Annotated in this window: 220 protein-coding genes and 1 riboswitch (2 of these 221 only partly in view); of the genes, 98 read left to right on the forward strand and 122 right to left on the reverse strand. The window is 65.7% G+C overall.

Annotated features, from left to right (window positions below; genetic code table 11):
- The 15 genes from glpK to proS all read right to left on the reverse strand — a co-directional run.
- A protein-coding gene (glpK, locus tag G568_RS0101090; RefSeq protein ID WP_037373446.1) for a glycerol kinase GlpK crosses the window boundary here: on the reverse strand, positions 1–909 show its 5' portion. 582 nt of this gene lie to the left of the window's left edge; only the first 909 of its 1491 coding nucleotides appear in the window; the start codon lies at positions 907–909; its stop codon lies off the left edge, out of view.
- Between the two features lie 119 nt (positions 910–1028).
- On the reverse strand, positions 1029–2741 hold the full coding sequence (locus G568_RS0101095; protein ID WP_026756309.1) for an ABC transporter substrate-binding protein: 1713 nt from the start codon (positions 2739–2741) through the stop codon (positions 1029–1031).
- Positions 2742–2817: 76 nt separating this feature from the next.
- A complete protein-coding gene (locus tag G568_RS0101100; protein WP_026756310.1) occupies positions 2818–3090 on the reverse strand; it encodes a DUF2160 domain-containing protein in 273 nt (90 codons plus the stop codon).
- Between the two features lie 223 nt (positions 3091–3313).
- A complete protein-coding gene (locus G568_RS0101105) occupies positions 3314–4171 on the reverse strand; it encodes a carbohydrate ABC transporter permease (protein ID WP_026756311.1) in 858 nt (285 codons plus the stop codon).
- Entirely contained in the window at positions 4171–5046 is an 876-nt protein-coding gene (locus G568_RS0101110) for a carbohydrate ABC transporter permease (protein ID WP_026756312.1), read from the reverse strand. Before G568_RS0101110 ends, G568_RS0101105 begins: the two co-directional genes overlap by 1 nt.
- Positions 5046–6149, reverse strand: coding sequence for an ABC transporter ATP-binding protein (locus G568_RS0101115; RefSeq protein WP_026756313.1), 1104 nt, complete (start codon positions 6147–6149; stop codon positions 5046–5048). The genes G568_RS0101110 and G568_RS0101115 overlap by 1 nt, the downstream gene beginning before the upstream one ends.
- A 14-nt stretch (positions 6150–6163) precedes the next feature.
- Complete coding sequence (locus G568_RS0101120; protein WP_026756314.1) at positions 6164–7252, reverse strand: ABC transporter ATP-binding protein; 1089 nt, start codon at positions 7250–7252, stop codon at positions 6164–6166.
- Positions 7253–7265: 13 nt separating this feature from the next.
- A complete protein-coding gene (gene glpD, locus G568_RS0101125; protein ID WP_037373502.1) occupies positions 7266–8861 on the reverse strand; it encodes a glycerol-3-phosphate dehydrogenase in 1596 nt (531 codons plus the stop codon).
- 283 nt (positions 8862–9144) lie between these two features.
- A complete protein-coding gene (locus G568_RS0101130) occupies positions 9145–10125 on the reverse strand; it encodes a GGDEF domain-containing protein (protein WP_026756316.1) in 981 nt (326 codons plus the stop codon).
- Positions 10122–10715 carry a heme NO-binding domain-containing protein gene (locus G568_RS0101135; RefSeq protein WP_026756317.1) on the reverse strand — a complete coding sequence of 198 codons (594 nt, stop codon included), beginning with the start codon at positions 10713–10715 and terminating at the stop codon, positions 10122–10124. The genes G568_RS0101130 and G568_RS0101135 overlap by 4 nt, the downstream gene beginning before the upstream one ends.
- Before the next feature lie 71 nt (positions 10716–10786).
- Complete coding sequence (locus tag G568_RS0101140) at positions 10787–12568, reverse strand: DUF4153 domain-containing protein (protein ID WP_026756318.1); 1782 nt, start codon at positions 12566–12568, stop codon at positions 10787–10789.
- A 364-nt stretch (positions 12569–12932) separates the two neighbouring features.
- Positions 12933–14492 (reverse strand): trimethylamine methyltransferase family protein, encoded by a 1560-nt coding sequence (locus tag G568_RS0101145; protein WP_026756319.1) that lies wholly within the window; start codon positions 14490–14492, stop codon positions 12933–12935.
- A gap of 202 nt (positions 14493–14694) precedes the next feature.
- On the reverse strand, positions 14695–15378 hold the full coding sequence (locus G568_RS0101150) for an ABC transporter ATP-binding protein (protein WP_026756320.1): 684 nt from the start codon (positions 15376–15378) through the stop codon (positions 14695–14697).
- Positions 15371–16660 (reverse strand): lipoprotein-releasing ABC transporter permease subunit, encoded by a 1290-nt coding sequence (locus G568_RS0101155; protein ID WP_026756321.1) that lies wholly within the window; start codon positions 16658–16660, stop codon positions 15371–15373. Before G568_RS0101155 ends, G568_RS0101150 begins: the two co-directional genes overlap by 8 nt.
- 600 nt (positions 16661–17260) lie before the next feature.
- Positions 17261–18655: a proline--tRNA ligase gene (gene proS / locus G568_RS0101160; RefSeq protein WP_026756322.1), complete on the reverse strand. Its 1395-nt coding sequence runs from the start codon at positions 18653–18655 to the stop codon at positions 17261–17263.
- 251 nt (positions 18656–18906) lie between these two features.
- On the opposite strand from proS, the gene G568_RS0101165 reads away from it, so the two are divergent.
- The 4 genes from G568_RS0101165 (at position 18907) to G568_RS17950 (ending at position 24882) form a co-directional block, all read left to right on the forward strand.
- Complete coding sequence (locus G568_RS0101165) at positions 18907–19974, forward strand: AI-2E family transporter (protein WP_026756323.1); 1068 nt, start codon at positions 18907–18909, stop codon at positions 19972–19974.
- Position 19975: 1 nt separating this feature from the next.
- Positions 19976–20647, forward strand: coding sequence for a P-loop NTPase family protein (locus G568_RS0101170; RefSeq protein ID WP_026756324.1), 672 nt, complete (start codon positions 19976–19978; stop codon positions 20645–20647).
- A gap of 376 nt (positions 20648–21023) precedes the next feature.
- On the forward strand, positions 21024–23198 hold the full coding sequence (locus tag G568_RS0101175; protein WP_026756325.1) for an RNA degradosome polyphosphate kinase: 2175 nt from the start codon (positions 21024–21026) through the stop codon (positions 23196–23198).
- Between the two features lie 115 nt (positions 23199–23313).
- A complete protein-coding gene (locus tag G568_RS17950; RefSeq protein WP_037373447.1) occupies positions 23314–24882 on the forward strand; it encodes a Ppx/GppA family phosphatase in 1569 nt (522 codons plus the stop codon).
- A 255-nt stretch (positions 24883–25137) separates the two neighbouring features.
- Here G568_RS17950 and G568_RS0101185 read toward each other — a convergent pair whose 3' ends face one another.
- The 6 genes from G568_RS0101185 to scpA form a co-directional block, all read right to left on the reverse strand.
- A complete protein-coding gene (locus G568_RS0101185; protein WP_026756326.1) occupies positions 25138–25530 on the reverse strand; it encodes a hypothetical protein in 393 nt (130 codons plus the stop codon).
- Between the two features lie 88 nt (positions 25531–25618).
- A complete protein-coding gene (locus G568_RS0101190) occupies positions 25619–26671 on the reverse strand; it encodes an endonuclease/exonuclease/phosphatase family protein (RefSeq protein WP_026756327.1) in 1053 nt (350 codons plus the stop codon).
- Positions 26671–27357 (reverse strand): molecular chaperone DjiA, encoded by a 687-nt coding sequence (locus tag G568_RS0101195; protein ID WP_026756328.1) that lies wholly within the window; start codon positions 27355–27357, stop codon positions 26671–26673. Before G568_RS0101195 ends, G568_RS0101190 begins: the two co-directional genes overlap by 1 nt.
- A gap of 42 nt (positions 27358–27399) precedes the next feature.
- The gene (locus G568_RS0101200) at positions 27400–27891 is read right to left on the reverse strand and encodes a GNAT family N-acetyltransferase (protein ID WP_026756329.1); all 492 of its coding nucleotides are present in this window, start codon (positions 27889–27891) and stop codon (positions 27400–27402) included.
- 10 nt (positions 27892–27901) lie between these two features.
- On the reverse strand, positions 27902–28519 hold the full coding sequence (locus G568_RS0101205) for a VOC family protein (protein ID WP_026756330.1): 618 nt from the start codon (positions 28517–28519) through the stop codon (positions 27902–27904).
- Positions 28520–28744: 225 nt separating this feature from the next.
- A complete protein-coding gene (scpA, locus tag G568_RS0101210; RefSeq protein WP_026756331.1) occupies positions 28745–30874 on the reverse strand; it encodes a methylmalonyl-CoA mutase in 2130 nt (709 codons plus the stop codon).
- A 123-nt stretch (positions 30875–30997) separates the two neighbouring features.
- Between scpA and G568_RS0101215 the strand changes: the two genes are divergently transcribed.
- Complete coding sequence (locus G568_RS0101215; protein ID WP_026756332.1) at positions 30998–31456, forward strand: DUF4174 domain-containing protein; 459 nt, start codon at positions 30998–31000, stop codon at positions 31454–31456.
- Positions 31457–31516: 60 nt separating this feature from the next.
- Here the strand turns inward: G568_RS0101215 and G568_RS0101220 are convergent, their stop codons facing one another.
- The 6 genes from G568_RS0101220 to G568_RS0101250 all read right to left on the reverse strand — a co-directional run bounded on the left by G568_RS0101220 (position 31517) and on the right by G568_RS0101250 (position 37195).
- Complete coding sequence (locus tag G568_RS0101220) at positions 31517–33517, reverse strand: acetyl-CoA carboxylase biotin carboxylase subunit (RefSeq protein WP_026756333.1); 2001 nt, start codon at positions 33515–33517, stop codon at positions 31517–31519.
- 224 nt (positions 33518–33741) lie between these two features.
- Positions 33742–33948 (reverse strand): hypothetical protein, encoded by a 207-nt coding sequence (locus tag G568_RS0101230; RefSeq protein WP_037373450.1) that lies wholly within the window; start codon positions 33946–33948, stop codon positions 33742–33744.
- A 367-nt stretch (positions 33949–34315) separates the two neighbouring features.
- A complete protein-coding gene (locus tag G568_RS0101235; protein WP_026756335.1) occupies positions 34316–34663 on the reverse strand; it encodes a hypothetical protein in 348 nt (115 codons plus the stop codon).
- A 78-nt stretch (positions 34664–34741) separates the two neighbouring features.
- Positions 34742–35074, reverse strand: a complete 333-nt coding sequence (locus G568_RS0101240; protein WP_157084217.1) for a hypothetical protein — start codon at positions 35072–35074, stop codon at positions 34742–34744.
- 192 nt (positions 35075–35266) lie between these two features.
- Positions 35267–35410: a hypothetical protein gene (locus G568_RS20450; protein ID WP_169576927.1), complete on the reverse strand. Its 144-nt coding sequence runs from the start codon at positions 35408–35410 to the stop codon at positions 35267–35269.
- 252 nt (positions 35411–35662) lie between these two features.
- Positions 35663–37195: an acyl-CoA carboxylase subunit beta gene (locus G568_RS0101250; protein WP_026756337.1), complete on the reverse strand. Its 1533-nt coding sequence runs from the start codon at positions 37193–37195 to the stop codon at positions 35663–35665.
- Between the two features lie 169 nt (positions 37196–37364).
- Between G568_RS0101250 and G568_RS0101255 the strand changes: the two genes are divergently transcribed.
- Positions 37365–38579 (forward strand): multidrug effflux MFS transporter, encoded by a 1215-nt coding sequence (locus tag G568_RS0101255; protein WP_026756338.1) that lies wholly within the window; start codon positions 37365–37367, stop codon positions 38577–38579.
- Positions 38580–38843: 264 nt separating this feature from the next.
- Complete coding sequence (locus tag G568_RS0101260) at positions 38844–40244, forward strand: helix-turn-helix domain-containing protein (protein ID WP_026756339.1); 1401 nt, start codon at positions 38844–38846, stop codon at positions 40242–40244.
- A gap of 244 nt (positions 40245–40488) precedes the next feature.
- Here G568_RS0101260 and G568_RS0101265 read toward each other — a convergent pair whose 3' ends face one another.
- From G568_RS0101265 to betI, 5 genes are all read right to left on the reverse strand, one after another.
- Positions 40489–40725 carry an HP1242/YdcH family protein gene (locus tag G568_RS0101265; protein ID WP_026756340.1) on the reverse strand — a complete coding sequence of 79 codons (237 nt, stop codon included), beginning with the start codon at positions 40723–40725 and terminating at the stop codon, positions 40489–40491.
- 85 nt (positions 40726–40810) lie between these two features.
- Positions 40811–41374, reverse strand: coding sequence for a hemerythrin domain-containing protein (locus tag G568_RS0101270; RefSeq protein ID WP_026756341.1), 564 nt, complete (start codon positions 41372–41374; stop codon positions 40811–40813).
- Between the two features lie 338 nt (positions 41375–41712).
- Positions 41713–43371, reverse strand: coding sequence for a choline dehydrogenase (gene betA, locus G568_RS0101280; protein WP_026756342.1), 1659 nt, complete (start codon positions 43369–43371; stop codon positions 41713–41715).
- A gap of 76 nt (positions 43372–43447) precedes the next feature.
- The gene (betB, locus tag G568_RS0101285) at positions 43448–44914 is read right to left on the reverse strand and encodes a betaine-aldehyde dehydrogenase (RefSeq protein ID WP_026756343.1); all 1467 of its coding nucleotides are present in this window, start codon (positions 44912–44914) and stop codon (positions 43448–43450) included.
- A 56-nt stretch (positions 44915–44970) separates the two neighbouring features.
- Entirely contained in the window at positions 44971–45555 is a 585-nt protein-coding gene (gene betI / locus G568_RS0101290) for a choline-binding transcriptional repressor BetI (protein ID WP_157084220.1), read from the reverse strand.
- A gap of 95 nt (positions 45556–45650) precedes the next feature.
- Here betI and choX point away from each other — a divergent pair, with 95 nt between their 5' ends.
- The 3 genes from choX (at position 45651) to choV (ending at position 48595) form a co-directional block, all read left to right on the forward strand.
- Positions 45651–46574, forward strand: a complete 924-nt coding sequence (choX, locus tag G568_RS0101295) for a choline ABC transporter substrate-binding protein (protein ID WP_026756345.1) — start codon at positions 45651–45653, stop codon at positions 46572–46574.
- Positions 46575–46727: 153 nt separating this feature from the next.
- Positions 46728–47564, forward strand: coding sequence for a choline ABC transporter permease subunit (gene choW / locus G568_RS0101300; RefSeq protein ID WP_026756346.1), 837 nt, complete (start codon positions 46728–46730; stop codon positions 47562–47564).
- The gene (gene choV, locus G568_RS0101305; protein ID WP_026756347.1) at positions 47561–48595 is read left to right on the forward strand and encodes a choline ABC transporter ATP-binding protein; all 1035 of its coding nucleotides are present in this window, start codon (positions 47561–47563) and stop codon (positions 48593–48595) included. The genes choW and choV overlap by 4 nt, the downstream gene beginning before the upstream one ends.
- A gap of 92 nt (positions 48596–48687) precedes the next feature.
- Here the strand turns inward: choV and G568_RS0101310 are convergent, their stop codons facing one another.
- From G568_RS0101310 to hutI, 6 genes are all read right to left on the reverse strand, one after another.
- A complete protein-coding gene (locus G568_RS0101310) occupies positions 48688–49593 on the reverse strand; it encodes a DMT family transporter (protein WP_245582851.1) in 906 nt (301 codons plus the stop codon).
- Positions 49594–49637: 44 nt separating this feature from the next.
- Positions 49638–50240 carry a LysE/ArgO family amino acid transporter gene (locus tag G568_RS0101315; RefSeq protein WP_026756349.1) on the reverse strand — a complete coding sequence of 201 codons (603 nt, stop codon included), beginning with the start codon at positions 50238–50240 and terminating at the stop codon, positions 49638–49640.
- A gap of 252 nt (positions 50241–50492) precedes the next feature.
- Entirely contained in the window at positions 50493–52157 is a 1665-nt protein-coding gene (hutU, locus tag G568_RS0101320) for a urocanate hydratase (protein ID WP_026756350.1), read from the reverse strand.
- Positions 52158–52485: 328 nt separating this feature from the next.
- On the reverse strand, positions 52486–53280 hold the full coding sequence (hutG, locus tag G568_RS0101325; protein WP_026756351.1) for an N-formylglutamate deformylase: 795 nt from the start codon (positions 53278–53280) through the stop codon (positions 52486–52488).
- Between the two features lie 94 nt (positions 53281–53374).
- Positions 53375–54910, reverse strand: a complete 1536-nt coding sequence (gene hutH / locus G568_RS0101330) for a histidine ammonia-lyase (RefSeq protein ID WP_211222227.1) — start codon at positions 54908–54910, stop codon at positions 53375–53377.
- The gene (gene hutI, locus G568_RS0101335; RefSeq protein WP_245582860.1) at positions 54901–56058 is read right to left on the reverse strand and encodes an imidazolonepropionase; all 1158 of its coding nucleotides are present in this window, start codon (positions 56056–56058) and stop codon (positions 54901–54903) included. Before hutI ends, hutH begins: the two co-directional genes overlap by 10 nt.
- 107 nt (positions 56059–56165) lie before the next feature.
- On the opposite strand from hutI, the gene G568_RS0101340 reads away from it, so the two are divergent.
- The gene (locus G568_RS0101340) at positions 56166–57533 is read left to right on the forward strand and encodes a formimidoylglutamate deiminase (protein ID WP_026756354.1); all 1368 of its coding nucleotides are present in this window, start codon (positions 56166–56168) and stop codon (positions 57531–57533) included.
- Entirely contained in the window at positions 57530–58237 is a 708-nt protein-coding gene (locus tag G568_RS0101345) for a histidine utilization transcriptional repressor HutC (RefSeq protein WP_026756355.1), read from the forward strand. The genes G568_RS0101340 and G568_RS0101345 overlap by 4 nt, the downstream gene beginning before the upstream one ends.
- Before the next feature lie 275 nt (positions 58238–58512).
- On the opposite strand, the gene G568_RS0101350 is transcribed toward G568_RS0101345, so the two are convergent.
- Positions 58513–59253, reverse strand: a complete 741-nt coding sequence (locus tag G568_RS0101350; protein ID WP_026756356.1) for a YebC/PmpR family DNA-binding transcriptional regulator — start codon at positions 59251–59253, stop codon at positions 58513–58515.
- Between the two features lie 120 nt (positions 59254–59373).
- Between G568_RS0101350 and G568_RS0101355 the strand changes: the two genes are divergently transcribed.
- Positions 59374–61146, forward strand: coding sequence for an SLC13 family permease (locus tag G568_RS0101355; protein ID WP_026756357.1), 1773 nt, complete (start codon positions 59374–59376; stop codon positions 61144–61146).
- 102 nt (positions 61147–61248) lie between these two features.
- On the opposite strand, the gene G568_RS0101360 is transcribed toward G568_RS0101355, so the two are convergent.
- Genes G568_RS0101360 through mgtE form a run of 3 tightly spaced genes read right to left on the reverse strand, consistent with a single transcriptional unit; the run spans position 61249 to position 64073 of the window.
- Positions 61249–62061 carry a TIGR00282 family metallophosphoesterase gene (locus tag G568_RS0101360; RefSeq protein WP_026756358.1) on the reverse strand — a complete coding sequence of 271 codons (813 nt, stop codon included), beginning with the start codon at positions 62059–62061 and terminating at the stop codon, positions 61249–61251.
- A gap of 48 nt (positions 62062–62109) precedes the next feature.
- A complete protein-coding gene (locus tag G568_RS0101365) occupies positions 62110–62670 on the reverse strand; it encodes a 5-formyltetrahydrofolate cyclo-ligase (RefSeq protein WP_026756359.1) in 561 nt (186 codons plus the stop codon).
- Positions 62667–64073 (reverse strand): magnesium transporter, encoded by a 1407-nt coding sequence (gene mgtE / locus G568_RS0101370; protein WP_084627299.1) that lies wholly within the window; start codon positions 64071–64073, stop codon positions 62667–62669. Before mgtE ends, G568_RS0101365 begins: the two co-directional genes overlap by 4 nt.
- Positions 64074–64195: 122 nt before the next feature.
- Here mgtE and guaD point away from each other — a divergent pair, with 122 nt between their 5' ends.
- Positions 64196–65491: a guanine deaminase gene (guaD, locus tag G568_RS0101375; protein ID WP_026756361.1), complete on the forward strand. Its 1296-nt coding sequence runs from the start codon at positions 64196–64198 to the stop codon at positions 65489–65491.
- Positions 65492–65494: 3 nt separating this feature from the next.
- Here guaD and G568_RS0101380 read toward each other — a convergent pair whose 3' ends face one another.
- Together G568_RS0101380 and G568_RS0101385 are read right to left on the reverse strand one after the other, a co-directional pair.
- Positions 65495–66274, reverse strand: a complete 780-nt coding sequence (locus tag G568_RS0101380) for an EcsC family protein (RefSeq protein ID WP_026756362.1) — start codon at positions 66272–66274, stop codon at positions 65495–65497.
- A gap of 65 nt (positions 66275–66339) precedes the next feature.
- The gene (locus G568_RS0101385) at positions 66340–66828 is read right to left on the reverse strand and encodes a GNAT family N-acetyltransferase (RefSeq protein WP_037373506.1); all 489 of its coding nucleotides are present in this window, start codon (positions 66826–66828) and stop codon (positions 66340–66342) included.
- 181 nt (positions 66829–67009) lie between these two features.
- Here G568_RS0101385 and G568_RS0101390 point away from each other — a divergent pair, with 181 nt between their 5' ends.
- The 4 genes from G568_RS0101390 to G568_RS0101405 all read left to right on the forward strand — a co-directional run bounded on the left by G568_RS0101390 (position 67010) and on the right by G568_RS0101405 (position 69665).
- A complete protein-coding gene (locus G568_RS0101390) occupies positions 67010–67615 on the forward strand; it encodes a flavin reductase family protein (RefSeq protein ID WP_026756364.1) in 606 nt (201 codons plus the stop codon).
- 86 nt (positions 67616–67701) lie between these two features.
- Positions 67702–68571, forward strand: a complete 870-nt coding sequence (locus G568_RS0101395; RefSeq protein ID WP_026756365.1) for an S-methyl-5'-thioadenosine phosphorylase — start codon at positions 67702–67704, stop codon at positions 68569–68571.
- 101 nt (positions 68572–68672) lie between these two features.
- Positions 68673–69062 carry a hypothetical protein gene (locus G568_RS0101400; protein ID WP_157084225.1) on the forward strand — a complete coding sequence of 130 codons (390 nt, stop codon included), beginning with the start codon at positions 68673–68675 and terminating at the stop codon, positions 69060–69062.
- A 66-nt stretch (positions 69063–69128) separates the two neighbouring features.
- Positions 69129–69665 carry an adenine phosphoribosyltransferase gene (locus G568_RS0101405; protein ID WP_026756367.1) on the forward strand — a complete coding sequence of 179 codons (537 nt, stop codon included), beginning with the start codon at positions 69129–69131 and terminating at the stop codon, positions 69663–69665.
- Here the strand turns inward: G568_RS0101405 and G568_RS0101410 are convergent.
- From G568_RS0101410 to coxB, 11 genes are all read right to left on the reverse strand, one after another.
- Positions 69662–71095, reverse strand: coding sequence for an FAD-binding oxidoreductase (locus G568_RS0101410; protein ID WP_026756368.1), 1434 nt, complete (start codon positions 71093–71095; stop codon positions 69662–69664). The genes G568_RS0101405 and G568_RS0101410 overlap by 4 nt on opposite strands.
- Before the next feature lie 54 nt (positions 71096–71149).
- Positions 71150–71962, reverse strand: coding sequence for an MBL fold metallo-hydrolase (locus tag G568_RS0101415; protein WP_026756369.1), 813 nt, complete (start codon positions 71960–71962; stop codon positions 71150–71152).
- A gap of 64 nt (positions 71963–72026) precedes the next feature.
- Complete coding sequence (locus G568_RS0101420) at positions 72027–72611, reverse strand: GNAT family N-acetyltransferase (protein WP_026756370.1); 585 nt, start codon at positions 72609–72611, stop codon at positions 72027–72029.
- Complete coding sequence (locus tag G568_RS0101425; protein ID WP_026756371.1) at positions 72611–73873, reverse strand: M16 family metallopeptidase; 1263 nt, start codon at positions 73871–73873, stop codon at positions 72611–72613. Before G568_RS0101425 ends, G568_RS0101420 begins: the two co-directional genes overlap by 1 nt.
- A complete protein-coding gene (gene thrC / locus G568_RS0101430) occupies positions 73870–75258 on the reverse strand; it encodes a threonine synthase (RefSeq protein WP_026756372.1) in 1389 nt (462 codons plus the stop codon). The genes G568_RS0101425 and thrC overlap by 4 nt, the downstream gene beginning before the upstream one ends.
- Positions 75255–75938: an SURF1 family protein gene (locus G568_RS0101435; RefSeq protein ID WP_026756373.1), complete on the reverse strand. Its 684-nt coding sequence runs from the start codon at positions 75936–75938 to the stop codon at positions 75255–75257. The genes thrC and G568_RS0101435 overlap by 4 nt, the downstream gene beginning before the upstream one ends.
- A gap of 122 nt (positions 75939–76060) precedes the next feature.
- Positions 76061–76861, reverse strand: a complete 801-nt coding sequence (locus tag G568_RS0101440; RefSeq protein WP_026756374.1) for a cytochrome c oxidase subunit 3 — start codon at positions 76859–76861, stop codon at positions 76061–76063.
- A 27-nt stretch (positions 76862–76888) separates the two neighbouring features.
- Complete coding sequence (locus G568_RS0101445) at positions 76889–77467, reverse strand: cytochrome c oxidase assembly protein (protein WP_026756375.1); 579 nt, start codon at positions 77465–77467, stop codon at positions 76889–76891.
- The gene (locus G568_RS0101450) at positions 77454–77636 is read right to left on the reverse strand and encodes a hypothetical protein (RefSeq protein WP_026756376.1); all 183 of its coding nucleotides are present in this window, start codon (positions 77634–77636) and stop codon (positions 77454–77456) included. The genes G568_RS0101445 and G568_RS0101450 overlap by 14 nt, the downstream gene beginning before the upstream one ends.
- On the reverse strand, positions 77636–78574 hold the full coding sequence (gene cyoE, locus G568_RS0101455) for a heme o synthase (RefSeq protein ID WP_026756377.1): 939 nt from the start codon (positions 78572–78574) through the stop codon (positions 77636–77638). Before cyoE ends, G568_RS0101450 begins: the two co-directional genes overlap by 1 nt.
- 76 nt (positions 78575–78650) lie before the next feature.
- Positions 78651–79493: a cytochrome c oxidase subunit II gene (coxB, locus tag G568_RS0101460; protein ID WP_051202565.1), complete on the reverse strand. Its 843-nt coding sequence runs from the start codon at positions 79491–79493 to the stop codon at positions 78651–78653.
- A 192-nt stretch (positions 79494–79685) separates the two neighbouring features.
- On the opposite strand from coxB, the gene tldD reads away from it, so the two are divergent.
- Positions 79686–81110, forward strand: a complete 1425-nt coding sequence (tldD, locus tag G568_RS0101465) for a metalloprotease TldD (RefSeq protein WP_026756379.1) — start codon at positions 79686–79688, stop codon at positions 81108–81110.
- On the opposite strand, the gene G568_RS17955 is transcribed toward tldD, so the two are convergent.
- Positions 81067–82059 (reverse strand): DMT family transporter, encoded by a 993-nt coding sequence (locus G568_RS17955; protein WP_245582852.1) that lies wholly within the window; start codon positions 82057–82059, stop codon positions 81067–81069. The two genes, tldD and G568_RS17955, sit on opposite strands and share 44 nt — an antisense overlap.
- A gap of 335 nt (positions 82060–82394) precedes the next feature.
- On the opposite strand from G568_RS17955, the gene dprA reads away from it, so the two are divergent.
- From dprA to G568_RS0101505, 7 genes are all read left to right on the forward strand, one after another.
- The gene (dprA, locus tag G568_RS0101475) at positions 82395–83546 is read left to right on the forward strand and encodes a DNA-processing protein DprA (RefSeq protein WP_037373453.1); all 1152 of its coding nucleotides are present in this window, start codon (positions 82395–82397) and stop codon (positions 83544–83546) included.
- A gap of 97 nt (positions 83547–83643) precedes the next feature.
- Entirely contained in the window at positions 83644–86235 is a 2592-nt protein-coding gene (gene topA / locus G568_RS0101480; RefSeq protein ID WP_026756381.1) for a type I DNA topoisomerase, read from the forward strand.
- A 142-nt stretch (positions 86236–86377) separates the two neighbouring features.
- Positions 86378–87073: a CoA transferase subunit A gene (locus G568_RS0101485; RefSeq protein ID WP_026756382.1), complete on the forward strand. Its 696-nt coding sequence runs from the start codon at positions 86378–86380 to the stop codon at positions 87071–87073.
- A gap of 2 nt (positions 87074–87075) precedes the next feature.
- The gene (locus G568_RS0101490; protein ID WP_026756383.1) at positions 87076–87705 is read left to right on the forward strand and encodes a 3-oxoacid CoA-transferase subunit B; all 630 of its coding nucleotides are present in this window, start codon (positions 87076–87078) and stop codon (positions 87703–87705) included.
- A gap of 148 nt (positions 87706–87853) precedes the next feature.
- A complete protein-coding gene (locus G568_RS0101495; protein ID WP_026756384.1) occupies positions 87854–88852 on the forward strand; it encodes a lysylphosphatidylglycerol synthase transmembrane domain-containing protein in 999 nt (332 codons plus the stop codon).
- Positions 88849–90150: an FAD-binding oxidoreductase gene (locus G568_RS0101500; protein WP_026756385.1), complete on the forward strand. Its 1302-nt coding sequence runs from the start codon at positions 88849–88851 to the stop codon at positions 90148–90150. The genes G568_RS0101495 and G568_RS0101500 overlap by 4 nt, the downstream gene beginning before the upstream one ends.
- Positions 90150–90887 (forward strand): SDR family NAD(P)-dependent oxidoreductase, encoded by a 738-nt coding sequence (locus tag G568_RS0101505; protein WP_026756386.1) that lies wholly within the window; start codon positions 90150–90152, stop codon positions 90885–90887. The genes G568_RS0101500 and G568_RS0101505 overlap by 1 nt, the downstream gene beginning before the upstream one ends.
- An 8-nt stretch (positions 90888–90895) precedes the next feature.
- Here the strand turns inward: G568_RS0101505 and G568_RS0101510 are convergent, their stop codons facing one another.
- Positions 90896–91663, reverse strand: coding sequence for a lytic transglycosylase domain-containing protein (locus G568_RS0101510; protein WP_245582853.1), 768 nt, complete (start codon positions 91661–91663; stop codon positions 90896–90898).
- A gap of 425 nt (positions 91664–92088) precedes the next feature.
- On the opposite strand from G568_RS0101510, the gene G568_RS0101515 reads away from it, so the two are divergent.
- The 12 genes from G568_RS0101515 (at position 92089) to G568_RS0101570 (ending at position 102912) form a co-directional block, all read left to right on the forward strand.
- Positions 92089–92280, forward strand: a complete 192-nt coding sequence (locus G568_RS0101515) for a Flp family type IVb pilin (RefSeq protein ID WP_026756388.1) — start codon at positions 92089–92091, stop codon at positions 92278–92280.
- A gap of 125 nt (positions 92281–92405) precedes the next feature.
- Complete coding sequence (locus G568_RS0101520; RefSeq protein ID WP_026756389.1) at positions 92406–92588, forward strand: hypothetical protein; 183 nt, start codon at positions 92406–92408, stop codon at positions 92586–92588.
- 163 nt (positions 92589–92751) lie between these two features.
- The gene (gene cpaB, locus G568_RS0101525; protein WP_026756390.1) at positions 92752–93612 is read left to right on the forward strand and encodes a Flp pilus assembly protein CpaB; all 861 of its coding nucleotides are present in this window, start codon (positions 92752–92754) and stop codon (positions 93610–93612) included.
- 210 nt (positions 93613–93822) lie between these two features.
- Positions 93823–95250: a type II and III secretion system protein family protein gene (locus G568_RS0101530; RefSeq protein ID WP_026756391.1), complete on the forward strand. Its 1428-nt coding sequence runs from the start codon at positions 93823–93825 to the stop codon at positions 95248–95250.
- A 16-nt stretch (positions 95251–95266) separates the two neighbouring features.
- On the forward strand, positions 95267–95932 hold the full coding sequence (locus G568_RS0101535; protein ID WP_026756392.1) for an OmpA family protein: 666 nt from the start codon (positions 95267–95269) through the stop codon (positions 95930–95932).
- A 242-nt stretch (positions 95933–96174) separates the two neighbouring features.
- The gene (locus G568_RS0101540; RefSeq protein ID WP_026756393.1) at positions 96175–97440 is read left to right on the forward strand and encodes a CpaE/TadZ family protein; all 1266 of its coding nucleotides are present in this window, start codon (positions 96175–96177) and stop codon (positions 97438–97440) included.
- Positions 97441–97463: 23 nt separating this feature from the next.
- On the forward strand, positions 97464–98930 hold the full coding sequence (locus G568_RS0101545; RefSeq protein ID WP_026756394.1) for a TadA family conjugal transfer-associated ATPase: 1467 nt from the start codon (positions 97464–97466) through the stop codon (positions 98928–98930).
- A 4-nt stretch (positions 98931–98934) separates the two neighbouring features.
- Positions 98935–99903, forward strand: a complete 969-nt coding sequence (locus G568_RS0101550) for a type II secretion system F family protein (protein ID WP_026756395.1) — start codon at positions 98935–98937, stop codon at positions 99901–99903.
- Between the two features lie 14 nt (positions 99904–99917).
- Positions 99918–100892 (forward strand): type II secretion system F family protein, encoded by a 975-nt coding sequence (locus tag G568_RS0101555; RefSeq protein WP_026756396.1) that lies wholly within the window; start codon positions 99918–99920, stop codon positions 100890–100892.
- 3 nt (positions 100893–100895) lie between these two features.
- Entirely contained in the window at positions 100896–101459 is a 564-nt protein-coding gene (locus G568_RS0101560; protein ID WP_026756397.1) for a tetratricopeptide repeat protein, read from the forward strand.
- Positions 101460–101489: 30 nt separating this feature from the next.
- Positions 101490–102347, forward strand: coding sequence for a tetratricopeptide repeat protein (locus G568_RS0101565; protein ID WP_026756398.1), 858 nt, complete (start codon positions 101490–101492; stop codon positions 102345–102347).
- Between the two features lie 58 nt (positions 102348–102405).
- Positions 102406–102912 carry a prepilin peptidase gene (locus G568_RS0101570; RefSeq protein WP_026756399.1) on the forward strand — a complete coding sequence of 169 codons (507 nt, stop codon included), beginning with the start codon at positions 102406–102408 and terminating at the stop codon, positions 102910–102912.
- A gap of 9 nt (positions 102913–102921) precedes the next feature.
- Here the strand turns inward: G568_RS0101570 and G568_RS0101575 are convergent, their stop codons facing one another.
- Positions 102922–104589 (reverse strand): hypothetical protein, encoded by a 1668-nt coding sequence (locus tag G568_RS0101575; protein ID WP_026756400.1) that lies wholly within the window; start codon positions 104587–104589, stop codon positions 102922–102924.
- A 132-nt stretch (positions 104590–104721) separates the two neighbouring features.
- Here G568_RS0101575 and G568_RS0101580 point away from each other — a divergent pair, with 132 nt between their 5' ends.
- Positions 104722–106035, forward strand: coding sequence for a P-loop NTPase family protein (locus G568_RS0101580; protein ID WP_026756401.1), 1314 nt, complete (start codon positions 104722–104724; stop codon positions 106033–106035).
- A gap of 82 nt (positions 106036–106117) precedes the next feature.
- Positions 106118–106786 (forward strand): ligase-associated DNA damage response endonuclease PdeM, encoded by a 669-nt coding sequence (pdeM, locus tag G568_RS0101585; protein ID WP_026756402.1) that lies wholly within the window; start codon positions 106118–106120, stop codon positions 106784–106786.
- An 11-nt stretch (positions 106787–106797) separates the two neighbouring features.
- Here the strand turns inward: pdeM and G568_RS0101590 are convergent, their stop codons facing one another.
- Positions 106798–107592, reverse strand: a complete 795-nt coding sequence (locus tag G568_RS0101590; RefSeq protein ID WP_026756403.1) for a LytTR family DNA-binding domain-containing protein — start codon at positions 107590–107592, stop codon at positions 106798–106800.
- A gap of 148 nt (positions 107593–107740) precedes the next feature.
- Between G568_RS0101590 and G568_RS0101595 the strand changes: the two genes are divergently transcribed.
- Positions 107741–108169: a PaaI family thioesterase gene (locus G568_RS0101595; RefSeq protein ID WP_026756404.1), complete on the forward strand. Its 429-nt coding sequence runs from the start codon at positions 107741–107743 to the stop codon at positions 108167–108169.
- A gap of 100 nt (positions 108170–108269) precedes the next feature.
- Here the strand turns inward: G568_RS0101595 and folD are convergent, their stop codons facing one another.
- From folD to G568_RS0101690, 19 genes are all read right to left on the reverse strand, one after another.
- Positions 108270–109187, reverse strand: a complete 918-nt coding sequence (gene folD, locus G568_RS0101600) for a bifunctional methylenetetrahydrofolate dehydrogenase/methenyltetrahydrofolate cyclohydrolase FolD (protein WP_026756405.1) — start codon at positions 109185–109187, stop codon at positions 108270–108272.
- A 15-nt stretch (positions 109188–109202) separates the two neighbouring features.
- Positions 109203–110099, reverse strand: a complete 897-nt coding sequence (locus G568_RS0101605; protein WP_026756406.1) for a bifunctional 5,10-methylenetetrahydrofolate dehydrogenase/5,10-methenyltetrahydrofolate cyclohydrolase — start codon at positions 110097–110099, stop codon at positions 109203–109205.
- A 15-nt stretch (positions 110100–110114) separates the two neighbouring features.
- Entirely contained in the window at positions 110115–110411 is a 297-nt protein-coding gene (locus tag G568_RS0101610) for a chorismate mutase (RefSeq protein WP_026756407.1), read from the reverse strand.
- Positions 110412–110482: 71 nt separating this feature from the next.
- Positions 110483–112159 carry a formate--tetrahydrofolate ligase gene (locus G568_RS0101615; protein WP_026756408.1) on the reverse strand — a complete coding sequence of 559 codons (1677 nt, stop codon included), beginning with the start codon at positions 112157–112159 and terminating at the stop codon, positions 110483–110485.
- A 150-nt stretch (positions 112160–112309) separates the two neighbouring features.
- Positions 112310–112891, reverse strand: coding sequence for an MOSC domain-containing protein (locus G568_RS0101620; protein ID WP_026756409.1), 582 nt, complete (start codon positions 112889–112891; stop codon positions 112310–112312).
- Between the two features lie 232 nt (positions 112892–113123).
- The gene (gene ftsH / locus G568_RS0101625; RefSeq protein WP_026756410.1) at positions 113124–115046 is read right to left on the reverse strand and encodes an ATP-dependent zinc metalloprotease FtsH; all 1923 of its coding nucleotides are present in this window, start codon (positions 115044–115046) and stop codon (positions 113124–113126) included.
- An 89-nt stretch (positions 115047–115135) separates the two neighbouring features.
- Entirely contained in the window at positions 115136–116422 is a 1287-nt protein-coding gene (tilS, locus tag G568_RS0101630) for a tRNA lysidine(34) synthetase TilS (protein WP_026756411.1), read from the reverse strand.
- Entirely contained in the window at positions 116419–117270 is an 852-nt protein-coding gene (ybgF, locus tag G568_RS0101635) for a tol-pal system protein YbgF (protein WP_026756412.1), read from the reverse strand. Before ybgF ends, tilS begins: the two co-directional genes overlap by 4 nt.
- 40 nt (positions 117271–117310) lie before the next feature.
- Positions 117311–117811 carry a peptidoglycan-associated lipoprotein Pal gene (gene pal, locus G568_RS0101640; RefSeq protein ID WP_026756413.1) on the reverse strand — a complete coding sequence of 167 codons (501 nt, stop codon included), beginning with the start codon at positions 117809–117811 and terminating at the stop codon, positions 117311–117313.
- 115 nt (positions 117812–117926) lie between these two features.
- On the reverse strand, positions 117927–119267 hold the full coding sequence (tolB, locus tag G568_RS0101645; protein ID WP_026756414.1) for a Tol-Pal system beta propeller repeat protein TolB: 1341 nt from the start codon (positions 119265–119267) through the stop codon (positions 117927–117929).
- The gene (locus tag G568_RS0101650; protein ID WP_026756415.1) at positions 119267–120382 is read right to left on the reverse strand and encodes an energy transducer TonB; all 1116 of its coding nucleotides are present in this window, start codon (positions 120380–120382) and stop codon (positions 119267–119269) included. The genes tolB and G568_RS0101650 overlap by 1 nt, the downstream gene beginning before the upstream one ends.
- 6 nt (positions 120383–120388) lie before the next feature.
- A complete protein-coding gene (gene tolR, locus G568_RS0101655; RefSeq protein ID WP_026756416.1) occupies positions 120389–120859 on the reverse strand; it encodes a protein TolR in 471 nt (156 codons plus the stop codon).
- A 3-nt stretch (positions 120860–120862) separates the two neighbouring features.
- Positions 120863–121558, reverse strand: coding sequence for a protein TolQ (gene tolQ / locus G568_RS0101660; protein ID WP_026756417.1), 696 nt, complete (start codon positions 121556–121558; stop codon positions 120863–120865).
- Positions 121559–121754: 196 nt separating this feature from the next.
- Entirely contained in the window at positions 121755–122141 is a 387-nt protein-coding gene (ybgC, locus tag G568_RS0101665) for a tol-pal system-associated acyl-CoA thioesterase (protein WP_026756418.1), read from the reverse strand.
- A 151-nt stretch (positions 122142–122292) separates the two neighbouring features.
- Positions 122293–123648: a TRAP transporter large permease gene (locus G568_RS0101670; protein WP_026756419.1), complete on the reverse strand. Its 1356-nt coding sequence runs from the start codon at positions 123646–123648 to the stop codon at positions 122293–122295.
- 3 nt (positions 123649–123651) lie between these two features.
- Positions 123652–124908 carry a TRAP transporter small permease subunit gene (locus tag G568_RS20165; RefSeq protein WP_026756420.1) on the reverse strand — a complete coding sequence of 419 codons (1257 nt, stop codon included), beginning with the start codon at positions 124906–124908 and terminating at the stop codon, positions 123652–123654.
- A gap of 90 nt (positions 124909–124998) precedes the next feature.
- Positions 124999–126099, reverse strand: coding sequence for a TRAP transporter substrate-binding protein DctP (dctP, locus tag G568_RS0101680; protein ID WP_026756421.1), 1101 nt, complete (start codon positions 126097–126099; stop codon positions 124999–125001).
- A gap of 244 nt (positions 126100–126343) precedes the next feature.
- The gene (locus G568_RS0101685; protein WP_026756422.1) at positions 126344–127060 is read right to left on the reverse strand and encodes an LrgB family protein; all 717 of its coding nucleotides are present in this window, start codon (positions 127058–127060) and stop codon (positions 126344–126346) included.
- Positions 127053–127409 (reverse strand): CidA/LrgA family protein, encoded by a 357-nt coding sequence (locus G568_RS0101690; protein ID WP_026756423.1) that lies wholly within the window; start codon positions 127407–127409, stop codon positions 127053–127055. Before G568_RS0101690 ends, G568_RS0101685 begins: the two co-directional genes overlap by 8 nt.
- Positions 127410–127423: 14 nt before the next feature.
- On the opposite strand from G568_RS0101690, the gene G568_RS20565 reads away from it, so the two are divergent.
- From G568_RS20565 to G568_RS17960, 9 genes are all read left to right on the forward strand, one after another.
- Positions 127424–127627, forward strand: a complete 204-nt coding sequence (locus G568_RS20565; protein WP_211222228.1) for a hypothetical protein — start codon at positions 127424–127426, stop codon at positions 127625–127627.
- Positions 127624–128331, forward strand: coding sequence for a Crp/Fnr family transcriptional regulator (locus tag G568_RS0101695; RefSeq protein WP_026756424.1), 708 nt, complete (start codon positions 127624–127626; stop codon positions 128329–128331). Before G568_RS20565 ends, G568_RS0101695 begins: the two co-directional genes overlap by 4 nt.
- Positions 128328–128888, forward strand: a complete 561-nt coding sequence (locus G568_RS0101700; RefSeq protein WP_026756425.1) for a DUF4202 domain-containing protein — start codon at positions 128328–128330, stop codon at positions 128886–128888. Before G568_RS0101695 ends, G568_RS0101700 begins: the two co-directional genes overlap by 4 nt.
- A 223-nt stretch (positions 128889–129111) precedes the next feature.
- On the forward strand, positions 129112–130263 hold the full coding sequence (locus G568_RS0101705) for a substrate-binding domain-containing protein (protein WP_026756426.1): 1152 nt from the start codon (positions 129112–129114) through the stop codon (positions 130261–130263).
- 71 nt (positions 130264–130334) lie between these two features.
- Positions 130335–131099: an ABC transporter ATP-binding protein gene (locus G568_RS0101710; protein ID WP_026756427.1), complete on the forward strand. Its 765-nt coding sequence runs from the start codon at positions 130335–130337 to the stop codon at positions 131097–131099.
- Positions 131092–131814 (forward strand): ABC transporter ATP-binding protein, encoded by a 723-nt coding sequence (locus G568_RS0101715; RefSeq protein ID WP_026756428.1) that lies wholly within the window; start codon positions 131092–131094, stop codon positions 131812–131814. Before G568_RS0101710 ends, G568_RS0101715 begins: the two co-directional genes overlap by 8 nt.
- Positions 131814–132845: a branched-chain amino acid ABC transporter permease gene (locus G568_RS0101720; RefSeq protein ID WP_026756429.1), complete on the forward strand. Its 1032-nt coding sequence runs from the start codon at positions 131814–131816 to the stop codon at positions 132843–132845. Before G568_RS0101715 ends, G568_RS0101720 begins: the two co-directional genes overlap by 1 nt.
- A 1-nt stretch (position 132846) precedes the next feature.
- Positions 132847–133899 (forward strand): branched-chain amino acid ABC transporter permease, encoded by a 1053-nt coding sequence (locus tag G568_RS0101725; RefSeq protein WP_026756430.1) that lies wholly within the window; start codon positions 132847–132849, stop codon positions 133897–133899.
- Complete coding sequence (locus tag G568_RS17960) at positions 133896–134678, forward strand: alpha/beta fold hydrolase (RefSeq protein ID WP_051202571.1); 783 nt, start codon at positions 133896–133898, stop codon at positions 134676–134678. Before G568_RS0101725 ends, G568_RS17960 begins: the two co-directional genes overlap by 4 nt.
- An 18-nt stretch (positions 134679–134696) precedes the next feature.
- Here G568_RS17960 and G568_RS0101735 read toward each other — a convergent pair whose 3' ends face one another.
- The 6 genes from G568_RS0101735 to G568_RS0101760 are packed head-to-tail and all read right to left on the reverse strand — an operon-like array spanning position 134697 to position 139218.
- On the reverse strand, positions 134697–135056 hold the full coding sequence (locus G568_RS0101735) for a hotdog family protein (protein ID WP_026756431.1): 360 nt from the start codon (positions 135054–135056) through the stop codon (positions 134697–134699).
- Positions 135050–135409: a MaoC family dehydratase gene (locus G568_RS0101740; RefSeq protein ID WP_026756432.1), complete on the reverse strand. Its 360-nt coding sequence runs from the start codon at positions 135407–135409 to the stop codon at positions 135050–135052. Before G568_RS0101740 ends, G568_RS0101735 begins: the two co-directional genes overlap by 7 nt.
- Positions 135406–136890: a class I adenylate-forming enzyme family protein gene (locus G568_RS0101745; RefSeq protein ID WP_026756433.1), complete on the reverse strand. Its 1485-nt coding sequence runs from the start codon at positions 136888–136890 to the stop codon at positions 135406–135408. The genes G568_RS0101740 and G568_RS0101745 overlap by 4 nt, the downstream gene beginning before the upstream one ends.
- A gap of 4 nt (positions 136891–136894) precedes the next feature.
- On the reverse strand, positions 136895–137656 hold the full coding sequence (locus G568_RS17965; protein ID WP_037373457.1) for an enoyl-CoA hydratase/isomerase family protein: 762 nt from the start codon (positions 137654–137656) through the stop codon (positions 136895–136897).
- On the reverse strand, positions 137653–138243 hold the full coding sequence (locus G568_RS0101755) for a TetR/AcrR family transcriptional regulator (RefSeq protein WP_026756434.1): 591 nt from the start codon (positions 138241–138243) through the stop codon (positions 137653–137655). The genes G568_RS17965 and G568_RS0101755 overlap by 4 nt, the downstream gene beginning before the upstream one ends.
- Before the next feature lie 39 nt (positions 138244–138282).
- Positions 138283–139218: a cation diffusion facilitator family transporter gene (locus G568_RS0101760; protein ID WP_026756435.1), complete on the reverse strand. Its 936-nt coding sequence runs from the start codon at positions 139216–139218 to the stop codon at positions 138283–138285.
- A 187-nt stretch (positions 139219–139405) separates the two neighbouring features.
- On the opposite strand from G568_RS0101760, the gene G568_RS0101765 reads away from it, so the two are divergent.
- The 9 genes from G568_RS0101765 (at position 139406) to G568_RS0101805 (ending at position 154492) form a co-directional block, all read left to right on the forward strand.
- Positions 139406–140824 (forward strand): YcjX family GTP-binding protein, encoded by a 1419-nt coding sequence (locus G568_RS0101765; RefSeq protein WP_026756436.1) that lies wholly within the window; start codon positions 139406–139408, stop codon positions 140822–140824.
- On the forward strand, positions 140821–141813 hold the full coding sequence (locus G568_RS0101770; RefSeq protein WP_026756437.1) for a YcjF family protein: 993 nt from the start codon (positions 140821–140823) through the stop codon (positions 141811–141813). The genes G568_RS0101765 and G568_RS0101770 overlap by 4 nt, the downstream gene beginning before the upstream one ends.
- Before the next feature lie 451 nt (positions 141814–142264).
- Entirely contained in the window at positions 142265–144718 is a 2454-nt protein-coding gene (gene hrpB, locus G568_RS0101775) for an ATP-dependent helicase HrpB (RefSeq protein WP_026756438.1), read from the forward strand.
- A gap of 103 nt (positions 144719–144821) precedes the next feature.
- Positions 144822–145280, forward strand: a complete 459-nt coding sequence (locus tag G568_RS0101780; protein ID WP_026756439.1) for an NUDIX hydrolase — start codon at positions 144822–144824, stop codon at positions 145278–145280.
- A gap of 87 nt (positions 145281–145367) precedes the next feature.
- The gene (locus G568_RS0101785) at positions 145368–146849 is read left to right on the forward strand and encodes an inorganic phosphate transporter (protein WP_026756440.1); all 1482 of its coding nucleotides are present in this window, start codon (positions 145368–145370) and stop codon (positions 146847–146849) included.
- 414 nt (positions 146850–147263) lie between these two features.
- Positions 147264–149087, forward strand: a complete 1824-nt coding sequence (locus G568_RS0101790; protein WP_051202573.1) for an autotransporter assembly complex protein TamA — start codon at positions 147264–147266, stop codon at positions 149085–149087.
- A complete protein-coding gene (locus G568_RS0101795) occupies positions 149087–152392 on the forward strand; it encodes a translocation/assembly module TamB domain-containing protein (RefSeq protein WP_051202574.1) in 3306 nt (1101 codons plus the stop codon). Before G568_RS0101790 ends, G568_RS0101795 begins: the two co-directional genes overlap by 1 nt.
- Before the next feature lie 175 nt (positions 152393–152567).
- Positions 152568–153464, forward strand: coding sequence for a lysophospholipid acyltransferase family protein (locus G568_RS17970; protein ID WP_037373513.1), 897 nt, complete (start codon positions 152568–152570; stop codon positions 153462–153464).
- A complete protein-coding gene (locus G568_RS0101805) occupies positions 153461–154492 on the forward strand; it encodes an N-acetylneuraminate synthase family protein (protein ID WP_026756443.1) in 1032 nt (343 codons plus the stop codon). Before G568_RS17970 ends, G568_RS0101805 begins: the two co-directional genes overlap by 4 nt.
- A gap of 51 nt (positions 154493–154543) precedes the next feature.
- Here G568_RS0101805 and G568_RS0101810 read toward each other — a convergent pair whose 3' ends face one another.
- Positions 154544–154708 (reverse strand): hypothetical protein, encoded by a 165-nt coding sequence (locus G568_RS0101810; RefSeq protein WP_169576928.1) that lies wholly within the window; start codon positions 154706–154708, stop codon positions 154544–154546.
- A gap of 163 nt (positions 154709–154871) precedes the next feature.
- Between G568_RS0101810 and G568_RS17975 the strand changes: the two genes are divergently transcribed.
- The 3 genes from G568_RS17975 (at position 154872) to G568_RS0101825 (ending at position 157821) form a co-directional block, all read left to right on the forward strand.
- The gene (locus G568_RS17975; RefSeq protein ID WP_037373514.1) at positions 154872–156164 is read left to right on the forward strand and encodes a 3-deoxy-D-manno-octulosonic acid transferase; all 1293 of its coding nucleotides are present in this window, start codon (positions 154872–154874) and stop codon (positions 156162–156164) included.
- A complete protein-coding gene (locus G568_RS0101820; RefSeq protein ID WP_037373459.1) occupies positions 156161–157504 on the forward strand; it encodes a 3-deoxy-D-manno-octulosonic acid transferase in 1344 nt (447 codons plus the stop codon). The genes G568_RS17975 and G568_RS0101820 overlap by 4 nt, the downstream gene beginning before the upstream one ends.
- Before the next feature lie 68 nt (positions 157505–157572).
- Positions 157573–157821 (forward strand): sulfurtransferase TusA family protein, encoded by a 249-nt coding sequence (locus G568_RS0101825; protein WP_026756446.1) that lies wholly within the window; start codon positions 157573–157575, stop codon positions 157819–157821.
- A gap of 18 nt (positions 157822–157839) precedes the next feature.
- Here G568_RS0101825 and G568_RS0101830 read toward each other — a convergent pair whose 3' ends face one another.
- A complete protein-coding gene (locus G568_RS0101830; RefSeq protein ID WP_026756447.1) occupies positions 157840–158535 on the reverse strand; it encodes an anti-sigma factor in 696 nt (231 codons plus the stop codon).
- Positions 158532–159074 carry a sigma-70 family RNA polymerase sigma factor gene (locus tag G568_RS0101835; protein WP_026756448.1) on the reverse strand — a complete coding sequence of 181 codons (543 nt, stop codon included), beginning with the start codon at positions 159072–159074 and terminating at the stop codon, positions 158532–158534. Before G568_RS0101835 ends, G568_RS0101830 begins: the two co-directional genes overlap by 4 nt.
- A 167-nt stretch (positions 159075–159241) precedes the next feature.
- Between G568_RS0101835 and cobS the strand changes: the two genes are divergently transcribed.
- The 4 genes from cobS (at position 159242) to G568_RS0101860 (ending at position 164767) form a co-directional block, all read left to right on the forward strand.
- Entirely contained in the window at positions 159242–160228 is a 987-nt protein-coding gene (gene cobS, locus G568_RS0101840; protein ID WP_026756449.1) for a cobaltochelatase subunit CobS, read from the forward strand.
- A 471-nt stretch (positions 160229–160699) separates the two neighbouring features.
- Positions 160700–162571: a cobaltochelatase subunit CobT gene (cobT, locus tag G568_RS0101850; protein WP_026756450.1), complete on the forward strand. Its 1872-nt coding sequence runs from the start codon at positions 160700–160702 to the stop codon at positions 162569–162571.
- On the forward strand, positions 162571–164373 hold the full coding sequence (locus G568_RS0101855; protein ID WP_026756451.1) for an aminopeptidase P family protein: 1803 nt from the start codon (positions 162571–162573) through the stop codon (positions 164371–164373). Before cobT ends, G568_RS0101855 begins: the two co-directional genes overlap by 1 nt.
- A 49-nt stretch (positions 164374–164422) precedes the next feature.
- The gene (locus tag G568_RS0101860) at positions 164423–164767 is read left to right on the forward strand and encodes a DUF427 domain-containing protein (RefSeq protein ID WP_026756452.1); all 345 of its coding nucleotides are present in this window, start codon (positions 164423–164425) and stop codon (positions 164765–164767) included.
- Positions 164768–164862: 95 nt separating this feature from the next.
- Here the strand turns inward: G568_RS0101860 and G568_RS0101865 are convergent, their stop codons facing one another.
- On the reverse strand, positions 164863–166485 hold the full coding sequence (locus tag G568_RS0101865; RefSeq protein ID WP_245582861.1) for a chloride channel protein: 1623 nt from the start codon (positions 166483–166485) through the stop codon (positions 164863–164865).
- 161 nt (positions 166486–166646) lie between these two features.
- Between G568_RS0101865 and G568_RS17980 the strand changes: the two genes are divergently transcribed.
- From G568_RS17980 to nadC, 4 genes are read left to right on the forward strand one after another with little or no spacing between them, the layout of a single operon-like run.
- Positions 166647–168056 (forward strand): FAD-binding oxidoreductase, encoded by a 1410-nt coding sequence (locus G568_RS17980; protein WP_051202576.1) that lies wholly within the window; start codon positions 166647–166649, stop codon positions 168054–168056.
- A gap of 40 nt (positions 168057–168096) precedes the next feature.
- Complete coding sequence (nadA, locus tag G568_RS0101875) at positions 168097–169149, forward strand: quinolinate synthase NadA (protein ID WP_026756454.1); 1053 nt, start codon at positions 168097–168099, stop codon at positions 169147–169149.
- Between the two features lie 11 nt (positions 169150–169160).
- Positions 169161–170747: an L-aspartate oxidase gene (locus G568_RS0101880; protein WP_245582855.1), complete on the forward strand. Its 1587-nt coding sequence runs from the start codon at positions 169161–169163 to the stop codon at positions 170745–170747.
- Complete coding sequence (nadC, locus tag G568_RS0101885) at positions 170744–171601, forward strand: carboxylating nicotinate-nucleotide diphosphorylase (RefSeq protein ID WP_026756456.1); 858 nt, start codon at positions 170744–170746, stop codon at positions 171599–171601. Before G568_RS0101880 ends, nadC begins: the two co-directional genes overlap by 4 nt.
- A gap of 310 nt (positions 171602–171911) precedes the next feature.
- On the opposite strand, the gene G568_RS0101890 is transcribed toward nadC, so the two are convergent.
- A complete protein-coding gene (locus tag G568_RS0101890) occupies positions 171912–174416 on the reverse strand; it encodes a GcvT family protein (protein WP_026756457.1) in 2505 nt (834 codons plus the stop codon).
- Between the two features lie 176 nt (positions 174417–174592).
- Here G568_RS0101890 and panC point away from each other — a divergent pair, with 176 nt between their 5' ends.
- Positions 174593–175441 carry a pantoate--beta-alanine ligase gene (panC, locus tag G568_RS0101895; protein ID WP_026756458.1) on the forward strand — a complete coding sequence of 283 codons (849 nt, stop codon included), beginning with the start codon at positions 174593–174595 and terminating at the stop codon, positions 175439–175441.
- Positions 175438–176259: a 3-methyl-2-oxobutanoate hydroxymethyltransferase gene (gene panB / locus G568_RS0101900; protein WP_026756459.1), complete on the forward strand. Its 822-nt coding sequence runs from the start codon at positions 175438–175440 to the stop codon at positions 176257–176259. Before panC ends, panB begins: the two co-directional genes overlap by 4 nt.
- Before the next feature lie 4 nt (positions 176260–176263).
- On the opposite strand, the gene ggt is transcribed toward panB, so the two are convergent.
- Both ggt and G568_RS0101910 read right to left on the reverse strand, forming a co-directional pair.
- Positions 176264–178060 carry a gamma-glutamyltransferase gene (ggt, locus tag G568_RS0101905; RefSeq protein WP_157084232.1) on the reverse strand — a complete coding sequence of 599 codons (1797 nt, stop codon included), beginning with the start codon at positions 178058–178060 and terminating at the stop codon, positions 176264–176266.
- A gap of 142 nt (positions 178061–178202) precedes the next feature.
- The gene (locus G568_RS0101910) at positions 178203–179189 is read right to left on the reverse strand and encodes a 2-hydroxyacid dehydrogenase (protein WP_026756461.1); all 987 of its coding nucleotides are present in this window, start codon (positions 179187–179189) and stop codon (positions 178203–178205) included.
- Positions 179190–179303: 114 nt separating this feature from the next.
- On the opposite strand from G568_RS0101910, the gene G568_RS0101915 reads away from it, so the two are divergent.
- From G568_RS0101915 to modC, 4 genes are all read left to right on the forward strand, one after another.
- Positions 179304–179810: an SH3 domain-containing protein gene (locus G568_RS0101915; protein WP_026756462.1), complete on the forward strand. Its 507-nt coding sequence runs from the start codon at positions 179304–179306 to the stop codon at positions 179808–179810.
- A 126-nt stretch (positions 179811–179936) separates the two neighbouring features.
- On the forward strand, positions 179937–180743 hold the full coding sequence (gene modA, locus G568_RS0101920; RefSeq protein ID WP_051202579.1) for a molybdate ABC transporter substrate-binding protein: 807 nt from the start codon (positions 179937–179939) through the stop codon (positions 180741–180743).
- Positions 180740–181423, forward strand: coding sequence for a molybdate ABC transporter permease subunit (modB, locus tag G568_RS0101925; protein ID WP_026756464.1), 684 nt, complete (start codon positions 180740–180742; stop codon positions 181421–181423). Before modA ends, modB begins: the two co-directional genes overlap by 4 nt.
- Before the next feature lie 5 nt (positions 181424–181428).
- The gene (gene modC / locus G568_RS0101930) at positions 181429–182526 is read left to right on the forward strand and encodes a molybdenum ABC transporter ATP-binding protein (RefSeq protein ID WP_342664598.1); all 1098 of its coding nucleotides are present in this window, start codon (positions 181429–181431) and stop codon (positions 182524–182526) included.
- Between the two features lie 13 nt (positions 182527–182539).
- Here the strand turns inward: modC and G568_RS0101935 are convergent, their stop codons facing one another.
- Complete coding sequence (locus G568_RS0101935; RefSeq protein ID WP_026756466.1) at positions 182540–182830, reverse strand: accessory factor UbiK family protein; 291 nt, start codon at positions 182828–182830, stop codon at positions 182540–182542.
- A 95-nt stretch (positions 182831–182925) separates the two neighbouring features.
- On the opposite strand from G568_RS0101935, the gene lgt reads away from it, so the two are divergent.
- From lgt to G568_RS20455, 4 genes are all read left to right on the forward strand, one after another.
- Complete coding sequence (gene lgt, locus G568_RS0101940) at positions 182926–183819, forward strand: prolipoprotein diacylglyceryl transferase (RefSeq protein WP_026756467.1); 894 nt, start codon at positions 182926–182928, stop codon at positions 183817–183819.
- On the forward strand, positions 183816–184883 hold the full coding sequence (locus G568_RS0101945) for a class I SAM-dependent methyltransferase (protein WP_026756468.1): 1068 nt from the start codon (positions 183816–183818) through the stop codon (positions 184881–184883). The genes lgt and G568_RS0101945 overlap by 4 nt, the downstream gene beginning before the upstream one ends.
- Positions 184880–185635, forward strand: coding sequence for a peptidoglycan editing factor PgeF (pgeF, locus tag G568_RS0101950; protein ID WP_026756469.1), 756 nt, complete (start codon positions 184880–184882; stop codon positions 185633–185635). Before G568_RS0101945 ends, pgeF begins: the two co-directional genes overlap by 4 nt.
- A 141-nt stretch (positions 185636–185776) precedes the next feature.
- Positions 185777–185920 carry a hypothetical protein gene (locus G568_RS20455; RefSeq protein WP_169576929.1) on the forward strand — a complete coding sequence of 48 codons (144 nt, stop codon included), beginning with the start codon at positions 185777–185779 and terminating at the stop codon, positions 185918–185920.
- A 69-nt stretch (positions 185921–185989) separates the two neighbouring features.
- On the opposite strand, the gene G568_RS0101960 is transcribed toward G568_RS20455, so the two are convergent.
- Positions 185990–186490 carry an Lrp/AsnC family transcriptional regulator gene (locus G568_RS0101960; protein WP_026756470.1) on the reverse strand — a complete coding sequence of 167 codons (501 nt, stop codon included), beginning with the start codon at positions 186488–186490 and terminating at the stop codon, positions 185990–185992.
- A 220-nt stretch (positions 186491–186710) separates the two neighbouring features.
- On the opposite strand from G568_RS0101960, the gene trxB reads away from it, so the two are divergent.
- The 3 genes from trxB (at position 186711) to G568_RS0101975 (ending at position 190980) form a co-directional block, all read left to right on the forward strand.
- Complete coding sequence (gene trxB, locus G568_RS17985) at positions 186711–187682, forward strand: thioredoxin-disulfide reductase (RefSeq protein ID WP_037373461.1); 972 nt, start codon at positions 186711–186713, stop codon at positions 187680–187682.
- 565 nt (positions 187683–188247) lie between these two features.
- Positions 188248–189954, forward strand: coding sequence for a bifunctional sulfate adenylyltransferase/adenylylsulfate kinase (locus G568_RS0101970; RefSeq protein ID WP_026756471.1), 1707 nt, complete (start codon positions 188248–188250; stop codon positions 189952–189954).
- A gap of 162 nt (positions 189955–190116) precedes the next feature.
- Complete coding sequence (locus G568_RS0101975) at positions 190117–190980, forward strand: ion transporter (protein WP_084627309.1); 864 nt, start codon at positions 190117–190119, stop codon at positions 190978–190980.
- A 279-nt stretch (positions 190981–191259) separates the two neighbouring features.
- Here the strand turns inward: G568_RS0101975 and G568_RS0101980 are convergent, their stop codons facing one another.
- Together G568_RS0101980 and G568_RS0101985 are read right to left on the reverse strand one after the other, a co-directional pair.
- Positions 191260–191490, reverse strand: a complete 231-nt coding sequence (locus tag G568_RS0101980; protein ID WP_026756473.1) for a DUF1150 family protein — start codon at positions 191488–191490, stop codon at positions 191260–191262.
- Positions 191491–191495: 5 nt separating this feature from the next.
- Positions 191496–191909 (reverse strand): Hsp20 family protein, encoded by a 414-nt coding sequence (locus tag G568_RS0101985; protein ID WP_026756474.1) that lies wholly within the window; start codon positions 191907–191909, stop codon positions 191496–191498.
- 157 nt (positions 191910–192066) lie between these two features.
- Between G568_RS0101985 and G568_RS0101990 the strand changes: the two genes are divergently transcribed.
- The 4 genes from G568_RS0101990 to G568_RS19870 are packed head-to-tail and all read left to right on the forward strand — an operon-like array spanning position 192067 to position 194638.
- Positions 192067–192291: a YdcH family protein gene (locus G568_RS0101990; RefSeq protein ID WP_026756475.1), complete on the forward strand. Its 225-nt coding sequence runs from the start codon at positions 192067–192069 to the stop codon at positions 192289–192291.
- Positions 192292–192346: 55 nt separating this feature from the next.
- A complete protein-coding gene (gene purE / locus G568_RS0101995) occupies positions 192347–192847 on the forward strand; it encodes a 5-(carboxyamino)imidazole ribonucleotide mutase (protein WP_026756476.1) in 501 nt (166 codons plus the stop codon).
- Entirely contained in the window at positions 192840–193913 is a 1074-nt protein-coding gene (locus tag G568_RS0102000) for a 5-(carboxyamino)imidazole ribonucleotide synthase (RefSeq protein ID WP_026756477.1), read from the forward strand. Before purE ends, G568_RS0102000 begins: the two co-directional genes overlap by 8 nt.
- Entirely contained in the window at positions 193910–194638 is a 729-nt protein-coding gene (locus G568_RS19870) for a sulfotransferase family 2 domain-containing protein (RefSeq protein ID WP_084627302.1), read from the forward strand. Before G568_RS0102000 ends, G568_RS19870 begins: the two co-directional genes overlap by 4 nt.
- Before the next feature lie 95 nt (positions 194639–194733).
- On the opposite strand, the gene G568_RS0102010 is transcribed toward G568_RS19870, so the two are convergent.
- The 16 genes from G568_RS0102010 to miaB all read right to left on the reverse strand — a co-directional run bounded on the left by G568_RS0102010 (position 194734) and on the right by miaB (position 210095).
- Complete coding sequence (locus G568_RS0102010; RefSeq protein WP_026756479.1) at positions 194734–195393, reverse strand: phosphoribosylanthranilate isomerase; 660 nt, start codon at positions 195391–195393, stop codon at positions 194734–194736.
- A 61-nt stretch (positions 195394–195454) separates the two neighbouring features.
- Complete coding sequence (locus tag G568_RS0102015) at positions 195455–195805, reverse strand: lipopolysaccharide assembly protein LapA domain-containing protein (protein ID WP_026756480.1); 351 nt, start codon at positions 195803–195805, stop codon at positions 195455–195457.
- Between the two features lie 10 nt (positions 195806–195815).
- Positions 195816–196097 (reverse strand): integration host factor subunit beta, encoded by a 282-nt coding sequence (gene ihfB, locus G568_RS0102020; RefSeq protein ID WP_026756481.1) that lies wholly within the window; start codon positions 196095–196097, stop codon positions 195816–195818.
- A gap of 262 nt (positions 196098–196359) precedes the next feature.
- The gene (gene rpsA / locus G568_RS0102025) at positions 196360–198048 is read right to left on the reverse strand and encodes a 30S ribosomal protein S1 (RefSeq protein WP_245582856.1); all 1689 of its coding nucleotides are present in this window, start codon (positions 198046–198048) and stop codon (positions 196360–196362) included.
- A 367-nt stretch (positions 198049–198415) separates the two neighbouring features.
- Positions 198416–199036 carry a (d)CMP kinase gene (locus G568_RS0102030; protein WP_026756483.1) on the reverse strand — a complete coding sequence of 207 codons (621 nt, stop codon included), beginning with the start codon at positions 199034–199036 and terminating at the stop codon, positions 198416–198418.
- Entirely contained in the window at positions 199033–199557 is a 525-nt protein-coding gene (locus G568_RS19605) for a hypothetical protein (RefSeq protein ID WP_051202581.1), read from the reverse strand. Before G568_RS19605 ends, G568_RS0102030 begins: the two co-directional genes overlap by 4 nt.
- Positions 199558–199560: 3 nt before the next feature.
- The gene (aroA, locus tag G568_RS0102040) at positions 199561–200913 is read right to left on the reverse strand and encodes a 3-phosphoshikimate 1-carboxyvinyltransferase (protein WP_026756484.1); all 1353 of its coding nucleotides are present in this window, start codon (positions 200911–200913) and stop codon (positions 199561–199563) included.
- Between the two features lie 348 nt (positions 200914–201261).
- The gene (trmB, locus tag G568_RS0102045; RefSeq protein ID WP_026756485.1) at positions 201262–201978 is read right to left on the reverse strand and encodes a tRNA (guanine(46)-N(7))-methyltransferase TrmB; all 717 of its coding nucleotides are present in this window, start codon (positions 201976–201978) and stop codon (positions 201262–201264) included.
- A 203-nt stretch (positions 201979–202181) separates the two neighbouring features.
- Positions 202182–203360, reverse strand: coding sequence for a methionine adenosyltransferase (metK, locus tag G568_RS0102050; RefSeq protein WP_026756486.1), 1179 nt, complete (start codon positions 203358–203360; stop codon positions 202182–202184).
- A gap of 5 nt (positions 203361–203365) precedes the next feature.
- Positions 203366–203414: riboswitch (SAM-SAH riboswitch) on the reverse strand.
- 32 nt (positions 203415–203446) lie between these two features.
- Positions 203447–205021, reverse strand: coding sequence for an apolipoprotein N-acyltransferase (gene lnt / locus G568_RS0102055; protein WP_051202583.1), 1575 nt, complete (start codon positions 205019–205021; stop codon positions 203447–203449).
- A complete protein-coding gene (locus G568_RS0102060; protein ID WP_026756488.1) occupies positions 205021–205938 on the reverse strand; it encodes a CBS domain-containing protein in 918 nt (305 codons plus the stop codon). Before G568_RS0102060 ends, lnt begins: the two co-directional genes overlap by 1 nt.
- Before the next feature lie 25 nt (positions 205939–205963).
- A complete protein-coding gene (gene ybeY, locus G568_RS0102065; protein ID WP_026756489.1) occupies positions 205964–206482 on the reverse strand; it encodes an rRNA maturation RNase YbeY in 519 nt (172 codons plus the stop codon).
- Positions 206483–206503: 21 nt separating this feature from the next.
- Entirely contained in the window at positions 206504–207511 is a 1008-nt protein-coding gene (locus G568_RS17995; protein WP_051202599.1) for a PhoH family protein, read from the reverse strand.
- A gap of 173 nt (positions 207512–207684) precedes the next feature.
- Entirely contained in the window at positions 207685–207984 is a 300-nt protein-coding gene (locus tag G568_RS0102075; RefSeq protein WP_026756490.1) for a membrane lipoprotein lipid attachment site-containing protein, read from the reverse strand.
- Between the two features lie 12 nt (positions 207985–207996).
- Complete coding sequence (locus tag G568_RS0102080; protein WP_037373462.1) at positions 207997–208530, reverse strand: OmpA family protein; 534 nt, start codon at positions 208528–208530, stop codon at positions 207997–207999.
- 242 nt (positions 208531–208772) lie between these two features.
- Entirely contained in the window at positions 208773–210095 is a 1323-nt protein-coding gene (miaB, locus tag G568_RS0102085) for a tRNA (N6-isopentenyl adenosine(37)-C2)-methylthiotransferase MiaB (RefSeq protein WP_026756492.1), read from the reverse strand.
- A 110-nt stretch (positions 210096–210205) separates the two neighbouring features.
- Here miaB and G568_RS0102090 point away from each other — a divergent pair, with 110 nt between their 5' ends.
- Positions 210206–211078, forward strand: coding sequence for a glycosyltransferase family 2 protein (locus tag G568_RS0102090; protein WP_026756493.1), 873 nt, complete (start codon positions 210206–210208; stop codon positions 211076–211078).
- 117 nt (positions 211079–211195) lie between these two features.
- Here the strand turns inward: G568_RS0102090 and G568_RS0102095 are convergent, their stop codons facing one another.
- Complete coding sequence (locus G568_RS0102095) at positions 211196–213145, reverse strand: AsmA family protein (RefSeq protein WP_026756494.1); 1950 nt, start codon at positions 213143–213145, stop codon at positions 211196–211198.
- A 133-nt stretch (positions 213146–213278) separates the two neighbouring features.
- Here G568_RS0102095 and rimO point away from each other — a divergent pair, with 133 nt between their 5' ends.
- The 4 genes from rimO (at position 213279) to G568_RS0102115 (ending at position 215893) form a co-directional block, all read left to right on the forward strand.
- The gene (gene rimO / locus G568_RS0102100; protein ID WP_026756495.1) at positions 213279–214661 is read left to right on the forward strand and encodes a 30S ribosomal protein S12 methylthiotransferase RimO; all 1383 of its coding nucleotides are present in this window, start codon (positions 213279–213281) and stop codon (positions 214659–214661) included.
- 177 nt (positions 214662–214838) lie between these two features.
- Positions 214839–215084, forward strand: a complete 246-nt coding sequence (locus G568_RS0102105; RefSeq protein ID WP_026756496.1) for a CDGSH iron-sulfur domain-containing protein — start codon at positions 214839–214841, stop codon at positions 215082–215084.
- Positions 215081–215389, forward strand: coding sequence for a divalent-cation tolerance protein CutA (gene cutA / locus G568_RS18000; RefSeq protein WP_037373464.1), 309 nt, complete (start codon positions 215081–215083; stop codon positions 215387–215389). Before G568_RS0102105 ends, cutA begins: the two co-directional genes overlap by 4 nt.
- 111 nt (positions 215390–215500) lie before the next feature.
- Positions 215501–215893, forward strand: coding sequence for a thiol-disulfide oxidoreductase DCC family protein (locus G568_RS0102115; RefSeq protein WP_026756497.1), 393 nt, complete (start codon positions 215501–215503; stop codon positions 215891–215893).
- 6 nt (positions 215894–215899) lie between these two features.
- Here G568_RS0102115 and G568_RS0102120 read toward each other — a convergent pair whose 3' ends face one another.
- The 5 genes from G568_RS0102120 to G568_RS0102140 form a co-directional block, all read right to left on the reverse strand.
- Entirely contained in the window at positions 215900–216154 is a 255-nt protein-coding gene (locus G568_RS0102120) for a DUF6455 family protein (protein WP_026756498.1), read from the reverse strand.
- Positions 216151–216441 (reverse strand): DUF6455 family protein, encoded by a 291-nt coding sequence (locus G568_RS0102125; RefSeq protein WP_051202584.1) that lies wholly within the window; start codon positions 216439–216441, stop codon positions 216151–216153. Before G568_RS0102125 ends, G568_RS0102120 begins: the two co-directional genes overlap by 4 nt.
- Positions 216442–216585: 144 nt before the next feature.
- Positions 216586–216843 (reverse strand): DUF6455 family protein, encoded by a 258-nt coding sequence (locus tag G568_RS20645; RefSeq protein ID WP_026756500.1) that lies wholly within the window; start codon positions 216841–216843, stop codon positions 216586–216588.
- A gap of 84 nt (positions 216844–216927) precedes the next feature.
- Positions 216928–217296 (reverse strand): YigZ family protein, encoded by a 369-nt coding sequence (locus G568_RS0102135; protein ID WP_026756501.1) that lies wholly within the window; start codon positions 217294–217296, stop codon positions 216928–216930.
- Positions 217297–217321: 25 nt separating this feature from the next.
- Positions 217322–218038 (reverse strand): M48 family metalloprotease, encoded by a 717-nt coding sequence (locus tag G568_RS0102140; protein WP_051202586.1) that lies wholly within the window; start codon positions 218036–218038, stop codon positions 217322–217324.
- A gap of 63 nt (positions 218039–218101) precedes the next feature.
- Here G568_RS0102140 and G568_RS0102145 point away from each other — a divergent pair, with 63 nt between their 5' ends.
- The gene (locus tag G568_RS0102145; RefSeq protein ID WP_026756503.1) at positions 218102–218347 is read left to right on the forward strand and encodes a hypothetical protein; all 246 of its coding nucleotides are present in this window, start codon (positions 218102–218104) and stop codon (positions 218345–218347) included.
- Between the two features lie 12 nt (positions 218348–218359).
- Here the strand turns inward: G568_RS0102145 and G568_RS0102150 are convergent, their stop codons facing one another.
- Positions 218360–218617, reverse strand: a complete 258-nt coding sequence (locus G568_RS0102150; protein WP_026756504.1) for a DUF167 domain-containing protein — start codon at positions 218615–218617, stop codon at positions 218360–218362.
- 96 nt (positions 218618–218713) lie between these two features.
- Here G568_RS0102150 and G568_RS0102155 point away from each other — a divergent pair, with 96 nt between their 5' ends.
- The 3 genes from G568_RS0102155 to G568_RS0102165 are packed head-to-tail and all read left to right on the forward strand — an operon-like array spanning position 218714 to position 221145.
- Entirely contained in the window at positions 218714–219847 is a 1134-nt protein-coding gene (locus G568_RS0102155) for a class II histone deacetylase (RefSeq protein WP_026756505.1), read from the forward strand.
- 21 nt (positions 219848–219868) lie between these two features.
- On the forward strand, positions 219869–220447 hold the full coding sequence (locus tag G568_RS0102160; protein WP_026756506.1) for a nitroreductase family protein: 579 nt from the start codon (positions 219869–219871) through the stop codon (positions 220445–220447).
- Entirely contained in the window at positions 220432–221145 is a 714-nt protein-coding gene (locus tag G568_RS0102165) for an EI24 domain-containing protein (protein WP_026756507.1), read from the forward strand. Before G568_RS0102160 ends, G568_RS0102165 begins: the two co-directional genes overlap by 16 nt.
- A 16-nt stretch (positions 221146–221161) precedes the next feature.
- Here G568_RS0102165 and G568_RS0102170 read toward each other — a convergent pair whose 3' ends face one another.
- The 3 genes from G568_RS0102170 to carB form a co-directional block, all read right to left on the reverse strand.
- The gene (locus tag G568_RS0102170) at positions 221162–221440 is read right to left on the reverse strand and encodes a DUF1467 family protein (protein ID WP_026756508.1); all 279 of its coding nucleotides are present in this window, start codon (positions 221438–221440) and stop codon (positions 221162–221164) included.
- Positions 221440–221844, reverse strand: a complete 405-nt coding sequence (mce, locus tag G568_RS0102175; RefSeq protein ID WP_026756509.1) for a methylmalonyl-CoA epimerase — start codon at positions 221842–221844, stop codon at positions 221440–221442. The genes G568_RS0102170 and mce overlap by 1 nt, the downstream gene beginning before the upstream one ends.
- Positions 221845–221951: 107 nt before the next feature.
- Positions 221952–225242: a carbamoyl-phosphate synthase large subunit gene (gene carB / locus G568_RS0102180; protein WP_026756510.1), complete on the reverse strand. Its 3291-nt coding sequence runs from the start codon at positions 225240–225242 to the stop codon at positions 221952–221954.
- A 197-nt stretch (positions 225243–225439) separates the two neighbouring features.
- On the opposite strand from carB, the gene G568_RS0102185 reads away from it, so the two are divergent.
- Together G568_RS0102185 and G568_RS0102190 are read left to right on the forward strand one after the other, a co-directional pair.
- The gene (locus G568_RS0102185) at positions 225440–226573 is read left to right on the forward strand and encodes an aminodeoxychorismate synthase component I (protein WP_084627303.1); all 1134 of its coding nucleotides are present in this window, start codon (positions 225440–225442) and stop codon (positions 226571–226573) included.
- On the forward strand, positions 226534–227184 hold the full coding sequence (locus G568_RS0102190; protein WP_026756512.1) for an aminotransferase class IV family protein: 651 nt from the start codon (positions 226534–226536) through the stop codon (positions 227182–227184). Before G568_RS0102185 ends, G568_RS0102190 begins: the two co-directional genes overlap by 40 nt.
- 9 nt (positions 227185–227193) lie before the next feature.
- Here G568_RS0102190 and G568_RS0102195 read toward each other — a convergent pair whose 3' ends face one another.
- Positions 227194–228303: the 3' portion of an SAM-dependent methyltransferase gene (locus tag G568_RS0102195; protein ID WP_026756513.1), read on the reverse strand. Its footprint extends 135 nt past the window's final position; the window shows 1110 of its 1245 coding nt (coding positions 136–1245); its start codon lies beyond the right edge, outside the window; the stop codon is at positions 227194–227196.

Raw genomic sequence — 228303 nt, forward strand, 5'->3', positions numbered from 1 at the left:
CGACCCCTCCAGCGCATAGGTCGGCTTGCCGCCCATCTGATAGGCGATGGTGGTCAGCAGCCGGTTTTCCGACACCACCGGCGTCGCCCCGGTATTGAGCAACGCGAAACAGCCCGTGCCATAGGTCGATTTCATCATGCCGGGCGTAAAACAGGCCTGCCCGACGGTGGCGGCCTGTTGATCGCCGGCAACACCGCGAATGGGGATTTCGCGCCCGAACAGATCGGCGCGGGTGACGCCGAAATCATCGGCGCTATCGCGCACCTCGGGCAGCATCGCGGTGGGGATCTCAAGCAGCTCGCACATGGTGCTGCTCCAACGGCCCTTGCGGATGTCATAAAGCAGCGTGCGCGCGGCGTTGGTGGCGTCGGTGGCGTGCACCTTGCCGCCGGTCAGGTGCCAGATCAAAAAGCAATCGACCGTACCGAACAGCAGCTCGCCCTTCTCGGCACGGGCGCGGGCACCGTCGACACTGTCGAGGATCCATTTCAGCTTGGTGCCCGAAAAATACGGGTCCAGCAGCAGACCGGTGCGGTCGCGGACCATGTCCTCGTGCCCGGCCTCGCGCAAGGCGCGGCACATCGCGCCGGTGCGCCGGTCCTGCCAGACGATGGCGTTATGGACGGGCTTGCCGGTGTCGCGGTCCCACACGATGGTGGTTTCGCGCTGGTTGGTGATGCCGATGGCGGCAATGTCGTTGGCCGACAAGCGCGCGCGCTCGATCACGTTGCGGCAGGTTCCGGCGGTCGAGGACCAGATATCGGAGGGATCATGTTCGACCCAGCCGGAATCGGGATAATGCTGTGCAAATTCTTCTTGCGCGGTGGCGACAAGCTTCATCTTGCTGTCGAACAGAATGGCACGGCTTGATGTCGTGCCCTGGTCGATGGCGAGAATATGCGTGCTCATGTCCGGCCTTTCCGCAATGGCCGAGCGCGCGCCGATTGTGCGGCCGCCCGGCAGGATTGTTTGTGTCAAGGGCGGCCGGGGCCCCACCGCGCGCGGCAAGGCCCCGGCCAGGTTTAATCTTATTGCCACGAGGCCAGCAGATCGTCGTACTTGACGGTCTTCGGCTCGGGCTTTTCATTGTCCAGCTCGGGCTTGGGCGCGCCGGGCTGGTTCAGCCAGTACTCGGGATCGCGTTCCTCGTTGAGCTTGGGACCAAGTTCGCCCTGAATGCCCGCGCGTTCAAGACGCTCAAGAACACGCTCTTGCTGTTCGCACAGGCTATCGAGCGCTTCTTTCGCGGTTTTCGCGCCCGAAGAGGCATCGCCGATGTTCTGCCACCACAGCTGTGCCAGCTTGGGGTAGTCGGGGATGTTGGTGCCGGTGGGCGACCAACGGGTCCGCGCCGGGGAGCGGTAGAACTCGACCAGACCGCCCAGTTTCGGAGCCCGCTCGGTAAAGCTGTCGTGGTTGATCGTGGATTCGCGGATGAAGGTCAGGCCGGTGTGGCTTTTCTTCACGTCCACGGTCTTGGAAATCACGAACTGCGCATAGAGCCATGCGGCCTTGGCGCGGTCCACGGGCGTGGATTTCATCAAGGTCCACGATCCGGCGTCCTGGTAGCCGACCTTCATGCCCTCTTCCCAGTAGGCGCCGTGGGGGCTGGGTGCCATGCGCCACTTGGGCGTGCCATCGTCGTTCAGCACGGCCTCGGCCCCGTCACCCACCATGTCGGCGGTGAACGCGGTGTACCAGAACATCTGCTGTGCGATGTTGCCCTGCGCGGGGATCGGGCCGGCCTCGCCAAAGGTCATGCCGGCAGCCGCTGGCGGCGTGTAATTGTTCAGCCAGTGGGTATATTTCTCGATCGCGTACACAGCGGCCGGGCTGTTGGTGGCACCGCCACGATCCACGCAGGAGCCGGTCGGCTGGCTATCCTCGTTGACGCGGACGCCCCATTCGTCCACCGGCAGGCCGTTCGGCTCGCCCGTGTCGCCCATGCCGGCCATCGACATCCACGCATCGGTAAAGCGCCAGCCAAGGCTGGGGTCCTTCTTGCCGTAGTCCATGTTGCCATAGACTTCCTTGCCGTCGATGGTGCGGCCGGTGAAGAACTCGGCGATGTCCTCGTAGGCGGACCAATTCACCGGCACGCCGAGGTCATAGCCGTATTCATCCTTGAATTCGGCCTGGAGATCGGGGTCGTTGAACCAGTCGTAGCGGAACCAGTAGAGGTTCGCGAACTGCTGCGTGGGCAGTTGGTAGAGCTTGCCATCGGGGCCGGTGGTGAACTCGGTCCCGATGAAATCGTCGAGGTCCAGCGTCGGGCTGGTGACGTCGGCCCCCTCGCCCGCCATCCAGTCGGTCAGGTTACGCACCTGCTGATAGCGCCAGTGCGTACCGATCAGGTCCGAGTCGTTGACATAAGCGTCGTAGATATTCTCGCCCGACTGCATCTGCGTTTGCAGCTTTTCAACGACGTCGCCCTCGCCGATCAGGTCATGGGTGACGTTGATGCCGGTGATCGCGGTGAACGCGGGCGCCAGCACCTTGGACTCGTACTCATGGGTGGTGATGGTTTCCGACACGACGCGGATATCCATGCCCTCGAAGGGCTCGGCCGCATCGACGAACCATTGCATCTCGGCTTCCTGATCGGCGCGCGAGAGCGTGGACATGTCCCCGATCTGCTCGTCCAGGAACGCGCGGGCGGCCTCCATGTCGGCGAAGGCGGGGCTGGCGAATATCGCCAATGCCATGCCCACGGCTGTGGTGGATTTGAAATTCAGGTTCATTGGTTTCCTCCCTTGGAACCGTTGGTTGGTTTTTGAGCGGGGCGCTTTTGTGCGCGCCCCGGCGGTTGGGCCTGCCCTATACCCAGCGGAACACCGCCGCGGCATAGATCAGGCAGACGATCAGCGCGTAAGGTTGATGCGCGCCGATGAGACCGAGCCAGGCCAGGTTGATGAAGGCCGAGCCCAGAAGCGTCATGAACAGGCGATCGCCGCGCGTCGTCTCGATACGCAAGATGCCCACGCGCGGCGTTTCGGGATGGCGCAGCGTAATGATCGTGAAGATCACCAGCAGCGCCGCGATGACGGCGAAAAAGATTGCCGTCGGCAGGGTCCAGGCCATCCAGCTCATTGTGGTATCTCCTCTACGGCAGTCTCAGACGCGATAAGTTGCAATGCGGCCGTCCGGCGCAAGTCGGGCCGCGCCCGACCTCCCCCAGGAGGGCGCGTTGGCGATGCCGCACACACCCCGCGCGGCGTGAATGCTTCGGGGTGCTGGCGCGAACCAACGGGAAGGACTGCGCCCTCCAGGTCGGGCGCGGCCCGGCTCAAACCTTGGTGTGGCGCCGCGATCATCACACCCTCCCCAGGGCAAAGCCCTTGGCGATGTAGTTGCGCACGAAGTAGATCACCAACGCGCCCGGGATGATCGTCAGCACCCCGGCCGCCGCCAGCACGCCCCAGTCAAGGCCCGAGGCCGATACCGTGCGCGTCATGGTGGCCGCGATCGGCTTGGCCTCGACCGAGGTCAGCGTGCGCGACAGCAGCAGCTCGACCCACGAGAACATGAAGCAAAAGAACGCCGCCACGCCGATGCCACTGGCGATCAGGGGCATGAAGATCTTCACGAAGAAGCGGCCAAAGCCGTAGCCGTCGATATAGGCGGTCTCGTCGATTTCCTTGGGCACGCCGCGCATGAACCCCTCAAGGATCCAGACCGCCAGCGGCACGTTGAACAGGGTATGCGCCAGTGCCACCGCGATATGCGTGTCAAAAAGGCCCACCGACGAATACAGTTGAAAGAACGGCAGCGCGAACACCGCCGGCGGCGCCATCCGGTTGGTCAGCAGCCAGAAGAACAGGTGCTTGTCCCCGACAAAGCTGTAGCGGCTGAAGGCATAGGCCGCCGGCAGCGCCACCGCGACCGAGATCACCGTGTTCATCGTCACGTAGATGATCGAATTGACATAGCCCATGTACCACGACGGATCGGTCAGGATGGTGGCGTAGTTCTGAAACGTCAGGTCCTGCGGCCAGAGCGAGAAGGTGCCGAGGATCTCGGCATTGGTCTTCAGGCTCATGTTCACCAGCCAATAAATCGGCAGCATCAGGAACAGCAGATAGAGCGTCATCACCACGGCGCGGCCCTTGATGCGCGGCAGGCTGCGCTCGCTGCGCGGGGCGGCTGCGGGGGTTACGGTTGCATCGGCCATCACACGCCATCCTTTTTGTCGAGGTTGGTCATCACGGTGTAGAACACCCACGAAATCAGCAGGATCACGAGGAAATACATGATCGAGAACGCCGCCGCCGGACCCAGGTCGAACTGCCCCAACGCCATCTTGACCAGGTCAATCGACAGGAAGGTGGTGGCATTGCCGGGCCCGCCGCCGGTGAGAACGAAGGGTTCGGTATAGATCTTGAAGCTGTCCATGAACCGCAAGAGGATCGCGATCGTCAGCACGCCCGACATCTTGGGCAGCTCGATATAGCGGAACACCTTCCAGCGGCTCGCCTGGTCGATCTTGGCGGCCTGGTAATAGGCATCGGGGATGGATTGCAGCCCCGCATAGGCCAACAGCGCCACCAGCGATGTCCAGTGCCAGACATCCATCACGATCACCGTGCCCCAGGCCGACAGGAAATCCTGCGTGTAGTTGTAGGGGATGTTCAAACTGTCCAGCACATAGCCCAGCAGCCCGATATCGACGCGGCCGAAGATCTGCCAGATGGTGCCGACCACGTTCCACGGGATCAGCAGCGGCAGCGACATCACCACCAGGCAGAACGACGCCCACGCGCCGCGCTTGGGCATGTTCAGCGCCACGATGATGCCCAGCGGCACCTCGATCGCAAGGATTATGGCGGAGAACGCCGCCTGACGACCCAGCGCGCTCCACATCCGCTCGGATTCGAGCAGCATCGAGAACCATTCGAACTTGTTTTCGAGCGGGTAAAACTCGCCGGCGAAGGCATCCTGAATGGCGTAGTTAACCACCGTCATCAGCGGGATCACCGCCGAGAACGACACCAGCACCAGCACCGGCAGAACCAGCAACCATGCCTTTTGATTAAGCGTCTTTTCCATTACGCGGCCTCCCCTGCTGGTCCGGTTTGCCCGCCATCGGGCGCGATGCGCCAATCATCGGCATAGACGTTGATGCGCGCCGGATCGAACCGCACGCGGGTCATGTCGGGGCCGATATTTTGCCCCTCGCGGGCGATGACGTTCAGCTCGGTGCCAAAGAAATCGGCGCGCACGATCTTGTGGCGGCCGACATCCTCGACCCGGCGGATCTTGACCGGCAAGCCGTCGTTTTCCGTCAGCTCGGCAAACTCGGGGCGCACGCCGATCTCGACCTTGCCGCCCGGCGCGCCGTAGCCATGGCCCAGCGGCACCTCGGAGCCATTGATATGCGCGGTGCGCCCCTCGACGCGGGCGGGGATGACGTTCATCCCGGGCGAGCCGATGAAATAGCCCACGAAGGTGTGATCGGGGCGCTCGAACAGCTCTTCGGGCGTGCCGATCTGCACCACGCGGCCGTCATGCATGACCACCACCTTGTCGGCGAATGTCAGCGCCTCGGTCTGGTCATGGGTGACGTAGATCATGGTGTGGCCAAACTCGTGATGCAGCGACTTGAGCTGCGTGCGCAGCTCCCATTTCATATGCGGGTCGATCACGGTTAGCGGCTCGTCGAACAGCAGCGCATTTACGTCCTCGCGCACCATGCCGCGGCCAAGGCTGATCTTTTGCTTGGCATCCGCAGTCAGGCCGCGCGCCTTGCGGCCAAGCTGTTCTTCCATGCCGATCATGCGCGCGATCTGCTGCACACGGTTGGCTATATAGGTAGGGTCGGCGCCCCGGTTCCGCAGCGGAAACGCCAGGTTGTCGCGCACGCTCATGGTGTCGTAGACCACCGGAAACTGAAACACCTGCGCGATGTTGCGCGCCGCCGTGGGCGCATCCGTCACGTCCACCCCATCGAACAGAACGCGCCCCTGGCTGGGCCGGAGCAGCCCCGATATGATGTTCAGCAGCGTGGACTTGCCACACCCCGACGCGCCAAGCAGGGCATAAGCCTCGCCGTCGTTCCAGTCGTGGTTCAGCTCCTTGAGCGCGAAATCCTCTTCCCGCGTGGCGCCGGGAAGGTAGGAATGCGCCAGGTTATCAAGCGTTATCTTTGCCATCTTCGCGTCCTCCCTCAGGCCGCCAGCGCGTAGGCGGCCGGCGCCACCAGCGCGCCATCCTCGCCAAACACATAGACATGCGACGGGTCCAGGTAGACCGCCAACCGCGCGCCGATTTCCAATGCGTGAATGCCATGCACCTGCCCGACCCAACGCTCGCCGTGGTGATTGAGGTGCACAAACGTCTCCGAGCCGGTCAGCTCGGTCACCACCAGTTCCGCGTCGAACTCCATCGCGGTGTCGCTGTGGCGGTTGATCTCCAGGTGGTTGGGCCGGAACCCGGCGGTATAGCGCCCATCCTCCAGATCGGCCAACGGGCCACTGGCGGGCACTGCCTGCCCATCGCCGAACAACAGCTTGCCGCCGGTCTTGGACACCGACAGGAAATTCATCGGCGGGTCGGAAAACACCCGCGCCGTGGTGGCGTCCACCGGCTTGCGGTAGACATCGGGCGTCGGGCCAAACTGCGTGATCCGACCCTGCCACAAGGTGGCGGTATTGCCGCCCAGAAGCAGTGCCTCTTCGGGCTCGGTGGTGGCATAGACGAAGATGCTGCCGGCTTCCTCGAATATGCGCGGGATCTCGATGCGCAGCTCCTCGCGCAGTTTGTAATCCAGGTTGGCCAGTGGCTCGTCCAGCAGCACAAGACCGGCATCCTTGACCAGCGCCCGCGCCAGCGCGCAGCGCTGCTGCTGTCCGCCCGACAGCTCCAGCGGCTTGCGCTCCAGCATGCCATCCAGCTTCATCAGCTCGGCCGACTTGCGTACCGCATCGTCGATCTCGGATTTAGACTTGCCCAGCAGGCGCATGGGGCTGGCGATGTTTTCATACACCGTCATCGACGGGTAGTTGATGAATTGCTGGTAGACCATCGCAACGGCGCGGTCCTGCACGCGGCGGCCGGTCACATCCTCGCCGTTCCAGCGGATGCGCCCCGTGGTCGGCACATCCAGCCCCGCCATCAGCCGCATCAGCGATGTCTTGCCCGCGTTGGTAGGGCCAAGCAGCACGTTCATCGTGCCGTTTTCAAGCGTCAAATCAGTAGGATAGATATGCGTTCGGCCCTTGACGACCGTCGATACCCCTTCCAGCGCAAGTGTCATCGTGTCTCTCTCCCTATCCGGTTGCCGTGGCGCGGGATGGCTGGCCCTCGGCCCGCTCGGTCTGCATCCAGTCATCCAGCCGCGCGGCCTGCTCGTCTGTCAATCGCAGGCCCAGCTTTGAGCGGCGCCACAGCACATCATCGGCACGCCGGGCAAATTCATGACGCATCAGCCACGCAACTTCGCGCGCATGCAGCGTGGCGCCGAAATCTTCGCCCAGGTCGTCCTCGCTGTTTGCGTCGCCCAGCATCCTCTCGGCCTCGCTGCCATATGCCTTGACCAGCCGACGCGCCCACGCCTCCCCAAGGAAGGCATACCGCTGGCATAGCCGCGCGATCAGGTCGTCCACACCATCGACCGGAAAATCCCCGCCCGGCAAGGGTACACCCGCTGTCCATGCCTTGCCCTTTCCGGCAAAGAACGGCGCGATCTGCTCCATCGCGGCCTCGGCCAGGCGGCGATATGTGGTGATCTTGCCGCCGAACACGTTGAGCAGCGGCGCGCGTCCGTCCGCCTCGTCCAGCTTGAGCACGTAATCGCGCGTTGCGGCGGTGGCGGAACTGACCCCGTCATCGTAAAGCGGCCGCACCCCCGAATAGGTCCACACGACATCGTCGTCGGTGACCGGCGTCTTGAGGTAGGCGCTCGCGAAGTCCAGCAGGTAGCGGCGCTCCTCCGGCGTGCATTCGGGCGGTTGCGAGGGGTCGGGATGATCGGCGTCGGTGGTGCCGATCAGGGTGAAATCCCCCTCGTAGGGGATGGCGAATATGATCCGGCCATCGACCCCCTGAAAGAAATAGCAGCGGTCGTGATCATAAAGCTTGCGAGTCACGATATGGCTGCCCCGCACCAGCCGCACGCCGTGGCGCGAGTTGATCCGCGTGATGTTGCGGATCACGTACTCGACCCACGGACCGGCGGCGTTAACCAGCATCCGCGCGTATTGCGCGCGGGTCTCGCCGGTCTGGGCATCCTCCAGCGTGATGCGCCACAGATCCCCCTCGCGCGTGGCCGATGTCACCCGCGTGCGCGGCATGATGCGGGCGCCGCGCGCCTCGGCGTCGCGGGCATTCAGCACCACTAGGCGCGAATCCTCGATCCAGCAGTCGGAATACTCATACGCCTTGGTGAATCGCGATTGCAGGGCGCGGCCCGCTGGATCCGTCTCAAGATCCACGGTGCGCGTCGGCGGCAGGATCTTGCGCCCGCCCATGTGATCATAAAGGAAAAGGCCCAGCCGGATCAGCCACGCGGGCCGCCGCCCCTTCATCCACGGCATCACGATATTCAACAGCTTCGAGGTCGGCGTTTCCCCCTCGAAGCGCATATCGGGGTGATACGGCAGCACGAAACGCATCGGCCAACTGATATGCGGCATCGCGCTAAGCAGCACTTCGCGCTCGATCAGGGCCTCGCGCACGAGGCGGAATTCGAAATACTCAAGGTAGCGAAGCCCGCCGTGGAACAGCTTGGTCGAGGCCGAGGACGTCGCCGACGCCAGGTCGTTCATCTCGGCCAGCGCGACCGACAAGCCGCGCCCCGCCGCATCGCGCGCAATTCCGCAGCCGTTGATGCCGCCACCGATGACGAACAGATCGACCACATCCATGTCTTGCGCGTTCGACGACACTTTGGCCTCCCCTCCAAGCTTCGCGAGGCCAAAACAACCACAAATCGCGCCATCCGGTCAACGGTTTTGTTTTCGTTTATTTTCGCTTTTAACGCTAACACGAAAATATGACGGATTTTCAAAGCTCTCCTCGGTCTTTTCTGGAAGGCGGAATTGCCGCACATGACGAATATCGCGGTGATTTCTGGCAAATGCGCGCAGCGAAAACGGCGGCGCTCGCCGCGAAACGATCAGAATCGATCATCCGGGAACGCGCGGGCGGTTATCGTATGGCGGCGTGGAACGCGTGGCGCGCGCGGCCCTTGCTCTTGGAGGCATAGAGCGCGGCATCGGCATCGGCCAGCATCGTTTCGGCGTCGGGACGCGCATAGCCGGACGATAACGTGGTGCCCATGCTGGCGGAAATACGGCACTCGCGCCCGCGATAAAGGATCGGGCGGCTAAGCTGCGCGATCAGGCGGCGGGCCACGCGCGACAGGCGCGCCTTGTCCGACAGGCCGGGAAAAATCAGCACGAACTCGTCGCCGCCTACCCGCACGGCGGTGTCACGCTCGCGCGTGGCGTCGACCAGGATGCGCGCCACCTCCTGCAACACATAATCGCCGGCGGCATGGCCCAACGTGTCATTGACCGTCTTGAAATAGTCGAGATCCACCGCCATCAGCGCGAAATCGCGCCCCTTGGCGATCAGCCGCCCGATGACGTATTCCATCGCGCGGCGGTTCTTCAGCCCGGTCAGCGTGTCGGTAAACGCCTGTTCCTCGGCGGCGATCATCGCACCTTTCAGGCGTTGGTTGAGCTTGCGACTGGCCTCCATCGCGGCTGATTTCGCCTCGACCAGGTAGAGCATTTCGATGGTCATGTCGGTGGCGGCGAAATCCATATCCGTCAGGTCATAGGCCCGCACGGCATCCAACACCGAAATACCGAACGACAGGTTCACCAGCGCGCCGTCGCCCCACGGCGCGATCACCGCCTTGAGCGCGATATCCGGCGGCACGCGCGGATGCAGTTGAAGCTTGCCCCCCGGCGCGCGCAGCAACGCGGCGATGCTCAAAGCGTCGCGCGGGCGCGTCACCTCGAACAGATCGTTGAGGGCCCGGCCCTCGACCGCGCCCCCCGGGAACAGCTTGTGCAGGGTTGGGCCGGCGTGGCGGATGACGCCGCCGCCATCAAGGCGCAGGTGCATCGGACACAGCACATCCAACGCCTTGTCGGCGCACTGCTTGTCGCGCTCTGTCATCCCAGTGCCGCCCGCCCGCCAAGATCAAAGGCGCGCCCCTTTGAATAGGCCGATTCGATCAGCGTGATGTAGATAACTTCGCAATCGCCGGACGCCTCGCCATGTTCCAGCAGCACCAGCGCACCGCAATCATCCGCCAGCGCCCGCAGCACGCCCATCATGACATGGCCGAACCCGTGATGGGGGGACCGGCACACGAGGCTATAGAGGTTGGCCGCGTGCTCGCGCAGCTCAAGGCGGGGCAGCTCAAGATCCTCCACCGCCAGCCGCGCCCGGCCCGGCAGATCGTCGAGCGAATGCAGGAAATCGACGAACCCGACGCCGCCGAATCGCAAGAGCCGGCGCAGCGCCTCAAGGTTGGGATGCGACACGAGGTAGGTGCCGATATCCTCAAGAACCTCGTCGCGCGGCTTACCCAGGTGGTGCACGATGGCACCCAGGATATCCTCGGTCAGCTTGTCGTCATAGGTCAGCATCGGCTCGAACGAGCTAACCTCAAGCCCCGCGCGGCGGGTTACCTCGCGCCACGCGTCCGCGCCATAGCTGTCGCGTACAAACCCTTCGATCGCACGATTAACAAGCCCGTGCATGTGGCCCCCATTCGCCATTGCTGGATGACGCGCAGGATGGCGTGGCAAGCCTTAATATTTCTTCAACAGATTCAATTTTCAGGAACCAGGCCCTTCCCGCCCAGCTCGATCATGTTCAGACCGGCGGGGCGCACGCGAAAATCGCCGTCGAGCGCGCGCGCGATCGCCTCGGTCGTCAGCGACGCCGACAGGCCGGTGGTCACATCGCGCAGCCCGCCGGTGCGGCGCAGCCGGCCGGCGCGCAGCTCGACCGCGTGGGCGATGATCCGCGCCTCGCCCGCGCGCAGCAGCATCACCCCCTGCGGCAGGTCCAGGTGGCTGTTGAACCGCGCCATCACCAGGACGCAACCGGGGCGGCCATCGCCAAGCGTACGGCGGCATGCCTCAAGCGCCTGCCGCTGGTAAAACGGCGCCAGCCCGGCAAAGGCGCCTTGCGGCAGGACCTGATCCTCGGGGCGCAGGGGCACGGCGGCGGCCAGCGCGGCGGCGATGTCACCGCCATCCCCGGCAAGCCGCGCGTAGCCCTGCTGCGTGCGCGCCCGGCGCGCGTCCGCGATCCGGGTCAGCAGCGCGCCATGTTCGGGGTGGTCTTGCATCTGCGCCAACCGCTCCAGCCCCGCGTCACCGGGCCGGCCCCAGCGATGCGCCATCTCCCACAGCGCCAGATCGTCCAGCGGCGCGCGCCCATCCGCAAAGCGGCTGAGCTGGCTGGCAGTGGCGATCCGCTCGGCGTTCAGAAGCGGCGTCAACCACAGCACGCACAGCCCCGCCACCACCAGCGCCATCGCCACGTTGGCGCGGCGCACACGGTCCATCCAGTGATGCCGCCGCAGCACCGCCACCGCATACAGAATCGCATAGGCCATGATCACCGCCGCCGACAGCGCCGCCACCAGCCGGTCGGGCGTCCAGCCGTATTGCGCCACCCGCTGCCACAGCGCCCAGATCGCCACCGCCACCAGCAGCGGCAAAAGCACTGCCAACGCCTCGACCACGAGGCGCATCGCGCGGCCATGCACGGCGCGGCCATTGTCGCAATCGATCGCCACGCTAATCAGCGCGATCGCCGCCAGCGACATCGCCAGAAGCGTGCCCGCCACCGACAGATCCCCCAAAAGGCCCGATACCCCGCGCAGCGCGGCCGCGGCCAGGAACACCACCATCACCGCCAGGACGATCGGCGACAGCAGCCGTAGAAGGCGCAGCAAAAGGTGCGGCGACAGGTACTCGCGCAGCTCGTAGATCACCGCCAGCGCCAGGCCCAGGACAAGCCCGCTTAGCGCCGCGACGGCCCAATCCACCTCGATCAGGTCGGCGATGACGGTGATGCCGACCAGCCCCAGAACCGCGTCGGACAACAGCGCCACGCCCCAGAAGATCGCCACGAACAGCCACCCGGCAGCATAGCGCATGAGGATGGTCCAGGCCGCATCGAACAGCGCGGCATAGTCGCGCCACAGGCGCGGCGCCTCAAGGCAGGCGCTGGCAAACGGGGTGGCGATGAACAAATAGCCCGTAAACGCGGCCAGCAGGTGACCGCTGCGCAGCGCGGCCTCGACGGTATCGTAGCGCAGCGCCGCCCAACTGAGCAGGAGCGCGCCGGGCACCGCAAGGATCAGCGCGGCAAGCGCGGCGCGGGCGGGCCGCGCCGGCCCGGCCAGCGCCAGCGTCACGCCAAAGCCCCCGGCAACGGCCGCCGTGAGCAAGAGCGTCAGGCGCGGGTTGTCCAGCAGTTCGGGCAGCCTGTCGAACAGGAACCAGACCGACAGGCCCGCCACCACCCCGATCAACGCCATCGCGGCGCGGGTGCGGGTGATCGAGCGATCTCTGTCGCGGGGTGTGGCGCGGGCCATGGGCACCTCTTTGTGTCGCGGGGCGCGCGTGCCCCATGCCCCGGGGCGCGCGCAGTCGCCGCCACACTAGCGCGCCGCCCGCGTCCCGACCAGAGGGGATAAGCGGCGCGCGGCCATGCCGCGCAAAACGGTGTCTCGCCCGCCCGCCTCTGGCGGCCGGCTCGGGGAGCGGGTGGGGCGACGCGTTGCTGCGGGCGGGCGTGCAGGCGGGACGGGCGAATGCCTCCGGCGGGAGTATTTTGGGCAAGATGAAGGGCCGGGACGCTGTGCGCAGCGGCGCGCCACGGGGGCCGTACCGGCGTGGGGCCGCGGTGGCGCGCTCTGCCACGCGAAATCGAAGGGGGGGGGCAGCAGGCCGCCTGCGCTAGAAATCGGTGGGCGCGCCGCCTTCATGTTTGCGGCGAGCGACGAAATCGCTCAGTTCCTCGTGGATGGTGTCCTCCATTGGCGGCGGCTCAAACCCGGCGACGATGGCCTTGTAGACGTTATGCGCGCGCTCGGTCGTCCAGACCGCGCCGGCGGCCTCCCATGCCTCGTAGTTGCGCCAATCCGACAGGAACGGCTGATAGAACGCGTGGGTGTAGCGGTCCTGCGTGTGCTGGGTACCGAAGAAATGCCCGGTCGGGCCGACCTCGGCAACGGTGTCGACGGCCAGCGCCTCGGGGCTGGTGTCGCAGATCACCGGATCAAGGTAGCGCTGCACCTGCTGGAGCACCTCGCAATCCATCACGAATTTCTCGGGACTGGCGATCAGCCCGCCCTCGAGCCAGCCGGCGGCGTGGTAGATCATGTTGGAGCCCGATTGCACGCCCGCCCAGAGGCTGTTCATGCTTTCCCACATCGCCTGCGCGTCGGGCACGTTGGCCGCGCACACCCCTGACGAGCGCAGCGGCAAGCCGTAGAAGCGCGCCATCTGGCCGCTCATCTGGGTGGCGCGCATGTATTCGGGGGTGCCGAAGGCGGGTGCGCCGGTTTTCATGTCCACGTTGCTGGTGAAGGTGCCGATCGCGGTCGGCACGCCGGGGCGCATGTACTGCGCCAGCGCCACCGCGCTGAGGCTTTCGGCCAGCGATTGCGCCACTGCACCCGCCATCGTCACCGGCGCCATCGCGCCCGCCAGCGTGAAAGGCGTCACGATCAGGCCCTGCCCCCGCCGCGCCAGCCGCATCCAGCCGTCCAGCATCGGATGGTCATGCTTTAGCGGCGAGGTGGAGTTGATGTTGGTATACATGCGCGGGCTGGCGTCGAATTCATCGTGGCTGAGCCCGCCGGCGATGCGCACCATTTCCATCACGTCCTCGATCCGCTCGGGGCCCAGCGCGTAGGCATGCGCGACCTTGTCGGTCAGCGTCAACTTGTCATAGAGCACGTCGAGGTGGCGCACGCTGGCATGCACGTCCTGCGGCTCGGTCGGGTAGCCGCCGACGAAGTGGATGCAGTTGAAATACTGGCTGAGCTTTAGGAAATCGCGGCACATCTCGCGCGTGCCGGGCAGTTTCCGGCCCAGCGTCATGTCCCAGTAGTTCGGCGGGCTGGAGACGTTGCCGAACAGGATATGCCCCTCGCCCATGGTGATGCGGCGGGCGGGGTTGCGCGGCGTTATGGTCCAGCTTGCAGGCGCGCGGCCGACCATTTCCATCACGAAATCGCGGCCCATGCGCACGTTCTCGCCGCGCACGGTGCAGCCCGCCTTGCGCATGATCTCAAGCGCCTCGGGATTGAGGAACTCGATGCCGATCTCCTCAAGGATGCGCATGGCGGCGTCGTGGATCGCCTCTACCCCTTCGGGCGGCAGCGGCTCGGTCGGGGGGTCGGTGTTGATCGGGGGGTTCCAGGGGCTTTGCTCGATCACGGCGGTGCCGCGGCGGCTGGCGTTGCCCGCGCGCCCGCCGCTTCGTTTTCTGCGTGTCGGTTTGTCGGTCATTGCGCGTCTCCTGTTGCTGCGATCAGGAAACACGCCGTTGCGGGGCACGGGCGTGCCGGAATGCGACGGATCGCGTCGCATTCAGAACAGGGTGCGCCGTTTTACCCGCGCCGGGGCACGGGAATGTGGACGGCACGGACCTGCCCCGCACCGCGCCAAACGCCGGAAAATGTGGAAACGTCCCGGGTGCCCCGATCGCGCGTCAGCGCGCGGCGAGCTGCCCTTGATCGAGATGAAGCACCCGGTCCATCCGCGCGGCCAGATCGCGGTTATGCGTGGCGATCACCGCCGACAGGCCGGTGCCCTGCACCAGGTCCATCAGCGCCGCGAACACCGTGTCGGATGTTTCCGGATCGAGGTTGCCGGTCGGCTCGTCCGCCAGCAAAAGGCGCGGCCCGTTGGCCAGCGCCCGGCAGAACGCGACGCGCTGCTGCTCGCCGCCCGACAGGGCCGCGGGGCGGTGATCGGCGCGCGGCGCAACGCCGACCCGCCCCATCAGGTCGCGCGCGCGCTGCTCGGCCTGCTTGCGGCTTGCGCCGTTCACCAGTTGCGGCAGCACCACGTTTTCCAGCGCGCTGAATTCAGGCAGCAGGTGGTGGAACTGGTAGACGAAGCCCACGTCGCGCCGCCGCGCGATGGTACGGCGCCGATCACCCAGCCCGCCCATGTCCTGCCCGCCGATGCGCACCGTGCCGCTATCGGGCAGGTCCAGCAGCCCCGCGATATGCAGCAGCGTGGATTTGCCGGCCCCCGACGGCGCCACCAGCGCGACCACCTCGCCGCGCGCCACGCTGAGGCTGGCGCCCTGCAGCACCCGCACTTCGGCCGGCAGGCCCGCGTTGTAGGTCTTGGTCACATCCCGCAGGTCTAGAACCGCCTCACTCATAGCGCAGCGCCTCCACCGGGTTCATCCGTGCCGCGCGCCGGGCAGGAAAGATCGTCACGACGAACGACAGCCCCAGCGACAGCACCACCGCCGAGGCCACGTCGGCCAGCCTGAGCTGCGCCGGAAGCTGGTAAATGCCGCGCACCGCCGGATCCCAAACCCCGCCGCCCGCGATGTAATTGACGAAGGAAAACACCGGGTCGATATAGATCGCGAACAAACAGCCCAGCGCCACGCCCGCGGCGGTGCCGATCAGCCCGGTAAACGCGCCGCAGATAAAAAACACCCGCAGCACCGACCCCTCGGTCAGGCCCATGGTGCGCAGGATGCCGATATCGCGGCCCTTGTTCTTGACCAGCATGATCAGGCCAGAGACGATGTTCATCGCCGCGATCAGCACCAGGATCGACAGGATCACGAACATCACGTTGTCCTCTATATCCAGCGCCCGCAGGAACCCGCCGCTGGCGTCGCGCCAGCTCCAGACCTGCGTGCCCGGCCCGGCGGCCTCAAGCAGCGCGCGCTCGATCTGCTCGACCTGCTCGGGATGCTCAAGCATCACCTCAAGCTCATCGGCGAGGCCCTCGCGGTTGAAATAGGCCTGCGCCTCGTCGAACGGTAGGTAGACGCGCGTGCGGTCGATGTCATAGCGCCCGGCGGTAAAGATGTAAGTGACCTCGTAGGCCTTGATGCGCGGGCTGGTGCCAAAGGCGGTCTTGACCCCGTCGGGCGAGATCAGCCTGATTTGCTCGCCCACCCGCAGGCCCAGCTCGCGCGCCACGCCCGAGCCGATGGCGATGCCCTGGTCAAAGCGGCCGATATCGCCGCGCGCCTCTTCTGGGTCGGCGATGCGCGGGATGGTGCGCAGGTCTCGGGGCGCGATGCCGAACACCTCGACGCCCGCGTTGCGGCCCGACACGCTGGCCATCACCTGCCCCTTGATCAGGGGCGCAACGCGCGTCACGCCCGGCACATCGCGCACCCGCTCGGCCATCTCGCGGTAGTCCTCGATGGTGCGGTCCATGCGGCCGGTGACCTGGTTTACCTCGCCCATGGTGTAGACGGTGGCATGGGCGTTGGCGCCCAGGATGGTATCGACGAACTCTGCCCGGAACCCCGAGCGCACCGCCAGCGTCGCGATCAGGGCGAACACCGCCAGGGTGATGCCGATCAGGCTGATCCAGGTCATGACACTCACGCCGCCTTCGGCCCGGCGCGCGCGCAGGTAGCGCCATGCGATCATCCATTCGAAACCGGCAAAGGGAGCGGGAGTGGCTGCCACGGGGAAACCTCGGAGATTATTTTGGGCGGACCTTGGGCGCGGACACGCCCGGCGTCAAGCGAAAGGAGACGGTCAATGGTGGCGACGACAGCGCGTGGGCCAAAAGGGTCAGGGTCGGCCCGAAGGTCAGAGCAGCAATGCGGATACGCTCCGCCCGGCGACACCGCCGGGCAGCGCCTGCCTGCCCCGTCACGCCATAGGCTTGCCTCCGGCACGACGGCAGGCGCTGCCCTCTTATCGTGTCACGAGCGAAACGGTGCAGCGGCATTTTGGAGAGAAGCGCACGGGCGCCATTGAAATAGGCACAAGGTCAGGTTCGCGCCCGGCCCAGAGGGTGGACTCGGTTTAGCTTGGTGAATGGTTTACGCAAAACACCAGCGCTGTAGCCTGTTGTAACGTTGAACCAATCCGCGCCCGCCGTTTTGCCGAAGGCGAACCTTCGGCCTGACGGGGGCGGGGTCGGGCGCGAACCGGATCGCCGGGCGATCCGGGGGAAAAATTGTGAAGAGCGCGCCTATTGGATTCGGGCACCCAGCCATTCAAAACGGTTCGCACCATGGGCAAATCCTTGATACGACCCCAAAACCCTCTCGCGACCCCTCATAGCCACGTGTGGAACGAGCGGTTCGCCATCGGCTCCACCCCGCTGCCGGAGGAGAAATGCGGCGCGTAGATCTGCGCGATCCGCTCCACCGCCTGTTCGGGCGGCATTTCCTCGCTCTCGCCGGTGCGGCGGCTGGTCAGCTCGACCACCCCATTCTTCAGGCCCCTTGGCCCCACCGTGATCCGCCACGGCAGGCCGATCAGGTCCATCGTGGCGAACTTGCCGCCCGCGCGCTCGTCGCGGTCGTCATAGAGCGGGTCAAGGCCCAGCGCCTTGAGCGAGGAATAGATCGCTTCGGACGCGGCATCGGCCTCTTCGTCGCCCTGCTTGAGGTTGACGATCCCGCAATGGAACGGCGTCACCCCCTCGGGCCAGATGATGCCCTTGTCGTCATGGCTGGCCTCGATGATCGCGCCCAGAAGGCGGCTGACGCCGATGCCGTGGCTGCCCATGTGCACCGGAACCGGCTTGCCGTCGGGGCCTTGCACGGTGGCGCCCATCGGCTCGGAATACTTGGTGCCGAAGTAGAAGATCTGCCCCACCTCGATCCCGCGCGAGCGGCGCTGCCGCTCCTGCGGCACCTGCGCGAACAGGGCCTCGTCGTGGGTCTCGTCGGTGCGGGCATAGGGGGTCGTCCATTCCTTGACGATCGCCGCGCAGGCATCGCGGTCGTCGAAATCCACCTCCCGTTCGCCAAATTCAAGCGTGGTGATCGCGCTGTCGTAGAACACCTCCGACTCGCCAGTCTCGGCCAGCACCAGGAACTCGTGCGTGTCATCGCCGCCAATGGGGCCGCTGTCGGCGCGCATCGGGATCGCCTGCAGCCCCATCCGCTCGTAGGTGCGCAGGTAGCTGACCATGTGGCGGTTATAGGCGTGAATGGCGCTTTCGTAATCCAGATCGAAGTTGTAGCCGTCCTTCATGTAAAACTCGCGCCCCCGCATCACGCCAAAGCGCGGGCGGATCTCGTCGCGGAATTTCCACTGGATCTGATAGAGCGTCAGCGGCAGGTCCTTGTAGCTGCCCACATGGGCGCGAAATATATCCGTCACCAATTCCTCGGCGGTGGGGGTATACAGCATGTCGCGACCGTGGCGGTCTTTCATGCGCAGCATTTCCTCGCCGTAATCGTCGTAGCGGCCGCTCTCGCGCCAAAGGTCGGCCGATTGCAGCACCGGCATCTGGATCGGGATGTGCCCGGCGCGGGCCTGTTCCTCGTGCACGATGTTTTCCACCTTGCGCAGCACCTTGAAGCCCATCGGCAGCCACGAATAGATGCCGGCGGCGGCCTGCTTGATCATCCCCGCCCGCAGCATCAGCCGATGGCTGGCGATCTGCGCCTCCGACGGGGTTTCCTTGAGAACGGGCAGAAAATAGCGGGTCAGACGCATGTCTATGGCACCTTCGGTCAAATGCTGGTTTCCCTAGGGGAGTAACCCACCCCCACGCGCCTAGCAAGCAGTGACAGGCGCAAGCGGCCCGTGCCTGCCCATATCCGCGGGCAAACGCTCCCGCCCGGCGCCTGTCGGCCTATTCGGGCGGGAGCGTTTGCTGCTCAGGGCCGATTGATCCCCGCACAACCTGCGCTCTTGAAACCCCGCGCGCAACGCGCGATGAATGAGCGGCAAAACAAGGGGCGCGCATGGGGCTTCCGGTCAGGGATCAAATGAAATACTGGGGCGTCGCCGCGGCGGTGTTCATGGCCGTGCTGTGGTACCTGGGCGATGTCATCCTGCCCTTCGTTCTCGGCGCGGCGATCGCCTATTTCCTCGATCCCGTCGCCGACCGGCTCGAACGAATGGGCACCTCGCGCGGGGTGGCGACGACAATCATCACCTGCCTGGCGTTGCTGATCTTCATCGTCGCGGCGCTTCTGATTGTGCCGACGCTGGTGTCGCAGACCGCGTCGCTGATCAATATTGCGCCGCAACTGTTCCAGGATCTTCAGGGGTTCCTGACCTCGCGTTTCCCGGCGCTGGTCGATACCGATTCCACGCTGCATCAATCGCTTGTCTCGCTGGGCGAGACGATCCGCGACCAGGGCGGCAAGGTGCTCAATTCCGTCGTCAGCTCGGCCGCCTCGGTGATCAACATCCTGCTGCTGCTGGTGATCGTGCCTGTGGTGGCGTTCTACCTGCTTTATGACTGGGATCACATGGTCGCCCGCATCGACGAGATGCTGCCGCGCGATCATGCCCCGGTGATCCGCCAACTGGCGGGCGAGATCGACGCCACCCTGGCCAGCTTCATCCGTGGCATGGGCACGGTCAGCCTGATCCTGGGCACGTTCTACGCGGTGTCGCTGATGCTGGTGGGGTTGCAATTCGGGCTGGTAATCGGCGCGGTGGCCGGGCTGGTCACCTTCATCCCGTATGTCGGCGCGCTGGTTGGCGGGGCGCTGGCCATCGGGCTGGGCCTGTTCCAGTTCTGGGGCGACTGGATGACCATCGGCCTGATCGCGGGCATCTTCGTCGCGGGCCAAGTGGCCGAGGGCAATTTCCTGACGCCCAAGCTGGTCGGCTCTTCGGTGGGGCTGCATCCCGTGTGGCTGATCTTCGCGCTGTCGGTGTTCGGCTCGTTGTTCGGGTTCGTCGGGATGTTGGTGGCGGTGCCGCTGGCCGCCGCGCTGGGCGTGTTGGTGCGGTTCTTCATCGGGCAGTACCAGGGCAGCAGGCTCTATCGCGGGCTATCGGGACGGGACGAGGGCTGAAATGGCGCGACAACTGAGCTTTGAGCTGCCGGTGCGCGCGGCGCTGGGGCGCGAGGATTTCTTCGTCTCGCCCGCCAATGCCATGGCGGTGGCCCTGATCGAGGGCTGGCGCGACTGGCCGGGCCGCAAGCTGTCGCTGATCGGGCCGGCGGGCGCGGGCAAGACCCACCTTGCGCATGTCTGGGCCGCCGCCAGCGGTGCGCGGATCATCCCCGCCGCCGCGCTGGCGGGCGCCGACATTCCCGCGCTGGCCGCCACGCCCGTCGCGGTCGAAGACGTGCCGGACATCGCCGGCGACGCGGACGCCGAGGCGGCGCTGTTCCACCTGCACAACCTGGTGCTGGCCGAGGGGCATTCGCTGCTGCTAACCGCCGACCGCCCCGCCGGCCGCTGGGGTCTTGCCCTGCCCGACCTGGCCAGCCGCATGCAACAGGCGCAATCGGCCACGCTCGAGCCGCCCGACGACCGCCTTCTGGCGGCGCTGCTGGCCAAGCTGTTCGCCGACCGGCAGTTGAACCCCACCCCCGAGACCATCCCCTACCTGGTGGCGCGCATGGACCGCTCGTTCGACGGCGCGCGGCAACTGGTGGATGCGTTGGACCGCACCGCGCTGGCCCAGCAACGCCCGATCAACCGCAGGCTGGCCGCCGAGGTGCTGGCCGCGCAGGGCTGAGCAGGCGGCGGCGCGAAAGCGCGCCTCGATTCCCCGATTTGGCGAGCCATCGGACTCAAGTCATAGCGCAAGCTGGGCGGGCGCCTGCCCGTGGGTGGCGCTGCAACGACTGAGCGACGCGCTTTATCCTGCCGCATGCCTCCAAGATATCCACGGCAGCACACCACCACCAAAGCGCCAGCCCGCAGGGACGGGTCATGCTGAAAGCATGCCTGTGGCATGACCGCTCGCCCGGCGCCTGTCGGCGCTATTCGGGCGGACACGCCCCCCATTCAGACGCCCCCGCACAACAACGCCCCGCGGGCACTGGACAATTCGCGCCCCTGCCCCCAGACTCTGTTACCTCACTGTCACAGGATTAAATCACAAGCATTTCATGACACACGCGGATTTCCTCAAGGCCCCGTTCGACCCGCCCCAGGACCTGCCCGACCTGGACCTTTCCGGCCCGGCGCGATTCTATAACCGCGAACTGAGCTGGCTGGGCTTCAACTGGCGCGTCCTGGAAGAGGCCGACAACCCCCGCGTGCCGCTGCTGGAGCGGGTGCGCTTCCTGTCGATCTCGGCCACCAACCTGGACGAATTCTATACCGTGCGCGTTGCCGGCCTGCGCGAGCTGTCACAGGCGGGAAACACCACGCCCGCCGCCGATGGCCTGACCCCGGCCGAACAGATGGTTCTGATCAATGCCGATGCCCGCCGCCTGATGAAGGCGCAGCAACGCATCTTTTCCGACCTCAAGCGCGAATTGGACGCCGAGAACATCTCGATCCTCGACCGCTCGCAACTGAACGAGAAGGACAGGACCCACCTTGCCGACGTGTTTCTCAACCGCGTCTTTCCGGTGCTGTCGCCGCTGGCGATCGACCCGGCGCACCCGTTCCCGTTCATCCCCAACACCGGCTTTTGCCTGGCCCTGCAACTTGAGCGCCGCCACGACAAGCGCGCCCTGCGCGCGCTGCTGCCGATCCCCGCGCAGATCGACCGCTTCGTCACCCTGCCCGCGTCCGAAGGCACCTACCGGGTGCTGCCGCTCGAGGAATTGCTGCTGCTGCACCTCGACAGCCTGTTCCCCGGCTACGAGATGCGCGGCCACTGCGCCTTTCGCGTCCTGCGCGACAGCGACCTGGAAGTCGAGGAAGAAGCCGAGGACCTGGTGCGCGAGTTCGAAACCGCGCTCAAGCGGCGCAAGCGCGGCGAAGTCGTGCGCATGAAGATCAGCGCCGGCGCTCCCGAGGGCCTGACCCGTGTGATCATGGACGAGCTGCACGTCACCCCCGACGAGGTGGTCGAAGTGACCGGCATGATCGGCATCGCCGACGTCAAGGAACTGGTGCTGGATACCCGCGCCGATCTGCTGTGGCCCACCTTCACCCCGCGCGTGCCCGAACGCGTGCAGGACCACGACGGCGACATGTTCGCCGCGATCCGGCAAAAGGACATGCTGCTGCACCACCCGTACGAGACGTTCGACATGGTGGTGCGCTTCCTGCAACAGGCCGCGCGCGACCCCAACGTGGTGGCGATCAAGCAAACGCTCTATCGCACCTCGCGCCACTCGCCCATCGTCGAGGCCCTGTGCGAAGCCGCCGAGGACGGCAAATCCGTCACCGCCCTGGTCGAGCTGAAGGCCCGCTTCGACGAGGCCGCCAACATCCGCCAGTCGCGGCGCCTTGAACGGGCGGGCGCGCACGTGGTCTACGGGTTCCTGGACCTGAAAACCCACGCCAAGATCTCGACCGTGGTCCGGCGCGAGGGCGACAACCTTGTCACCTATACCCACTACGGCACCGGCAATTACCACCCCATCACGGCACGCATCTATACCGACCTGTCGCTGTTTACCTGCGATGCCAAGCTGGGCCGCGACGCCACCAAGGTAATGAACTACCTGTCCGGCTACGCACAGCCCGAGGGCCTGGAAAACCTGGCGATCTCGCCGATCTCGCTGAAGCAGCGCCTGCTGGACATGATCGAGGCCGAGATGGAGCACGCCCGCGCCGGCCGTCCGGCGGTGATCTGGGCCAAGATGAATGCCCTGATCGACGCGCAGGTGATCGACGCCCTCTATGCCGCCAGCCAGGCCGGCGTCAGGATCAGCCTCGTGGTGCGCGGCATCTGCGGGTTGCGCCCCGGCGTCGCGGGCCTGTCGGAAAACATCCGCGTCAAATCCATCGTCGGCCGGTTCCTGGAGCATTCGCGCATCGTGTGCTTTGGCAACGGCCACGGCCTGCCGCACCGCAAGGCCCGCGTCTACATCAGCTCGGCCGACTGGATGGGCCGCAACCTCAACCGCCGGGTGGAGACGCTGGTCGAGATCGAGAACCCCACCGTCAAGGCCCAGATCGTCAGCCAGATCATGGCGGCCAACATGGCCGACGTGGCGCAAAGCTGGGTGATGTCGCCCGATGGCACCTTCTCGCGCGCCGAGGTGCCCGAGGGCACCTTCGCCTTCAACTGCCACCGCTTCTTCATGGAATACCCCTCGCTGTCGGGGCGCGGCTCGGCCGGGGCGGGCGACGTGCCGCAACTGACCCACACCGAGGACTGATGCCGCGCCATTTCGGCGCAGGCCCGCGGCATCGGCGCATCGGGGCATCGGGGCGATTGACCTTGTGCCCCGCCCTGTCGCATTGTGCGCGCGGGTCACCAGAAGGACAAATGGAATGGATGGCACGCCAGACCCCGAGGCGCATGATTGGGGGCCTTTCGGGCGCCCGCTGTTCAACGACGCCTCGTCGCGCGCGCTGGCCCGCGTGGGGGTGGTCGATGTCGGCTCCAACTCGGTGCGGCTGATGGTGTTCGACGGCGCCGCGCGCAGCCCGGCGTATTTCTACAACGAAAAGATAATGTGTGCGCTTGGCGCCGGCATGTCCGAAACCGGCCGCCTGAACCCCAAGGGGCGCCAACGCGCGCTGGCCGCGATGCGCCGGTTTCGCCACCTGGCCGACGGCATGGGCATCTCACCGCTGACCGCCGTCGCCACCGCCGCCGTGCGCGAGGCCGAAGACGGCCCCGATTTCCGCGCCGAGGTCGAATCCGAAACCGGCATCCGCCTGTGGGTCATCGACGGCGAGGAAGAGGCCCGCCTGTCGGCGCAAGGCGTGTTGCTGGGCTGGCCCGGCTCTTATGGGCTGGTGTGCGACATGGGCGGCTCGTCGATGGAACTGGCCGAGATCGCCGGCGGCCGCGTCGGCCGGCGCATCACCTCGCAACTGGGGCCGCTGAAGCTCAGCGGAATCAAGGGCGGCAAGAAGGGGCGCAAGGCCTTCATCAAGGACACCCTGGCCGAGCTGTCCGACTACATGGGGCCCCAGAAAAACCGCCTGTTCCTGGTTGGCGGGTCATGGCGCGCCATCGCCCGCATCGACATGGAGCGACGCGGCTACCCCCTGCACGTGCTGCACGAATACCGCATGAGCGCCCGCGCGATTCGCGACACCGTCAAATACATCGCCGCCAACGACCCCGACGATCTGCGCGCCCGCGCGGGCGTTTCCAGCAGCCGCATGTCGCTGGTGCCGCTGGCGGCCGAGGTGCTCAAGCAGGTGGTCAAGGCATTCCACCCCCGCGACATCGCCATCAGCAGCTATGGCATCCGCGAGGGGATGCTGTACGAGCAGATGCCCCAACGCCTGCGCGACCGCGATCCGCTGATCGAGGCGTGCCATTACGCCGAAAGCAAGGACGCCCGCCTGCCGGGGTTCGGCAAGACGCTCTATAATTTCATCCTGCCGCTGTTCAAATCCGTCCCCGAAGAGCGCAAGCGCATCATCAAGGCCGCCTGCCTGCTGCACGACGTCAGTTGGCGCGCCCACCCCGACTACCGCGCCGAGGATTGCTTTGACAACGCCACCCGCGCCAACCTGGGCGGGCTGAAACACGCCGAGCGGGTGTTTCTGGGGCTGGCCCTGCTGCACCGCTATACCAACAAGCGCGGCAACACGCGGTTCGACCCGCTGCTATCGCTGATCGACGATCAGACCTTGCAGCAGGCCGAGGTCCTGGGCAAGGCGATGCGCTTTGGCGCGATGCTGTGGCCGCACAAGGACGCGCGGCTTGGCGAGATCCGCTGGTTCCCCAAGAAGAAAGAGCTGGAGCTGCGCCTCACCCCCGAGGTCGAGCCGCTGTTCGGCGAGGTCGCGCAAACCCGCTTTCAATCCCTCGCCGGGGCGCTGGGCGCAAAAACCCGCGTCATCCCCCCACGCGCCGGGGGCAAGAAACCCAAGAAGTGACAGGGGACCACCCCGCGCGAAATAGCGCACGAAGGGCGCCGCGCATCGCCGGGCCGCCCGTCGCCCCAAAGGGGCGCCGCCCAACATCGGCACGCCTCCGGCGTGACGGCACGGCGATTTGGCTGCAGCCTGCGCAACGCTCCAGGGCTCTTCGGATTTGGCTGTCATAAAGTGCCCCGCACCAGCGTAGGATCGCCGCACCGCGGCCCGTCGATGCGCGGCGCCTCAACCGGTCGTCAACCCAAACACCCCCGCCTACAGCTCGATCTCGCCGCCCGGCTCCGGCGGCCCGGGCTGGGGCTCGGTATCAGGCTTGCGGCGCAGGATGATATCGCCATTGGGCAGCATCTCGGGCGGGTAATAGTTGGTGATGTCCTCGACCTTGCCCAGCAAATCGGCCAGCGCCGGCCCCATCTCGTGCAGGAACTCGCGCATCGCCGGGGTCATCTCGCCGGCCAGGTCGCGCAGGTTTTCCATCGCCGGGTCCACCTCGTCCATGAGGCCCCGCAGGAACAGGCGCGCGCCTTCCTCCATCAGGGAATAGCCATCGCCGGGGCCCTCGCCCTCAGGCGGCGCGTCCTGATCCTCCGCCACCGCTGGCATCGCCACCAGGCACAGCACCGAAAGCAATTTCAACGCGTGTTTCATGGCCCCATCCTAATGCATTTTCGCCCTTGGGTGTATCGCTTTCTCCCCCGCTTCTCCCTGCCCTCGCAGGCACGCCAGACCCATCCGCTCACAGGTCCAGATCAACCGTCACCGGGAAATGATCCGACGCCGTCAACAGCGCATCGCGCAGCTCCGGCACCCACCAGCACCCCGGATCATCGAACGGATGCCAGATGCGCCAACCATGCGCGTGCGGCCGCAGATCGGGCGAGACCAGGATATAATCCAGCAGCGCCGACAGGTAACGCTCGCCGGGCTCGCTGCCATTGCGCGACTGCGGCGCCAGCAGGAACCGCGCCGAAACCGGGATCGCGCCAAGACGATGCCGCAGCGCCCAACGCGCATGCGGATCATGCAGCACCTTGCCCGGCGCATCGCCCATCACGATCTCCAGCGTCGAGCGCCCGAACAGCCCCTCGAACTCGTCCAGCCCCGGACCATCGTTCAAATCGCCCATCACGATCAGCGGCTCGCCGCGCTCCAGTTCCTCGTCGATGCGCCGCCGCAGCCAGATCGCCTGCGCCAGTTGCTTGCGCCGGTTGGCGATCGACAGGCGCATGATCTGATCATCGTTGGTAGCCCCGTGCGGCGCCTTGGATTTCAGATGCACGCCGATCACGCGGAACCGCGCGCCGCTCTCCTTCACCTGTACCGCCAGTTCCAGCGGCGGCTTTGAAAACCGCACCTGCTCGGCGCTCGCGTCGATATCCAGATCGATCCGAAACACCCCGTCGAACCGCGGCACCCCCTCTTGCTCGCGCGCGCTCTCGGGCGGTCCATGCGGCTCATGCCGCACCGATACAACGTCCGGATCGTATAACAGCGCGATTTCCTGTTGCGTGTCGTTGCGAAAGCCAATCACCGCCCGCCGCGCCCGCAGATCAAAGAACTTGGCGAAGTTTTCCAACGAGCGAACGGTCTTGCGGTCGGTATTGTGGTTGGGCGCCTCGACCACCAGGATCATGTCGGAGTCAATCGCCGTGAACACGATGCCCAGCCCGCCCAGTTGCTGCCCTCGCGTCACCCCCCGCCGCGCCGAGGGCTGCGCGTCGTCCTGCGGCACGCCGTCGTCATCGAAAAGCGCGTTGAACCATTCCACGTTATATGTGGCAATCCGCATCAGGCCGCCTCGCCCGCGATTTCCTCCCACGCGCGGTTGATGTCGATCATGCGCCGCTCGGCCATCTTGACGGCCTCCTGCGGCACTCCCCGCGCCGCCAGCGCATCGGGATGCGTCTCGCGGACCATGCGCTTCCATGCGCGGCGCACCTCATCGAGGGGCGTGTCGGGGCTCACGCCCAGGATGACATAGGGGTCGGGCGTGGCATCGGGCACGAACCGGCTTCGGATCGCGCGAAACTCGGCCTCGGGCAGTTCCAGGATCTCGGCCACCCGGCGCAAGAAGGCATCCTCGGCGGGGTGGTAGCTGCCATCGGCCATCGCGATGTGAAACAGCCCCTCCATCAGGTCGCACAGGCAATCCTGCCCGTCGCGGAACATGGCGCGGATCTTGCGGGCGTATTCCTCGTACCCGGCCACGTCCTGCCGCGCCAGGTTGAACACCCGCGCCGCGCCCGCCTCGTCCTGCGGGGCGATGATAAACACCTCGCGCATGGCGCTCACCTCGTTGCGGGTGACCTGCCCGTCGGCCTTGGCCATCTTCGCGCTCAGCGCGATCACCGCGATGGTAAACGCCACCGACCGTTCCGGCGCGCCGCCCACGCGCAGCCGGTCAAACACAACGCTCAGCCCCTCGCCCTTGCGCAGGGCCGACAGCGCGTCGGAAATGCGTGTCCAGATTGACATGGGACTATCCTAACCTTTCGCGTGCACCCTGTCAGTGCGACATCACAGAAACTTCTGCAGCACAACCAGATCCATCCAGCGGCCAAACTTGCGTCCCACCTGCGGCAGCCGTGCAACCTTGGCAAAGCCCACAGCCTCGTGAAACGCAACGCCTGCGGGGTTTTCCGCGCTGACCCCCGCGATCATCGAATGAACCCCCGCCGCGCGGGCATGATCGCACAGCGCCGCCATCAGGGCCCGGCCCACACCGCGCCCGCGCGCGGCCTCGGACAGGATGATCGAATGCTCCATCGTGTGGGCATAGCCCGGCCCCTTGCGAAACTGTCCGTAGGTGGCAAAGCCCAGAACCGCGCCCGCCTCCCCCTCGGCCAGCAGAAAGGCGCGCCCTTCGATGCGGCACGCCTCGAACTCGGCCGCCAGCCCCGCAGGTGTCTTGAGCGTGGTGGTAAAGGTCGTCGCGCTATCGCGGATCAGCGGGTTCCAGATCTCCGCAACCGCCCCGGCATCACACGCCCGCGCGGCCCTTATGCGCATGTCAGGTTCCTCATGCCAGATGCCTGCGCCCGTTCGGCGTGTCGAACTCGGCCACCAGCTCTGCCGCCGGGCCGTCCTGCACCACGACGCGCGCATCGTTCACCAGCGGCGACAGCGCGGTGCGCAGATCGCCACCCCGCGGATGCGACAGCACTAACCGGTTCAGCCGGCACCCTGATGGCTCCAGCCGCTCCGCCGGATGCCCCGGCCCCTGCCATTGCATCAACGCCGGGAAACAGCCGCCAAACGGCACGGTCCCGTCGCTCGGAACCGCCATGTGCCACCGCAGGTCGCCCCGCTCCAGCGCCACGGGCGCGCCGCTGCCCTCCGGGCTACGCTCCAGCGCCGCGTCCAAATCCTCGCAGCGACCGATCCAGTTCGACAGGCACGGCGCCCCGGCGAACCGGTCCAGATCGAACCACCGCGCGCATTTCGGCACCGGCGCTTTTGGGTCAACCGCGATCACCTCAAGGTACAGGCCATCCTCCAGCCCCAGCAACATGTTATGCGTGCCATACCGCGCATGCGCGCCGCCGGGCTGCAATGTCACGCCCAGCGCCTCCTCGACATGCGCGCGCCCCGCCTCCAGCGTCTCGGCCGCCACCGCCAGGTGATCCAGATCCACCATGCCCGTGCTCCTTTTCCCAATTCAACATACCCGGTGCCGGGGGGCGATGAAAGCCTCGATCGGCCGTTGATCAACCCGGTTGAGACGCCGCGCATTGGCGCCAATCCTCAACACCCATAACAGACCGCTCATCCCCAGCCCGCGCAATTCCCGCCCCCGCACCGCTTCTTCTGGCTAAAAATATCCTCGGGGGGTGTGGGGGGCAGACAGCCCCCCGCCCCGGCCTCAGCCGCGCGCCGCGCGGATCAGCTTCAGGATATCCTGCGCCGCCTCGGGGATGTTGGTGCCGGGGCCGAAGATGGCCTTCACCCCCGCCTTTGTCAGGAACTCGTAATCCTGCTGCGGGATCACGCCGCCGCAGATCACGATGATATCGCCCGCATCGCGCGCCTTCAGCGCCTCGATAAGCTGCGGCGCCAGGGTCTTGTGCCCGGCGGCCTGGCTGGAGATGCCGATCACGTGCACATCGTTGTCGATGGCGTCCTGCGCGGCCTCTTCGGGCGTCTGAAACAGCGGCCCCACGTCCACGTCGAACCCGATATCGGCGAATGCCGTGGCGATCACCTTGGCGCCGCGGTCGTGCCCGTCCTGCCCCATCTTGACCACCAGCATACGCGGGCGCCGGCCCTCTTCCTCGGCGAAATCCTCGACCGATTTCTGGATCGCGGCGAACCCCTCGTCGCCCTCGTAGGCAGCGCCGTAGACGCCCGCCAGCGTCTTGACCTCGGCGCGGTGGCGGCCGAACACCTTTTCCATGGCCATGCTGATCTCTCCTACGGTTGCGCGGGTGCGCGCGGCCTCGACCGCGGCCTCCAGCAGGTTACCGCCCTCGCGCGCGCGGCGGGTCAACTCGTCCAGCGCGGCGGTGCACGCGTCCTCGTCGCGTTCGGCGCGGATACGCTCCAGCGCACGCACCTGACCGTCGCGCACCTTGGCGTTGTCGATATCCAGGATATCGATCGGGTCCTCTGTTTCCTTGCGGTACTTGTTGACCCCAACGATCACCTCGTCGCCGCGGTCGATCATCGCCTGCCGGGTGGCGGCGGTTTCCTCGATGCGCAGCTTGGGCATGCCGCTGGCCACGGCCTTGGTCATGCCGCCCATCTGCTCGACCTCTTCCATCAGCTCCCACGCCTTCTCGGCCAGGTCATGGGTCAGCCGCTCCACGTAATACGACCCTGCCAGCGGATCGACCACGTTGGTCACGCCGGTTTCCTCCTGCAAGATCAACTGCGTGTTGCGCGCGATGCGGGCGCTGAAATCCGTGGGCAGCGCGATCGCCTCGTCCAGTGCGTTGGTGTGCAGCGACTGCGTGCCGCCCAGAACCGCGCTCATCGCCTCGTAGGCGGTGCGGATCACGTTGTTGTAGGGGTCTTGCTCCTGCAAGCTGACACCGCTGGTCTGGCAATGGGTGCGCAGCATCTTTGATCGGTCCTCCTGCGCGCCGAACTCGGTCATGATGCGGTGCCACAACAGCCGCGCCGCGCGCAGCTTGGCCGCCTCCATGAAGAAATTCATGCCGATGGCGAAAAAGAACGACAGCCGCCCGGCGAACTTGTCCACGTCCATGCCCGCCTCGATCGCGGCCTTCACGTATTCGCGCCCGTCCGCCAGCGTATAGGCCAGCTCCTGCACCAGGTTCGCGCCAGCCTCCTGCATGTGGTAACCCGAGATCGAGATCGAGTTGAAGCGCGGCATCTCGGTGCTGGTGAACTCGATGATATCGCTGATGATCCGCATGCTTGGCTCGGGCGGATAGATATAGGTGTTGCGCACCATGAATTCCTTCAGAATATCATTCTGAATGGTGCCCGACAGGACCGACTTGTCGTGGCCCTGCTCCTCGCCGGTGACGATGAAACTGGCCAGGATCGGGATCACCGCGCCGTTCATCGTCATCGACACGCTGACCTTGTCCAGCGGGATCTGATCGAACAGGATCTTCATGTCCTCGACGCTGTCGATTGCCACACCCGCCTTGCCGACGTCGCCGACCACGCGCTCGTGATCGCTGTCATAGCCGCGATGCGTGGCCAGGTCGAACGCCACGCTGACGCCTTGCTGCCCCGCCGCCAGCGCCCGGCGGTAAAAGGCGTTGCTTTCCTCGGCGGTGGAGAACCCCGCGTATTGCCGGATCGTCCAGGGCCGCCCGGCATACATGGTGGCGCGCGGGCCGCGCGTGAACGGGGCAAACCCCGGCAGGCTGCCCAGGTGCGGCAGACCCTCGACATCCTCGGCGGTATAAAGCGGCTGAACCTCGATCCCTTCCAAGGTTTTCCACGTCAGCGCCTCCAGCGGCCTGCCGCGGAGCTCTTTCTCGGCGCGGGCGCGCCAGTCATCCCTTGTGTCGCTCATCGTGCTGGTCCTTTCATCTGTGCGCGCGCGCCTTCACGCGGCGCAAAAATCTTTGGGGGCGGGCGCGAATGGCCATTCGCATTCGCGGTCAAACCTCCTATATCTGCGGAGGAAGGAGGGGCCATGAAATCTGCATTCAGCCTTGTCGCCGCGTTATTCGTCATTTTGTCAATCGCACCCGCACTGGCGGTCGAGGAGGATGGCGGGGATAGCCCCGAAATGCCCCTGATGGAAGCGGGCGACATCACGCTTGAACAGTTCAAATGGGAAAACCGCCTGATCGTGGTGTTCGCCGACAGCCCGCTCGACCCGAGCTTCAGGCAACAGATGGAAAAGCTGCGCGAAGACGTCCCCGCCCTCCTGGTCCGCGACGTGGTGGTTCTGACCGATACCAACCCCGAGGGAAAATCATCGCTGCGCCAGAAACTGCGCCCACGCGGTTTCGGGCTGGTGCTGATCGGCAAGGACGGACAGGTCAAGCTGCGCAAACCCGCACCCTGGGACATGCGCGAGATTTCCCGCAGCATCGACAAGTGGCCGATCCGCCAGCAGGAAATCCGCGAGGATCTGGGCAAGGACTGACCGCCGCGGCGCCGCGGCGACCAGTCGAGTGCTGCTGTCGCGTCTGCCAGTATCATCGCGTCATTCGAACTCCATGATCACGTCATCCACGCCCAGGCTGTCGCCGGCGCCGGCGTTGATCTTCGCCACCACGCCGCGGCGCTCGGCGCGCAGGATGTTCTCCATCTTCATCGCCTCCACGGTGCACAGGGCCTGGCCCTCCTGCACCTCGTCGCCCTCGGCCACGTCAACCTTCACGATCAGGCCGGGCATCGGGCACAGCAACAGCTTCGAGGTATCCGCCGCCTCCTTCTCGGGCATCAGGGCTGCCAGCTCCGCCTGGCGCGGCGTGCGCACGTGGCATTTCAGGTCCGCGCCGCGCGTGCGCAGGTGGAACCCGCCCGATATTTTCCCGACCTTCAGCACCAGCGGCGCACCGTCCACGTCCAGCACCGCCAGCGGGTTGCCGGGGGTCCAGTCGCTTGCTACGCGCATCTGCGTGCCATCCTCGAAATTGACACTGGCGCCCTCGTGGTCGGCGTCGATGCTCACGGCAAACCGCTCCCCCTGAAGCGTCACCACCCAGTCGCGCCCGACATGGCGCTCGTGGTTGTCCATGCGCCCCGAAATGCGCGCGCGCCGGATCTCGCCCACCCGGTGCATCGCCGCCGCCGCCGCCGCGATCCGGCGCAGATCGTCCTCGGGCAAGGTAACGCCGTTGAACCCGTCGGGGTATTCCTCGGCGATGAAGGCGGTGGTCATCTCGCCCGCGACGAACTTGGGGTGATCCATCACCGCGCTGAGGAACGGCAGGTTGTGGCCGATCCCCTCCACCTCGAAACTATCCAGCGCGACGCGCATTTCCTCGATCGCCTGCGCACGGGTCGGCGCCCATGTGCACAGCTTGGCGATCATCGGATCGTAATACATGGAAATCTCGCCGCCCTCAAAGACGCCGGTATCGTTGCGCACCTTGGCGGTGTCGCTGACCGTCTCCTGCGGCGGGCGATAGCGCGTCAGCCGCCCGATCGACGGCAGGAACCCGCGATACGGGTCTTCGGCGTAAAGGCGGCTCTCAATCGCCCAGCCATTGAGCGCGATATCCTCTTGCGTGAACGGCAGCTTCTCACCCGCCGCCACACGGATCATCTGCTCGACCAGGTCCACGCCGGTAATCAGTTCGGTCACAGGATGCTCAACCTGCAACCGCGTGTTCATCTCCAAAAAGTAGAAATTCTTGTCGCCATCGACGATGAACTCCACCGTGCCCGCGCTCGCGTAATCCACCGCATGCGCCAGCGCCAGCGCCTGCTCGCCCATCGCCTTGCGGGTGTCCGCGTCAAGGAACGGGCTCGGCGCCTCCTCGATCACCTTTTGATTGCGCCGCTGGATCGAGCATTCGCGCTCGTGCAGGTAAACGCCGCCGCCGTGGCTGTCGCACAGCACCTGGATCTCGATATGGCGGGGTTGGGTGACGAACTTCTCGATGAATATGCGGTCATCGCCGAACGATGACGCCGCCTCGTTCTTCGAACTCTGGAACCCCTCGCGCGCCTCGTCGTCGTCCCACGCGATGCGCATGCCCTTGCCGCCGCCGCCAGCCGATGCCTTGATCATCACCGGGTAACCGATCTCGCGACTGATCTTGACCGCCTCCTCGGCGTCCTCGATCAGGCCCATCACGCCCGGCACGGTGCTGACGCCCGCCTCCTGCGCCAGCTTTTTCGACGTGATCTTGTCGCCCATCGCCTCGATCGCGCCCTTGGGCGGCCCGACAAAGGCCACGCCCTCGGCCTCCAGCGCCTCGGCGAACTTGGGGTTTTCCGACAAGAAGCCATAGCCGGGATGCACCGCCTCTGCGCCGGTGTCGCGGATCGCCTTCATGACGTTGTCGATCACGATATAGGACTGGTTCGCGGGCGCCGGGCCGATATGCACCGCCTCGTCGGCCATCCGCACATGCAGGGCATCCCGATCGGCATCGGAATAGATCGCGACGGTCTTGATGCCCATGTTGCGGGCGGATTTGATAACCCGGCAGGCGATCTCGCCCCGGTTCGCGATCAGGATTTTCTTGAACATCTTGCCCCTCTTCCTTTCCTTACCCTGCAACGGCGCGGCCCTGTCCCGGCCGCGCAAAGCGCCCCACCGGCGCCGCGTCACATTTCATTGATTTGATGGAATTATTCAAAGCATCGCGCAGCGCCGCCGCAAACGGCGCGATGTCATGCCTGCGGGCGCCCGCTCCGGAAAATCCGGGGGCGCCGCGCGTGTTCAACCGATAACTGGCCTTGTCTGCCGCGCGTTCAGTTGCAGCGGCCCGGGTACTTCTGGCAATAGGCGACGTTGGCCGCCGCCCCCACAAGCGCGCCACCCGCGACATTCCCGTCCAGCAGAACCGAGGTGCCCGCGCCTGCGCCAGCGCCCAACAGCGCCTGTTCGCCCATGGTATCACCGCACCCGGCAAGCGCCGCGAAGCAGGTAAATCCAAGGCCCAATATTGCAGTCCGCATATCGCTCTTTCCCTTTGCTTGCGTGGCGTATCACCCAAATAGGATACCACGACCTTCACCATCTTGAAACGCCCATGCAGCTTGGCCGCGAGGCGCGCGACCCCGGTCCCCCGGCCCCTCTTCGGCCCGGTGGCGGGCAAAAAAATGGATGGGCTGCCAGTTGCCTGACAAGCCCATCCAACAGGGGAAGGGTATGGGGTCAGGTCCGTATCCAAAATCCGAACCTTGTGCGCGGGCCACTTTGTCTCTGTCCGCGCACCATCGATCATGGCGGGCAAACCGGCCCCCGCCAAGCCGTCGCGCCCGGCACGGCGTGGTTGAGCGGCGCTCCGCTCAGATACGCGGGGGTTGCGCGGAAACATGCCGGTCATGCCTCGAACACCTCGGGGAAAGATGCGCGCGCCGCCGCCACGTCGATCCGCAGCAGCGCCTCATAGCTTTCGGGGTCGAATGGATCCTCTGCCGGCACCACTTCGCGCCCGAACAGCCAGTTCAGCCGCCCGGCATCCAGGTTGCCGCGCTCGAACGGCTCATCTCCGAAATGATCCCATAGCGCGGCCAGAAACGCCTCGTCCGCGCGCTTGTCGGCGGGGCGGCGATCAGCGTAGCGCGCCCTTGGGGCCAGCGGCGTCACCCCCTTGGGGTTGGGCCGGCGAATGACAAACTGAAAATCCGTCCCGGGCAAGCGCCCGGGAAATCCGCGATGCTTCAGCATGGCACGGCCCTCCCGAAGGCAGTGGGCAGGTCCGCGCCCGCCCGGCCGCCAATCGGCCCGTGCCCAAGGGCTGCGCCCTTAGCCGGCGACTGCGCCGGTCTGGCCGTTGGTGCCGGTCTGGCCGTTGCCGTCGGTCTGGCCGTTGCCGCCGGTCTGCCCGTTGCCGCCGTTGCCACCGGGCGGCTGGTATTGCTCGTTCGGCACGCAGGGCGCGGCGCCGGCCACGTCCTGGCATCCGCCGCCAGGCTGACATGGCACGCTCTGGTTGCCCTGAACACAGCCCTGAAGTTCGCCCATCTTGTTGTAGACCGGCTCGCCGCTAATCGCCATCTTCTGGGGTTCCGGCTGGGCGCAGGCCCCGAGGAAGCCGGCAATCGCCAGCCCTGTGCCAAGCATGGTAACTCTGAACATTGGAAACTCCTTTTACCCCTCGTTATGCGGAAAAAAAACGATCCGCGTCCGACGATTGTAGCAAAATCCGGGCTATTCGGCCACATTGATGCGCCGCGGCGCAAACGCAGTCCCGGACAAGGGCAAAAGAGAGCGGGCACCACCATGCCCGCGGGAGCCGGGGCAGGCGCAAACGCCCGCCCCGGTCCGGTGTTACTTGAATTTTCCGGTGTATTCCGGCTCGGTCGAGATCGGCTCGGGCTCGACCACGACATATTCTTCCTGTGCGGGCTGCGCGCAGGCGCCGACAAAGCCGACGACGCAAAGCGCCAGTATGCTCTTGATGCTTGTTGACATGCCTGTCTCCTGTCTCTTTTTGCGGACATAACGGGGTCAATGCCCCCAACCTGCCCAATAGATGGGACCGCGCCCAACCGGACACGCCCGGCGCCAAGTATACCGCACCCGGCGGTGGAAATACATCCGCCCCGGCGCGCGCGCCGATCCTGTGACGCCAAAGCCTCAACCGGCAGGCCACCTGAAGAGTGCGCCGCAAGATATTGTATGTGCGTCATAATCTTCCCCAAATGCAGAGCAGGCATTATCGCCTCAAAGCGGGATATTGTCGTGCTTCTTCCACGGATTGCTCAGCTTCTTGCCCCGCAGCGCGGCAAACGCCCGCGCCACCCGTTTGCGGGTGCTGCGCGGCTGGATCACCTCGTCGATAAAGCCGCGCTCGGCCGCGACGAACGGGTTGGCAAAGCGCGCCTCGTAATCGGCGGTGTGGCTGGCGATCTTTTCCTCGTCGCCCAGGTCGGCGCGATGGATGATCTCGGTCGCGCCCTTGGCGCCCATCACCGCGATTTCCGCCGTTGGCCAGGCGTAGTTGAAATCGCCGCGCAGGTGCTTGGATGCCATCACGTCATACGCCCCACCATAGGCCTTGCGCGTGATCACCGTCACCTTGGGCACCGTCGCCTCGCCATACGCGAACAGCAGCTTCGCACCGTGCTTGATCACACCGCCCAGCTCCTGCCCCGTACCGGGAAGGAACCCGGGCACATCTACAAAAGTCAGGATCGGGATCTCGAACGCATCGCAGAACCGCACGAACCGCGCCGCCTTGCGGCTGCTGTCGATATCCAGGCACCCGGCCAGGACCATCGGCTGGTTCGCCACAACGCCCACGGTGCGCCCCTCAAGGCGGATGAACCCGGTGATGATGTTCTTGGCGAAATCCTCCTGGATCTCGTAGAAATCGCCCTCGTCGGCGATCTTGTGGATCAACTCCTTCATGTCATACGGCATGTTCGGGTTGTCCGGGATCAGGGTATCAAGGCTCGGCTCGGCCCGATCGGGATCGTCGAAAAACGGGCGAACAGGCGGCTTTTCCTGGTTGTTGAGCGGCAGCAGATCGATCAGGCGCCGCACCTCGGCCAGGGCCTCGACATCGTTTTCAAACGCCGCGTCGGCGACGCTGGATTTCTTGGTATGGGTCGATGCCCCGCCCAGTTCCTCGGCGGTGACCACCTCGTTGGTGACGGTCTTGACCACGTCGGGGCCGGTCACGAACATGTAAGAGCTATCCTTCACCATGAAGATGAAGTCGGTCATCGCCGGCGAATACACCGCGCCGCCCGCGCAGGGGCCCATGATCACGCTGATCTGCGGGATCACGCCGCTGGCCATTATGTTGCGTTGGAACACCTCGGCATAGCCGGCAAGGCTATCGACGCCCTCTTGGATGCGGGCGCCGCCCGAATCGTTGAGCCCCACCACCGGCGCGCCGTTCTGCATGGCCATGTCCATGATCTTGCAGATCTTTTGCGCGTGCGTCGCCGACAGCGACCCACCGAACACCGTGAAATCCTGGCTGAACACATAGACCATGCGTCCGTTCACCGTGCCCCAGCCGGTCACAACGCCATCGCCGTAGGGGCGCTGTTCTTCCATGCCGAAATCGGTACAGCGATGCGCGACGAACATGTCGAATTCCTCGAACGTGCCCTCGTCGAGCAGCAGCTCGATCCGCTCCCGCGCAATCAGCTTGCCGCGCCCGTGCTGCGCATCGATCCGCTTCTGGCCGCCACCCAAGCGGGCCTGTTCACGGCGGTTTTCCAGTTCCTGCAGGATATCTTTCATGGCTGTTCCCTTCCGTTTGGCGTCCGTATACAGGGCGAACAGCGCGGCACAAAACGATTTCCGGCAAATTTGCAAATTTTGGAAAATACAAGTTTTGCGAATAGCAAAATTGAATATTTCCGCAGCGGCGCAATGGACTTCCCCAAGACCGCGCCCTACCGATTGTGGAATGACGCGCGACTCAACCTCCGGGTATCTCAAACCGGGTCACCCACCCCATATATCCACGCTGATCCTGCTTGCCGGGATTTCGGCGCTGAGCATGAACATCTTCCTGCCGTCGCTGCCCGGCATGGCCGAGTATTTCCAGACAGATTACCGCCTGATGCAGCTTTCGGTCGCGATCTACCTAGGCATGAACGCGGTGCTTCAGGTGCTGATCGGGCCGGTGTCGGACAAGTACGGCCGCCGCCCGCTGATCCTCGGGTGCCTCGTGATCTTCTGCATCGCGACGGTGGGCTGCCTGCTGGCGCCCAACGCCTATATCTTCCTTGCCTTCCGCATGATCCAGGCGGTTGTGGCCATCGCGATGGTGCTGTCGCGCGCGGTGGTGCGCGACATCTACGAACAGGACCGCGCCGCCTCGATGATCGGATACGTCACCATGGGCATGGCCGTGGTGCCCATGATGGGCCCCGCCATCGGCGGCGTGCTGGAGGAGCTGTTCGGCTGGACCGCCAATTTCTGGATGCTGCTGCTGTGCGGGCTGCTGGTGCTGGCGGTGTCGTGGCGCGACCTGGGCGAAACCGCCCCGCCCAGCACCAACACCCTCGCGCAACAATTCCGCGAATACCCCGAGCTGCTGACCGCGCCGCGCTTTTGGGGCTACTGCCTCGCCGCCGCGTTCGGATCGGGGGCGTTCTTTGCCTATCTCGGCGGCGCCCCCTTCGTCGGCAGCGAGGTATTCCACCTTAGCCCCGGCGTGTTGGGCTTCTACTTCTCCGCCCCTGCGGTCGGCTATTTCATGGGCAACTGGGCCACCGGCCTGCTGTCCGCGCGGATCGGCGTCAACCGCATGGTGCTGTGCGGCGCGCTCAGCGCGTCAACGGGCATGGCGCTGTCGCTGCTGCTGTCCTATGCCGGGTTTTCCGGGCCGCTGGTGTTCTTTGGCTTCATGACGATGGTGGGCCTTGGCAACGGCATGGTCATCTCGAACGCCACCGCAGGCATGTTGTCAGTGCGCCCGCGCCTTGCCGGCACCGCCTCGGGCCTTGGCGGCGCGATCATGATCGGCGGCGGCGCGGTCCTGTCGGCGCTGGCGGGTGCGCTGCTGGTGCCGGGGCGGGGCGAGTTTCCGCTGACATGGATCATGTTCATCACCTCGGTGTTCTCGGTGCTGTCGATCCTCGCCGTCATCCGCCGCGAACGCCGCCTCGGCATCTGATCGCGCCAACAAAACGGATTCGCCTGCCCGGGTCGCGCCCGACCCTGGGTGGGCGCATAGCAGCGCTCGTGATTGGCGCAATTCTCAAAAGCAGTGATGACTTACATGCCATAAACGACATCACCAAAGCGCCCTCCCGTGGGGAGGGTCGGGCGCGGCCCGGGCTTGCAGCCCGCGCCATGGGGTCAAACCAACACCCCGCGCTTGCCCCCGCCGCTTTGCAGATTTACAACCCGCTAAACACGGTTTGCAAAGGCACCCCACATGGCCACCCGAAAACTCTACGCCGGCGCCAAGCTGCGCGAAACGCGCCAGCGCCTCGCCCTAACGCAAAAGGATTTCGCCGCCAAGCTGGGCGTGTCCCTGCCCTATCTCAACCAGATGGAGAACAACAACCGCCCGGTCTCGACCACCGTCGTGCTGGCGCTGGCGCAGGAGTTTGGCTTCGACGTGACCGAACTGGGCAGCGGCGATAGCGCCCGGCTCGTCTCCGACATGCGCGAGGCGATGGCCGATCCCGTCTTCGCCGACAACGCGCCGCCGATGGCCGATCTGCGCCTCGCCGCGTCGAACGCCCCGGCGCTGGCGCGCGCCTTCCTGGACCTGCACCGCGCCTACCGCGAAACGCGCGAGCGTCTGGCGTCGCTGGACGAGGCGCTTGGCCGCGACGATTCCCGCATGCAAACCAGCCCATGGGACGAGGTGCGCGATTTCTTCCACTATTGCGACAACTACATCGACGCGGTCGATCACGCCGCCGAACACTTCGCCGCCCGCGCCGCCCCCGGCACACCGATGGCCGCCCATGCCGCCGCCGCGCTGGACCGCGCGGGCGTCAGCATCGCCCACGCCGACACCCCCCGCCTGCGGCAGTTCGATCCCGCCAGCCGCATCCTGACGCTGTCCAGCCGCGCCGCCCCCGAAACCCGCGCCTTCCAGATGCTGCTGCAACTGGCGCTGCTCAACCACGACCCGCTGATCGAGGCAACGCTCGACCTGGCCCGCTTTCAATCCGACGCCGCCCGCGCCATCGCCAAGATCGGGCTGGCCAACTATTTCGCCGGCGCGGCCCTGATGCCCTACGGCGCCTTCCTCGCCGCCGCGCAGGACACCCGCCATGACCTGGAGCTGCTGGCGCACCGCTTTGGCGCCTCGATCGAACAGGTGGCGCACCGCCTCTCGACCCTGCAACGCCCCGGCGCCAAGGGCGTGCCGTTCTTCTTCGTGCGCGTCGATCAGGCCGGCACCATCACCAAGCGCCACTCGGCCACGCACCTGCAATTCGCGCGCTTCGGCGGCGCCTGCCCGCTGTGGAACGTGCACCGCGCGTTCGAGACACCGGGCCGGTTCCTCCGGCAACTCGCCGAAACCCCCGACGGCGTGCGCTATATCAGCCTCGCGCGCGACGTGTCCAAACCCGGCGGCAGCTTCGGCGCCCCGATCCGCCGCTTCGCCATCGCGCTGGGCTGCGAGGTGCGCCACGCCAGCGCGCTGGTCTACGCCGATGACCTGGACCTCACCAACCCCCGCGCGTTCGAGCCGATAGGCATCTCCTGCCGCATCTGCGAACGCACCACCTGCCACCAGCGCTCGGTGCCACCACTAGAGAGGCGCCTGAGCGTCGACGCCGACCGCCGCGACGTGCTCCCCTACACGGTGGAATAGCGGCCAACGACGCCCACCGCCAACACGGCTTCATCTTGCCCAAAATACTTCGGGGGGCCGCGCGTGAAACGCGCGGCGGGGCAGCGCCCCACCGGCGCGCGGGGGCATCGCCCCCCGCGCGCCCACTCTATAAAGCGTGGCGCAGCCACACCGCTACCCGGCGCAACGCCAAACGGCGCGCGAGACGCGATTACTCATACAAAAACCAGCAATTGGCTCTACCGTTCAGAGTAAAACCGCCCGCTCAATCCGTCAGCATCGCATATAGCTGATCCTTCAGCGCGGCGCGTTTCTTGCGCATTTCCACCTCGGCCAGTTCCTCGACCGGCTCCACGTTCGTCTCCGCCCGGTGCACCGCCCGGTTCAGCTCGTGATACTCCTCCGCCAGCTTGGCGAAATGACCGTCATTTTGCTTTTTCTCGGTGATCTTGTCGGCCAGGTCCGGAAACTCGTCCTGCAGTTCATGGGGTGTATGGGACATTTCGCGCTCTCCTTATCTTGCGTCGATCAGACCCTATCGCACCGCCGCGCCGCCCCGCCTTGAGACAGATCAATCCGCCCCACCCTCAGTCGATTTCATCGCCGTATTCCAGGATGATCGGCACGATGATTTCCTCCTCGTCCATCAGGTGACGATCCAGGAACCCGCGAAACCCCTCCTGCACCTGCAACAGCCGCCCCACGCCATCATGCGCGCCCTTGCCCTCCTGCAGCGCCCGCAGCACCGCGTTGGTGCCGTCCGCCAGCTCCTTCATGTGCCGGTCCAGCGCGTGATGATCGGCATCCAGCACCTCGAACGCCCGCAGCAGCCGCTTGTCGAAGCCCTGGAACTTCGGGAAATACTCGTGATCCTCGATCATGTGATGGCCGTGCAACTGGTTCAGGAAAAACCCGGTATAGCGCGACAATTCGGCCCCGAACCGCGGTTGCGCCTCGTCCAGCTGAAGCTGCGCGTCGCTCACCAGCTTGTCCAGCACCTTGCGAAACATCAGGTGCCGTTCCAGCCAGAACGCCGTCAGATCGTTGAAATTGGCATGTCCCTGCCACGCGGCGCGGGGGAATTTGCGGGCCAGCACGCGCAAGTGCTCAGGCAGGCCGGTGCGGGTTTCCAGGTCAAGCGCGGTATCCATGCGCGCATCATACGCCACCGCCCCGTCCCCGTCGCCGGGAGAATACGCACACCCCCTACACACCGCCGCACAGGCGCAGGGCCATGCGGGTGCGGTTTTGGCGGGATATGGCCGGCTGCTGCCTTCTCATATAGTGCCTTGCGCGGAATAGCGCCCAAAGGGCGCCGCGCATCGCCGGGCCGCCCACCGGCACGGCGATTTTGCTAACGTATGCGCACCGCACAAATGTCATTCGGATTTGGCCAGCATAAACTGCCCCTCACCAGCGTAGGATCGCCGCACCGCGGCCCGACGATGCGCGTCCCGTCAACCCTCCGCCCTATGACCGCCCAAGCCCCCTACCGCTGCGCCGTCTTCCACTCGGGGTGCATCCACGGCTGCGCGTTTTCCGGCGACAGCGGCGTGCGGCCCAGCAGGTGATCGCTCACCTTCTCGCCCACCATGATCGACGGCGCGTTGAGGTTGCCGTTGGTGATGCGCGGAAACACCGAGCTATCCGCCACTCGCAACCCCGTCACCCCGATCACGCGGGCCTGCTCGTCGACCACCGCGCCCGCGTCATCCGCGCGCCCCATCCGGCAGGTGCCACAGGGGTGATAGGCGCTTTCCACGTGCTCGCGGATGAAATCGTCCAGCGCCTCGTCGCTCTGCGCCTCAGCCCCCGGTTGGATCTCGTGGCGCACGTAGGGCTTGAACGCCTCCTGCTCGAATATCTCGCGCGTCAGCCGGATGCAGCGCCGGAAATCGCTCCAGTCCTGATCGGTACTCATGTAGTTGAACAGGATGCGCGGATCATCATCAGGATCGCCCGAGCGCAGCGTCACCCGCCCCCGCGAGGGTGATCGCATCGGCCCCACATGCGCCTGGAACCCGTGCCCCTCGGCGGCGACCTGGCCATCATAGCGCACCGCGATCGGCAGGAAATGGAACTGGATATCAGGGTAATCCACCCCCGCGGCCGAGCGGATGAAGCCCGCGCTTTCAAACTGGTTGCTGGCCCCCGGCCCGCTGCGCGCCAGCAGCCACCGCGCCCCGACATAGGCCTTGCCCAGCAGGTTCCAGTATTTGTACAGGCTCACCGGCTGGCTGGCGGCCATCTGGATATACAGCTCCAGGTGATCTTGCAGGTTGCCACCCACGCCGGGGCGGTCGGCGACCACCTCGATCCCGTGCTCGGCCAGGTGCCCGGCCGGACCGATCCCCGACAGCATCAACAGCTTGGGCGAGTTGATGCTCGACGCCGCCAGAACCACCTCGCGCCGCGCTCGGATCACCTCGCGCTTGCCGCCGCGCGTGACCTCGACGCCAACGGCGCGGCCCTCTTCGATCACCACGCGCCGCACCAGCGCGCGCACCAGGTCGCAATTGTCGCGCCGCAGCGCCGGCTTGAGATAGGCGTTGGCCGCCGACCAGCGCCGCCCGCGCCACACCGTCATGTCATAGGGGCCGAACCCCTCCTGTTTCTCGCCGTTATAGTCGTCGGTGCGCTCGTACCCGGCCTGCTGCCCGGCCTCGACAAAGGCCCGCGCCAGCGGGTTGGCGCGCGTGCCCCGGGTGACATGCAGCGGCCCATCGGTGCCGCGCCAATCCGGATCGCCGCCATGGCCGCCATCGTGCCAATGCTCCATCCGCCGGAAATACGGCAGCACGTCGGCATAGCCCCAGCCGCGCGCGCCGCTGTCGCGCCAGTGGTCATAGTCGCACGCATGGCCGCGCACGTAGATCATCCCGTTGATCGAGGACGAGCCGCCGATCACCTTTCCGCGCGGGCACGCCAGCCGCCTGCCGCCAAGGTGCGGCTCCGGCTCGGTCTCGTAGCCCCAGTCGTAGCGCTTCATGTTCATCGGGTAGCTGAGCGCGCCGGGCATCTGGATGAACGGCCCCGCATCGGTGCCGCCATGCTCGACCACCAGCACCGATTCGCCCGCCTCGGCCAGCCGATAGGCCATCGCACAGCCCGCGCTGCCTGCTCCGACTATCACGAAATCCGCTTCCATTACGTCTCACTCGCATCAATGGGGCGCGCGGCCCCGTTTCGCCATTGCCTGAACGCCGCCGCCGCGGCCGGGCGCCTCAGAACGGCGCCTCGACGTGGCCCATGCGCACGTAGACCGCCTTGGTCTGGCTGTAATGCTCGATCGCGGCGGTGCCGTTCTCGCGCCCCACGCCTGACATCTTGACGCCGCCAAAGGGCACCTGCACCGGCGCGTCGTTGTAGGAGTTGATGAAACAGCTCCCCGCCTCAAGCTGCCCGATCACGCGGTGCGCACGGGCGATGTCTCGCGTGAACACCCCCGCCGACAGGCCGAATTGCGTGTCGTTGGCGCGCGCGATGACCTCGTCCTCGGCGTCGAAATCCAGAACGCACATCACCGGGCCAAAGATTTCCTCGCGCGCGATGGTCATCTCGTCGCGCACATCCGCGAACACCGCCGGCGTCAGGAAATACCCCTCGCGGTTCACCCGCTGGCCGCCCTGCACAAGGCGCGCGCCCTCGGCCACACCCTTGGCGATGTAGCCCTCCACGATCTCAAGCTGCCCGGCACTGATCAGCGGGCCGAAATTTGTGCCCTCGTCCATCGGATCGCCGATCACCACGCCATCAAGGCGCGCGCTCAGCCGCTCAAGGAACGCATCGCGCAGGCCGCGCTGCACGAACACCCGCGTGCCGTTGGAACACACCTGCCCCGAGGAATAGAAATTGCCCATGATCGCGCCGCTGACGGCGTCCTCCAGATCGGCATCGTCGAACACGACCATCGGGGATTTGCCGCCCATCTCCATGGTGACATGCTTCATCCCGTCGGCGGCGGCGGCATAGACCTTGCGCCCCGTGGGCACCGATCCTGTCAGGCTGACCTTGTCCACCCGCGCATCCGTGCTGAGCGCCGCGCCGACCGAGCCGGCGCCCTGCACCACGTTGAACAGGCCCGCAGGCGCGCCCGCCTCGATCAGGATCTCGGCCACCTTCAGCGCGCAAAGCGGCGTTTCCTCGGACGGCTTGAACACCATCGCGTTGCCGCACGCCAGCGCCGGCGCCGCCTTCCAGCAGGCGATCTGCGTCGGATAGTTCCACGCGCCCAGCCCCACGCACAGGCCCAGCGGCGCGCGCGTGGTATAGGCCCAATCGCCGCCCGGCAGCGCGATATGCTCACCGTTCAGGGAGCCCGCCAGCCCGCCGAAATACTCCAGCGCGTCCGCCCCGCTGGTGGCGTCGGCAACCAGCGTTTCCTGCAACGGCTTGCCGGTGTCCATCGTCTCCAGCTCGGACAATTCGCGGTTGCGCTCGCGCATGATGTCCGCCGCCCGGCGCAAGACCCTGCCCCGCTCCATCCCCGACAGCGCCGCCCAATCGCGCTGCGCCGCGCGGGCCGAGGTGATGGCCCGCTCGATCACCGCGTCGGTGGCGGCATGCACGGTGGCGATCACCGCGCCGCTGGCGGGGTGGATCACCTCGATCAAAGCGCCGGCGGTGTCCTCGACATAGGTGCCACCGATGAAATGGCTGGCTTCGGGTTGAGTTTGCGAACTATTGGTCATCGGGAACCTTCTTGTTGCCGTGATTGTCGGAAACGGGGCAAAAGCGGCCGCGCCGCTCAATGCGCCCCGCGCGCCAGCTCCAGCGACAGGCTGCGCAACACCTGCGCCACCGCCGCCCCGCCATCGGGGTTGTCGCGCCCCAGGGTGTGGCGCAGGTAAAACCCGTCGATCAACGCCGCCAGACGGTCCGCGACCTGCCCTGCGCGCGCGCCCACCAGCGACCTCAGCGCATGGCTCAGATTGCTGCGCAGCCGGTGCTGATAGATACACAGCAAACGGTTCGCCTGCGCCGAGGTCTGAGCCAGAACGTAGAAATTCAGCCAGGTCGCAATCACCTCGCGGCGAAAGTTGGAATCGCTGAAACTGGCCCGCACGATCGCCTCGACACGGGCATGCGCGGTATCGGCCATGGCCAACGCGCCGCGCACCTCGGCGCCATACACCGTCAGCGTGTGACGCATCGCCGCCAGGAATATCTGCTCCTTGCCGCCAAAGTAGTGATGCGCCAGCGCGCTGGACATACCCGCCCGCCGGGCGATCTGCGCCACGGTCACGTCCAGCGTGCCAGCCTCGCCTATCGCATCAATCGTCGCTTTGACCAAAGCGGCACGGCGTATAGGCTCCATTCCGAGCTTGGGCATTGAAATTCTCCGCAGGATTTGCAATCCCAAGGTAATTCGAGTTTAATTGACTCGTCAATCAAGAAAACGACACCAAGACAAACAGGAGTTCCACAATGACCTACCGCACGACACTCTCGGCACTGGCGATCGTCGCTGCCGCCCCCGCGATGGCCGATTGCACCAGCGTCACCTTCGCCGATGTCGGCTGGACCGACATCACCGCCACCACCGCCGCGACCAGCGTCGTGCTGGACGCGATGGGCTACGACACCGAGACCAAGCTGCTGTCGGTTCCCGTGACCTACACCTCGCTGGCGGCAGGCGATATCGACGTGTTCCTTGGCAACTGGATGCCCACGATGGAGGCCGACATTGCCCCCTACCGCGAGGACGGCACCGTTGAAACCGTGCGCGCCAACCTCGAAGGGGCCAAGTATACGCTGGCCACCAACGCCGCCGGCGCCGAGCTGGGCATCACCGATTTCTCCAAGATCGCGGACCAGGCCGAGGCGCTGGACCAAACCATTTACGGCATCGAGCCGGGCAATGACGGCAACCGCCTGATCATGGACATGATCGCCGACGACGCGTTTGGCCTTAGCGGCTTCGAGGTCAAGGAAAGCTCGGAACAGGGCATGCTGGCACAGGTCGCCCGCGCCGACCGCAAGGACGAGCCGATCGTGTTCCTGGGATGGGAACCGCACCCGATGAACGCGCGCTTCGACATGACCTACCTCACGGGCGGCGATGACTGGTTCGGCCCCAACCTGGGCGGCGCAACCGTCTACACCAACACCCGCGCCGGCCTGTCCGAGGAATGCCCCAACCTGGGCACCTTCCTGGGCAACCTGTCCTTCACCCTGTCCATGGAGAACGAGATCATGGCCGACATCCTCAATGACGGCGCCGATCCCGAAGAGGCAGCAACCGCGTGGCTCAAGGCCAACCCCGACACGCTCGGCCCGTGGCTTGACGGTGTGACCACCGCCGATGGCGAACCGGCCCTGCCCGCCGTCAAGGCCGCGCTGGACATGTAACCCCCCGCAAAACCCGCCTCGCGCGCCGCGCGCTGCCCCCGCAATACCGGGGGCGGCAAGCGGCGGACGGGGCCGCTATGCCTGTCCGGGCGCGCGAAACACGCTTTGCGCGCCCGTCCCCCTCCCGGACGTATTCGCCAAAAGGCCTTGCTCATGAACTGGCTTACCGACTCAAAAATCCCCATCGGCCCCTATGCCGCCGACCTGTTTGACTGGCTGCAAACCAACGGTGCGTGGTTCTTCGACGCCCTCGCCGATGCCATGGAGGCGCTGATCGACGCCTTCCTGTGGCTGTTGCAAACCCCGCACCCGGCGGTGATCGCGCTGATCTTCATCGCCTTCACATGGGCGGTGCAGCGGAACTGGAAAACCTGCCTGTTCGTCGCGTTCGGTTTCGCCTTCATCCTCAACCAGGGCTATTGGGAAGAAACCACCGAAAGCCTGACGCTGGTGCTGTCGGCCTGCGTGTTCTGCATGGCCATCGGCGTGCCCATCGGCATCGCCGCCGCGCACCGCCCGCGCCTTTACCGCGGGTTGCGCCCGGTGCTGGACCTGATGCAGACGCTGCCCACCTTCGTCTACCTGATCCCCGCGATCGTGTTCTTCGGCATCGGCATGGTGCCGGGGCTGATCGCGACGGTGATCTTCGTGGTGCCCGCGCCCATCCGCCTGACGCATCTTGGCGTCACCTCGACACCCAAACCCCTACTCGAGGCGGCGCAGGCCTTCGGCTCGACCCCCAGCCAGACGCTGATCAAGGTCGAACTGCCCCACGCCTTGCCGCAGATCATGGCGGGCCTGAACCAGACCATCATGCTGTCACTGTCGATGGTCGTGATCGCCGCGCTGGTGGGCGCTGACGGGCTGGGCGTGCCGGTGCTGCGCGCAATCAACACCGTCAACGTGTCCCTTGGCTTCGAAAGTGGCCTCGTGATCGTTGTGCTGGCCATCATGCTTGACCGTATGCTCAGACTGGAGCGCGCCCAATGACCACTCCCGCCGTTCGTTTCAATTCCGTCTCCATCGTCTTTGGCGAGCGCCCGCAAGCGGCGCTGCCCCTGATGGACGAGGGCCTTTCGCGCCCCGAGATCCAGGCGCAGACCGGGCAGGTTCTGGGCGTGCACGATTGCTCGCTCGACGTGGCCGAGGGCGAGATCGTCGTGCTCATGGGCTTGTCCGGCTCGGGCAAATCGACGCTTCTGCGCGCGGTCAACGGCCTCAACCCGGTGGCGCGCGGCAGTGTCGAGGTCGCCACCGATACCGGCCTGACCAACGTCACCACCGCCAGCCCGCGCACCCTGCGCGACATCCGCCAGAACCACGTCGCTATGGTGTTCCAGCAATTCGGCCTGCTACCGTGGCGGAGCGTGCGCGACAATGTCGGGCTGGGGCTTGAGCTGGCCGGGCTGGGCGCGGATGAGCGCCGCACCCGCATCGATGAGCAGCTATCGCTGGTGGGCTTGGCCGACTGGGCCGATCGCCGCGTGTCGGACCTGTCGGGCGGCATGCAACAGCGCGTCGGCCTGGCCCGCGCCTTTGCCACGCGCGCGCCGATCCTGCTCATGGACGAGCCGTTCTCGGCGCTCGACCCGCTGATCCGCACCCGCCTTCAGGACGAGTTGTTGGAGCTGCAGAAATCCCTGGGCCGCACCATCGTCTTCGTCAGCCACGACCTTGACGAGGCGTTCAAGCTGGGCAACCGCATCGCCATCATGGAGGGCGGGCGCATCGTGCAATGCGGCACCCCGCAGCAGATTTTTACCAACCCGGCAACCGAGTATGTCGCCGATTTCGTGGCGCATATGAACCCGCTGGGCGTGCTGCGCGCCGTCGACGTGATGGACCCGGCCAGCGACACGCCCGACCGCAGCGTGCCGCCCGAGGCCACCATCCGCGAGGTGATGCAGGCCGCGCAGGGGCACGATCGGCCAATCGGCGTGGTGGACGGCGATGGTCAGCTTCTGGGCCAGATCACCCGCAATGTCATCCTGGCCAAACTCCTGGACCCCCGCGGAACCTGAGGCGGGGGCGACGGGGCTCAGACCACCGCCGCCAAAGGCGGCTCATACTTTGGTCGCCAAAGGCGGCTCATACCTTGGTCGCCAAGGGCGGCTCAGACCTTGGTCGCCAAGGGCGGCGGCGTCAGCACACGCCGCCGCAGCACCGCCTCGCGCCATGTGATGAACGTGACCGACCCCAGGATCACAAGGCCCCCGGCCACAACCCACGGATCGACGCCCTCGCCAAACACCAGCGCCCCCAGCGTCACCGCCCAGACCAGTTGCAAAAACGTCACCGGCTGCGTCACCGTCACCGGCGCCACCGAAAACGCCAGCGTCATCGTGTAGTGCCCCGCCGTCGCCAGCAGGGCAACACCGCTCAGCACCAATAGCGCGTGCCAATCGGGCGTGACCCAGACCGCCGCCGCCATCGGCGCAAGGCCCAGTGTCACCCAAAACGACAGCATCCCAACCACCACCGCTGCGTTGGTCTCGTCCGTCAGCATCTTGGCTAAAAGGTAGGACGCCCCGAACACCACCGCCGTGCCCAGCATGGCCAGGTGCCCCGGCCCGATCTCGCGGAACCCCGGCCGCAGGATGATCAGCGCCCCCAACAGCGCCGCGATCACCGCCAATATCCGCCTCAGGGCCAGCTTTTCACCAAGAAACAGCGCCGCGCCAAGCGTCACGTAAATGGGCGACATGTAGTTCATCGCCGTGACATCGGCGATCGGAATGCGCGCCATCGCAAAGAACCACAGCGCCACGCCAATCGCATGCGCCATCCCGCGCAGCGCGAACAGGCCCCATTGCCGCTGCGACAGGCGCACGTTCATGATCGGGCGCAGCAGCGGGATCATGAACAACAGCCCGATCGCATAGCGCAGGAACGCCGCCTGCGACGCCGGAATGCCGGTGCCAAGGTATTTCACCATCGCCGTCACCCCGACGAAAAGAAAGCCGGTGATCACCATCCAGAAGACGCCCAATACCGGGCGGGGCTGCGGAGTTTCCATCATGCCGGCCATCAACACATGCCGCACGGGCAAGGGCAAGCCCCCGCTCAGGCCCCGCGCAACAGCGCGATGGCGATCGCCCACATCACCGCGCCCACGCCCAGGTCCAAAGCCCGCCACGCGTTCGGCCTTGCAAAAAAGGGCGCCAACAGGCGCGCGCCATAACCCAGGCCAAAGAAAAAGACGAAACTGGCCAGCATTGCACCCAGTGCAAACCCGCTATGCGATTCATACTGCGCCGAAACCGACCCCAGTAGAACCACGGTATCCAGGTACACATGCGGGTTGGCCCAGGTCAGCATCAGGCACGTCAGAACCACCGTCCGCGCGCCCTGCGCGCCGCCGTTGCGCACGCTTAGCACTTCGCCGCCGCGCCACGCCGCCCAGAACGCCCGCACGCCATAAACGCCCAGGAACGCCGCGCCGCCCCACCGCATCACCGGCTCCAGCCACGGCACCGCCTGCGCCAGCGCGCCAAACCCCGCCACACCGGCGGCGATCAGGATCGCATCGCTGACCGCGCAGGTCATCACCACCGCCAGGACATGCTCGCGCCGGATGCCGTGGCGCAGGACAAAGGCGTTCTGCGCCCCGATCGCCAGGATCAGCGATATGCCCAGCCCGAACCCCGCCACGAATGCCGCCTGCATGATGCCCTGCCCTCCGTCATGCGCCTATGCTTGGCGCAGCCCCGGCATAGCGGGCCGGCGAAAAATCCGCCAGCCCCGGCGCGGCGTGGTGTTGTTCGACCTCTGACGCGAGGTGTTCGGTTGAAAAGCCGCGCATCGTTGGGCCGCGGTGCGGCGATGCGCGGCGCCCTGCGGGCTTGATTCCGCGCAGCGCGCTATATCGAAGGTCAGCTCAAGGCCAATCACCCCCCGGATGACCAGGCGACCCAGACCCTACAATATCCCCGGCAGGTTCAGCCCATGTTCACGTGCGCAATCCAACGCGATGTCATAGCCCGCATCGGCATGCCGCATCACGCCCGTCGCCGGATCGTTCCACAACACGTTGGCCAGCCGCCTGTCCGCCGCCTCGGTCCCGTCGCAACAGATCACCATGCCGGAATGCTGCGAGAACCCCATGCCGACGCCGCCGCCGTGATGCAGGCTGACCCATGTCGCACCGCTCGCCGTGTTCAAAAGCGCATTCAACAGCGGCCAATCGCTGACCGCGTCGCTGCCATCCTTCATCGCCTCGGTCTCGCGGTTGGGGCTGGCCACCGATCCGCTATCCAGGTGATCGCGCCCGATCACCACCGGCGCCGACAGCTCGCCATTGCGCACCATCTCGTTGAACGCCAGGCCCAGCTTGTGCCGCAGGCCCAGCCCCACCCAGCAGATGCGCGCCGGCAGCCCCTGGAAACTGATCCGCTCGCGCGCCATGTCCAGCCACTGATGCAGGTGCGGATCATCGATCAACTGCTTCACCTTGGCGTCGGTCTTGTAGATATCCTCGGGATCACCCGACAGGGCGCACCACCGGAACGGCCCCACACCGCGGCAAAACAGCGGCCGGATATAGGCCGGCACGAACCCGGGAAAGGCAAACGCATCCTCTAGCCCCTCCTCCAGCGCGACCTGCCGGATGTTGTTGCCGTAATCCAACGTCGGCACGCCCGCGTTCCAAAACTCCACCATCGCCTGCACATGCACCCGCATGCTGGCACGCGCGGCGCGCTCCACCGCCTTTGGGTCACGCTCCTGCGCATCGCGCCACTGCGCCACGCTCCAGCCCTGCGGCAGGTAGCCATGCACCGGGTCATGGGCGCTGGTCTGGTCGGTCACGATATCGGGGCGCACCCCGCGCCTCACCAACTCGGGAAACACGTCCGCCGCGTTGGCGATCAGGGCCACGCTCCGGGCCTCGCCCGCAGTGGTCCAGCGCCCGATCATCTCCAGCGCCTCGTCCAGGTCATCGGTGATCTCGTCGACATAGCCGGTGCGCTTGCGAAACGCCGCGCGGTCCGCGTCGCATTCCACCGCCAGGCAGCAGGCCCCGGCAAACACCGCCGCCAGCGGCTGCGCGCCGCCCATGCCGCCCAGACCCCCGGTCAGGATCCACCGGCCCCTAAGCTTGCCGTCGTAATGCTGCCGGCCGGCCTCGACAAAGGTCTCGTAGGTGCCCTGCACGATGCCCTGGCTGCCGATATAGATCCACGACCCGGCGGTCATCTGCCCGTACATCATCAGGCCCTTTTTATCGAGCTCGCTAAAATGGTCCCAAGTGGCCCAGTGCGGCACCAGGTTCGAGTTGGCGATCAACACCCGCGGCGCGTCCGCATGCGTGCGGAACACCCCCACCGGCTTGCCCGATTGCACCAGCAATGTCTCGTCATCCTCCAGCGCCTTCAGCGCCCCGACGATGCGGTCGAAATCCTCCCACGTGCGGGCGGCGCGACCGATGCCGCCATAGACGACCAACTCGTGCGGGTTCTCGGCCACGTCGGGGTGCAGGTTGTTCATCAGCATCCGCATCGGCGCCTCGGTCAGCCAGCTTTTCGCGCTGATCTCGGGGCCCGTGTCGGGGTATATGTCGCGGGTGTTGTGGCGTAGGTTCGTCATTGTCTCGCTCCCTCGGCTGGCCGGCATAGGGCCGGCGATGATGTCAGAATTAGTGGTGTGCAGGCGCACATGAGGCCCGAATTCTCCGGCCGCAGACGGTCAAATTCCCGCCCGCGCGACGTCAGGGCATTCGTTTTTCTCAGAAACGGCGCATAATCATCGGATTTCATTGGAATTATCGGCGTTTCACAAATGTCGTTCGCAGGCGCATCCAAGGACCGCCCAAACACGCCGTCAAACACCCTATACACTGCCGCTTTCCCGGCCCTATCCGCGCCTCGCTCCCGGGCCTCGGGCTGACCGCGCGCCCCACCTGCATCGCACGAATTCACCGTAATTCTCCCGCTTCAACAACGTCCGCCAGGCCATTCAAGATATGCAACAAATGCGGCCTGAGCACCTCTGCCTTCGGCTCCAGGTACCGCCACGGCGGCGCTTCTTGCATATAACTCGCTTGCGCCAGCTCCATCTGGATGGCATGCACGCCCTCATCGGGCCTGCCATAGGCCCGCGTGGTCCACCCCCCGCGGAACCGGCCGTTGACGACATGGGTAAATCCCGCCGCCTGCGCGGCACGCGCGACCGCCACCTCCTCCACCAGCGCCGCACAGCTTGTGGATAAGTTCGTCCCAATGTTGAAATCCGGCAAGATTCCGTCGAACAAATGTGGAATTTTACTCCGAATTGAGTGGCAATCATAAAGTATCGCCACCCCGTGCCGTGCCTTCACCCGCGCCAATTCCGCCGCCAGCGCGGCATGATAAGGCGCGTGATACGCCGCCCGCCGCCGCGCCACTTCGGCCTCATCCGGCGCCTGTCCCTCGCGGTAAATCGGCCGCCCGTCGAAATCCGTAAGCGGACACAGCCCCGTTGTCGCCTGCCCCGGATACAGACTCGCGCCATCGGGGGGCCGGTTCACATCGATCGCGTAGCGATGCACCCTCGTGCGCACCGTGCTCACGTCATCGCGCAACCCGGCATACAACCGCTCGACATGCCAGTCGGCATCGGCCAGCGCCCGCCCCACCTCGTTCAGTCCCGCCCAGATCTCCGGCGGCACCTCGGTCCCGGTATGCGGCAGGCCCAGGACGATCGGCCCCTCGCCGCGCGTCACCTCGATCACGCTCATCGCCCCTCCCCGTGCTTCATCTTGCCCGCAATACTCCGGGGTGAATTGGCCGCAGGCCAAGAGGGGCAGCGCCCCTTTCCCCGCCCCGTCACGGCAACAGCTCCACACCCGCCACCGTCACCACCTCGCGGCCCCGGATCAGTTCCGCCGCGCGCTCCAGGTCCGGCGCCATGTAGCGGTCCTCGCCCAGCGTCGGCACCGCCTCGCGCAGCCGCGCCAGCACCCGCCTGAGCGGCGCGCTGGTGCTCAGCGGCGCGCGAAACTCCACCCCCTGCGCCCCGGCCAGAAGCTCAACCCCAAGGATCGCCGACAGGTTCCGCACCATCCGGCCCAGGCGCACCGCGCCATGCGCGGCCATGCTCACGTGATCCTCCTGGTTGGCCGATGTGGGCGTGCTGTCGGTGCTGCACGGGTTGGCCAGGTGCTTGTTCTCGCTCATCAACGCGGCGCTGGTCACCTCGGCGATCATCATCCCCGAGTTCAGCCCCGGATCGGGCGTCAGGAACGGCGGCAGGTCATGGCTCAGCGCCGGATCGACCATCAGCGCCACGCGCCGCTGCGCGATCGCGCCCAGCTCCGCCACCGCCAGCGCGATCTGATCGGCGGCGAACGCCACCGGCTCGGCGTGGAAATTGCCCCCCGACACGATCCGCCCCTCGCCCTCAAGGACCAAGGGGTTGTCGGTCACCGCGTTCGCCTCGATCCATAGCGTCCGCGCCGCCCCGCGCAGCAGGTCCATGCACGCGCCCGCCACCTGCGGCTGACAGCGGATGCAATAGGGATCCTGCACCCGCGCGTCGCCCTCGCGGTGGCTCTCGCGGATCTCACTGCCCGCCATCAGCGCGCGCATCGCGTCGGCCATCTCGATCTGCCCGGCGTGGCCGCGCAGCGCGTGGATCTCCGGCAACAGCGGCGCCGTCGATCCCATGATCGCGTCCGTGGATAGCGACGCCGTCACCGCGCTGGCCTCAAGGCACTCCCACGCGCCGAACAATCCCGCCAACGCGCAGGCAGTGGAAAACTGCGTGCCATTGATCAGGGCCAGCCCCTCCTTCGGGCCCAGCACCACGGGCATCAGCCCTGCCTGCGACAGCGCCTCGGCGCCCGGCATCCGCGTGCCGGCGACCTCGGCCTCGCCCTCGCCGATCATCACCGCCGCCATATGCGCCAGCGGCGCCAAATCGCCCGACGCGCCCACCGACCCTTGCGCCGGGATCACCGGGGTTATGCCATGTGCCAGCATCGCCTCGATCAGTGCGATCAACTCCCACCGCACCCCCGACGCGCCGCGCGCCAGCGACGCCGCCTTCAGCGCCATCATCAGGCGCGCGGTATCGCGCTCCAGCGCCGCGCCCACGCCGCAGCAATGCGACAGGATCAGGTTGCGCTGCAACGCGGCGGTGTCTTCCGGCGCGATCTTGCGGCTGGCCAGCTTGCCAAAGCCGGTATTCACCCCGTAAACTGCGGCCTGCCCCCGCGCGGCGGCGTTCACCATACCGGCGGACTGCTCCACCCCCGCGCGCGCCGACGGGTCGATCTCGGGCACCGGCGTGCCGCGATAGACGGCGCGCATCGCCTCCAGCGTCATATTGCCCGGCTCGATCACCAGCTTGGTCACAGACATCCCGAAAATATCCTTCTGTTGAGGGGGTTGAACCCGATCCGATACGCCAGCTCCGCAGGCTCGGACACGTCCCACACTGCCAGATCGGCCCGGCACCCCGGCGCGATCCGCCCCTGGTCAGGCAGGTCCAGCGCCCGCGCCGCCACCCGCGTCACCCCCGCCAGCGCCTCGGCGGGCGTCATCCGAAACAGGGTGCAGCCCATATTCATCGCCAGCAATGGCGAGGCCAGCGGCGATGACCCCGGGTTGCAATCGGTCGCCAGCGCCATCTCGACGCCCGCCGCGCGGAACGCCTCAACAGGCGGCGCCTGCGTCTCGCGCAGGGTGTAGAACGCACCGGGCAGGATCACCGCCACCGTGCCCGCCGCCGCCATGGCGCGCACATCGTCCTGCGTGGCGTATTCCACGTGATCGGCCGACAACGCCCCATAGCGCGCCGCCAGCGCCGCACCGCCCATATGGCTCAACTGCTCGGCATGGAGCTTCACCGGCAGGCCCAATTCCGCCGCCGCGTCGAACACGCGCGCGATCTGGGCCGTGTCAAAGGCGATGGATTCGCAAAACCCGTCCACCGCATCGACCAGCCCCGCCGCGTGCGCCGCGCGCAGGCCTTTGATGCACACCTCGTCGATATAGGCATCCGCGCGTCCCTCGTATTCGGGCGGCAATGCATGCGCGGCCAGCCACGTCGTGCGGATATGCACCGGCCGCTCGGCGGCAATGCGGCGCGCCACGCGCAGCATCCGCATCTCGGCATCGATATCCAGGCCATAGCCCGATTTCACCTCGATCGCGCCGACGCCCTCGGCGATCATCGCGTCCACGCGCGTGAGCGCACCCGCCAGCAATTCCGCCTCGCTGGCCGCGCGCGTATCGCGCACCGTTGACACGATGCCGCCACCGGCGCGCGCCACCTCCTGGTAGCTGGCCCCCTCAAGGCGCATCTCGAACTCGCCCGCGCGGGTGCCGCCGAACACGATATGGCTGTGGCAATCGATAAGGGCCGGCGTCACAAGGCACCCGCCCATGGCGCGGGTTCGCTCCGCGCCGTCCGCCACGGGCGCATCGGCGCGCGAGCCGACCCACACGATACGCCCGTCCTCGACCAAGATCGCCGCGTCGCGGATCAGGCCATAGCCCCCCTCCATCGTCGCGGCATCCAGTTCCGTCAACAAAACCCGGCTCATGGCGATTGATTCCTGTTTCATCTGCGCTTATGGTATATATGTCTATACATATTAATCTCGAGTCAAGAATGAATCAGGTTCTCCACGCCGCGACCGCCCTGCTGCCCGACGGGTGGCACGCCGATGTCCGCATCGAGATCGGCGCCGACGGGCACATCATCGCCGTCACCCCCGGCGCGCCCGCCGAGGGGATGCGCATCGGCCCGGCCCTGCCCGCGCCCGCCAACCTGCACAGCCACGCGTTTCAGCGCGCCATGGCCGGCCTGAGCGAACGACGCGGCCCCGATCCAAGCGATAGCTTCTGGACCTGGCGCCGCCTGATGTTCCGCTTTCTCGATCAACTCACCCCCGACGACGTGCAGGCGATCGCCGCCTTCGTGCAGATGGAAATGCTGGAATCCGGCTTTGCCTCGGTGGCCGAGTTTCACTACCTCCACCACGCCCCCGGCGGCGCGGGCTATGATGACCCCGCCGAAATGGCCGGGCGCATCTGCGCCGCCGCCGCGCAAACCGGCATCGGCCTCACGCTGCTGCCCGTGCTCTACCAGGTTGGCGGGCGCGACGGCCGCGCGCTTGGCCCCGGGCAAGTGCGGTTCGGCAACGAGGTGGACGGCTTTGCGCGCCTGATGGCCGCCGCGCGCCCGGCGCTCGATGCGCTGCCGCGTGACGCGCGCATGGGCGTCGCCCCCCATAGCCTGCGCGCCGTCACCGATGACGGGCTGCACGCCGCTACCGCGATGGCCGGCATCGGCCCCATACACATGCACCTGGCCGAGCAAACCGCCGAGGTTGAGGAAGTCCAGGCCGCCGCCGGCGCGCGCCCGGTCGAGCACCTGTTCGCCCAAGTCCCCGTCGATGACCGCTGGTGCCTGATCCACTGCACCCAAATGGAGCCACACGAGCGCGACATGCTGGCCCGCTCCGGCGCAGTGGCCGGCCTGTGCCCGATCACCGAATCCAGCCTTGGCGACGGCATCTTCGACGGTGTCGCCTACACCGACGCGGGCGGGCGGTTCGGCATCGGATCAGACAGCAACATCCGCATCTCCCTGCCCGAGGAAATGCGCACGCTGGAATATTCCCAACGCCTGCGCGACCGTGGCCGCGCCATGCTGGCCAGCGCCGACCACTCCACCGGGCGGCGCATCTTCGACATCGCCGCCGCCGGCGGCGCGCAGGCCGCCGCGCGCGGCACCGGCACCATCGCGCCGGGGCAATGGGCCGATCTGCTGGCCCTGAATGCGGATGCGACCGACCTGATCGGGCGCAGCGGCGATACCCTGCTGGACACGTTCATGACCTGCGGCGATACGCGCATGATCGCGCATGTCTGGTCAGCCGGCCGCCACGTGGTAGAAGACGGCGCACACCCCCGCCGCGCGGCCATCACCCGCGCCTACCGCGACACGCTCACCCGCCTCAAGGATGCCCTATGAACCAGTCCCCTCAGACCGCGCATACCTGGCAAAGCATCCGGGCCGAGGTTTTGCGCCGCATCCGCGCGCGCGAATGGCCCCCCGGCAGCATGATCCCGAACGAGGCCGATCTCGCGATCGAGCTGGGCTGCGCCCGCGCCACAGTCAACCGCGCCCTGCGCGACCTGGCCGAGGCCGGCGTTCTGGACCGCCGCCGTCGCGCCGGCACCCGCGTCGCCGCCACCCCGGTGCGCCGCGCCGTCCTGCAGATCCCCGTGATCCGGGACGAGGTCGCTGCCCTGGGGCAGGCCTACGGCTATCGCCTGCTGTCGCGCAAGTTGGCCACGCCGCCGCCATCCGTCGCCGCCACCCTCGCCCTGCCCGAAGGCGGGGCCGCCCTGCACGTACGCGCCCTGCACCTGTCGGGCGCGCATCCCTTCGTGATCGAGGATCGCTGGATCACCCCCGCTGCGGCGCCCGGTATCCTCGATGCCGACCTGTCGCAGGTCTCGGCCAACGAATGGCTGGTGCGCAACGCCCCCTTCACCGGCGGCACCCTGTCCTTCGGCGCGGTCAGTGCCGATGACGGGTTGGCCGCGCTTCTGGGCTGCCTGCCGGGAACGGCGCTGCTGCGGCTCGACCGGACCACGTCGGACGGCACGCAGATCGTCACCGCCGCGGCGCTGACCTACCACGCCGGCTACCGGCTCCAGACGACGATCTGAGGCACCGTACGAATCGGACGGCTCAGGGCGCGAAACGTCCGTTTCGGGCAGTACGTCAATCGTCTACGAGGCGCGCGTTGAGGTAGGGAATAGCCGCGCATCGCCGGGCCGCCCCCAGGCACGGCGATACGGTTGAAACCTGCGCTACGCACAGATGTTTTTCGGACTTGGCAAACGTAAAATGCCCCGCACCAGCGTAGGATCGCCGCACCGCGGCCCAACAACGCGCGACTTCTCAACCTGTTGATATAACACATTTTCCAACCGACGCCGCCCTAAAGCTGCGCCAATACCTCGTCCGACGCCTCGAAATTGGTGGTCACGCGCTGCACGTCTTCGTCATCCTCCAGCGCATCCACCAGCTTCATCAACTTCTGCATCCCCTCGAGGTCCAGCTCGGTGGTCGTCGTCGGCCGCCAAACCAGCTTGGTCGATTCGGACTCGCCCAACTCCTGTTCCAACGCGGTCGCCACGTCGTTCAGGTCGGTATCGGCACACCATATGGTATGGCCGTCTTCGCTGCTTTCCACATCTTCTGCGCCCGCCTCGATCGCGGCCATCATCACGGTGTCGGCATCGCCCACGTCGGCGGGGTAGATCACCTCGCCCTTGCGCTCGAACATGAATTGCACCGATCCCGTCTCGCCCAGGTTCCCGCCGTTCTTGGAAAACGTCGATCGCACCGTGGACGCCGTGCGGTTGCGGTTGTCGGTCATCGCCTCGACTATCACCGCCACGCCGTTGGGCCCATAGCCCTCATAGCGGATTTCCTCGTAGTCCTCGGCATCGCCCGCTTGCGATTTTTTGATAGCCCTTTCAATGACATCCTTGGGAACGGACTGCGTCTTGGCTTCCTTGACGGCCATCCTCAGGCGTGGGTTCTTCTCGGGGTCCGGGTCGCCCATCTTGGCAGCGACGGTGATCTCCTTGGACAGTTTCGAGAACAGCTTGGAGCGCACCGCGTCCTGGCGATTCTTGCGATGCTGGATGTTGGCCCATTTCGAGTGCCCGGCCATGCGTGCCTCCGTTCTCAGTGTTTGGTGTTGCGCCTCTATACTCAGCCCCCCCTTTCGCCGCAAGGTGCTTGCCATTATCGCCCCTCTGCGCTTGGGTAATCCGCGAAAGGATCGCGCGCCATGACCACCGAGCAATTGATTCTATTCGCGATTTTCGTGACCGTCTTCGGCATGTTCGCCTGGGGGCGGGTGCGCTACGACATCGTGGCACTTGGCGCGCTCCTGCTTGGTGTCGTGCTGGGCGTCGTGCCCTCGGATCAGGCGTTTTCCGGCTTCGGCCATCCCGCCACGATCATCGTCGCGATGGTACTTATCGCCTCGGCGGGACTGACCCGTTCGGGGGCGGTTGGCCTGATCACCCGGCACGTGATTCGCTCGGATCGCGGGGTGACATCTCATATCGTGATACTTGGCGGAATCGGCGCCGCGCTGTCGGGATTTATCAACAATATCGCGGCGTTGGCCCTTTTGATGCCGGTGGATATCCAGACCGCCGCCAAGGCCAAGCGCGCCGCGGGCAGGACATTGATGCCATTGGCGTTCGCGACCATCCTGGGCGGCATGATCACGATGATCGGCACGCCGCCCAACATCATCGTCGCCTCGATCCGGCAGCAGGAACTGGGTGCGCCATTTGCCATGTTCGATTACACGCCCGTCGGGCTGGGCGTGGCGATCGCCGGCCTGATCTACGTTACGTTTCTGGGCTGGCGCCTGATCCCGCAGCGCGACGATGGCGTCGGCCAGGCCGAGGATCTGGCCGACTACGTGGCCGAACTAATGGTGCCCGAGGACAGCAAACTGATCGGCGAGCGTCTCGGGAGCCTCGATCCCGCCGCCGAAGACTCTGACGTGGCGATTCTATCGCTGTTTCGGGATGGTAAACGCCGCCGCGGCCCCTCGCGCAACGCCATCCTCAACGCCGGCGACACCCTCCTGATCGAAGCCTCCCCCTCCACCCTTGAGGAATTCCGCCGTGAAACCGGGCTGGCCTTTCCCAAAGGCCGCAGCGACAAGGCGCGCATCCCCACCGACGAGGGGCAGGTCCTGGTCGAGGCGGTCGCCCGCGAAGACAGCCGCATCACCGGGCGCACGGCGCAGACCATCGGCCTGGGCTGGCGGCAACAAACCATCCTGATGGGCATTTCGCGCCGGGGCCGCACCATTCGCGACCGCGCCCGCCGCACCACGATCGAGCCTGGCGATATCCTGTTGCTGCTCACCCCCGAGGACACTTCCGACCACGTGGTCGATTGGCTGGGCTGCCTGCCGCTGGCCGGCCGCGCCCACGCGATCACGGACGAGGGCAAGGCGCCGCTGGCGATGACCCTTTTCGCCGCCGCGATCCTGGCGGCCTCTTTCGGGCTGGCCTCCATGCCGGTGGCGCTTGGGTTGATGGTGGTGGCGTTCGTGGTGACGCGCATCCTGCCGACGAAAGAGCTCTATTCCCACGTGGATTGGCCGGTGATCGTGCTTCTGGGCTCGATGATCCCTCTGGGGCTGGCGCTGGACAGTACCGGCGGCACCCAGATCATCGCCTCGGGCCTGACGTTCGTGACCAGCGGCCTGCCGGCCTGGGTCAGCCTTCTGGTGCTGATGGTGGTGACGATGACCCTGTCGGACATCCTTAACAACAACGCCACGACGATCATCGCCGCCCCCGTCGGCATCCGCGTGGCCGAACAGTTGCAGGTTAACCCCGACCCGTACCTGATGGCGGTCGCGGTGGCGGCATCCTGCGCCTTTCTCACGCCGATCGGGCACCAGAACAATACCGTGATCCTTGGCCCCGGCGGCTACCGCTTCGGCGATTACTGGCGCATGGGGCTGCCGCTTGAGGCGCTGGTCGTGGTCGTGGCGATCCCGCTGATCCTGCTGGTCTGGCCGCTGTAGCGTTCGCCACCGGACACAACGTGCCCGGCGCGGCGGCGGGCTTGAGCGGACATCTCATATAGCGCCCTGCGCGGAATCAAGGCCGCAGCCCGGCCCGGCGCCTCACGGCGCCGATGGCTCCAGCCGCCCACCCTGCCGGATCATGCGCACATCGCGCGCCTTGCCGGTGGCGTCGTCGGTTTCCACCAGCAACCCCGATAGCGTCACCTCGCCCAAGGCGGGGGTGAACCGCGTCTTGCCCATCCCGGTGACGAAGCGGCGCATCGGCTCGGTCTTGTCCATGCCGATCACGCTCAGGTAATCGCCGCACATGCCGGTATCGGTCTGATAGGCCGCGCCGCCGGGCAGTATCTGCGCATCCGCCGTCGGCGAATGGGTGTGCGTGCCCACGACGACGCTGGCCCGCCCGTCGCAGAAATGGCCCATGGCCATTTTCTCGCTGGTGGCCTCGCAATGCACATCGACAATCGCCGCCTGCACCGAACCGCCAAGCGGATGCGTGCGCAGGACCGAATCGATGGCCGAGAACGGATCGTCGAACGCCCGCTTCATGAACACGTTGCCCAGCACATGCGCCACCAGCACCTTGCGCCCGCGCGCATCCTGAAACACCCGCGCGCCCCGCCCCGGCGCCGCCTTGGCAAAGTTGATCGGCCTGAGAAGGCGCGTGTCCCCCTCGACCGCCTGCAGCATGTCCTTTTGATCGAAACAGTGATCCCCCAACGTCAGGCAATCGGCGCCCGCCGCCAGCAGGGCACTGGCATGCGCCGCGTTGCACCCCATGCCACCCGTCGCGTTGTCGGCATTCACCACAACGAAATCCACTCGCCAATCTCTGCGCATGCGTGGCAGCGCCTCGGTCACCGCCTGCCGTCCGGCCCGGCCCATGACATCGCCCAAAAACAAAATTCTCATGTGTCTTGGCTATGCCGGATCGCGCGCCCCGGCAAGGGCGTTTGCCGCTTAGAACGTCACGACACCGGCTTCGGTCACGACCATGTCCAGCGGCTGATCGGTCGGCTCAAGCGGCAGATTGTCGGCCTCCTGCGCGCTGTAGGCGAACCCGATGGCTAATGTCTCGGGCCGGGTTGCGCGCAATTGCTCCAGCGTGCGGTCATAAAACCCCCCGCCATACCCAAGGCGCCCGCCAGCCCGGTCGAACGCAACCAGCGGCACGATCACCACCTCGGGCACGATCCAGTCATCGACAACCGGCACCTGCGCCCCGAACGGCCCCTCGCGCAGGGCACAGCCCGGCCACCACCGTGAGAACCGCAACGGCAGGCCCGGGCATTCGATCACCGGCACGCCAACCGGCCCGTGACGCGATGCCTTCGCCATCGCCGAAAGCGGGCTGATCTCGGTGCGGATCGGCATGTAACCGGCCAGGGGGCGCCCCCTATGCCGCGCCAGAACCTGCGCCAAATGCTCGCTCCGGTCCGCGCCAAGCGCGGCATGCGCCGCCTTGCGCCGGTCAAAGGCGGCGCGGCGCGCCTCGGCCTTGATGTCGTCGATCCCGGTCATAGCAGCACCGCCGCCGCCAGTCCCAGAAAGGCGAAGAAGCCCACGACATCGGTGATGGTCGTCACGAACGGCCCCGACGCCAGCGCCGGGTCGATCTTCATGCGGTCCAGCAACATGGGGATCACGATCCCACCAAGCGCGGCAGCGACCTGCGTGAGCAGCATCGCCAGCCCGATCACCGCCGCCAGCATCGGCACCCCGAACCACAGCCCCGCGACAAACGCCATCAAAAGTCCGAACGCCGCACCGTTCAGCGCCCCTACGGACAACTCTCGCCCCACCACGCGCATCGCGTTCTGCGCGGTCAAATCGCGCGTCGCAATAGCCCGCACGGCCACCGTCATCGTCTGCGTGCCCGCGTTTCCGCCCATCGACGCGACGATCGGCATCAGCACGGCCAGCGCGACCATCTGGTCGATCGTATCGGCGTACATGTTGATCACCATCGACGCCAGGATCGCGGTCAGCAGGTTCACGAACAGCCACACCGCGCGCCCCTTGGCCGCCTCGAATATGGTGTCCGACAGGCTCGATTCCTCGCTCACACCGGCAAGGCGCAAGATGTCTTCCTCGTGTTCCTCGTCCAGCACCGCCATGGCGTCGTCGATGGTGATGACCCCGACAAGGCGCTCGTCCTCGTCCACCACGGGCGCCGAAATCAGGTGGTACTGGTTGAAGGCATAGGCCACGTCGCCTTCGTCCTGTGTCGCCGGGATGATCTGGAACACGTCCTCGACGATCTCGGTCAGCTTCACCTCGCGGCTAGATCGCATGATCTTGCCCAAGGTCACATTGCCCACCGGGTGCATCCGCGGATTGACCAGAACCATGTGATAGAACTGATCCGGCAGATCGTCCGAGCCACGCAGGTAATCTATGGCATCGCCAACCGTCCAATGCTCGGGCGCGGCGACGACCTCGCGCTGCATCAGGCGGCCGGCCGAGTATTCGGGGTAAGACAGCGCCTGCTGCACGGCAACGCGATCGGCATCCTCAAGCGCGTCCAGAATGGCACCGTGACGCGGCTCGTCCAGATCCTCCAGCAGGTCAACGACATCGTCGCTTTCCAGGTCGCGCACCGCATCGGCCAGCACATCGGGCGACAACTGCGCGATCACCTCTTCGCGGATGCTCTCGTCAAGCTCCGACAGGATGTCTCCATCGAACTCCAGGCCATAAAGCCGGATCAGATCGGCGCGATCGGCGCTGCTGATTTGTTCCAGAAGGTCGGCGATGTCGGCCGGGTGCAGCGGCTCCATCAACTCGGTCAATTGCGCGGCGTCGCCCGCCTCGACCGCGTCGCGAATTGCCTGAACCGCGCGCCGGTCCAGCCTGTAAGAGCCCTCCTCGGCCACCTCTGGCGCCTCGGTCTGCATGTCGTCGTCGTCGTGATCATCCAGCATGTCAGACCCTCCTGCCATCCGCGTCCCGTCATAGCGGATGATCGTAACAGGAAACAATGCCAAGCAGCGATTTACCTTGCCCCGACCCCGGACTACAACGGTGCGTCGGAAAGGACACACACATGCCCGAACAAACCCTTCTTCTCGGTCAGACCCTGACCTTTGACGCAGATCCTTTTGCCGCAGGCCCGGCCGCTGCCCGCCACGACGGCCACGGCGGTGTGCTCATTGAGGGGGGGCACATCACCGCCACCGGCCCCGGCAGCGATTTGCGCCGCGCCTACCCCGGCGCACAGGTTGTCGATTACGGCGATGGCGTGATCACCGCGGGGTTTGTCGACGCCCACGTGCACTACCCGCAGACGGCGATCATCGCCAGTTGGGGCAAGCGGCTGATCGACTGGCTGAACACCTACACCTTCCCCGAAGAAACCCGTTTCAATGACCCCGCCTATGCGGCCCGCATCGCGGCGCGCTACCTGGACCTGACCGCATCGCATGGCACCACCACGCTATGCAGCTACTGCACCATCCACCCCGCCAGCGTGGACGCCCTGTTCACCGAGGCAAGAGCCCGCGGGCAGCGCGTGATCGCGGGCAAGACCTGCATGGACCGAAACGCGCCCGACGGGCTGCGCGACAGCGCGCAATCGGCCTATGACGATAGCAAGGCATTGCTGGAGAAATGGCACGGGGTTGACCGGCTTTCCTACGCGATCACGCCGCGCTTTTCGCCGACATCGACGCCTGGTCAACTCTCGGCGCTTGGCGCGCTTTGGGCCGAATACCCCGACTGCCTGATGCAAACCCACCTGTCCGAGCAGACGGATGAAATCGCGTGGGTCAAATCCCTCTACCCCGAAGCGCGCGATTACCTCGACACCTACGAGGCGCATGGCCTGCTGGGCGCCCGCGGCCTTTATGGGCACGCCATTCACCTTGAGCCGCGCGAGCGGGCGCGATTGGCCGAGGTCGGTGCGGCGCTGATTCATTGCCCGACATCGAACACCTTCATCGGATCGGGCCTTTTCGACATGGCCGCCCGCGTGGCCGAGGGACTGCGCGTGGGGCTGGCCACCGACACCGGCGGCGGCTCGAACTTCTCGATGCTTCGCACCATGGCGGCGGCCTACGAGATCGGGCAGTTGACCGGCACGGCCCTGCACCCGGCGCAACTGCTGTGGCTGGCGACCGCAGGATCGGCTGCAACGCTTCACATGCAAGACCGGATCGGCACCCTCGCGCCGGGTATGGAGGCCGACATTGCCGTCATTGACCTGGCCTCGACCCCCGCCATCGCGCAGCGCGCCGAACGGGCAGGTGACCTGTGGGAGGCACTTTTCCCCACCATCATGATGGGCGATGACCGGGCCATTCGCGCCACATGGGTGGGCGGCACGCTGGCGCATCAACGGTAGGCATCACTTGCGCGCGGGCGATTGCGCGGCGATCCGGGCGCGCAGATCCTCCACCAACTCGGCGTGCGGCTTGTCAACTGCTATCGCCAGACGCCGCAGGCCGAAATGCACCTGCGCCATTTCCTGGTAGTAGGAGGTAAAGGCATAATTGACCGTCGCCCCCGCGACCGCGCCCAGCACCGGAACCGTTTGCGCCGCCAGCTTTTGACCAAGCACGGTCGCCAGACGCGGCGCCACCCGCGCGATCAGGGTCTGCACCGTAGCCCCGCGCAACGCCAGCCGCGTGGACAGGAACGCCAGGTCGGCCCCATCGTCGCGCGCGGTCAGCGGCCCGGCGGCGCCAAACACCTCAAGGCAATCGAAACGCACGCTTTCGGCGCCGGGGTCAAAGCCGTTTCCGGCGGCAACATCCTGTATCGCGCGCAGCAGCAGCGTCGTCGTCACCGGCAGCTCGACCATCGCGCCGGGCAATCCACCGGCGCCACCAAACCCGCCAAGCGCCGTCGCCAGCGCGGTCTTGGCCCAGGCGGGCTGATCACCGACCCAACCGCGGCTGGAATGCGCGGCACCCATGGCCTGTTCCAACGCGCGGCTTGTCAGGCCGTTCAACCCGCCGCGCAGATCGTCCGGCAACCGCTCAAGCAGGGTCTCGGCCTGCGTGCCAAGCTGTGTCAGCAAACGCATCGCCGCCCCGTCCGCGCCGCGATAGCGCCGCGCCAATGCGGCCAGTTCGGCCTCCAGGTCGGGCGCCGCGCTCGGCGCCGGGGGCAGGATTTCGGTCATTGTATCTCGGTCATCGTCCGTTCATCCGGGTCATGACTGACAGCTTTGGCATCCGCCCGCCGCTGTCAAGGCTCGGCGCGGGTGACGGCGCCACGCACCCCGTCCCATCCGCCGGGAACCAGCGCCCGGCCCAGCACCCGGTCGGGATTGGTCGGCGGGGGCATTTCAACCCCCTCAAGGCGGTCAAACCCAAAGCGGCCATAATAGGGCGCATCGCCCACCAGCATCGCGCGCTGCCACCCGGCATCGGCGGCCCGGTGCAAACTGTCCCGGATCAGCCACGCACCCAGCCCCTCGCCCTGACGGGTGGGATGCACGGCCACCGGCCCCAGCAACAGCGCAGGCGCGCCCCCCACCTGCACCGGCCAATACCGGATCGCACCGCCCAACACACCGTCACCGTCGCGCGCCACAAGGCACAAGCCCGCCACCGGCGCGACGCCATCGCGTAGCCGGTACGACGACAACGCCTCGCGCCCCGGTGCGAAACACAGGTCGAACAACGCTTCGACCTCCCACCAATCGGCCTCGGTTTCCTCTTGCAGCTGCAGCACCAGCGACACGCCTTTGCAAAATTCGGGTGGCACCGCGCCTAGCACGCACTGCAAGCGCGGGCAACGCGAACCGCTACCCCCGCCCCGATCGCAAATCACGGCACAGCGCCGAAGAATTCGCCGCGGCGAGGCTGGTTTTTCACGCGCACGCAGGCTAGATGCGCCGCAAAGGAGTACGCGCATGTTCTATCAGCCCAAGGATGGCCACGGCCTTCCGCATAATCCGTTCAACGCCATCGTCACGCCGCGCCCGATCGGCTGGATCTCGAGCAGGGGCGCGGACGGGCACGACAACCTGGCGCCCTATTCGTTCTTCAACGCGGTCGCCTACACCCCGCCGCAGGTGATGTTTGCCTCGACCGGGATCAAACCCGATCGCGACGGCACCAAGGATTCCGTCGCCAATATCCGCGAAACAGGCGTCTTTTGCTGCAACATCGTCGGCTACGAGATGCGCCACCAGATGAACGCCTCCTCGGCCTCCCTGCCCGGCGACGTTGACGAGTTCGCCCATGCCGGCCTTGAAAAGATCGCCTGCGAAACGATCCCCTGCGCCCGCGTCGCGGGAACGCCGGCGGCCCTGGAATGCCGGATGACGCAGATCGTGCAGATCGAAGGCGAAAGCAACTTCGTCGTATTCGGCGAGGTGACGGGCGTGCACATGCGCGACGATTGCCTGCGCGATGGCCTGTTCGACATCACCCGCTATCGCCCCCTGTCGCGGCTGGGATACCGCGATTACACGGTGATCGACCACCTGTTCACCCTGTCGCGCCCCGACGATTGACGCCGCACCGGGCCAAGGGGCTTGTGTGTGCGCGCGCTTTGGCCGACAAACCGGGTAGGGTTCAAAGGAATTGCGGAGAAGACAGCATGGGCACCTCTATCGGGGTCATCGGCGGCTCGGGCCTTTACGAAATCGAAGGCCTGGAAGGCGCCGAATGGGTAACCGTCAGCAGTCCATGGGGCGCGCCATCCGACCAGGTCCTGACCGGACGGATGAACGGCGTGGACATGGCCTTTCTGCCGCGTCACGGACGCGGGCATGTGCATTCCCCCTCGACCGTGCCCTATCGCGCCAATATTGACGTGCTCAAACGCCTGGGCGTGACCGACGTCGTCAGCATCAGCGCCTGCGGCTCGTTCCGCGAAAACATGGCGCCGGGCGAGTTCGTGATCATCGATCAGTTCATCGACCGAACCACCGTGCGCGAAAGCAGCTTCTTCGGCACCGGCTGCGTCGGCCATGTCAGCATGGCGCACCCCACCTGCAAGCGTCTGTCGGCGGCCTGCCTTGAGGCCGCGCGCGACGCCGGGATCGCCGTGCACGAGTCGGGCACATACCTTGCCATGGAGGGGCCGCAATTCTCGACCCTGGCCGAGTCGCGCATGTACCGCGAGGTTTGGGGCGCCGATGTGATCGGCATGACCGGCATGCCCGAGGCCAAGCTCGCCCGCGAGGCCGAGCTTTGCTATGCCTCCGTCGCCATGATCACCGACTACGATAGCTGGCACCCCGATCACGGCGAGGTGGACATCAGCCAGATCATCGCAACGCTTACGGGCAACGCCGACAAGGGGCGCGCCTTGGTGTCGCGTCTGCCCGCCATTCTGGGCGAGGCGCGCGATCCCTGCCCGCATGGCTGCGACCGGGCGCTGGAGTTTGCGCTGCTGACAGCGCCCGATGCGCGGGACCCCGAATTGGTGAGCAAACTTGACGCGGTCGCCGGCCGCATCTTGTGATCCGCTATCCGCTCGTCGCGGGGCATCACGATCACACAATCCCGCGCGATCGGGGCCGCGCCCCACTGGACTTGAGCCAAGCGGCGCGGCATCACCATTGCATGACCGAATTCATCGCGCGCATCACTGATCAGGCTTGGCGCTCCGCCATGGGCCGCCGGTTCGAAGCCTTCACCGAGGAGGCTTTCCACGTCATCCGCTGGAGCCTCATGGTCGGGCTGGCGCGGTATCTGTCACTCCATGCGCCCGGCTGGCAGTTCACGCTGATCCACTGGACACTGTCGGCGCTGCTGTTCGGCTACATCGCCTCGCGGCTCCTGCTGCGCCCCGAGATCGCGATCTTCAAGAAAACGGATACGCGCTGGCGCAAGCTGCTTCAATCGGCGTTCAACTTCATCGTTTGCGTCGGCGCGTTCCTTGTCCTGATGTGGGGGATCAACGCCCTTGCGCATGGCGTGGCGCAATACCGCTTCGGCGCCATGGGGCAATAACTTGCAGCCTCGCGCGCTCTGGCTTATGCGAAGCGTTACCGCGCAGGTTTGTGAAAGAGGGCCAGGATGAGCAGCAAAACCGTTCGCGACTACATTCGCACAATCGTCGATTTCCCGCACGAAGGGATCATGTTTCGCGACGTGACCACCCTCTTTGCCGATCCGCGCGGGTTTCGCATGGCGGTTGACCAGATGCTGCACCCCTATGCCGGACTACGCATCGACAAGGTCGTCGGCCTTGAGGCGCGCGGCTTCATCCTCGGCGGCGCGGTCGCGCACCAGTTGGGCACCGGGTTCGTCCCGATCCGCAAGAAAGGCAAGCTGCCCGGCGCCGTCATAAGCGAGGACTATACGCTCGAATACGGCGACGCGGTGATCGAGGTGCACGACGACGCCATCGCACCGGGCGAAACCGTGCTGGTCGTCGATGACCTGCTGGCCACCGGCGGCACCGCGCAGGCCGGCATCCGCCTGATCGAGCGGTTGGGCGGCGAGATCGTCGGCTGCGCCTTCATCATCGACCTGCCCGACCTGGGCGGGCGCGGCAAGCTCGAAGCCATGGGCATGGACGTGCACACCCTCTGCGCGTTCGAAGGGGACTAGGCGCCGCTCCCCCCCGCCCGCTGCAAAACCGCGCCGGGGTTCATGATGCCGCGCGGGTCCAGGGCCGCTTTCAGATCACGCATCAGCGACAGCTTGACGGGATCGCCATACCGCTCCAGATCGCCCACCTTCAGGCGCCCGATGCCGTGCTCAGCGCTGACCGATCCGCCCATCTGATGCACCAGGTCGTGTACCGTGCGTTTGATCTCGTCTCGCTCGGACACGTGATCCGCGCGGCTGCGCCCCGGCGCGGGAAACACGTTGTAATGCAGGTTGCCATCGCCCAGATGCCCGAAACAGTTGATGCGAAACGCGCCAAGCGCCGCGATCGCCGGCGCACCCTTTGTTATGAACTCGGGGATCGCGCCCAGGGGCAGCGAGATGTCGTGGCTTGAAACCGCGCCTATACGCCGGTTCGCCTCGGGGATCTGCTCGCGCAGCTCCCAGAAATCATGACGCTGCGCCTCGCTCTGCGCGATCAGCCCGTCATCGACAAGGCCAGCCTCCAGCGCCTCGGCGAACAAGGTCTCAAGCGCGCCCGCCGGGTCCAGACCGCGCGCGAGCCCCACGTCGATCAGCACCGTCCATTCCGGGGGTTCGGCAAACGGCTGGCGGATATCGGGCAACGCCTCGGCCAGGAAATCAAGACCCTGCCGATGCATCAACTCGAACGCTGTGATGCCCTCGGCCATATGCGCCTTGGCCATGCTCAAAAGGCGCAGCGCCGCCTCGGGTCCCGCGACCACCATCAGGGCGGTGCCCTCGCCCGCTGGCCGCGGGAATAACTTCAGACTGGCCGCCGTTATCACGCCCAAACTGCCCTCGGACCCGATATAAATATCGCGCAAATCATACCCGGTGTTGTCCTTGCGCAGCCGCGACAGCCCGTTCCAGATGCGCCCGTCGGGCAATACCACCTCCAGCCCCAGACACAGATCCCGCGCATTGCCATAGCGCAGCACGTTCACCCCGCCCGCGTTGGTGGCCAGGGTGCCACCGATCCGCGCCGATCCCTTGGCGGCAATGCTCAGGGGGAACAGGCGCTCCCGCGCGGCGGCGGCATCGTGGACATCCGACAGGATCGCGCCCGCCTCGACCTCCATCACGTTTTCCTCGGGCCAGAGCCCGCGCACCGCCTGCATCCGCTCCAGCGACAGCAACAGCGGCACCGGCCCATCGGGCGAGACCTGCCCGCCGACAAGGCCGGTGCCGCCGCCATAAGGCACCACCGGGACCTGCGCCGCATAGGCATGACGCAGCACGGTCGACACCTCCTCGGCCGAGGCAGGCGCCGCGACGATCCCCGCCTGCCCGGACCACCGCGCGCGCGGCTCTTCCAGGTAATGTGCTGCCACCTCGCGCAGCGCCGCCGCCGGCAGCTCTGCGCCAAGTGCCTCGATGAAGGCCGGGGTAACAGATTTCAAAGACATGCATAGCACTTATCACGCCAGCACCGCGCGTCCAGTGGCATCACTGCGCACGCGCTATCGCAGATACCTCGGGCGCAGCACATGAATTGTCGGCCGCGCCGGCAGATCGCGCAGCGACAGGGTCAGGGTGTCTTTGCCCTCGCTCCGCACGTCATAATCATCGCTCATCCCGTCCAGAAACGCCCTGAGCGTGCCATCCCCGAACCAATGCATCGGGATCACCACCGACGAGCGTAGCCGCCGCAGAACCGCCATCATGCTGACAAGGTCCAGCGTCATACCCCCATCCACCGGCGCCATCACCACGTCAAGCCGGCCAAGCGCGGCGAATTGGGCCTCATCGGGCACGTGGTGCAAATGCCCCAGATGCCCGACGCACAGGCCGGCCACCTCGAACACGAAGATGGAATTGCCGTATTTCTCCACACCTCCGCCGAAACTTCGGATATCGGTCGGCACGTTGCGGATCAGCATATCGTCGATCTCCAGATGGTGATCGGCCGCCTCGCCGGGCATATCCGACCACCCCTTCAGAACATGCTTGATCGCCGGGTCGGGATGGGCGGTGAAATGCGTGGAATGGGCATGGTTCATCGTGACGGCATCGGGGATGAAATCCACGTTGCCGATGAACCCGGTGAAATCCGTCACCACCGAGGCGCCCGCCGGGCTCTGGATCAGGAACGACGCATGCGCCAGGTACCGGATGCGCACCGATTGATCCGGCACTGGGCTGCGAAAGCTGGCCTTGTGGACATAGGACACCCCCGGCGCGGCATCCGCGATGGCGATGCAATGGCTCGGCCGGCGCTCTTGCGCGACCGCCGCCCCCGCCAGGAAAACGAAACACAGGACAAGACGGATCATGCGCGCACCTCCCTTTACCTGCAAAGGATAGCACGGCCCCCGAAAATATCAGCCCCGAAAGGTCTCAGCCCGCCCCGGTGCGCCCGCGCCGATCAGGCCGCAGCGCCGCATAAAGCACATGCGTGCGCCATCGCCCGTCGATTTGCAGGTAGCTTTGCGCAACGCCCTCGTACTTGAATCCGCACCGCTCCAGCACCCCGCGCGAGGCGACGTTTTCAGGCAGGCAAGCCGCCTCGACCCGGCTCAGGTCAAGCCGGTGAAAGGCGTGGTGCACGACCGCCTCGATCGCCTCGCGCATGTAGCCCTGCCGCGCGTAGGGCTGCCCGATCCAGTAACCCAGAGTGCCCGCCTGCGCCGGGCCGCGCCGGATATTGTCCAGCGTGATCGCCCCGATCAACGTGCTGTCGCTGCGACGGATCAGGAACAGCGGCATCGCCGTACCCGCCGCCACAGACCGGCTGGCCCAGTAGACCCGGTTGGAAAACGCCTTGCGCGTGAGGTGATCACTGGCCCAGCTCGGCTCCCACGGGGTCAGGAAATCGGCGCTGTCGCGGCGCAGGGTGCTCCACGCGAGGAAATCGGAATGCACCGGGGTGCGCAGGGTCATGCGCTCGGTCTCGATGCGCATCTTCCTCCGCATCCGCAGCATCAGGCCGCGCGCCGATCTTGCAGCGCCTGTTGCCCCGGCGCGCCGCTTACGGGGCCATAAAGCGCCAGCGCGGTCCGCGCCTCGGCCACCATGTGCCCTGCCATCTCGCGCACGTCGCGCACGCCCACGGCGTCGATCTCGGCGACGACCTCTTCGGGCGGCGGGATGCGCCCCTTGATCTGCAGCATCCGCGCCAGCCGCTCGGCCCGGTTCGACGGGCTTTCCAGCCCCATCAACAGCCCCGCCTTGAGCTGCGCGCGCGCGCGCGCCAGCTCAGCCTCGCTCATGTCATCGGCGGCGCGCTTCATCTCGTCCAGGGTCAAGCCCACCAACTCTCCGATCTGATCGCCGGAGGTGCCGGCATAAATCGTCATCATGCCGGTGTCGGAAAACGCGCCCGCCTGCGCGAAAATGGTATAGCACAGCCCGCGCCGCTCGCGGATTTCCTGGAACAGGCGGCTGGACATGCCGCCCCCCAGGGCCGCTGCATACACCTGCGCCGTGTGAATGGCCGGGTCGGTGATCTTCGGCCCCTCGAACGCCAGCGCGAAATGCGCCTGCTCAAGCTGCTTTTCCACCCGCAGATCGCCCCCCTCAAAGGTTGCCGTCTCCAGCGGCGGAACGGCGGCGGGTTTCATTGCGCCGAACATGTCCTCGGCCAGGCGGACCAACTCATCGTGATCAACGGCGCCCGCGGCCGAAAGGATCATGTTGCCGGGGCTGTAGTGGCGGCTCACGAACCCGTCCAGATCCGCGCGCCCGAACCTGCGCACCGCCTCGGAGGGGCCAAGGATCGGACGGCCAAGCGCCTGCCCGGGATAGGCGCGCTCTTGCAACCAGTCAAAGATGATATCGTCGGGCGTGTCGGCGGCCTGCCCGATTTCCTGCAAGATAACGCCGCGCTCCAGCTCGATCTCGCGCGCGTCGAACACGGAATTAAGCACGATATCCCCGATCACATCCAGCGCCAGCGGCACATCCGCCCCCAGCACCCGCGCGTAATAGGCCGTCGCCTCGCGCGAGGTATAGGCGTTCATGTAGCCGCCGACATCCTCGATCGCCTCGGCGATCTGCACCGCGCTGCGCCGCGCCGTACCCTTGAACGCCATGTGCTCAAGGAAATGCGCGACGCCGTTTTCCTCGGCCCGCTCGTGCCGCCCGCCCGACAGCACCCAAACGCCGATGGCCGCGGATTCAAGCGCGGGCATCCGTTCGGTCACGACACGGAATCCGTTCGACAGGGTATCTATTCTGACAGTCACTTCGCGATACGCTCCCGGATCAGGGTCTCAATAGCAGGCAGGTCGTTGTCAACGCGGCTGATCCGCTCGGGTAGATCGAACAGATCGGCCATGCGCGGCGGCAGTTCGGGGCGCTGGCCCATGGCCTCTTCGACCGCGTCGGGGAACTTGGCGGGATGCGCCGTCGCCAGCGTGATCATCGGCGTCGCCTGATCGCGCAGGCGCGTCGCCACGTCCACCGCCACGGCAGAATGCGGGCACAGAACCTCGCCCGTCTGGGCATAAGTCCGACCAATCGCCCGGCGCGTTTCGTCCTCCGATGTGCGGGCGCTATCGAACACCTCGCGCAGCGCCTGCAGCGCCCCCTGGCTCACCGTGAAACCACCCTCTTTCAACGCATCCATGCTCTGCGCCACCGCCGCGCCATCTTGCCCATAGGCATAAAACAGCGCCCGCTCGAAATTCGAGCTGACCTGGATATCCATCGACGGGCTGATCGACGGGATCACGCCATCGGGCCGGTACTCGCCCGTGCCAAGGCAGCGGTGCAAGATGTCGTTCTGGTTCGTCGCCACCACCAACCGATCAATCGGTAGCGCCATCGACCGAGCGATGTAGCCCGCGAAGACATCGCCGAAATTGCCTGTCGGCACGGTAAAGCTGACCTTTCGGTGCGGCGCGCCCAGGCTGACGGCCGAGGTGAAGTAGTAAACCACCTGCGCCAAAACCCGGGCCCAGTTGATGCTGTTGACCCCGGCAAGGCGCACCTCGTCGCGAAAGGCGAAATCGTTGAACATGTCCTTCACGCGCGCCTGCGCATCGTCAAAATGCCCGTCGATAGCCAGGGCGTGCACGTTGTTTTCCGAGGGCGTGGTCATCTGGCGGCGCTGCACCTCGCTGACGCGGCCATGCGGGTAAAGGATGAACACGTCAACCGCATCCAGCCCGCGAAAAGCCTCGATCGCCGCCGATCCGGTATCGCCGCTGGTGGCGCCGACGATGGTCACGCGCTGCCCCGACCGTTTCAGCGCGGCCTCGAACAGCTGACCGATCAGTTGCATCGCGAAGTCTTTGAAGGCCAGCGTCGGCCCGTGGAACAGCTCCAGCAGGAAGTGGTTGCTGTCCAGTTGCACCAAAGGTGCGCGCGCCGCGTGGCCGAACCCGGCATAGGCCCGCGCGATGATGTCTTGCAGCTCCGCATCGGTAAAAGCGTCCCCGATGAACGGGCGCATGATGCGATAGGCGGCTTCCTCGTACCCCAGCCCGGAAAGGGCGGCGATATCGTCCTTTGACCATTGCGGCAGGGTCTCAGGCAGGTACAGGCCACCATCGCGCGCCAGCCCGGTCAGCATGGCCTCTTCAAAGTTCAGAACCGGCGCCTTGCCTCGGGTCGAGATATATTTCACGTTGCCTTGCCTTTCGTGGGTTGTCTGCTGCGCCACATGAACGCCGCCGTCATGACCAGCCATATCACCGCCAACGAGAACCACGTAATCGCGTATCCCAGGTGGTCATTTGGAATGGCCGATGTATTCACCGGCAGCGGCTCGACCCCGTCCACCGCCGGGATGATCCGGCGCGCGACGATTAAAACCGGCTCGGCCTCAAGGTGCGCGGCCATAGCCGGCACGTCGCGGGCGAACCAGATATTGGCGCCCGTGTCCGGGTCTGGGGTGTAGCTGTCCACTTCCTGCGGCCAGTGAAGGTTACCCTCAACCGTGATCCGCGCGCCGTCATATGCGCCCTCAACCTCGTCGGTCGGGACAAACCCCAGATCGGCCATGATACGCCGATCATCCGACAGGCGCAGCGGCGCAATGATGCGGTACCCGGCGCCGATTTCCTTGCGGCTGACCAGCACCCGCAGCGCGCCGGGCTGCAATACGCCGGTGGCCTCGACGGGGGCGTAGCGGTCGCTTTGCGGATCGGGGTTGGCGGGCAGCGCCACTGGATCGGCCGCGATGCGCGCCTCGATATCGGCGAGGATGCCCTCTTTCCACGCCAATCGCTGCACCTGCCAAACGCCCAGCCCCACCAGCACGGCCGCACCGGCAAGACCAAAGATCAACGGGATCAGAAAGCGCATCACGCAAGGGCCCTTTCAACGTGGAAGGCGCGCGAAAATCGCGCGCCTTGCCTTGTTACGTCTTGACCAGTTTTTTTCAACCGCAAACAAGCCGCATCAGGGCGCTGCCCGCTGCAGATCGGTCAGCCGCCCCAGATATAGACCGCGGCGAACAGGAACAGCCACACAACGTCGACGAAGTGCCAGTACCACGCAGCCGCCTCGAACCCGACATGCCGCTCGGGGGTGAAATGCCCGCGTTGCGCCCGAATCAAGCAGACCAGCAGGAAAATCGTCCCGATGATGACGTGCGCCCCGTGGAACCCCGTCGCCATGAAGAAGTTCGCGCCATAAATGTTGCCGGCAAACCCAAAGGCCGCGTGGCTGTATTCATATGCCTGAAACGCAGTGAACAGCACACCCAGCACGATCGCCAACGCCAGACCCGCCTTCATGTCCTTGCGGTTGTTCTCATGCACCAGCGCATGGTGCGCCCAGGTCGCCGCCGCACCCGAGCACAGCAGGATCAGCGTGTTGATAAGCGGCAGGTGCCACGGATCGAACGTCTCGATCCCCGCCGGCGGCCATTGCCCGTCCTTGATCGGGCTGAGCGGCCCCATGGGATAGAGCGCATGCTTGAAAAAGCTCCAGAACCACGCCGCGAAGAACATGATCTCGGACATGATGAACAGGATGAAGCCATAGCGCAGACCGATCCGCACCACCGGCGTATGATCGCCCTCATTCGCCTCGGCGATGACATCCGACCACCAGCCGAACATGACGTAAAGCACCCCGGCAAAGCCGATCAGGAACATCCACGGCATGCCCTCGCGCATGAACAGGACCGCCCCGAAGAGCATGATAAAACCGGCCACCGCGCCCAACAGGGGCCAGATGGAGGGGTTCAGGATGTGGTAGTCGTGGTTTTTTTCGTGCGCCATTGCGTCATTTCCCTCGTTGGAAGGTCTTTAGTTGAGGTTCGTCTTGCCGTCCTGCGCCAAGGCCGCCTGGGCCTCTTCGGGCAGGTCAATCTCGTAGAATGTATAAGACAGGGTGATCTGGTGAACATATTGCCCTTCGCGGTCGTCCACGATCTCGGGATCGACATAGAAGGTGACCGGCATTTCCACACGTTCGCCGGGCTGTAGAACCTGCTCGGTGAAACAAAAGCAGTCGATCTTGGTAAAGAACCCGCCCGCCTCGTATGGGGTGACGTTGTAGGCGGCCTGCCCAGCGATCGGGTGGTCCGTCGGGTTATACGCCTCGTAGAACGCCAGCCCGGTTTCCCCGATGCGGACCTCCATCTCGCGCTGCATGGGCTTGAACTCCCACGGCATGCCGCGCTCCTTGGAGCCGTCGAAGCGCACCTTGATCGTCTCGTCCAGGATCCTGTCCGAGCCCGCCTCGGCCACGCCGGTCACGCCTCCGAACCCGGTCACGCGGCAGAACCAGTCGTAAAACGGCACCGATGCCCAGGCCAGTCCCCCCATCAGCACAACAACCCCGACCAGTTGCACCACGGTTTTTTGCTGCTTATCCATTGCCATCTGCGCTCGCTCCCACTTCTTCGGAACTCGGCATTTGCATGTCTCCGCGCGTCACCTTGACCACTGTCAGGCCAAAGACCAGGACGATGAACCCCGCCAGCACCAGGCCGACGCCGATATTCCGGCCGCTCCGGCGCTTGTGCAGCTCATGTTCCTCCCGAAAACTCATCACCATCCCCCAAGCCCTAGCGGCGCCAGTGCCGCCTCGGCCAGTATCGCGCCGAAATGCGCGAACAGATACAGTAGCGACAGCGCGAAGAACCGCTTTTCGACGCGGTATTTGTCCGCCTGCGCCTGCGCCTCGTCCCGGCGCCAGATGTCGAACGCGCCTTTCAGGAACAGCGCGTTCAGCACCACCGCCACGCTCAGGTAGATCGGCCCGCCGATCGCGGTGAACGCCGTTCCCACGGCAACGGGAGCCAGCAGAATGGTGTATGCCAGCACATGGCGCCGCGTCACGCGGCGGCCGTGCGTCACCGTCAGCATCGGCACACCGGCATTCTCGTAGTCCGAATTCATGAACAGGCACAGCGCCCAGAAATGCGGCGGCGTCCACATGAAGATCAGCGCGAACATCAGCACCGATTCAAGGCTGACACCGCCGGTGGCCACGGCCCATCCGATCATCGGCGGGAACGCCCCCGCCGCGCCGCCGATCACTATGTTCTGCGGCGTCCACCGCTTGAGCCACATCGTATAGACGACCGCGTAGAAAAAGATCGTGAAGGCCAGCAGCCCCGCCGCAACGAAATTCGATGCCAGCGCCAGCATCACCACCGCCATCCCCGACAACGCCGCGCCGATGGCCAGCGCCTCTTGCGCGGTGACAAGGCCGGCGGGAACGGGGCGCTGCGCCGTGCGCTTCATCACCGCATCGATATCCGCGTCCCACCACATGTTCAGGGCGCCGGACGCGCCCGCCCCCACGGCAATGAACAGCACGGACGCCAGCGCAACAACCGGATGCACGGCCACCGGCGCCGCCAACAACCCGACCGCCGCCGTGAACACGACAAGCGACATGACACGCGGCTTGAGCAGGGCGACATAATCGCCGAACCCGGCCTCTCCGGTCTGTGCCTGGGTATTGAAACTGGTATCGCTCATCTGTGTCTCCGCGGCCGGCTCACGTAGGTGTGCACCGGCCAGATCTGCTCATGACGCGCGTTGCGCGGGCGGCGGCTCACTCGGCCGAGGCCACCTCGACATCGCGCGGCGTGCCGGCGTATTCCTCGATCGCACCGTCAAGCCATTTGTCATACTCTTCCTGGCTGACAACCTTGACCGTGATCGGCATGTAGGCGTGATCCTTGCCGCACAACTGCGAGCATTGCCCGAAATAGACGCCTTCCTTCTCGGGTTTGAACCAAAGCTGCGCCAGGCGTCCGGGAACGGCATCCTGTTTCACGCCGAACGCGGGGATCGTCCAGCTATGGATCACGTCCGCGCCGGTGACCCGCATCACGACGGTCTTGCCAACCGGCACCACCACCGCGGTATCGGTCGCCAGCAGGTACTCATCCGGGTTGTAGCCATGCTCGGCCAGCGCGTCCTTACCCAGCATGAAGCTTTCGAACCCGAAATCGTGATCGGTATACTCGTAGCCCCAGAACCACTGATACCCGGTCACCTTGATGTTGATGTCACCCTCCGGGAATTCCTGCTGCTTGAACAGCACCGGCAGGCTGAAGGCGCCGATGAACACCAGGATCACGATCGGAACGATGGTCCACGCAACCTCGAGCGGCGAATTGTGCGTGAAGCTGGCCGGCGACGGGTTGGCGCGCTTGTTGTAGCGCATGATCGCGTACAGCAGCAATGCGCAGACAAACAGCGTGATCACGGCGATGATCACCAGGATCATCCCATCCAGCCACTGAAGGTCACGCGCAAGTTCCGTGGCGGCGGGCTGAAACCCCATCCCGCCCTGCTTGGGCTCACCAATGATCTGCAAGTTGTCCTGCGCAAAGACAGGACCGGCAATAAAGGCCGCCAAAGTGGCCACGAGGCTGAAGATAGGTCGCATTGTTCACCCTGATTAGGTTGAGGCGTTTCCGGTTCATATCATAGTCGGCACCGCTTTTGCGGAAATCCGGTTGTCCTGATGCTGCAAAGGACCATAATCTTGTTCACAAGACAACAAATCCCATTGCGGCAAACGGACGCTGTTTTTGATTTAGATCAAATTCCCCCCGCTGAAAAGACTGGAAAAATAAACATGCCCGATATGCCTTTCCGGCCCTTCGAAGACTCGCTTGACCCCGATGGCGCCCTTGCCCTGTTGCGCGAAGCGACCGACGGGGCCGATGATGGCGAGCTTTTTCTCGAACGGCGCCGGTCCGAGGCGCTGGTTTTCGATGATGGCCGCATTCGCACCGCCAGCTATGACGCGGCCGAGGGATTCGGCCTTCGATCGGTGCGGGGCGAGGTCACCGGCTACGCCCATTCCTCCGAGATGTCCGAGCCCGCACTGCGCCGCGCGGTCGAAACCGCCCGCCTCGCGGTGCAGGGCGGCGGCGGCACCCTTGCCGGCAGTCCGACACCGACAAATTACCGACGTTATACAGACGGCGATCCGATCGCCGGTGCGCCCTTTCCCGTCAAGATCGACACCCTGCGCGAGATAGACGCATTCGCGCGCGATCTCGACACCCGCGTCGTGCAAGTCAGCGCCACCATCGCCGCCTCCCTGCAAGAGGTCGAGATCCTGCGCCCCGATGGCCTGCATATCAGGGACGTGCGCCCAATGACGCGACTCAACGTCAGCGTCATCGTCGAACAGGATGGCCGCCGCGAACAGGGCACCGCTGGCGGCGGCGGGCGAGTCCTGCTCGATGGTTTGCTCGATCCCGCCGATTGGCAGGCCAAGACCCAAGAGGCACTGCGCATCGCCCTGGTCAACCTGCGGGCAGAGGCGGCACCGGCGGGCGTGATGGACGTCGTGCTTGGCCCCGGCTGGCCCGGCATCCTCCTGCACGAGGCGATCGGCCACGGCCTTGAGGGGGATTTCAACCGCAAGGGCAGCTCCGCCTTCGCCGGCCTCATGGGACAGCGGATCGCAGCACCCGGCGTTACCGTGGTGGATGACGGCACCATCCCCGACCGGCGCGGCTCCATCACCGTGGACGACGAGGGCACACCGTCGCGCCGCAACACCCTGATCGAAGACGGCGTTCTGGTCGGATACATGCAGGACCGCCAAAACGCGCGCCTGATGGGGGTCGAGGCCACCGGCAACGGCCGCCGCGAAAGCTATGCGCACGCGCCCATGCCCCGGATGACCAACACTTGCATGCTGGGCGGGGAAACCGACCCCGCGGATATCCTCGCCGATCTGGCGGACGGGATCTATGCCGTCGGCTTTGGCGGCGGGCAGGTGGACATCACCAACGGCAAGTTCGTCTTTTCCTGCACCGAGGCCTACCGCGTTCAGAACGGACGCGTCGGCGCGCCGGTCAAGGGCGCGACCCTCATCGGGGACGGCGCGACGGCGTTGCAGAAAATTCGCGCGCTAGGCAATGACATGGCGCTTGATCCCGGCATGGGCAACTGCGGCAAGGCCGGGCAATGGGTGCCCGTCGGAGTGGGACAGCCGACCGTCATGATCGGGGGGCTGACCGTGGGCGGCTCCGCCGCAGGATAGGCGACCCCTCTAGCCTTCCGGGTTTCGACACCGCGGCGCGCCCCAGGCGCCGGGAAAACAACCGGCCATCGGTTACGATGATGCCCAGCGCTATGATCGCAAACCCGATCCACGCCTCCGGCCCAATCCTTTCCCCAAGGAAAGCCGCGCCAAGGCTGATTGCAAAGGGCGGAATAAGCAGCGTCACCAATAGCAGGTTGGCCGCCCCCGCGCGGGCAAGGATGGCAAAGTACAGGACATAGGCCAGGGCCGTAGACAACGATGCAATGCCAATCAACGCGCCCCATACCTGCCATGACAGATCAGGGTCCGGCGGGCCATCAACCAGTATCACGACGGGCACCATCAACAGGCTGCTACCTGTCAACATTCCCAAAGCGTTCACCAAGGGCGGCTGCCCGGCCAGCGCCCGACGCCCCCAGACACCGGCCAGCGCATAAGATATGGCCGCCCCCAAAACTGCCAGTTGCGCCAGATTGCCGGGATCGAGACCGCTCAACGCCTCCGGCCCCATGACATAAGCCACTCCCGCCAGCGCCAGAACTGCACCGGCGACTTTCCTCTTGCTCAAAGGTTCGTCGGCCAGAAGAAGCCCCGCCAGCAACGCCCCGAAAACCGCCGTTGTCCCGTTGAGGATCGACGCGAGGCCACTGTCGATGCGCGTCTGCCCCCAGAAGATCAATGAAAAGGGAATGGCATTGTTGAGCGCGCCCATGACCAGATAAGCCCCCCAGACCCGCGGTGACCGGGGCAAGGTCAAACCGCGCAGGCGCACGATCAGGAAAAGGATCGGCAAGGCCCAGACTACCCTGTGCAAGGTGATCGTGAGCGGCGGCACCTCGGTCAAGGCAACTTCCGCGAAAAAGAAGGAGCCCCCCCAAACCGCCGCAAGCGACACAAGCATGAGGACGGAGCCCAATTCCAGTTTCGGAACGGCGAGTCTTGTCATCGTGATGCTGGTCCCCATTGTGCGATTGATGCATGATGGCCTACCCCGCCCTCACCACGGGGGCGACCCGTTTCTTGCTCATACGGGCTCCGAACCGAGCGCTCTATTCACCCTTGCGCCCCCGGACCCGGCTCACCGGCAGGCCACCGATGCGATACCGATGCTATACCGACGTGATGCCGACAGGACCGAGCGCCTCAAGCGCTGAAATATTTAATATCATATATCAATATGTTACAAGGCATCCTCACAAAATCTGCGACTCAGCCGCATTCGATTTACCCTCCGTTAACCGACAGCGCCCAATAGTGGCCTTGCAAGCAGACGGAGTCGTGATGACCGAGGAACACAATCCTTCTTCCACTCACCCCCTACTCCCACCCACCACGGAAGATGATCGGGTGTCGTGGCTTCGTCTCTTGCGCTCTCGCCGTGTCGGGCCCAGCACGTTTTACCGCCTGATGTCCGAGCATGGCAGCGCGCAAGCCGCGCTCGCGGCACTTCCGGGCATCGCGCAGGCCGCCGGGGTCGCCAGCTACGCCCCCTGCCCCGAGGACACCGCCATCGCCGAGATGCGCGCCGCGCAAACCGCCGGCGCACGCATGATCTGTTTCGGCGAGGCCGAGTATCCAACTACCCTTGCCGAGATCGGCGATGCCCCGCCCCTGTTGTGGGCAATCGGCGACATGAGCATCCTGCAGCGCCCCATGATCGCGCTTGTCGGCGCCCGCAACGCCAGTTCGCTGGGCACGCGCATGGCCCGCGCCCTTGCGGCCGAACTGGGACAAGCGGGCTATGTCGTTGTCTCGGGCCTTGCCCGCGGCGTCGATACCGCCGCGCATGCCGCCGCACTCGATAGCGGCACGCTGGCGGTGCTGGCGGGCGGGGTTGATGTGCTTTACCCATCTGAGAACGCGCGCCTTGCCAACGACATCACCGCGCATGGCCTGCGCCTGTCGGAACAACCGATGGGCATGACACCGCAAGCGCGCCATTTCCCGCGCCGCAACCGGATCATCAGCGGCCTATGCCCCGCCATCGTCGTGGTCGAGGCAGCAGCGAAATCCGGCAGCCTGATCACCGCGCGCACCGCCTTGGACCAGGGGCGCGAGGTGCTGGCAGTGCCCGGCCATCCCTTTGACGCCCGCGCCGCGGGCTGCAACATGCTGATCCGCGATGGCGCCGCGCTGGTGCGCAACGCCCGCGACGTGATAAGCGTCCTCGCCCCGATCGAGGCCTCGCAGCCGCAGCTTGACCTCGGCACGCCGCAGCCGCCAGAGACGCCCAAGGCTCCGAAACGCACCCTTCGCGAAACCGCAGCCCTGCACGGCGAGATACTGCAACGCCTTGGCCCCAGCCCGCTGGCCGAGGATCAGCTTATTCGCGATCTGAACGCCCCCGCGCGCGTAATCGCCCCGGCGCTTGTCGATCTGGAACTGGATGGCAAGATCAGGCGCAGCGCCGGCGGCCTTCTGGCCCTGGGGTGATCGGAAACGGCCACGCAATACCGCGCATTGACAATTCCTTGCTGTGCCCCACATGGTCCGCCGCCATGGATACGGGACCGAGTCGAAAGGAATATCAATGCCAGTCGTTGTTGTAGAATCTCCGGCCAAGGCCAAGACGATCAACAAATATCTCGGCTCGGACTACACCGTTCTGGCATCATACGGACACGTGCGCGACCTGCCCCCAAAGGATGGATCGGTGGACCCCGAGCACGACTTCGCCATGAAATGGGAGGTCGGAACAGACGCCCGCAAACACGTCAAGGCAATCGCCGATGCGCTGGCCGATGACCCCGACCTGATCCTCGCGACCGACCCCGACCGCGAAGGCGAAGCCATCAGTTGGCACCTCGAAGAGGCCCTGCGCAAACGCCGCGCCCTGAAAAAAGATACGCCCGTCAGCCGCGTCGTGTTCAACGCCATCACCAAGACCGCCGTCACCGAGGCGATGAACAACCCACGCGACATCGACGCGCCGCTGGTCGAGGCATATCTCGCCCGCCGCGCGCTCGACTACCTCGTCGGCTTCAACCTCAGCCCCGTGTTGTGGCGCAAGCTGCCCGGTGCCAAATCCGCCGGGCGCGTGCAATCGGTCTGCCTGCGCCTCATCGTCGAGCGCGAGATGGAGATCGAAGCGTTCAAGCCGCGCGAATACTGGACGGTCAAGGCACAACTCACCACCCCGCGCGGGCAGGAATACGAGGCCCGCCTGACCGTGCTCGCCGGCAGCAAGCTTGATAAATACGGGATCGAGAACGAGACCCAGGCCGAAATGGCAGTGCAGGCGATCACCTCGCGCGATCTGACCGTCACCTCGGTCGAGGCGAAGCCGGCCAACCGCAACCCCTCGGCGCCGTTCATGACATCGACCCTGCAACAGGAGGCCAGCCGCAAGTTCGGCATGGGCGCGCGCCAATGCATGAGCGCGGCGCAACGCCTCTACGAGGCGGGGCACATCACCTACATGCGGACCGACGGCATCGACATGGCCCCCGAGGCCGTGATGGCCGCGCGCGACGCGATCAAGACCCGCTACGGCGAGGATTACGTGCCTAAATCCCCGCGCATGTACAAGAACAAGGCCAAGAACGCCCAGGAAGCGCATGAATGTATCCGCCCCACCGACATGACCCGCGACGCCGCCGCGCTCCGGCTGTCGGACAGCGATCAGCGCAAGCTTTACGATCTGATCTGGAAGCGTACGCTGGCCTGCCAAATGTCCGCCGCGCGGTTGGAGCGGACCACCGTCGATATCGGTAGCGCCGATGGCCAGGTCGGCCTGCGCGCGACAGGCCAGGTGATGCTGTTCGACGGCTTCCTGAAGGTTTACGAGGAAGGGCGCGACGACACCGCCGCGGATGACGACGACCGCCGCCTGCCCCAGATCATGCAGGGCGAGGCCGCAGGGAAAAACGGCGTCACACCCGAGCAGCACTTCACCCAACCGCCGCCGCGCTATACCGAGGCAACGCTGGTCAAGCGGATGGAAGAGCTGGGCATCGGGCGCCCCTCGACCTACGCCAGCGTGATCGGCACGATCCAGGACCGCGAATATGTCCGCAAGGAGGGCAACCGCCTGTTTCCCGAGGACAAGGGGCGCATCGTCACGGTTTTCTTGATGAATTTCTTCCGGCGCTACGTGGAATACGATTTCACCGCCGATCTTGAGGATCAGCTCGATGCCGTCAGCGCAGGCAAGGCCGACTACAAGGACCTGCTGGCGAGGTTCTGGCGCGATTTCTCGGCCGCGATCGCCGAGACGTCCGAGTTGCGCATCACCGAGGTGCTCGATGTGCTCGACGACGCGCTAGCGCCGCAGCTCTACCCGCCGCGCGAGGATGGCAGCGATCCGCGCACATGCCCGCTATGCGGCACCGGCAAGCTGCACCTGAAAACATCGCGCAGCGGCGGCTTCGTCGGATGCGGCAACTACCCCGAATGCCGCTATACCCGCCCCTTGGGCGGCGACGAGGGCGCGGGCGACCGCGTGCTTGGAGAGGATCAGGGCGACGAGATCACCCTTCGCTCGGGCCGCTTCGGCCCCTACGTGCAACGCGGCGAAGCGACCGAGGAGAACAAGAAACCGCCGCGCGCCTCGCTGCCCAAGGGCTGGTCGCCCGACGACATGGACCTTGAAAAGGCGCTGATGCTGCTGAGCCTCCCGCGCGAGATCGGCCCCCACCCCGATGACGGCGAGCCGGTCGAGGCCGGCATCGGCCGCTACGGCCCCTACGTCAAGCACGGCCGCCTTTATGCCAACATCAAGGAGGTGGACGACGTTTTCACCATCGGCATGAACCGTGCGGTCGAGGAACTGGCCAAGAAAGCCGCCAGCCGCGGACAGGGCCGCGCCGGGGCCAAGCCCCTCAAGGAACTGGGCGAACACCCCTCAGAGGGCGGCCCGGTCAACGTGATGGATGGCCGCTATGGCCCCTACGTGAAATGGGGCAAGGTCAACGCCACGCTGCCCAAGGGCACAGAGCCGGCCGACGTGACCATTGACATGGCGGTCGAGCTAATCTCGGCCAAGGCGGCCAAGAAGGGCGGCAAGGGCAAGGCCACGGCGAAAAAGACCACCGCCAAGAAAACCCCCGCGAAAAAGACGGCGGCCAAGACGGCGACAAAGAGCACGGCGAAGACGACAGCCAAGAAGAAAACCGCGTCCTGACCCCCGGCAAACCGCCGCGCGGGCGGCGCCCGCCGCGCCCTACGCAGTTCTACGTATGCCCGCCTTATAGGCGGGCATTTCATTGACTCCCTTCCGCGCAACGGTCAAAACCCACGCAATTCCGCTAGTCAGGGAGACACCCATGAAGAAAGTCTATGCTAACGCCGGAGAGGCGCTCGAAGGGCTGCTGTTCGACGGCATGTTCATCGCCTCGGGGGGCTTTGGCCTCTGCGGCATCCCCGAATTGCTGCTCGATGCAATCAAGGACGCAGGCACCAAGGATCTCACATTCGCGTCGAACAACGCGGGGGTGGATGATTTCGGCATCGGCATCCTGCTGCAAACCAAGCAGGTCAAGAAAATGATCAGTTCCTACGTGGGCGAGAACGCAGAATTCATGCGCCAGTATCTTTCGGGCGAACTGGAGCTTGAGTTCAACCCGCAGGGCACGCTGGCCGAACGGATGCGCGCCGGCGGCGCGGGCATCCCCGGCTTCTACACCAAGACCGGCGTAGGAACCCAGATCGCCGACGGCAAGGAACACAAGGATTTCGACGGAGAAACCTACATCATGGAGCGTGGTATCTTTGCCGATCTCAGCATCGTCAAGGCATGGAAGGCCGATACCACCGGCAACCTGGTGTTCCGCAAGACCGCCCGCAATTTCAATCCTCCGGCGGCCATGTGCGGCAAGACCTGCGTCGTCGAAGTCGAGGAAATCGTCGAACCCGGACAGCTTGACCCCGATTGCATCCACCTGCCGGGCGTCTACGTGCATCGCATCATCCAGGGCGAGCATGAGAACCGGATCGAGAAACGCACGCTGAGGGAGGACTGATCATGCCTTGGGACCGCAACCAGATGGCCGCCCGCGCGGCACAGGAGCTTGAGGACGGCACCTATGTGAACCTCGGCATCGGCATTCCGACGCTGGTCAGCAACTACATCCCCGACGGGGTCGAAGTGACGCTGCAATCGGAAAACGGGATGCTGGGCATGGGCCCCTTCCCAACCGAGGACGAGATCGACCCTGACCTCATCAACGCCGGCAAGCAGACCATCACCGAACTGCCGCATACCAGCTACTTCGACAGCGCCACCAGCTTTGGCATGATCCGTGGCGGCAAGATCGCAATGGCGATCCTCGGCGCTATGGAAGTGGCCGAAAACGGTGATCTGGCGAACTGGATGATCCCCGGCAAGCTGGTCAAGGGCATGGGCGGCGCGATGGACCTGGTGGCCGGGGTGCAACGCGTCGTGGTGGTCATGGACCACACCAACAAGGCGGGCGACTCCAAGCTTCTCAAGGCCTGCACGCTGCCGCTCACGGGCACCGGGGTGGTGAACCGCATCATCACCAACCTTGGCGTTCTCGACGTGGTCGAAGGCGGCCTGCGAATCGTGGAAACCGCCAATGGCGTGAGCGAGGACGATATCCGCGCCGCGACCGAGGCAACCATCGTCAACTGATCGTCGCGATACGCGACCAAAGGGCCCGGGCGCGCCGCGCCCGGGCCTTTTTCATGCCCGCCCGGCAAAGATCGGCACGTGCAGCCTTTTCAATGCACCGCCCGGCGCCCTACTATCGGTGCACCCAACATGGTGGCTTGCATACGCGATGACACACGGCACTCCCGATATAACCACCCCGCCGCCCGCGCGCCCGATTGCGCGCTGGCGCGATCTGGCGCTGATGGCGGGGCTTGTCGTGCTGGTCGCGGCCGGGTTGATCTCCGCCGCGGCGGCCACCGGGTGGGAACAGACAATGACCCAGCTGTCCCGCCTCGGCGTGTTGCAGATCGCCGCGCTGTTGGGGCTGTCTTGCGTCAATTACGGGCTGCGCGGGCTGCGCTGGCACCTGTTCGCACGACGCCTTGGCCTGCCGACGAGCCTGGCGCGGAACCTCACGCATTTCTGGGGCGGGTTCGCCATGGTCGTCACCCCCGGCCGCGTCGGCGAGGTGATCCGCATGCGCTGGATCAAGCGCGAAACAGGCTGGAACGTCGAGCGCACAGCGCCCCTTGTCCTCATCGACAGGGCAAGCGACCTGGTGGCGATGGGGCTGCTGCTTGGCCTGTCGGTCGCGCTCAGCAGCGCCAGCGTGGCAATGGCGCTGCCGGTGGCGATGCTGGCGCTAATCGGCGCCTTTGTGGTGACGCGCCCGCAACTGCTGTCAGGGCTGGCAAGCGGCGTTTACCGCGTCACCGGCCGGTTTGCGCGGCTGATGGGGCGACTGCGGGCGGCGGCGCGGTCGCTCGGCCGCTTCTCGCACCCCTGGGTGCTGCTGGCGGCGACGGGGCTGGGCCTGATCGGGTGGCTGTCCGAGGGTTGGGCGTTTCACCTGCTGATGGGCTGGATGGGCCACGATATCGGCCTGTGGAAGGCGACACTGATCTTCGTCTTCTCGACGCTGGCCGGCGGGCTGACGGGTGCGCCCGGCGGCCTTGGCGGGGCCGAGGGCGCGATGGTGGCCCTGCTGCTGGTCGAGGGCGTGCCGATCGAAACCGCCCTGCCCGCCACCGCGGTGATCCGCGTTACCACCCTGTGGTTCGCGATCGCCATCGGGTTTACAACCTTTCCCATCGCCGAACGCAATTCGCTCAAGGGGCCACGATGATCTGGAACCACCTGACCTACTCCGGCTGGGGCCGCGCGCTTGCCGTCACGGGCGACATCGCCCGCCCCGAACGCATCAGCGCCCTGCGCGCCCTACCCGCCGCGCCCGCCATCGGCAACCGGCGCAGCTATGGCGATGCCTGTATCAACGGCGCTGGGCCGGTGATCGACATGACCCGCCTCGACCGGTTGCTGTCCTTCGACGAGGACACCGGCGTGCTCGAGGCGGAGGCCGGCGTGACCCTGGGCGAGATCACCCGCCTCATGGCGCCGCGCGGCTGGCTGCTGCCGGTGCTACCGGGCACCGGGTTTGCCACCCTGGGCGGCGCCATCGCGATGGATGTGCACGGCAAGAACCACCACAACGCCGGCAGCTTCGGCCAGCACGTCAGCGCCATCCGCCTCATGCAAAAGGGCAAGGCGCGACAGATCACCGCCAAATCCGCCCCCACCCAGATGCGCGCCACCATTGGCGGGCTGGGCCAAACGGGCGTGATCGTTTCGGCGCGGGTGCAGATGATCCCGGTATCCGGCGAAACCATGCAGGTACGCGAATCCCGCGTCACCGGTTGGGACGAACACATCGCCCTGCTGGACGCCTCCGAGGCCACCTATACCGTTGGTTGGCTGGATGCGGGTGCGCGCGGTGCCGCCCTCGGGCGCGGCATCGTCGAGGAGGGCGAGATCGGCCCCGATCCCGCACGCCCCCCGCGATCCCCTCACACCGTGCCCCTGACCGCGCCGCACTGGGCCCTATCGAAACCCATCGTGCGCGCTTTCAACGCGCTTTACTATCGCCGTGTCCCCGCCGCCGGGCGCACAGTGACCAAGCGGCTTGAGGATTACTTCTTTCCCCTCGACAAGATCCACGACTGGAACCGCCTTTACGGCAAACGCGGCTTTCACCAGTTCCAATGCGTCGTGCCCCCCGATAAGGCCCCCGCCCTGCACGCCATGCTGAGCCGGATCGCCGAAAGCGGCCTTGCCTCGCCGCTGGCAGTGCTCAAACGTCTGGGGCCGGGACGCGGCGGCATGATGTCCTTCCCGATGGAGGGCTACACCCTGGCCGTCGATTTCCCAAACCGCGCCCGCGCCCGCGACCTGATCGCGTCGCTTGAGGGCGACGTATCGGAGGCCGGCGGGCGGCTCTACCTCGCCAAGGACGCGCTGGCCGCGCCGGACACGATCCGCGCCATGTATCCCGAACACGCCGACTGGGCCGCCGCCGCGGCCAAGGCGGACCCGGACGGCGCGCTTGAGACCGACATGACCCGGCGCCTGGCCCTGAGGAGAACATGATGCAGCACACATGGGTCATACTGGGGGCCACATCGGCCATGGCACGCGCCTTTGCCCGCGCCCTGTCGGAACAGGGGCACGCCCTGATCCTCGCGGGCCGCGACATGGACGATCTCAAGACGCTCGCCGCCGATTGCACCCTGCGCGGCGCCAGCGATGCGCGCGCCCTGCGGTTCGACGCGCGCGAGGCGAAACATGACGCCCCGATCTTCGATGCGCTGGAACAGGCCGAAGGCACCCTCAACGCGGCCGTGTTCATAGGGTCCATGCCCGAACAGGCCCGCATCGACGACAACCCGCTACTGTTGCAGGGCGTGATGCAGGACAATTTCACCGGCCCGGCGCGGTTCCTCCACGCCTTCGCCCCGATGATCGAGGCGCGTGGCGGCGGCACCATCGTCGGCGTCGGCTCGGTCGCCGGCGACCGGGGGCGCGTCGGCAACTACGCTTACGGCGCCAGCAAATCCGCCTTCCACACCTACCTTGCCGGACTGCGCAACCGGCTTGGCCGCGCGGGCGGGCACGTGATCACAGTCAAACCCGGCTTCGTCGATAGCGCAATGACCTGGGGCATCAAGGGCATGTTCCTGGTCGCCGCCCCCGCCACCGTCGCGCGCGACATCCTGCGCGCCGTAAACAAGCGGCGCAACGTGATCTACACTCCCGGGTTCTGGCGCCTGATCATGCTGATCATCCGCACCATCCCCGAGCCGATTTTCAAGAAGCTGTCGATCTGACGCCGCGCTTAGTTGTCCAGCTCGAACACGCACCCGTCCGAGATCAGTTCGGGCGGCGTCTTGCACAGCGCCCGCGCCACGCCAAAAGCCGCCAACACCTGCGGAACGTACGCGCGCGTTTCCGCAAAGGGTGGCACACCGCCATGGCGCCGCACCGCGCCTTCGCCCGCGTTATACGCCGCCAGCGCCAGGATCGGATCGCCCGCGAACTCGGCCAATAGCTGATCAAGGTACCCGACACCGCCGCGCAGATTGTCGGCCGCATCCGTGACGTCCTCGACGCCAAAGCGCCGCGCGGTATCGGGCATCAGCTGCATCAACCCCCGCGCGCCCTTGGAACTGACCGCGTCCACGCGTCCGCCCGATTCCACCGCGACCACCGCCAGTGCCAGCGCCGGAGACACCCCCGTGCCCACGGTATGGCGCATCATCGCCGACCCATGGCGCCCCGCGATATCCAGCATCCCCGCCAACGCGGGCGCCGGCGCGTGCGCGCCGCTCGGCGGGTTGCCCAGCGTCTTCAGGGCCAGCTCCAACCGAGGTGCCGGTGTCTCGGTCTCCTCCTCAAGGCTGTTCCAGAACCACGCATAGCGCGCCTCGGCACCCGTGTCCGCGCGCGCCTTCGCCGCGGGGCCATCCTCCTGCGGCTGGGGCGCCACCTCTGGCTCGCTCGGGGCGATCTGCACGGTTATACGCTTTTCGCCCGGCTTGGGCGGCGTCACCCGCTTGAAGGTGAAATCGGGAAATGGGGGCGGCTCGGCCGATGCAGGGGCCATCAGCATCACTCCCGCCAGGGCCAGGGCAACCGCACGCATGGGATGGGTCATCGAAAACATGGAGGTCCCGTCTCATAACTCGAATTCGATGCCGCTGTTATCTCATACCGGCGACTCGCTGACCACAAAAACCCGGATTCCGGGCCATTTTGACACCCCGGAATGTGACATTCTTCAACCGAAAGTATAGAATTTCGAAAAATATCACAAATTAAAATGTTGTTAATCAGTTGGTTAAGCGAAAGTTACCGGGAAAATCTCACCCGCCCAAAAATGCTATTTTCGCGTCAAACTGTTGCCCCAATCCATTGGCTATATATCGCCATGCCAAGACGGTGACGGGCCATTGAGAGAGGCGGCCCAGACAACCCACCGACGCGGATGCAAACCTGATTAACCAACTGATCCTTTGGAGGGACCAAATCATGATCAACTTCATCAAGAACTTCCACAACGACGAATCCGGCGCCGTGACCGTTGACTGGGTCGTGCTGACCGCAGCCGTAGTCGGCCTGGCCGTCGCCGCATTCTCCACGATCAAGACGAATACCGAAACGGTGTCCGACTCCATCGCCACCACGATTGGCGCCCAAGAGCTCGCCGCCCCCACCCAGTGATACACGCCAATGGCAATGGGCTGCCCGGAAATCCGGGCGGCCCGTATTTTCATGGGTCAGATTAGCCGGCCCAGCGTTTCCAGAACGGAACCTCACGTCACATACAAGACATGCGAGGTCATGGAATGTACAAGCTGTTTCAAGAATTTCGGCGCACTGAAAAAGGTGCCGTGACCGTTGATTGGGTCATCCTGACAGCAATGTGCCTGACCTTTCTGCTGGCGGTGTTCAAGACCATCGGTGGCGAGACCACGGCGGCCTACGTAAGCACATCGGAAACAATTGTGAACAATACGCCGCTGGACTGATAGACCATCTATCACGCTATCACGGCGTCACGGCCTGCCAGCCACCCGGCGCGACCTCCCGATTTTCATCTTTGTTCCCTGAATTCGCCACAATCCCTCGATAGCGTGCCGGTTCCTCAGGATGCCGGCGGCAACCGGGGAATGGCAATAGAAAGGACACACCATGCGAGCTGTCTTTGGACTTGTATTGATTGTCGGCATCGGCCTCGCCGGTTTTGCCGCGTATATGGTAAAAAGCCGTATGGACGACTACGAGGCCCGACTGGCCCAGGCCCGCGCGGCGCAGTCGCGCATCGTCGACACCGTCGATGTGTTCGTGGCCGACCGCACCCTGAAATACGGCGAACGCCTCAGCGAAGAGGACGTGCGCGCCGTCAAGTGGCCCAAGAGCGCCCTGCCCGAAGGCACTTTCACCGATGCCGCCGTCCTGTTCCCCGAGGGCGATGAGCAGCGCACCATTCTGCGCACCATGGACAAGAACGAGGCGATCCTCGCGGTCAAGGTCACCGAACCCGGCCAGGACGCGGGCATTACCTCGCGGATCAAGCGCGGCATGCGCGCCTTCGCGATCAAGGTCGATGCCACCAGCGGTGTCTCCGGCTTCCTGCGTCCGGGCGACCGCGTCGATGTCTACTGGACCGGCAATACCGGGCGCGCCGCCCTTGAGGGCAGCTCGCGCGGCGAGATTACCAAGCTGATCGAAACCGGCGTGCCGCTGGTCGCCGTTGACCAAAGCGCCAGCGACGAGCGTCCCGGCGCCACCGTCGCCCGCACCGTGACCGTCGCCGTGCGACCACAGCAGGTTGCCGCGCTGGCACAGGCGCAATCGACCGGCCGGCTGTCGCTGTCGCTGGTTGGCGCTGGCGATACCACGGTCTCCTCGGCGATCGAGGTCGATCAGCGCTCCCTGCTCGGGATTGAAGCGAAGGCAGCCCCCGAGCCGCAGCAAAAGGAAGAGGTCTGCACCATCCGCACGCGGCGCGGCTCCGAAGTGGTCGAGATCCCGATCCCCTGCACCAACTGATCTACCATCTGTCCCACCCGTTCCCGCGCGCGGCCCCTGCTGGTCGCGCGCGACTGCATTGCCGCCCCTGCCCCGCCTGTTGCGAGTTTTCCACATCAACCGCGCACCCGAAGGTATTGATTCTTGCAAAAAATCAAAAAATGAAGCAAGCTCCTCCGAAATATGGGCACCAAGACCCGTTATTGAGGCGTGATCGGAAAGGCAGGTCACATGAAAACCGACAATTTCCTGAAGGTGGGCCTGCTGGCGCTGGCCGCCTGCTTTGGGCAGTTGGCGACGCCAATCAGCGTTCACGCTGAAACCGTGCGCGTCGTCCGCGAGGGCGTGACGTCCAAGCTTGGCGTTCCGATGAACCGCGCCGTCGTGGTCGAAAGCGACGTGCCATTTGCCGAGTTGTCCATCGCCAACCCCGAAATCGCCGATATTTCCTCGCTCTCGGATCGCACGATCTATGTGCTTGGCAAGACGCCGGGCACGACGACGCTCACGCTGCTGGACGCGGCTGGGCAACTGATCGCCAACGTCGATGTGCGCGTGTCGGCCGACATCACGGAATTCAAGGAACGCCTGCAACAGATCCTGCCGGGCGAAGAAATCGAGGTGCGCACCGCCAATGACGGCATCGTTCTGTCGGGCACCGCGTCCAGCACACAGCGCATGCAGCGCGCGCTTGACTTGGCCGAACGCTACGCGCCCCAGCGGGTGTCGAACCTGATGAGCGTCGGCGGAGTGCAGCAGGTCATGCTCAAGGTCCGCTTCGCCGAGATGGAGCGCACCGTGTCCAAGGCCCTGAGCAGCTCGCTCTCGCTGAACCGGCCCGCCGGCGGCGGGAACTCCCTCGATAGTGCCGTCGGCACCGGCAACGCATCGGGGCTGGGCATCGTTGGCGGCAACATCCCCAGAAGCACCGGCAATGACGGCTCGATGCTGCTTGGCTTTACCGCCGGCGCGGTCGAGGTGGGCATTTTGCTGCAAGCGCTGGAAAACAAGGGCGTCGCCCGCACCCTGGCAGAGCCGAACCTGACCGCACTGTCGGGACAGGAGGCCAAGTTCCTCGCCGGGGGCGAATACCCCGTCCCCGTCAGCCAGGACAACGGCTCGATCACGGTCGAATACAAACCCTTCGGCGTCGAGTTAAACTTCATTCCCCGCGTCGTCGACAAGAAGCTGATCAACCTCGAGCTGAAGGCCGCCGTGTCCGCCCTGGACCCGACCAACGCCACCGAGATCAGCACCGGCTTCAGCATCGATGCCTTCACCCGTCGCGAAACCTCGACCACGGTCGAACTGCGCGACGGCCAGAGCTTTGCCATCGCCGGGCTGCTACAGGATGAATTTCGCGACACCAGCAGCCAGGTGCCGTGGCTGGGCGATCTGCCCGTTCTGGGCGCTCTCTTTCGCAGCGCCGATTATCAGCGCCAGCAATCAGAACTGGTGATCATCATCACCGCCCACCTTGTCACCCCCACCCGGGGCGAGGCCCTCGTCCTGCCGACCGACCGCGTCAATCCCCCGACCGAGAACGATTTGTTCCTGTTCGGCAAGATGACCCGCGAAGGCGCGCAAAAGCTCAAGGGCGCCGCCGGCGAAGTCGCCAAGCAAGATTTCAACGGCTCTTATGGCTACGTGATGGACTGACCCGATGCAGGTGCCCATGAAAAAGATCGCCACTCCGCTCATTGTGATAGGCCTTGCCGCCTGCTCTCCGGACAACCCCAACACCATTGGGTTCTTCCAAGAGGCCGGCGCGTCCATAGACGAAGGCTATTTCGGCAACGCCACGATGAACAACACGCAGATCATGTCGGGCGAGAAATCCTACGTCGTGGACTTGTCGCGTCGCTTCGCCAAAGAGGTCGACTCGACCGTCACCTTCGCCTTCGATTCGGCCCGTCTCGACAGCACGGCCCGCGCCGCCCTTGACCGGCAGGCGCATTGGATCCGCCAATTCCCCGAGGTCCGGTTCCGCGTCTATGGCCACACCGACAAGGTCGGATCCCAATACTACAACAAACGCCTTGGCCTGCGCCGGGCACAGGCGGTGGTCAACTACCTCGCGACCCGCGGCATCAGCCGTGGGCGCCTTGAGGCGCTGGTTTCCTACGGCGAAACGCAGCCCCTGATCGTCACCGAGGGGCGTGAGCGCCGCAACCGGCGCACCGTGACCGAGGTGTCGGGCTTCCTGAAGGATCATCCACTGGTCCTTGACGGCAAATATGCGCAGATCGTCTATCGCGATTACGTCGCCAGCGCCGTCGCGCCGACCGGCCTGACCAGCGCCGCGGTAACCGGCGCAACCGAGGGCGGCGGCGGAGAGTGACGGGCACCCGCGCCCGTTCCCATCTGTGAACAATCCGCCCGAAATACGGATTTAATCCACGATCACCGCATTAATACGATCTTTTAGCCCCAATCTCGCCAAGATTTTCGGCAATTGTGAGCCTACGAAGAACACCGCGCCCGTTCGATTCGGACGCCGGATAGTGCAGAGTGGCTAGCTCCAGCCGTTAACCGCTGAACACAAGGCGTCTGCGCCATCCGTACACAAAGGACGTGAGGCCAATGACGAGTACTGATGCTTACGACCCGGACACAACACCGATCCGTGCCTGCACGATCAGTCGCGATGTCCAGAACTTCGATCTTCTGATCGAAGACATGGAGAGTCTCCTCGGCGAAAGCTGGGGCGATCTGGGGTTTGCAGATGCCATCGCCTTTTTCAATCAGCCCGAGGCCGCCGACCTGGAGTTTGTCGCGCTTGCCATCGACGCCGAGGACGAAAGCAGCATCGCGGTCCTGAGCGAGCTGATCAAACAGGCACATACCCGCAAGATCCGCGTCATCCTGATTGCCGACGACATCAGCCCCGCAATCCTGCACCGCCTGCTGCGCGAAGGCGCCGATGAGTTTGTCCCCTACCCCCTGCCCGACGCCGAACTGCGGGCCGCGGTCGAGCGCCTGCGCACCCCGGCCCAAACGCAAGAACCCGCGCCCGAGCCGGAACAACCCGCCCCGGCCCCCGCCGCAACCCCGTCGGCCCACGACCGCCAGGGGGTCCTGATGGCCGTGCAGGCCCTCGCTGGCGGCACCGGCGCCACGACGCTGGCCGTCAACCTGGCGTGGGAGCTGGCCGCCATGGACAGCAAGAAAAAGACCGCGCCACGGGTCTGCCTGCTTGACCTGGATCTGCAATACGGCTCGGTGTCCACCTACCTCGACCTGCCCCGCCGCGAGGCGGTGTTCGCCCTTTTGTCCGATACCGAAGCCATGGACGACGAAAGCTTTTCGCAGGCTCTTATGACGTTCGAGGACAAGTTGCAGGTGCTGACCGCGCCCTCGGACCTTTTGCCACTGGATTTCGTCACCCCCGAGGATGTCGCCCGCATCATCGAGGTCGCCCGCCGCAACTATGACTACGTCATCGTCGATATGCCCAGCACCGTCGTCCAATGGACAGAGGCGGTCCTGCAAGAGGCGCAACTGTTCTTCTCCACGCTGGAGCTGGACATGCGCTCGGCGCAAAACACGCTGCGGCTCAAGCGCGCCCTGAAATCCGAGGATCTGCCGTTTGAAAAGCTGCGCTTCGTGCTTAACCGCGCCCCCAAGTTCACCGATATCTCGGGCAAGTCACGGGTCAAGCGCCTGGCCGACAGCCTTGAGATCTCGATCGAGATCCACCTGCCTGACGGCGGCAAGGCGGTGACGCAGTGCGGCGATCATGGCCGCCCCCTCGCGCTTGATGCGCCCAAGAACCCGCTGCGCAAGGAAATCGCCAAGCTCGCGGCCTCGCTACACGAACTTGGCCAAAGCGACGCCAAGGCCGCTTGAGCGCCGTGAAGGAGCCCCAATAGATGTTTTCGCGCTACCGCAAAACCGACGCAAGACCCGTCAAGACCAAGCCGGCCACCACCGCCGCGCCGCAGCCGGCCGCGGACAAAGCCGCCCCGGCCAACGCCCCCGGCGCCGCCCCGCCAGCCGCCTCGATGCGGCGCGCGATGAAAAAGGCGCCCGCGCAAAGCACCTCCGCCAACAAGGAGCGCAAGCGCAAGGAGCGGATGGGCGAGATCAAGCTGGAACTGCACCATGCCCTGCTGGACAACCTAAACCTGTCGGCGCTGGAAACCGCCGCTGAATCCGACCTGAAGGCCGAGATCAGCGATATCGCGACCGAGGTACTGCAGGAAAAGGGCATCGTCCTCAACCGCGAGGACCGTACCCAGATCAACCAGGAACTATATGACGAGGTACGCGGCCTCGGCCCGCTTGAAACGCTGCTCAAGGACGAAAGCGTCAACGATATCCTCGTCAACGGCCCGCAGCGGATCTTCGTTGAGCGGGGCGGCCGGCTGGAACTGACCGACATCACCTTCAAGGATGAAAAGCACCTGCTGCGGATCATCGACAAGATCGTCTCGGCCGTTGGCCGGCGCGTGGACGAATCCAACCCCTACGTCGATGCGCGCCTCTCGGACGGCTCGCGTTTCAACGCGATGGTGCCACCGATCGCGGTGGATGGCAGCCTCGTGTCGATCCGTAAATTCACCAAGGAAAAGCTTGGGATCGACGATCTGATCAAGTTTGGCGCCTTTTCCGAGGAAATGGCCGCCTACCTGCAAGCCGCTGTGGCCTGCCGTCTCAACGTGGTGGTGTCGGGCGGCACCGGCTCGGGCAAGACGACCACGCTCAACGCGCTGTCCAGCTTCATCGACAATTCCGAACGCATTCTCACCATCGAGGACACCGCCGAGTTGCAGCTGCAGCAGATCCACGTCGGCCGCATGGAAAGCCGCCCCCCCAACGTCGAGGGCAAGGGCGCCGTCACACAGCGCGACTGCCTACGCAACGCGCTACGGATGCGCCCCGACCGCATCATCGTGGGCGAGACCCGCGGCGATGAGGTGATCGACATGTTGCAGGCCATGAACACCGGCCACGACGGTTCGATGACGACGATCCACGCAAACAGCGCCCGCGACGGCGTCAGCCGCATGGAAAACATGATCGCCATGTCGGGCATCGAGATGCCCACCAAGGCGGTCCGCGCGCAGATCTCCTCGGCCGTGCACCTGATCGTGCAGGCCAGCCGCCTGCAGGACGGCTCGCGCCGGATGACCTCGATCACCGAGGTGACCGGCATGGAAGGCGAAGTCATCTCGATGCAGGAAATCTTTCGCTACCAGCGCGTCGGCCTGACACCCGAGAACAAGATCATCGGCCATTTTACCGGCACCGGTGTGCGCAGCAACTTCTCTGAACGATTCCGCCTGTGGGGCTATGACCTCCCGGCAGAGATCTATGAACCCGTGACGCCGGAGTGAGCCAATGGCCATAAGCATCGACCCCCTGATTTACGGCCTGATCTTCGTCGGTGTCGTCGTCCTGATCGAGGGCCTCTACCTGACCATGTTCGGCCGCTCGATCAGCCTCAACAAACGGGTCAACCGGCGCCTTGAGATGCTGGAAAAGGGTGACCGCCGCGAAGAGGTGATGGAAAAGCTGCGCAAGGAAATGCGCCAGCACATGAACGCGCGTGGCATTCCCCTCTATGCCATCCTAGCCGACCGCGCGCAAAAGGCCGCAATCGCCTTCACGCCCCAGCAATTGATCATGATCATGGCCGCGCTGAGCGGTGTCGCATTTGTCGGCCTGACCGCCACCACCGAAACCGCGCTGCTGATCCGGGGCGGCGTCTCGGTCGCCATCGGCGTGGGCGGGGTGTATTTCTGGGTCAACTCCAAGGCCAACAAGCGCATTTCCATGATCGAGGAACAGCTTCCCGACGCGATCGAGCTGATGGTCCGCTCCCTGCGCGTGGGACATCCGTTTTCCTCGGCAATCCAGATCGTCGCCAAGGAGGTCGCCGATCCGCTGGCCACCGAATTTGGCGTCATCGCCGACGAATCCGCCTATGGCCGTGACGTGGGCGAGGCACTCAAGGACATGGCCGAACGGATCGACATGCAGGATTTGCGCTTTCTCGCCGTCGCCGTGACGATCCAACAGCAATCGGGCGGCAACCTGGCCGAGATCCTCGCCGGCCTGTCCAAGGTGATCCGCGCGCGCTTTCGCCTGTTCCGCCGGGTCAAGGCCATCACCGCCGAGGCGCAGTGGTCGGGCAAATTCCTGTCGGCCTTCCCGATCGTGGCTTTGATCGCGATCAACCTGTTGGACCCGACCTATTATGACGAGGTCATAGATCACCCCTGGTTCATCCCCGCCGGTCTTGCGGTGGGCGGCTTTCTGACGGCCAACCTGTTCGTGATGCGCATGCTGGTCAACATCAAGGTCTGAAGGAGGCCCTAAAAATGAACGCGCTCAACTCGTTCCTTGATTTCGCGACCACTGGCTTCGGTCCTGTGATCCTTGCCGGCGCGCTTGGGATCCTGCTGATCCTTGGCACCCTTCCCTTCGTGCTCACGCAGCGCAAGGATCCCCTGGACAAGCTCAAGAAAAGCGCCCGCGAAGACAAGAACCGCAGCGAGGCCGCGCAAACCCTGCGCCCCTCGCGCGGCAACGAAAAGCTCGAGAAATACTCGGGCTTCCTCGAGCCGCAAACCGAAGAGGAATATTCCGATGTTCGCCTGAAGCTGATGCAGGCGGGTTATCGCAACAAGGACGCGGTCCGCTTTTTCCACTTCGCGCAGTTTGCACTCGGACTCGTGGGGCTGGCACTTGGTACGGCATACTACTTGCTGGCCCTGGCCGGCGGTCCCGACGTCACCACCCAGACGATGCTTCTCTACATCCTGGGACCGGGCGGCGCGGGCTATTTCCTGCCGCGCTACTGGGTGACCAAACGCCGCCAGGAACGGCAGGAACAGATCATCTCGGGCTTTCCCGATGCGCTCGACATGATGCTGGTCTGCGTCGAAGCCGGGCAATCGCTGGATCAATCGATCATCCGCGTCGCACAGGAAATCCGCGCGTCTTTCCCGGCGCTAGCCGATGAGTTCGAAATCGTCAGCTACGAGATCAAGGCAGGCAAGGACAAAACAAGCGTTCTCTACGACATGGCCGAGCGCTGCGGCGTCAATGATATCTCCAGCTTCGTCACCGTCCTGATCCAGTCGGCCACGTTCGGCACCTCGATTGCCGAGGCACTGCGCGTTTATGCCGGCGAAATGCGCGATAAACGCGTCATGCGCGCCGAAGAAAAGGCAAACAAGTTGCCCACGCAGATGACATTGGCCACAATGGCACTGACGGTGCCCCCGTTGCTGATCATCCTGATCGGACCTTCGGTTGTGGGCATCACCAAGATGGGCGAAATGAATTTCTAACGCATGACGGCACTTCGCGCGGCGACCGTTCTTATCCTGATCTCGGCCCTGCCCGCCTGCACCGCGGGCGGGCTTTCGGCGCCATCAGATGGCCCCTATGCCCCCGGCGCCAAGCCCGGCGCCGAGGCGGTGGATGGCCTGACCGTGGGTCACCGCCTGATGCAGGCCGGCCAGCCCGAGTTGGCGCTCGACGCCTATACCCGCGCCGCCCTGCAGCACGGCATGAGCGTCGATGTCCTGTCTGGACTGGGGAGTGCGAACCTCGCACTGGGCCGCTTGGGACAGGCCGAAACCCTTCTGCGCCGCGCCGTGCGCACCGATAGCGCCGTCCCCGAGACGTGGAACAACCTTGGCATCTCCCTCATGGAACAGGGCAAAACCCCCGAAGCGGTCGAGGTATTCAAACGCGCCTACGCGCTTGATGATGGCGAAAGTGACGCAATTCGCGACAATTTACGCTTGGCACTCGCAAAATTGCAAAATCGGCGTTACGATGACACCCAAGAACAAGATTACAAATTGGTACGGCGCGGCAGCGGGGAATACCTCATCCGCTCGATACCATGACAAGGCAAGAGCAGTAAAAGGACGCACAAAATGCGCCACTCAATTCATCTGGCCATGGGCCTGATCGGTCTAGCCGCGCTGTCCGCCTGTGATAAACCCGATGGCGACGCGGTCGATCGCGCCTTTCAGGACGTCAATGTCGTTGACGAAAACAACCTTGGCGACATCATGCTGACGGTCGCCGACCCGAACGAGGCGGTCTCGTACTTCAAACGCACCAGCACGGAACAACCTGATCGCATCGATCTTCGACGCGGGCTGGCCCGATCTCTCGTGCGCGCGGGGCGCGAGACCGAAGCCGTCGGCGTCTGGCAAAAGGTCGTCGCCCACCCCGAGGTCACGGAGCAGGATCGCGTCGATTACGCCGATGCCCTGATCCGCACCGATCAGTGGGAAAAGGCCGCCGAAACTCTCGATGCCGTACCGCCCACCTTCGAGACATACAAGCGCTACCGCCTCGAAGCGATGATCGCCGACACCGAGAAGAACTGGGAAAAGGCCGACAGCTTCTACCAGACGGCCGTTGGCCTCACGACCCGCCCCGCGGGCGTGATGAATAACTGGGGCTACTCCAAGCTGACCCGCGGCGATTACGCCGAGGCCGAGCGCTTGTTCATCGACGCTATCGAGCATGATCGTGACCTGTTCACCGCCAAGAACAACCTTGTCCTGGCCCGCGGCGCGCAGCAGAACTACACTCTTCCGGTGGTCCCCATGGACCAGGTCGAGCGCGCGCAGTTGCTGCACACGCTGGCCCTCAGCGCCCTCAAGCAGGGGAACCTGGAGATCGGCAAGGGCCTTCTGAACGAGGCAATCGAAACCCACCCGCAGCATTTTGAAACCGCCGTGCGCAGCCTGCGCGCACTGGAAAACAACGTGGTCAACTGAGGCCCGGGTCCGCGCGGGCGATGGCAACCACATCAGGACAGCGACGCAAGAGGGCCGCATGACACTCGAGATCCCGGCTATTGCCGCTGCATGGTTCCTGCCCGTCGCCCTGCCCCTTGGCTTATGGGTCGCCTGGAGCGATCTGCGCGACATGCGCATTTCCAACCGCGCGGTGCTGGCGCTGGTGGTGCTGTTTTTGCTGATCGGGCCGCTGGTTCTGCCGCTGCCGGTCTATGGCTGGCAATTGCTGCACCTGGTGGTGGTGCTGCTGGTCGGGATGGTGCTGAACGCGGCGGGGCTGCTGGGTGCGGGCGACGCGAAATTCGCCGCCGCGGCCGCCCCCTTCATCGCGCTTGGCGATATACGCTTCGTGATCGCGCTGTTCGCGGCCAACCTGCTGGCCGCCTTCGCGACACACCGGCTGGCCGTGCGCACGCCCCTGCGCCGCCTTGCCCCCGATTGGCAAAGCTGGACCCGCACCAAGGAATTCCCGATGGGCCTGTCGCTGGGCCCGACACTGGCGATCTATCTCACGCTTGGCGCGGTCTACGGCAGCGGCGGGTAAGACCGGCGCTCACTCGTCCGCGGCGCCCCCGCGCCCGCCAATCCTGTACAACGTATAAAGCGGCGTCCGCTCCAATTCGGCCAGGCCGATCTGGCGCGCCTTGATCTGCTCGACATAGGCGCGGCGCACATCTGGCGCGATCGGGCAATCGGGGACCACCAGATACTCCGCCGCCTCGATCCCGGACAACCCGCCATAATACCACGGCGCCGCCCCCGGAACCGGCTCAATACTCCCGAACAGCCACAAACCGCCATAGATATCCGCCGAGAGGATCCGTCGCCCGCCATAGCCCTCGGCCTCCAGATCGGCGGCAATCGCACTAAGAAGCGCCACAACGCCGCTCTTCAATTGGCACTGCCGCAAGGTGCGCCCCTGCAACACCGTCGGCTCGGGCCGCTCGGCGATCTGCCGGAACCACTCAAGGCCCCCTCCTGGCAGGTCCATCGGGATCACCCCATCCACCCGCGCCGCCCGCAGGCGCACCACGTAGATATCGTCATGCCGCGCATCGGCGCCAAACAGGTGGCTGAACCGCTCGGTCGATTGCGTCAGATGCCGCACCGGACTATACCCGATATTAAGCGCCGGCGCCGCGATCAGCACCAGCGCAACCGCCCCCGTCGTCAACAGGCCCCCGTCCAGGCGACGATCGCCGCGCCCCCCCTGCGCCGGGTCGGTTCGATGGCTCAGCATCACCAGCCCCACCAGGAACAGCCACAATGGATCGTTGCCATAGTTCTGCCAGGTCACATAGATGAACCCCGGCGCCAGCAAAAACAGGATGAACGCCGCCGGATCGCCCTCAACCCGGCGCAATAGCACTACGCACGCCAGCGCCACCAGCGTCACCAACGTATAAGCCGGCGACAAAACGACCTGCGACAGGGCCAGCCCCGGCTGCGGGCGCACGTCCGATTGCGCCACCATCCGCAGATCCCCGGTATACGCCGTCCAGAAATCGGCCCCTTGCGTCACGGTCATCACCGCAACCACGGCCACCCCGGAGACAAACGCCATCCACAACGCGCGCCATTGCCCCCGCAGGACCAGCCCCAGCAGCACCGCCGGCGCAAAGGCCACGAAATACGTCGCCTTGATCAGGGCCAGCGCCGCCATGCACAGCCCGATCAACACCCCCTCGCCCACAGGCGCGCGGCGCACGCCTTGCACCGGCATCGGCCCCTCGCCGCGAATGGGCAGCAGCACCAGCGCCAGCGGCACGAACGCCACCGCCCACGCCCACCTGTTGTAATGCACCGAGATCGACACGTTGCGCCCCGCCTCACCATGCACCAACGCCGCGATCAACAGCAAACCGCCCACGCCAAACGCCACCGCCGGCCCAATCCGCATGCGGCTGACCCCGACCCACCACAACGCCGGCAGCATCAGCGCTGCCACCAGCATCTGCCCCCACAGGATCGCGTTGCCGACGCCCATCCCGGCGCGCACCAGCAACGCCATCGGCGAAAACGCCCAGATACCGATTGGCGTGACGAAATCCAAATGCGGCGTGTCACCCCCCGCCATGCGCAGCACGATCTGGACCAGGTGCAGGGTGTCGCCCTCGTGCTTGGCAAGGTAAAAGCCGCCCTTCAGCGCGATCATCACTGCCAGAACGCACCACACCGCCAGCAGCAAAAGGAATAGCCCGGTTTTTTCCGCCCTGCTCATGTTGTTGCTGCCCCTTGTCCATTTTTTCGCCACTTTATCAGGCGAAAGTGCCCAAAGCACGGGTTTTTGGCCCGTCTCGCCTGGTCCGGCCTGTCCGGATCATCCGACCAAGACACCACGCAGGGCGCTCACATGAACATGCAGTCACCTTCCTCTACCGTCCAGCCCCCCGCGCCGCCGCGCGACCTAGAAGAAATGCGCCTGCCGATGGTGATGATGCGTGACATCCTGCTCAAGACCATGTTCCGCAAAAGCGTGACATTGCTGAGCGACCTCGCCGAGGCGCTCTGCCTGCCGCAACATATCACGCAGGAATTGCTGGATATCTCGCGCCAGAACCGCCTGATCGAGGCAACCGGCACCCTTAACGCCAATTCCGGCGGCGAGATGGGCTTTCAACTCAGCGATGCAGGCAAGTCCCGCGCGCTCGAGGCGCTGGCGCAATCCGAATATTACGGCGCGATGCCGGTGCCCCTCGATGCCTACCGCGACCAGATCCAGCGGCAGTCGATCCGCAACATTCAGATCACGCGCGAGGATTTGACCCACGCCATGGGTCACCTTGTCCTGCCGCCCTCGCTGCTGTCCAACCTCGGCCCCGCCGTCAGCTCGGGCCGCTCGGTTCTCATGTACGGCCCGCCGGGTAACGGCAAATCGTCGATCTCCAACGGGATCCGCGACGCGCTTGGCGATCGCATCTACGTGCCCCGCGCCATCGAATACGCCGGGCAAGTCATCACCGTCTACGACCCTATCGTCCACAATTCCGCCGAAACCGAACGCGACGATCCCGGTAGCCTGCGCCGCAAGCGCAGCTTCGATACCCGTTACGTACGCTGCGAGCGTCCCGCGGTGATCACCGGCGGCGAGTTGACCCTCGATATGCTCGATCTGGTCTATAACCCCACCGCGCGCACCTACCAGGCGCCGCTGCAGTTCAAATCGACCGGCGGCATCTTCATCGTTGACGACCTGGGCCGCCAGGCCGAGCCACCCCAGACCCTCGTCAACCGCTGGATCGTGCCACTTGAGGAAAACAAAGACATCCTCGCCCTGCAATCGGGTGAAAAATTCGAAGTGCCGTTCGACACGCTGGTGATCTTCTCGACCAACTTCCACCCGAACGAAATCTTCGATCAGGCCGCCCTGCGCCGAATTTTCTACAAGATCCGCATCGACGGCCCCGATCAGCAGGATTTCCTCAAGATCTTTGCGCAGGTCGCCCGCAAAAAACGCCTGAGCCTGAACGAGGATGCCCTCGTGCACCTGCTCAACGAAAAGTATCCCCAGATCGACAACGTCTATGCCAATTACCAGCCGATCTTCCTGATCGACCAGATGATCGCCATCTGCGATTTCGAAGGCATCCCGCGCCAGATGACGCCCGAACTGATCGACCGCGCCTGGGAAAACATGTTCGTGCGCGAGGGCGAAGTCATACGCTAAGAAACGGCCGCGCGCCCAAAGCGCACACCCCGCCGCCTATGCGCAGCTTGCAAACGCCGCCCCGGCCCGCCACAACAACAAGATGAGCGGTTATTCCTTCTCTCTGGCCGGCGTGCCCCTGGTCGCGCTCGGCTCCGGGGCGCTGCTGTGGCCCGATGCCGGGCTCTTGTGCGTGTCGGACCTGCACCTAGGCAAATCGGGCCGCACCGCGCGGTACGGCGATGCCCCACTGCCGCCCTTTGAAACCCGCGACACCCTGATGCGCCTTGAGGCCGATATCGAGGCAACCGGCGCCCGCCGGGTCGTCTGCCTCGGCGTTTCCTTTGATGACAGCGACGCCGCTCACCTCCTGCCCGAGGTTGAAAAGCTGTGGATCGCGCGGCTACAGGCCGGCCGTAGCTGGATCTGGATCGAAGGCAACAACGATCCCGGCCCCGTCTCCATGGGCGGCAGCCACCTTGCCGAGCTACCGCAACCGCCGCTTGCCTTCCGCCACATCGCGCAGCCCTCCGCCAGCGGCGAGGTGTCGGGTCACTACCACCCCAAGGCGCACCTGAGCCTGGGCGGCCGCACCGTCGCGCGCCCCTGTTTCCTTGTCGATAGCGATCGCGTGATCCTGCCCGCCTATGGTACCGCCGCCGGCGGGCTCGATTGCCGCGATCCCGCCCTGCGCATCCTGATGCGGCGCGAGGCGCTGGCGATCCTCACCGGCACCACCCCGCAGGCCATCGCGATGCCCGCCCCTGATTGAGCCCCGCCCGCTCAGACAACGCCGGCCTCCTCCAGATCGGCGCGGTACTTGCGGCTCACCGGCACTTCCCTGCCGTTCTCCAGCACCAGGAAAACCCGCCCCTCCTCGCGTCGGACATCCACGATCGCCTCCCGCGCAACCCAGTGCGAGCGGTGCGTACGTAGCCCTTCGACGCTATCCATCTCGTCAATCGCATCACGCAGCCGCATGCGCAGATCATGCGCGCCGCCCGTCGTCTCGACCGTCACGAAATGATCCCGCGCCGACAAGTGCAGGATCGCCCCGCGCGCCCCTTCCGGCAGCCGGCGCAACAGGCGCGGCTCTTTCGGCTCTGCCGGGGCCTGCGGGGCCTCGCCCACGCCCGGCATGCCTGCGGCCTCGTCCATCATCGCCCCCTTTTGCAGAATCCGGCGCAACGCATGGATCATCGCCACCGCCACCAGGACGAAAACGCTGACCCGCGCCATGGTGACGGTGCCCGCCTGGATCTGGTCCGACATGTTTACGATCATGGCATAGGCCAAAGGGCTCAACAGCGATGCGAAAATCAGTACCTCGCCAATGGCCGCCGCCCTGCTACCGCGATGGCGCAGCGCCCTGTCGCACAGCACATGCGTGATGTATCCCAAAAAGATACCCGCCGCCGCCAGCACTGCCCAGAACACCGCGCGCGCGCCCAATGCCATCGGCGCATAGGTCCCGAAAGGCGCGGTCACAACCGCGCCCACCACCAGCAAAGCCCATATCGCAAGGATGTAAGGCGACAGGAAATATCGCAGCGCTCGCATGATCAGATCGATAAACACGCCCAGGAAACCCCTAATGCGATTATTTCCAATAACCTATTACTGCCAATGGTTTAACACAGCACGTTAACACCTTGCAAACAGAACGGCGGTTGCCGGGATCAGCCCCGCGCGATAAGCCTCTCGCATACCGCCGAAAGGAGCCGTGATGAACAGCGCCGAAACCCAAACGCGCATCAGGCGCAGCTTCGCCGCCCAAAGCATGATGAAAACACTGGGGGCCGAACTGACTCGGATCGATCCCGGCCACGTGGTAATCGAGGCCCCGATTCTGCCCACCGTCCTGCAACAACACGGCGCCGGCCACGCCGGCCTGACCTTCTCCATCGGCGACAGCGCCGCCGGCTACGCCGCGCTCACCATGCTCCCCCAAGGCAGCGAGGTGATGACCGCCGAGATGAAGATCAATCTGCTGGCCCCCGCCACCGGCGAACGACTGATAGCCACAGGCCGCGTGATCAAAACCGGCCGCCGCCTCGTCGTCACCACTGCCGAGGTCCACGCTAGGGGCGCTGACGGCTCCACCCGCCAAATCGCCCTCCTGCAAGGCACCATGATCCCGGTCCCCGCGGCCTGACCCTATCCCGGTTCGCCCCTGCCTCTTCTGGTGTTTCTTCTGGCCTCAAATATCCCGGGGGGCCGCGCACCGCGCGGCGGGGGCAGCGCCCCCCCCCCGTTCAGGCCGTCAGGCCCTCGGGCTCATTCAGGCCGTTGGCCCGGCAGCACGCCGTCACCGTGTTGGCCAAAAGGCAGGCGATTGTCATCGGCCCGACGCCGCCCGGCACCGGCGTGATCGCGCCCGCGACCTGCACCGCGCCATCGAAATCCACATCTCCCACCAGCCGCGTCTTGACGCTGCCATCATCGTTGGTGCCCTTTTCCGGCGCCTCGATCCGGTTGATGCCCACGTCGATCACTGTCGCGCCCGGCTTGATCCACTCGCCCCGCACGAACCCCGGCCGCCCCACGGCGGCCACCACCACGTCGGCGCGGCGCACCACCTCCGGCAGATCCCGCGTGCGCGAATGTGCGATCGTCACGGTACAGCTATCGCCAAGCAGCAACTGCGCCATCGGCTTGCCCACGATGTTCGACCGCCCGATCACAACCGCATCCAGCCCCGACAAGCTCCCGCGTTGATCGCGCAGCATCATCAGGCATCCAAGCGGCGTGCAAGGCACCATCGATTTCTGCCCGGTCGCCAAACGCCCCACATTTGAAATGTGAAAGCCGTCCACATCCTTGTCCGGGTCGATCCGATTGATCACCAACTCCTCATCCACATGAGAAGGTAGCGGTAACTGCACGAGAATCCCATGAATTTCCGGATCGGCGTTCAAGAGATCCAGCAACTCCAGCAACTCCTCCTGCGACGTCTCCGCAGGCAGCTTATGTTCGAAAGAGGACATTCCAACCTCGATCGTCTGCTTGCCCTTGTTGCGCACATAAACTTGGCTGGCCGGGTCCTCGCCCACCAGAACCACCGCCAGGCCCGGCGTTATCCCGTGCTCTTCCTTTAGCCGAGAAACGTGACCCGCCACCTTTTCGCGCACCTCCGCCGCGAACGCCTTGCCATCAATGATCTGCGCTGTCATCGGTTTCTTGTCCTTTCAAATGTCGGTCCGGGCATACATGTCCCGGTAGTGATCCATCTGCATCCGCGTCGCAAGTACCGCGTTCTTCATCAACGTCGCCACCGTCACCGGCCCCACGCCGCCGGGCACCGGGGTGATCCATCCCGCCACCTCGGCGCAGCTTGCGAAATCGGCGTCGCCCACCGTGCGCACGCCGCCGTCATCGGTGTCCACCCGGTTAATGCCGATATCGATCAGCGCCGCACCTGGCCGGATCATGTCGCCCGTCACCAGCCCCGCGCGCCCCACCGCCACGAAAACCGCATCGGCGGCGCGGCTGTGCATCGCCACGCTGCGCGTCATGTGGTGGCACACCGTCACCGTCGCACCCAGCCCCATCAGCAGAAAGGCGATCGGCTTGCCCACGATCTCGGAATGCCCGATCACGGCCACGTCCAACCCCTCGAGCCTGAGCGGCAGCGTCTTGAGGATCTCAACCGCCGCCACCGCCGTGCACGGCCCAAGCGCCAGGTCGTTGTAAACGATGTTCCCGATCGAGGCGGGGTGCATCCCCTCCACGTCCTTCAGCGGGTGCACCGCCTTTTGCAGCGCCTTCACCGGGATATGCGCCGGTAGCGGCCGCTGGATGATGATGCCGTTGACGCGCGGATCGGCGTTGAGCCCCTGCAACACGCCAACCAACTGCTCCATCGAGATCGTCTCGGGGTAGCTGCGCGCCTCGAACTGCACGCCGGCGGCCTCGGCGCTGCGGCTTTGGTTGCGCACGTATAGCTCCGCCGCCGCCGTGTCGCCCACGCTGATCGACACCAACCGCGGCTGCCACCCTTGCTCGGCCAGTGCGGCCGCCTCATCGGCCACCGCTGCGCGGATATTGGCCGCTATGCCCTTGCCGTCAATCACCGCTGCGCGCATGGCTGCCCGGTCCCTTCATGTCTTGCCCAGAACCCGCTCCTCGCGGGCGATGGACCACTCGATCAATTCGCGCCACAGACCTTCGGCCAAATCGGGATCCAGCCCCCGCGCCTTCGCCGCGCCGCGCACATGCGCAACCACTTCGTCCACGCGCGGGCCGATCCGCGCCGGCAGCCCCTCGCCCTGCTTGAGCACTGCCGCCCGGTCGATATACTCCGCCCGCCGCGCCAGCAGCGCAATCAGGTCGTCGTCCAACGCGTCTATCGCCTCTCGCAGCTCGGCCATCGTGGTGCAATTCTCGGGCGCGCGCATGGCGGGGTCTCCTTTCCGGGTGGGGAATTCCGACCCCCCGCATACCGCGCGCGCGCCCTTCCTTGAATGCGTCAGAACAGCCCTTCGATATCGCCATCAGCGTTCAGCTTGATCGCCTCCGCCGCGGGGCGCGATGGCAGGCCCGGCATGGTCATAATCTCGCCGCAGATCACCACGATAAACCCGGCCCCCGCCGAAAGGCGCACTTCGCGCACCGGCACCGAATGGCCCAGTGGCGCACCGCGCAGCGTCGGGTCGGTGCTGAACGAATATTGCGTCTTGGCCATGCAGACCGGCAGCTCGCCATATCCCGCCGCTTCCCATTCATGTAGCTGGTTGCGGATCTTGGCATCGGCCAGAACCTCGTCGGCGCGGTAGATCGACTTGGCGATGCGCTCGATCTTCTCAAACAGGGGCATCTCATCGCGGTAGAGGGGCGCGAATTGCGACACACCCGATTCCGCGATCTCCGACACCCGCGTGGCAAGCTCCACCGTCCCTTCCGAGCCCTTCTCCCAGTGCTGGCACAAGATCGCCTCCGAACCCTGGGTCTCCGCATAGTCCTTGATCGCCTGCACCTCGGCGTCGGTATCGGTGACGAAATGGTTGATCGCCACCACCACCGGCACGCCAAAGCTCTTGAGGTTTCCGATGTGCCGGCCAAGGTTGTCGCACCCGTCCTGGACCGCCTGCACGTTCTCGGGACCCAAATCGGCCTTGGCCACGCCGCCGTTCATCTTCATCGCGCGCACCGTCGCCACCAGCACCACGCAATCGGGCGCCAGACCGGCCTTGCGGCACTTGATGTTCATGAACTTCTCGGCGCCCAGGTCGGCGCCAAACCCCGCCTCGGTCACAACGTAATCGGCCAGCTTCAGCGCCGTCGTCGTCGCCGTGACCGAGTTACAGCCATGCGCGATATTGGCAAACGGGCCGCCATGCACGAAGGCGGGGTTGTTCTCCAGCGTCTGCACCAGGTTGGGCTGCATCGCGTCCTTCAGAAGAACGGTCATCGCGCCATCGGCCTTAAGCTCGCGGCAGGTGATCGCGGTCTTGTCGCGGCGGTAGGCCACGATGATATCGCCCAAACGGTCCTGCAAATCCGCCAGGTCGCGCGCCAGGCACAGGATCGCCATCACCTCGGACGCGACCGTGATGTCAAACCCGGTCTGCCGCGGGAACCCGTTGGCAACGCCGCCCAGGCTGGTGACGGTGTCGCGCAGCGCCCTGTCGTTCATGTCCAGCACCCGGCGCCAGACGACGCGCCGCTCGTCTATGCCCAGATCGTTGCCCCAGTAGATATGGTTGTCGATCATCGCGCTCAGTAGGTTATGCGCGGTGGTGATGGCGTGAAAATCGCCGGTGAAATGCAGGTTCATGTCCTCCATCGGCACAACCTGCGCATATCCGCCGCCCGCGGCGCCGCCCTTCATGCCAAAGCACGGGCCCAATGATGCCTCTCGGATACACACCGCCGCGTTCTTGCCGATCCGGTTCAAACCGTCGCCTAGGCCCACGGTCGTCGTGGTCTTGCCCTCGCCCGCTGGCGTCGGGTTGATCGCGGTGACAAGGATCAGCTTGCCGTTCTCGTTGCCCTGCACCGAGTCGATGAAATCCTGGCTGACTTTGCCCTTGTCGTGGCCGTAAGGCAGCAGGTGCTCGGACGGAATTCCCAGCTTCTCGCCAACCTTCTGGATTGGCTGTTTGTGGGCGGCGCGGGCGATTTCGATATCGGTCTTGTGGCTCATTGATGACTTCCCTGTATAGACGGCGGTAACCGTTTCCACCTCCGCCTATATAGATCGCCGCGCGGCGTTTAGGTCGCAAAATCGACATTTCCAGCCCCGCATGCGGCGGCGCAGACCTCCAGAAGTTTCTGATCGGAAAGATTCCGGGCCTCAGCCCGCGTTCCACGCCCTCTGGTCCGGCACGAACAGCCGTAGCGCATCACCCACCGCCAGCCGCCCTTCCCGCTCGACCCACGCGGTGACGCCCCGCCGCCCATCTGCCGCGCGCTTGAACGCGCGCCCCGCGCCGGGGGCGTCGGCCTCGATCACCGGGCCGGGCAGGTTGCAGGGGCGGTTTTGCATGTCAACCGTAACGGTCACCCCGCCCGGCCCCTGCAAGCGCGCCGAGGGCGGCACATGGCTGAAATCGGGGATGCCCTCGATTACCATCGACGCCCCCGCCCAGGCCGGATCGAACCGCGCCACGCCCATCTCATTGGCGATCTCCTGCAACTCCTCCGCCGACAGGATCGTCATCTGTCGCACGTTTCGTATCTCTGTCCCCTTGGGATACAGATCCACAACCCGGCTGCACGACGGGCGGGTCAGCCCGCCATGCGCCTCCCCCGGCACCCCGCCATAGCTCAGCGCGACAGAGTCCTGCGGCACGGCCCGCAGGCTCTCTCCCCGGTCCGGCACATGGCCCAGCCACACCACCCGCGCGGTGAACTCGCTTTGTCTCAAGGCGGGCATGACATCTCCTATCCAAACGCCGATCCGCGCAGTCTCACCGCCCCCGCCTCCAGCGTCAACACGAATGCCTCCACCCACACCAATGCATCTTCTGGCCGAAAATATCCCGGGGTGAATTGGCCGCAGGCCAAGAGGGGCAGCGCCCCTGCCTACCACCCCCAAAAAGCCCAAAGAAAAACCCCGGCCCTGCCATCACGCAGAGCCGGGGCCCTTTTCATCATCGCAACCCGCGTCAGGCCGACGGTTCGGGCTCCATCCCTCCATCGTCCTTCGGCTTGCCCTTGCCCTTGGGCTTGGTCTTGGGGATCGCCGTCACCGAGGGCGCGCTGCCGCTCTTGTCGTCGGTGTCGTCGGCGCCCGCATGCGGCGGCTCGCCCCGGATCACGCGCTCGATCTCCTCGCCGGTCAGCGTCTCGTATTCCAACAGCCCCTCGGCCAGCCTGATCCAGTCGTCCTTGCGCTCAGTCAGGATCTGCACGGCGTTTTCATAGCTGTCCTGGATGAACCGGCGCACCTCTTCCTCGATCAGTTCCTTGGTATGCGCCGAGACCGAGAACCCGGCCGTGTTGCCCGCGTACCCCTCATGCGCCTCGGCGTAATCGATGTTGCCCACCTTGTCGGACATGCCCCACCGCATGATCATCGCGCGGGCCAGGCCGCTGGCCTGCTGGATGTCGCCGGCCGGGCCGTTGCTGACCTCGTCCTCGCCGTATTTCAGGATCTCCGCAGCCTTGCCGGCCATGGTCATCGACAGCTTTTGCTCGCACTCGGACTTGTGCCAGTTCAGCCTGTCAATCTCGGGCAGGCTGACCACCATGCCCAAGGCCCCGCCGCGCGGAATGATCGTCGCCTTGTAGACCGGATCGCATTTCGGCAGGGTCAGCCCCACGATGGCGTGCCCCGCCTCGTGATAGGCCGTCTTTTCCTTTTGCTCGGGCGTCAGCACCATGGATCGGCGCTCGGCGCCCATCATGACCTTGTCCTTGGCGTTCTCGAAATCCTCCATCGTGACGAACCGCCGGCCCACGCGCGCCGCCATCAGCGCCGCCTCGTTGACCAGGTTGGCCAGATCCGCCCCCGAGAACCCCGGCGTGCCGCGCGCGATCACCCGCAGATCTACGTCCGGGCCAAGCGGCGTTTTGCGCGCATGCACTCCCAGGATCTTCTCGCGGCCCTTGATGTCGGGGTTGGCGACCGTCACCTCGCGGTCGAACCGCCCGGGCCTGAGCAGCGCCGGATCAAGCACGTCCTTGCGGTTTGTCGCGGCCAGGATGATCACGCCCTCGTTGGCCTCGAACCCGTCCATTTCCACCAACAACTGGTTCAGCGTCTGCTCGCGTTCGTCGTTGCCGCCACCAACGCCCACACCCCGGGCGCGGCCGACGGCGTCGATCTCGTCGATGAACACGATGCACGGGGCGTTTTTCTTGGCGTCGGTAAACATGTCGCGCACGCGGCTGGCGCCGACACCTACGAACATCTCAACGAAGTCCGAACCCGAAATGGTAAAGAACGGCACGCCCGCCTCGCCAGCGATGGCCCTTGCCAGCAGCGTCTTACCTGTGCCCGGAGGCCCAACCAGCAGCGCACCTTTGGGGATCTGCCCGCCAAGGCGGCTGAATTTCTGGGGGCTGCGCAGGAACTCGACGATCTCTTCCAGCTCCTCCTTGGCCTCGTCGATGCCCGCCACGTCGTCAAACGTCACGTTGCCCGATTTCTCGGTCAACATCTTGGCCTTGGACTTGCCAAACCCCATGGCGCCACCCTTGCCTCCGCCTTGCATGCGGTTCATGAAATAGATCCACACCCCGATCAACAGCAGGAATGGCAACAGCGACAGGAGAAACGTCTGGAATCCCGATTGCTCTTGCGGCTCGGCATTGACCGGCACGCCCTGATCGATCAATTTCTGCGTCAGCTCCGCATCTTCCGGCTTGATCGTGACATAATCCTGCCCGTCGGTACCGCGGTAGCGCACGTTTTCGCCATCCAGCGTGACACGGCTGACCTGCTCGTTCTCGACCGCCTTTATGAACTCGGAATAGCTGATCGATTGGCTCTGCATCGTTCCGCCTGATCCGCTGAACAGGTTGAACAGCGCCAGCACCAACAAAAACAGAACGACCCAGAATGCGATATTTCTCGCGTTGCCCAAGGAAACTCTCCTCAAAATTCGGTTGAGGCGGCGTATCACGCCAACCCTTACATTAAAATAGAGATCAAACCGCTATCTTCAATGCACAATCAGTCCGGTAATAGCCCCGCGGCAAAGCTTCGCGTGTCCAGAACCGGCACCGCGCGCCACCCGTTCGCCCATCCCGCCACCGGCGCCGCCAGCAGGGTATCGCCCCGCCAGACCGCCGGCGCGGCCAGGATTGCCTCGCGCGCAAGGCCCGTCTTGCGCCATGCGTCGGGATCAGGGCACTGCGCCAGCCCCGCCTCGCCCAGTGCGGCCACTTGGGTCCCGGCAATATCCTTGTTATCCGCGTCCGGCGAGGGCTCCACCCGCCAACGCCGGTCCCATATGTCGCCCGGCGCGGCGCAAAGACCCGCAACCGCCGACGGCTCGCGCCCGATATGCACGGCCCCCTCGCGCACCGCGATCAGGCACCCCGCCAGCGTGCTGCGCCGCCCCTGTGCGATCGCCTCGCGCAGCCGGGCGATCGCGTCGCGGCGCGGTGCATGCGGCGCGGCGCCAACGTTGTGCAGCGCGTGGATCAACAGGCGCCGCGCGATCTCGGACGGCAATTGCTCCAGTGCGCTCGCGGTGATGCGCAGCTCGGCGGCCTCAACGGCGGCGCAATCCCGCGCCGCCTCTGCGGTGGCCGCGCGCAGCGCCGCGCGCGCCTCGGCCATGTTGCCCGCGACCCGCGCCAGCGCCTGCGCATCCACGCCCAACGGCGCCAGCGCCTCCAGCGCCCGACGCGCCTTGATCCTGTCATACCGCGGGTCTTCATTGCCCGGATCGTCGGCCCAATCCTGCCCCCGCGCCTCAAGCCAGCGTCGAAGCGCCGCACGCCGCAGCCCCAGCATCGGACGCACCAGCGTCACACCGTCCAGGTCGCGCCGCACTGGCATCGCCGCCATTCCGTCCACGCCAGCGCCCCGCGCCAGCGCCATCAAAACCGTTTCCGCCTGATCATCGCCGGTATGGCCCAGCGCCACCTGCCCGATCCCCCGCGCCAGCGCCCAGTCACGGATCAGCCGGTAGCGCGCCTGCCGCGCCGCGTCCTGCACGTTTCCCGTGCCGTCCCATCCGCGCCAATGCAGCGTGTCATGCGCAGCACCCAGCTGTGCCGCCAAAGCCGCCACCGCGCGCGCTTCATCGGCCGACTCGGGACGCAGGCCATGATCCACCGTTACCACGTGTAGCGAGACGCCTGCGCCCGGCGCCCAATCGGCCAGCATCCTCAGCAGGGCGACCGAATCGCTCCCGCCCGAGACCGCGACGCCCAGATGCGCGGGCGGCGCATCGCGGAAATGTGCGACCACCTGCGCGCCCGGATCGCCCCCATCGCTGCTGTCTGTCACATGCACTCCAGCCGCGCCCGCTCGGCCTGCGCGCGGCTCACCACCTCGCTGGCGTTGGGGAACCGCGTGCCCACCTCGGACAACGTCACGCAGGCCTCATCGACCTTGCCAAGCTGACCCAGCGACCGGCCTAGCCGAAACAGCGCCTCTGGCGCCTGTTCTCCCGAGGGCGCCACGCTGAACGCCTCGAGGTACGCGCGCGCCGCGCCGGTGCGATCGCCCTGATCATCCAGCGCCACGCCCCGGCCCAGATGCGCGCCCGCCGCCAGCGGGCTGCGCGGGTAATCGTCCAGGAACCCCGCGAAGAGCTGCGCCGCACGCGCCGCATCGCCGTCCTCCAGCGCCTTGGTCGCTGCGTCGAAATCGGCCTGCTCGCCCACGGCCATCTCGGGCTGCGTGTCCGTGCCGGTGCCGACATCCGCGGGCGCCGCGCCGCCGCCACCGCCGGACGCATCCACACCGCCAAGGCTGGGCGTTTCACCCAGCGAGGCGATATCGCAATCGGCCTCCAACTCGCACAGTCGAAACTCCAGATCGCCGATCCGGTTGGTGCCGTCGCGCACCACCTTGTCGATGCGGTGCTCCAGGACCTCGGTCTGCTCGGTCAACTGCTGCAACGCGCTTTCAATCGCGTTGACCCGCTCGATCGTGCTGCCGCCCTGCCCGGTGTTCACCGAGGGCGCGCCCGTCGTGGATAGCTCGCGCTTCAATCGCTGGATCTCGACGTTCAGCACCGTCAACTCCTGCCGGATATCGGCAAGGGTCTCGGCCTGCTGCTGAGCGTGCCCTGCCCCCGGAAACGCCAGCGCCAGCACAACCAGCACACCCGCCAAAACAGCCCGCAACATGGCCTCGCCCCTTGTCCTCATACCCAGCAAATCCAAAGCCTCAGCCCGTCAACCCGGCCGAGATCACCGTCACCGCCCGGCGATTCTTGGCATAGCAGCTTTCTTCGCTGCAAATCTCGATCGGACGTTCCTTGCCATAGCTGACAACCTCAAGCCGCGAGGCCGCGACCCCGCGCGAAACCAGGTATTCATGCACCGCGTTAGCCCGCCGGGCGCCCAGAGCGAGGTTGTATTCGCGCGTGCCCTGCTCGTCCGCGTGGCCCTCGATGATAGCGTCGAAATCGCTGTTTTCCTGCAACCAGCGCGCCTGCTCGTTCAGGGTCGCCTTGGCGCTGGCCGTCAAGGTCGATTGATCCACCTCGAACAGCACCCGATCGCCGATAGCCTGCTGGAAATAAGCGGGCGATTGCGGGTTGTTCACATCCCCCGCGCCGGTGCCGTTCAACTCGACCGCATCATCGCCGCCGAACCTGTTCGCGTTGGTGCACGCGCCCAGCGCCACCGCCGCGACCAGCAAAATCGCCTTGCTCGTAACTTTCATGTCAAATGCCCCGCATTGCCTGTTTCATGTCGTCGCCTCTGATCTCACACCTGCCTGCCTCCGCTGGACCAGCAATACCACAGTGCCGGACGCAATGGAATCGCCCATCATCGCCTCACTTGAGCAGCGGCGACCACGACGGATCGCTCGCCCCCGTGTCGGTGCGCACCCGCTTGAGGTTCCGCCCCGTGATATCCACCGAATAAAGGCTCGCCTGCCCACCCGCGCCCTGCGTCTCGCGGGTGAACATGATCACCCGCCCGTTGGGCGACCACGTCGGCCCCTCGTCCAGGAATGAAGCCGTCAACAGCCGCTCTTCGCTGCCATCCAGACGCATCACCCCGATATGGAACCGGCCCTTGGATTGCTTGGTAAACGCCACCAGATCGCCGCGCGGCGACCATACCGGCGTGCCATAGCGCCCTTTGCCAAAGCTGATCCGTTCGGGCGTGCCGCCGTCCACCGGCATGACATAGAGCTGCTGGTTGCCGCTGCGGTCGCTCTCGAACACGATGCGGCTGCCATCGGGGCTGAAGCTCGGCGCCGTCTCGATGCTGGGCGAGCTGGTCAGGCGCGTCGTCTGGCCGCTCTCGATATTGAGGGTGTAGATATCCGTGTTGCCCCCGCGCGTCAGCGAATACACCACCGTGCGCCCATCGGGCGCGAAGCGGGGGGCAAAGCTCATGCTGCCTGGCTGTTCCTCAAGCGCGCGCAATTGCATGCTGCCGGTGTCCAGCAGGTAGATGCGCGGAAATCCGCTGCGATAGCTGGTAAACAGGATGCGCTGCCCGTCGGGCGAGAACCGGGGCGCCAGAACGATGCTGCTGCCCTCGGTCAGGTACTGCATGTTGGCGCCGTCGTAATCCATGATCGCCAGCCGCTTTTGGCGGTCGTTCTTGGGCCCGGTTTCGGCCACGAACGCGACCCGGCTGTCGAAATACGGGCCCTCGCCGGTGATCCGGCTATAGACTGCGTCGGCCACCTTGTGCGCCATCCGCCGCCAGCCCTGCGTCGTGCCCGCAAACCGCAGGCCCTCGCCCAATTCCTGTCCCGCGAACACGTCATAAAGGCGGAACTTGACGACCAGACCGCCGTTTCCGTCCATTTCAACCGCCCCCGAGATCAGCGCCTGCGCGTTGATCGCCTTCCAGTCGGCGAACTGCACCGGGCTGGAAAAGCTGGTGATCGGGCTGATGAACGCCTCGCGCGGAATTTCCCGGAACAGCCCCGTGCCGCTCAGATCGTCCGCGACCACCCGCGCGATCCGGCTGGCCCAGTCCTGCGCCGCGCCGCCTTGCGCCACGAAATCGGGCACCGCGACCGGCATCGGCTCGATCACGCCTTCGGTGATCTCGATCCTGAGCGGGCCGCGCTCGCTGTCTTGTGCCGCGGCCGGTCCTGCCGCGCCCAGCATCACCGCGGCCACCGCCGCTACGAGGGTCATGAAACCTGTCATCATTTGATCCTCATGTTCTCCGGGTTGAATGTCATCTCAATATCTTGCCAACGCTCGTATTTTTCCTCGGGCAGATCGAACCCGTTCGCCCCGCACCGTATGATCGCGCGGCGGGCGGCCTCGAACGCCTGCCGAGCCGCCGCGTCGCTCCCGCCCTCGGACCCGATCAACCGGATCGAGCCGGTGTCGGGACGCCCGTCGCGTTCCATCGACACGCCCACGATCACAGTGGTCGCCAGCGCCGCCGATGACAAGGACCCGACGTTCCAACAGCGTTGAACCGCCACCCGCAGCGCGTCCCGCTCGCCCTGGCTCAGGGGCGGGCCGGCGGGGGCGGCGCTTTGCGGGGCGGCGGTCTCTTCTTCCTCGCCCAGCGCCTCTTCTAGCGCCGAATTGATCGCAGCCGTGTCTGTTTTATCGTTTTCTTTCGGTGGTTTAGGTTTTTGTCCCACAGTGGAACGCTTGGGCCGCGCCTGCGGCCTGAGCGACGCCGTCGGCGCCGCCGCCGGCTCTTCCTCGGCCTCGGTCACGATCTCCGTCGCCGCCTCTTCGGGGGCGGTGGCCTCCTGCGGCTCGGCCGGCGTCTCGGCCCCTTCCTCGGGCACCTGCTCCTCCTGGCGGACCTCGTCCACCTTCGAATCCGGCTCCGGCGGCGCCACCGGCTCGGGTGCCACCCTCGGTGCCTTCTTCGGGGCCGGCTGGTCCGATTCCTCAGGGATCAGCGCGGCGCTTTCGCTGGGCGCAGGGGCCATCTCGGGCGGGGTATCCTCGGCGTCCGTCGGCTCCGGCGGGCGTATCTCGCTCACATCGGGGGCCTCGTCCGGATCGCTGGCCTGCGCGGCCTCCGGATCGCTGCTGTCGGGGGGCTCTTCGGTGGGCGTGGCGGGGATTTCGGGCGGTTCCTCGGCGGTCTCGGGCGGGCTTGGCGCGACCGCCTCGGTGCTCGCCTCGGGGGCCGTTTCGGGGGCCGTCAGCGCGGCGTATTCCTCGGCCGTGATGACCGACACCTCGCTCACCTCGAACGGCTCCGGCGCGGGGGCGAAATTTCCGCCCCACAGCAGCCAGCCGATCAGGCCCAGATGGCCCGCGCCCGAAATATAGTGCCCGACATGCATGTGTCCTCAGGTGTCCGGCTCGTTCAAGGCCGGCCCGCCCGTGTCGGTGACCAGCCCGATATTCTGGAATCCCCCGCGATTGAGCGCGCCCATCACCTCCATCACCCGCGAATAGGGCACCGCCCCGTCAGCACGCAGATAGACCCGCGCGCTGTCCCGCTCGGCCGCAATCGCCGTGAGGCGCCCCACCAGCCGATCGCGCGGAACCGGGGTTTTCTGAATCAAGACCTCGCCTTCCCCCGTCAGGGTCACGGTCAGGGGCTCCTCCTGCTCGCCCGGCAGCGCGTTCGCCGCAGTCTTCGGCAGCTCCACAGGCACCCCCACCGTCATCAGCGGCGCCGCCACCATGAAGATGATCAGTAGAACCAGCATCACGTCCACGAAGGGCGTAACGTTGATCTCGGACATCGGACGCGCCCGCCCCCTGCGGCGCCGGCGGCCCGTGGCCTTCTCACTCTGGATACCGCCCGCCCCCATGGCTCAGCTATCCAGCTGGCGGCTGAGGATGGTGGCGAATTCATCGGAAAACGCCTCGTATCCCGACAGGATCCGGTCACTGTCGGCGCTCAGCTTGTTATAGAATACCACCGCCGGTATCGCCGCCAGCAGGCCCAGCCCGGTCGCCAGCAACGCCTCGGCGATTCCCGGCGCGACCACCGCGAGGTTGGTATTTTGCTGCTCCGCGATGCCGATGAAGGCGTGCATGATGCCCCACACCGTGCCGAACAGCCCCACGAACGGCGCGGTCGAGCCGATCGAGGCCAGCACCGGCAGCCCGGTCTGAAGCGCCTCGGATTCCTTGCTGATGGCCACGTCCATGGATCGCTCGATCCGCGATTGCGCGCCCGCGATCAGCGCCCCGTCGGTGCGATGCGAGCGCCGCCATTCGATCATCCCGGCGGCGAACACCCGTTCGGACCTCCCGGCCGGATCGACGCCGATCTGCTCGAATAACTCGTCCAGCGGCTCGCCCGACCAGAACGCCCTGTCGAACGCGTCTGCCTCGGCCCGCGCCTTGCGATACGAGATCAGCTTTTGCACGATGATCGACCACGACCAGAACGAGGCCGCAATCAACAGGATCATCACCAGTTTAACGGTAAAAGTGGCGCGCGCGAACAGCGCCCACAAGGAGAAATCCATCTCCTGCGCCAATGCGAGGGTTTCAGCTTCCATTTGCCTGCTCTCTGCTCGGGCCTTGTCTGCGGCCATTTGCCCGCAAACTAGCCGATATCCAAGCCAAAAGCCAACACATCCGCGTGATCTTGCCCATGACGGCGCCCACCGCGCGGCGCGCGCACGCTATCAGTTGGGTAAAGCCCTGATTTTGCGCACGCGTACCTGCTTGCGCCCTGCCCTGCCGCCGCGTGGATCAGTGCAGCCCCCGGCGGATATTTGCCGGTAGCCGCACCGCCTGGCCGCCTTCGCTGATCGCCACGACGGTGACCAGCGCCTGAAACAACAAATCGGTGCCGCGCCATACCTTCTGATCCATAACCAGCCGCGCCGCCGTGACCTGCACGGTTTCCGTCGCGACGATCAACTCGTCGTCCAGACGCGCCGGCGCAAGATAATCCGCCTCGACCCGCCGCACGGCAAAGACGATGCCATCATCCTTCATCCGGTTCTGATCGATGCCAAGCCCGCGCACCCAGTCGCTGCGTGCGCGCTCGATATAACGCAGGTAGTTCGCGTAATAGACGATCCCCGCCATATCTGTGTCCTCGTAATAGACACGGACGGGCAAGCGATGTGTCATGGCGGCTGTCCTCATGAGCGATATTGCCAGCGCAGATTACTGCCCACCCCTCGGAGTGCAAACGGTTTTCGCCCTGCCCCACGACGCCACAGGCCGGACGGGGATCATCCCGCCCGGCCTGCTATCATTGCTCCGCTATGGCAGCGCCCCGTCAGCCATAGACGATATTGGGCAGCCAGGTGATCACCGCCGGGAATAGCATGCACGTCACCAGCCCCACGATCTGCAGGAACAGGAACGGCAGCGCCGAGCGGAAGATATCGCTCATCGGGATTTCCGCCGGCGCCACGCCGCGCAGGTAGAACAGGGCATACCCAAAGGGCGGCGAAAGGAAGCTCATCTGCATGTTCACCAGATAAAGCACCCCGAACCACAGCACCAGATCACCCTCGGACCCAAGGCCGAACGCCTGCGCCCCCAGGGCCTTGATGATGGGAACGAAGATCGGCACCGCCAACAGCAGGATACCCACCCAATCCAGGAACATGCCCAGCAGCACCAGGATCACCTGCATCAGGATCAGGATGCCCCACGGGCCAAGGCCGAGACCTGTCATCGTCTGCTCAACGAATTCCTGCCCCCCTTCCAGCACGTAAAGACCGACGAAGATCGTCGCGCCGAACATGATCCAGATCACCATCGCACTGGCCTTGAGCGTCGTCATGCACGCATCGCGCACGGTGGCCCAGGTCAGCTTGCGGTGAATGGCCGCGACGATGAACGCCCCGAAGGTGCCGATGCCCGCCGCCTCGACCGGGGTTGCCACCCCGGCGAAGATGACGCCGAGAACCACCACGATCAGGCTGATCGGTGCCGCCATGTTGCCCAGGAGGCGCAGCTTTTCCGCCGGGCTGACACGTTCCTCCACGGGAATGGGCGGGCCTTTCTGCGGGTCGATGATGCACATGATGCTGACATACAGGATATACATCCCCGACAGCATCAAGCCGGGCAGCACCGCACCGATGAACAGCTCGCCCACCGATTGCTCGGCCACAACGGCATAGATGATCGCCAGGATCGATGGCGGGATCAGGATGCCCAGGGTGCCGCCCGCCATGATCGAGCCCATGGCGATCTTGGGGTTGTAGTGCCGCTTGAGCATCGCCGGAAGCGCGATGATTCCCATCGTCACCACCGCCGCTCCGATCACGCCCACCATGGCCGCCAGGATGGTCGAGGCGATGATCGTGGCCGAAGCCAGACCGCCCTTCACGCCGCCAAGCAGCTTGTAGATCACATCGAACATCTCGTTGATGATCCCGGCCCGCTCCAGCATCGCCGCCAGGAAGATGAACAACGGGATCGCCGATAGCTGATAGTTCGTCATCAGCGGAAAGATACGGCTTGGTACGATATTCAGCGTCTGCTCATCGCCAAGAATGAACAGGAACACGCAAGCCAGTCCGCCAGTCACGAAGGCAAGGGGCAAACCCGCCATCAGCAGGACCATCAGGCTGCCGAACATGAGTGCCGTCAGCCAGCCGATTTCCATTTCAAGTCCCATGGATCACGCTCCCTGCAGGCTGTTGCGGACGGTGGCAACATCGCTGGCCAGCTTCGAAATCCCCTGCAGGATCAGAAGCACGGCACCAACGGCGATTGCCCATTTGAACGGCCAGTAGGCGATGGTCCACTCGGAGAACGAAACCTCGTCCACCACGGTGGCATCCATCGCAAAGATCCAGCCCGTGACCAGCAGGGTGCCCGCGAATATGAAGAAAAAGATCGACGTGAACAGATCCACCACCGCTTTGCGCAGCGGCGACCATTCGGCATAGAAGACATCCACCTTGACATGCGCGTCGGTCAACGCGGCGTATGCGCCGGCGATCAGGTATTGCATCCCGAACATCAGGAACATCCCTTCGTGAACCCAGATAGTGGGCGAGTTAAAGACATAGCGCGCCACCACTTCGAAGTAGTAGGCAAAGACGGCGATCACCGCCCAATAGCTGACGAATTCGCCGGAGTAGTAGGACAACCTGTCGATCGCGCCGGTCCAGCCGGCGCCGACATTGGCGAAATCGCCGGACACTTTCTCGTGCTCGATCGCCTCAAGCCGTGCGGCGGCCTGTGCCTCGATCGCCTCAAGGCTGTCGGGGTCCGCATCCGCGGGCGGATGGTCTTGGGCGCGCAGACGCTCACGCGCGCTTCGGACAAGCAACGGCAGCAACAGCGCATCAAGCGCCATGAAGGCGCATATGACCAGGAACGCGCCAAAGGCGACATTGGACCACATCGCGCGGGCTTCGCCGGCCTGCGTCAATTCAGGCCGCGCCGTCTCCAGGTCCGTGCGTGCCTTCTCAAGGCGCGTCTCGGCGGCCTTGATCGCGTCCTGCTCTTTCTCAAGCATGCGTTCGGCGCGCTTTTCGGCGAACGTGCCCTCTTCCGCGGCGTCCAGCTCCGCGCGCAGTTGGGCGAGTTTCTCTTCGGCGCCGCTGACGCGCGGTTCGGCCCGCTCTATGACACGCTCTGCGGTCTTGACCAGGTTGCTGGCCTCGGATTGTACTTCGCGCGCGGATCTTTCCTGCGCGTTGGCCACCAGGATTGCCAGGAACACAGGCAGGTAGAGCACCCCCCACAGGTTCCGCATGTAAAGACGGTGCAGCCCCAGTAGGCCGCCGGTGACAAGGATCATGTAGCCTATTGGCAATGAATAGCCGGTTGTCTGGCGCCTGCGCGCCATGACCATGGCGACCACTGGAAAGACGATCAACGTCCCCCAATAGAGCCAGTGCGGCAAGATGAAGTCGATGCTGGGCATTGCAAATTCCGTGAGCTCGATCGTCGGATCATGAAACCGCGCCCCCGATCTTGACCGGGGACGCGGCGATGCGGATGCGGGGTCAGTGGATCACAGATCCAGCGTCTGACCCTCGACCATCTCGGGCGTGACATAGCCAAGCGAGCCCGACATCATGTAGTCAAGCTGCACCTTGAAGACGCGCGCGGCGTCCTTGTCGCGGTTGGCGTACTTGTACCAGATCGGCACGGCCACCTCGGTCATCAGCTCGACATCGGTCTGGCTGAGGCGCGTAACCTCGGTCCCGTCGGCCATGAACTTGTCCCAGGCTTCCTGGTCGGCGGCCTGGATCGCGGCGTGGTGCATATCCGAGTAGGTGTGCACTTCCATTTCGACGAACTGCTGCATCTCGGGGCTGAGCGCGTTCCAGCTCTCCATGCCGACGGTCAGGTCCATCATGTCCACGGGCTGATACACCGACATGAAGCCCGGAGGGCCCATCGAGATGTAGTCGGTCACCTGGCTGAAGCCGAGGGCGTAGTTGACCGCCGGACCCACGTAGTCGGCCACGTCGATCGTGCCCTTTTCCAGCGCCGGGAAAATCTCCGAGCCGGGCAGCAAGGTTGTCTTTGCACCAAGCTCCGAGAACAGTTCGGCGACCATCCCGCCGGGCGCGCGCATTTTGCGGCCAGCGAAGTCGTCGATCGAACGGATCGGCACCTTGGAGTGGATGATGTTCGGGCCGTGATGAATCGGGCCAACATAGTACATGCCCTGCTTGGCATACATCTCGCGCGCCATTTCGAGACCGCCAAGCCCATAGTAGAACGTATCGAACTCGTGCGGGTTGCGCAGACCCAGCGGATAGCTGGTCAGGAACATCGCGGCGGGGATAATCCCCTGCGCGTAGATCGTGAACGGGTTCACAGCATCCAGAACGCCATTCTTGACCGCATCATAAAGTTGGAAATCGCCGACAACGTCCTTTGCGCCGAACGGCTCGAATGCCAATTCACCGCCCGTCTTCTCGACGATCGAGTTTGCCCAATTCTCGAAAATCTTGAGCCCGATACCGCCGGGCCACGAGGTTTGAACCTTCCAGGTGGTTGTCTGGCCTTGCGCCGTCGCGATCGCGGGCGCGCCCAGTCCGGCGGCACCGGCGGTTGCAATACCGCCCAAAGCCTGGCGACGTGAAATCAGTTTGTTCGACATGTCATCCTCCCTAACAGTCTTGTGCCGGCTCACACCGGCTGTGCTTCTGTGAGCCACGCCGATACTAACCGGATTCCTTTATTGGTAAAGATATTTCTCCAATTCATCGTATTTTGAGGTTTTCGTCCTGCGCCAACACCCCCCACACCCGGCCGAAATGAGAGAATAATGCAGGGAAATTACCGCACTACAGGGGCCGGCGGGCTGCCGCACCGGTCTGCGCGCCATGATCCTGCGGCGCATTCTAGAAAAGGAGTGTGACCACCAAGGGTGCCAGAATCGCCGTCAATATGGCGTTGAGCCCCATTCCGATGCCGGAAAACGCCCCGGCGGTGGAATTGACCCGAAATGCGTGCGCGGTGCCAATGCCATGCGCCGCAAGCCCGACAGCAAACCCGCGCGCGCGCCAGTCCTCTATGCGCAGCGCGTTCAACATGGGGGTGGCCACGATCGCCCCGGTGATACCCGTCAGGATCACCAGAACCGCGGTCAGGCTCGGCTCTCCGCCGACCGCCTCGGACACGCCAAGCGCCACCGGCGCGGTGGCCGACTTCGGCGCCAGCGACAGCAGCGTTTCCCCCCGCACACCCAAGGCATACGCAATCCCCAGTGCCGACAGGATCGCGGTCAGCGACCCCACAAGAAGCGCCACCGCCATGGGCGCGAGCGTCCGCTTCACCCGCCCCAGGTTGGCATGGAGCGGCACCGCCAGCGCCACTGTCGCGGGGCCAAGCATGAAATGCACGAACTGCGCCCCCTCGAAATAGGTCGCATAGGGGGTGCCGCTCAGGCCCAGCACGGCGGCGATGATCAGGATCGCGATCAACACCGGGTTGGCGATCGGATGCTCATCCAATGCGGCGGCGATCCGGTCCGCGATGACATAGGCCGCCAGCGTCACGGTAAGCCACAAAAGCGGCTCCTGCGCGAGATAGGACCACAGTTGGAACGGATCATTCATCGCCGTCTGCCCCGGTCAGCCTTGCGGTCAGCAAAAAGGCTCCCACTCCCGCGAGGATCGCCAGCACGGTGGACCCGACCAGGGCCGCCGCAAGGGCAAGACCGGCCTCCGCGAATGTGGCCAGGTGGGCGGTGACCCCTACGCCCGCGGGCACGAACAACAGTGATAGATGCGCCAACAGCCCGTTCGCCGTGTCGCGCATTCGCTCCGCCAGCCCGGGAACCACCAGCAGCGTCACGAACAGCGCCCCCAACCCGATCACCGGCCCCGGCACCGACAACGCGGCGCCGCGCGCCAGCATCTCTCCACCCAACTGGAACACGAGCAAAATGGCTATGTTGCGGATCATCGCGCCAACGCTCCATGCGCCACGACATACCTGATGCGGGCACCGCGCCCCGCGCACCCAAACAGCAAAGTCACCATGCAACTGCCCCTGATTGGCCCAATACGCAGAAAACACTGCGGCAGTTCGCCCACTTGATCAAGGTGATTGTCCGCAATGCTGCTGCTGGATTGGCACCTGCCACATTGGTATACTCATTAATGACACAGGAGGAAGAATGACGCATCCCCGCAACATGGACGTGGCCCGTGAATCGCTTCTGCTTCGCACTTTGCCTGACGGCGTCGTCGAAAGCCTGCTTTCGGATGCCACGACGCGCCACTACGCGCAGGGCGAAACCGTCTTCCTGCAGGGCGAGGAAGCGCGTTCGATCCATGTCGTTCTGGAGGGCTGGGTCAAACTTTACCGTGTGGGCCCAAACGGTAACGAGGCGGTCGTCAATGTTTTCACCAGGGGCCACAGCTTTGGCGAGGCGATTGCCTTTCGCGGCGGCGACTACCCGGTGTCCGCGGGCGCTGTCACCGATTGCGACATGCTGCTGATCCCGGCGAGGGCCTTCGTGACGATCATGCGGCGAGAGCCCGATGTCTGCATGGCGGTCTTGGCCTCGACGTTTCAGCACCTGCATCAACTCGTCAGCCAGATCGAGCAGATCAAGGCGCAGACCGGCGCGCAACGGGTTGCCGAGTTCCTGTTCGGCCTGTGCGACCGAAGCGAGGGAAGTTGCCTGGTCACGCTGCCGTACGACAAGACGCTGATCGCGGGTCGCCTGGGCATGAAACCCGAAAGCCTGTCGCGCGCCTTTGCCAAGCTCAAGCTTGTCGGCGTCAGGATCGCGCGCAACCAGGCGATGATCGAGGACATAGAGGCCCTGCGCACCTACGCCGACGAAGACCCCGCAGCGGCATGGGGCAAAGCGCTATGAGCCGGTGCGCCGCAACCCTTGCCGCCATCGACGCAGCCAACGCGGCGGACCCCGACAGCAGAGAGGGACAGCCCGCCGCGCAGCTCTACGGGCAACGTATGAGCAGCGAGTTGTCGCGTCTGTTCCCGGGCGCGTCGGAGATCCTGCAAATCGCGGCACGCGGACAGCATATCGAACGGTGGGTGCTGCAACGGAGGGACTACGAAGAAGGCCGCAGCGGCTATCTCAAATGGCGCAGCGATCTGGCCAGGCACCACGCCCGGCGCGTGGGCGAGCTTATGCGCGAGGCCGGGTATTGCGAGAAGGACGCCGAACGCGCGGGGTACATGCTCCGCAAGGAAGGGCTGAAGCGTGACGCAGAGGTTCAGGCGCTGGAGGATGTCATCTGTTTCGTCTTCCTGAAGTGGTACTTCGCGCCCTTCGCAGGCACGCAAAACCCCGACAAGCTTGAGCGTATCGTCACCAAGACCGCGCGCAAGATGTCGGCGGACGGCAGGGCGCGGGTGCTCGAAGAGTTTGATTTGCCCGAACACTTGGCAAGCTGCTTTCGCGCCTGACAACGCAGCGCGGCCCGGCGTTGTCAAGCCGAGCACCCCAATCGCGAAAACGCAAGAATGACTGCCGGCACACACCGGGCGCCACGCCGCCCGGCCCGGTCTGGTGCGTGGCTATGGCTCAGGAACAGATCATTGACATGAACAGTGATTCATGTTTCATAATGCGGCAGGTCACCCGAAACTGACCGATGGGAGGAGAACCATAATGAAGACGATACTGACAATGGCGGCGGCGCTTGGGGCGCTGGCCGCGCCGCTTTCGGCGGAAATCCGGGTTGCGCATGTTTATGGCAAGTCGGGCCCCTACGAAGCCTACGCTGCGCAGTCCCACAACGGGCTGATGATGGGGATCGAATACGCCACCGACGGCACCATGGAGGTGAACGGCGAAAAGATCACCGTGATCGAGAAGGATACGCAGCTCAAGCCGGACGTCGGCAAGGCGCTGCTTGCCGAAGCCTATGGCGACGACGACGCGCATCTCGCCGTCGGACCAGTCAGCTCGGGCGTCGCGCTGGCGATGCTGCCGGTGGCGCAGGAATACGAGCGTATCCTGCTGGTCGAGCCTGCCGTGGCCGATTCGATCACCGGAAAGAACTGGAACCGTTACGTGTTCCGCACCGGGCGCAACTCGTCTCAGGACGCGATCGCCAACGCGGTCGCCATCGGCGACGAGAACGTGAAAGTCGCCACCCTGGCGCAGGACTACGCCTTTGGCCGTGACGGCGTTGCAGCCTTTGGCGAGGCACTGGAAGGTACTGGTGCCGAGATCGTGCACGAGGAATACGTGCCCACCGACACCACCGATTTCACCGCCGCGGCGGAACGCATCTTCAACGCGATGGAAGGTGTCGAGGGCGAGAAGCGCCTGTTCATCATCTGGGCCGGCGGCGGCAACCCGATGAGCAAGATCAACGCGATGGACCCGTCCCGCTATGACATCGAAATCGCGACGGGCGGCAACATCCTGGCGGCGCTCAAGGCCTACAAGGAGCTTCCGGGCCTCGAAGGCGCGACCTACTACTACTACGAGATCCCGGATAACGAGGTGAACGACTGGCTGGTCGAGCAGCACTTTGAGCGCTACGACACCCCGCCCGATTTCTTCACCGCGGGCGGCATGTCCGCCGGGATCGCGGTGGTCGAGGCCCTGCGCGAGGCAGGCACCACCGACACCGAGGCGTTGATAGAAACCATGGAAGGCATGGAATTCGAAACGCCCAAGGGCACCATGCGGTTCCGCCCCGAGGATCACCAGGCGCTGCAATCGATGTACCACTTCCGCACCGAGGTCCAGGAAGGCAAAGATTACGGCGTTCCTGTCCTGGTGCGAGAGCTGGGCATCGACGACATGGATATCCCGATCCGCAACTGATCGGACGCATTCCACGGGGCGGGCGCACAGGCGCCCGCCCAAGATTTCCCATTACATTTCAGAGGTGTCAGATGCACCAGCCGATCTTGGAAACAGACGGGCTGACCGTGCGGTTCGGGGGGCATGTTGCCGTCGATGCGGTCAGCTGCGCCTTCAACCCGGGCGAGTTGACTGCCATCGTCGGACCGAATGGCGCGGGCAAGACCACCTATTTCAACCTGATCTCGGGCCAAGTCGCCGCCAGCGCCGGCACCGTCACGCTGCAAGGGCAGGACATTACCCGCAAATCGGTGTCGCAACGCTGCCGCGCGGGCCTTGGACGGGCGTTCCAGTTGACCAACCTGTTTCCCGGGCTCAGCGTTCTTGAAAACGTCCGGCTGGTGATACAGGGGCACAAGACCGGGCGCGTCAGCCTGTTCTCGATGGCCGAGGGTGACACCGCGCTGACCGATGCCGCCATGCAGGTGCTACAGCGCGTGCGGCTGGACAATCTCGCCGCGCAGCAGGTGTCGGAACTCAGCCACGGCAATCAACGCAAGCTGGAGGTCGCGATGCTGGTCGCGCTGAACCCCCGCGTATTCATGTTCGACGAACCCACGGCCGGCATGAGCGTGGACGAAGCGCCCGTCGTTCTGGACCTGATCGCCGAGCTGAAACGCGACCACACGCGCACCGTGCTGCTGGTGGAGCACAAAATGGACGTGATCCGGTCGCTGGCCGACCGGATCATCGTTTTGCACAACGGCGCCCTAGTCGCGGATGGCGACCCGGCCGAGGTGATCGCCTCGGACGTTGTGCAAGAAGCCTACATGGGAAAGGAGTTGGCCGATGTCTGATGACATTCTGACGCTCAAGGGCGTGTATACGGATATCGCGCAATACCATATCCTGGCAGATCTGGACCTGAACGTGCCGCGCGGCGGGGTGACGATGCTGCTGGGGCGCAACGGCGTGGGCAAGACGACCACGCTGCGCACGATCATGGGGCTTTGGGCGGCGAAAAAGGGGCAGATCACCCTTGACGGAACCGACCTGACCGCGCTGCCCACGTCGGACCGCGCGCGCCTCGGGATCGGCTACGTGCCCGAGGACATGGGTATATTCACCGATCTGACGGTGGCCGAGAACATGATCCTCGCCGCAGCTGGCGGCGGGCTGGATGCCAAACGGATGGAGTGGATATTCGGCGCTTTTCCGGCGCTCAGAACCTTCTGGACCAGCGAAGCGGGCAACCTTTCGGGCGGGCAGAAGCAAATGCTCGCGATCGCGCGGGCTATGGCCGAAGAACGGCAGCTATACCTGATTGACGAGCCGACCAAGGGCCTCGCCCCCGCCATCGTGTCCACCATGGCCGGTGCGCTGCGCGATCTCAAGAAACAAGGCGCCTCGATCCTGCTGGTCGAACAGAATTTCGCGGTTGCCAAGGCCCTTGGCGATACCGCTGCCGTGATGGATGACGGGCGCGTCATCTGGACCGGCGAGATGGCCGAGTTGGCCAATGACGCAGACCTTCAGGAACGGCTTATGGGCCTGAGCATGGAGACCTTGTAATGAGCGACGCCCCCGACCACAGCCCAACCCTGGCCGCGCTGTCGATCTCCGACAGGCTGGGTCAGGCCATGCCCTATATCCTGATCCCGGTGCTGGTGGTGCTGGGCTTTCTCGCGATCGGATCGACCAGCAGCTGGCTGACCCTGACGGTATCGGGCCTTGCCATGGGCATGATGATCTTTCTCATGGCCTCGGGCCTGACCCTGGTGTTTGGCCTGATGGACATCATTAATTTCGGCCATGGCGCATTCATATCGGTGGGCGCCTTCGTGGGCGTCAGCGTCCTGATGGCCATGGGCGGCTGGACAACCGCCCCCTCGCTGCCGCTGAACCTGATTGCCGTTTTGCTGGCGATCCTGGCGGCAACCCTTGTGACCGGCATCCTGGGATGGGGGTTCGAGCGGGTCATCGTGCGCCCCGTCTACGGCCAGCACCTGCACCAGATCCTTGTCACCGTGGGCGGCCTGATCGTGATCGAGCAGATGATCCACGTGATCTGGGGCCCGCACGAGATTTTCCTCACCCGCCCCGAGACATTCCAGGGCGCGATCACCTACTGGGGCGCCGCGCTTGAGAAATTCCGCCTTCTGGCGGTGGTGCTGGGGCTAATCGTGTTCGTGACGATGCGTCTTGTGCTGCGCCGCACCAAGATCGGCCTGATCGTACGTGCGGGCGTGCAGAACGGCGAAATGGTGCAGGCGCTCGGGTATAGGCTCAGGCTGGTGTTCGTGGGCGTGTTCATCGCGGGCTCGGCCCTTGCGGGGCTGGGCGGGGTGATGTGGGGCCTCTACCAGGAGGTGATCACCGCCGGAATGGGCGAGGAAATGATGATCCTCGTGTTCATCGTGGTGATCATCGGCGGGCTCGGCTCGGTCGAGGGGGCATTCATTGGTGCCCTGCTGGTGGGGCTGACGCAGAACTACATCGCGTTTTTGGAACCGAAACTGGCGCTGATCTCGAATATCGGCCTGATGGCCGTGATCCTGATGTGGCGCCCGCAGGGCATGATGCCCGTGGTCAAGGCGAAGTGACATGATCAATATACTCCTCTCCGGCGACCGCCCGCGGTCGATGCTGCTGTCGGCGCTGCTGCTTGTCATTCTGATCGCGCTGGCGCTGGCGCCCTTCCTGTTCCCCGGCGTGCGGTCACTGGAAACGGCGGCGCGGATCTGCATCTTCATCGTCCTCGTCGCCAGCTACGACTTGATGCTGGGCTACACCGGGATCGTCAGCTTTGCGCATACGATGTTCTTCGGGCTGGGCGCCTATGGCGTCGCGCTGGCCTCTACGCATATGGGGCGCGGGTTCGACGCGCTGCTGGTCGGCTCGGTGCTCGGGGCGCTGGCGGCGGCGGTGTTGGCGTTCGCCATCGGGCTTTTCTCGCTAAGGGTGCGGGCGATCTTCTTTGCCATGATCACGCTGGCCGTGGCGTCGGCCGTCGCGGTACTGGTCAGCCAAATGTCCCAGATCACCGGCGGCGAGGACGGCCTGAACTACCTCACCCCGCGCGAGCTGACCCCCGCCTTCCGCTTTGGCGAGGCGTTTGGGGTAAAGCTGAACGGTCGGCTGCTGGCTTATTACCTCGTGTTCACGGCCTGCCTGGCCCTGTTCCTCATGCTGCTGCGGGTGGTCAACTCGCCCTTCGGCCGCGTGCTCAAGGCGATCCGCGAGAATGACTTCCGTGCCGAGGCGATTGGCTATCGCGTGGTGGCCTACCGCACGATGGCAACCTGCCTTTCTGCGGCCGTGGCGGCGCTGGCCGGAAGCATTTTCGCGATCTGGCTGCGCTATGTCGGGCCGGACACGACCCTGTCGTTCTCGATCATGCTGGATATCCTGCTGATGGTGGTGATCGGCGGCATGGGCACGATGTATGGCGCGGTGATTGGTGCGACGATCTTCGTGCTGGCGCAAAACTACCTGCAAACGCTGATGGGGACGGCGTCCGAGGCCACGTCGGCCTTGCCGCTGATCCCGGAATTGCTCAGCCCGGACCGCTGGTTGCTGTGGCTGGGGGTGCTGTTCGTTCTGAGCGTCTATTTCTTCCCCACCGGCATTGTCGGGCGGCTGCGCGGCGTACGATGACGGCGCGCCCCCCCTCCTCGCGCCGCCGTGCACTGATCCTGCTGCACGGTTGGACCATGACGGGCCGGGCCTTCGACGGGCTGGCGCCCCACCTCGGCGGGGAGTTCACGCTCGTCGCGCCCGATCTGCCCGGACATGGCAGCGCCGCCTCGGCGCCGCCCACGTTGCAGGCTGGGGCGGACATGATCGCGGCAGAGATTGACCGCCTCGATGGGCCGCCCCCCGTAATCGTCGGCTGGTCAATGGGCGCAGCCGTGGCGTGGGAATACATCGCGCGCCACGGCTGCGGCACACTGGCCGGGCTGGTGAGCGTGGACATGAGCCCGCGCATGATAAATGCGCCCGACTGGCCGCACGGCCTGCTGGGCCAGAGCGCCGAAGACGTTGCCGCCACCACCCGGCGGATGCAGGACGATTGGCGGGGCGTCACCCATTCCATAGCGGCAACCATGTTTGCCACCCCCGCCGGCGCGCCGGGCTTTGACCGCGCAGAGGCGCGCGACACGATCCTGAGGCAGGATGACGGGGTCATGCGCGCGGTCTGGGATGCGCTTCTGGCCATGGACGCGCGGCCCGTCATCCCGCGGATCAACTGCCCCTATCTTGTCTGCCGCGGCGCGCAAAGCCGGGTCTACCCCGCGTCGGCCACGCAGTGGATCTGCGATCACGCGCCCGACGCACGCGCGCACGAGTTCCAGAACTCAGGCCATTCGCCGCACCTTGAAGAACCGGCCGAGTTCGCCCGCGTGCTCAGCCAGTTCGCGCATTCGCTGGACTGACGGCGCGCTCAGGCCACTTCAGGCCACCGTGTCGCGCGCCTTTACCAGGGACCGCCCCTCGCACACAACCGTGCCATCCGGCAGCGTGCAGCGCGCCCACAGATCGACAAGGTGCTTTTCCGGGCGCAGGCGCGTCACTTCGACCGACGCGGTCAACACCGTGTCCAACGGCGCAGGCGCGAGAAACTCCAACTCCTGCTTTAGGTAATTCGTCCCCGGCCCCGGCAGATGCACGCCCAAGAGGTAAGACACCAGCCCCGCAATCAGCGGCTCGGGCACATGGTCGGCCGGCTCTGCCCCGCTCAGCCCGGCAAACGCCTGCAGATCCTCGGCACTGTAGCGGCGGGTTGTTTGCGCGGTATCTCCATGGCTCAGCATTCGATCTCGGCCTCCCCGGTCAGCAGGGCCGCGCCATCGGCGGCGCGGGTGGCCTGCATTTCAAACTGCCCCGGCGCGGTTTCGCGCACGCGCAGCAACACCTCCTCGCCTGTATAGGCGGGATGGCTAAACATCATGCTCTGCCTGCGCTGACGCGCCTTGGGATGCATCTGTTGCAGCAGCCCCCACAGCTTGGAATAGATCAGCATGCCGTGGCTGACGGTGCGGCCAAAGGCGGTGCGGGCAGAAAACTCGGGGTCCACGTGAATGGGGTTGTCATCGCCCGAGACGCGCGCGAACGCGTCGAAATCGGCTTGCGTCGGGGTCCAGCGGGCTGTCAGCTCGGTCGTCATGTCAGGGTTCCCCTCAACTCGGGTTTGCGCACCTTGCCAGCGGCGGTGCGCGGGAACTCATCCACCGCTACAACGCGTGCCGGCACCTTGTAGGCCGCCAGCCGCGTGCGGCACCATTGGCGTATCCCCTCCGGATCTGGCTCAGCGTCCGGACGCGCGATGACAAAGGCCGCGCCCACCTCGCCCCATTTCTCGTCCGCGATGCCGATCACAGCCGCCTCAAGGATCTCGGGATGATCGTTCAAGACCCGCTCTACCTCGGCCGGGTAAACGTTTTCACCGCCCGAGATGTACATGTCCTTGATCCGGTCCACGATATAGACATAGCCATCGGCATCGCGCCGGCCGACATCCCCGGTCTTGAGCCACCCGCCCTCGGCAAAGGTTTCGGTGGTTGCCTCGGGGTTCTGGAAATAGCCGGGCGTGATGCCAGGGCCGCGCAGCTCGATCTCGCCCTCGCCGGGGGCGTTGGCGGCGACGCCGGACAGGCGCAGCTCGGTCATCATCTGCGCGCGCCCGACCGATCCGATCTTGTCCTCCGCCCCCGCGGCATCCATCAAGAACACGGTCGGCCCGGTTTCCGTCATGCCGAACCCGTTGAGCACCATCGCCCCGCGCTCGGCGAAAAAGCGAATGAGCGGCTCGGGCAGCGGCGCCCCGCCACAGCCGCAGCGCAAGGCGCGCCAATCCACCTTGTCCACCTCTTCCATGAGCGAGAAAGCCTGGTAGATCGCCGGCACGCCGAAAAACTGCGTCACCTCGCCGGCGCGGATCAGCTCCAGCAGGGTTTCCGGCTCGAACTTGGGCAGGATCGTGGATCGCCCCCCGTTCAGGAACACCGGCAACGTATAAAGGTTGATCCCCGCAGTATGGAAAAGCGGCAGGAACGTCACCGCGCTATCGGCCGAGGTCAGTCCGATCGCCTGCCCGATATTGATCGTGTTGGCCCAGCACATGCGCGCCGTCTGGATCACCGCCTTGGGCCGCCCGGTGGTGCCCGACGTGAACAGCAGGTACCACGGCCGCTCGGCCGGGACGGGGGCATCGCAGGGCGGCCCGCCCTGCGCGATCCAGCCATGCAGCCCGGTTTCGACATCGACGTGCGCGACGCCCGTTTGCGCGGCGATCTGCGCGGCCAGCTCGGCATTGGCGCCGTCATGGATCAACAGGCTGGGCGCGACCGGCGTCATCGTGTCCACAAGCTCCGGCGCCGGTTGCCGCCAGTTCAGGGGGCACAGGATGATCCCCGTCTTCTGGCACGCGAACAGCGTGATGAAAAACTCGGCGCAGTTGAGGCACAAAATGGCGATCCGGTCGCCCTCGCCGATGCCCTGCGCGCCTAATCCCGCCGCCACCGCATCGGCGGCGCGGTTTACCTCGGCAAAGCTCCAGCGTTTGCCGCTGGCCTGATCGACAAAGGCAGTTGCATCGCCGGACAACTCGGCCCGCTTGAGGGCCATGTCGGGAACCATGTCGAACATCCGCTTACCTCCCTGCGTCGGACAGAAACCTTTGCATGCGCGCGTGCGTCTGCGGCGTGACGATGCGGCGGCGGAACGCCTCGGTTTCCGCCTCTAGCCGCGCCTTGACCGCATTGACGCGCGGCGCATCCCAGACCAGCGCCTTGATCTCGGCCAGCGCGCCCGGATCGAACTCCTCCATCCGCGCCAGTGCGGCCGCCTGCGGATCATCGGCGATCTCCTGCGCCAACCCCAGCCGCAGCAGCCCGCCCGCGTCCTCGCGCGTGTCCGCCATCAGCCACCCCTGCGCCGCCCCCGCGCCGATCCGCTCGGGCAAGAGGGCCGTCCACCCGCCATCGGGGGCAAACCCCATGCGCGCGTAATAGGGCTGCACGAACGCATCGGGCGCGACAATCGCCGCGTCGGCCGCGAACAACAGCCCCGCACCGCCCCCCGTGATCGCCCCGCGCGCGGCGGCGATAACCGGGCATGGCAGCGTCAGAAGGGACATGATGATGCGCTGCAACACGGGCACAACCTTGCCTGCGTAATCCGCGACCGCCCCCTGCTCCGCCGCTTCAAGAAACCGCGCCACGTCGCCACCGCTGGTGTAGTTGCGTCCGCCCGTCAGCAACAGGAACTCGGGCGCGCGGGCACGCACCTGGCCGATCACCCCCTCCAGCGCGGACAGCATCCCCGGCTCCAGCGCGTTGGCGCGCGGCGCCTGCATGCGGATCATCATGCCGCGGCCACCTGCGCAGTCCTGCAGATCGATCAGCTCGCTCATGGCGCTATCCCGTCGCGGATCATCGCGAATGCCTCGTTGACCACGCGGTCGATGTCGGGCGCCTCGTCCCAGATGACGAACCGCTCGCCAAGGGTCTTGGCGATCCCCATCAGGGCCCAGGCCCGCACCTCCGGGTCGCCGGCGGAAACCTCGCCCGCTTCCTGCGCCGCGATCAGCTGCGCCTCGTAGGCCCGCGCGAACCCCGAGAAATACTGCCGATACGCCACCGGATCGACAAAGCGCGCCTCCTCGACGATGCGGTAAAGCGACGGGCGCTCGGACACGAACCGCAAAAAGGCCTCAAGCCCGGCCCGCTCCGCCACAAGGCGGTTGGGGGAGGCCTGCACCGCCTCTGTTATCCCTGAGCGGGTCAACTTGCCCATCTCCATGACCAACTCGCGAAACACTTCTTCCTTGCCGGAGAAGTAGATGTAGAATGTACCCAGCGCGGTATCGGCCCCGCGCGTGATCTCGGCGATCGAGGCCGCCGCGTACCCTTGGGTGCCGAACACCTCTTCGGCGGCCCGCAGGATCGCCTCGCGCCGGGCAAGGCCGCGTTTTGTCTTGGGTCTGGGAATCTTGCTCATGCATACATGAATAATGATTCATGTTTCATTTGCAAGCCCTCAGTGCCCGCAACCCCCATCACGCCCGAAAAGCGCCGCACCGCTATGCGCATCATCGGCGCGCTCCAGCTCAAGGGTCGAATGATGAATGTCGAATTGCGCGCCCAGCATATGCTTGATCTCTTCCTTGATTTGCTGCTGGCGCGGCCACGCGTCGTTGTCGATCACCACATGCGTGTCGAGCGACGCCGCGTGTTCCTGCATCTGCCAGAAATGCGCATGGTGCACGCTTTCGACCCCCGGCGTCGCGCGCACCGCATCCAGTACCGCGTGCGCATCAAAGCCCGGCGGGCTGCCCAGCATCAGCATACGGATCGGCCCTCCGATCTCTCGAATACTGAGGAAAAGGATGTACCCGGCGATCGCCAGCGTCACCAACGGATCTACAAGGCGCCAATCATACAGCAGGATCAAGGCCCCGCCCCCCACCACCGCCAAGGACGCCAGCGCATCCGACAGGTTGTGCAAGAACAGCGCGCGGATATTGGCGCTGCCCTTCTGCATCGACCATGTCAGCCCCGCCGTCAGCGTATCAACCGCCAGCGCCACACCGCCAAGAATGACCACCGTCCACCCCGCCACCTGCGGCGGATCGATCAGGCGCATGCCGCCCTCGTATACCAGGTAAACCCCGATCAGGATCAGCGTGGTGTAATTGATCAGCGCGGCAACCATCTCGATCCGGCCATAACCAAAGGTCATGGCGGAATCGGCAGGCCGCCGCGCGATCCGGCGCGCGCCATAGGCGATCACCAGCGATGCCATGTCCGAGAAATTGTGAATCGCATCCGCGATCAGCGCCAGGCTCCCCGACAGCACCCCGCCGATGATCTGCGCCACCGTCAGCAACATGTTGGCCCATATTGCAAGCGCGACGCGCCTGTCGCCGCTGGCCGGGTCCATATGGGCGTGTCCGTGTCCGTGATCGTGGGGCATGCTTGGGCCTGTCTACCGATTTGCGCGGATCCTGCTTGGCCCTGATACTGGCGCAGGCGCGCCGCGGGCGAAAGGCCGATTTTCCCTGCACGCTCAACGATATCGGGCACGCCGCGCCCCGCACTGGCATTGGCGGCGCGCAATATCTATCTATGACGGGCACGCAGCAAGCGCAGGAGCCGATCGGTTGGACATCGCGAATATCGCTGACGGAATCGCGCGCCGCGTCGAGGGGCTTGGCGACACCATGACCACCGCCCTGTTCGAGCCGGTGATCCGGCTGGGCGTGACCGGTCTGTCGGGTGCGGGCAAGACGGTGTTCATCACCTCGCTGGTGGCCAACCTGCTGGACCGGGGCCGCATGCCGGGGCTGCGCGCAGCGTCCGAGGGGCGGATCATCGCGGCCTACCTGCAACCGCAGCCCGACGATACCGTGCCCCGCTTCGACTATGAGACGCACCTTGCCGCGATGACCGGCCCGGCGCCGCATTGGCCCGACAGCACGCGCGCGGTGTCGCAGCTTCGCATATCGCTGCGGGTGCGGCCGGCGGGGGTTCTGGCCGGGCTGTCGGGGCCGCGCACCGTGCATTTGGATATCGTGGATTACCCCGGTGAATGGCTGATGGACCTGGCCATGCTCGATCAGGACTACGGCACATGGTCCGCCGCGGTCCTGGAGCGGATCACACCGCATCCGCAGGCGCACGCGTTCCTGTCGCTCATGCGAGGCACCGATTCCGCCGCACCCCATGACGAGGGCCGCGCGCAGGACCTCGCAGCGCGATACACCGCCTACCTGCACGATGCACGCTCGCGCGGGCTGTGCGATGGCACGCCGGGGCGGTTCCTGCTGCCCGGCGAAATGGCCGGCTCGCCCGTCCTGACCTTCGCGCCCCTGCCCCTTGCGGAGCGTCGGCCAAAGCGCGGCAGCCTCGGCCACGAAATGGCGCGCCGCTTCGACGCCTACAAGGCGCAGGTCGTGCGCCCGTTCTTTCGCGATCATTTTGCCCGGATCGACCGGCAGGTGGTGCTGGTGGACGCGCTAGAAGCCCTGCATAACGGCCCCGCCGCGGTCGAGGATCTGCGCCGCACCATGGCGGGCATCCTGACCGCGTTTCGCCCCGGCCCCAACGGCCCGCTCGCGCGGCTGCTACGGGGGCGGCGGGTGGATCGTATCCTGTTCGCGGCAACGCGGGCGGACCACCTGCACCACACGCAACATGCCGGGCTGCGCGCGATCATGCAGGCGCTGACGCGCGACGCCCGCGACCGCGCCGATTTCGCTGGCGCCAAAACCGACGCGATGGCCATCGCCGCCCTGCGCGCCACGGTCGAGGACACCATCACCCATGACGGCCAGACCCTGAACTGCGTGCGGGGCACGCTGACCGAAGGCGGGCGGCACGTGTCGCTCTATCCCGGCGCCCTGCCCGAAGATCCCGCGCGCATCCTGTCGCCGGCGCGGGCCGGGGCGGATCGCTGGCTGGACGCGCAATACGACGTGATGCGCTTTGCCCCGGCGCCGCTGGCCCTCAAACCCGGTGACGGGCCACCGCATATCCGGCTGGACCGCGCGGCGGAGTTCCTGATCGGAGACAAGCTATGACAAACGGACCGGTTATTCAGGACGCAGGCGGCGGCCCCGCCCCCGACCCGCAAAATGCGCCCCCCGTCCCCGACGACGCCCCCGCGCAGGCGCAAGGCCGCGCAATGCAGCGCGCCGCGCGCCTTGCGGCGCGGCGGCCCTCGCGGCTGGCGCGGTGGGGCTGGGGGCTGGCGCTGGCGCTTGTGGGCGCGGCACTGTCGGTGGCGGCGTGGGATTTCGCCGCCGCCCTGATCCATCGCCTGCCGCTTCTGGGCTACGCGGTTGTCGCACTGATCGCGGGGCTGCTGATCGTGCTGGCGATCACCGCCCTGCGCGAGCTTGCCGCCTATATCCGCCTGGGCCGGATCGACCGCATTCAGCGACAGGCGCAGGCCGCACGCGACACCGCATCGCTGACTGAGGCGCGCGCCGCCGTCGCGGCCCTCGACGCCCTTTACCGAGGGCGCGACGATCTGAACTGGGCGCGCGCCCGGCTGACTGAGCGGCAAGGCGATCCGGTGGATGCCGCCGACCTGCTGGAGCTGGCCGAGGCCGAATTGCTGACGCCGCTGGATCGCGCCGCGCTGGCGCAGGTGGAAACCGCGGCACGGCAGGTGGCGATGGTCACCGCGCTGGTGCCGCTGGCCCTGGCCGACGTGATCGCGGCGCTGACCGCGAATATCCGGATGATCCGCGCCATTGCCGAGATCTACGGCGGGCGCTCGGGCCTGATCGGCGGCTGGCGCCTGACGCGGGCAGTGATGGCGCACATGATGGCCACCGGCGCGGTGGCCATAGGCGACGACATGATCGGTTCGCTGGCCGGCGGCGGGCTACTGTCCAAGCTCTCGCGCCGCTTTGGCGAAGGGGTGGTGAACGGCGCACTGACGGCGCGCGTCGGCGTCGCCGCGATGGCGGTCTGCCGCCCCCTGCCTTATGGCCCCCGCCGGCGGCCATCGGTATCGGCAACGGTGCGCCGCGCACTGAGCGGGCTGTTCAACCAGGGCTAGGTGCTGCCCGAACCCAGAACTCGCACCATTAAACGGTTTTAGCCGCCGCCAATCCACAGGTCTGCCGCGGCAGAGTGGCGGGCAGTATTGGCCCAGAGCAATCCTTGAGAAACCGGTCGATGAGCCGCGCATCGTTGGGCCGCGGTGCGGCGATCCTACGATGGTGATGGGCATTTAATGCCAGCCAAACCCGAAAAACCTCAGAGCATTGCGCAGGTGTCAGCAAAATCGCCGTGCCGTCACGCCGGAGGCGTGCCGATGTTGGGCGGCGCCCCTTTGGGGCGGGGGGGCGGCCCGGCGATGCGCGGCGGCGCGTACCGCGGCTTGACTCCGCGCGGGGCGCTATGGCGAAAGGCAACAACAGGCCATGCAGCACCCACCCTCGGGACCGGGCGCGACCCTTGCACCCATTGCCCCTTGACCTGCGCCGCCGGACAGGAAAAGCAAGGACATGCCCGATCGCCTGCCCATTGATGATGTCATACCCGATCTGACCCGCGCGCTGGCGGCGCGCGGGCGCGCGGTGCTGCAGGCCCCGCCGGGCGCGGGCAAAACGACGCGCGTGCCGCTTGCGCTAATGGAGGCGGGCCTGACGCAAGGCCGCATCCTGATGCTTGAGCCGCGCCGCCTTGCCGCGCGCGCCGCCGCCGAGCGAATGGCACAAACCCTAAGCGAGCCGGTGGGTCAGCGCGTCGGCTACCGCATGCGCGGCGCGTCCAAGGTCACCGGCGATACCCGGATCGAGGTCGTGACCGAGGGCATCCTGACACGCATGATCCAGTCCGATCCCGAACTCACCGGCGTCGGGGCGGTGATCTTCGACGAGTTTCACGAACGCTCGCTCAATGCCGATCTGGGGCTTGCGCTGTGCCTCGAATTGGCCGGGGCGCTGCGCGAGGATCTGTTGCTGCTGGTGATGTCGGCCACGCTTGATGCCGGGCCGGTGGCGGCGCTGATGGGGGACGCGCCCATGATCACGTCGCACGGGCGCAGCTACCCGGTGGATATCCACTGGCGGGACACCCCGCTGCCCAAGCGCGCGCGACTCGAGGCCGAAACCGCCGATCAGATCGTAAAGGCGGCATCAGAGACCGAAGGCGGCATCCTTGTGTTCCTGCCCGGCGAGGGCGAGATCCGTCGCACCGAAGCTGCACTCAAAGGGCGACTGCCCGAGGGGTGCACGGTGCGCCCCCTGTTCGGCGCGATGGAGTTCGCCGCACAGCGCGCCGCCATCGCCCCCGTACGCACCGGGCGCAAGGTGGTGCTTGCCACCGCGATTGCCGAAACATCCCTTACGATCGAGGATATCCGTGTCGTCGTCGATGGCGGACGGGCGCGCCGCGCCCGGTTCGATCCCGGATCGGGCATGTCGCGGCTGGTGACCGAGCCGGTCACCCGCGCCGAGGCCGAGCAGCGCGCCGGCCGCGCCGGGCGTGTCGCGCCGGGGCACTGCTACCGCCTGTGGACCAAGGGGGGCGAGGGCGCGCTGCCCGCCTACCCTCCGGCCGAGATCGAAGCCGCCGACCTGTCGGCGCTGGCGCTTGAGCTGGCCCTGTGGGGGGCGGCGCCCGAGGACCTGCCGTTCCTGACCCCGCCCAACCCCGGCGCCTATGCCGAGGCGCAGGCGCTGCTGCAAATGCTGGGCGCGCTCGACCGCTCGCGCCGGATTACCGCACATGGCCGGGCGCTGGCGGCGCTGCCGCTGCACCCGCGGCTTGCGCATATGCTCACCCGCGCGGGACCGCAGGCGGCGCCGCTGGCCGCGCTTCTGTCGGACCGCGATCCGCTGGGGCGCGGCGCGCCGGTGGACCTGTCGCTCAGGCTGGCGGCGCTGGCCGATCCCAAGCGCTACAACGAGCGCCATCCGCACCCGGCCAGCCGTCCCGCCCTGTCCCGCATCGACGCAGAGGCAAAGCGCCTGCGCAAGCTGATCAAACCCACGGGCACCGATACCCTCGGCCCCGCGGAAATGGCCGCGCTTGCCTATCCCGACCGCATCGGTCAGCGCCGCAAGGGCACCGCGCCGCGCTTTGTCCTTTCGGGGGGCAAGGGCGCCGTTCTGGACGAGCACGACCCGCTGGCGGGCGCGCCGTTCCTTGTAGTGACGGACACCGACGGCAACCCGCGCGAGGCGCGCATCCGTCAGGCCATCGCCATCACGCAGGCCGAGATCCGGGCGCAGTTCGCTGAGTTGATAGGCTGGCACGACATCTGCGAATGGTCGCGCCGCGACCGCCGCGTCACCGCCCGCCAGCAAGAGCGCCTCGGCGCCCTCATACTGGACGACCGCATATGGAAAGACGCCCCGCCCGAGGCCATCGCCCGCGCCATGCTGGACGGTGTGCGCGAGCTGGGCCTGTCCCCGTCCCCGGCAGCGCACCGCTTCATGGCGCGGGTGGCGCTGGTGCGCGCAGGCGGTGCCGATATGCCGGACATGAGCGAGCCTGCCCTCATGGACACGCTTGAGGATTGGCTGCTGCCATTCCTGTCGGGCGTGCGTACGGCGCAGGATTGGAAAGGGTTCGATATTCTGCCGGCCCTGCGCGCCATGCTGGATTGGGACGCCATGAAAGAGCTGGACCGCGCCGCGCCCGCGCATTTCACCACGCCGCTGGGGCGCAAGATCCCCATCGACTACTCGGGCGAGGCCCCCGAAATCACCCTGCGCCTGCAGGAAATGTTCGGCCAGGCGACACACCCCACGGTTGCCGGGCAACCGCTGCGCGTGACGCTGCTGTCGCCTGCCGGGCGGCCCGTGCAAACGACGATGGACATTCCCGGCTTCTGGGCCAGTTCTTATGCTGATGTGCGCAAGGACATGCGCGGGCGCTACCCCAAACACCCCTGGCCCGAGGACCCGACCCAAGCCGATCCAACCCTGCGCGCCAAACGCCGAGCGCCTTGAATGGGCGGCAGCCGCTCCTATGGCGCGGATTTTGCAATTTGCGCGGCATATGTGTATGCTACCCGATCACAACAAAAAAACGAGCAGATAAAGAAAAACAGCTATGCATGATGGACTGAAGCGCGCCTGGGACGAGGTCGTGCGCCCCTTGCTCTCGCGCCCGAAAAGATTTCAGGTGGCCGCACTTTGCACGGACGGAGAGGGCGATGACCTTCGCGTTCTATTGATCACCTCGCGCGGCACCGGGCGATGGATCTTGCCCAAGGGCTGGCCGATCGATGGGCTGAACGCCCCCGGCGCGGCCCTGCGCGAGGCGTGGGAAGAGGCCGGCGTCAAAACGGCCGAAGCCGAGGCCGAGGCGATCGGCACCTATGACTACGCCAAGACGCTCGACAACGGTGCCGTGGTGCCGGTGGAAACTCACGTATTCAAGGCCAATGTTGTCGAGTTGAGCGACGACTACCCGGAATCTGATGAACGCACGCGCCGCTGGGTCCGCCCGCAAGAGGCCTCTGAGATGGTGGACGAACCCGGCCTGCGTGACATCTTGAAAAATTTGTAACGCCCGCGTGACGGTATTGTAACGCAAGCCTTGCGTTTGCACGGTTTCCCCACTACGCCCTTTCGCCGAAGATGGCAGGGGGCAGGCGTGGCCAAATCACCGCATGACACCCAGTGGAAAACACTGGACAAGGACCTGAACCGCATTTCGCAGGTCGAATATGCCACCGCCCACGTCGCGCGCCCGCTGGTCGCGCCGGGCGTGGCGCTTGCGTTCATGGTGGTCGCCGGACTGGCAGCCGCCGTGTTCTTCGGACAGACCCCGATGAATTTCATCGTCGTGGTGGCGGCGGTTTTCGGCGCCTACATGGCCCTGAACATCGGCGCCAACGACGTCGCCAACAACATGGCCCCGGCCGTGGGTGCCAACGCGCTGACCATGGGCGGCGCCATCGCCATTGCCGCAGTATGCGAAAGCGCCGGCGCGCTTTTGGCCGGGGGAGACGTGGTTTCGACCATATCCAAGGGGATCATCGACCCCGCTGGCGTCTCGGAACAAGCCACGTTCATCTGGGCAATGATGGCTGCCTTGCTCAGTGCGGCGCTCTGGATCAACCTGGCCACCTGGGTTGGCGCGCCGGTATCCACCACCCATTCCGTCGTCGGCGGCGTGATGGGCGCGGGCATCGCAGCGGCAGGGCTGGCGGCGGTCAACTGGCCCACTATGGGCGCCATCGCCGCAAGCTGGGTTATCTCGCCGGTGCTGGGCGGGGCGATCGCCGCAGCGTTCCTGGCGTTCATCAAGACCTACATCATCTACCGCGACGACAAGATCGCCGCCGCGCGCCGCTGGGTGCCGGTGCTGGTGGCGATCATGGCCGGCGCGTTCGCCGCCTACCTCGCACTAAAGGGGCTCAAGCGGATCGTGCATATCGACATCTCGATCGCGCTCCTGATCGGGGCGGCGGCCGGCCTTGTGACATGGGCGACCACGCGTCCCCTGATCCGGCGCCAGTCCGAGGGGATGGAGAACCGCAACAAGTCGCTCAAGACCCTCTTCAGCCTGCCGCTGATCCTGTCGGCGGCCCTGCTGAGCTTTGCGCATGGTGCCAATGACGTGGCCAACGCCGTCGGGCCCTTGGCGGCGATCGTGCACGCCGCACAGGTCGGCATGGCCAGCGCCAAGGTCGCGATCCCGTTCTGGGTCATGGTGATCGGCGCGTTCGGCATCTCCTTTGGCCTGTTCCTGTTCGGTCCCAAGCTGATCCGCATGGTCGGCAGCCAGATCACCAAGCTGAACCCGATGCGCGCCTATTGCGTGGCGCTTTCGGCGGCGATCACCGTGATCGTAGCCAGTTGGCTGGGCCTGCCCGTCAGCTCCACACATATAGCGGTCGGGGCGGTATTCGGCGTCGGGTTCTTCCGCGAATGGTACGCCGAAAGGCGGCGACGCAACGGGGCGGGGAACGGCAACAAAAGCAAGCGGATCGCCCCCGAGGAACGCCGCCGCCGCAAGCTTGTCCGGCGCAGCCACTTCATGACCATCGTCGCCGCATGGGTCATCACGGTGCCCGCGGCGGCCCTGTTGTCCGGCGGCATTTTCCTGCTGATGAACATGATCGTTCTTTGAACGCGCTGCGCCACCGGCCGGCCGCGAGAGCCATTTGGCCGCTATTTGCAAGTAGACCATAGCGTTAGGGCCGCTTGTCCAATCACAAGCCTTTTTATGGAAACAGTATAAATTGCCTTAGAGGCCTTGCACCATTGCGCGGAATAGCGCCCGAAGGGCGCTGCGCATCGCCGCACCGCGACCCGTCGATGCGCGCCTCCTCAACCGTTTTCTCGAAGTCCACAACAGGCCATCACCGCCAGAGACGGCCACACCCTCCACGGACAACATGGATCGCGGCTCTACACGCAGGGCAAGTCACCTGGCGCAACCTGAGCAGAAGACAGATGTCGCTTTTCACACAAGCGCGCTATCCTTAAGCAATGGGATGAGCGAGTCGACCGCGCCGCGCTGGCGCAGTGAAAGGCAACCGGCATGATCGCCACGCGTCACACAAGATGGCTAGGCGCCCTTGCGCTGACTGGAGCCCTGGCGCTGGCGGGCCCCGTGGCCGCGCTGGAACAGCTAAAGCTGTCGGTGCAACCGGGGCCGGGCACCGCCGCGGACGATCAGCCGCTGACCGCGCCGCTCAAGGCCGCCTCCGCCCTCTTTGCCGCGCGATCGGACGCACGCACCGATCCGCAGGACCTGGTCTCGGCGGCGCTGGCGGATTACGCTGGCCTACTCGAAGTGCTATATGGCGCGGGGCATTATGGCGGCGTGATCTCGATCCGCATCGACGGGCGCGAGGCCGCGCGCATCCCGCCGCTGTCTCCCCCGACCCGCATCGATACCATCGAGATCCGAATCGATCCCGGCCCACCCTTTCGCTTTGGCGCGGTGGACATCGCCCCGCGCGCCCCCGGCAGCACCCTGCCCGACACCGCCGCGCGCGGCGGGCGCGCCCGCGCCAGCGCCCTGCGCGAGGCCACCACCGGCGCGGTGAACGACTGGCGCGGCGCTGGCCATGCCTTTGCCAAGGTGGCCGCGCAGGACGTGACCGCCGATCACGCCAAACAGCGGCTGTCGGCCCGTATCCGCTTGGCTCCCGGCCCGCGCTTGCGCTTCGGACGCCTGCAAGTGACCCCCGGCAGCACCGTGCGCCCCGAGCGCATCCGCGCCATCGCCGGGCTGCCCACGGGGCAGGTGTTCTCGCCCGAGGCGCTTGAGACCTCCGCCAACCGACTGCGCCGCAGCGGCGCGTTCCGCTCCGTCACCCTGGCCGAGGGCAAGCAGGCCGGCGAGGGCGACACGCTGGATATCACCGCGACGGTGGTCGATGAAAAACCCCGCCGCATCGGCGCGGGGGCCGAGCTTTCGTCGATGGAGGGGCTGCGCCTGTCGGGGTACTGGCTGCATCGCAACCTTCTGGGCGGGGCCGAGCGGCTCAGGGTCGAGGCCGAAATCGCCGGCATCGCCGGGCAAAGCGGCGGCATCGACAGCGAGCTCAGCGCGCGCTTTGACAAGCCCGCGATCCTTGGCCCCGATACAGGCCTGTTCGTGCACGGCGATATCAAGGATCTCGACGAGAAAACCTTCAAATCGCGCGAGGCCCGGATCGGCGCGGGCATGTCCCACCGGTTCAGCGACGAGTTGACCGGCGAGCTGGGCGTTGACCTGAGCTATGCCGACATCACCGATGACCTTGGCCAGCGCGAGTTCACCCTGCTTAGCACCCCCGGCAGCCTGCTGTGGGACCGGCGCGATGACATCCTCTCGCCCACATCGGGCACGTTCGTGCAGTTCGAGGCCGAGCCGTTCGCGCGCCTGAACGGCAATAGCGCGGGCGCGCAACTGATTGCCGACGCCCGCGCCTACCGTGCCTTTGGCGCGGATAAGGGCGCGGTGCTGGCCGGGCGCGTGCAACTGGGCACCGTCATTGGCCCCTCGATCGCGGACACCCCGCCGGGGATGCTGTTTTACTCGGGCGGCGGCGACACCGTGCGCGGGCACCCCTACCAATCGCTGGACGTGGCACAGGGCGGCGGCGTGCGCACCGGCGGGCGCTCTTTCGCGGGGCTGTCGGGCGAATTGCGCGTCGGAATGAGCGACAAGATCGGCGTCGTAGGCTTTGCCGACGCGGGGTTCATCGCCGCCGATGGCGGCTTCTCCGGCGCTGGCGAATGGCACGCGGGCGCGGGCGTCGGGCTGCGCTACGCGACGCCGGTCGGTCCGCTGCGGCTGGACGTTGCTGCCCCGATCGAGGGGCGCACCGGCGACGGCGTGCAGATCTATATCGGCATAGGACAGGCATTTTGATGCGCAATGCCCGAATCATACCCCTGCGCGCCGCCATGCTTCTGGCGCTGGCCCTGCTGACCGCCTTGCCCGGCGGCGCGCGTGCGCAGGACGATACCACAGCGCGCGAGGGGCGCACCTTCCTCGAAGGGGTGCTGGAAGACGCCCTTTCGGGCGAGGGGCGCGATGTGCAGGTGATCGGCTTTGCCGGGGCACTCAGTGCCCGCGCAACGGTCGAGCAGATCACCTTTTCGGACCCGCAAGGCACCTGGCTGACCATCGACGAGGCGGTGTTGGACTGGGACCGCGCCGCGCTACTGGGCGGGCGGCTGGATATCACGTCGCTCGGCGCGAAATCGATCACGCTGACCCGTCCGCCCGCGCCTACCAAGGCGCAGGCCCCGCCGCCCGAGGCCAGCGCGCCCTTCTCCCTGCCCGAACTGCCCGTTTCGGTGAACATCGGCAGCCTTTCGGCCGAAAAGGTGACCCTCGGCAAGGCGGTCCTCGGGCAGCGCGCCGTGGTGGCGCTGTCGGGGGGCCTGTCGCTTGCGGGCGGTGAAGGCAAGGGCAACCTGTCGCTCAAGCGGATCGACGGGCGCGAGGGCGCGCTGACCCTCAAGGCCGGGTATGACAACGCAAGCCGCGTGCTTTCGCTCGACCTGACCGCGCAAGAGGCCGCTGATGGCATCGCGGCGGGCCTGCTGAACCTGCCCGGGCGCCCCTCTATCTCGCTCAGCGCCAAGGGCACCGGCCCGATCACCGGCTACAGCGCCGATGTGTCGCTGGCCACCGACGGGCAACAACGCCTCGCCGGCACCGTGACATTGGGTGCCACCGACACGCCCCAGGACGAAAGCGCAACCGCCGCACAACGCTTCGCACTCGATATCGGCGGGGACATCGCGCCCCTGTTCGCCCCCGAGTATCGCGAGTTCTTTGGCCGCAACATCGCGCTGCAAGTGGCGGGCGAGCGCGGCGCCGATGGCGCGATGGTGCTGGAGCAACTATCATTGACCGCCAAGGCGCTAAGCCTGCAAGGCGAGGCCCGGATCGCCGCCGATGGCTGGCCCGAACGGCTGGCCCTCAACGGGCGGATCGGCGGACAGGATGGCGCGCGGGTGCTGTTGCCGGCATCGGGGCCGCGCACCTCCCTGCGCGAGGCGCAGATCGACCTGGCCTTCGACGCCGCCAAGGGTCAATCCTGGGACATGAGCCTGCGCGCCAACGGGCTGACGCGGCCCGATCTGTCGCTGGCCGAGGCCACCGTTTCCGCCACCGGCACCCTGCAACGCGCCAGCGACGGCACGCCGGGGCACGTCACCGGCGATGTCGATGCGCGGCTATCGGGGCTGCGCCCGGACGATCCCGCGCTGGCCAAGGCAATCGGATCGTCCCTTAGCGCCAGGACACAGGCCTATTGGACGCCCGGCGCGCCGGTGCGCCTGACGGGGCTGTCGCTGGCTGGAGCGGATTATGACCTTTCGGGCGACCTGTCCCTGAAGGGGATCGAAGACGCGCTTGAGGTCGAGCTGCGCGCCGATCTGCGCGCGCAGGCACGCGATCTGTCCCGCTTTGCCGCGCTTGCGGACCGGCCCCTGCGCGGCTCGGCGGAAATGTCCCTGCGCGGCACCGCAACCCCGGTTTCGGGTGGCTTTGACATGTCCATCGCGGGCAAGACGCGCGATCTGCACACCGGCATCGGCACGCTCGATCCATTGCTCGCGGGCAGCACGTCATTGGCCCTAGACGCGCAGCGCAGCACCGATGGCATCCGGATCAAGCGGCTGGAGCTATCCAGCGACTCGGTGCAAATTTCCGGCAACGGGCGGCTCAGCGCCGCGCAGGGCGCGGCCGAGTTTTCGGCCCGGCTGTCGGATCTGGGCCTGATCGCCGACGGCGTGCGCGGCCCCGCCAACATGACGCTGTCGGCCACCCGCGCCACCGGCCCCTGGACGATCACGCTCGATGCGGACGGCCCCGGCGGCAGCGCCGCGCAGGCAAACGGCACCATTACCCAGGATATCGCCACCGCCGATCTGTCGATCACCGGGCAGGCCCCGCTGGCGCTGGCCAACGCACAGCTCAGCCCCCGCAGCCTGTCGGGGCAGGCCCGCTTCGATCTGCGCCTCGCCGGGCCGCCGGCGCTGTCGTCGCTGTCGGGCACCGTTGCCACCGCTGGCGCGCGCCTGACCCTGCCCGACCAACGCCTCGCGCTTGGCCAGATCGACGCGCAGGCGCGGCTGTCACAGGGGCGCGCCGATCTGAACGTGTCCTCCGCGCTGTCCTCGGGCGGGTCCGTCCGGCTTAGCGGGCCAGTGACCCTGTCGCCGCCCTTCGACGCCGATCTGGCGGTGGAGTTGCGCCGCGCGGCGCTTAGCGATCCGACCCTGTTCAAGACCACCGCCAACGGCGATTTGCGCGTCCAAGGCCCGCTTGCGGGCGGCGCCCGGATCGGCGGCACCATCACCCTTGGCGACGTGGAGTTGCGCGTGCCCGATACCAGCGGCCCCAGTTTTGGCGACCTGCCCGGCCTGAAACACCGCTCTGAGCCCGCGGACGTGCGCCGCACCCGCAGTTGGGCCGGCGTAATCGGCACCCCCGGCGCGGGCACCGCCGCGGCCACTGGCCCGGCCTACCCGGTGGACCTGCTGGTGCGCGCCCCGGCGCGGATCTTTGTCCGCGGCAGGGGGCTGGATGCCGAACTGGGCGGTCAGATCCGCCTCACCGGCACCACCACCAACCTGGTCCCGCAGGGGCGGTTCGACCTGATCCGCGGGCGACTCGATATCCTCGGTCGGCGCCTGACCCTGACCGAAGGGCTGGTCAACCTTCAGGGCGCGTTCGACCCCTACATCAGTTTCGTCGCCGAAACCCAAACCGACGGTACCTCGGTCCGGATCGGGCTGACCGGACAGGCATCGAACCCCGAGCTGGAGCTGACCTCCTCACCCGAGTTGCCGCGCGACGAGGTGCTGTCGCTTCTGCTTTTCGGGCGCGGCGTCACGGATATATCGCCATTTCAGGCACTTAGATTGGCCAACGCCCTGCGCACCCTGTCCGGACAGGGCGGCGCCGGCATTTCCGAGCGCCTGCGCAGTGGCACCGGCCTGGACAACCTCGACGTCACCACCGACGCCAACGGCACCGCGCAGGCGCGCGCCGGCAAATATATCTCGGAAAACATCTATACCGACGTGGTGGTCGATACCCAGGGCCAGACCGAGATCAACCTCAACCTCACCGTCAGCCCGAACATCACCGCCCGCGGGCGCCTGGGATCAGAAGGCGACACAGGGCTTGGCGTGTTCTACGAGCGCGATTATTGAGGGGCAAAGGCCACAAATAATTGCCCGCGGTTCTTTCATTGGCCGCGATTTTGGGCAATAGACGTGGTCCAACCACAACCCCGGACTCCGGCACACGGCAATGAGCAACGGCGGCACTTCGAAAGACCCTGCGCGCAAAAACCGGCACGGCCAGCCGCGCCGCGACCTGCGCGCCATGCGCCACTGGACCGAGAACGCCGGTATTCGCGTTCTGATCTGGCTGCTGCACCTCATTCCCTATCGCTGGCGGGTGCCGTTCGGCGGCTGGCTGTTCTCGCGGCTGGTCGCGCCCGTGGCCGGTTACCGCCGCCGCATCCGTGCCAATCTCGACCTGGTCGTTCCCGACCTGGACAAGGCGGAAAAGGCGCGCCTGGTGCGCGACGTGCCCCGCAACATCGGCCGCACCGTGACCGAGCTCTACTCGCCCGACGATTTCCTTGCCGTGGCCCGGCGTACAGAAATTAGCGGCCCCGGCCTTGCCGCGCTGGAACAGGCGCAGGCGGACGGGCGCCCGGCGATCCTGGTGTCGGGGCATTTCGGCAATTACGACGCAGTGCGCGCGGGGCTCTTGCATCGCGGCCACCGCATCGGCGGGCTTTACCGGCCGATGAACAACCGCCTTTTCAACGCGCATTACGTCGCGACAATCTCGCGTATCGGCACGCCGCTCTTCGATCGCGGGCGGCGCGGGCTGGGCCAGATGATGCGCTTTCTGCGCGGCGGAGGCACGCTGGCCATCCTGATAGATCAGCGCATGGGCAACGGCGCGCCGCTGCGGTTTTTCGGGCACACCGCCTGGACGGCGCTTTCGGCGGCCGAGCTGGCCCTGAAATACGACGCGGCGCTTATCCCCTGCTACGCCATCCGCCGTCCCGACGGGATGACCTTCGACGTGGTGCTCGAGGCACCCCTGCGCCACAGCGACGCGGAAACCATGACGCAGGCCCTCAATGACAGCCTCGAGGCGCAGGTGCGCGCCCATATGGATCAGTGGTTCTGGCTTCACAAGCGCTGGAAAATGCCGGAAAGTGCGCACAAACAGGTCGCCCGGACCAAGGAACAGACGCCATGAAAATCGCCCACCGACAGATTGGCCCCGACCACCCGCCGCTGGTCATTGCCGAGATCGGCATAAACCACGGCGGCGATTTGGACGTGGCCCGCGACATGGTCCGCCGCGCTGCCGCCTCGGGCTGCGAATGCATCAAGCACCAGACCCACATCGTCGAAGACGAGATGACCGAGGAGGCGAAAGAGATCTTTCCGCCCAACGCCGATGTCTCGATCTGGGAAGTGATGGAGCGCTGCGCCCTCACCCCCGAGGACGAGGCCGCGCTCAAGGCCTATACCGAATCCCTTGGCTTGATCTATATCTCGACCCCCTTCTCGCGCGCCGCCGCTGACATGCTCGATGCGCTGGATGTGCCGGCGTTCAAGATCGGCTCGGGCGAGGCCGACAACCTGCCGCTGATCCGCCACATCGCGGCCAAGGGGCGGCCAGTGATCATGTCCACCGGCATGCAAACCATCGACAGCCTGCGCGCCAGCGTCGCGATCTTGGAACAGGCCGGCGTCGAGTATGCCCTTCTGGAATGCACCAACCTGTATCCCAGCCCGCCGGAAATCGTCTCACTCAGGGGGGTAAGCGATCTGCGTAGCGCCTTCCCGAATGCCGTGGTGGGCTTCTCCGACCACTCGATCGGCCCGGAAATGGCCCTGGCCAGCGTCGCCCTCGGCGCCTGCATACTTGAGCGCCACTATACCGACACGCGCTACCGCGCCGGCCCCGACATCGCCTGCTCGATGGACCCGGCCGAGCTGCGCTTGATGGTCGACAGATCGCGCGAGATATGGATCGCGGCGAACAACGACAAATCCCGCACCGGCCCCGAGGAAGACGTCTACCGCTTCGCACGGGCCTCCGTCGTGGCCGACGCCGACCTGCCCGCTGGCCACACCCTCACCGAGGCTGACATATGGGCCCGCCGGCCCGGATCAGGCGAGATACCCGGCTTTGATTTCGACGCCGTCCTGGGTAAACGCCTGACCCGCGCCCTGCGGCGCAACGAGCAACTCAAATGGTCCGACCTATCGGATTGAGCGGCTTGTCGCAGTCCCCGAAAGGCGCGGCGGTATTCCCCCGGTTTCCAATTATGTCTCACCCCTGCGCCGATAACGCACCACCTTGTCCTCGGGCATCAGCGGCATGACGATGTCGTTGCCGCCCGCGTTGCACGACAGGGCGATCTCGACACTGGTACCGGTCAGTTTCATGGGCTTGACAAGCAACAGCTTGCGATCGGCGAGATAGATCATGGCCACCGCCTCCTGCCGCGCTTGTTTCACGGGCCGCCGCGCGTGCGCAATGCGCCTGTGCCGCTTGCCCGTGGGGCGTTTTTGCGCCATGAGACCCCAATGAGCACGCGCCGTCCCATCCATTGCGCCCTGCCGCACCCTCGCCCGATCCGGGGTGCGTGCGGTGGCTAGGCGTCCCAGACCAAGCGCGGCGCTGGCCGCCTACCTGGGGCTGAGCGCGGCGCTGTTGCCCGCGCTGGCGCCGCTGGTGTTACGCCGCCGGCTTGCGCGCGGCAAGGAACTGCCGGACCGCTGGCGCGAGAAGCTGGGCCATGCAACGGCCCAGCGCCCCGACGGGCCGCTGGTGTGGATGCACGCCGTGGGCTTGGGCGAGGTGCTGGCCCTGCGCGCCCTGATCGGGCAGATGCACGCGCGGCACCCCGACTTGCAGATCCTGATCACCTCAACCACCCGCGCCTCGGCCGAGGTGCTGGCGGCCAACATGCCGCCCCGCTGCCGGCATCAGTTCCTGCCCCTCGACACCCCCGGCGCGGCGCGGCGGTTCCTGGATCACTGGCGCCCCGATCTGGCCATCTGGGCCGAGCAGGACCTGTGGCCCGGCCTTGTCTGGCGCACCGCGCGGCGCGGCATTCCGCTGGCGCTGGTGGGGGCGCGGATGAACGCGCGCGCCTACCGGGCGCGGGCCCGGGTGGCGCCGCTCTACCGCGATTTGTTCGCCCGTTTCACGCTGATCTCGGCGCAGGACACCGATACCGCCGCGCACCTGAAGCGCCTCGGCGCCGACACTGTGCGCGAGGATGGCTCGCTCAAACCCGCGGCGCCGCCCCTGAACGCCGACGCCGCTGCGCTGGCGGCCATGCGAACCGCAACAAAGGCGCGCGCCACCTGGCTGGCAGGCCCCACCCATGCCCCGGACGAGGCGCTGGCGCTGGCCGCGCACCGCGCGCGTCTGGCCAGCGATCCGAATGCCCTTCTGATCATGGCGCCGCGCGATCCCTCGCTCCGCGACCAGGTCGCACAGGCCTGCGCTGACGCCGGCCTGCGCGCCGCGCTACGTAGCACGCAGCCCCAGCCAACCCCGAAAACCCAAGTCTATATCGCTGACACCTTCGGCGAGATGGGCCTGTGGTACCGGCTGGTCGATGTCGCCTTCATCGGCGGCACCACCGGCCCCGTCGAGGGCCACAACCCGTGGGAGGCGGCACAGCTAGGCGCGGCCATCTTGCACGGCCCGCGCACCGCCAATTTCGCCGCCGATTATGCCGCCCTGCACGCGGCGAACGCGGCCCGCAGGGTTGACGATGCCGACACCCTCGCCGCCGCCCTAGGCGCCCCGGACACCGCCGACATGGCCAGGCGCGCGCAGGGTCTGGCCACCCGCAGCATGGACCGCACGGCCGCATTGTGCCAAGAGCTGTGCCGCCTTATCCCGCCACCGCACCGGTCCCCGACATGAGCCAGCCGCCCTTCCCCTCGCCCCGCCTGCGCCGCGCGATGCTGGCGTATCGCGCGCTGTGGCTGCTGGGGATGCCGCTGATCCTTGGGTATCTCTTGTGGCGGGCACGACGCGACCGGCTCTATGCCGCGCACGTGGCACAGCGCTTTGGCCTGCACCGGCGCCGCACTGCGCCGCATGTCTGGGTGCACGCGGTGTCCCTGGGCGAGCTGCGCTCGGCTGTGCCGCTGATCCGGGCGCTTCTGGCGCGGGGCGAACATGTCGTGACAACCCATTTCACCCCCGCCGGCCTGCGCGAGGCGCGCAACCTCTTCGGCCCGGAGATTGAGTGCGGCACACTCAGCGCCTGCTACGTCCCCTTCGACGATGCGCGCGCCTTTCGCCGTTTCTTTCGCGCCTTCCGCCCCAAGTACGGGCTGGTGATGGAGATCGAATTCTGGCCCGGCATGATCATGGCATCGCGCCGTTTCGGGGTGCCGCTTTTGCTGTGCAACGGGCAATATCCCACCCGCACGTTTGAGCGCGACCGCACCCGCCACCCCCTGCGTGCCGAACTGGTGCGCGGCTTTGCCGGGGTTATGGTGAAATCTGACATGCAGGCCGCCCGCTTTCGCAAGCTGGGCCAGGATAACGTCGCCATCACCGGCGAGATGCGCTTTGAACAAGCCATTCCTCCCCACCAGACCGATGCCGCCGCCCCGGTGCGCCGCTGGCTGGGCGCGGGCGGGCGGCCCGTCATCACCATCGCCAGCGCGATCGAGGGCGAGGATGCGCTTTATGCCCGCACCATCGCCGACACGCTTGCCGCGCATGATGCCGCCGGCACGGCGCGGCCCTTCTTCGTCTACGTGCCGCGCGCGCCCGAACGCTTTGACACCGTCGCCGGGATCCTGATGGAGGCCGGACTGCGCCTCGCCCGGCGCAGCGCCGCGCTCGACGCCCACCTCGCGCCGATGACGGGCAAGGCGCCGCAGGCCGATGTGCTGCTTGGCGATTCGATGGGCGAGATGTATTTCTACCTTGCCATGGCCGACCGCGTCATCGTCGGCGGCGGGTTCCACCCCAAGGGCGCGCATAACGTGATCGAGCCATTGGCCCTGCGCAAGCCGGTGCTGGTCGGCCCGCATATCTGGACCATCGAATACCCCGCACAAGAGGCCATCGACGCGGGCGTTCTCAGGTCGCTCGACGATGGCGATGCCCTGACCCGCGCACTGGCCCCCGGCGCCGAATGGACCGTTCCGCAAGACCGGATCGAGCGGTTCTTCGCCGCGCATGCCGGCGCGGTGGAAAAAACTCTCACCGCCCTGCCGGGCCTCCTGCGGGCGGCAAAGGAATAGGCGCATCACTACACCAGCACACGAAACCCCGCTTTCCAGAGGTGCCGCCTCGGTCTATACCCGCGCGCATGGAATGGGATGAAGACATCGACGCGCGCGGCCTGCTGTGCCCCCTGCCTGTCCTGAAGGCACGCAAGCGGTTGAATTCAATGGATAACGGCGCGGTTCTGCGTCTTACCGCCACCGATCCGGCCTCGGTGGTGGACGTGCCCCATTTCTGCGCCGAAGGGGGGCATGACCTCGTGAACACGACAACGCTTCACGGTGAAACACCCGCCCCGGCGCATGTTTTCCTGATCCGCAAGGGCCCGGCCTGACCCGCTCAGGCGTTCCCCTCAGGCGCCCTGCGACGGCACCTGCCCGGTCGCCAGAACATCACCCGTCGGCGCCCCCGTCGGCGACCCTCCGGGCGGCTCGTCACTGATCGCCAGCGTCGCTCCCGGCAGCTTCTCTGCCAGCTCGGGCGCCACCTGCAGTACCCCGTCGCGCGCCTCAGGCAGCACGCCCAGGGACACCGGCGCCCCCTGCCCCGCGATCAGCCACAGCTCCAGCGCCCTGCCCGGCGCGGCCGCCCCGGCATCGCGGGTCACGCGCAGCGCTCCGTCATCGGCATCATACGCCGCCAGCACCCGCAGGCTATCATCCTGCGCCGCGATCTCTGCCCGCAGCGGCGGCACATCGCCGTCCAGGACCAGCAGATCGTTGGACACCACGAAGAACGTCAGCAAACTCGCCAGTACCGCCCCCGGTATGATCCAAGTCAGCCCCAGCCGCTGCCAAAGGCTGCGGCGCGGCGCGGCGCCGAACAGGGCGGTCTCGATCCGGGCGGGCATATCCGCGGGCGGGGCGACCTCTTCGACATCGTCGGTCAGCGCCGCCAGATCCTCGGCCCAGCCGGCGTATAGCTCGCGCAAGGCGGGCTCCGCGCTCATCCGCTCTTCAAACGCGCGCGCCTCCTCGGGAGACAGCAGGCCCAGGGCATACTCGCCCGCCAGCACGCGGTCGTCTTCGGGATCGGTTTCGCCACTCATCGCGACAGGCACTCCCTGAGGGTCAGCAGGCTACGGCGCAGCCAGGTTCGCATCGTGTTCAGCGGCACATCGAAACGCGCCGCCAGGTCTGCATAGGTCTCGCCCTGAAGATAGGCCAGACGCACCGCCCTTGCGCGGCCGTCGGGCAATTCATCGAGGCAATCGATCAGGCGCGCCCGCTCGGATGACTGAATCGCGCTGGTTTCCGGGCCGGGCGCCTCGTCGGGCATCTGGTTGACCACGTCCAGATCGGCGTTCTCTGCACGGCGCGCCCGCACCCGGTCGATCGCATGGTTGCGCGCCACCGTGATCAGCCATGTCATCGGGCTGAGGCCATTGACCCGATAACGTCCGGCGTTGCGCCAGATCTTGACAAACACCTCCTGCAAGGCGTCCTCGGCCTCGGCCCTGCTGGACAAGACACGTAAGCAGATGCCAAAAAGTTTCGCCGAGGTCGTCGCATACAGCGATTGAAACGCCGCACGGTCCCCAAGCGCCACCCGCGCCATTAGCGCCTCGATTTCTTCGGGTGTCGCCATTGGCCCTTCCCACTGTCCTGTTCGCAGGGTCATGCTAGCCCAAGGCGCGATACTGGCCAAGCCCCGGTGGATGGCTGACGTTTCGCCCTTCCCCTTGCCCTTGATCGCAATATGTTGCACGACAGCCCAAAGGGCGAAGACGCCCTCGAGGAAAGGATAGTCAGAAGATGGCGGACGGCACCATGGATAGCAATGCAAAACCCACCGAAACCATTTCGGTGCGCGACGTCTTTGGCATCGACACCGACATGACGGTCAAGGGGTTCGCCGACCGCAATGATCGCGTGCCCGATGTCGATAGCACCTACAAATTCGATCCGGACACCACGCTGGCGATTCTGGCGGGCTTCTGCCACAACCGCCGCGTGATGATCCAAGGCTATCACGGAACCGGCAAATCCACGCATATCGAGCAGGTCGCCGCACAGCTCAACTGGCCCTGCGTGCGCGTCAACCTCGACAGCCACATCAGCCGGATCGACCTGATCGGCAAGGACGCGATCAAGCTGCGCGACGGCAAGCAGGTGACCGAATTCCACGAGGGCATCCTGCCCTGGGCCCTGCGCAACCCGACCGCCATCGTGTTCGACGAATACGATGCCGGCCGTGCCGACGTGATGTTCGTGATCCAGCGCGTGCTTGAGGCCGACGGCAAGCTGACGCTGTTGGACCAGAACGAAATCATCACGCCGAATCCCTATTTCCGCCTGTTCGCCACCGCCAACACGGTCGGCCTGGGCGATACGACGGGCCTCTATCACGGCACGCAGCAGATCAACCAGGCACAGATGGACCGCTGGAGCCTCGTGGCGACGCTGAACTACCTCAGCCACGATGCCGAAAGCGCGATCGTCCTGGCCAAGAACCCGCATTACAATAACGAGAAGGGCCGCAAGAACATCAGCCAGATGGTCACGCTGGCCGACCTGACGCGCACCGCGTTCATGAACGGCGATCTGTCCACGGTGATGAGCCCGCGCACGGTGATCACATGGGCCCAGAACGCCGAGATTTTCCGCAATATCGGCTATGCCTTCCGGCTGTCCTTCCTCAACAAGTGCGACGAGCTGGAGCGGCAAACCGTGGCCGAGTTCTACCAGCGCTGCTTCGACGAGGAACTGCCCGAAAGCGCCGCAAGCGCGAGCTTGGGATGAAATGTTGGAAACACAAAATAGGTGTCTTAATTTTGGTTTGGCTCGCGGCCATCCCTACCCCCACCTTGGTTTCTTCCCAGCAACTCCAGCCGATGCAGCCAACCGATTTCACTTATTGGGAGGGAGCCGCGCGCTGCGCTGCGTTTTATCGGTTTAATTCAGAATTGTTCGAAGTCGAAATTGCCGAACGGACAGATGGATTGGAAGAGGTTCTCCAAGTCTTAGCAGATGAGTATTCGAGGCTGTCTACGCACCTGTCTGTTATGTCTGTCGACTTAGTGCTACGAGCAGATCTAGTCATAGAAGACCACGCGATTAGCTTAGTTCAGAACACTATCGAAAATCACAGATTTTTCTATATACGATATGCGTCTGATTATCCTCGGGAATGGCGGGCTGGCGATTTGCGGGAAAGCGATCTCAAAGTCTGTAGCAAACTTGCGGAAGTAGCCGTTGATCAAAGTTATGACCATGACTAAATCCTCCGACAACCCTGCCGATCCGTTCAAGAAGGCCCTGGCCGAAGCGACCAAGGTGATGTCGCACGACCCGGACCTGACGGTGAGTTATTCGGTCGATCCGGCCGGCCTGTCGGGCGAGGCGATGCGCCTGCCGCAGATCAGCCGCCGGATGAGCCGAGACGAGGTGTTGCAGGCGCGTGGGACCGCCGATGCGCTTGCGATGTATCGCCGCTACCACGACGAGGGGATCGCCGCGCGCTATACCCCGCCGGGTGACATGGCGCGCGATCTCTATACCGCGATGGAAACCGCCCGCTGCGAGGCCATGGGCGCGCGCGACATGCCCGGCACCGCCGGCAACATCGACGCCAAGATCGGCAGCGAAGCGCAGCGCCTGGGATATGATCAGGTCACGCAGAGCGCAGATGTGCCGCTCTCAACAGCGGCGGGCTACTTGATCCGGCACCTGGCCACGGGGCGCGAATTGCCCCCGGCGGCGGCAAACGCGATGGAGCAGTGGCGCGGTTTCATCGAGCAGGAAGCCGGCGCCACCCTTGAGCAGTTGCAGGACAAGCTGTCGGACCAGGCCGAATTCGCCCGCTTTGCCCGCCGGATCATCGAGGATCTCGGCTATGGCGACCAGTTGGGCGAAGACCCCGATCAGCCCGAGGATCAGGAAGACGACGCCGACGACAGCGCCGAGGATCAGGAAGAGCCCGACAGCACCGGCCAGGACGACACCGAGGAAGAGAACGAGGCCACCCCCGAACAAAGCCAGGAAGAGCAGCAGGACGCCGCGCAAGCGCAAGTCAGCGCCGACGACATGGCCGAGGAGGAGATGGAGGAAGAGGCCGAGCTTCCCGAAGGCGACGCCCCGATGGAGCCGCCCCCGCCGCCGCCCGCCTCCGAGGCGGACCCCGATTACCGGGTGTTCGACAACAGCCATGACGAGCAGATCCGCGCCGAGGATTTGGCCGAGCCGATCGAGCTGGAGCGGCTGCGCGCTTATCTCGACCAGCAGCTTGACCCGCTCAAGGGCGCGGTCGGGCGGCTGGCCAACAAGCTGCAGCGCCGCCTTCAGGCACAGCAGAACCGCAGTTGGCAGTTCGACATGGAAGAGGGCATTCTGGACGCCGGGCGCCTGGCGCGGGTGGTGGCGAACCCGACAACGCCGCTCAGCTTCAAGGTCGAGCAGGATACCGAGTTCAAGGACACGGTCGTGACGCTGCTGCTGGACAATTCCGGCTCGATGCGCGGGCGGCCGATTTCGATCGCGGCGATCTGCGCAGATGTCCTGGCCCGCACGCTGGAGCGGTGCGACGTGAAGGTCGAGATCCTCGGCTTTACCACCCGCGCGTGGAAGGGCGGCCTTGCGCGCGAGAAATGGCTGGCCGAAGGGCGCCCGGCGACGCCGGGGCGCCTGAACGATCTGCGGCACATCATCTACAAAAGCGCGGACGCCCCGTGGCGCCGCACGCGCGACAACCTTGGCCTGATGATGAAAGAGGGGCTGCTCAAGGAAAACATCGACGGCGAGGCGCTGGAATGGGCGCATCGGCGCATGGTTTCCCGGCCCGAGGCGCGCAAGGTTCTTATGGTGATCTCGGACGGCGCGCCGGTGGACGATTCGACCCTGTCGGTGAACCCGGCGAACTACCTTGAGAAACACTTGCGCGACGTGATCGACCTGGTCGAACGGCGCAAGATGGTCGAGCTGATCGCGATCGGTATCGGCCACGACGTGACGCGCTATTACCAGCACGCGGTGACCATCACCGACGTGGATCAGCTGGCCGGCGCGATGACCGAGCAACTGGCCGGCCTGTTCGACAGCGACCCGCGCGCAAAGGCGCGGTTGCTGGGCATCAACAGGGCGCGATGATGTTCCAGACATTCGACGACACCGCCCATCCCGAACAAGGCCCCCCGCGCCTGGAGGCGCTGCGCGCGGTGATGCGCCATGACGGGTTGGCTGGCTACCTGGTGCCGCGCGCCGATGCCCACCAGGGGGAATACGTCGCGCCCCATGATGACCGGCTGGCGTGGCTGACCGGGTTCACCGGGTCGGCCGGGTTCTGCGCGGTGTTGCACGATGCGGCGGGGGTGTTCATCGACGGGCGCTATCGCACGCAGGTCAAGAACCAGGTCGCGCTGGATCACTTCACGCCGGTGCCGTGGCCCGAGACGGCGCTGCATGACTGGCTGCGCGCCGCACTGCCCGATGGCTGTGTCGTTGGCTTCGATCCCTGGCTTCACACGGTAGAGCAGGTGCGCAAGCTCGAAGAGGGGCTATCCGGCTCGGGCATCACGCTCAGGGCGGCCCCCGGCCTGGTGGACGGAATATGGCCCGATCAGCCGCCCCCGCCCCAAGGCGCAATCACCCCCTACCCCGAGGACATGGCAGGCGAGACACATAGCGACAAGCGCACCCGCCTTGCCGCCAGCCTGCGCAACAAGGGACAGCGCGCGGCGGTCATCACATTGCCCGATTCCATCGCGTGGCTTCTCAACATCCGGGGCAGTGATATCCCCCGCAACCCGGTGCCGCACGGCTTTGCGATCCTGCACGACAGCGGCCAGTTGTCGCTGTTCACCGATCCGGCCAAGTGCGACGATGCCCTGCGTGCCCACCTGGGCGGCGACGTGACGTTGCGTCCCGAAACCGCGTTCGGCGCCGCCCTGCGCAGCCTGCAAGGGCCGGTGCGGATCGACCCGGCCAGCTGCCCCGTGGATGTCGCCAACCAGTTGCAAGAGGCCGGCGTGCCCGCGACCGAGGCCCGCGATCCCTGCGCCCTGCCCAAGGCATGCAAGAACCCGGCCGAAATCGCCGGCGCGCGCGCCGCGCATGTGCGCGACGGGGCGGCGGTGGTCGAGTTCCTGTGCTGGTACGACAACCAGGATGCGGCGCAATTGACCGAGATCGACCTTGTCACCGCCCTCGAAGGGTTTCGCCGCGACACCGGCGCGCTGCGCGACATCAGCTTTGAAACCATCTCCGGCAGCGGCCCAAACGGCGCCGTGATGCATTACCGCGTCACCCGCAGCAGCAACCGCACGCTGCGCGACGGCGATCTGGTAGTGCTCGATAGCGGCGGTCAGTACCTGGACGGGACCACCGACATCACCCGCACCCTGCCCGTTGGGCAACCGGGGGACGAGCCGCGCGCCTGTTTCACCCGCGTCCTGCGCAGCATGATCGCCCTGTCGCGGCTGCGCTTTCCCAAGGGGGCTGCGGGGGCGCATATCGACGCCGTCGCGCGCGCGCCCCTGTGGATGGCGGGGCAGGATTACGATCACGGCACCGGCCACGGCGTAGGCGCATACCTGTGCGTGCACGAAGGACCACAACGGATCAGCCGCGTGTCCGACCTGCCGCTACAGCCCGGGATGATCCTGTCGAACGAGCCGGGATACTACCGCGAGGGCGCCTTTGGCATCCGTATCGAGAACCTGATCACCGTGCGCGAGGCCGAGCGCCCGCAAGGCGGCGACGCGCGCGATATGCTCGATTTCGAGACGCTGACCTTTGTCCCGATCGACCGCCGCCTGATCGTGCCCGAGATGCTGACTGAAGATGAGCGCGCGTGGCTGAACGCCTATCACGCCCAGTGCCGCGAGGTTCTGTCGCCGCTTCTGTCGGACGCCGCCCGCGCGTGGATGCTGGACGCGACTGCGCTGGTGTGACATCACTCTGTCATACGAAAATCGGAGGATCAGACGGGTGGAGGGCATCATGGCAGGAAAGATCACGGTCACGAAAGCGGAGGGCACCTGGGTCGTGCGGGCCGGCGGCGCGGTTCTGGGCGAGAGCCGTGATGCGCTGGAGCTGTGCGAGGATGGCTATCCGCCGGTGATCTACTTTCCACGCGACGATATCGCCATGGCCTTTCTGGACGAGACCGATCACCGCACGCATTGCCCCCACAAGGGCGATGCCAGCTATTTCTCGATCGTGACCAAGAGCCGGACATTGGATAACGTCGTGTGGTCCTACGAGACCCCAGAGGAAGGCGTGGCGCGTATCAAGGGATATCTTGCATTCCAACCCTCCGATTTCGTAACCGTCGAGAAGGTCTGAAACGCGTCCGGCGTAGCCGCACGGCGATGCGCGGCTTGATCAACGACAGCAACAGGCCAGATCACCGCGTGCCCCCTTTTGCCCTGCGGCGGTGACTAGCTGTGCTCTTCCGCCGCCGTCGCGGCCAGGGCCCGGTTGTACGCCTTGAGCGCATCGACATGGAACAGCGCGCCCAGCAACTCGGGCGCATCCTCTTTTCCGCCAAGCCGCACAACGGGGATAAACTCGGCGCCGCTACGCTCGAACACCGGCAGCGCCGCCTCAAGCGTGGCGCCGGCATCCAAGTATGTGCCCGCCTCGATCATGTCCCAGCAGGCTGCCTCGGGTGCCGCGCCCGGCGCGTCCGGTGCGCGCATCACGCCGGTGCATCGGAACATCGCCAACAGGTAGGTCTGTGGCCCGGCGGCCAAGTGCAGGTTGCGCTCTTCGAGCTGCGTCAGGAAGAACGAGCGATCCACCAGGCGCGAGCTGAGCGCGGTGGAAAGCGACACCGCCACCATCACCGCCAGCCCGGTCTGCCAGTCGCCGGTCATCTCGAACACGATAAGGGTCGTCGAGATCGGCGCGCCCAGAACCGCCGCCGCAACCGCCCCCATCCCCGCCAACGCATAAAGCGTGGCCGAGCCCGACACCGAGGGCGCAAGCCCCGTCGCGATCAGCCCGAAGGCAAGCCCGGTCAGCGCCCCCACCATCAGCGAGGGCGAGAAAACCCCGCCCCCCATGCGCCCGCCAAAGGTGATCGCCACGGCAACGGTTTTCAGCACCGCAAAAACCACCGCCTCGTGCAGGACAAGCTGCCCGGTCAGCGCCGCCGAGGTCGTCTCATACCCCACGCCGATGATGTGGGGGAATTGCGTCGCAATCACGCCCAGAAACAGCCCCGACACCGCCGGTCGCAGCCAGCGCGGCACATGCAGGCCTATCTGGAGGTTATTACCAACACGCTCGGCCACGAAAATCGCCCGCATCAGCACCGTCGCCACCAGCCCGCACACCAGTCCCAGCAGAAGAAACGCGGGCAATTCGACATAGAATTCCAGCGCACTGGAATCGGGCAGCGTGAATTCGGTCACGTCGCCAAAGGCAAGCCGCGTGATCACCGTGCCGGCCACGCTGGCGATCACGATGGGCGCGAAGGCATGCAGCGCGAAGTGGCGCAGCACCACCTCAAGCGCGAAAAGCGCCCCCGCGATCGGCGCGTTGAAGCTGGCCGAGACCGCCGCCGCCACCGCGCAGCCCAGCAAATCGCGCCCGGTGATGCCGTTGGCGTTGATCTTGTTGCTAACCCATGACGCGATCACGCCAGCCATGTGCACGACCGGCCCCTCCCGCCCCGAAGAGCCGCCAGTGGACAGCGTCACCAGCGAGGCGAACGCGCTGGCCACGCCCTCGCGCATCTCGATACGGCCATCATGAATCGCCGCCCCCTCGATCACGTCGGCAACCGAGCGCACCCGCCCGTCGGGCGTGAAATGGTGCAAGATCGCCCCGACGACCAACCCGCCAGCCACCGGGATTGCCACGATCCAGATCCATGGCAGCGTTTCGGCAAAGCTGTGCAGGTGGGTGGTGTCATCGGTCCCGTAAAGGGATGATTGCAACGCCGTGATCCCCTTGCGAAACAGCAGGGCGGCCACGCCCGCGCCAATGCCGATCGCCAGCGCGATCAGCCAGAATTGAAACTGGCTTGGCCCGCGGTGACGCAACAGGTGCCACATGTCCCGCGCCGCCTGTCCGGCCTGGGCCACGAGTTGCCGTATCAAGGGTGGGTCCGGCTGCGCCATTTCCTATCCACATTCCCGGGCTGCATTCATGCCCCTTTTACGGCCCGCCCGCTTGGCCTAGGGTACGCGGCAAATACCTTAGCCCAGGAAGAAAAATGAGCGTCGCAAAAGCAGTTGCCGAACTTGAGACCTTCTTAGGCCAACGTTTGAGCCGGTCCAAGCCCGATCTGGAGCAACACGGTGGCTCCGAATCCTACTTTCCGCTGTCGCCGCCCGATGCGGTGGCCTACCCCGAGGACGCGCAGGAGGTGGCGGGCATCCTGCGGATATGCGCCACGCATGGCTGCCCGGTCATCGGCTGGGGCGCGGGCACGTCCCTTGAGGGACAGGCGCAGGCCTTTGGCGGGGGCGTCAGCGTCGATTTCCGGCTGATGAACCGCGTGCTCGAGGTCAACCAGGCGGACATGGACGCGGTGGTGCAACCGGGCGTCACGCGCGAAGACCTGAACGCGCAGTTGCGCGCAACGGGGCTGTTCTTTCCGGTCGATCCGGGGGCGAATGCCACGTTGGGCGGCATGGCCTCGACCCGGGCCAGCGGCACAACGGCGGTGCGCTACGGCACGATGCGCGACAACGTGATGGCGCTTGAAGTGGCGCTATCCGATGGCCGCGTGATCCGCACCGGCACGCGCGCGCGTAAATCATCGGCGGGCTATGACCTGACATCGCTGTTCGTCGGCGCCGAGGGCACGCTCGGCCTGATCACCGAGCTGACCTTGCGCCTGCATGGCCAGCCCGAGGCGGTTACCGCCGCGGTCTGCGCCTTTGATCAGATCGGCGACGCGGTGCAAACGGTGATCGAGACCATCCAGATGGGCATCGGCATGGCGCGGATCGAATTTGTCGATGCCGCGACCGCCGCCGCCTTCAACGCCTACAAGGGCAGCGACCTGCCGGAATGCCCGCACCTGATGGTGGAATTCCACGGCTCGGAGACGGGCGTGCGCGAGCAGGCCGAAACCTTTGGCGAGATCGCCCGCGAGAATGGCGCGCAAGGCTTTGAATGGGCCGAACGCCCGGAAGAGCGCACCGCGCTGTGGACCATGCGCCACCATGCGCATTGGGCGATCTTGGCCTCGCGCCCCGGCGCGCGCGCGGTGGTGACCGATATCTGCGTGCCCATCTCGCGGCTGGCCGACGCGGTTGAGCAAACCCGCGCCGATATCGACGCCTCGCCGATCACCGGCCCGATCCTTGGCCATGTGGGCGACGGCAATTTCCACTGCATCCTGCTGTTCGACGACGCCGACGCCGAGCAGGCCAAAGCGGCCAAGGAGCTGTCCGCGCGCATGGTCGAACGCGCGCTGGAGATGGGCGGCACCGCCACCGGCGAGCATGGCATCGGCATAGGCAAACTGGACTACATGGAGGCCGAACACGGCGCCGCGTGGTCGGTGATGGGCGCGCTGAAGGCGGCGCTGGACCCGGCCGGCATCATGAACCCCGGCAAGATGGTGCCATCGGGCACGAATGCCATTGAGGCTGGAAGTTTGTCAGCGAAGTGAATACATAGTGGGCAAACGCCAACTACAGGAGAGCGTTTCGGTGCTTGATGTGACCCCTATCGGTTCCGTCCTGGCGGAACATTACGACCTTGCCCCTTCCGTCGACCTGGCGGAAGATACGCGCGATATCTATGCGCGCATGTCGCGGGTGGTAACGCCGGCGGACTGGGCCATGTTTGCCCCGTATGTCATCGCCATCAACAAGCTCAAGAAAGAGCGCGGAGCGGTGATCCTGGCGCATAACTACATGACGCCCGAGATTTACCACGGCATCGCGGACTTCATGGGCGACAGCCTGCAACTGGCGATCCGCGCGACCGAGGTCGAGCAGGACGTGATCGTGCAATGCGGCGTGCATTTCATGGCTGAGACGTCGAAAATCCTGAACCCGCAAAAGACCGTTCTGATCCCGGACATGGAAGCGGGCTGTTCGCTGGCCGAAAGCATCACCGCCGCCGGGATCGAGGACATGCGCGCCAAATTCCCCGGCGCGCCCGTGGTCAGTTACGTCAACACCACCGCCGAGGTGAAAGCGGCGTCGGACGTGTGCTGTACCTCGTCCAACGCACTCCAGATCGTCGAGGCGATGGATAGCGACACCGTCATCATGACGCCCGATCAGTACCTCGCGCAAAACGTGGCCAAGCAATCCAGCAAGAAGATCGTCTACTGGGCCGGCTCGTGCATCGTGCACGAGATGTACACCGCCGAGGAAATCCGCGCCTACCGCGAAAACGATCCCGAGATCAGGATCGTCGCCCACCCCGAATGCACCCCCGACGTGGTCGCCGAGGCGGATTTCACCGGCTCGACCAGCGCGATGATAAACTGGGTCAAGCGCAACAAGCCCGCCAAGACGCTACTGGTGACCGAATGCTCGATGGCGTCCAACATCGCCGACGAATTGCCCGAGGTCGAGTTCACCAAATCCTGCAACATGTGCCCGTTCATGAAAAAAATCACGCTGGAGAAGGTTCTCTATTCGCTGCACACCATGACGCAGGAAGTGACCGTCGATCCGGCCGTCGCGGAAAAGGCACGGGCGTCGGTCCAGCGCATGATCGACCTCAGCGCCGCCGCTGAAAACGCGTAACGGCAGGGCACTTGGACAGCGTCGTCATCCAAACCGACCGCATCGTCATCGTGGGCGCCGGTCTGGGCGGGCTATACGCCGCGCTCAGCCTTGCGCCGCGTCCGGTGCTGATGATCTCGCCCGAGACACTGGGAACCGGGGCCAGCTCGGCCTGGGCGCAAGGCGGTGTCGCCGCCGCGATCGAGGCCCCCGATAGCCCCGCCGCGCATGCCCGCGATACCGTGCGGGCCGGGGCGGGCACGGTTGACCCGGACGTGGCCGCGCGCGTCACCGCCGCCGCCGCCGATCACATCGCTGGGCTCAGCGCCCTTGGCACCCCGTTCGATCGCGACGCCGAAGGGCATTACGTGCTGTCGCGCGAAGCCGCGCACAGCATGGCGCGCGTCGTGCGCGTGCAGGGCGATCAGGCCGGGCACCAGATCATGCGCACGCTGATCGACACGGTCCGCGCGACCCCGTCGATCCAGGTGATCGAGGGCGCGATGGCCACCACGCTTGAGGCCTCCGGCGGCGCCGTGACCGGGGTGCGCGTGCAGTCCTCGGCGGATGGCGGCTCGGAAGAGATCTGCATCCGCGCGCCGGCGGTGCTGTTGGCGGGGGGCGGGTCCGCCGGGCTATATGCCCTGACGACAAACCCGCCGCGCGTGCGCGGGCAGGTTATCGGCATGGCCGCGCGCGCGGGCGCGATGATATCGGACGCCGAGTTCGTGCAGTTTCACCCGACCGCCATCGACACTGGCGAAGACCCCGCCCCCTTGGCCACCGAGGCCCTGCGCGGCGAGGGCGCGATCCTGGTCAACCGGCATGGCACGCGGTTCATGCTGGACGCGCACCCCGATGCCGAACTGGCCCCGCGCGACGTTGTGGCCCGCGCGATATTCGCCCAGGCGCAGGCGGGCAACCGGCCCATGCTGGATACGCGGGCGGCCCTGGGCGCGCGGATCAAGACGCAGTTCCCCGCCGTCGCCTCGGCCTGCGCGCGCGCCGGGATCGACCCGGAGGTTGACCCGATCCCGGTCTCCGCCGCCGCGCATTACCACATGGGCGGGATCGACACGGACGCACGCGGGCGCGCCTCTCTGGATGGCCTTTGGGTCTGCGGCGAGGCCAGCGCAACGGGCCTGCACGGGGCGAACCGCCTTGCCTCCAACGGGTTGCTTGAGGCGCTGGTCTACGCCCGCACCGCCGCGCAAGACATCTGCGACACCCGCCCGGCACCAGCGGGTGATGCGCCCGGCGCCGCCCCCCTCGCCATCAGCTTTGCGCCCGGCGGCGAGCTGCCCGACCCGGCCCTCGTGGCAGAGCTGCGCCGCACCATGACCGCCCATGTCGGCGTGACCCGCACCGAAAGCGGCCTGATGCAGGCGTTGCAGCGCATCGCCGCGATCGAGGCGCAGCAGCCCACCTGCGCGACGCTGTTGAACATGACGGCCACCGCCACGATCATAACCGCCTCGGCGCTGGTGCGCCGGGAATCGCGGGGCGGACATTGGCGCGAGGATTTCCCGCACGCTGATCCGGCCCTCGCGCATCGCAGCCACATGACCCTGCAAGAGGCGCTGGCGCTGCGTGCCCGCGCCGTCGAGGAGAGCCAATGACCAAACCCGCCCTGCCCCCGCTACCCGACCTGATCCTTGAGCCGATCCTGCGCAACGCGCTGATGGAGGATCTGGGCACGTCGGGCGATGTGACCACACGCACCGTTATCCCCGCCGCCACGCGCTATACCGCGCGGCTGAACGCGCGCGCCGCGGGCCGCGTCTCGGGGATGCAGGCGGCGCGCATGGCGTTTTGCATGATCGATTCCATGCTGGACGTGGAAACCGTCTTGGGCGACGGCAATCCCTGCGCCCCGGGTGATACGCTGATGACGATATCGGGCAGCGCCGCCTCGATCCTGTCGGCCGAGCGGGTAGCCCTCAACATGGCCGGGCGTCTGTCGGGAATCGCCACGCTGACCGCGCAATTCGTCGAGCACACGGCGGGCACCTGCGCGCGCATCACCTGCACCCGCAAGACAACGCCGGGCCTGCGCGTTCTGGAAAAACAGGCGGTGCTGCATGGCGGTGGGTTCAACCACCGCTTCAACCTGTCCGACGCGATCCTGATCAAGGACAACCACATCGCCGCCGCCGGTGGCATCCGCCCGGTTCTGGAGGCGACCAAGGCCGCGCGGTCGCACATGATCCGTGTCGAGATCGAGGTGGATAGCCTCGATCAGCTTGACGAGGTGCTCAGGGTCGGCGGCGCCGACGTGGTGCTGCTGGATAACATGGACACGGACACCCTGATCCGCGCGGTGGCGATGGCAAAGGGCCAGTTGGTGACCGAGGCATCGGGCACCATGACGCTGGAGCGCATCGCCGAGGTCGCCGCGACCGGCGTCGATTACATCTCGTCCGGCGCGCTGACGCATTCCGCCGGCACACTGGACCTGGGGCTGGATTTTTAGCGGACCTGCCGATGAGCCGCGCAGTGCCCGACCGCGGGGTGGGCGCAGCAACGCTTGTGGATCTCGCTTTATGCCAGCCAAATACCTCCTCGCTATCAATCATTTGATACGCCCGCAAAAGCGCCCGCCCGTCACGCCGAAGGCGTGCCGAGGATAAACGGCGCACCTCTGGTGCGACGGGGGCGGTCGGGCGCTGCGCGGCGGCGCGTACCACGCCTTGATCCCGCGCAGGGCACTATATCGAAGCGTCGCAAAGTATCCGCAAGTCAACCGATTGGGCGCGCCACCCAAAGGTCAGCGCGCCCCATGATCACCCATCCTTGCGGATGGTCTCGTTCTTGGGGTCATAGGGGCTATCGACCGCCACCTCCGCCGGCCATAGCTGATCAAACATCCTGACCTGCAATTTCGTGCCCGGCTCGGCCATCTCTGGCGAGACATAGCCCATGCCGATGGATTTCCCGAACGCCACGGAAAAGCCGCCGGACGTCAGGCGCCCGACGCGGGTGCCGTCCTGATCGTAGATCGCCTCGTGCCCCCAGGGATCGGCATCCTCGGGTCCGTCCACCAGCAGGGTGCAGCACTTGGAGCGCACGCCAAGCGCCTCCATCGCGGATTTGCCCTGGAACTCCTTGGACATATCCACGAAGCGCGGCAAATCCGCCTCCAGAGGGGTCGCGTCGCGGCCCAGCTCATGGCCGAACGCGCGATAGGATTTCTCCTGCCGCAGCCAGTTCTGCGCACGCGCTCCCACCAGCTTGAGGCCATATTCCTCGCCGGCCTTCTCCAGCAGGTCAAAGAGGTAGTTCTGCATCTCGATCGGGTGATGCAATTCCCAGCCCAGCTCGCCGGTATAGGCGACGCGCACCGCGTTGACCGGGCACATGCCCAGCTCGATCTGCCGCGCGCTCAGCCACGGAAAGCGCTTGTTGGAAAGCGCGGTATCGGGGTCGGCGTCCTTGATCACCGCGCGCAGCAAATCGCGCGACTTGGGGCCGGCCACGGCGAAAACGCCGTATTGCGTGGTCACGTCCTGCACCGCGATATAGCCGAATTCGCCGGCCTTATCCGCCGCCGCCTTGCGCAGGAAATCGCCGTCGTAATCAGTCAGCGCCCCCGACGAGACGAGGTAATACTCGTCCTCGCCCAACCGAACGATGGTGTATTCGGTGCGCGTGGTGCCCTGCTCCGTCAGCGCATAGGTCAGGTTGATGCGACCCACCTTGGGCAATTTGTTGCAGGTGAACCAGTCAAGGAACGCCGTGGCGCCCGGCCCACTCACACGGTGCTTGGTAAAGGCGCTGGCGTCGATCATGCCCACGCCCTCGCGGATCGCCCTGGCCTCGGCCTCGGCGTATTGCCACCAATCACCCCGGCGGAAGCTGCGCGCGTTGTGGTCGAACTCGGCAGGCGCATCCAGCGGGCCGAAATAGTTGGGCCGTTCGAACCCGTTCACGACGCCGAACTGCGCGCCGCGCGCTTTCAACCTGTCATAGCTGGGCGCGGTGCGCAGCGGCCGGCAGGCCCGGCGCTCCTCGTCGGGGTGATGCAGGATATAGACGTGCTCATACGCCTCCTCGTTCTTGCGGCAGGCGTATTCGGTTGTCATCCAGGCGCCAAACCGCTTGGGATCAAGGCTGGCCATGTCGATCTCGGCCTCGCCATCGACCATCATCTGCGCCAGGTAATACCCGGCGCCGCCCGCCGCGGTGATGCCAAAGCTGAACCCCTCTGCCAGCCACATGTTGCGCAGCCCCGGCGCCGGACCGACCAGCGGATTACCGTCGGGGGTATAGCAGATCGGACCGTTGAAATCGTCCTTCAGGCCCACCTCCTCGGTCGAGGGGATGCGGTGGATCATCGACATGTATTCTTCCTCGATCCGCTCCAGGTCGAGGGGGAACAGATCGGCGCGGAAGCTGTCCGGCACACCGTAGGGGAACCGCGCGGGCGCGCCCCGCTCATACGGGCCGAGGATCCAGCCGCCGCGCTCTTCACGCACGTACCACTTGGCGTCGGCGTCGCGCAGCACCGGATGTTCGGCGCCGCCCTCCTTGCGGTAGGCCACCAGCGCCGGATCGGGCTCGGTCACGATGAACTGATGCTCGACCGGGATCGCGGGCATCTTGATGCCCAGCAGGCGCGCGGTGCGCTGCGCATGGTTGCCGGTGGCGGTGACGACATGCTCGGCGGTGACGACCGTCTGCTCGTCCGACGGCACAAGGTTGCCGCCCTTCTCGACCATCTTGGTCAGGGTCACGCGCCATTCGCTGCCGGTCCATTCATAGGCGTCGGCCTGCCACTTGCGCTCGATCGTGACGCCGCGCTGACGGGCGCCCTTGGCCATCGCCATGGTCACATCGGCCGGGTTTATGTAGCCATCCTCGGGGTGATAGATCGCGCCTTTCAGGTCATCGGTATTGACCAGCGGCCAGCGCTCCTTGATCTGCGCGGGGCTCATCCACTCGTAATGAACGCCGCAGGTTTCGGCCGTCGCGGCATAAAGCATGTATTCATCCATGCGCGCGTCGCTCTGCGCCATCCGCAGGTTGCCCACCACCGAGAACCCTGCGTTGAGGCCGGTTTCCTCCTCCAGCGTCTTGTAGAAATCGACGGAGTACTGGTGAATATGCGTGACCGCGTAGCTCATGTTGAACAGCGGCAAAAGCCCGGCCGCGTGCCAGGTCGATCCCGAGGTCAGCTCGTCGCGTTCCAGCAGCATCACATCACTCCAGCCCGCACGGGCCAGGTGATAGGCGATCGAGGTGCCGATGGCGCCGCCACCGACCACCAAAGCTTTGACATGGGTTTTCATTGCGCAACCGACTCCCTTGGCCATGTGTTGCCCTTATCTCTAACGAAAGCGGCAAATTTCTCAGGGCTGAGCCGACACAACATCACGCGAAAGCGACGTAGCGGCGGGGAAAAACCTTGCTGCACCGCAGCGCCGCGGCTAGAACACCGCCCACGCCACAATCAGGGGACCCTTTGATGATCGTCTGCCGTGACATAGCGGACTGCCGCACCGCGATCGCCGCCCTGCGCCGCGATGGGTGCAGCATCGGCTTTGTTCCGACGATGGGTTTTTTGCATGACGGGCACATGTCGCTGATCGCGCGGGCGCAGGCGGATTGCGATGCCGTCGCGGTGTCGATCTTCGTCAACCCCTCGCAATTCGGGCAGGCCGCGGACCTCGCCAGCTACCCGCGCGACGAGGCGCGCGATCTTGCCCTTCTGGAAGGGGCCGGCGTCGATGTGGTGTTTATGCCGGAAACCGATACCGTCTATCCCCCAGGCGACGAGACAATCGTGGAAACCACCCGCATGGCCAACACCCTGCACGGCGCGGTGCGGCCGGGGCATTTTCGCGGCGTAAGCACCGTCGTCACACGCCTGTTCAATATCGTGCAGCCCGATCTGGCCGTGTTCGGCGAAAAGGATTTCCAGCAGTTGCAGGTGATCCGCCGCATGGTCCGCGACCTGCATGTGCCCGTGCGCATCGTTGGTGCCCCCACCGTGCGCGAGGCGGATGGCCTCGCCCTGTCGTCGCGCAACGTGCGCCTGACCCCCGAAGACCGCGCCGCCGCGCCCGTCCTGCACCGCGCGCTGGAGGCCGGTCAGACCCGGATGCAGCAGGAATGCGCAACCGTAGCCGCACTGCGCAGCGCGATCGAAACCACCATCGCGCAAGAGCCGCGCGCCGCATTGGCCGGGCTGGACCTAGTACACCCCGACACTCTTGAGGCGCTTGAGGGCCCCGTCACCGGCCCCGTCGCGGTGATGGTCGCCGCGCAGTTTGGCGAGGTCCTCCTGATAGATCAGAAAGTGATGACACCATGAGCCGCCATGCCGACATTCGCCGCACCACGGTGCCCCAGATCACCGCGCGCAAGGGCGGCGAGCCGATCGTCGCGCTGACCGCCTATCACGCCCATACCGCCGCCATCGTGGACCGGCACGCCGACGTGATCCTTGTGGGCGACAGCCTCGGCATGGTCATTCACGGCATGGACAGCACCCTTGGCGTGACCATGGACATGATGATCCTGCACGGGCAATCCGTGATGCGCGGGGCGCAGCGCGCGCTGGTGGTGGTGGACATGCCCTTTGGCAGCTACGAGCAAAGCCCCGAGCAAGCGTTCAACAACGCCGCGCGCCTGATGGCCGAATCCGGCTGCGGCGCGGTCAAGCTGGAAGGCGGGGCGCGCATGGCGCCGACGATCCGCTTTCTGGCCGAGCGGGGCATCCCGGTGATGGCGCATATCGGCCTGACCCCGCAATCCAGCCACACAATGGGCGGGTTCCGCACCCAAGGCCGCGACGAGGAGAGCTGGCCCGCGCATGAACGCGACGCGCAGGCCGTGGCCGACGCGGGGGCGTTCGCGGTGGTGCTCGAAGGGATGGTCGAGCCGCTGGCCGCACGCATCACGCAGCAGCTAACGATCCCCACGATCGGCATCGGCGCCAGCGCCCGCTGCGACGGGCAGATCCTGGTGCTGGAGGATATGCTGGGGCTGAACGACTGGACCCCGAAATTCGTCAAGACCTATGGCACGCTGGGCGAGCAGATCGACCGCGCCGTATCGGACTACGCCCGTGAGGTCCGCGCCCGCAGCTTCCCGGCGGCCGAGCATACCTATGGAGGCAAATCGGGCTGACGCGCTACTGCCCCAGGGCCACCCCCTCGCGGCGCGGATCGGCGCCGCCGCGCAAGCCATCGGGCGTCAGCGCGATCAGGTGCAGGCCCGATGTCATCGCGCGCGGCTCCACCTCGTAGCCAAGATCGGCCAGCGGCGCGGCCAATGCCTCGGCCCGCGTGCCGCGCTCAATATCAAAGGTGCCGAAACGGTTGACGAGATGCCCCATTGCGGCGGCCTGCTGCACATCCATACCCCAATCCAGTTGCGCGATCAGCGCCTGCGCGACATAGCCGATGATGCGGCTGCCGCCGGGACTACCCAGCACGAGAACCGGCGCGCCGCCGCGCATCACGATGGTCGGCGCCATGGACGAGCGCGGCCGCTTGCCCGGCGCCACCGCATTGGCCACCGGCCGCCCATCGCGGTGCGTGCGAAACGAGAAATCGGTCAGCTCATTGTTAAGCAGCATGCCGCGCACCATCACCCGGCTGCCAAAGGCGTTCTCGATGGTCGTGGTCATCGACAGGGCGTTGCCGTAGCCATCAACGATCGAGATATGCGATGTAGCAGGCTGCGACAGCGTCCCGCCCGGCCCCCAAAGGCCCGCATGATCGAATTCCGGCATGCCAGGCGCGACATCCCGAAGCGCGGCATCGCCCTCTAGCGCCTCGGCGCGCCGGGCAAGGTAATCGGGCGCCAGCAGCCCCTTGGCCGGCACCGGCACGAAATCGCTATCGGCCATGTAGCGGCCCCTGTCGGCAAACGCCAGGCGGCTGGCATCCCCGATCAGGCGCCACGCCCGCGCGCTACGCGGGCCGAGGGCAGTAAGGTCGTACCCCTCCAGAAGGCCAAGGATCTGCCCCACCGTCAGGCCCCCCGACGACGGCGGCCCCATGCCGCACACGTCATGCCCGCGATAGGGCGCGCAAACCGGCGCGCGCTCCTTGACCGCATAGCCCTCAAGATCCCGCAGGCTCAAAAGCCCCGGCCGCGCGGCGCCGTGCACCGCCGCGACGATATCCTCGGCCAGCGCGCCGGTATAAAACGCCTCCGCGCCCTGCCGCCCGATAAGGCGCAGGACATCGGCATAGGCAGGGTTGCGCAGCATATCCCCCTCGGCCAGCGGCGCGCCGCCCGGCAGGAAATAGCGCGCGGTCTCAGGGTGCACCGCCAACCGCGCGGCATCGCGGTCCACCAGGCCAGCCAAGCGCGGGCTGACGTCAAAGCCATCCTCGGCCAGCGTGATCGCGTCCTTGAACAGCCCCGGCCAAGGCAACCGCCCCCACCTTTCATGCGCCGCCTGCATCAGCGCGGGCGTGCCCGGCGTGCCCACCGACAAGCCGCCCACGACCGCCTCGAAAAAGCCAAGCGGCGCGCCATCTTCGTCCTGAAACAACGTCGGCGTGGCCACCATCGGCGCGGTTTCGCGCCCGTCCAGCGTGGTTAGCGCGCCGGCCTGCGCGTCATACCACAGCAGGAACGCGCCACCGCCAAGGCCCGAGCTTTGCGGCTCCACCAGCCCCAGAACGGCCTGTACCGCGACCATCGCATCGGCCGCCGTGCCACCCGCGCGCAGCACCCGCGCGCCGGCCATTGCAGCGTGCGGATTGGCCACCGCCACCATCCACTCGCGCGCCTTGACCGAACGCCCGGCCGCCTTGGCCTCTTGCGCCGCCGCAACCTCGGGGGTGAGCGCCAGCGCCCCGGCGCCCGCCGCCTCGGGGCTGACGGCATCGGCGGCCTGCTGCGCCGCGCTAGGGCCACCCGGCCACGCCAATAGCGCCGCAAGCGCAACACCCATCCATCCACCGCGTGTCATCATGGCCCCTCCGATCACTGTATCATCGCACCCACTGTGCACGGGCAATGGGGCATGCGGCAAGGGATAGGGGGCTCTGCCCCCGTCGCCTGCGGCGCCTCCCCCGGGATATTTAGAGCCAGAAGAAACCCGTTCGGGGGCGTTACAGCATCGAGGGGACGACCTGATCGGGGGGGCGGTGGCCGTCGTGGAAGGTCTTGATGTTGATGATCACCTTTTCACCCATCTCCATCCGCCCCTCGCGCGTGGCCGATCCCATATGCGGCAGCAGCACCACGTTCTTCAGCTCGCGCAGGCGCGGGTTGATCGAATGGCCGCGCTCATAGACATCCAGACCGGCGCCGGCGATCTCGCCCGCGCGCAGCATCCGGGTCAGCGCGTTCTCGTCGATGACCTCGCCGCGCGAGGTGTTGACGATCACCGCCTCGGGTTTCATCAGCTTGAGCCGCCGCGCGTTCATCAAGTGGAAGGTCGAGGGCGTGTGCGGGCAGTTGATCGAGATCACGTCCATCCGCGCGACCATCTGGTCGAGGCTTTCCCAATAAGTCGCCTCAAGTTCATCCTCGATCTCTTCGCGCAAGGGGTTTCGGTTGTGGTAGTGGATCTGCATGCCGAACGCCCGGGCGCGCCGCGCCACCGCCTGCCCGATGCGGCCCATCCCCAGGATACCCAAACGCCGCCCGCCGACGCGCCCGCCCAGTAGGGCCGTGGGCGACCAGCCCTGCCAATCGTGCGATTGCATCACGGCCAGCCCCTCGGGAATGCGGCGCGTCACCGCGAGGATCAGCGCCATCGTCATGTCCGCGGTGTCATCGGTCAGCACGCCGGGCGTGTTGGAGACAAGGATGCCACGCTGCCGGGCGGTGGAGACATCGATATGGTCGACCCCCGCGCCGTAATTCGCAATCAGCTTGAGCTGCGGCCCCGCCTGCCCCAGCAGCCCCGCGTCGATATCATCGGTCAGCGTCGGCACCAGAACGTCGGCCTGCCTGACCGCATCGACCAGTTCCTCGCGCGTCATCGGCGTATCGTCGTCGCGCAGCCTGACGTTGAACAATTCCTTCATGCGGGTTTCAACCGCTTCCGGCAAGCGTCGTGTAACGACAACACTCAAACGTCCCGTTGGCATGGCTGCTCTCCCTTCGTGCTTTTCAAACCGCCGCTCCGGTGTCAGAGTGGCGCACGAGCAGCGGCGGCACAAGAACCGACGTCGACATTTCAAGAACTACGTACAGGCCCTGCAATGATTTTGTGCGCGAAACGGCTTGCCTTTCTGGTGGTCCTGCTTCTGTCGGCCCCCGCCACCGCGACCCTTGCGCAAGAGCGCGGGCCGGTCACCAACCTGCCGCTGCCGCGGTTCGTGTCGGTCAAGGCGTCCGAGGCCAACGTGCGGCGCGGGCCCTCGCTGACCCACAGGATCGACTGGGTGTTCAAGCGGCGCGACATCCCTGTTGAGATCACCGCCGAGCATGGCCATTGGCGCCGCGTACGTGACCGCGATGGCGCCGGCGGCTGGGTGCATTACTCGTTGCTATCAGGCACGCGCACCGTAATCGTGACGCGCGACATGCTGGCGCTGAACTCCCGGCCGGTGTCCGACACGCCGGTCGTTGCACGGCTGGAACTGGGCGTGATCGCCCATGTTGAAAGCTGCGACAAGACCTGGTGCGCGCTGTCGGTCGATGGGTATGACGGCTGGGCCCTGAAAGAGGGGCTATGGGGCGTGCGCGCGGACGAAATCATCGAGTGACGAGGCGGGCACTGGCGGGCACGGCCCCGGGCGGGGTCCGATGGGCGTTATGTTTGACGGAAAATATGGCTTGTAGTCACTTGCGCTCCCTGCAATATTTCCCATAAAATATAACGGAGAGGCCCCATGCCCCATACCCCCACGGCGCAGCGCCCCCGCGCGACCAGAATCCTTGCGCTGATCGGCCTGTCGCTGTCCCTGCTCGCGCCGGTGCCGCGCATGGCCGCGGCCGAAAGCGCGCTGATCGCCGTAGCGGCGAATTTTGCCGAGACGGCCCAATCGCTGGCGCCTGCGTTCAACGCCGAGACCGGCCATGAACTGACGCTGACCATCGGCTCCACCGGTAAGCTATACGCGCAGATCACCAAGGGGGCGCCGTTCGATGCGCTGCTGGCCGCCGATCAGGAGCGGCCCCGCCGCCTGCTGGAGGAAGGCCACGCCGTCCCCGGCACCCGCCGCACCTACGCCACCGGGCAACTGGTACTATGGAGCCCGGACCCCGACCGCATCGGCCAGAACGGCGAAGAAACCCTTGCCAATGGCGATTTCGAGCACCTCGCCATGGCCAACCCCGATCTGGCGCCCTATGGTCTGGCGGCAGCGCAGGCGTTGGATCACATGGGGCTGCGCGACAGGCTGAGCGACAGGATCGTGATGGGACAGAACATCGGCCAGACGTTTTCGATGGTGGCCACGGGCAACGCCGCGCTCGGGCTGGTGGCCGGGTCATACGCCGCGTCCCCGCGCAACACCGCCCCCGGTAGCGTATGGCCCGTCCCCACCGCGTATCACGACCCGATCCGCCAGGACGCGGTGCTCCTAGCCGTTGGTGCGGACAACGCCGCCGCGCGCGCGTTTCTGGACTACCTGCACAGCGATGCCGCCCGCGAGGTGATCACGCGGTTCGGCTACGGCGTGGAAGACCCGCAGTGACCCTGCCCGATCTCGCCCCCCTCTTGCTCAGCTTGCGGTTGGCGGGCTGGGCGACGGTGATCCTGCTGATCCTGGGCACGCCGCTGGCGTGGTGGCTGGCCCATACCCGTAGCCGCGCCAAGCCGGTGATCGAGGCAATCACCGCGCTGCCGCTGGTGCTGCCGCCCACGGTTCTGGGCTTTTACCTGCTGGTCGCGCTCAGCCCCAGCAGCCCACTGGGCGGGATGTGGCGCGACGCGACCGGCAACGCGCTGACGTTTTCCTTCGCGGGGCTGGTGGTGGCCTCGGTGCTCTATTCGCTGCCGTTCACCGTTCAGCCCCTGCAATCGGCGTTCGAGACGGTCGGGCGCGCGCCTCTTGAGGCGGCGGCGATGCTGCGCGCCTCGCCGCTCGACAGGTTCCTGAGCGTCGCGTCGCCACTGGCCCTGCGCGGATACCTGACCGCGATTGTCCTCAGCTTTGCCCACACCATCGGCGAGTTCGGCGTGGTGCTGATGGTCGGCGGCAACATTCCCGGCCGCACGCAGGTCATCTCGATCGCCATCTATGAGCATGTCGAGACCCTGAACTACGCGCAGGCGCATACGTTGTCGGCGATCCTTCTGGTGTTTTCCTTTGTCGTGCTGGTGGGGGTCTATGCCACCAACCGCCGCTTTCCGATCCACGCGGGCGGCTGGTGACGCGGATGACGATGCTTTCGCTCGATATCCGGCTGGATTATCCCGATTTCACGCTGGACTTTTCCCATGACCTCCCCGCGCGCGGCCTGACGGCGGTGTTCGGGCCGTCGGGCTGCGGCAAATCCACCCTGCTGCGGGTGATCGCGGGGCTTGAGCGCGGCGCGCGCGGCACCGTGCGCTTTGACGGGACACAATGGCAGGGCACATCCCGCACAACCCCGCCGCACAAGCGCGGCATCGGATACGTGTTTCAGGATGCGCGCCTCTTTGGCCACCTTAGCGTCGCGGGAAACCTGCGCTTTGCCGCGCGCCGTGCCCGGCGGGCGGGCGCACAGCCGGACGAGGCACAAGCCATCGCCGCGCTCGATCTGCACGATCTGCTGGACCGCCGCCCCGATACCCTCTCGGGCGGCCAGCGACAGCGCGTCGCCATCGCCCGTGCCCTCCTGACGGCGCCGCGGCTCCTGCTGATGGACGAGCCGCTGGCGGCGCTGGACGCGGGCCGCAAGGCCGCGATCATGCCCTATATCGAGCGCCTGCGCGATCACGCCACGATCCCCATCGTCTATGTCAGCCACGACCTGTCCGAGGTGGCACGCCTTGCCGATCACATGGTCATGATGCGCGCGGGCCGCGTGCTCAGGGCCGGGCCCGTGGCCGAGCTGCTCTCGGATCCCGGCATGGCCGACGCCATCGGTGTGCGCGAAATGGGCGCGCTGATGCCCGCGCGCGTGACGCGCCATCACGATGACGGGTTGACCGAACTGGGGGTATCGGGCGGGCAGCTGTTCCTGCCGCGCGTGCAGGCCGCCCCGGGCACGGCCCTGCGCCTGCGCATCGCCGCGCACGAGGTGATTCTGTCGCGCACCCGCCCTGCGGGGCTGTCGGCGCTGAACATCCTGCCCGGCACCATCACCGAGGTCCGGCGCGGCGACGGTCCCGGCGTGATCGTCAAGCTGCGCGTCGGCGATGACGACCTGCTGGCGCGAATCACGCGCCGCTCGGCCGACGAGATGGGGCTGCACCCCGGCGTCGCCTGTCACGCAATCGTGAAATCGGTGTCCATCGCGCAAACCGATGTCGGCACCAACGGCACGCAATAACCCCGCGCGCCGCCTATTTCTTGGCGGCGGCCTTGGCCGGTTTGCTGGCCTTGGCCGGGGCATTCGCCTTCGCCTCAAGCGCATCGAGCCGCGCCTTCAACGCCTCGTTTTCCTCGCGCGCCTTTTGCGCCATGGCGCGCACGGCGTCGAATTCCTCGCGCGTGACGAAATCGCGATCCGCCAGCCAACGGTCGATCATGGATTTCATCGCCGTCTCGGCCTCGGTGCGCGCGCCCTGCGCCACGCCCATGGCATTGGTCATCAATTGCGACATGTCGTCGAGTATCTTGTTGCGGGTCTGCATTGCGGGTCTCCAGCTTTGCCTTTACCCCCTATATGGAGCGCGGGCCGCCGCACCACAAGCGCGACATCGCCCCACCCGACCGCACGGAGCATCAAATGCAGGCCATGATCGAGTTTCCAGATATCTCGCCCGAGATTTTCACGCTCCCCCTCTTCGGGATGGAGTTCGCCCTGCGCTGGTACGCGCTGGCCTATATCGTGGGCATCCTTGTCGCATGGCGCATTTCGCTGGCGGCGCTGCGGCGCCCCGCGCTGTGGCGCGCGCAGATCCCGCCAATGACCGCCCGGCAGCTTGAGGATTTGCTGACATGGATCGTGCTGGGCATCATCCTTGGCGGGCGGCTTGGATTCGTGCTGTTCTACCAACCCGGCTATTACCTGCAAAACCCGCTGGAGATCCTGCGCATATGGCAAGGTGGCATGTCGTTTCACGGCGGCTTCCTTGGCGTGGTGATCGCCACGCTGGTCTATTGCGCGCGGCACCGTATCCCGATCCTGTCCGCCGGGGACACCATCGTTTTGGGCGCGCCGGTTGGCCTGCTGCTGGGACGGATCGCCAACTTCATCAACGCCGAGCTGTGGGGCCGCCCGACCGACCTGCCGTGGGGCGTGGCCTTTCCCGGCGCCGCCGCGCAGGCCTGCGGTCAGCCATTGGGCGAGATCTGCGCCCGCCACCCCTCGCAACTCTACGAGGCGGCGCTGGAGGGCGCGCTGCTGCTGGCGGTGCTGCTGTGGCTGGCATTCCGTCGCGGCGCGCTGCACGTGCCCGGCCGCATCTTCGGCGTGTTCCTCGCGGGCTACGGCGCCGCGCGCGTCATTGTCGAGCATTTCCGCCAGGCCGACGCGCAATTCATCACGCCGGACAACCCGCTTGGTCATGTCCTGCGCCTGGGCGACTGGGGGCTGAGCATGGGGCAGCTTCTGTCGCTGCCTATGCTGCTGGTGGGGCTGGCCCTGATCGTGGCGGCGAACCGGCTGGCGCGGGCATGACCGGGCTGCACGCGCATCTTGTGGCCCGCATCAACGCCGATGGCCCGCTCAGCATCGCCGATTACATGGCCGATTGCCTGCTGCATCCCGATTGGGGCTATTACGCCACGCGCGACCCGCTTGGCGCGGCGGGGGATTTCACGACCGCCCCGGAAATCAGCCAGATGTTCGGCGAGTTGATCGGCCTCGCGCTCGCACAATCATGGATGGATCAGGGGGGGGGCACGCCCTTTGCCCTGGCCGAGCTGGGACCGGGGCGCGGCACGCTGATGGCCGACATCCTGCGCGCCACGCGCGCGGTTCCCGGGTTTCACGCCGCCATGCGCCTTTGCCTGGTCGAGGCGTCGCAGCCCCTGCGCGATGCGCAGGCGCAGGCCCTACAGGGCCACGATGCCACGTGGTACGACAATGTCGCGGACCTGCCCGATTTACCCCTGTTCCTTGTCGCGAACGAGTTTTTCGACGCGCTACCAATTCGCCAGTTCATCCGCGACGGGGACGGCTGGCGCGAGCGCCGCATCGGCGCGGACGAGGACGGCGCGCTTGCCTTCGGCCTGACCGATGCCACGCCGCAGCCCGCGCTGGCCCACCGGATCGCGGATACCCGCGACGGCGACCTGATAGAAACCTGCGTGCCCGGCACCGCCATCGCCGCCACCATCGGCGCACGGATCGCCGCGCGGGGCGGCGCGGCGCTGATCATCGATTACGGCGAATGGCGTAGTCTTGGCGACACGTTCCAGGCCCTGCGCGGCCACGCCCACGCCGACCCGCTAGAGGCGCCGGGAACAGCGGACCTCACCGCGCATGTGGATTTCGAATCGCTGGCCAGTGCCGCCGCGCCCGCGGCCCATACCCGCCTGACGCCCCAAGGTGTATTCCTGGAACGTCTCGGCATCACCACGCGGGCGCAGGCACTGGCCGCGCACCTGTCGGGCGAGGCGCTGGATGCGCATGTCGCTGCACATCGGCGCTTGACGCACCCCGATGAAATGGGGACGCTCTTCAAGGTGATAGCCTTGCGTCCCGCCAATACAGACCCTCCGCCCGGATTAAGCCAATGACCCTGGAAATCCTCACCTCCGACGCCCTCGCCCCCATGCGCCACGGGTTCTTTACACGGCGCGGCGGGGCCTCGTCGGGGGTATTTGCCGGGCTCAACTGCGGCCCCGGCTCATCAGATCAATCCGAGATCGTGTCGATCAACCGCGCCCGCGTGGCCAGCGCGATGGAATTGCCCGACACCCACCTCGTCAGCGTGAACCAGGTCCATTCGGCCGACGTGATCACCATCGCCGAGCCACCCTCGGACCGGCCGCGGGCCGATGCCATGGTCACCGCGACACCCGGTCTTGCGCTGGCGGTGCTGACCGCCGATTGCCAGCCGGTTCTTTTCGCGGACCCGGACGCGGGCGTGATCGGCGCGGCGCATGCGGGGTGGCGCGGGACGCTCGATGGTGTGCTCGAGGCGACGCTGGATGCGATGGTGGCATTGGGCGCCAGCCGCGCAGGCATCACCGCCGTGATCGGCCCCACCATCAGCCAGGGCGCCTACGAGGTCGGCCCCGAGTTCATGGAAGATTTCATGGCCGACGACCCCGAAAACGGCCGCTTTTTCGCGCAAGGGGACGGCGACAGGCTGCTGTTCGACCTGCCTGCGTTCGGCCTGCACCGGATGCGCAGCGCCGGCATCGGGCACGCCGAATGGACGCGCCATTGCACCTATTCCGACCCCGAGCGGTTCTATTCCTACCGGCGCGCCACGCACCAGGGGCAGGCCGATTACGGGCGGCTGATCTCAACGATCCGGCTGTGAAATCTGGCGTTTACGTGTTCCCGGGCCACATGGTTCCTGCAAAATCACCGCGATCTTGCCCCATCCCCGCCGCATTGCCCGCCGATATTGGTTAGCAACAAGTTACAGCCCGAAAAGGGCATACAGGCAGGAGATCAAGACATGCGCAAGCAACCCCGCTGGATGAAGTCGGCCATTGAGACCGCCAAGACCGAAACCACCGCCCTGCCGTGGCAACGCGGCGCCCGCCGGGCCGAAATGATCGCACGGCGCGACGCCCCCAAAGCCAAGGTGCGCTGCGCCTGATAGAAGGGCCGCGCAGGGCACTACGACCTACGGGCATCAACCGCCGCCCCGGCCTGCCGCGCCTAACCCTCACGCCATACGGCTCAGCCGGTCCTCCAGAACCTCGAACGGCACGCCCGGATCGTCCTTGGCGCCGCGGATCACCAGCGATGTCTTGACGCTGGCCACGTTATCGGCCGCCGTCAGCTCCTCGGTCAGGAAACTCTGGAACGTGCTCAGGTCCGGCGCCACGCATTTCAAGATGAAATCCACCTCACCGTTGAGCATATGACACTCCCGCACCAGCGGCCAGTCGCGGCAGCGCGCCTCGAACGCGCTCAGGTCCGCCTCGGCCTGGCTTTGCAGGCCCACCATTGCGAACACCTGTACCTCGAAGCCCAACTCGCGCGCATCCACCTGCGCGTGGTAGCCGCGGATGAACCCTGCATCCTCAAGCGTACGCACCCGGCGCAGGCACGGCGGCGCCGAGATCCCGACGCGGCGGGCAAGCTCGACATTGGTCATGCGCCCATCGGCCTGCAACTCGGCCAGAATCTTGCGGTCAATCGGGTCAAGCCGGGACACGGGCATCGTCTGTCATCTCCTATTGGAATGGAATTCTTATAACACCGCGCGGGGCACACGCAATATTCTTTCGCCATGACGCAAGATCATTTCACAATTACGCCGGCATGCGACGGAATCGCCACTTGCCTGCAACGGGGGGTTTCAGCGCGGCACTGGCGGGGTTATATCCGCTCGAACGACCGACAACGCAACCCGATTGCCGCAATTTCCCGGAGGGCCCGACATGGCCGAAACACGTCACACCAAGGTTCTGATCATCGGCTCCGGCCCGGCCGGATACACCGCCGCCGTCTATGCCAGCCGCGCCATGCTGGAGCCGATCCTTGTGCAGGGGATCGAACCGGGCGGTCAGCTTACCACCACAACCGAGGTCGAAAACTGGCCCGGCGATACCGAGGTGCAAGGCCCCGACCTGATGCTCAGGATGGAGGCCCACGCCAAGGCCGTAGGCTGTGACGTGGTCACCGACATCATCACCGACCTGGACCTCGACAAACGCCCCTTCACCGCCACCGGCGATAGCGGCACCATCTATACCGCCGACGCGGTGATCCTCGCCACCGGCGCCCGCGCCAAGTGGCTGGGCCTGCCATCCGAGGAGGCGTTCAAGGGCTTTGGCGTCTCGGCCTGCGCCACATGCGACGGGTTCTTCTACCGGGGCGAGGAAATCGTCGTGGTCGGCGGCGGCAACACCGCCGTGGAAGAGGCGCTGTTCCTGACCAACTTCGCCTCCAAGGTCACGCTGATCCACCGCCGCGACGAGTTGCGCGCCGAGAAGATCCTGCAAGACCGCCTGTTGAAGAACCCCAAGATCGAGCCGCTCTGGTTTCACCAGCTCGACGAGGTGCTGGGCGATGACACCCCCAAGGGCGTCACCGGCGTGCGCGTACGTCATACCAAGACCGGCGAGACGCGGGAAATCCCCTGCAAGGGCGTGTTCATCGCGATCGGCCACGCCCCCGCGAACGAGCTGGTCAAGGACAAGCTGGAGATGCACAGCAACGGCTACGTCAAGGTGCAGCCCGGCAGCACCCGAACCTCGGTGCCGGGCGTTTTTGCCGCCGGCGACCTGACCGACGACCACTACCGGCAGGCCGTCACCTCGGCCGGGATGGGCTGCATGGCAGCGCTCGACGCCGAACAGTTCATCGCCGCGCTGGAGGACGAAGAAGCCCCGGCCGAACAAAGCGCCTGACTGCACGTGCAGTCAGGGCACGGTTGAGGGGCCGCGCTGTGCCCGGCCACCGGGTGGGCGCGGATACGGGTATGTTACGCACTTTATGCCCGCCAAATACTTCTTCGTTCTCAGCGGCGTGATACGCCCGCCAAAGCCCCCGCCCGTCACGCCGGAGGCATGCCGACGATAAGCGGCGCACCTCTGGTGCGACGGGGGCGGCCGGGCGCTGCGCGGCGGCGCGCAAGCGCGCCTCGATTCCGCGCATTGGTGCCAAACCCCAAAGTCACAGCGCCCTCACCTGAACTTGCACCCCGAAATGCAAAGGACCGCCCGATAGGATCGCCTTGCGCAGCGCCCGCGCCCCTGACCTCCCCGACCGGGAAGGCAGGGCGCGAACACTGACTTGCTTGCGGCGTCTACCGCGCAAAAATGTCCCCCAAAGGGGCAAAAAGGCGCCACATTCGTCCGAAATACGCGGTATCGGCAAAGACAGCTTGAATTTGCCCCCTCCCGGGGTCTAGGTCGCGCTGACCCCGGGTCCCCGCCCCGGCACCGTCCCGATTGAAAACCGAGAGAATACAAAATGTCACTGTCCAATTTGACGCCGATCCCCGAGCTTTATGTCTCCTACGATTCCGCCCAGAAGCTCAAGCACGAGGCCGGCAACCTGACCAGCTGGGATCTGTCGCCGCGCCAGATCTGCGATCTAGAACTGCTGATGAACGGCGGCTTCAACCCGCTCAAGGGGTTCCTGACCGAAGCCGACTACAACAGCGTCGTGGACAACATGCGCCTTGCCAACGGCACGCTGTGGCCAATGCCCATCACCCTTGATGTGAGCGAGGACTTCGCCGAGGGCATCGAGCCGGGCCAGGACATCGCCCTGCGCGACCAGGAGGGCGTGATCCTTGCCACCATGACCGTGACCGACCGCTGGCAGCCCGACAAATCCCACGAGGCCGCAAAGGTGTTCGGTGCCGACGATAGCGCGCACCCGGCTGTGAACTACCTGCACAACCAGGCCGGCAAGATCTATCTCGGCGGCCCCGTCACCGGCATCCAGCAGCCCGTGCACTATGATTTCAAATCGCGCCGCGACACCCCCAACGAATTGCGCGCCATGTTCCGCAAACTGGGCTGGCGCCGCGTCGTCGCCTTCCAGACGCGCAACCCGCTGCACCGCGCGCACCAGGAACTGACGTTCCGCGCCGCCAAGGAGGCGCAGGCAAACCTGCTGATCCACCCCGTCGTGGGCATGACCAAACCCGGCGACGTGGACCATTTCACGCGCGTGCGCTGCTACGAGGCGGTGATCGACAAGTATCCCGGCTCCACCACCTCGATGAGTTTGCTGAACCTCGCCATGCGCATGGCTGGCCCGCGCGAGGCGGTGTGGCACGGCCTGATCCGCGCCAACCACGGCTGCACCCACTTCATCGTGGGCCGCGACCACGCCGGGCCGGGCAAGAACTCGGCCGGCGATGATTTCTACGGCCCCTACGACGCACAGGACCTGTTCCGTCAGCACCAGGACGAAATCGGCGTCGAAATGGTGGACTTCAAACATATGGTCTACGTGCAGGAACGCGCCCAGTACGAGCCTGCCGACGAGATCGAAGAGGGCGTGACCGTCCTCAACATCTCGGGCACCGAGCTGCGCCGCCGCCTGCGCGAGGGGCTCGAGATCCCCGAATGGTTCTCGTTCCCCGAGGTGGTCAAGGAACTGCGCCGCACCTCGCCGGCCCGCGCGAAACAAGGGTTTACCGTGTTTTTCACCGGGCTGTCGGGCTCGGGCAAATCCACCATCGCCAACGCGCTGATGGTCAAGCTGATGGAGATGGGCGGCCGGCCCGTCACCCTTCTGGATGGCGACGTGGTGCGCAAAAACCTCAGCTCCGAGCTGGGCTTTTCCAAGGAACATCGCGATCTGAATATTCAGCGCATCGGCTATGTCGCCTCCGAGATCACCAAGAACGGTGGTATCGCCATCTGCGCCCCGATCGCGCCCTACACCGCGACGCGGCGGGCCGTGCGCGAGATGATCGAATCCTATGGCGCCTTCGTCGAGGTGCACGTCGCCACCTCGCTCGAGGAATGCGAGCGGCGCGACCGCAAGGGTCTCTACAAGCTCGCGCGCGAGGGCAAGATCAAGGAATTCACCGGCATTTCCGACCCCTACGAGGCCCCCACCCAGGCCGAGCTGGTCGTCGACACCGAAGGCGTCGAGGTGGACCACTGCGCGCACCAGGTGGTGCTCAAGCTCGAACAACTGGGCCTGATCGCGCACTGATCGTAAGGCCCGCGCGGGTATCACAGCACGAAAACGCCCCGTCCCGGCGGGGCGTTTGCACATATATCGGCCATCTCGGCACAAATGCGCGCGCCGCCCCTTTCGTTTGCCCGCGCCATGCCCCATCTACAAGCCGCAGACCATGAGACCGGACCGGCCCAGATGCACAACACCAGACAGACCACCACCAACGACACCCCCGACCTGCGCCGCATTCCGCCGCGGCAAACCGGCCTGATCGGCCGCCTGCAGGACGTGCTGGAATCGGCGCGCTTCCAGAACGCGATCATCGTGCTGATCGCGCTCAACGCGGTCACGCTGGGACTAGAGACCAGTCAATCGGTCATGGCCGCCGCCGGGCCTCTGCTGGTCGTGATCGACAAGGTGTTCCTGTCGATTTTCGTGGCCGAGATCCTGGCCAAGCTGCTGGTTTACCGCACCCGGTTTCACCGCGACCCGTGGAACCTGTTTGACACGGCGGTGGTTGCCATCGCCCTGATCCCGGCCACCGGTAGCCTCTCGGCGCTGCGCGCGCTGCGTATCCTGCGGGTGCTGCGGCTGGTCTCTGCCGTGCCGTCGATGCGCCGCGTGGTGGGCGCACTGGTCGCGTCGATCCCGGGGATCGGTTCGATCATAGGGCTGCTTTTGCTGGTGTTTTATATCTTCGCGGTGATCGCGACCAAGATGTTTGGCGCCGCGTTCCCCGAATGGTTCGGCACCATCGGCGCGTCGCTCTACAGCCTGTTCCAGATCATGACGCTGGAAAGCTGGTCAATGGGCATCGTGCGCCCGGTGATGGAAGTGTACCCACTGGCCTGGGCGTATTTCCTGCCCTTCATCCTGCTGACCTCGTTCACCGTTCTGAACCTGTTCATCGGTATCGTGGTGGACGCCATCCAGCGCCAGCACGAGGCCGAAGCCGCCGAAGAGGCCGAGCACATAATCGACGAAAGCCAGGGCCACCACGACGAGATCATAACCGAGCTGCGCGCCCTGCGCCGCGAAGTCGAGACGTTGAAGCGGTAGAGAAGGGCCGATGCTCAAAGCGTGGATGGGACTGGCCTTGAACGCACATCGCGCGACCGGCTGAGAAGCCGCGCATAGTCGGGCAGCGGTGCGGCGATCCTCCGCTGGTGCGGGGGGCACTTTATTCCAGCCAAATCCGAATAAGATCAGAGCCGTGCGCAGGTGTCAGCCCGATCGCCGTGCCGGGGGGCGGCCCGGCGCTACGCGCCTTTACTCCGCGCAGGGCGTTATATGAGATGTCTGCAACAGGCCACACGCCACCCGAACGCAAGCGCCCTCTTAATGCACCGTCACCGGCGCCAGGTCGTTCTGCCGCGCCAGCACGAAGGCCATCTGCCGATCGCCCACCAGCGCCAGTTGCTGACCGTTGCTGTCATGCACGGCATAGAGCGTCTCCGCCCCTTCCTCGACCTGCTCGCGGACTTCCTCGGGCAGGTCGGCTACCTTGACCGGGCGCACATACACAATGCGATCCTCGCGGTTCGTGTCAAATTCGTACCTGGTATCCATGTCTATCACCCCTTCCTGATCTGGATCGTCTGAACAACCGTGTCGGGCCGCGCGCGCGACAGATCAACATGCAGCAGGCCGTTCTCCATGACCGCCTGCCCCACTTCGACGCCGTCGGCCAACACGAAGGACCGCTGGAATTGCCGCGCCGCGATGCCGCGATGCAGGAACACCCGGTCCTCGCCATCGTCGCGTTGCCGGCCCCGGATCACCAGTTGCCGGTCCTCGACGGTGATCGACAGATCCTCTTCGGCAAAGCCCGCCACCGCCAGCGTGATGCGGTAGGTATCATCGGATGTCTGTTCGATATTGAAGGGCGGATAGCCCTCGTTGCCGGATTTCGCGTTCCGTTCCAGCAACCGCTCTAGCTGCTCGAACCCCAGCAGATAGGGGTGCGACCCCAGGGAAAGTTTGCTCATCGACACGTCCTTGTTCAAGCGACAGTCCTAAATCGGGCCCCGTTGCGGCGACCCACACGGTAAATATGGGCACATGACCCCGCCCGTGCAAGGCCTTTGCCTACGCGCCGGTTTTCAGTATCCTTGGGCACCCGCCTGACAAATGGAATCACCGTTCATGAATGCCCAAACCGACATTTCCATGAAATCCGACGACGTGTTGCGCGTCGAGCTGGAGGTATTCCGCCGCGAGCATCGCGACCTCGACGAGGCGATTCAAGCCCTCACCGAAAAGGGCACCGGCGATCAACTGACCGTGCAGCGCCTCAAGAAGAAAAAGCTGCAACTCAAGGACCTGATCGCCCGGATCGAGGATCGTTTGCTGCCCGACATCATTGCGTAACCCCCGCCCTTGGGTATAGTGCGCGCCAAGGAAACATGGGGCGCGCGCACGCGATATGACACAGGCACACACACAGGTTCAGGTCGGCATCATCATGGGCAGTCAATCCGACTGGGCCACCATGCGCGAGGCCGCCGAAATCCTTGATACCCTCGGCATCGCGCATGAGGCGCGCATCGTCTCGGCGCACCGCACCCCCGACCGCCTTTGGGAATACGGCCGCACCGCGGTTGACCGGGGCCTGCGGGTAATCATCGCCGGCGCGGGCGGCGCGGCGCACCTGCCAGGCATGATGGCGTCGAAAACCCGCGTGCCGGTGATCGGCGTGCCGGTGCAGACCCGCGCGCTTTCGGGGGTGGATAGCCTCTATTCCATCGTGCAAATGCCGCGCGGCTTCCCGGTGGCCACGATGGCGATCGGCGCGGCGGGCGCGGCCAATGCCGGGCTGATGGCGGCGCAGATCCTTGCGCTGGACGATGCAGACCTGGCCGCGCGCCTCGATACGTGGCGCGCCGATCTTTCCGCCTCTATCCCGCAGGAGCCAACCGATGACTGAGCCCCTCGCCCCCGGTAGCACCATCGGCATTCTTGGCGGCGGACAGTTGGGCCGCATGCTCTCGGTTGCGGCCGCGCGCCTTGGCTACCGCACCCATATATTCGAGCCGGGCGCACAGCCCCCCGCCGCCGATGTCGCCCATTCCCTGACGACCGCCCGCTATGACGACGACGCGGCCCTGCGCGCCTTTGCCGAAGCGGTCGATGTCATCACCTACGAGTTCGAGAATATCCCGACCGAGGCGCTGAACCTGCTGGAGACGCTGCGCCCCATACACCCCGGCCGCCGCGCCCTCGCGATCAGCCAGGACCGCCTGACCGAAAAGGCGTTCCTGTCCGAGCACGGGCTGCGCACCGCCCCCTTCGCCGCCGTCGACGACGAAGAGGACCTCGCCGAAGCTCTGGTCGAGATCGGCACGCCCGCGATCCTCAAGACCCGCCGCTTTGGCTATGACGGCAAGGGGCAGGCCCGCATCAACGCCCTGACCGACGCCGATCAGGCCCTCGCGGACATGGCCGGCGCCCCCGCCATCCTGGAAGGGGTCATTGATTTCAGCCACGAGGTATCGGTCATTGCCGCGCGCGGGCTGGACGGGTCGGTGGCCTGTTTCGACCCGGGCGAAAACGTGCACGAGAGCGGCATTCTGCGCACCACCACCGTGCCCGCCCGCCTCAGCGCCGCACAGCGCAGCGATGCGGTGCTCCTATCCGCCAACATCCTGAACGCATTGCATTATGTTGGCGTTCTGGGGGTCGAACTGTTCGTCACGACGGATGGCCTCGTGGTCAATGAAATCGCCCCGCGCGTGCACAATTCCGGCCACTGGACGCAACAAGGCTGCGCCGTTGACCAGTTCGAGCAGCACATCCGCGCCGTCGCCGGCTGGCCGCTGGCCGATGGCGCCCGCCACTGCGACGTGGTGATGGAAAACCTGATCGGCGATGACGTGGACCGCGTGCCGCAGATCGCACAAGAGACGCGCGCCGCCCTCCACCTTTACGGCAAGTCCGAGTCCCGCCCCGGTCGCAAGATGGGCCACGTCAACCGGATCATAAACACACAATGAGGCAATGTGTCGAAACAAACAGGAAACTTCCTCCGCAGCTAAGAAGAAATCCCATTGGTAAATGTATTTATTTCGCAACGAAACGCATTTACAAGTACCTGAACATTATTCCCACCCCCTACAAGACACAGTATTTCGTCAACGGATACCCGGTAATACTGATTCATAATCCAAAGTGTGGCGGCACATCTCTCAAATCCATGCTCGGAAATTCCGGAACCACCCATTCGATGCCGCGCCACGTTATGCGGGAATCAAAATGGCTCAGAACCTACTCTATTGTAGCAGCACGAGATCCATTCGATCGATTTGTGTCGGGTTACTCATTTTTTGTGAACGGCCCGTACAAGGGAGCTCTCTATAACCACTATGGAGACGCGTTAAAGAAAATGGATGCATTCACATTTTTTGAATTCATCAAGCAGCATCCAGAAAACCTTGGCCATCAGGTAGATTGGGCAACCTTTCCATCCAGCCAGAAGCCACAGGCCGATCTTATATTGAAAACCGAACTTTCAGAATTCTGGTGGAAAACCCTGAAAGATCACGGCATCACCACGAGTCAAAACAATCTTCCCAAGAAAAACTCATCACGCAAGTCAGGATATTCAGACGCCGATATCCTGAAAGTTTCAAACAGCGAGCTGAAAAAACTGAAATCCATGGTCGCGGAATACTACAGGCGTGACTATGAGTTCTTCGGCTACCCTTTCCCAAAGACATAAACGATAGCCAAGCAACGTCCGGGCAATAACGCGCGCCCCGCCCGAATAGCGCCAAAGGCGCCGGACGGCGCCACCCCACGGGCAGGCGCGCGCCCTCAGCCGCCCTGCACAGCCCCTTTCGCCGCCGCGACAAATGCGCGGATCAGGGCCTCGTCCTTCTGCCCCGGCGCGCTTTCAACGCCCGATGACACGTCTACCTGCCGCGCCCCCGTCAGGCGGATCGCCGCTGCCACGTTCCCGGGCGTCAGCCCCCCGGCCAGCATCCACGGCACCGGCCAGCGCCGCCCCGAAATCAGCCGCCAATCAAACGACAGCCCATTGCCCCCCGGCAGCGCGGCCCCCTCGGCCGGTTTGGCATCGACCAGCAACTGATCGGCGACGCGGCCGTATTCCTCCAGCGCGGGCAGATCGTCCTCGGTGGCCACGCCCACGGCCTTCATCACCGGCAGGCCGTACCGTGCGCGCAGTTCCGCAACCCGCTGCGGCGTCTCGCGGCCATGCAGTTGCAACATGTCCAGCGGCACCTGCGCTGTGATCTCGTCCAGGTCCGCATCGCTCGCGTTGACCACAAGCGCCACCTTGGCCAGCCCCGGCGGCGCCTCCAGCGCCAGCGCGCGCGCCTGCGCGGGCGTCAGGTGCCGCGGTGATTTCTCGAAGAACACGAACCCGCCATAGGTCGCGCCCGCCGCCGCCGCCGCGCGCACGTGCTCGGGCCGCGTCAGGCCGCAGATCTTGACCGCAATGTCGGATGTCATACCAAACCGCCCAAACCGCCTGTCTTGCCCGGCAGGCCCCGCCGCGCGGGCGGGGCGCGCCTCAGCTCACCTCGTCCAGAAGCGCCAGAACCTCGTCCTTGCCCTCGTCGCGCTGGCCTTTCACGCGCGACAGCTCGCGCTTCATCGCGGACACCTCGCGCGCCTTGCGGGCCGCATCGGCGCGGTGCTTGTGCTCGCGCAGCCATTCCCACACGAACCCGATCAGCAGCCCTGCCACGATCCCGGCGAATATCACGATATACAGCGGCACGTCGATGGCCAGCGGCGCCCCGACAAACCCCGCCAACGCGTCGGGCAGCAGCCGTAGCGTGACGATACCGCGATTGGCCAATGCCACGGTAATCAGGATCACCGCCAGCGCGGCAATCAGGGCATAGCGAATGTATCGCATCGGCTCGGGCTCACTTTCCGTTCAGGCGATCGCGCAGCAGCTTGCCGGTCTTGAAGAACGGCACATGCTTTTCCTCAACATGCACCGATTCCCCGGTTCGCGGGTTGCGGCCAATCCGCGCGTCCCGCTTCTTGACCGAGAACGCGCCGAACCCGCGAAGCTCCACCCGGTCGCCGCGCGCCATCGCGTTGGTGATCTCTTCAAAGATCGTGTTCACGATCTTCTCGACATCGCGTTGGTACAAGTGCGGGTTTTCATCCGCGATCTGCTGGATCAATTCAGATCTGATCATCGACCATCCCCCCGATCGTTCTTATGGACGCCATTCGCGCTAACCATAGGAACAATAAACGTGATCGGAAACCGGAACGAAGCACGAAATCGACCGATTGTCGGTTTCTTGCCGATTATCGGCCGGATTTTTGCCTGCCGCGCGCGCCGGATGGCGCCATCGGCGCGCGCGGAGCGCGGCACGGCCGGCTGCCGATTCGCGGCAAATGCGAACGGCCCCGCCCTTTCGGGACGGGGCCGCCGCGTCTTCCCGCTGTGGGGATTTACTTCTCGTCTTCGTCGCCCTTGAGGGCCGCGCCAAGGATATCGCCCAGCGATGCGCCGGAATCCGAGCTGCCGTACTGTTCCACGGCCTCTTTTTCCTCGGCGATCTCGCGCGCCTTGATCGACAGGCCCAGACGGCGGGACTTGGCATCGACATTGGTCACGCGCACGTCAACCTTATCGCCGACCGAGAACCGCTCGGGGCGCTGCTCGGCACGGTCGCGGCTCAGGTCGGAGCGACGGATGAAGCTCTTCATCCCTTCGTATTCCACCTCGATGCCGCCATCCTCGATCGCGGTGACTTCCACCGTGATGACCGAGCCGCGCTTCACGCCGCCCACGACCTCGGCGAACTTGTCGCCGCCCATGGCCTTGATCGACAGGGAAATGCGCTCTTTCTCGACATCCACATCCAGCACGACCGCCTGAACGACGTCGCCCTTGTGGTAGTTCTGGATCGCATCCTCGCCACGCTCGTCCCAGCTCAGATCGCTGAGGTGAACCATGCCGTCGATGTCGCCTTCCAGGCCGATGAACAGGCCGAACTCGGTGATGTTCTTGACCTCACCTTCAACCTGCGTTCCCTCGGGATGGGTCTCTGCGAACACTTCCCACGGGTTGCGCTGCGTCTGCTTCAGGCCAAGGCTGACACGGCGCTTGGCCGGGTCGATATCCAGAACCATGACCTCGACTTCCTGGCTGGTCGAAACGATCTTGCCGGGATGCACGTTCTTCTTGGTCCAGGACATCTCGCTGACGTGAACCAGCCCCTCGATCCCCGGCTCCAGCTCCACGAAGGCGCCGTAATCGGTGATGTTGGTGACGCGGCCGGTGTGCACGCTGTCCAGCGGATACTTGGTTGCCACCAGGTCCCAGGGATCTTCCTGAAGCTGCTTCATGCCCAGGCTGATACGGTGGGTTTCCTTGTTGATCTTGATGACCTGCACGTTGATCGTCTCGCCGATCGACACGATCTCGGACGGGTGGTTGACCCGGCGCCATGCCATGTCGGTGACGTGCAGAAGGCCGTCAACACCGCCCAGATCGACGAAGGCGCCGTACTCGGTGATGTTCTTGACAACACCTTCGACGGTCTGACCCTCGGTCAGGTTGGCGATGACCTCGGCGCGCTGTTCGGCGCGGCTTTCTTCCAGGATGGCGCGGCGCGACACGACGATGTTGCCACGGCGGCGGTCCATCTTGAGGATCTGGAACGGCTGCTTGAGACCCATCAGGGGGCCGGCGTCGCGTACGGGGCGCACGTCCACCTGGCTGCCGGGCAGGAACGCCACGGCGCCGCCCAGATCGACCGTAAAGCCGCCCTTCACGCGGCCAAAGATCGCGCCTTCGACGCGTTCCTCGGCGGCATAGGCTTTCTCCAGGCGGTCCCACGCGGCTTCGCGGCGGGCCATCTCACGGCTGATGACCGCTTCGCCGCGGGCATTCTCGACCTGGCGAAGGAACACCTCCACCTCGTCGCCCACGCTGATTTCGGGGTCTTCTCCGGGATTTGCGAATTCCTTGAGCTCGACGCGGCCTTCCATCTTGTAGCCGACATCGATGATGGCTTGTCCCGCCTCGATGGCGATGACTTTGCCGGTCACGACACTGCCCTCTTCGGGGGTGTCCATTTCGAAGCTTTCGTTCAGGAGGGCTTCGAATTCCTCCATGGATGCGTTTTGAGCCATGTGGTCTTACGGTTTCCTATTCTACAACTGTTTCCGGCCGTGCGGTTGTCTCCGCCGGTCTTGGGGTTTGGTCACTTGACGCCACACACATAAGGCCGCCACAAAAACGAAAGAGGGCCGGTTGCATCCCGACCCTGCCTGTATGCTTCGGTCTTGTGGCTTTGGCGCCCTTCTCGACGGGGGGTCTATACTGTGCATGCACACATCAATCAAGCCTAACCTTTGATTTATACTCCGCCACGCGGGAGTTGGCCGGGGCATTGCCGGTTATGACCTGGAACTGCTGAGACAATCGGCGGCCCGCGGCCGCTATTTCGCGCGGGGCACTGTATGAGAGGCCATCACCAACCCGCCGATGCGCGCCCCCTCAACCGGGCGCCGCGTCGCGCGCGGCGTTCACCGCCGCGACGGCCTGCGCCACCGCTTCCTCGATGCTCAGGTCCGAGGTATCCAGCACCACCGCGTCATCCGCCGGGCGCAGCGGCGCCTCGCTGCGCTCCGTGTCGCGGGCGTCGCGCTCGTGCACATCGGCCAGGACCGCCTCAAGCTCCACGTCGCTGCCCGCCTCGCGCAGCTCCAGCCACCGGCGCCGCGCGCGCACCTCGGCGCTGGCGGTGACAAACAGCTTGGCCTCCGCCTCGGGGCAGATCACCGTGCCGATGTCGCGCCCGTCCAGAACCGCGCCGCCCGCGCGCCGGGCAAAGGCGCGCTGAAAATCCACCAGCGCCGCGCGCACCTCGGGGATGGCGGCGACACGGCTGGCCGCCTGCGCCACATCGGCGCCGCGCAGCCCCTCGGCGCGCAAATCCTCGGCCACCAGGCCCTGCGCGGCCTCGACCGGCTCGACCCCGTCCAGCACCTTGCGACCCACCACGCGATACAGCAGCCCGGTATCGAGGTAGGCCAGCCCGAAATGCCCCGCCACGGCGCGGCTTACCGTGCCCTTGCCGGCCGCTGCCGGCCCGTCGATCGCGATTGTGAAACTCACTTCATGCTCCTTTTCCACCGGTGCCAAAGCGCCGCGATCGCGGCGGCGAGGGCGACCGTCATCACCGCGCCCGTTGCCGCCGATTTCGCCACCGTCCACGCGCTGGCCCATGCAACCATGCCCTGCGTGACACCCTCGGCGCCCGCGCGCAACAGGGCCGCAACCGCCGCGTTTTCCACATAATCAGCCACCGCGCCCAGCACCGCAACCACGCTGCCCGCCCGCGCCAGCCACACCCCGCGCGCGCCCAACAGCAAATGCAGCGCCAGGATCAGCGACAGCGCCAAAAGCGCCGGGTACGTGGTATCCAACCAATGCTGCGCAGTCAGGTACAGATCGCGCGCCTCCCCCGGCAGCGCCCCAAGATACCCGCGCGCCTGCGACAAGTCATAGCCAAGCGGTCGCAAATCGAACGGGCGCAGCCCGCCGGCGGCCTCGATCAGCGCCGGCAAGGTCCATAGCAGCATCGCCAGGTAATTGATCAGCGTCAGCGCCAGCGTGGCCACGAACACCCGCCGCATGGCCTAGGCCCCGCTGCGGCGGATATCGGCGCCCAGCCCGGTCATCAACGGCTCGAACACCGGGAACGAGGTGGCGATCGGCGCGCCGTCATCGACGCGCATCGGCCGCTCGCTGGCCAGTCCCATCACCAGGAATGACATCGCGATCCGGTGGTCCAGGTGGCTGGCCGCCTGCGCGCCGCCGGGCACATTGCCCGCGCCACAGCCGTGCACGATCCACCAATCGGGGCCATCCTCGACCTCGACACCGGCGGCGCGCAGGCCCGTTGCCATCGCCGCGATCCGGTCGCTTTCCTTGACCCGCAGCTCGGCCACCCCGCGCATCACCGTCGCCCCCGTGGCATTGGCCGCGACCACCGACAGGACCGGGTATTCGTCGATCATGCTGGCGGCGCGCTCGGGCGGCACCTCGATGCCGTGCATGTCGGGCGAATATTTCGCCCGCAGGTCCGCCACCGGCTCGCCGCCCTCCTCGCGCATGTTCTCGAACGTCAGGTCCGCGCCCATGTCCTGCAAGGTGTAGAACAGTCCCGCCCGCGTCGGGTTCAGCCCGATATTCGGCACCAGCACGTCCGAGCCCGGCACGATCAGCGCCGCGCAGACCGGGAACGCCGCGCTGGAGGGATCGCGCGGCACGACGATGTCCTGCGGCCGCAGCTCGGGCCGGCCCGTCAGGGTGATCTCGCGGCCCTCGGCCACGTCGCGCACGGCGATCTCGGCGCCAAAGCCCGCCAGCATCCGCTCGGTATGATCGCGCGTCGCCGCGGCCTCGATCACGACCGTCTCGCCCGGCGCGTTCAGCCCCGCCAGCAGCACCGCCGATTTCACCTGCGCCGACGGCACCGGCACGGTATAACGCACCGGCACTGGATCGGCCGCGCCCACCACCGTCATCGGCAGGCGCCCGCCCGCGCGGCCATACGTGCACGCGCCAAACTGCGCCAGCGGATCGGTTACCCGCGCCATCGGCCGCGCGTTCAGACTGGCATCGCCGGTGAAGGTGGCGGTGATCGGCGAGGTCGCCATCGCCCCCATGATCAGCCGCACGCCGGTGCCCGAATTGCCGCAATCGATGACGCCGCCGGGCTCGGCAAAGCCGCCCACGCCGACGCCGTGCACGTGCCACGTGCCATCCTCGTCCCGGGCCACCTCGGCGCCGAAGGCGCGCATCGCGCGGCCGGTATCCAGAACGTCCTCGCCCTCAAGCAGGCCGGTGATCCGCGTCTCGCCCACCGACAGCGCCCCCAGGATCAGCGTCCGGTGGCTGATCGACTTGTCGCCGGGCACATGCGCCAGCCCCGTCAGCGGCCCTTGCGCGGTCGAGATCATCGGAACGGGGGCGGCATGGCCGGACATGGGGCATCCTTTCGGGGGGAAACGCTTTGCGCCGGGTGATAGCAAGGCCGCGCGCCCGCGTCCATCACAAGCGGCGCCGGTGTTTGATACCTGACGCCGGGGGCGTGGTTGAGGTGCTGCGCAGTGCCCGGCCGCCGGGTGGGCGCTGCAACCCTCGTGTAGCGCGCTTTATGCCAGCCAAATACCTCCTCGTTTTCGTCGGCATGATACGCCGCAAAAGCGCCCGCCCGAGGGGGCGGTCGGGCGCTGCGCGGCGCCCTTCGGCCGCTATTTCGCGCAGGGCGCTATATCGATCGGAAACAACGGCCCATTCCTACACCCCAGAACCATAATATCCAGCGTTAAACCCTACCCGCTCCGCCGAAAGGTCAGGTAATGCGGCACCCGCCCCTCGCGCAACGCCTTTTGTTCGTAGCGGGTCGAGATCCAATCATCCCACGGCTCGCGCCAATCGCCGGGCCGCTCGGCCAGCCACTCGAACCCGTGGCGCGGAACCTGCTCAAGCGTCTGGCGCACGTAATCGGGAATATCCGTCGCCACCCGGAACTCCGCCCCCGGCCTCAGCACCCGCGCCAGCGGTTCAAGATGCTCGGGCGTGACGAAACGGCGGCGATGGTGGCGCGCCTTGGGCCACGGATCGGGATAGAGCAGGAACGCCCGCGCGATGCTGGCATCGGGGAGCACGTCGAAAAGATCGCGCACATCGCCGGGGTGCACGCGGATGTTGTCCACCCCCGCCGCCCGGATCTTGCCCAGCAGCATCGCCACCCCGTTGATGTACGGCTCGCACCCGATCAGCCCCACCTCGGGCGTGCGGGCGGCCTGGTGCACCATGTGCTCACCGCCGCCAAACCCCACCTCAAGCCAAACATCGCGCCCCCCGAACAGCGCCTGCAGGTCCAAAGGCCTGCGCTCGGGGTTCACGTCCCAGCCAACCGGGCCGGGCGACAGCGCAGCGAGGTCCTCGTCCAGATACGCCTCTTGCGACGGCTTGAGCGGCTTGCCCTTGAACCGGCCGTAGAAATTGCGCCACGGGGCGCCAGTGGGATGCTTGCCTTGCGTCATGCCGGTCCCTTAGCGCCTCGCCCCGGCCGGATCAATCCCGGCAGGGGGCGCGAGGTGCGATGCGGTCTATGGAACAAATGACCTGTTGCCGTCGTTGGGCGACCGGCCTGGGTGCCGCCCGCCCCCCGGCAACGCGGTCACCGGCATGCCGGGCCGCGCCGCCGAGAGTATTTTGGGCAAGATGAAGCCAGCCTGCTGCGCGCTCAGACCTCTTTTTCCAGCGCGCCGGCCAGGTCCGTCCGCTCCCAGCTAAAGCCGCCATCGGCGTCCGGGGCGCGGCCGAAATGGCCGTAGGCGGCGGTGCGGGCATAGATCGGCCGGTCCAGCGACAGATGCTCGCGGATGCCGCGCGGGGTCAGGTCCATCACCTTGGGGATCGCCACCTCGATCCTTTCGGGCGGCACCGCGCCGGTGCCGTGCGTGTCGGCATAGATCGACAGCGGCCGCGCCACACCGATGGCATAACTGAGCTGAATCGTGCACCGCTCGGCCATGCCGGCGGCGACCACGTTCTTGGCCAGGTAGCGCGCGGCATAGGCCGCCGAGCGGTCCACCTTGGTCGGGTCCTTGCCCGAGAACGCGCCGCCACCATGCGGGGCCGCGCCGCCATAGGTATCGACGATGATCTTGCGCCCCGTCAGCCCTGCGTCGCCATCGGGGCCGCCGATCACGAAGGTGCCGGTGGGGTTCACCCACCATTCGGTGCGATCGGTCAGCCATTCCGCCGGCAGCACGTCGCGGATATGCGGCTCAACGATGCGGCGGATGTCGGCGCTGCTGAGGTCCTCGCCCGCGTGCTGCGTGGACAGAACCACCTGCAGCACCTCGACCGGCTTGCCATTCTCGTAGCGCAGGGTGAGCTGGCTCTTGGCATCAGGGCGCAGCATCGGCTCGGCCCCCGATTTGCGCACCTCGGCCAAGCGGCGCAGGATGGCGTGGGAAAACTGGATCGGCGCGGGCATCAGCGCGTCGGTCTCATCGGTGGCATAACCGAACATGATGCCCTGATCGCCCGCCCCCTCGTCGCCGCGCTCGCCCGTCACGCCCTGCGCGATATGGGCGGATTGCTCGTGCAGCAGGTTGGTGATCTCGACCGTCTGGTGGTGGAACTTGTCCTGCTCATAGCCGATATCGCGGATGCAGTCGCGCACGATCGGATCGATCCGGTCCATGAACGCATGCAACCTGCCCTGGTCCGACAGGCCTATCTCGCCGCCGATGACAACCCGGTTGGTGGTTGCAAATGCCTCGCACGCGACCCGCGCCAAGGGCTCTTCAGTCAGCAGCGCATCGAGAACCGCGTCGGAAATGCGGTCGCACACCTTGTCGGGGTGCCCTTCCGAGACGGACTCGGAGGTGAAAAGATAGTTCTGTCGTGTCATGAAAGTGCTCCGTTATGATCTGCCCGTCACGCCAGGAAGCCGTTGTGACAGGGTGCGCAACTGCCTACGCCGCGCCTTGTGCGGGGTCAACCGCTATTCGCGTTGTGGCTGCGCCGCCGCGCGGCCCGGCCGCCCAAACCCAGAAGCAGCAGCGCCAGCACCGCAGCCGGCCCATCGCCCAGCATGGCATATCCCGTCGGCGGCGCCGGCGCGGGTAGCGGCGCATCGCGCCAGCCCGCCTGCCCCAGTGGAATCATCGCGGTGACGCGCCCGCGCGCGTCGATCATCGCCGAGACGCCTGTATTGGCCACGCGCACCATCGGCAGCCCCTGCTCGATCGCGCGCATCCGCGCCTGCGCCAGGTGCTGCCACGGGCCCGATACCTGCCCAAACCACGCGTCGTTGGTGATCTGAAGCAGGAAATCGGGGCGCTCGGGCGCGGCGCGCACGTCGCGCGGAAACACCGCCTCGTAGCAGATCAGCGGCAGCGCCCGGCCCAACCCCTCGCCCAGGTCCAGCAGTTGCGCACCGGGGCCGGCGGAAAACCCCTGCCCCGCGTTGGCGGCCAGGCCGTAGATCCCCCACCGCGCCAGCAAATCGCCAAACGGCACGTATTCCCCGAACGGCACGAGGTGATGCTTGTCATAGACCTCCGTCGCGGTGCCGCCCGGCCCCACCACCACGGCCGAATTATAGACGCGCGGCCCCTCGTCGCGCAGCAGGCCCAGCACGACAGGCGCACCGCCCGCCGCCTGCGCGATACGCGCCAGAACCCCGCCCGCATCGTTCAGGCGCACCGGCACGGCCGTTTCCGGCCACACCACCAGGTCGGGGCGCGGCGCGCCCGCGTCGGGCGCGGCGGCGGTATAGCGCAACTGCCGCTGGTAGAATTCTGGCGCATGATCGGGGTGCCACTTCAGGCGCTGCGGCGCGTTTGGCTGCACCAATCGCAGCACCGGGCGGTCGCCCGCGACGGGCGCCCCCTCCGGCACCGGCACGAGGCATAGCACCCCGCCCCCCAGCAAAACCGCCGCGCGCATCGCCATGGCCCGCCGCGCGCGCCCCGCCCACGGCCCCGCCGCCAGCGCCGCCAGCCCCATGATGCCCAGCGTCAGCAACCCCACGCCGCCCCACGCCGCCGCCTGCCCCGCCTGCGCATCAACCAGCATGTGACCGGGGCTTGCCCATGGAAACCCGGTAAAGGCCCGCGCGCGCAGCAATTCGGCCAGTGTCATCGCCGGGGCCAAAAGGGCCGCCGCCCACGCCCCCGCGCCCGCCGCCGCGCGCGCCACGGCAAACGCACCCGCCCAGAAAAGCGCCATACCCCCCGCCATGAACACGAGCGCAAAGGGCGCCATCCACCCGTGGCGCGCGATATCCACCATGAACGGCTCGATGAGCCAGCTAAGCGCGAGAAGGAAATAAGCGGTGCCGAACACCTGCCCGATCAGCGCCGCGCGCCGCCACCCTTGCGCGGCAACCAGCAACACCGCCCCGCCGGCAAACCCGGCCAGCGCGGGCAATACCCATCCCAGCGGCGCCTGCCCCGTCGCGGCCAGCACCCCGGCCAGCGCCGCGATGCACAGCACCACCCAGCGCGGACGCCGACGCAGCCATGTCGCGGGATCGGGCCGCGCCGCGCCGCGCCCGTCCTCAGCCATCAGCCATCCGCCGATCCGCTCAGGCGCACGCGCAGCCGCTTGATCCGGCGCAGATCGCCGTCGACCACCTCGAATTCCGGGCCCGAGGGGTGCTGCACCACCTCGCCGCGCACCGGCACGCGCCCCGACAGCATGAACACCAACCCGCCCAACGTGTCGATCTCTTCGGGGTCGATATCCTCGGCATCGGTCAGCGACACGCCGGTTTCGGCCTCGAACTCCTCCACCGGCGTCTTGGCCAGCGCCAGGTACTGGCCCGGCTGCTCCAGCGTCCAGTAATCCTCGTCCTCGGTGTCGTGCTCGTCCTCGATCTCGCCGATGACCTGCTCGATCAGGTCCTCGATGGTGACAAGGCCATCGACACCGCCATACTCGTCGATCACCAGCGCCATGTGCTTGCGCTCGCTCTGCATCTTTTGCAGCAGCACGCCGATCGACATCGACGGCGGCACATACAGCAGCGGGCGCAGCATCTCGCTTAGCGCGAATTCCTGTTGCGCATCGTCTTGCGGCGCGCAGAACCCGTGGCGCAGCGCGAAATCCTTCAGGTGCACCATCCCCACCGGCGAATCCAGCGTCTCGGAATAGACCGGCAGGCGGCTGAACCCGGTATCGCGGAATTGCTCCACCAGCCCCTCGCGGGTCACGGTGTCGGGCACCGCCACGATATCGGCCTTGGGAATTGCCACATCCTCGACCCGCATGCGCCGCAGGTTCAAGATGTCGTGCGACTGTGCCTGGTTGGCGTGGCGCGGCGCGCTGTTCATATCCGCCTCGGCGCTGTCATCCGGCCCGTGCCGACGGAACGGGCGGATCACCCGTTCGAAAAAACCCGCCTCGGCAGGGTCGTCTTCTGTTTGGCTATACTGCCGCGCGCTGTGCGCGGCGGTAGATGACTCTTCGCTGCTCTCGCCCATGTCTCTTTCCAGTTAACCGGGGCACCTACGCCCCCTTCGCCCTATTATATGGGTCAGGCAGGCCCAGTTTGCCAAGTATCCGCACCTCAAGACCCTCCATCAAAGTGGCATCCTTGTCACGGATATGGTCATACCCCAGCAGATGCAGCACCGCATGCACCACCAAATGCGTGGCATGATCGGCCAGCGGCGTGCCCGCCTCGCCCGCTTCGCGCGCGCAGGTGTCGTAGGCGATCGCGATATCGCCCAATTCCTGCGTCTCCCCGGCAAACGGGTCCGGCGCGGGGGCGGGCGGCGGCGCGCCCTCAGACTGCGGCGCGATCTCCTGCGCCGGCCAGCTCAGCACATTGGTCGCCGCGCGCTTGTCCCGAAACTCGGCGTTCAGCACGGCAATGCGCGCATCGTCGCAGGCCAGAACGCTGATCTCGTACGCCGCCGGATCGTGGCCCAACTCCGCCAGCGCCGCGCGCGCCGCGCGCTCGGCCAAGTCTGGCAACCCCACCGCGGTCCAGCGCTCGTCCTCGATCACCACGTCGGTTAGCATACCCGCCCCCGCCGCGCGGCCTCATGTATCTGCGTTATAGGCGTCGATGATCGCCGCCACCAACGGGTGGCGCACCACGTCGCGCGCGGTGAAATAGGTAAAGCTGATCTGATCGATCGGCTTGAGAAGCCGTTCCGCGTCATGCAGGCCCGATGTCACCCCGCGCGGCAGGTCCACCTGGCTACGGTCGCCGGTGATCACCATGCGGCTGCCCTCGCCCAGGCGGGTCAGGAACATCTTCATCTGCATCGACGTGGCGTTCTGCGCCTCGTCCAGCACCACGAACGCATTGCTCAGCGTACGGCCCCGCATGAACGCCAGCGGCGCGATCTCGATCCGCTTTTCCTCCATCAGCTTGGCCGCCTGCTTGCCCGGCAGGAAATCGTTCAGCGCATCATAAAGCGGCTGCATGTAGGGATCGACCTTTTCCTTCATGTCGCCGGGTAAGAAACCCAGCCGCTCGCCTGCCTCCACCGCCGGACGCGACAGGATGATGCGATCCACCTCGCCGGCCAGGAACATCGACACCCCCGCCGCCACCGCAAGATAGGTCTTGCCGGTGCCCGCCGGCCCGATCCCGAACGCCAGGTCATGAGTGAACAGGCTGGTGACATAGCTTTTCTGCGCCTCGGTGCGCGGCTCGACCAGCTTCTTGCGAGTCTTGATTTCGACCCGGCCGCCCTTGAACATCTCAAGCTGATCGCCATCGCAGGTGCCCTCATCCTCCTGCGCGGGGCCCATGCGGATCTGCCTGTCGATATCCCCCTGCTCCAGGTCCCTGCCCGCCTCAAGGCGCTCATAAAGCCCGGTCAGCACCTCGATCGCCTCGTTTGTCGCGACCGTCTCGCCGATCACCGCCAACTGGTTGCCGCGGCGCAGGATCTGCACGCCCAGCTTGTCCTCGATATCGGCAAGGTTGCGATCGTATTCGCCGCACAAATCGATCAGCAAACGGTTGTCGGGAAACTCCACCAGACGTTCGGCGGGAAGGTCAGAGCCGGGATGCGGGGGCTGAACGCTGGTGGTCAATCGGATCTCCGTATTGGCAAGATGGGCAGCGGCGGCGCCTAACCGTGCCAAGCCGCGCGCCCGTGTGCAAGGGACTGGCGGCAATTGTCACGGGATTGAGATAAAATTCGCCACAAAAAAAACCGCGGGCCGGTCAGGCCCACGGTATTTGACGCGAAATGGATGGTTTTCGGTCACAGCGTGTCTGCAACCTCCGAACCGCCCTTGAACGGCCCGGTGGCGACATTCGGCGGCGCCGCACCGGAACAAACCGGCGATCCGTCGGGTTGCTTGCGCTCGCTCAGGTAGCCCTCAAGCCCGTCATCTATGATCCAGTGGTCGCACCCGTTCGGGTCCACCCACACACCGGCGACGAGGTTGCTCAGATGTTTGGCATCGACACCGCGATCGCGCGTTTTGTCGGGGCCGACGGTCTGGCACCCGGCCACGAGGGCCGCCGCGCCAAGGAACAAGGTCAATTTCTTGATGTTCATTTCTGGTTCTCCTCAGCGCAGGCAGGTGATTTCGACACGGCGATTCTCGGCCATGCCCTGCGCGGTGGCGTTGCTGGCGCGCGGCATCCGCTCGCCAAAGCCCCGCACATCGACCACGCTGGCCCCCACGGATTGGGCAACCTGAGCAACCGCGTTGGCGCGGCGCAGGCTCAGCCCCATGTTGTATTCATCGGACGCGCGGGCATCGGTATGCCCGTGGATCAGGAACGCGCGCGCATTGGCCTGCTGAAAGAACTCCTGCAGCCGCGCCCGTCCGGCGGAGGTGATGGTATGCCGGTCGGTCGCGAACAACTGGTCTGTCGGCACGATGCCGCAGATATTCCCCCGGTGACACACCGGCGTTCCGTCGCGGCGCGTGTGCGGCGTCATGTAGCCCTCCGCCCCGTCATCCATGACCCAGTGCTCGCACCCGTCCGGATCGATCCAGATCGTCGGCTCGTATCGCTCGCCCACCACGGTTGGCTTGCCGGCGCTTTGCGCCTGCGCCCCCGTCGCGACCGCCAGCAGCAGCGCCGCCGCGGCCATGAGTGATGGCACGGCATTGTAATTGAACTTAGCCACAGCCCCTGTCCCTTTTTTTCTATTCCCCCAGAAGGGGCACGCGGCACTTGTACCGTGCCAGCCGCCCCAGCTTTAATACCAGCACTCTAGCAAAGATGCGCCGCATGTGAAGGGAATTTCGCGCCGCTCTACAACCATTGCGGAAACAACGCCGCTATCTCAGGGCGTTTGTTGTTCCCTTGGATGCAATCGCGGCTGCCGCTAGCTCAGACCAGGACACCCGCCAGCGAATTGGGCCCGCTTTCGGTGATACGCACGCGCCGCAGCTCTCCGGCCTCGGCCGGGCAATCGGCCACGTGCACCGCGTGCAGGTAGTCGGACTTGCCCACCATCTGCCCCGGCATGCGGCCCGGCTTCTCGAACAGAACGCCCAGCTCACGGCCCACCATCGCGTCCTGAACGCTGCGCTGTTGCTCGGTGATCAGTGCCTGCAACCGCGACAGCCGCTCGGATGCCACATCCGGATCCACCTGCGCGCGCTCCGCCGCCGGGGTGCCGGGGCGTGTGGAATACTTGAACGAGAACGCCTGCCCGTAGCCCACTTCGCGGATCAGGGCCATCGTGTCCTCGAAATCGCGCTCGGTCTCTTCGGGAAATCCGACGATGAAATCGCCCGAAATCAGGATATCGGGCCGCGCCGCGCGGATCCGTTCGATCAGGCGCAGATAGCTTTCCGCCGTGTGGCTGCGGTTCATCCGCTTGAGGATACGGTCGCTGCCCGATTGCACCGGCAGATGCAGGTACGGCATCAGCTTGGCGCACTCCCCGTGCGCGGCAATCAGGTCGTCGCTCATGTCGTTGGGGTGCGAGGTGGTGAACCGGATCCGCTCCAGCCCCTCGATCCCGTCCAGCGCCCAGATCAGCCGCGCCAGCGACCAATCGGCGCCATCCGGCCCGGTGCCGTGATAGGCGTTGACGTTCTGGCCCAGCAAGGTGATCTCGCGCACGCCGCGCGCCACCAGGTCACGCGCCTCTTCCAGAACCTGCGCCACCGGGCGGCTGACCTCGACGCCGCGTGTATAGGGCACCACGCAAAAGGCGCAGAACTTGTCGCACCCCTCCTGCACGGTCAGGAACGCGGTCGGCCCGCGCCGCGCCTTGGGGCGCGTCTTGAGCGCCGCGAACTTGTCGTCCTCGGGGAAATCGGTGTCCAGCACCTTGTCGCCGCCGCGCGCACGCGCCTCCATCGCCGGCAGCCGGTGATAGCTCTGCGGCCCCACCACCATGTCCACCAGCCCCGAGCGGCGCATAATCTCTTCGCCCTCGGCCTGCGCCACACAGCCCGCGACGCCGATCTTCAGGTCTGGCTTGTCGGCCTTCAACCCCTTGAACCGGCCCAGCTCGGAATACACCTTTTCCGCCGCCTTCTCGCGAATGTGGCAGGTGTTCAGCAAGATCATGTCGGCATCGTCGGGCGTCTGTGTCTCGACATACCCGGACCCGCCAAGGGCCTCGGCCATGCGCTCGCTGTCATAGACGTTCATCTGACAGCCATAGGTCTTGATGAAGAGTTTTTTCGGCTCGCTCATGGCGCTGATCCTGTCGCGGTTTCGCGCGCCTGCCTATATCATATCCGCCCCGCCTTGCAATGCGCGGCGAATTGGCGGACCCTGCGCCGCGCAGCCACCCGGAGACCGGCATGAAACACGACAGCCTGCGGCAGTTCCTGGCAAATCCCGGCACGGCCCTGTCGAAAGGGCCGATCGCCATGATATTCGTCGAGGACGCCTGCGAGATCGACAGCACCCTGCGCCACCACCTGGACCGCGGGTTCGCGCATTTGCTGGTGTTCATCCCCGATGCGTTCGACTTCGACGCCACCCTTGCCGCGCGCGACGACGTGCACCGCATCGCGCTTGATACCATCGCCGACAACGCCGTGACCGACACCGTCAACCGCGTCATCGCGGCGGCGCCGGGCCTGTGGATGTATTACTGCTTCAACGCCGAATACCTGTTCTACCCGTTCTGCGAGAGCCGGACCATCGGCGAAATGCTGACCTTCCACACCGAGGAAAAGCGCGACGCGATGATGACCTACGTCATCGACCTCTACGCCGGCGATCTGGATCGCCACCCCGACGCCGTCGCGGTGGACGACGCCTATATCGACCGCTCCGGCTATTACGCACTTGGCCGACCCGACCCACAGACCGGCGCCCACCTGCGCAATCAGCTTGATTTCTACGGCGGCCTCCGTTGGCGCTACGAGGAACACGTCCCCACCAGCCGCCGCCGGATCGACCGGATCGCCCTGTTCCGGGCGCGCGAGGGGCTGAAACTTCGACCCGGCCACACCTTCAACGATGCCGAGTACAACACCTATTCCTGCCCCTGGCATCACAACCTGACGGCGGCGATCTGTTCGTTCCGAACCGCCAAGGCACTCAAGCGCAATCCCGGCTCGACCTTCGATATCCACACATTCCGCTGGCACAACTCCACCCCGTTCGAGTGGCATTCGAGCCAGTTGCTGGATCTTGGCCTGATGGAACCGGGGCAGTGGTTCTGAGCGGGGAGTGGGCGAGCCGGCCTTGAGCAGGCATCCCATCTAGTGCCCTGCGCGAAATAGCGCCCGCAGGGCGCCGCGCATCGCAACCGTCCGCCTCAAAGCCCCCGGCTCCCGGCCCTACTTCGTCAACAGCCCCTTCAGCGCATCCTTGACCTTTTCCTCGGCCTTTTTCTTGAGCGCGTCCTCCACGCTCTCGCCTTCCTCGGGGGTTACGCCCAGCTTCTTCTCAACCGCCTCGTTCAGCTTCTTGCGCGCCTTTTCCTCGGCGGCCTTCTTTTCCTCTTCCAGGTTCTCATCAAGCAGCACTTTCATGTCGGGCCGGATCGACGGGTTGGCCCATGGCCCCTTGATCCGCACCGGGATCGCGACGCCGCCCTCGCCATCGGTGCCGCCCGAACGCGGCGTGAACAGGTAATCCAGATCGCGCGCACCCAGCCCGATCCGCCCCTCGCCGCGCGCGGTGATCACCGGCAGGCTCATCAGCAGGTCATCGTTGCGCAAAACGCCATCCTCGATGGTGAAACTGGCGCTCAGGCTGTCGAACACGGTTGTGCCGCCGCTCACGTCGCCCGCGCGAAACAGCTTGTCCAAATCGATCCCCTGGATGGTGCCGCGCCCGGTGCTTAGCGTGCCCTGCCCCGACAGCGAGCGCATGATCGCGTCCACGCTGCCCCCCGCGCCCAGGAACGACACCTGCGCATCGGCGGCGCCGGTGAACCGGCTCAGCCCGGCCATGTCGCTCAGCAGCCCCTGCAGGCCCACGCCCTGCGCCCGCAGATCGCCGCCCACCGATAGCCCGCTGCGGTTGTTGGCGACCACCTCGCCGCCCAGGGTGCCGTCATAGGCCGCCACCTCCCGCAACGTGACAACCGCGCGGGCCCGGTCCAGCGTGGCACCGATATGCGTCTGGTTCAGCGACAAGCCCCCCACCAGCACCGACTCCGCCCGCAGATCGAGCTCGCCGTTGACCAACGACAGCGCGCTGGCATCGATCGGCGCGGTGGACCAGCCCGCCGTTGCCGCGCGCTCCCCGGAGCCCGCAGCCGCCGCCTCGCCGCCACCGCCCAGCCCCGACAGGTCCAGCGCGCCAGTGCTGATCTGCCCCACCACGCGCGGCGGGGTCTGCGCGGTGAACACGTCCAGCGCCCCGCTCAGGCGGTTGCCGTCCAGCGTCAGCGACCCCTCGCGCAGGCTCAGGCGCATATCGTCGGGCGTCAGGCTCAGATCGCCGCTCAACGCCGCGCGCCGGCCCAATCCTTGCGGCAGCGAAACGCCCGGCCGACCCAGTGCCGCCATGAACGCCGCGGTGTCGGGCAATTCGCCCTCGATCCGCCCGGCGACCATCGGCGCAAGGCTCGCTTGCCCGTTCAGCCCGATCTCGCCCCCGGCAGCGGCCACCCGCAGGTTCAGCGCCGAAGCATCGCCGTTGATGAACTGCGCAAACCTGTCGATCCGGCCGCTCACCGCCACCGTCTCGCCCGCCGGGCGCAGGCCCGCTTCGAACTCCGCCGCGCCCTCGTAATCGGCCCAGCGCAGATCCAGCGACAGCCCCTGCATCACGGTTTCCTCGCCACTGCCCCGGTCGGCATAGCGCAGCACCCCGTCGGTGATCAGCGCCCGGTCCAGGTACAGCGCCAGCTTGGCCGATCGCGCCCCCTCCTGTCCCGAGGGCGCCACGCCCTCGACGCCCAACTCCCAGTTGACGCGCCCATCGGCGGCCCGCTCCAGCAATATGCGCGGGCTGCGCAGCTCCAGCCCCGTGATCCGGATATCCCCGCGGATCATGGCGATCGGATCGACCCCCACTTTCAACGCCTCGGCGCGCATCATCGGCCCGGCGTCGGACCAAGGCGCGTTGCCGATCTCCATCGGCCCGGTCGCAACCCCCAGAACCGGGTAAAAACTGATCTCGGTGCCGCCCGACAGCGTCACCTCGCGCCCAGTCTGCGCGCGGATCTGGTCCACCGCCACCTGCGCGATTCGGTCCTCCGGCAACAGGAAAACAGACCCCACCGCGACCACCACGAGGACGATCACCAATCCGATCAACCGAACGATCCACCGCATGACACACCTGCTTTGCTGTTGCCAACTCAGTCTAAGGCAATTCACCGACCGGGGGATAGGGGGTTTCACGCGCGGCGCGGGCCGGACGCGCAAGGGCCTTTCCGCCGCCCCCGCGCTGGTCTATATGCGCTCCATGTCCAGCAACCCGCCAGATCTCCGCCCTGACCTCGCGCCAAAGGCGCGGCTCTCAGATGTTGCGCAAGACCGCAGCGACCAGCCAACCATCGGCATGGTCTCGCTCGGCTGCCCCAAGGCGCTGGTCGATAGCGAACGCATCCTCACCCGCCTGCGCGCCGAGGGCTACGCCATCTCGCCCGACTACACCGGCGCCGACGCGGTGATCGTGAACACCTGCGGCTTCCTCGACAGCGCCAAGGCCGAATCCCTCAGCGCCATCGGCGAGGCGCTCAATGAGAACGGCCGCGTCATCGTCACCGGCTGCCTGGGGGCCGAACCCGACTACATCACAGGCGCACATCCCAGCGTCCTGGCCGTGACCGGCCCGCACCAGTACGAACAGGTGCTCGACGCCGTGCACGCCGCGGTGCCCCCCGCGCCCGACCCGTTCGTCGATCTGCTGCCCGCCTCGGGGGTGAAACTGACGCCGCGGCACTACAGCTACCTCAAGATATCCGAGGGCTGTAACCACAAATGCAAGTTCTGCATCATCCCCGACATGCGCGGCAAACTGGCCAGTCGCCCGGCCCATGCCGTGATCCGCGAGGCGGAGAAACTGGTTGAGAACGGCGTGCGCGAGCTGCTGGTCATCAGCCAGGACACATCGGCCTACGGCATCGATATCCGCCACGCCGAGGCCAAGGGCCACCGCGCCCACATCACCGACCTGGCGCGCGATCTTGGCACGCTGGGGGCATGGGTGCGCCTGCACTACGTCTATCCCTACCCGCATGTGCGCGAACTGATCCCGCTCATGGCCGAGGGGCTGATCCTGCCCTACCTCGATATCCCGTTCCAGCACGCCCACCCGGCCACCCTCAAACGCATGGCCCGCCCGGCGGCGGCGGCGAAAACCCTCGATGAGATCGCGGCATGGCGCGCCGCCTGCCCCGATATCGCCCTGCGCTCGACCTTCATCGTCGGCTACCCCGGCGAAACCGAGGCAGAGTTCAAAACCCTGCTGGATTGGCTCGACGAGGCACAGCTCGATCGCGTCGGCTGCTTCCAGTATGAGAACGTCGCCGGTGCGCGCTCCAACGACCTGCCCGATCATGTGCCCGACGAGGTGAAACAGGACCGCTGGGATCGTTTCATGCAAAAGGCACAGGCGATTTCCGAGGCGAAACTCGCCGCCAAGGTCGGCACCCGTCAGGACGTGATCATCGACGATATCGACGAAGACGGCATCGCCACCTGCCGCACCAAGGCCGACGCGCCCGAAATCGACGGATGTTTGTTCATTGACGAGGGAACTGATGCGCTGAGCGTGGGCGATATCGTCACCGTCGAAGTGGACGAGGCCGGCGAATACGACCTGTGGGGCCGCCTGCCCGGTTGAGGGGGCGCGCGGCGGTAATGACCTTGACCGAACATCTCATATAGCGCCCTGCGCGGAATCAAGGCCGCAGGCCGCCGCGCATCGCCCGAATCCTGCACCCACCCCCCGGTTCCCAACCCCGCGCACCTGCGCTACGCTGCCTGCAAACGCACAGCCACCCGAGGAGGAGCCAGCGCCATGACCGACGACATCCCCAACATCGCGCAAAAAGCCCCCTTTCCCGTCGAAGTGACCGAGGGCAAATCCTATCTCTGGTGCGCATGCGGCCGCTCCGCCCAGCAGCCGTTTTGCGATGGCAGTCACAAGGGCACCACGCACCGCCCGGTCAAATACACCGCGCAAGCCACGCAAAAGGTGTTCTTCTGCGGCTGCAAGAATACCGGCAACGCCCCGCTCTGCGACGGCACGCATTCCACGCTATGATCCACGTGACCACCACCTGCCCCGACCTCGACAGCGCCCGCGACCTCGCTGGCGCCGCGATCAGCGCGCGCATGGCCGCCTGCGCCAACGTCACCCCCGGCCTCCTCAGCCTGTTCCACTGGCAAGGCGCGGTCGAGGAAGAAACCGAGGTGCAGATCACCTTCAAAACGACAGGCGAAAGCCGCGCCGCGCTGGTCGCGCTGATCACCGACCTGCACCCCTACGACCTGCCGGTCATCACCTGGGAACAGGTTGAGACGACGCCCGAGACGACGACCTGGCTGAACGAGGAAACAGGCGGCTGAAGCGAAGCGCGCGCGCTTGCGTACGAATCGTACGGGTCACGCGGCGAAACGTCCGTTTCTGCGCAAACGCCAATCTTGTCCTGCGCGTGCGGTGCATTAATTCGGTAATGCATGAGCGATGAAATCCGCGTCCTTTACAACGCCCGTTGCCCCGTGTGCCGGGCCGAGATTAACCACTACGCCGCGCATACGCGCGCGTGCAATCTGCCCATTCGTTTCGATGATCTGAATTCAGCGGATCTTGCCCACTGGGGCATCAGCGCCGATCAGGCCGCGCGCCGGTTGCACGTTCTCAAAGATGGCGAAATATACAGCGGGATCAATGGCTTTCTGGTCCTGTGGCGGGGTATGCCGCGCTGGCGAGCGCTGGCTACACTGGTCGCTTTGCCGGGGGTTCGCGCCGTTGCCACCGCGGTTTATGACCGGGTTCTTGCCCCGGCGCTTTATCGGCGGCACTTGGCCAGGACGGCGCGTGCGCGCTGCGCCTCGGCGGCGCGGCGCTAAGTGGCGTCAATTGGGCGAAAGCCTATCCAGCAAGTCCTTGTTCTTGCAGTATTTCGGTGCTTCCTTGGCATCCTTGTGCCCGTTCATCCAGCTCAGGCATTCTACCTCGTGGGTGCAACTGGCACAGCGGAAAACCGCCGCTCGATACTCCGACGCGCTCTCGGAATCATGGGCGATTCTCTCGCCGAAATCGACGCCGAGCGATCGGGCCATCTGGCCCATCACGTCCGCGCGCCTGCTTAGAGTCGCAAACAGTTTCATTCTTGATTTCCTTCTCTTTCTTGGTGTTCTTTCAATGCGTTAAGTGTATCCCGGTGGGTGCAGAACGATGGCGCCCGCGCCGCTTCGCCAAGGCAGTTGGCCAGCCACATCTGGCACTCGCGCACATGCGCGCATTTCCGGCACCGCGCCACCATTTGCGCGTAGTCGTCCGCGTGCAGCTGCCCTGCTTGCAGCGATTCGCTCAGGTTCAACCCCATCGACCGCGCCATCGACCGCGTTAACCAGAAGTGGCAATCTGGATCGCCAAGGTATTCCATCTTCCCCATGTCCTGCCCTCCCGTGCTTGCCGCGCGTAACACATTGATAATACGCGCATATTATGCTTCACTGCGGCACCTGGCATCGCACTGCCAAAGCTCCCCCATAATGGCCCAACCCCGACGCGCCAAGTTCCACTCCCCGACGCGATCTTATGATTTCCGCAGCGATTCCAACGCCTTGGCGTTTCGGCAATAGCAAGGCGCATGCTCTCCCGCACCGTGCTCCGCATTCAGCCACGCAGCACAGGTGTCAGGCTGACTGCACCCCGTACACCGCAGCACCAAATCCGGCAGTGCGTCATAGTCCAGACGCCCGCTCATCACCTCCTCCTCAAGGTCCAGACCCAACGCCGACGCCATCCGGTCAACCAGTGCGGCATGCGTCCTAATTATCTGATTTTCATACATTTAAACGCCCTCCCATACAGGGCTCATCACCGTGACGAGCCCCTACAGGAGACCACATCGCGCGCAACCGCGCCTTGACCTGAGTCAATCAGCGGCAGAGCGGCCAATCGCCTCAAGGTACCTGCGCACGCAGGTCTGCACGTGCCTGAACCGATCGCCGCCCAGGTGCTTACCACCATACCAACGGGTGACCACGATCACATGATCATGCAGCCCCGCCCGCTCCAGCATCCGCAAGATGACCATGCCCGCGCCGCTTTCACCATCGTCACCCTTGCGCGCGGTGCCATCGGCGGCCAGAACCGCCCAGGTATTATGCGTGGCCTTGGCGTATTTCTTGTTTCGCTTCAACTGCTTGAGAAACGCGGCGACATCCGCGTCGCTGCGCGCCGCACCGCCTGAGACGGCATAGCGAGAGCCACGATCGTTCACGACATTCTCAATGGTTTTCATATGGCTACACCGTCCCGCCGCACGCCTAAAGGCCCGCCGCCCGGCGCCGGACCACGGCGATTCGCGCGGCGTTTGGCGGGTGCGTTCCCAGGAACCGATTGCCCGGATCGGGAATGCGGGTAAAGAACTCCGCCCCCCGCAGCGGATCAAACCCCGCCCGCGCCGCGATCACCGTGCCCAGGCTGTCCGCCTCCAGCTCGAATTCCTTGGAATAAGACCGAGCGCCCACGCTTGCCCCCAGATCCTGCGCGCTGCGTATGCCCGCGCCGTCCGCACCCGACAGCGCCGCCAGACCGCCCATCAGGATCGCGCCCGCCGTCGCATTGCGCCTCTGGCGGGGGATATGCGCCCGTATATGGTGCGCCGCCTCATGCGCCATCACGAAGGCCAATTCGTCGGCATTGCGCACCTCGCCCACCATCGCGATGGTAAACCCGATCACCGGGCGCCCAACGTCATCCATCGTCTGAAAGGCATTCGGCGGCAGCTCGGTCCGCGTATCCACCACGATGCGATAGTCGCACCCAAGCGCCGGCGCGCGGGCGCGGCACTCGGCCTCGGCAACGGGCTCGATCGCATCGACAACACGGGTGAACTGCCGCGCGGCCTCTTCGGGGGGCAGCCGCTCATACGCGGGGGCCGGGCGCGGCCCCGCGACTGGCGGAGATGCACCAGGCGCCGCGCACCCGGCAATTCCGCTAAAAACAAGAAGCGCAAACAATACCTTGTAAGCAGGTCGCATAGTTCCTCGTTTGCCGGCTGGCGATTCTCTTGCATTGCGGCGTATCTGCCGTACCCTTTGGGTATGTTTACCATCGAACACGAATTCGACGCCACGGTGATTACACTTGTCGACGACGGCGAGACGCCCTTGCAGGAGGACGTGATCGTGACCGCCTTTGCCGAGTGCGTCACCGTCTCTCAATACGATCCGCGCACGGACCAGGTCCAGACCGTGACGGTTTCACCGGCTCAACTGCGCGATCTGGGCGCCGCCCTGAACCTGCCCGAGGGTGCCTACAAATTACGCCCCGAGGCGGGCAAAGGCTAAACCGCGACGCCCTCATTCAAGGCGAAACACCTTGTCACGCGCGGTTTTGCCCCGGATCAGGGACAGGCGCGACTTGGGCACGCCCATGGCCTTGGCCAGCAGGGTCCGCGCGGCGGCCGTGGCCTTGCCCTTTTCCGGCACGCAGGTCACGTAAACCCGGATCGCGCCCTCCTCGTCCTGAACAACGCGGTTGCGCGACGCCTTTGGCGTGACCTTGACCGCGATCTCGGCGCCTTCGCGGCACAAGTGTTTCATCTGCGGTTCCGACATTCACCCCGTCCCAGCCGCGCATTTCCCCCCGCTCGCCCGTTTACATTCGCGCGCCGGACAGGAATATTCAATGCCGACGCCAAAGGGGAGGCTTTGATGGCAACCGGATTTTTCTGGGATGAAGAGTGTTTCTGGCACGGCGGGGGCGCCTATGCGCTGACCCTGCCACTTGGCGGACTGGTGCAGCCGCTATCGGCGGGCGGCCTGCCCGAGGGCCCCGAGGCCAAGCGCCGCCTCAAGAACCTGATGGATGTCACCGGCCTGAGCGCCGAGCTTGAGTGCCGCAGCGCAAGCCCCGCCACGTGGGAGGATCTGGCCCGCGTTCATCCAGAGGAATTCTTGAATAAATTCAAGAAAATGTCGGATGAAGGCGGCGGCGAGCTTGGCTTGCGCACGCCGTTCCTGAAGGGCGGTTTCGAGATCGCCGCGCTGTCGGCGGGGCTGGCAAAGCAGGCGCTTTTGTCGGTCCTGAACGGCGAATTGGAGAACGCCTATGCCCTGTCGCGCCCGCCGGGGCATCATTGCTTGCCGGACTGGCCCAACGGGTTTTGCCTGCTCAACAACATCGCCATCGCCGTCGAAGCGGCCAAGGCGCAAGGGTTGGCCGACCGCGTCGCCGTGATCGATTGGGACGTGCATCATGGCAACGGCACCGAGGCGATCTATTACGAGCGCGACGATGTTCTGACCATCTCGGTGCACCAGGATCGGAACTATCCGCTGGACACCGGCCACCTCGGCCACCGGGGCGAAGGCGCTGGCGACGGATACAACCTCAACATCCCGCTTCCACCCGGCCCGGGGCATTTCAGCTACATGGAAGTGATGGAGCGGATTATCTGCCCGGTTCTGGGCATTTACCGGCCGGACGTGATCATCGTCGCCAGCGGCTATGACGCCTGCGCCTTTGATCCGCTGGGCCGGATGATGGCCACCGCCGACACCTTCCGCCAGATGACTGCCATGGTCAAACAAAGCGCAAATGACCTGTGCGACGGGCGGATGGTCATGGTCCACGAGGGCGGCTATTCCGAGGCCTACGCCCCCTTCTGCGGGCACGCGGCGATTGAAGAACTGGCCGGCAGCACCGCAACCGCGCCCGACCCGATGGCCGAGACCGTGGCGGCGCGGCAACCCGATGCGCGGTTCGACACCTATATCAGCGAATTGATCGGCGAAATGGCGTCGGAGTTGCTGATGATGCCGTTCTACAATGACGCAAGCAATTGATATAAATTTGGAAACTCGCACATGCCCGCACCCGATCCCGCCGCGATGGCGTTTCTCCTGTCCCGTCGGTCACGCCCGGCCAAGACGCTGACCGCACCGGGGCCGGATCGCGCGGCGCTTGAGCCGATCCTGCGCGCGGCCCTGCGCAGCCCCGATCACGGCAAGCTTGAGCCGTGGCGCCTGATCGTGATCGAGCGCGGCGCGCTCGATCGGCTGGCAGCGGCGGCACGGGCGCGCGGCGCCGCGCTTGGCCTGTCCGAGCGGGACATCGACAAGGGCGCCGGGCAATTTGCGGACAGCCCCCTGACGGTCGCGGTCGTTGCCGCGCCCAAACCGTCCGACAAGGTCCCCGAGATCGAGCAGTTGAATTCCGCCGCCGCCGTGTGTTTATCGCTTCTGAACGCGGCGCTCGCGTCAGGTTGGGGGGCGAACTGGCTCACCGGCTGGCCCGCCCATGATTCGCTGTTCCTGACCGAATCACTGGGCCTGGCCCCGCACGAAAGGTTAACGGGCTTCGTTCACATCGGCACCGAAACAACCACCCCCCCAAACCGCCCCCGCCCCAACCCCAAAGAGGTAGTGACATGGCTTTCGGAGTGATCCTATCGGCGTTCATGCGCACGCTTGGACAGTTGGGCGATGCGCGCTTTCGTAGGGTTCTGCTGTTGGGGATCGTCTTGACGCTGGCGCTGCTGGTCGGCGCCAGCGCGGCGGTGTTCGTCCTACTGCGATGGGCGTTCGGCCCCGAGGTCACTTTGCCCCTGCTCGGCCCGGTCACATGGCTTGGCGATCTACTGAGCTGGACAAGCGTGTTCGCCATGCTGGCGTTGTCGATCTTTCTGATGATCCCGGTAGCCTCGGCCATAACATCCATGTTTCTCGAGGATGTCGCGGATGCGGTCGAGGATCGGCACTATGCGCACCTTCCGCCGGCCAAGCCGGTTCCCTTTGGCGAGGCCCTGCGCGACACGATCGGTTTCCTTGGCGTGTTGATCGGCGCGAACATCATGGCACTGTTTCTTTACGCGATATTCAGCCCGCTAACGCCGTTCATCTTCTATGGCATGAACGGCTATCTTCTGGGGCGGGAATATTTCACGCTGGTCGCGATGCGCCGCGAGGGCCGCGCGGGCGCGCGGCAAATGATGCGCGAAAACAGCCTGACGATCTGGGTGGCGGGCATTTTGATGGCTGTGCCGCTGACGATACCGATCATGAACCTGCTTATCCCCATACTGGGTGCCGCCAGTTTCACACACATTTATCACGGGCTGCGCAAGGCGGGGAAATCGGCCTAGCACATGCGGCCAAGCCTCAGCCCGCAGGCCCGCCCATGCGGTTGAACATGTCGATATCGCGGATCGATATGACGCCCGACAAGATGATCGCCGCGATCACTGCCCAGATGACGAAGGCGACCACGGTCGTGATGATCGCCTTTTTCTTGAGCTGGTGAACCGCCGGGGCGCCCGCGTGGGTTCCTGGGACAACTTCGCCGTCCTCGCCTTGGGTTTTCAGGCGTATCGGGATGGCGACGAAAAACGTCATGAACCAGATCACTGCATAAAGGACTATGCCCGATGTAATACCCATCAGACCTGCTCCAGCTCGATCAAGCAGCCTTGGAAATCCTTTGGGTGCAGGAATAGCACCGGCTTCCCATGCGCACCGATCTTCGGCTCGCCGCTGCCCAGGACGCGCGCACCGCTTTGCAAAAGCTGATCGCGCGCCGCCGAGATGTCCTCCACCTCATAGCACATGTGGTGAATACCGCCCGCCGGGTTCTTGTCCAGGAACCCGTTGATCGGGCTGTCATCGCCAAGCGGGTAAAGCAGCTCGATCTTGGTGTTGGGCAGTTCGATGAAAACCACGGTCACCCCGTGATCGGGTTCATCCTGCGGCGCGCCCACCTTTGCGCCAAGGGCGCCGCGATATTGCTCCATCGCCGCCTCAAGGTCCGGGACGGCGATTGCGACATGGTTCAGGCGGCCGATCATGGCAGGCTCCTTACGTGACGATTTCGTTGCCCTTGTTATGGGGCGGCGGGCGCCACAGGACAAGCGGACACATCCGCGCCCCTTGAAGCGATCCGCGCCGCCGCCACTTACCCCTGAAGGCTCTGCACCGTCATCTCCCCGGCCTCACGCGCCTTCATGGCCTGTGCGGCGGCCAATGATCCAGCGGCGGTGGTGAAATAGGGGATCTTGGAATACAGCGCGACCGAGCGGATATCCCGGCTGTCTTCGACCGCCTGCGCGCCCTCGGTGGTGTTCATGACCAGCGCGATATCTCCGTTCTTGAGCATATCGACGATGTTGGGACGGCCTTCGAAAACCTTGTTGACCTGATCGCAGGCGACACCGTTTTCGCTCAGCCAAGCGGCGGTTCCGCGTGTCGCCACGATGGAAAAGCCCATCTCGATCAACAAACGCGCCGTTTCGACCATTTGCACGGTCTTGTCGGCATCGCGGATCGAAATGAACACCCGTCCGTCGCTGGGGAGGGTGTTGCCCGCCCCGAGCTGCGCCTTGAGAAACGCCAGGGGGAACGACAGATCCCAGCCCATCACCTCGCCGGTCGAGCGCATTTCAGGCCCCAAGATCGTATCCACACCGGGGAAGCGCGCGAAGGGCAGAACCGCCTCCTTGACCGAGAACCACGGCATCATCGGATCTGCCAGCGTCATCGGGTCGGCCATCGGGATCTCGCCGGGGCGGGCATTGGCCGGATAGGGTGCGCGGTGCGCGAAGGCCTCCATAGGTTCGCCCGCCATCAGGCGCGCCGCGATCGAGGCGATGGCGCTGTCGGTGGCTTTTGCCACGAAAGGAACCGTCCGGCTGGCGCGGGGGTTCACCTCGATCAGGTAAACAACACCGTCCTTGACCGCGAACTGCACGTTCATCAGGCCGACGACCCCCAGCTCCAGCGCCAGCGCTTCTGTCTGGCGCTTGACCTCTTCGATCAGGTCCGCGGGCAGCGAATAGGGCGGCAAGGAACAGGCACTGTCGCCCGAATGCACGCCGGCCTCTTCGATGTGCTGCATGATGCCGGCGACGTGCACGGTCTTGCCATCGCTGAGCGCGTCCACGTCCATTTCCACGGCCCCGGCAAGGTAGCTATCGAGCAGCACGGGACTGTCACCGGAAACGATCACCGCCTCCTTGATGTACCGCTCAAGGTGCGCCATGTCGCGCACGATTTCCATCGCGCGGCCGCCCAGAACGTAAGATGGCCGGATCACCAGCGGGAAGCCGATCTCGTCGGCGATGGCGAGGGCCTGTGCATCGCTGCTGGCGATGCCGTTGCGGGGCTGCTTGAGGTTGAGCTTGTTCACCATCTGCTGAAACCGCTCGCGATCCTCGGCAAGGTCAATGGCGTCAGGCGTGGTACCCAGGATCGGAATGCCTTCCTCGTAGAGCGCGTTGGCCAGCTTCAGAGGCGTCTGCCCGCCGAATTGCACGATCACGCCGTGCAGGGTGCCTTTCTCCTGCTCAACCCGCAGGATCTCCATCACGTGCTCGAAGGTCAGCGGCTCGAAATACAAACGGTCCGACGTGTCGTAATCGGTGCTGACCGTCTCGGGGTTGCAGTTGACCATGATCGTCTCATAGCCCGCATCGGTCAGCGCGAAACAGGCGTGGCAGCAGCAGTAGTCGAACTCGATCCCCTGCCCGATCCGGTTGGGGCCGCCCCCAAGGATCACGACTTTCTTGCGCTCGCTCGGGCGCGCCTCGCATTCCACGTCACCCATGGCGGGGGCCTCGTAGGTGGAATACATGTAAGGCGTCTGCGCCTCGAACTCGGCGGCGCAGGTATCAATGCGTTTGAATACCGCCGTCACGCCCAGGTTCTGGCGCGCGCGGCGCACGTTGGCCTCGCTCCGGCCGGTCAGCACGCCAAGACGCGCATCGGTAAAGCCCATCATCTTGAGCGCACGCAAGCCCTCCTCGGTCACCGGCAGGCCGTCACGGCGCACGTCTTCCTCGGCTTCGACGATCTCGCGGATGCGGGCCAGGAACCAGGGGTCATACTGGGTCACGGCCTGGATGTCGTCATCGCTTAGCCCATGGCGCATGGCCTGCGCGATCACGCGCAACCTGTCGGGCGAGCGCAGCGATAGCGCCCGCACCACCGCGGCCTTTTCCGGTGCGCCTTCGATCTCGATCTCGTCAAACCCCGACAGGCCGGTTTCCATGCTGGCCAACGCCTTTTGCAGGCTTTCGTGGATGGTGCGACCTATCGACATCGCCTCGCCCACCGATTTCATCGCCGTGGACAGGACCGGCTCGGAGCCGGCAAATTTCTCGAAGGCAAAGCGCGGGATCTTGGTGACGACATAGTCGATGGTCGGCTCAAAGCTCGCTGGCGTCACCTTGGTGATGTCGTTGTCCAACTCATCAAGCGTGTACCCGACGGCAAGTTTCGCGGCGATCTTGGCGATCGGAAAGCCCGTCGCCTTGGACGCCAGCGCCGAAGAGCGCGACACCCGCGGGTTCATCTCGATCACCACCATGCGGCCATCATCGGGGTTCACCGCCCATTGAACGTTCGAGCCGCCGGTCTCCACCCCGATCTCGCGCAGCACGTTGATCGAGTGCGTGCGCATGATCTGGTATTCCTTGTCCGTGAGCGTCAGCGCCGGCGCCACGGTGATCGAGTCGCCAGTATGCACGCCCATGGGATCGACGTTCTCGATCGAGCACACGATGATCGCGTTGTCAGCGGTGTCGCGCACCACCTCCATTTCATATTCCTTCCACCCCAGCAGCGACTCGTCGATCAGGATCTGGCTGACCGGCGATGCATCCAGCCCCGAGCGGCAGTAATGCTCATAATCATCGCGGTTATAGGCCACGCCGCCCCCGGTGCCGCCCAGGGTATAGGCGGGCCGGATGATCGCCGGCAGGCCGACATGCTCCAGCGCGGCCATGCATTCATCCATGTTGTTGGCGATGGTGGCCTTGGGGTTCTCGATGCCCAGCCGGTCCATCGCCTCGCGGAAGAGCTTGCGGTCCTCGGCCATCTCGATGGCTTCACGCTTGGCGCCGATCAACTCGACGTTGAACTTCTCCAGCACGCCCATGTCGGCCAGCGCCAGCGAGGTGTTCAGCCCCGTCTGACCGCCCATCGTGGGCAAAAGCGCATCGGGGCGTTCCTTTTCGATGATCTTGGCAACCACCTCGGGGGTGATCGGCTCGATATAGGTGGCATCGGCCATTCCCGGGTCGGTCATGATCGTCGCGGGGTTCGAGTTGACGAGGATCACGCGATACCCCTCTTCCCGAAGCGCCTTGCAGGCCTGCGCACCGGAGTAGTCGAACTCGCAGGCCTGGCCAATGATGATGGGCCCGGCGCCGATGATCATGATCGAGGAAATATCGGTGCGTTTGGGCATGGGGCAACCTCTTGTTTCATGCGGGCAGCATCAAACGGAGGGCTGACTCGCCCCCCGTCGCAAATTGTCGTGGGTTATATCTTTCTGCAGCGCCGGTTCAAGGCGCAAATTCATCCCAATGTGCCGGGTTTGCCGGTTGCACGCGGCGCAATCAGGACGTAGCCGCAAGTGCACGATATCGCACGGTGGGGGCGGCCATGTCCAAAGGCATGATCATGTTCGACGAGGGGCTGCTGCAAGGCGGGTCCGTCTTTGCATCGCCGCGCGATGTCATCCGTGCCGACACCCCCGACGAGTTGCCCGCCGCCTGGGCCGCAATGGAGCGGGCGCGTAGCAGCGGGCTATGGCTGGCCGGTTACATCAGCTACGAGGCGGGATACGCCACCGAGGCACGGCTGGCGCCTCTGATGCCCGCGCGGCGCGATCTGCCGCTCGTGCAGGTGGGCGTGTTCGACGCGCCCGAACCGGCGGCGAGGTATCCGCTACCGACTTCCCCGGCAGAGCTCAGCCCTACGGTACCGGAATGGGATCTGGGGACATATTCGCACGCTTTCGACAAAGTTCAGGCGAGGATCAGCGCCGGCGACACCTATCAGGTCAACCTAACCTTTCCGATGCATGCGCATGCCACGGGTGACCCACTGGCGCTCTATGCGCGGCTGCGTGCGCGTCAGCCCGTCGGGCATGGCGCCTATGTCGATCTTGGCGGGCCGGCGATCCTGTCGCGCTCGCCCGAATTGTTCTTTCGCATCGATTCGGATGGCTGGATCGAAACACGCCCCATGAAGGGCACCGTGGCGCGCGGCAAGGACAAGGCCGAAGATAGCTCCCGGCGTGATTGGCTGGAGGCATCCGAGAAGAACCGCGCGGAAAACCTTATGATCGTGGACCTGCTGCGCAACGACATCTCCCGCGTGGCAGAGCCCGGATCGGTGCGGGTACCGGCGCTGTTCACCATCGAGTCCTATGCCACCGTCCACCAGATGACATCGCTTGTGCGCGCACGTGTGCACACGCGGCTGGGGCTGGCCGATCTGATGACGGCACTGTTTCCCTGCGGGTCGGTCACGGGCGCCCCCAAGATCAGGGCGATGCAGATCATCTCGGAACTGGAACTCCACGCGCGCGATGTCTATTGTGGGGCCATCGGGTGGGTTGCACCAAGCGGGCAGATGTCGTTCAACGTCGCGATCCGCACCATGGTCGTGTGGCCCGATGGACAGGTCCGTTTCAACGTAGGGGGCGGTGTCGTGCATGACAGCACCGCCATAGCCGAATATGAGGAAGCGCTATGGAAAGCGCGTTTCGCGACACTTTCCCCGATGGGCTGAGCACAGACTTCAGGGTGATCGAGACGCTCGGCCATGCGCCGGGCGACTGCGTGCGCCGGCTTGATCGGCATCTGGACCGAATGACGCAAACCTGTGCCAGGTTGGGCATTGCCTTTGACCGCGAACAGGCGGCGCATCTGCTTGCGGGTGTTTCCGGGTCACAGCCGCTACGCCTGCGGTTGGCGGTGGCGCCCGATGGCAAGATTGCTTTGCAACAGGCGGCCATGCCCCCTGCCCGCCAAAGTTGGCGAGTGGCAATCGCGCCCGACACAGTATGGTCCGGCGATCCATGGCTGAGCGTAAAGACCACGCAGCGCGCGCTTTACGATCATTGGCGCGCGGCCATGCCCGCCGGCATTGATGAGATGTTGTTTTGCAACGAGACGGGCGCGCTTTGCGAAGGCACGATCACCAACTTGTTTGTCGAAACCGAGGATGGTCTGCTGACGCCGCCGCGATCGAGCGGGGTGCTGCCGGGCGTGTTGCGCCAGGAGCTACTGGAGGGAGGCCGGGCGCGCGTGGCGGCTCTGCACCCCCGCGACCTGCATCATGCACAGGCGATATGGCTTGGCAATTCGCTGCGTGGTCTCATCCGGGCGGAGCTGGCCTGAACGCACCGCTTACCCCGCTGCGGCCCCGGAAACCGGCTGCGTCGCTTGGCCGGAGTTTACGCGATAGAGATAGTCGCGCGTCAGCGGTACGCTGTCTTGTACCTTGGACAGCTGGAACTGGAACACCACCTGCCGGTTCAGGCGGAACGTCAGTTCGCTCGCGACGAGGTAATAGCGCCACATCCGGCAGAAACGGTCATCGTAAAGGGCGCGGGCCTTGTCGATATTCGCCATGAACCGATCATACCAATGCCGCAAGGTTTCCGCGTAGTGCAGGCGCCAGATCTCTATATCGGTGGCATACATGTCCTGCCGCTCAATATGCGGAACGACCTCGGACATCGCGGGAACATAACCGCCGGGGAAGATGTACTTGGCGATCCACGGGCTCGTGATCCCCGGGGGCGCCGAGCGGCCAATCGTGTGGATCAGCGCGATGCCGGTATCGGTCAACCGCTCGCGCACGTTTTGAAAATACTCGGCGTAGTGTGGAATCCCGACATGCTCGAACATACCCACTGATACAACGCGATCAAACTGCCCTTCGACCTCTCGGTAATCCGTCAGTCGAAAATCGACGCGGTCGCTCAACCCGGCCTTTTGAGCCCGCTCGGTGGCAAGGGCATGCTGCTCGCGCGACAAGGTCACGCCGGTCACGCGCGCACCGAAATCGCGCGCCAGCGTCAGGGCCATACCGCCCCAGCCACAGCCGATATCCAGAACGCGCATGCCCGGCTCAATCAATAGCTTGCCCGCGATATGCGCCTTCTTGGCCTCTTGCGCCTGGTCCAGCGTCATGCCGGGCCGCGGGAAATAGGCACAGGAATACTGCCGGTCCTCGTCCAGGAACAGGTCATACAACTCGCGCGACAGATCGTAGTGATGCGCCACATTGCTGCGCGCCCGCGGCATCGGATTGAATTGCGCCAATCGGCGCAGGGCGTGGCGCCCCATTTGAAAGGGTCGCTGAAACCAGGGCATCCCCTGCTGCGCGATATTGCGGATCACCAGGTCCAGAAACCCGTGCAGATCATCGTTTTCGATGATCAACTGCCCGTCCATATAGGCCTCGCTCACGGCCATATCCGGCGACAGGATGATGCGCCGCGGCAAATTCGG

This window comes from Sediminimonas qiaohouensis DSM 21189, from assembly GCF_000423645.1.
Taxonomy (GTDB): domain Bacteria; phylum Pseudomonadota; class Alphaproteobacteria; order Rhodobacterales; family Rhodobacteraceae; genus Sediminimonas; species Sediminimonas qiaohouensis.

Coding starts and splice junctions, on each gene's coding strand:
- G568_RS0101755 (WP_026756434.1), bottom strand. CDS start 138,243: ATGAGCAAGATTCCCAGACCCAAGACAAAACGCGGCCTTGCCCGGCGC.
- G568_RS0102115 (WP_026756497.1), top strand. CDS start 215,501: ATGAGCGATGAAATCCGCGTCCTTTACAACGCCCGTTGCCCCGTGTGC.
- G568_RS0101545 (WP_026756394.1), top strand. CDS start 97,464: ATGTTTTCGCGCTACCGCAAAACCGACGCAAGACCCGTCAAGACCAAG.
- G568_RS0102170 (WP_026756508.1), bottom strand. CDS start 221,440: ATGGGTATTACATCGGGCATAGTCCTTTATGCAGTGATCTGGTTCATG.
- G568_RS0101570 (WP_026756399.1), top strand. CDS start 102,406: ATGACACTCGAGATCCCGGCTATTGCCGCTGCATGGTTCCTGCCCGTC.
- G568_RS0101310 (WP_245582851.1), bottom strand. CDS start 49,593: ATGATGGAAACTCCGCAGCCCCGCCCGGTATTGGGCGTCTTCTGGATG.
- G568_RS0101855 (WP_026756451.1), top strand. CDS start 162,571: ATGTTCCAGACATTCGACGACACCGCCCATCCCGAACAAGGCCCCCCG.
- G568_RS0101795 (WP_051202574.1), top strand. CDS start 149,087: ATGCGCAATGCCCGAATCATACCCCTGCGCGCCGCCATGCTTCTGGCG.
- coxB (WP_051202565.1), bottom strand. CDS start 79,493: ATGCGACCTATCTTCAGCCTCGTGGCCACTTTGGCGGCCTTTATTGCC.
- G568_RS0101250 (WP_026756337.1), bottom strand. CDS start 37,195: ATGAAAGATATCCTGCAGGAACTGGAAAACCGCCGTGAACAGGCCCGC.
- glpD (WP_037373502.1), bottom strand. CDS start 8,861: ATGGATGTGGTCGATCTGTTCGTCATCGGTGGCGGCATCAACGGCTGC.
- G568_RS0101575 (WP_026756400.1), bottom strand. CDS start 104,589: ATGAGCAGGGCGGAAAAAACCGGGCTATTCCTTTTGCTGCTGGCGGTG.
- folD (WP_026756405.1), bottom strand. CDS start 109,187: ATGACAGCGCAGATCATTGATGGCAAGGCGTTCGCGGCGGAGGTGCGC.
- G568_RS0101230 (WP_037373450.1), bottom strand. CDS start 33,948: ATGCGGACTGCAATATTGGGCCTTGGATTTACCTGCTTCGCGGCGCTT.
- G568_RS0101990 (WP_026756475.1), top strand. CDS start 192,067: ATGAATGCCCAAACCGACATTTCCATGAAATCCGACGACGTGTTGCGC.
- G568_RS17960 (WP_051202571.1), top strand. CDS start 133,896: ATGACGGCGCGCCCCCCCTCCTCGCGCCGCCGTGCACTGATCCTGCTG.
- G568_RS0102015 (WP_026756480.1), bottom strand. CDS start 195,805: ATGCGATACATTCGCTATGCCCTGATTGCCGCGCTGGCGGTGATCCTG.
- G568_RS0101725 (WP_026756430.1), top strand. CDS start 132,847: ATGATCAATATACTCCTCTCCGGCGACCGCCCGCGGTCGATGCTGCTG.
- G568_RS0101185 (WP_026756326.1), bottom strand. CDS start 25,530: ATGAAACACGCGTTGAAATTGCTTTCGGTGCTGTGCCTGGTGGCGATG.
- rpsA (WP_245582856.1), bottom strand. CDS start 198,048: ATGGCTCAAAACGCATCCATGGAGGAATTCGAAGCCCTCCTGAACGAA.
- G568_RS20645 (WP_026756500.1), bottom strand. CDS start 216,843: ATGTATGAAAATCAGATAATTAGGACGCATGCCGCACTGGTTGACCGG.
- G568_RS0101115 (WP_026756313.1), bottom strand. CDS start 6,149: ATGGCAAAGATAACGCTTGATAACCTGGCGCATTCCTACCTTCCCGGC.
- G568_RS0101735 (WP_026756431.1), bottom strand. CDS start 135,056: ATGCTGAGCCATGGAGATACCGCGCAAACAACCCGCCGCTACAGTGCC.
- G568_RS0101355 (WP_026756357.1), top strand. CDS start 59,374: ATGACCACCGAGCAATTGATTCTATTCGCGATTTTCGTGACCGTCTTC.
- trxB (WP_037373461.1), top strand. CDS start 186,711: ATGGCCGAAACACGTCACACCAAGGTTCTGATCATCGGCTCCGGCCCG.
- G568_RS0101450 (WP_026756376.1), bottom strand. CDS start 77,636: ATGAGTTTTCGGGAGGAACATGAGCTGCACAAGCGCCGGAGCGGCCGG.
- G568_RS0101560 (WP_026756397.1), top strand. CDS start 100,896: ATGACGGCACTTCGCGCGGCGACCGTTCTTATCCTGATCTCGGCCCTG.
- G568_RS0102010 (WP_026756479.1), bottom strand. CDS start 195,393: ATGACATCCGACATTGCGGTCAAGATCTGCGGCCTGACGCGGCCCGAG.
- G568_RS0101410 (WP_026756368.1), bottom strand. CDS start 71,095: ATGTCTTTGAAATCTGTTACCCCGGCCTTCATCGAGGCACTTGGCGCA.
- G568_RS0101555 (WP_026756396.1), top strand. CDS start 99,918: ATGAACGCGCTCAACTCGTTCCTTGATTTCGCGACCACTGGCTTCGGT.
- G568_RS0101790 (WP_051202573.1), top strand. CDS start 147,264: ATGATCGCCACGCGTCACACAAGATGGCTAGGCGCCCTTGCGCTGACT.
- G568_RS0101315 (WP_026756349.1), bottom strand. CDS start 50,240: ATGCAGGCGGCATTCGTGGCGGGGTTCGGGCTGGGCATATCGCTGATC.
- G568_RS0101720 (WP_026756429.1), top strand. CDS start 131,814: ATGAGCGACGCCCCCGACCACAGCCCAACCCTGGCCGCGCTGTCGATC.
- G568_RS0101100 (WP_026756310.1), bottom strand. CDS start 3,090: ATGAGCTGGATGGCCTGGACCCTGCCGACGGCAATCTTTTTCGCCGTC.
- betB (WP_026756343.1), bottom strand. CDS start 44,914: ATGACCAATAGTTCGCAAACTCAACCCGAAGCCAGCCATTTCATCGGT.
- G568_RS0102155 (WP_026756505.1), top strand. CDS start 218,714: ATGGCAACCGGATTTTTCTGGGATGAAGAGTGTTTCTGGCACGGCGGG.
- G568_RS0102140 (WP_051202586.1), bottom strand. CDS start 218,038: ATGCGACCTGCTTACAAGGTATTGTTTGCGCTTCTTGTTTTTAGCGGA.
- G568_RS19870 (WP_084627302.1), top strand. CDS start 193,910: ATGAGGCAATGTGTCGAAACAAACAGGAAACTTCCTCCGCAGCTAAGA.
- G568_RS0101615 (WP_026756408.1), bottom strand. CDS start 112,159: ATGAGCCACAAGACCGATATCGAAATCGCCCGCGCCGCCCACAAACAG.
- mce (WP_026756509.1), bottom strand. CDS start 221,844: ATGATCGGCCGCCTGAACCATGTCGCAATCGCCGTCCCGGACCTTGAG.
- G568_RS20165 (WP_026756420.1), bottom strand. CDS start 124,908: ATGCCCAGCATCGACTTCATCTTGCCGCACTGGCTCTATTGGGGGACG.
- cobS (WP_026756449.1), top strand. CDS start 159,242: ATGGCGGACGGCACCATGGATAGCAATGCAAAACCCACCGAAACCATT.
- G568_RS0102125 (WP_051202584.1), bottom strand. CDS start 216,441: ATGGGGAAGATGGAATACCTTGGCGATCCAGATTGCCACTTCTGGTTA.
- G568_RS0101490 (WP_026756383.1), top strand. CDS start 87,076: ATGCCTTGGGACCGCAACCAGATGGCCGCCCGCGCGGCACAGGAGCTT.
- pal (WP_026756413.1), bottom strand. CDS start 117,811: ATGAAAGTTACGAGCAAGGCGATTTTGCTGGTCGCGGCGGTGGCGCTG.
- G568_RS0101510 (WP_245582853.1), bottom strand. CDS start 91,663: ATGGCCCCTGCATCGGCCGAGCCGCCCCCATTTCCCGATTTCACCTTC.
- purE (WP_026756476.1), top strand. CDS start 192,347: ATGACACAGGCACACACACAGGTTCAGGTCGGCATCATCATGGGCAGT.
- G568_RS0101985 (WP_026756474.1), bottom strand. CDS start 191,909: ATGAGCAAACTTTCCCTGGGGTCGCACCCCTATCTGCTGGGGTTCGAG.
- G568_RS0102150 (WP_026756504.1), bottom strand. CDS start 218,617: ATGTCGGAACCGCAGATGAAACACTTGTGCCGCGAAGGCGCCGAGATC.
- tolQ (WP_026756417.1), bottom strand. CDS start 121,558: ATGGAAGCTGAAACCCTCGCATTGGCGCAGGAGATGGATTTCTCCTTG.
- G568_RS0101970 (WP_026756471.1), top strand. CDS start 188,248: ATGTCACTGTCCAATTTGACGCCGATCCCCGAGCTTTATGTCTCCTAC.
- G568_RS0101690 (WP_026756423.1), bottom strand. CDS start 127,409: ATGATCCGCAACATAGCCATTTTGCTCGTGTTCCAGTTGGGTGGAGAG.
- G568_RS0101270 (WP_026756341.1), bottom strand. CDS start 41,374: ATGGATACCGCGCTTGACCTGGAAACCCGCACCGGCCTGCCTGAGCAC.
- G568_RS0101595 (WP_026756404.1), top strand. CDS start 107,741: ATGAACAGCGCCGAAACCCAAACGCGCATCAGGCGCAGCTTCGCCGCC.
- G568_RS0101745 (WP_026756433.1), bottom strand. CDS start 136,890: ATGTTCGACATGGTTCCCGACATGGCCCTCAAGCGGGCCGAGTTGTCC.
- cyoE (WP_026756377.1), bottom strand. CDS start 78,574: ATGAGCGATACCAGTTTCAATACCCAGGCACAGACCGGAGAGGCCGGG.
- G568_RS0102135 (WP_026756501.1), bottom strand. CDS start 217,296: ATGAAAACCATTGAGAATGTCGTGAACGATCGTGGCTCTCGCTATGCC.
- G568_RS0101890 (WP_026756457.1), bottom strand. CDS start 174,416: ATGAAAACCCATGTCAAAGCTTTGGTGGTCGGTGGCGGCGCCATCGGC.
- choW (WP_026756346.1), top strand. CDS start 46,728: ATGAACTGGCTTACCGACTCAAAAATCCCCATCGGCCCCTATGCCGCC.
- G568_RS0101810 (WP_169576928.1), bottom strand. CDS start 154,708: ATGATCTATCTCGCCGATCGCAAGCTGTTGCTTGTCAAGCCCATGAAA.
- G568_RS0101710 (WP_026756427.1), top strand. CDS start 130,335: ATGCACCAGCCGATCTTGGAAACAGACGGGCTGACCGTGCGGTTCGGG.
- panC (WP_026756458.1), top strand. CDS start 174,593: ATGATCGTCTGCCGTGACATAGCGGACTGCCGCACCGCGATCGCCGCC.
- mgtE (WP_084627299.1), bottom strand. CDS start 64,073: ATGCTGGATGATCACGACGACGACGACATGCAGACCGAGGCGCCAGAG.
- G568_RS0102060 (WP_026756488.1), bottom strand. CDS start 205,938: ATGGGCGAGAGCAGCGAAGAGTCATCTACCGCCGCGCACAGCGCGCGG.
- G568_RS0101195 (WP_026756328.1), bottom strand. CDS start 27,357: ATGTCAATCTGGACACGCATTTCCGACGCGCTGTCGGCCCTGCGCAAG.
- G568_RS0101360 (WP_026756358.1), bottom strand. CDS start 62,061: ATGAGAATTTTGTTTTTGGGCGATGTCATGGGCCGGGCCGGACGGCAG.
- G568_RS0102095 (WP_026756494.1), bottom strand. CDS start 213,145: ATGCGGTGGATCGTTCGGTTGATCGGATTGGTGATCGTCCTCGTGGTG.
- proS (WP_026756322.1), bottom strand. CDS start 18,655: ATGCGTCTGACCCGCTATTTTCTGCCCGTTCTCAAGGAAACCCCGTCG.
- G568_RS0101365 (WP_026756359.1), bottom strand. CDS start 62,670: ATGACCGGGATCGACGACATCAAGGCCGAGGCGCGCCGCGCCGCCTTT.
- G568_RS0102165 (WP_026756507.1), top strand. CDS start 220,432: ATGGCTTTCGGAGTGATCCTATCGGCGTTCATGCGCACGCTTGGACAG.
- panB (WP_026756459.1), top strand. CDS start 175,438: ATGAGCCGCCATGCCGACATTCGCCGCACCACGGTGCCCCAGATCACC.
- tldD (WP_026756379.1), top strand. CDS start 79,686: ATGCCCGATATGCCTTTCCGGCCCTTCGAAGACTCGCTTGACCCCGAT.
- betI (WP_157084220.1), bottom strand. CDS start 45,555: ATGCCCAAGCTCGGAATGGAGCCTATACGCCGTGCCGCTTTGGTCAAA.
- G568_RS0101975 (WP_084627309.1), top strand. CDS start 190,117: ATGCACAACACCAGACAGACCACCACCAACGACACCCCCGACCTGCGC.
- rimO (WP_026756495.1), top strand. CDS start 213,279: ATGTCCAGCAACCCGCCAGATCTCCGCCCTGACCTCGCGCCAAAGGCG.
- G568_RS0101165 (WP_026756323.1), top strand. CDS start 18,907: ATGGGGCTTCCGGTCAGGGATCAAATGAAATACTGGGGCGTCGCCGCG.
- pgeF (WP_026756469.1), top strand. CDS start 184,880: ATGACCCTGGAAATCCTCACCTCCGACGCCCTCGCCCCCATGCGCCAC.
- G568_RS0101695 (WP_026756424.1), top strand. CDS start 127,624: ATGACGCATCCCCGCAACATGGACGTGGCCCGTGAATCGCTTCTGCTT.
- hutH (WP_211222227.1), bottom strand. CDS start 54,910: ATGTCTGTGACCAAGCTGGTGATCGAGCCGGGCAATATGACGCTGGAG.
- G568_RS0101515 (WP_026756388.1), top strand. CDS start 92,089: ATGATCAACTTCATCAAGAACTTCCACAACGACGAATCCGGCGCCGTG.
- lnt (WP_051202583.1), bottom strand. CDS start 205,021: ATGGCTGAGGACGGGCGCGGCGCGGCGCGGCCCGATCCCGCGACATGG.
- G568_RS0101540 (WP_026756393.1), top strand. CDS start 96,175: ATGACGAGTACTGATGCTTACGACCCGGACACAACACCGATCCGTGCC.
- G568_RS0101945 (WP_026756468.1), top strand. CDS start 183,816: ATGACCGGGCTGCACGCGCATCTTGTGGCCCGCATCAACGCCGATGGC.
- G568_RS0101830 (WP_026756447.1), bottom strand. CDS start 158,535: ATGAGTGGCGAAACCGATCCCGAAGACGACCGCGTGCTGGCGGGCGAG.
- miaB (WP_026756492.1), bottom strand. CDS start 210,095: ATGAGCGAGCCGAAAAAACTCTTCATCAAGACCTATGGCTGTCAGATG.
- carB (WP_026756510.1), bottom strand. CDS start 225,242: ATGCCCAAACGCACCGATATTTCCTCGATCATGATCATCGGCGCCGGG.
- G568_RS0101620 (WP_026756409.1), bottom strand. CDS start 112,891: ATGCCCGCCTTGAGACAAAGCGAGTTCACCGCGCGGGTGGTGTGGCTG.
- G568_RS0101910 (WP_026756461.1), bottom strand. CDS start 179,189: ATGCCAACGGGACGTTTGAGTGTTGTCGTTACACGACGCTTGCCGGAA.
- G568_RS0101805 (WP_026756443.1), top strand. CDS start 153,461: ATGAAAATCGCCCACCGACAGATTGGCCCCGACCACCCGCCGCTGGTC.
- G568_RS0101835 (WP_026756448.1), bottom strand. CDS start 159,074: ATGGCGACACCCGAAGAAATCGAGGCGCTAATGGCGCGGGTGGCGCTT.
- G568_RS17965 (WP_037373457.1), bottom strand. CDS start 137,656: ATGAGCGAGCTGATCGATCTGCAGGACTGCGCAGGTGGCCGCGGCATG.
- G568_RS0101415 (WP_026756369.1), bottom strand. CDS start 71,962: ATGATCCGTCTTGTCCTGTGTTTCGTTTTCCTGGCGGGGGCGGCGGTC.
- betA (WP_026756342.1), bottom strand. CDS start 43,371: ATGGAAGCGGATTTCGTGATAGTCGGAGCAGGCAGCGCGGGCTGTGCG.
- G568_RS0101220 (WP_026756333.1), bottom strand. CDS start 33,517: ATGTTCAAGAAAATCCTGATCGCGAACCGGGGCGAGATCGCCTGCCGG.
- G568_RS0102160 (WP_026756506.1), top strand. CDS start 219,869: ATGCCCGCACCCGATCCCGCCGCGATGGCGTTTCTCCTGTCCCGTCGG.
- G568_RS20450 (WP_169576927.1), bottom strand. CDS start 35,410: ATGTCAACAAGCATCAAGAGCATACTGGCGCTTTGCGTCGTCGGCTTT.
- G568_RS0101205 (WP_026756330.1), bottom strand. CDS start 28,519: ATGGTGGATCTGGATCACCTGGCGGTGGCGGCCGAGACGCTGGAGGCG.
- G568_RS0101215 (WP_026756332.1), top strand. CDS start 30,998: ATGAAATCTGCATTCAGCCTTGTCGCCGCGTTATTCGTCATTTTGTCA.
- G568_RS0101190 (WP_026756327.1), bottom strand. CDS start 26,671: ATGCGGATTGCCACATATAACGTGGAATGGTTCAACGCGCTTTTCGAT.
- G568_RS17955 (WP_245582852.1), bottom strand. CDS start 82,059: ATGACAAGACTCGCCGTTCCGAAACTGGAATTGGGCTCCGTCCTCATG.
- G568_RS20455 (WP_169576929.1), top strand. CDS start 185,777: ATGCGCAAGCAACCCCGCTGGATGAAGTCGGCCATTGAGACCGCCAAG.
- G568_RS0101670 (WP_026756419.1), bottom strand. CDS start 123,648: ATGGGACTTGAAATGGAAATCGGCTGGCTGACGGCACTCATGTTCGGC.
- G568_RS0101650 (WP_026756415.1), bottom strand. CDS start 120,382: ATGCATGTCGGGCACTATATTTCGGGCGCGGGCCATCTGGGCCTGATC.
- G568_RS0101520 (WP_026756389.1), top strand. CDS start 92,406: ATGTACAAGCTGTTTCAAGAATTTCGGCGCACTGAAAAAGGTGCCGTG.
- nadC (WP_026756456.1), top strand. CDS start 170,744: ATGACCAAACCCGCCCTGCCCCCGCTACCCGACCTGATCCTTGAGCCG.
- G568_RS17980 (WP_051202576.1), top strand. CDS start 166,647: ATGAGCGTCGCAAAAGCAGTTGCCGAACTTGAGACCTTCTTAGGCCAA.
- tolR (WP_026756416.1), bottom strand. CDS start 120,859: ATGGGGGCGGGCGGTATCCAGAGTGAGAAGGCCACGGGCCGCCGGCGC.
- G568_RS0101505 (WP_026756386.1), top strand. CDS start 90,150: ATGCAGCACACATGGGTCATACTGGGGGCCACATCGGCCATGGCACGC.
- G568_RS0102080 (WP_037373462.1), bottom strand. CDS start 208,530: ATGGCCGCGGCGGCGCTGCTGCTGGCGGTCGCGACGGGGGCGCAGGCG.
- G568_RS0101395 (WP_026756365.1), top strand. CDS start 67,702: ATGGGCACCTCTATCGGGGTCATCGGCGGCTCGGGCCTTTACGAAATC.
- G568_RS0101700 (WP_026756425.1), top strand. CDS start 128,328: ATGAGCCGGTGCGCCGCAACCCTTGCCGCCATCGACGCAGCCAACGCG.
- G568_RS0101780 (WP_026756439.1), top strand. CDS start 144,822: ATGCATGATGGACTGAAGCGCGCCTGGGACGAGGTCGTGCGCCCCTTG.
- lgt (WP_026756467.1), top strand. CDS start 182,926: ATGCAGGCCATGATCGAGTTTCCAGATATCTCGCCCGAGATTTTCACG.
- hutI (WP_245582860.1), bottom strand. CDS start 56,058: ATGGAGGGGGGCTATGGCCTGATCCGCGACGCGGCGATCTTGGTCGAG.
- G568_RS0101435 (WP_026756373.1), bottom strand. CDS start 75,938: ATGCGCTTTCTGATCCCGTTGATCTTTGGTCTTGCCGGTGCGGCCGTG.
- G568_RS0101705 (WP_026756426.1), top strand. CDS start 129,112: ATGGCGGCGGCGCTTGGGGCGCTGGCCGCGCCGCTTTCGGCGGAAATC.
- G568_RS0101825 (WP_026756446.1), top strand. CDS start 157,573: ATGGAATGGGATGAAGACATCGACGCGCGCGGCCTGCTGTGCCCCCTG.
- G568_RS0102185 (WP_084627303.1), top strand. CDS start 225,440: ATGTCCAAAGGCATGATCATGTTCGACGAGGGGCTGCTGCAAGGCGGG.
- G568_RS0101500 (WP_026756385.1), top strand. CDS start 88,849: ATGATCTGGAACCACCTGACCTACTCCGGCTGGGGCCGCGCGCTTGCC.
- G568_RS0102090 (WP_026756493.1), top strand. CDS start 210,206: ATGAAACACGACAGCCTGCGGCAGTTCCTGGCAAATCCCGGCACGGCC.
- G568_RS0101445 (WP_026756375.1), bottom strand. CDS start 77,467: ATGGCAATGGATAAGCAGCAAAAAACCGTGGTGCAACTGGTCGGGGTT.
- G568_RS0101120 (WP_026756314.1), bottom strand. CDS start 7,252: ATGACACTTGCGCTGGAAGGGGTATCGACGGTCGTCAAGGGCCGAACG.
- cutA (WP_037373464.1), top strand. CDS start 215,081: ATGATCCACGTGACCACCACCTGCCCCGACCTCGACAGCGCCCGCGAC.
- G568_RS0101170 (WP_026756324.1), top strand. CDS start 19,976: ATGGCGCGACAACTGAGCTTTGAGCTGCCGGTGCGCGCGGCGCTGGGG.
- G568_RS0101535 (WP_026756392.1), top strand. CDS start 95,267: ATGAAAAAGATCGCCACTCCGCTCATTGTGATAGGCCTTGCCGCCTGC.
- G568_RS0101255 (WP_026756338.1), top strand. CDS start 37,365: ATGACGCGCGACTCAACCTCCGGGTATCTCAAACCGGGTCACCCACCC.
- G568_RS0101740 (WP_026756432.1), bottom strand. CDS start 135,409: ATGACGACCGAGCTGACAGCCCGCTGGACCCCGACGCAAGCCGATTTC.
- G568_RS0101715 (WP_026756428.1), top strand. CDS start 131,092: ATGTCTGATGACATTCTGACGCTCAAGGGCGTGTATACGGATATCGCG.
- G568_RS19605 (WP_051202581.1), bottom strand. CDS start 199,557: ATGCGGCGGGTGTTCGTGGCCACGCTGGCGCTGACGCTGATCAATTAC.
- ihfB (WP_026756481.1), bottom strand. CDS start 196,097: ATGATCAGATCTGAATTGATCCAGCAGATCGCGGATGAAAACCCGCAC.
- G568_RS0101550 (WP_026756395.1), top strand. CDS start 98,935: ATGGCCATAAGCATCGACCCCCTGATTTACGGCCTGATCTTCGTCGGT.
- G568_RS0101380 (WP_026756362.1), bottom strand. CDS start 66,274: ATGACCGAAATCCTGCCCCCGGCGCCGAGCGCGGCGCCCGACCTGGAG.
- G568_RS0101345 (WP_026756355.1), top strand. CDS start 57,530: ATGAACCAGTCCCCTCAGACCGCGCATACCTGGCAAAGCATCCGGGCC.
- G568_RS0101580 (WP_026756401.1), top strand. CDS start 104,722: ATGAACATGCAGTCACCTTCCTCTACCGTCCAGCCCCCCGCGCCGCCG.
- G568_RS0101135 (WP_026756317.1), bottom strand. CDS start 10,715: ATGCACGGGCTTGTTAATCGTGCGATCGAAGGGTTTGTACGCGACAGC.
- G568_RS0101420 (WP_026756370.1), bottom strand. CDS start 72,611: ATGCTGCGGATGCGGAGGAAGATGCGCATCGAGACCGAGCGCATGACC.
- cobT (WP_026756450.1), top strand. CDS start 160,700: ATGACTAAATCCTCCGACAACCCTGCCGATCCGTTCAAGAAGGCCCTG.
- G568_RS0101240 (WP_157084217.1), bottom strand. CDS start 35,074: ATGTTCAGAGTTACCATGCTTGGCACAGGGCTGGCGATTGCCGGCTTC.
- G568_RS0101565 (WP_026756398.1), top strand. CDS start 101,490: ATGCGCCACTCAATTCATCTGGCCATGGGCCTGATCGGTCTAGCCGCG.
- G568_RS0102000 (WP_026756477.1), top strand. CDS start 192,840: ATGACTGAGCCCCTCGCCCCCGGTAGCACCATCGGCATTCTTGGCGGC.
- G568_RS0101440 (WP_026756374.1), bottom strand. CDS start 76,861: ATGGCGCACGAAAAAAACCACGACTACCACATCCTGAACCCCTCCATC.
- G568_RS0101935 (WP_026756466.1), bottom strand. CDS start 182,830: ATGCAGACCCGCAACAAGATACTCGACGACATGTCGCAATTGATGACC.
- scpA (WP_026756331.1), bottom strand. CDS start 30,874: ATGAGCGACACAAGGGATGACTGGCGCGCCCGCGCCGAGAAAGAGCTC.
- G568_RS0102075 (WP_026756490.1), bottom strand. CDS start 207,984: ATGAACATCAAGAAATTGACCTTGTTCCTTGGCGCGGCGGCCCTCGTG.
- G568_RS0102190 (WP_026756512.1), top strand. CDS start 226,534: ATGGAAAGCGCGTTTCGCGACACTTTCCCCGATGGGCTGAGCACAGAC.
- G568_RS0101495 (WP_026756384.1), top strand. CDS start 87,854: ATGACACACGGCACTCCCGATATAACCACCCCGCCGCCCGCGCGCCCG.
- G568_RS0101200 (WP_026756329.1), bottom strand. CDS start 27,891: ATGCGCATAAGGGCCGCGCGGGCGTGTGATGCCGGGGCGGTTGCGGAG.
- G568_RS0101175 (WP_026756325.1), top strand. CDS start 21,024: ATGACACACGCGGATTTCCTCAAGGCCCCGTTCGACCCGCCCCAGGAC.
- G568_RS0101820 (WP_037373459.1), top strand. CDS start 156,161: ATGAGCCAGCCGCCCTTCCCCTCGCCCCGCCTGCGCCGCGCGATGCTG.
- G568_RS0101140 (WP_026756318.1), bottom strand. CDS start 12,568: ATGGCCCGCGCCACACCCCGCGACAGAGATCGCTCGATCACCCGCACC.
- trmB (WP_026756485.1), bottom strand. CDS start 201,978: ATGACGCAAGGCAAGCATCCCACTGGCGCCCCGTGGCGCAATTTCTAC.
- G568_RS0101235 (WP_026756335.1), bottom strand. CDS start 34,663: ATGCTGAAGCATCGCGGATTTCCCGGGCGCTTGCCCGGGACGGATTTT.
- G568_RS0101390 (WP_026756364.1), top strand. CDS start 67,010: ATGTTCTATCAGCCCAAGGATGGCCACGGCCTTCCGCATAATCCGTTC.
- G568_RS0102105 (WP_026756496.1), top strand. CDS start 214,839: ATGACCGACGACATCCCCAACATCGCGCAAAAAGCCCCCTTTCCCGTC.
- modC (WP_342664598.1), top strand. CDS start 181,429: ATGACGATGCTTTCGCTCGATATCCGGCTGGATTATCCCGATTTCACG.
- choV (WP_026756347.1), top strand. CDS start 47,561: ATGACCACTCCCGCCGTTCGTTTCAATTCCGTCTCCATCGTCTTTGGC.
- modA (WP_051202579.1), top strand. CDS start 179,937: ATGCCCCATACCCCCACGGCGCAGCGCCCCCGCGCGACCAGAATCCTT.
- hrpB (WP_026756438.1), top strand. CDS start 142,265: ATGCCCGATCGCCTGCCCATTGATGATGTCATACCCGATCTGACCCGC.
- cpaB (WP_026756390.1), top strand. CDS start 92,752: ATGCGAGCTGTCTTTGGACTTGTATTGATTGTCGGCATCGGCCTCGCC.
- metK (WP_026756486.1), bottom strand. CDS start 203,360: ATGACACGACAGAACTATCTTTTCACCTCCGAGTCCGTCTCGGAAGGG.
- dctP (WP_026756421.1), bottom strand. CDS start 126,099: ATGTCGAACAAACTGATTTCACGTCGCCAGGCTTTGGGCGGTATTGCA.
- G568_RS0101605 (WP_026756406.1), bottom strand. CDS start 110,099: ATGCGCGCAGCGGTGATTGACGGCAAGGGCATAGCGGCCAATATCCGC.
- hutU (WP_026756350.1), bottom strand. CDS start 52,157: ATGACGAACCTACGCCACAACACCCGCGACATATACCCCGACACGGGC.
- G568_RS0102145 (WP_026756503.1), top strand. CDS start 218,102: ATGTTTACCATCGAACACGAATTCGACGCCACGGTGATTACACTTGTC.
- G568_RS0101530 (WP_026756391.1), top strand. CDS start 93,823: ATGAAAACCGACAATTTCCTGAAGGTGGGCCTGCTGGCGCTGGCCGCC.
- G568_RS0101105 (WP_026756311.1), bottom strand. CDS start 4,171: ATGGCCGATGCAACCGTAACCCCCGCAGCCGCCCCGCGCAGCGAGCGC.
- ggt (WP_157084232.1), bottom strand. CDS start 178,060: ATGACACGCGGTGGATGGATGGGTGTTGCGCTTGCGGCGCTATTGGCG.
- G568_RS0101145 (WP_026756319.1), bottom strand. CDS start 14,492: ATGACCGACAAACCGACACGCAGAAAACGAAGCGGCGGGCGCGCGGGC.
- G568_RS0101340 (WP_026756354.1), top strand. CDS start 56,166: ATGAATCAGGTTCTCCACGCCGCGACCGCCCTGCTGCCCGACGGGTGG.
- G568_RS0101685 (WP_026756422.1), bottom strand. CDS start 127,060: ATGAATGATCCGTTCCAACTGTGGTCCTATCTCGCGCAGGAGCCGCTT.
- G568_RS17970 (WP_037373513.1), top strand. CDS start 152,568: ATGCGCCACTGGACCGAGAACGCCGGTATTCGCGTTCTGATCTGGCTG.
- G568_RS0101400 (WP_157084225.1), top strand. CDS start 68,673: ATGACCGAATTCATCGCGCGCATCACTGATCAGGCTTGGCGCTCCGCC.
- G568_RS0101960 (WP_026756470.1), bottom strand. CDS start 186,490: ATGCCCGTGTCCCGGCTTGACCCGATTGACCGCAAGATTCTGGCCGAG.
- G568_RS20565 (WP_211222228.1), top strand. CDS start 127,424: ATGCGCCACGACATACCTGATGCGGGCACCGCGCCCCGCGCACCCAAA.
- guaD (WP_026756361.1), top strand. CDS start 64,196: ATGCCCGAACAAACCCTTCTTCTCGGTCAGACCCTGACCTTTGACGCA.
- G568_RS0101095 (WP_026756309.1), bottom strand. CDS start 2,741: ATGAACCTGAATTTCAAATCCACCACAGCCGTGGGCATGGCATTGGCG.
- G568_RS0101760 (WP_026756435.1), bottom strand. CDS start 139,218: ATGCCCCACGATCACGGACACGGACACGCCCATATGGACCCGGCCAGC.
- G568_RS0101260 (WP_026756339.1), top strand. CDS start 38,844: ATGGCCACCCGAAAACTCTACGCCGGCGCCAAGCTGCGCGAAACGCGC.
- topA (WP_026756381.1), top strand. CDS start 83,644: ATGCCAGTCGTTGTTGTAGAATCTCCGGCCAAGGCCAAGACGATCAAC.
- G568_RS0101405 (WP_026756367.1), top strand. CDS start 69,129: ATGAGCAGCAAAACCGTTCGCGACTACATTCGCACAATCGTCGATTTC.
- dprA (WP_037373453.1), top strand. CDS start 82,395: ATGACCGAGGAACACAATCCTTCTTCCACTCACCCCCTACTCCCACCC.
- aroA (WP_026756484.1), bottom strand. CDS start 200,913: ATGTCCGGCCATGCCGCCCCCGTTCCGATGATCTCGACCGCGCAAGGG.
- G568_RS0101265 (WP_026756340.1), bottom strand. CDS start 40,725: ATGTCCCATACACCCCATGAACTGCAGGACGAGTTTCCGGACCTGGCC.
- G568_RS0101610 (WP_026756407.1), bottom strand. CDS start 110,411: ATGCGCGCGCCCGAGAATTGCACCACGATGGCCGAGCTGCGAGAGGCG.
- G568_RS17950 (WP_037373447.1), top strand. CDS start 23,314: ATGGATGGCACGCCAGACCCCGAGGCGCATGATTGGGGGCCTTTCGGG.
- G568_RS0101860 (WP_026756452.1), top strand. CDS start 164,423: ATGGCAGGAAAGATCACGGTCACGAAAGCGGAGGGCACCTGGGTCGTG.
- G568_RS0102120 (WP_026756498.1), bottom strand. CDS start 216,154: ATGAAACTGTTTGCGACTCTAAGCAGGCGCGCGGACGTGATGGGCCAG.
- G568_RS0101350 (WP_026756356.1), bottom strand. CDS start 59,253: ATGGCCGGGCACTCGAAATGGGCCAACATCCAGCATCGCAAGAATCGC.
- ybeY (WP_026756489.1), bottom strand. CDS start 206,482: ATGCTAACCGACGTGGTGATCGAGGACGAGCGCTGGACCGCGGTGGGG.
- G568_RS0101915 (WP_026756462.1), top strand. CDS start 179,304: ATGATTTTGTGCGCGAAACGGCTTGCCTTTCTGGTGGTCCTGCTTCTG.
- G568_RS0101130 (WP_026756316.1), bottom strand. CDS start 10,125: ATGACAGAGCGCGACAAGCAGTGCGCCGACAAGGCGTTGGATGTGCTG.
- ybgC (WP_026756418.1), bottom strand. CDS start 122,141: ATGACACATCGCTTGCCCGTCCGTGTCTATTACGAGGACACAGATATG.
- G568_RS0101110 (WP_026756312.1), bottom strand. CDS start 5,046: ATGGAAAAGACGCTTAATCAAAAGGCATGGTTGCTGGTTCTGCCGGTG.
- pdeM (WP_026756402.1), top strand. CDS start 106,118: ATGAGCGGTTATTCCTTCTCTCTGGCCGGCGTGCCCCTGGTCGCGCTC.
- G568_RS0101865 (WP_245582861.1), bottom strand. CDS start 166,485: ATGTGGCACCTGTTGCGTCACCGCGGGCCAAGCCAGTTTCAATTCTGG.
- G568_RS0101485 (WP_026756382.1), top strand. CDS start 86,378: ATGAAGAAAGTCTATGCTAACGCCGGAGAGGCGCTCGAAGGGCTGCTG.
- choX (WP_026756345.1), top strand. CDS start 45,651: ATGACCTACCGCACGACACTCTCGGCACTGGCGATCGTCGCTGCCGCC.
- ybgF (WP_026756412.1), bottom strand. CDS start 117,270: ATGTTGCGGGCTGTTTTGGCGGGTGTGCTGGTTGTGCTGGCGCTGGCG.
- G568_RS0101980 (WP_026756473.1), bottom strand. CDS start 191,490: ATGGATACCAGGTACGAATTTGACACGAACCGCGAGGATCGCATTGTG.
- G568_RS0101770 (WP_026756437.1), top strand. CDS start 140,821: ATGACAAACGGACCGGTTATTCAGGACGCAGGCGGCGGCCCCGCCCCC.
- G568_RS0101150 (WP_026756320.1), bottom strand. CDS start 15,378: ATGAGTGAGGCGGTTCTAGACCTGCGGGATGTGACCAAGACCTACAAC.
- tolB (WP_026756414.1), bottom strand. CDS start 119,267: ATGACAGGTTTCATGACCCTCGTAGCGGCGGTGGCCGCGGTGATGCTG.